General features: G+C 42.0%; 254 protein-coding genes, 3 pseudogenes, 4 riboswitches and 4 other annotated features (2 of these 265 only partly in view). Of the genes and pseudogenes, 168 read left to right on the top strand and 89 right to left on the bottom strand.

What is annotated here, in order from left to right; genetic code table 11:
- Positions 1–940 carry the 3' portion of an MDR family MFS transporter gene (locus ACOJQI_RS10845; RefSeq protein ID WP_421385229.1) on the top strand. 326 nt of this gene lie to the left of the window's left edge, so the window shows 940 of its 1,266 coding nt (coding positions 327–1,266); its start codon lies off the left edge, out of view; its stop codon occupies positions 938–940.
- Between the two features lie 47 nt (positions 941–987).
- Here the strand turns inward: ACOJQI_RS10845 and ACOJQI_RS10840 are convergent, their stop codons facing one another.
- The 3 genes from ACOJQI_RS10840 to ACOJQI_RS10830 all read right to left on the bottom strand — a co-directional run bounded on the left by ACOJQI_RS10840 (position 988) and on the right by ACOJQI_RS10830 (position 3,617).
- Positions 988–1,749, bottom strand: coding sequence for an SDR family oxidoreductase (locus ACOJQI_RS10840; protein ID WP_421385457.1), 762 nt, complete (start codon positions 1,747–1,749; stop codon positions 988–990).
- A 201-nt stretch (positions 1,750–1,950) separates the two neighbouring features.
- Complete coding sequence (gene fbpA / locus ACOJQI_RS10835; RefSeq protein ID WP_421385228.1) at positions 1,951–2,148, bottom strand: Fur-regulated basic protein FbpA; 198 nt, start codon at positions 2,146–2,148, stop codon at positions 1,951–1,953.
- Between the two features lie 63 nt (positions 2,149–2,211).
- Positions 2,212–2,323, bottom strand: a riboswitch (SAM riboswitch).
- A gap of 175 nt (positions 2,324–2,498) precedes the next feature.
- Positions 2,499–3,617: an AI-2E family transporter gene (locus ACOJQI_RS10830; protein ID WP_421385227.1), complete on the bottom strand. Its 1,119-nt coding sequence runs from the start codon at positions 3,615–3,617 to the stop codon at positions 2,499–2,501.
- Between the two features lie 873 nt (positions 3,618–4,490).
- On the opposite strand from ACOJQI_RS10830, the gene ACOJQI_RS10825 reads away from it, so the two are divergent.
- From ACOJQI_RS10825 to ACOJQI_RS10810, 4 genes are all read left to right on the top strand, one after another.
- Positions 4,491–4,682, top strand: a complete 192-nt coding sequence (locus ACOJQI_RS10825) for a hypothetical protein (RefSeq protein WP_421385226.1) — start codon at positions 4,491–4,493, stop codon at positions 4,680–4,682.
- A 151-nt stretch (positions 4,683–4,833) separates the two neighbouring features.
- Positions 4,834–4,965 carry a hypothetical protein gene (locus ACOJQI_RS10820; protein ID WP_421385225.1) on the top strand — a complete coding sequence of 44 codons (132 nt, stop codon included), beginning with the start codon at positions 4,834–4,836 and terminating at the stop codon, positions 4,963–4,965.
- A gap of 49 nt (positions 4,966–5,014) precedes the next feature.
- On the top strand, positions 5,015–5,248 hold the full coding sequence (locus tag ACOJQI_RS10815) for a hypothetical protein (RefSeq protein ID WP_421385224.1): 234 nt from the start codon (positions 5,015–5,017) through the stop codon (positions 5,246–5,248).
- 409 nt (positions 5,249–5,657) lie between these two features.
- Positions 5,658–5,840: an SE1832 family protein gene (locus ACOJQI_RS10810; RefSeq protein WP_421385223.1), complete on the top strand. Its 183-nt coding sequence runs from the start codon at positions 5,658–5,660 to the stop codon at positions 5,838–5,840.
- A gap of 380 nt (positions 5,841–6,220) precedes the next feature.
- Here the strand turns inward: ACOJQI_RS10810 and ACOJQI_RS10805 are convergent, their stop codons facing one another.
- Positions 6,221–6,520 (bottom strand): hypothetical protein, encoded by a 300-nt coding sequence (locus ACOJQI_RS10805; protein WP_421385222.1) that lies wholly within the window; start codon positions 6,518–6,520, stop codon positions 6,221–6,223.
- Positions 6,521–6,697: 177 nt separating this feature from the next.
- On the opposite strand from ACOJQI_RS10805, the gene ACOJQI_RS10800 reads away from it, so the two are divergent.
- The 7 genes from ACOJQI_RS10800 (at position 6,698) to ACOJQI_RS10770 (ending at position 11,131) form a co-directional block, all read left to right on the top strand.
- Positions 6,698–7,072 carry a nucleotide excision repair endonuclease gene (locus ACOJQI_RS10800; protein WP_421385221.1) on the top strand — a complete coding sequence of 125 codons (375 nt, stop codon included), beginning with the start codon at positions 6,698–6,700 and terminating at the stop codon, positions 7,070–7,072.
- Positions 7,073–7,188: 116 nt separating this feature from the next.
- Positions 7,189–7,605: a DUF4181 domain-containing protein gene (locus ACOJQI_RS10795; RefSeq protein WP_421385220.1), complete on the top strand. Its 417-nt coding sequence runs from the start codon at positions 7,189–7,191 to the stop codon at positions 7,603–7,605.
- 60 nt (positions 7,606–7,665) lie between these two features.
- Positions 7,666–7,917, top strand: a complete 252-nt coding sequence (locus ACOJQI_RS10790) for a hypothetical protein (protein ID WP_421385219.1) — start codon at positions 7,666–7,668, stop codon at positions 7,915–7,917.
- A gap of 93 nt (positions 7,918–8,010) precedes the next feature.
- Positions 8,011–8,526 (top strand): DUF421 domain-containing protein, encoded by a 516-nt coding sequence (locus ACOJQI_RS10785; protein ID WP_421385218.1) that lies wholly within the window; start codon positions 8,011–8,013, stop codon positions 8,524–8,526.
- A gap of 83 nt (positions 8,527–8,609) precedes the next feature.
- On the top strand, positions 8,610–9,176 hold the full coding sequence (locus ACOJQI_RS10780) for a sugar O-acetyltransferase (protein WP_421385217.1): 567 nt from the start codon (positions 8,610–8,612) through the stop codon (positions 9,174–9,176).
- A gap of 164 nt (positions 9,177–9,340) precedes the next feature.
- Positions 9,341–9,922 carry a GNAT family N-acetyltransferase gene (locus ACOJQI_RS10775; protein WP_421385216.1) on the top strand — a complete coding sequence of 194 codons (582 nt, stop codon included), beginning with the start codon at positions 9,341–9,343 and terminating at the stop codon, positions 9,920–9,922.
- Between the two features lie 204 nt (positions 9,923–10,126).
- A complete protein-coding gene (locus ACOJQI_RS10770; RefSeq protein ID WP_421385215.1) occupies positions 10,127–11,131 on the top strand; it encodes an LLM class flavin-dependent oxidoreductase in 1,005 nt (334 codons plus the stop codon).
- Between the two features lie 68 nt (positions 11,132–11,199).
- Here ACOJQI_RS10770 and ACOJQI_RS10765 read toward each other — a convergent pair whose 3' ends face one another.
- Entirely contained in the window at positions 11,200–11,910 is a 711-nt protein-coding gene (locus ACOJQI_RS10765) for a CPBP family intramembrane glutamic endopeptidase (protein WP_421385214.1), read from the bottom strand.
- A 361-nt stretch (positions 11,911–12,271) separates the two neighbouring features.
- On the opposite strand from ACOJQI_RS10765, the gene ACOJQI_RS10760 reads away from it, so the two are divergent.
- The 3 genes from ACOJQI_RS10760 to ACOJQI_RS10750 all read left to right on the top strand — a co-directional run bounded on the left by ACOJQI_RS10760 (position 12,272) and on the right by ACOJQI_RS10750 (position 14,306).
- Positions 12,272–12,595, top strand: coding sequence for a hypothetical protein (locus ACOJQI_RS10760; RefSeq protein WP_421385213.1), 324 nt, complete (start codon positions 12,272–12,274; stop codon positions 12,593–12,595).
- Positions 12,596–12,788: 193 nt separating this feature from the next.
- Positions 12,789–13,715: a GNAT family N-acetyltransferase gene (locus ACOJQI_RS10755; RefSeq protein ID WP_421385212.1), complete on the top strand. Its 927-nt coding sequence runs from the start codon at positions 12,789–12,791 to the stop codon at positions 13,713–13,715.
- 72 nt (positions 13,716–13,787) lie between these two features.
- Positions 13,788–14,306, top strand: coding sequence for a DinB family protein (locus ACOJQI_RS10750; RefSeq protein ID WP_421385211.1), 519 nt, complete (start codon positions 13,788–13,790; stop codon positions 14,304–14,306).
- A 57-nt stretch (positions 14,307–14,363) separates the two neighbouring features.
- Here the strand turns inward: ACOJQI_RS10750 and ACOJQI_RS10745 are convergent, their stop codons facing one another.
- On the bottom strand, positions 14,364–14,639 hold the full coding sequence (locus tag ACOJQI_RS10745; RefSeq protein WP_421385210.1) for a hypothetical protein: 276 nt from the start codon (positions 14,637–14,639) through the stop codon (positions 14,364–14,366).
- 601 nt (positions 14,640–15,240) lie between these two features.
- Between ACOJQI_RS10745 and ACOJQI_RS10740 the strand changes: the two genes are divergently transcribed.
- Both ACOJQI_RS10740 and ACOJQI_RS10735 read left to right on the top strand, forming a co-directional pair.
- Complete coding sequence (locus ACOJQI_RS10740) at positions 15,241–16,287, top strand: DUF1835 domain-containing protein (RefSeq protein WP_421385209.1); 1,047 nt, start codon at positions 15,241–15,243, stop codon at positions 16,285–16,287.
- Positions 16,284–16,664, top strand: a complete 381-nt coding sequence (locus ACOJQI_RS10735; protein ID WP_421385208.1) for a nuclear transport factor 2 family protein — start codon at positions 16,284–16,286, stop codon at positions 16,662–16,664. Before ACOJQI_RS10740 ends, ACOJQI_RS10735 begins: the two co-directional genes overlap by 4 nt.
- A 37-nt stretch (positions 16,665–16,701) precedes the next feature.
- Here ACOJQI_RS10735 and ACOJQI_RS10730 read toward each other — a convergent pair whose 3' ends face one another.
- Positions 16,702–16,839, bottom strand: a complete 138-nt coding sequence (locus tag ACOJQI_RS10730) for a hypothetical protein (RefSeq protein ID WP_421385207.1) — start codon at positions 16,837–16,839, stop codon at positions 16,702–16,704.
- A gap of 90 nt (positions 16,840–16,929) precedes the next feature.
- Between ACOJQI_RS10730 and ACOJQI_RS10725 the strand changes: the two genes are divergently transcribed.
- Complete coding sequence (locus ACOJQI_RS10725) at positions 16,930–17,328, top strand: hypothetical protein (RefSeq protein WP_421385206.1); 399 nt, start codon at positions 16,930–16,932, stop codon at positions 17,326–17,328.
- A 42-nt stretch (positions 17,329–17,370) separates the two neighbouring features.
- Here the strand turns inward: ACOJQI_RS10725 and ACOJQI_RS10720 are convergent, their stop codons facing one another.
- Together ACOJQI_RS10720 and ACOJQI_RS10715 are read right to left on the bottom strand one after the other, a co-directional pair.
- On the bottom strand, positions 17,371–18,036 hold the full coding sequence (locus ACOJQI_RS10720; RefSeq protein ID WP_421385205.1) for a hypothetical protein: 666 nt from the start codon (positions 18,034–18,036) through the stop codon (positions 17,371–17,373).
- 278 nt (positions 18,037–18,314) lie between these two features.
- Positions 18,315–18,443: a hypothetical protein gene (locus ACOJQI_RS10715; protein ID WP_421385204.1), complete on the bottom strand. Its 129-nt coding sequence runs from the start codon at positions 18,441–18,443 to the stop codon at positions 18,315–18,317.
- A gap of 256 nt (positions 18,444–18,699) precedes the next feature.
- On the opposite strand from ACOJQI_RS10715, the gene ACOJQI_RS10710 reads away from it, so the two are divergent.
- Positions 18,700–19,338 carry a 2OG-Fe(II) oxygenase gene (locus ACOJQI_RS10710; protein ID WP_421385456.1) on the top strand — a complete coding sequence of 213 codons (639 nt, stop codon included), beginning with the start codon at positions 18,700–18,702 and terminating at the stop codon, positions 19,336–19,338.
- 278 nt (positions 19,339–19,616) lie between these two features.
- On the opposite strand, the gene ACOJQI_RS10705 is transcribed toward ACOJQI_RS10710, so the two are convergent.
- Entirely contained in the window at positions 19,617–20,891 is a 1,275-nt protein-coding gene (locus ACOJQI_RS10705) for a M14 family zinc carboxypeptidase (protein ID WP_421385203.1), read from the bottom strand.
- A gap of 358 nt (positions 20,892–21,249) precedes the next feature.
- Here ACOJQI_RS10705 and ACOJQI_RS10700 point away from each other — a divergent pair, with 358 nt between their 5' ends.
- The 4 genes from ACOJQI_RS10700 to ACOJQI_RS10685 are packed head-to-tail and all read left to right on the top strand — an operon-like array spanning position 21,250 to position 23,539.
- Entirely contained in the window at positions 21,250–22,191 is a 942-nt protein-coding gene (locus tag ACOJQI_RS10700) for an aminoglycoside phosphotransferase family protein (RefSeq protein ID WP_421385202.1), read from the top strand.
- Positions 22,192–22,208: 17 nt separating this feature from the next.
- A complete protein-coding gene (locus ACOJQI_RS10695) occupies positions 22,209–22,436 on the top strand; it encodes a hypothetical protein (RefSeq protein ID WP_421385201.1) in 228 nt (75 codons plus the stop codon).
- Positions 22,437–22,465: 29 nt separating this feature from the next.
- Entirely contained in the window at positions 22,466–23,227 is a 762-nt protein-coding gene (locus ACOJQI_RS10690) for a class I SAM-dependent methyltransferase (RefSeq protein WP_421385200.1), read from the top strand.
- Positions 23,228–23,242: 15 nt separating this feature from the next.
- Positions 23,243–23,539 (top strand): hypothetical protein, encoded by a 297-nt coding sequence (locus ACOJQI_RS10685; RefSeq protein ID WP_421385199.1) that lies wholly within the window; start codon positions 23,243–23,245, stop codon positions 23,537–23,539.
- 30 nt (positions 23,540–23,569) lie between these two features.
- Here ACOJQI_RS10685 and ACOJQI_RS10680 read toward each other — a convergent pair whose 3' ends face one another.
- A complete protein-coding gene (locus ACOJQI_RS10680; protein ID WP_421385198.1) occupies positions 23,570–24,361 on the bottom strand; it encodes a DUF3891 family protein in 792 nt (263 codons plus the stop codon).
- Between the two features lie 151 nt (positions 24,362–24,512).
- Between ACOJQI_RS10680 and ACOJQI_RS10675 the strand changes: the two genes are divergently transcribed.
- The 6 genes from ACOJQI_RS10675 to ACOJQI_RS10650 all read left to right on the top strand — a co-directional run bounded on the left by ACOJQI_RS10675 (position 24,513) and on the right by ACOJQI_RS10650 (position 30,260).
- The gene (locus ACOJQI_RS10675) at positions 24,513–25,718 is read left to right on the top strand and encodes an MFS transporter (protein WP_421385197.1); all 1,206 of its coding nucleotides are present in this window, start codon (positions 24,513–24,515) and stop codon (positions 25,716–25,718) included.
- A gap of 26 nt (positions 25,719–25,744) precedes the next feature.
- Positions 25,745–25,951, top strand: a complete 207-nt coding sequence (locus tag ACOJQI_RS10670) for a hypothetical protein (RefSeq protein ID WP_421385196.1) — start codon at positions 25,745–25,747, stop codon at positions 25,949–25,951.
- A 116-nt stretch (positions 25,952–26,067) separates the two neighbouring features.
- Positions 26,068–27,189 carry an alpha-hydroxy-acid oxidizing protein gene (locus tag ACOJQI_RS10665; RefSeq protein WP_421385455.1) on the top strand — a complete coding sequence of 374 codons (1,122 nt, stop codon included), beginning with the start codon at positions 26,068–26,070 and terminating at the stop codon, positions 27,187–27,189.
- A 259-nt stretch (positions 27,190–27,448) separates the two neighbouring features.
- Complete coding sequence (locus ACOJQI_RS10660) at positions 27,449–27,946, top strand: fasciclin domain-containing protein (protein WP_421385195.1); 498 nt, start codon at positions 27,449–27,451, stop codon at positions 27,944–27,946.
- Between the two features lie 712 nt (positions 27,947–28,658).
- Positions 28,659–29,219: an AAA family ATPase gene (locus ACOJQI_RS10655; RefSeq protein WP_421385454.1), complete on the top strand. Its 561-nt coding sequence runs from the start codon at positions 28,659–28,661 to the stop codon at positions 29,217–29,219.
- 171 nt (positions 29,220–29,390) lie between these two features.
- Positions 29,391–30,260, top strand: coding sequence for a cation diffusion facilitator family transporter (locus ACOJQI_RS10650; RefSeq protein ID WP_421385194.1), 870 nt, complete (start codon positions 29,391–29,393; stop codon positions 30,258–30,260).
- 51 nt (positions 30,261–30,311) lie between these two features.
- On the opposite strand, the gene ACOJQI_RS10645 is transcribed toward ACOJQI_RS10650, so the two are convergent.
- Together ACOJQI_RS10645 and ACOJQI_RS10640 are read right to left on the bottom strand one after the other, a co-directional pair.
- Positions 30,312–30,449: a hypothetical protein gene (locus tag ACOJQI_RS10645; RefSeq protein ID WP_421385193.1), complete on the bottom strand. Its 138-nt coding sequence runs from the start codon at positions 30,447–30,449 to the stop codon at positions 30,312–30,314.
- A gap of 125 nt (positions 30,450–30,574) precedes the next feature.
- Entirely contained in the window at positions 30,575–30,943 is a 369-nt protein-coding gene (locus ACOJQI_RS10640; protein ID WP_421385192.1) for a hypothetical protein, read from the bottom strand.
- A gap of 149 nt (positions 30,944–31,092) precedes the next feature.
- Between ACOJQI_RS10640 and ACOJQI_RS10635 the strand changes: the two genes are divergently transcribed.
- Together ACOJQI_RS10635 and ACOJQI_RS10630 are read left to right on the top strand one after the other, a co-directional pair.
- Positions 31,093–31,296 carry a zinc ribbon domain-containing protein gene (locus ACOJQI_RS10635; protein WP_421385191.1) on the top strand — a complete coding sequence of 68 codons (204 nt, stop codon included), beginning with the start codon at positions 31,093–31,095 and terminating at the stop codon, positions 31,294–31,296.
- Between the two features lie 384 nt (positions 31,297–31,680).
- Positions 31,681–32,049 (top strand): hypothetical protein, encoded by a 369-nt coding sequence (locus tag ACOJQI_RS10630; protein WP_421385190.1) that lies wholly within the window; start codon positions 31,681–31,683, stop codon positions 32,047–32,049.
- A 151-nt stretch (positions 32,050–32,200) separates the two neighbouring features.
- On the opposite strand, the pseudogene ACOJQI_RS10625 reads toward ACOJQI_RS10630, so the two are convergent.
- A pseudogene (locus ACOJQI_RS10625) lies at positions 32,201–32,281 on the bottom strand (YjcZ family sporulation protein); the annotation flags it as partial.
- Between the two features lie 201 nt (positions 32,282–32,482).
- Positions 32,483–33,340: a manganese catalase family protein gene (locus ACOJQI_RS10620; protein ID WP_421385189.1), complete on the bottom strand. Its 858-nt coding sequence runs from the start codon at positions 33,338–33,340 to the stop codon at positions 32,483–32,485.
- Positions 33,341–33,639: 299 nt separating this feature from the next.
- Between ACOJQI_RS10620 and ACOJQI_RS10615 the strand changes: the two genes are divergently transcribed.
- The 3 genes from ACOJQI_RS10615 (at position 33,640) to ACOJQI_RS10605 (ending at position 35,798) form a co-directional block, all read left to right on the top strand.
- A complete protein-coding gene (locus ACOJQI_RS10615; RefSeq protein ID WP_421385453.1) occupies positions 33,640–34,467 on the top strand; it encodes a CorA family divalent cation transporter in 828 nt (275 codons plus the stop codon).
- A 128-nt stretch (positions 34,468–34,595) separates the two neighbouring features.
- Positions 34,596–34,811: a hypothetical protein gene (locus tag ACOJQI_RS10610; protein WP_421385188.1), complete on the top strand. Its 216-nt coding sequence runs from the start codon at positions 34,596–34,598 to the stop codon at positions 34,809–34,811.
- A 132-nt stretch (positions 34,812–34,943) separates the two neighbouring features.
- Positions 34,944–35,798: a cupin domain-containing protein gene (locus tag ACOJQI_RS10605; protein WP_421385187.1), complete on the top strand. Its 855-nt coding sequence runs from the start codon at positions 34,944–34,946 to the stop codon at positions 35,796–35,798.
- A 42-nt stretch (positions 35,799–35,840) separates the two neighbouring features.
- On the opposite strand, the gene ACOJQI_RS10600 is transcribed toward ACOJQI_RS10605, so the two are convergent.
- The gene (locus ACOJQI_RS10600; protein ID WP_421385186.1) at positions 35,841–36,074 is read right to left on the bottom strand and encodes a hypothetical protein; all 234 of its coding nucleotides are present in this window, start codon (positions 36,072–36,074) and stop codon (positions 35,841–35,843) included.
- Positions 36,075–36,089: 15 nt separating this feature from the next.
- Positions 36,090–36,332, bottom strand: coding sequence for a hypothetical protein (locus ACOJQI_RS10595; RefSeq protein ID WP_421385185.1), 243 nt, complete (start codon positions 36,330–36,332; stop codon positions 36,090–36,092).
- A gap of 67 nt (positions 36,333–36,399) precedes the next feature.
- Between ACOJQI_RS10595 and ACOJQI_RS10590 the strand changes: the two genes are divergently transcribed.
- Positions 36,400–36,867: an Hsp20/alpha crystallin family protein gene (locus ACOJQI_RS10590; protein ID WP_421385184.1), complete on the top strand. Its 468-nt coding sequence runs from the start codon at positions 36,400–36,402 to the stop codon at positions 36,865–36,867.
- Here the strand turns inward: ACOJQI_RS10590 and ACOJQI_RS10585 are convergent.
- Positions 36,857–37,084, bottom strand: a complete 228-nt coding sequence (locus ACOJQI_RS10585; RefSeq protein WP_421385183.1) for a hypothetical protein — start codon at positions 37,082–37,084, stop codon at positions 36,857–36,859. The two genes, ACOJQI_RS10590 and ACOJQI_RS10585, sit on opposite strands and share 11 nt — an antisense overlap.
- A 39-nt stretch (positions 37,085–37,123) precedes the next feature.
- Between ACOJQI_RS10585 and ACOJQI_RS10580 the strand changes: the two genes are divergently transcribed.
- Entirely contained in the window at positions 37,124–37,858 is a 735-nt protein-coding gene (locus ACOJQI_RS10580; protein WP_421385182.1) for a hypothetical protein, read from the top strand.
- Between the two features lie 38 nt (positions 37,859–37,896).
- Here ACOJQI_RS10580 and ACOJQI_RS10575 read toward each other — a convergent pair whose 3' ends face one another.
- Entirely contained in the window at positions 37,897–38,613 is a 717-nt protein-coding gene (locus tag ACOJQI_RS10575) for a 3-ketoacyl-ACP reductase (protein ID WP_421385181.1), read from the bottom strand.
- A gap of 257 nt (positions 38,614–38,870) precedes the next feature.
- On the opposite strand from ACOJQI_RS10575, the gene ACOJQI_RS10570 reads away from it, so the two are divergent.
- The 8 genes from ACOJQI_RS10570 (at position 38,871) to ACOJQI_RS10535 (ending at position 43,929) form a co-directional block, all read left to right on the top strand.
- Positions 38,871–39,290: an RrF2 family transcriptional regulator gene (locus ACOJQI_RS10570; RefSeq protein ID WP_421385180.1), complete on the top strand. Its 420-nt coding sequence runs from the start codon at positions 38,871–38,873 to the stop codon at positions 39,288–39,290.
- Positions 39,291–39,443: 153 nt separating this feature from the next.
- Positions 39,444–39,812, top strand: a complete 369-nt coding sequence (locus tag ACOJQI_RS10565; protein WP_421385179.1) for an IDEAL domain-containing protein — start codon at positions 39,444–39,446, stop codon at positions 39,810–39,812.
- Positions 39,813–39,863: 51 nt separating this feature from the next.
- A complete protein-coding gene (locus ACOJQI_RS10560) occupies positions 39,864–40,985 on the top strand; it encodes an NADH-dependent flavin oxidoreductase (protein WP_421385178.1) in 1,122 nt (373 codons plus the stop codon).
- 538 nt (positions 40,986–41,523) lie between these two features.
- Positions 41,524–42,120 carry a nitroreductase family protein gene (locus ACOJQI_RS10555; RefSeq protein WP_421385177.1) on the top strand — a complete coding sequence of 199 codons (597 nt, stop codon included), beginning with the start codon at positions 41,524–41,526 and terminating at the stop codon, positions 42,118–42,120.
- A gap of 181 nt (positions 42,121–42,301) precedes the next feature.
- Entirely contained in the window at positions 42,302–42,547 is a 246-nt protein-coding gene (locus ACOJQI_RS10550; RefSeq protein ID WP_421385452.1) for a DUF1450 domain-containing protein, read from the top strand.
- 21 nt (positions 42,548–42,568) lie between these two features.
- Positions 42,569–43,039, top strand: a complete 471-nt coding sequence (locus ACOJQI_RS10545) for a hypothetical protein (RefSeq protein WP_421385176.1) — start codon at positions 42,569–42,571, stop codon at positions 43,037–43,039.
- 95 nt (positions 43,040–43,134) lie between these two features.
- Positions 43,135–43,665: an NADPH-dependent FMN reductase gene (locus tag ACOJQI_RS10540; RefSeq protein WP_421385175.1), complete on the top strand. Its 531-nt coding sequence runs from the start codon at positions 43,135–43,137 to the stop codon at positions 43,663–43,665.
- 120 nt (positions 43,666–43,785) lie between these two features.
- Positions 43,786–43,929 (top strand): hypothetical protein, encoded by a 144-nt coding sequence (locus ACOJQI_RS10535; protein WP_421385174.1) that lies wholly within the window; start codon positions 43,786–43,788, stop codon positions 43,927–43,929.
- 47 nt (positions 43,930–43,976) lie between these two features.
- Here the strand turns inward: ACOJQI_RS10535 and ACOJQI_RS10530 are convergent, their stop codons facing one another.
- Both ACOJQI_RS10530 and ACOJQI_RS10525 read right to left on the bottom strand, forming a co-directional pair.
- Positions 43,977–44,603: an FMN-dependent NADH-azoreductase gene (locus ACOJQI_RS10530; protein ID WP_421385173.1), complete on the bottom strand. Its 627-nt coding sequence runs from the start codon at positions 44,601–44,603 to the stop codon at positions 43,977–43,979.
- Between the two features lie 62 nt (positions 44,604–44,665).
- Entirely contained in the window at positions 44,666–45,100 is a 435-nt protein-coding gene (locus ACOJQI_RS10525) for a MarR family winged helix-turn-helix transcriptional regulator (RefSeq protein WP_421385172.1), read from the bottom strand.
- A gap of 260 nt (positions 45,101–45,360) precedes the next feature.
- Here ACOJQI_RS10525 and ACOJQI_RS10520 point away from each other — a divergent pair, with 260 nt between their 5' ends.
- The 6 genes from ACOJQI_RS10520 (at position 45,361) to lysS (ending at position 52,394) form a co-directional block, all read left to right on the top strand.
- Positions 45,361–46,020: a DUF421 domain-containing protein gene (locus tag ACOJQI_RS10520; protein WP_421385171.1), complete on the top strand. Its 660-nt coding sequence runs from the start codon at positions 45,361–45,363 to the stop codon at positions 46,018–46,020.
- A gap of 200 nt (positions 46,021–46,220) precedes the next feature.
- Positions 46,221–46,697 carry a GNAT family N-acetyltransferase gene (locus ACOJQI_RS10515; RefSeq protein WP_421385170.1) on the top strand — a complete coding sequence of 159 codons (477 nt, stop codon included), beginning with the start codon at positions 46,221–46,223 and terminating at the stop codon, positions 46,695–46,697.
- 177 nt (positions 46,698–46,874) lie between these two features.
- Entirely contained in the window at positions 46,875–49,058 is a 2,184-nt protein-coding gene (locus ACOJQI_RS10510) for an FUSC family protein (RefSeq protein WP_421385169.1), read from the top strand.
- Positions 49,059–49,143: 85 nt separating this feature from the next.
- The gene (locus tag ACOJQI_RS10505) at positions 49,144–49,707 is read left to right on the top strand and encodes a nucleotidyltransferase family protein (RefSeq protein WP_421385168.1); all 564 of its coding nucleotides are present in this window, start codon (positions 49,144–49,146) and stop codon (positions 49,705–49,707) included.
- Positions 49,708–49,826: 119 nt separating this feature from the next.
- Positions 49,827–50,507 carry a RibD family protein gene (locus ACOJQI_RS10500; protein ID WP_421385167.1) on the top strand — a complete coding sequence of 227 codons (681 nt, stop codon included), beginning with the start codon at positions 49,827–49,829 and terminating at the stop codon, positions 50,505–50,507.
- 86 nt (positions 50,508–50,593) lie between these two features.
- Positions 50,594–50,856 (top strand) — a binding site (T-box leader).
- Between the two features lie 77 nt (positions 50,857–50,933).
- Positions 50,934–52,394, top strand: a complete 1,461-nt coding sequence (gene lysS / locus ACOJQI_RS10495; protein WP_421385166.1) for a lysine--tRNA ligase — start codon at positions 50,934–50,936, stop codon at positions 52,392–52,394.
- A gap of 407 nt (positions 52,395–52,801) precedes the next feature.
- On the opposite strand, the gene chrA is transcribed toward lysS, so the two are convergent.
- Positions 52,802–53,986 (bottom strand): chromate efflux transporter, encoded by a 1,185-nt coding sequence (chrA, locus tag ACOJQI_RS10490; protein ID WP_421385165.1) that lies wholly within the window; start codon positions 53,984–53,986, stop codon positions 52,802–52,804.
- Positions 53,987–54,002: 16 nt separating this feature from the next.
- A complete protein-coding gene (locus ACOJQI_RS10485) occupies positions 54,003–54,311 on the bottom strand; it encodes a PadR family transcriptional regulator (RefSeq protein WP_421385164.1) in 309 nt (102 codons plus the stop codon).
- Between the two features lie 213 nt (positions 54,312–54,524).
- Here ACOJQI_RS10485 and ACOJQI_RS10480 point away from each other — a divergent pair, with 213 nt between their 5' ends.
- Positions 54,525–57,680 carry an SNF2 helicase associated domain-containing protein gene (locus ACOJQI_RS10480; protein ID WP_421385163.1) on the top strand — a complete coding sequence of 1,052 codons (3,156 nt, stop codon included), beginning with the start codon at positions 54,525–54,527 and terminating at the stop codon, positions 57,678–57,680.
- Positions 57,681–57,750: 70 nt separating this feature from the next.
- On the opposite strand, the gene ACOJQI_RS10475 is transcribed toward ACOJQI_RS10480, so the two are convergent.
- Both ACOJQI_RS10475 and ACOJQI_RS10470 read right to left on the bottom strand, forming a co-directional pair.
- Entirely contained in the window at positions 57,751–57,930 is a 180-nt protein-coding gene (locus ACOJQI_RS10475) for a hypothetical protein (protein WP_119546643.1), read from the bottom strand.
- Positions 57,931–58,181: 251 nt separating this feature from the next.
- A complete protein-coding gene (locus tag ACOJQI_RS10470; RefSeq protein ID WP_421385162.1) occupies positions 58,182–58,613 on the bottom strand; it encodes a YndM family protein in 432 nt (143 codons plus the stop codon).
- Positions 58,614–58,802: 189 nt separating this feature from the next.
- On the opposite strand from ACOJQI_RS10470, the gene ACOJQI_RS10465 reads away from it, so the two are divergent.
- The 3 genes from ACOJQI_RS10465 (at position 58,803) to ACOJQI_RS10455 (ending at position 62,647) form a co-directional block, all read left to right on the top strand.
- Positions 58,803–59,873 carry a GGDEF domain-containing protein gene (locus tag ACOJQI_RS10465; RefSeq protein ID WP_421385161.1) on the top strand — a complete coding sequence of 357 codons (1,071 nt, stop codon included), beginning with the start codon at positions 58,803–58,805 and terminating at the stop codon, positions 59,871–59,873.
- A gap of 130 nt (positions 59,874–60,003) precedes the next feature.
- Positions 60,004–60,230, top strand: a binding site (T-box leader).
- A gap of 47 nt (positions 60,231–60,277) precedes the next feature.
- Positions 60,278–60,504 (top strand) — a binding site (T-box leader).
- A gap of 54 nt (positions 60,505–60,558) precedes the next feature.
- The gene (locus tag ACOJQI_RS10460; protein ID WP_421385160.1) at positions 60,559–61,641 is read left to right on the top strand and encodes a bifunctional 3-deoxy-7-phosphoheptulonate synthase/chorismate mutase; all 1,083 of its coding nucleotides are present in this window, start codon (positions 60,559–60,561) and stop codon (positions 61,639–61,641) included.
- Positions 61,642–61,795: 154 nt separating this feature from the next.
- Positions 61,796–62,647, top strand: a complete 852-nt coding sequence (locus tag ACOJQI_RS10455; RefSeq protein WP_421385159.1) for a DUF5700 domain-containing putative Zn-dependent protease — start codon at positions 61,796–61,798, stop codon at positions 62,645–62,647.
- 39 nt (positions 62,648–62,686) lie between these two features.
- On the opposite strand, the gene ACOJQI_RS10450 is transcribed toward ACOJQI_RS10455, so the two are convergent.
- Complete coding sequence (locus ACOJQI_RS10450; protein ID WP_421385158.1) at positions 62,687–63,694, bottom strand: DUF3231 family protein; 1,008 nt, start codon at positions 63,692–63,694, stop codon at positions 62,687–62,689.
- A gap of 203 nt (positions 63,695–63,897) precedes the next feature.
- On the opposite strand from ACOJQI_RS10450, the gene ACOJQI_RS10445 reads away from it, so the two are divergent.
- The 6 genes from ACOJQI_RS10445 (at position 63,898) to ACOJQI_RS10420 (ending at position 67,726) form a co-directional block, all read left to right on the top strand.
- The gene (locus tag ACOJQI_RS10445; protein WP_421385157.1) at positions 63,898–65,085 is read left to right on the top strand and encodes a TraB/GumN family protein; all 1,188 of its coding nucleotides are present in this window, start codon (positions 63,898–63,900) and stop codon (positions 65,083–65,085) included.
- Between the two features lie 13 nt (positions 65,086–65,098).
- On the top strand, positions 65,099–65,467 hold the full coding sequence (locus tag ACOJQI_RS10440) for a YkvA family protein (RefSeq protein ID WP_421385156.1): 369 nt from the start codon (positions 65,099–65,101) through the stop codon (positions 65,465–65,467).
- A gap of 206 nt (positions 65,468–65,673) precedes the next feature.
- Entirely contained in the window at positions 65,674–65,910 is a 237-nt protein-coding gene (locus ACOJQI_RS10435; RefSeq protein ID WP_421385155.1) for a hypothetical protein, read from the top strand.
- A gap of 128 nt (positions 65,911–66,038) precedes the next feature.
- A complete protein-coding gene (locus ACOJQI_RS10430) occupies positions 66,039–66,257 on the top strand; it encodes a hypothetical protein (RefSeq protein ID WP_421385154.1) in 219 nt (72 codons plus the stop codon).
- Positions 66,258–66,273: 16 nt separating this feature from the next.
- The gene (locus ACOJQI_RS10425; RefSeq protein WP_421385153.1) at positions 66,274–66,831 is read left to right on the top strand and encodes a shikimate kinase; all 558 of its coding nucleotides are present in this window, start codon (positions 66,274–66,276) and stop codon (positions 66,829–66,831) included.
- Between the two features lie 100 nt (positions 66,832–66,931).
- Positions 66,932–67,726, top strand: coding sequence for an aminoglycoside 6-adenylyltransferase (locus tag ACOJQI_RS10420; protein WP_421385152.1), 795 nt, complete (start codon positions 66,932–66,934; stop codon positions 67,724–67,726).
- A 159-nt stretch (positions 67,727–67,885) separates the two neighbouring features.
- On the opposite strand, the gene ACOJQI_RS10415 is transcribed toward ACOJQI_RS10420, so the two are convergent.
- From ACOJQI_RS10415 to ACOJQI_RS10405, 3 genes are all read right to left on the bottom strand, one after another.
- Positions 67,886–68,131, bottom strand: a complete 246-nt coding sequence (locus ACOJQI_RS10415) for an OsmC family protein (protein WP_421385451.1) — start codon at positions 68,129–68,131, stop codon at positions 67,886–67,888.
- 24 nt (positions 68,132–68,155) lie between these two features.
- Positions 68,156–68,356 carry a hypothetical protein gene (locus tag ACOJQI_RS10410; protein ID WP_421385151.1) on the bottom strand — a complete coding sequence of 67 codons (201 nt, stop codon included), beginning with the start codon at positions 68,354–68,356 and terminating at the stop codon, positions 68,156–68,158.
- A gap of 80 nt (positions 68,357–68,436) precedes the next feature.
- A complete protein-coding gene (locus tag ACOJQI_RS10405; RefSeq protein ID WP_421385150.1) occupies positions 68,437–68,982 on the bottom strand; it encodes a GNAT family N-acetyltransferase in 546 nt (181 codons plus the stop codon).
- A gap of 147 nt (positions 68,983–69,129) precedes the next feature.
- Between ACOJQI_RS10405 and ACOJQI_RS10400 the strand changes: the two genes are divergently transcribed.
- The 27 genes from ACOJQI_RS10400 (at position 69,130) to ACOJQI_RS10270 (ending at position 87,921) form a co-directional block, all read left to right on the top strand.
- Positions 69,130–69,723, top strand: coding sequence for a kinase (locus tag ACOJQI_RS10400; protein WP_421385149.1), 594 nt, complete (start codon positions 69,130–69,132; stop codon positions 69,721–69,723).
- Positions 69,724–69,786: 63 nt separating this feature from the next.
- Positions 69,787–70,077, top strand: coding sequence for a hypothetical protein (locus tag ACOJQI_RS10395; RefSeq protein ID WP_421385148.1), 291 nt, complete (start codon positions 69,787–69,789; stop codon positions 70,075–70,077).
- Between the two features lie 95 nt (positions 70,078–70,172).
- Positions 70,173–70,445, top strand: a complete 273-nt coding sequence (locus ACOJQI_RS10390) for a hypothetical protein (protein WP_421385147.1) — start codon at positions 70,173–70,175, stop codon at positions 70,443–70,445.
- A gap of 107 nt (positions 70,446–70,552) precedes the next feature.
- On the top strand, positions 70,553–71,086 hold the full coding sequence (locus tag ACOJQI_RS10385; protein WP_421385146.1) for a GNAT family N-acetyltransferase: 534 nt from the start codon (positions 70,553–70,555) through the stop codon (positions 71,084–71,086).
- Positions 71,087–71,194: 108 nt separating this feature from the next.
- The gene (locus tag ACOJQI_RS10380; protein ID WP_421385145.1) at positions 71,195–71,548 is read left to right on the top strand and encodes a VOC family protein; all 354 of its coding nucleotides are present in this window, start codon (positions 71,195–71,197) and stop codon (positions 71,546–71,548) included.
- A 77-nt stretch (positions 71,549–71,625) separates the two neighbouring features.
- The gene (locus ACOJQI_RS10375; RefSeq protein ID WP_421385144.1) at positions 71,626–72,846 is read left to right on the top strand and encodes an MFS transporter; all 1,221 of its coding nucleotides are present in this window, start codon (positions 71,626–71,628) and stop codon (positions 72,844–72,846) included.
- A gap of 54 nt (positions 72,847–72,900) precedes the next feature.
- Positions 72,901–73,605 carry an SGNH/GDSL hydrolase family protein gene (locus ACOJQI_RS10370; protein ID WP_421385143.1) on the top strand — a complete coding sequence of 235 codons (705 nt, stop codon included), beginning with the start codon at positions 72,901–72,903 and terminating at the stop codon, positions 73,603–73,605.
- 83 nt (positions 73,606–73,688) lie between these two features.
- On the top strand, positions 73,689–73,847 hold the full coding sequence (locus tag ACOJQI_RS10365; RefSeq protein ID WP_421385142.1) for a hypothetical protein: 159 nt from the start codon (positions 73,689–73,691) through the stop codon (positions 73,845–73,847).
- Positions 73,848–73,988: 141 nt separating this feature from the next.
- Positions 73,989–75,164: a CHAD domain-containing protein gene (locus ACOJQI_RS10360; protein ID WP_421385141.1), complete on the top strand. Its 1,176-nt coding sequence runs from the start codon at positions 73,989–73,991 to the stop codon at positions 75,162–75,164.
- A 127-nt stretch (positions 75,165–75,291) separates the two neighbouring features.
- Entirely contained in the window at positions 75,292–76,230 is a 939-nt protein-coding gene (locus tag ACOJQI_RS10355; RefSeq protein WP_421385140.1) for an NADP-dependent oxidoreductase, read from the top strand.
- 280 nt (positions 76,231–76,510) lie between these two features.
- The gene (locus ACOJQI_RS10350; RefSeq protein WP_421385139.1) at positions 76,511–77,638 is read left to right on the top strand and encodes an MBL fold metallo-hydrolase; all 1,128 of its coding nucleotides are present in this window, start codon (positions 76,511–76,513) and stop codon (positions 77,636–77,638) included.
- Positions 77,639–77,666: 28 nt separating this feature from the next.
- On the top strand, positions 77,667–78,050 hold the full coding sequence (locus ACOJQI_RS10345; protein ID WP_421385450.1) for a DUF302 domain-containing protein: 384 nt from the start codon (positions 77,667–77,669) through the stop codon (positions 78,048–78,050).
- 239 nt (positions 78,051–78,289) lie between these two features.
- Complete coding sequence (locus ACOJQI_RS10340; RefSeq protein WP_421385138.1) at positions 78,290–78,667, top strand: hypothetical protein; 378 nt, start codon at positions 78,290–78,292, stop codon at positions 78,665–78,667.
- Positions 78,657–78,917: a metal-sensitive transcriptional regulator gene (locus tag ACOJQI_RS10335; protein WP_421385137.1), complete on the top strand. Its 261-nt coding sequence runs from the start codon at positions 78,657–78,659 to the stop codon at positions 78,915–78,917. Before ACOJQI_RS10340 ends, ACOJQI_RS10335 begins: the two co-directional genes overlap by 11 nt.
- Before the next feature lie 83 nt (positions 78,918–79,000).
- Entirely contained in the window at positions 79,001–79,228 is a 228-nt protein-coding gene (locus ACOJQI_RS10330; RefSeq protein ID WP_421385136.1) for a sulfurtransferase TusA family protein, read from the top strand.
- A gap of 62 nt (positions 79,229–79,290) precedes the next feature.
- Entirely contained in the window at positions 79,291–79,770 is a 480-nt protein-coding gene (locus ACOJQI_RS10325) for a DsrE/DsrF/DrsH-like family protein (protein ID WP_421385135.1), read from the top strand.
- A gap of 17 nt (positions 79,771–79,787) precedes the next feature.
- A complete protein-coding gene (locus tag ACOJQI_RS10320) occupies positions 79,788–80,150 on the top strand; it encodes a rhodanese-like domain-containing protein (RefSeq protein WP_421385134.1) in 363 nt (120 codons plus the stop codon).
- A gap of 272 nt (positions 80,151–80,422) precedes the next feature.
- Positions 80,423–80,719: a rhodanese-like domain-containing protein gene (locus ACOJQI_RS10315; RefSeq protein WP_421385133.1), complete on the top strand. Its 297-nt coding sequence runs from the start codon at positions 80,423–80,425 to the stop codon at positions 80,717–80,719.
- Between the two features lie 52 nt (positions 80,720–80,771).
- Positions 80,772–81,341 (top strand): sulfurtransferase TusA family protein, encoded by a 570-nt coding sequence (locus ACOJQI_RS10310; RefSeq protein ID WP_421385132.1) that lies wholly within the window; start codon positions 80,772–80,774, stop codon positions 81,339–81,341.
- Positions 81,342–81,414: 73 nt separating this feature from the next.
- Positions 81,415–82,542, top strand: a complete 1,128-nt coding sequence (locus ACOJQI_RS10305; protein ID WP_421385131.1) for an MBL fold metallo-hydrolase — start codon at positions 81,415–81,417, stop codon at positions 82,540–82,542.
- A 42-nt stretch (positions 82,543–82,584) separates the two neighbouring features.
- Positions 82,585–82,812: a sulfurtransferase TusA family protein gene (locus tag ACOJQI_RS10300; protein ID WP_421385130.1), complete on the top strand. Its 228-nt coding sequence runs from the start codon at positions 82,585–82,587 to the stop codon at positions 82,810–82,812.
- 54 nt (positions 82,813–82,866) lie between these two features.
- Complete coding sequence (locus ACOJQI_RS10295; protein ID WP_421385129.1) at positions 82,867–83,643, top strand: sulfite exporter TauE/SafE family protein; 777 nt, start codon at positions 82,867–82,869, stop codon at positions 83,641–83,643.
- A gap of 229 nt (positions 83,644–83,872) precedes the next feature.
- The gene (locus ACOJQI_RS10290) at positions 83,873–84,040 is read left to right on the top strand and encodes a hypothetical protein (RefSeq protein WP_421385128.1); all 168 of its coding nucleotides are present in this window, start codon (positions 83,873–83,875) and stop codon (positions 84,038–84,040) included.
- Between the two features lie 261 nt (positions 84,041–84,301).
- Complete coding sequence (locus ACOJQI_RS10285; protein WP_421385127.1) at positions 84,302–84,688, top strand: YidH family protein; 387 nt, start codon at positions 84,302–84,304, stop codon at positions 84,686–84,688.
- A 115-nt stretch (positions 84,689–84,803) separates the two neighbouring features.
- Positions 84,804–85,718 carry a LysM peptidoglycan-binding domain-containing protein gene (locus ACOJQI_RS10280; RefSeq protein ID WP_421385126.1) on the top strand — a complete coding sequence of 305 codons (915 nt, stop codon included), beginning with the start codon at positions 84,804–84,806 and terminating at the stop codon, positions 85,716–85,718.
- A 382-nt stretch (positions 85,719–86,100) separates the two neighbouring features.
- Entirely contained in the window at positions 86,101–86,799 is a 699-nt protein-coding gene (locus ACOJQI_RS10275) for a YetF domain-containing protein (RefSeq protein WP_421385125.1), read from the top strand.
- Positions 86,800–87,018: 219 nt separating this feature from the next.
- A complete protein-coding gene (locus ACOJQI_RS10270; protein WP_421385124.1) occupies positions 87,019–87,921 on the top strand; it encodes an AEC family transporter in 903 nt (300 codons plus the stop codon).
- A 67-nt stretch (positions 87,922–87,988) separates the two neighbouring features.
- Here the strand turns inward: ACOJQI_RS10270 and ACOJQI_RS10265 are convergent, their stop codons facing one another.
- Together ACOJQI_RS10265 and ACOJQI_RS10260 are read right to left on the bottom strand one after the other, a co-directional pair.
- Positions 87,989–88,519: a hypothetical protein gene (locus ACOJQI_RS10265; RefSeq protein WP_421385123.1), complete on the bottom strand. Its 531-nt coding sequence runs from the start codon at positions 88,517–88,519 to the stop codon at positions 87,989–87,991.
- A gap of 32 nt (positions 88,520–88,551) precedes the next feature.
- The gene (locus ACOJQI_RS10260) at positions 88,552–90,597 is read right to left on the bottom strand and encodes a PKD domain-containing protein (RefSeq protein ID WP_421385122.1); all 2,046 of its coding nucleotides are present in this window, start codon (positions 90,595–90,597) and stop codon (positions 88,552–88,554) included.
- A 428-nt stretch (positions 90,598–91,025) separates the two neighbouring features.
- Here ACOJQI_RS10260 and ACOJQI_RS10255 point away from each other — a divergent pair, with 428 nt between their 5' ends.
- From ACOJQI_RS10255 to ACOJQI_RS10220, 8 genes are read left to right on the top strand one after another with little or no spacing between them, the layout of a single operon-like run.
- The gene (locus ACOJQI_RS10255; RefSeq protein WP_421385121.1) at positions 91,026–91,337 is read left to right on the top strand and encodes a hypothetical protein; all 312 of its coding nucleotides are present in this window, start codon (positions 91,026–91,028) and stop codon (positions 91,335–91,337) included.
- Positions 91,338–91,349: 12 nt separating this feature from the next.
- Positions 91,350–91,814, top strand: a complete 465-nt coding sequence (locus ACOJQI_RS10250; protein ID WP_421385120.1) for a hypothetical protein — start codon at positions 91,350–91,352, stop codon at positions 91,812–91,814.
- A 13-nt stretch (positions 91,815–91,827) separates the two neighbouring features.
- A complete protein-coding gene (locus ACOJQI_RS10245; protein ID WP_421385119.1) occupies positions 91,828–92,415 on the top strand; it encodes an SCO family protein in 588 nt (195 codons plus the stop codon).
- 17 nt (positions 92,416–92,432) lie between these two features.
- Entirely contained in the window at positions 92,433–93,224 is a 792-nt protein-coding gene (locus tag ACOJQI_RS10240; protein WP_421385118.1) for a hypothetical protein, read from the top strand.
- Positions 93,211–93,513: a hypothetical protein gene (locus ACOJQI_RS10235; protein WP_421385117.1), complete on the top strand. Its 303-nt coding sequence runs from the start codon at positions 93,211–93,213 to the stop codon at positions 93,511–93,513. The genes ACOJQI_RS10240 and ACOJQI_RS10235 overlap by 14 nt, the downstream gene beginning before the upstream one ends.
- 13 nt (positions 93,514–93,526) lie before the next feature.
- The gene (locus tag ACOJQI_RS10230; RefSeq protein WP_421385116.1) at positions 93,527–93,826 is read left to right on the top strand and encodes a hypothetical protein; all 300 of its coding nucleotides are present in this window, start codon (positions 93,527–93,529) and stop codon (positions 93,824–93,826) included.
- Positions 93,827–93,852: 26 nt separating this feature from the next.
- Complete coding sequence (locus ACOJQI_RS10225) at positions 93,853–97,503, top strand: multicopper oxidase domain-containing protein (RefSeq protein ID WP_421385115.1); 3,651 nt, start codon at positions 93,853–93,855, stop codon at positions 97,501–97,503.
- Positions 97,504–97,518: 15 nt separating this feature from the next.
- A complete protein-coding gene (locus tag ACOJQI_RS10220; RefSeq protein WP_421385114.1) occupies positions 97,519–98,247 on the top strand; it encodes a hypothetical protein in 729 nt (242 codons plus the stop codon).
- Positions 98,248–98,652: 405 nt separating this feature from the next.
- Here the strand turns inward: ACOJQI_RS10220 and ACOJQI_RS10215 are convergent, their stop codons facing one another.
- Positions 98,653–98,940 carry a hypothetical protein gene (locus ACOJQI_RS10215; RefSeq protein ID WP_421385113.1) on the bottom strand — a complete coding sequence of 96 codons (288 nt, stop codon included), beginning with the start codon at positions 98,938–98,940 and terminating at the stop codon, positions 98,653–98,655.
- Positions 98,937–99,242 carry a hypothetical protein gene (locus ACOJQI_RS10210; RefSeq protein WP_421385112.1) on the bottom strand — a complete coding sequence of 102 codons (306 nt, stop codon included), beginning with the start codon at positions 99,240–99,242 and terminating at the stop codon, positions 98,937–98,939. The genes ACOJQI_RS10215 and ACOJQI_RS10210 overlap by 4 nt, the downstream gene beginning before the upstream one ends.
- A 440-nt stretch (positions 99,243–99,682) precedes the next feature.
- On the opposite strand from ACOJQI_RS10210, the gene ACOJQI_RS10205 reads away from it, so the two are divergent.
- From ACOJQI_RS10205 to ACOJQI_RS10190, 4 genes are all read left to right on the top strand, one after another.
- Entirely contained in the window at positions 99,683–100,900 is a 1,218-nt protein-coding gene (locus tag ACOJQI_RS10205; RefSeq protein WP_421385111.1) for an MDR family MFS transporter, read from the top strand.
- A gap of 193 nt (positions 100,901–101,093) precedes the next feature.
- Positions 101,094–102,053, top strand: coding sequence for a bile acid:sodium symporter family protein (locus ACOJQI_RS10200; protein ID WP_421385449.1), 960 nt, complete (start codon positions 101,094–101,096; stop codon positions 102,051–102,053).
- A 262-nt stretch (positions 102,054–102,315) separates the two neighbouring features.
- Entirely contained in the window at positions 102,316–103,011 is a 696-nt protein-coding gene (locus ACOJQI_RS10195; RefSeq protein ID WP_421385110.1) for a Na-translocating system protein MpsC family protein, read from the top strand.
- A gap of 127 nt (positions 103,012–103,138) precedes the next feature.
- A complete protein-coding gene (locus tag ACOJQI_RS10190) occupies positions 103,139–103,336 on the top strand; it encodes a hypothetical protein (protein ID WP_421385109.1) in 198 nt (65 codons plus the stop codon).
- 51 nt (positions 103,337–103,387) lie between these two features.
- Here ACOJQI_RS10190 and ACOJQI_RS10185 read toward each other — a convergent pair whose 3' ends face one another.
- Positions 103,388–103,522 (bottom strand): hypothetical protein, encoded by a 135-nt coding sequence (locus ACOJQI_RS10185; protein WP_421385108.1) that lies wholly within the window; start codon positions 103,520–103,522, stop codon positions 103,388–103,390.
- A gap of 195 nt (positions 103,523–103,717) precedes the next feature.
- On the opposite strand from ACOJQI_RS10185, the gene ACOJQI_RS10180 reads away from it, so the two are divergent.
- The 3 genes from ACOJQI_RS10180 to ACOJQI_RS10170 are packed head-to-tail and all read left to right on the top strand — an operon-like array spanning position 103,718 to position 105,043.
- A complete protein-coding gene (locus tag ACOJQI_RS10180) occupies positions 103,718–104,242 on the top strand; it encodes a mismatch-specific DNA-glycosylase (RefSeq protein WP_421385107.1) in 525 nt (174 codons plus the stop codon).
- 51 nt (positions 104,243–104,293) lie between these two features.
- Positions 104,294–104,656, top strand: coding sequence for an aminoacyl-tRNA hydrolase (locus ACOJQI_RS10175; protein WP_421385106.1), 363 nt, complete (start codon positions 104,294–104,296; stop codon positions 104,654–104,656).
- A 51-nt stretch (positions 104,657–104,707) separates the two neighbouring features.
- A complete protein-coding gene (locus ACOJQI_RS10170) occupies positions 104,708–105,043 on the top strand; it encodes a VOC family protein (RefSeq protein ID WP_421385105.1) in 336 nt (111 codons plus the stop codon).
- Between the two features lie 65 nt (positions 105,044–105,108).
- Here ACOJQI_RS10170 and ACOJQI_RS10165 read toward each other — a convergent pair whose 3' ends face one another.
- A complete protein-coding gene (locus ACOJQI_RS10165; RefSeq protein WP_421385104.1) occupies positions 105,109–105,804 on the bottom strand; it encodes a hypothetical protein in 696 nt (231 codons plus the stop codon).
- A gap of 123 nt (positions 105,805–105,927) precedes the next feature.
- Here ACOJQI_RS10165 and ACOJQI_RS10160 point away from each other — a divergent pair, with 123 nt between their 5' ends.
- Positions 105,928–106,242: a hypothetical protein gene (locus ACOJQI_RS10160; protein ID WP_421385103.1), complete on the top strand. Its 315-nt coding sequence runs from the start codon at positions 105,928–105,930 to the stop codon at positions 106,240–106,242.
- Between the two features lie 44 nt (positions 106,243–106,286).
- Here the strand turns inward: ACOJQI_RS10160 and ACOJQI_RS10155 are convergent, their stop codons facing one another.
- Positions 106,287–107,093, bottom strand: coding sequence for an MBL fold metallo-hydrolase (locus tag ACOJQI_RS10155; protein WP_421385102.1), 807 nt, complete (start codon positions 107,091–107,093; stop codon positions 106,287–106,289).
- Positions 107,094–107,281: 188 nt separating this feature from the next.
- Between ACOJQI_RS10155 and ACOJQI_RS10150 the strand changes: the two genes are divergently transcribed.
- The 3 genes from ACOJQI_RS10150 (at position 107,282) to ACOJQI_RS10140 (ending at position 109,649) form a co-directional block, all read left to right on the top strand.
- Positions 107,282–108,544, top strand: a complete 1,263-nt coding sequence (locus tag ACOJQI_RS10150; RefSeq protein ID WP_421385101.1) for an MFS transporter — start codon at positions 107,282–107,284, stop codon at positions 108,542–108,544.
- Between the two features lie 92 nt (positions 108,545–108,636).
- Positions 108,637–108,786, top strand: coding sequence for a hypothetical protein (locus tag ACOJQI_RS10145; RefSeq protein WP_421385100.1), 150 nt, complete (start codon positions 108,637–108,639; stop codon positions 108,784–108,786).
- Between the two features lie 227 nt (positions 108,787–109,013).
- Entirely contained in the window at positions 109,014–109,649 is a 636-nt protein-coding gene (locus ACOJQI_RS10140; RefSeq protein ID WP_421385099.1) for an FMN-dependent NADH-azoreductase, read from the top strand.
- A gap of 371 nt (positions 109,650–110,020) precedes the next feature.
- Here ACOJQI_RS10140 and ACOJQI_RS10135 read toward each other — a convergent pair whose 3' ends face one another.
- The 5 genes from ACOJQI_RS10135 to ACOJQI_RS10115 all read right to left on the bottom strand — a co-directional run bounded on the left by ACOJQI_RS10135 (position 110,021) and on the right by ACOJQI_RS10115 (position 114,518).
- On the bottom strand, positions 110,021–110,563 hold the full coding sequence (locus ACOJQI_RS10135; protein ID WP_421385098.1) for a cupin domain-containing protein: 543 nt from the start codon (positions 110,561–110,563) through the stop codon (positions 110,021–110,023).
- A 14-nt stretch (positions 110,564–110,577) separates the two neighbouring features.
- Complete coding sequence (locus ACOJQI_RS10130) at positions 110,578–111,204, bottom strand: methylthioribulose 1-phosphate dehydratase (protein ID WP_421385097.1); 627 nt, start codon at positions 111,202–111,204, stop codon at positions 110,578–110,580.
- Entirely contained in the window at positions 111,188–111,871 is a 684-nt protein-coding gene (locus ACOJQI_RS10125; protein ID WP_421385096.1) for a 2-hydroxy-3-keto-5-methylthiopentenyl-1-phosphate phosphatase, read from the bottom strand. The genes ACOJQI_RS10130 and ACOJQI_RS10125 overlap by 17 nt, the downstream gene beginning before the upstream one ends.
- Entirely contained in the window at positions 111,868–113,076 is a 1,209-nt protein-coding gene (locus ACOJQI_RS10120) for a 2,3-diketo-5-methylthiopentyl-1-phosphate enolase (protein WP_421385095.1), read from the bottom strand. Before ACOJQI_RS10120 ends, ACOJQI_RS10125 begins: the two co-directional genes overlap by 4 nt.
- Before the next feature lie 93 nt (positions 113,077–113,169).
- Positions 113,170–113,270, bottom strand: a riboswitch (SAM riboswitch).
- Between the two features lie 66 nt (positions 113,271–113,336).
- Positions 113,337–114,518, bottom strand: coding sequence for a pyridoxal phosphate-dependent aminotransferase (locus ACOJQI_RS10115; protein WP_421385094.1), 1,182 nt, complete (start codon positions 114,516–114,518; stop codon positions 113,337–113,339).
- Positions 114,519–114,621: 103 nt separating this feature from the next.
- Here ACOJQI_RS10115 and ACOJQI_RS10110 point away from each other — a divergent pair, with 103 nt between their 5' ends.
- The 6 genes from ACOJQI_RS10110 to ACOJQI_RS10085 all read left to right on the top strand — a co-directional run bounded on the left by ACOJQI_RS10110 (position 114,622) and on the right by ACOJQI_RS10085 (position 120,692).
- Positions 114,622–115,410, top strand: a complete 789-nt coding sequence (locus ACOJQI_RS10110; protein WP_421385093.1) for a carbon-nitrogen family hydrolase — start codon at positions 114,622–114,624, stop codon at positions 115,408–115,410.
- 457 nt (positions 115,411–115,867) lie between these two features.
- Positions 115,868–116,020, top strand: a riboswitch (SAM riboswitch).
- A gap of 94 nt (positions 116,021–116,114) precedes the next feature.
- Positions 116,115–117,287: an S-methyl-5-thioribose kinase gene (gene mtnK / locus ACOJQI_RS10105; protein WP_421385092.1), complete on the top strand. Its 1,173-nt coding sequence runs from the start codon at positions 116,115–116,117 to the stop codon at positions 117,285–117,287.
- 11 nt (positions 117,288–117,298) lie between these two features.
- Positions 117,299–118,345, top strand: a complete 1,047-nt coding sequence (gene mtnA / locus ACOJQI_RS10100; RefSeq protein WP_421385091.1) for an S-methyl-5-thioribose-1-phosphate isomerase — start codon at positions 117,299–117,301, stop codon at positions 118,343–118,345.
- Between the two features lie 111 nt (positions 118,346–118,456).
- Positions 118,457–119,380 carry an MBL fold metallo-hydrolase gene (locus ACOJQI_RS10095; protein ID WP_421385090.1) on the top strand — a complete coding sequence of 308 codons (924 nt, stop codon included), beginning with the start codon at positions 118,457–118,459 and terminating at the stop codon, positions 119,378–119,380.
- A gap of 194 nt (positions 119,381–119,574) precedes the next feature.
- Complete coding sequence (locus tag ACOJQI_RS10090; RefSeq protein WP_421385448.1) at positions 119,575–119,949, top strand: cell wall hydrolase; 375 nt, start codon at positions 119,575–119,577, stop codon at positions 119,947–119,949.
- A gap of 149 nt (positions 119,950–120,098) precedes the next feature.
- Complete coding sequence (locus ACOJQI_RS10085; protein WP_421385089.1) at positions 120,099–120,692, top strand: hypothetical protein; 594 nt, start codon at positions 120,099–120,101, stop codon at positions 120,690–120,692.
- 50 nt (positions 120,693–120,742) lie between these two features.
- On the opposite strand, the gene ACOJQI_RS10080 is transcribed toward ACOJQI_RS10085, so the two are convergent.
- Positions 120,743–121,423 (bottom strand): serine/threonine protein kinase, encoded by a 681-nt coding sequence (locus ACOJQI_RS10080; protein ID WP_421385088.1) that lies wholly within the window; start codon positions 121,421–121,423, stop codon positions 120,743–120,745.
- A gap of 71 nt (positions 121,424–121,494) precedes the next feature.
- Here ACOJQI_RS10080 and ACOJQI_RS10075 point away from each other — a divergent pair, with 71 nt between their 5' ends.
- From ACOJQI_RS10075 to ACOJQI_RS10060, 4 genes are all read left to right on the top strand, one after another.
- The gene (locus ACOJQI_RS10075) at positions 121,495–122,100 is read left to right on the top strand and encodes an FMN-binding negative transcriptional regulator (RefSeq protein WP_421385087.1); all 606 of its coding nucleotides are present in this window, start codon (positions 121,495–121,497) and stop codon (positions 122,098–122,100) included.
- Positions 122,101–122,681: 581 nt separating this feature from the next.
- Positions 122,682–123,431, top strand: a complete 750-nt coding sequence (locus tag ACOJQI_RS10070; RefSeq protein ID WP_421385447.1) for a DeoR/GlpR family DNA-binding transcription regulator — start codon at positions 122,682–122,684, stop codon at positions 123,429–123,431.
- Complete coding sequence (gene pfkB, locus ACOJQI_RS10065; RefSeq protein ID WP_421385086.1) at positions 123,428–124,366, top strand: 1-phosphofructokinase; 939 nt, start codon at positions 123,428–123,430, stop codon at positions 124,364–124,366. The genes ACOJQI_RS10070 and pfkB overlap by 4 nt, the downstream gene beginning before the upstream one ends.
- Positions 124,363–126,267: a PTS fructose transporter subunit IIABC gene (locus tag ACOJQI_RS10060; protein ID WP_421385085.1), complete on the top strand. Its 1,905-nt coding sequence runs from the start codon at positions 124,363–124,365 to the stop codon at positions 126,265–126,267. The genes pfkB and ACOJQI_RS10060 overlap by 4 nt, the downstream gene beginning before the upstream one ends.
- Positions 126,268–126,461: 194 nt before the next feature.
- Here ACOJQI_RS10060 and ACOJQI_RS10055 read toward each other — a convergent pair whose 3' ends face one another.
- Positions 126,462–127,316 (bottom strand): hypothetical protein, encoded by an 855-nt coding sequence (locus ACOJQI_RS10055; protein ID WP_421385084.1) that lies wholly within the window; start codon positions 127,314–127,316, stop codon positions 126,462–126,464.
- 138 nt (positions 127,317–127,454) lie between these two features.
- The gene (locus tag ACOJQI_RS10050) at positions 127,455–127,712 is read right to left on the bottom strand and encodes a hypothetical protein (RefSeq protein WP_421385083.1); all 258 of its coding nucleotides are present in this window, start codon (positions 127,710–127,712) and stop codon (positions 127,455–127,457) included.
- Between the two features lie 231 nt (positions 127,713–127,943).
- On the opposite strand from ACOJQI_RS10050, the gene ACOJQI_RS10045 reads away from it, so the two are divergent.
- Both ACOJQI_RS10045 and ACOJQI_RS10040 read left to right on the top strand, forming a co-directional pair.
- Positions 127,944–128,756 (top strand): Fpg/Nei family DNA glycosylase, encoded by an 813-nt coding sequence (locus tag ACOJQI_RS10045; RefSeq protein WP_421385082.1) that lies wholly within the window; start codon positions 127,944–127,946, stop codon positions 128,754–128,756.
- 35 nt (positions 128,757–128,791) lie between these two features.
- Positions 128,792–131,380 carry a DEAD/DEAH box helicase gene (locus ACOJQI_RS10040; protein ID WP_421385081.1) on the top strand — a complete coding sequence of 863 codons (2,589 nt, stop codon included), beginning with the start codon at positions 128,792–128,794 and terminating at the stop codon, positions 131,378–131,380.
- Positions 131,381–131,482: 102 nt separating this feature from the next.
- Here ACOJQI_RS10040 and ACOJQI_RS10035 read toward each other — a convergent pair whose 3' ends face one another.
- Complete coding sequence (locus ACOJQI_RS10035) at positions 131,483–132,631, bottom strand: CAP domain-containing protein (RefSeq protein ID WP_421385080.1); 1,149 nt, start codon at positions 132,629–132,631, stop codon at positions 131,483–131,485.
- A 221-nt stretch (positions 132,632–132,852) separates the two neighbouring features.
- Between ACOJQI_RS10035 and speD the strand changes: the two genes are divergently transcribed.
- On the top strand, positions 132,853–133,674 hold the full coding sequence (gene speD, locus ACOJQI_RS10030) for an adenosylmethionine decarboxylase (RefSeq protein WP_421385079.1): 822 nt from the start codon (positions 132,853–132,855) through the stop codon (positions 133,672–133,674).
- Positions 133,675–133,712: 38 nt separating this feature from the next.
- Here speD and ACOJQI_RS10025 read toward each other — a convergent pair whose 3' ends face one another.
- Positions 133,713–133,907, bottom strand: a complete 195-nt coding sequence (locus ACOJQI_RS10025) for a small, acid-soluble spore protein, alpha/beta type (protein ID WP_421385446.1) — start codon at positions 133,905–133,907, stop codon at positions 133,713–133,715.
- A 197-nt stretch (positions 133,908–134,104) separates the two neighbouring features.
- Here ACOJQI_RS10025 and ACOJQI_RS10020 point away from each other — a divergent pair, with 197 nt between their 5' ends.
- From ACOJQI_RS10020 to ACOJQI_RS09995, 6 genes are all read left to right on the top strand, one after another.
- Positions 134,105–134,902 (top strand): TIGR00266 family protein, encoded by a 798-nt coding sequence (locus ACOJQI_RS10020; RefSeq protein WP_421385078.1) that lies wholly within the window; start codon positions 134,105–134,107, stop codon positions 134,900–134,902.
- A 115-nt stretch (positions 134,903–135,017) separates the two neighbouring features.
- Entirely contained in the window at positions 135,018–135,248 is a 231-nt protein-coding gene (locus ACOJQI_RS10015; protein WP_421385077.1) for a hypothetical protein, read from the top strand.
- On the top strand, positions 135,249–135,917 hold the full coding sequence (locus ACOJQI_RS10010) for a GNAT family N-acetyltransferase (protein WP_421385076.1): 669 nt from the start codon (positions 135,249–135,251) through the stop codon (positions 135,915–135,917).
- A 236-nt stretch (positions 135,918–136,153) separates the two neighbouring features.
- Positions 136,154–136,351, top strand: a complete 198-nt coding sequence (locus ACOJQI_RS10005; protein WP_421385075.1) for a hypothetical protein — start codon at positions 136,154–136,156, stop codon at positions 136,349–136,351.
- Positions 136,352–136,404: 53 nt separating this feature from the next.
- Entirely contained in the window at positions 136,405–137,877 is a 1,473-nt protein-coding gene (locus tag ACOJQI_RS10000) for a DEAD/DEAH box helicase (RefSeq protein ID WP_421385074.1), read from the top strand.
- A 139-nt stretch (positions 137,878–138,016) separates the two neighbouring features.
- Positions 138,017–138,778 (top strand): exodeoxyribonuclease III, encoded by a 762-nt coding sequence (locus tag ACOJQI_RS09995; RefSeq protein ID WP_421385073.1) that lies wholly within the window; start codon positions 138,017–138,019, stop codon positions 138,776–138,778.
- Between the two features lie 16 nt (positions 138,779–138,794).
- Here ACOJQI_RS09995 and ACOJQI_RS09990 read toward each other — a convergent pair whose 3' ends face one another.
- A complete protein-coding gene (locus ACOJQI_RS09990; protein ID WP_421385072.1) occupies positions 138,795–139,214 on the bottom strand; it encodes a VOC family protein in 420 nt (139 codons plus the stop codon).
- Positions 139,215–139,300: 86 nt separating this feature from the next.
- On the bottom strand, positions 139,301–139,507 hold the full coding sequence (locus tag ACOJQI_RS09985) for a hypothetical protein (RefSeq protein WP_421385071.1): 207 nt from the start codon (positions 139,505–139,507) through the stop codon (positions 139,301–139,303).
- A gap of 182 nt (positions 139,508–139,689) precedes the next feature.
- Here ACOJQI_RS09985 and ACOJQI_RS09980 point away from each other — a divergent pair, with 182 nt between their 5' ends.
- Both ACOJQI_RS09980 and ACOJQI_RS09975 read left to right on the top strand, forming a co-directional pair.
- A complete protein-coding gene (locus ACOJQI_RS09980) occupies positions 139,690–140,616 on the top strand; it encodes a DMT family transporter (RefSeq protein ID WP_421385445.1) in 927 nt (308 codons plus the stop codon).
- A gap of 59 nt (positions 140,617–140,675) precedes the next feature.
- Positions 140,676–141,074: a hypothetical protein gene (locus tag ACOJQI_RS09975; protein ID WP_421385070.1), complete on the top strand. Its 399-nt coding sequence runs from the start codon at positions 140,676–140,678 to the stop codon at positions 141,072–141,074.
- A 43-nt stretch (positions 141,075–141,117) separates the two neighbouring features.
- On the opposite strand, the gene ACOJQI_RS09970 is transcribed toward ACOJQI_RS09975, so the two are convergent.
- Positions 141,118–142,437, bottom strand: coding sequence for a short-chain fatty acid transporter (locus ACOJQI_RS09970; RefSeq protein ID WP_421385069.1), 1,320 nt, complete (start codon positions 142,435–142,437; stop codon positions 141,118–141,120).
- A gap of 156 nt (positions 142,438–142,593) precedes the next feature.
- Between ACOJQI_RS09970 and ACOJQI_RS09965 the strand changes: the two genes are divergently transcribed.
- Positions 142,594–143,382, top strand: a complete 789-nt coding sequence (locus ACOJQI_RS09965) for a S1 family peptidase (RefSeq protein ID WP_421385068.1) — start codon at positions 142,594–142,596, stop codon at positions 143,380–143,382.
- 5 nt (positions 143,383–143,387) lie between these two features.
- Here the strand turns inward: ACOJQI_RS09965 and ACOJQI_RS09960 are convergent, their stop codons facing one another.
- Positions 143,388–143,678 (bottom strand): hypothetical protein, encoded by a 291-nt coding sequence (locus tag ACOJQI_RS09960; protein WP_421385067.1) that lies wholly within the window; start codon positions 143,676–143,678, stop codon positions 143,388–143,390.
- A gap of 197 nt (positions 143,679–143,875) precedes the next feature.
- On the opposite strand from ACOJQI_RS09960, the gene ACOJQI_RS09955 reads away from it, so the two are divergent.
- The 4 genes from ACOJQI_RS09955 (at position 143,876) to ACOJQI_RS09940 (ending at position 145,823) form a co-directional block, all read left to right on the top strand.
- The gene (locus tag ACOJQI_RS09955) at positions 143,876–144,178 is read left to right on the top strand and encodes a DUF6509 family protein (RefSeq protein ID WP_421385066.1); all 303 of its coding nucleotides are present in this window, start codon (positions 143,876–143,878) and stop codon (positions 144,176–144,178) included.
- Between the two features lie 19 nt (positions 144,179–144,197).
- Positions 144,198–144,464, top strand: a complete 267-nt coding sequence (locus tag ACOJQI_RS09950; protein ID WP_421385065.1) for a DUF1292 domain-containing protein — start codon at positions 144,198–144,200, stop codon at positions 144,462–144,464.
- Between the two features lie 121 nt (positions 144,465–144,585).
- On the top strand, positions 144,586–145,506 hold the full coding sequence (locus ACOJQI_RS09945) for a DMT family transporter (RefSeq protein WP_421385064.1): 921 nt from the start codon (positions 144,586–144,588) through the stop codon (positions 145,504–145,506).
- 32 nt (positions 145,507–145,538) lie between these two features.
- Positions 145,539–145,823 (top strand): hypothetical protein, encoded by a 285-nt coding sequence (locus tag ACOJQI_RS09940; protein ID WP_421385063.1) that lies wholly within the window; start codon positions 145,539–145,541, stop codon positions 145,821–145,823.
- 422 nt (positions 145,824–146,245) lie between these two features.
- Here ACOJQI_RS09940 and ACOJQI_RS09935 read toward each other — a convergent pair whose 3' ends face one another.
- Positions 146,246–147,406 carry a glycosyl hydrolase family 18 protein gene (locus ACOJQI_RS09935; RefSeq protein ID WP_421385062.1) on the bottom strand — a complete coding sequence of 387 codons (1,161 nt, stop codon included), beginning with the start codon at positions 147,404–147,406 and terminating at the stop codon, positions 146,246–146,248.
- Positions 147,407–147,588: 182 nt separating this feature from the next.
- On the opposite strand from ACOJQI_RS09935, the gene ACOJQI_RS09930 reads away from it, so the two are divergent.
- From ACOJQI_RS09930 to ACOJQI_RS09850, 17 genes and pseudogenes are all read left to right on the top strand, one after another.
- Positions 147,589–148,518 (top strand): hypothetical protein, encoded by a 930-nt coding sequence (locus ACOJQI_RS09930; RefSeq protein WP_421385061.1) that lies wholly within the window; start codon positions 147,589–147,591, stop codon positions 148,516–148,518.
- 23 nt (positions 148,519–148,541) lie between these two features.
- The gene (locus ACOJQI_RS09925) at positions 148,542–148,985 is read left to right on the top strand and encodes an SRPBCC family protein (protein WP_421385060.1); all 444 of its coding nucleotides are present in this window, start codon (positions 148,542–148,544) and stop codon (positions 148,983–148,985) included.
- 90 nt (positions 148,986–149,075) lie between these two features.
- Positions 149,076–149,181: riboswitch (TPP riboswitch) on the top strand.
- Positions 149,182–149,277: 96 nt separating this feature from the next.
- On the top strand, positions 149,278–149,904 hold the full coding sequence (gene tenI, locus ACOJQI_RS09920) for a thiazole tautomerase TenI (protein WP_421385059.1): 627 nt from the start codon (positions 149,278–149,280) through the stop codon (positions 149,902–149,904).
- A complete protein-coding gene (gene thiO, locus ACOJQI_RS09915) occupies positions 149,888–151,039 on the top strand; it encodes a glycine oxidase ThiO (protein ID WP_421385058.1) in 1,152 nt (383 codons plus the stop codon). Before tenI ends, thiO begins: the two co-directional genes overlap by 17 nt.
- Positions 151,036–151,239: a sulfur carrier protein ThiS gene (thiS, locus tag ACOJQI_RS09910; protein WP_421385057.1), complete on the top strand. Its 204-nt coding sequence runs from the start codon at positions 151,036–151,038 to the stop codon at positions 151,237–151,239. Before thiO ends, thiS begins: the two co-directional genes overlap by 4 nt.
- 1 nt (position 151,240) lies before the next feature.
- Positions 151,241–152,008 (top strand): thiazole synthase, encoded by a 768-nt coding sequence (locus ACOJQI_RS09905; RefSeq protein WP_421385056.1) that lies wholly within the window; start codon positions 151,241–151,243, stop codon positions 152,006–152,008.
- On the top strand, positions 152,005–153,024 hold the full coding sequence (locus ACOJQI_RS09900; RefSeq protein ID WP_421385055.1) for a thiazole biosynthesis adenylyltransferase ThiF: 1,020 nt from the start codon (positions 152,005–152,007) through the stop codon (positions 153,022–153,024). Before ACOJQI_RS09905 ends, ACOJQI_RS09900 begins: the two co-directional genes overlap by 4 nt.
- A 12-nt stretch (positions 153,025–153,036) precedes the next feature.
- Positions 153,037–153,852 carry a bifunctional hydroxymethylpyrimidine kinase/phosphomethylpyrimidine kinase gene (gene thiD, locus ACOJQI_RS09895; RefSeq protein ID WP_421385054.1) on the top strand — a complete coding sequence of 272 codons (816 nt, stop codon included), beginning with the start codon at positions 153,037–153,039 and terminating at the stop codon, positions 153,850–153,852.
- 25 nt (positions 153,853–153,877) lie between these two features.
- Entirely contained in the window at positions 153,878–154,486 is a 609-nt protein-coding gene (thiE, locus tag ACOJQI_RS09890; RefSeq protein WP_421385444.1) for a thiamine phosphate synthase, read from the top strand.
- A 137-nt stretch (positions 154,487–154,623) separates the two neighbouring features.
- Positions 154,624–154,845, top strand: coding sequence for a hypothetical protein (locus tag ACOJQI_RS09885; protein WP_421385053.1), 222 nt, complete (start codon positions 154,624–154,626; stop codon positions 154,843–154,845).
- Positions 154,846–155,184, top strand: coding sequence for an HIT domain-containing protein (locus tag ACOJQI_RS09880; protein WP_421385052.1), 339 nt, complete (start codon positions 154,846–154,848; stop codon positions 155,182–155,184). It abuts the gene before it with no gap.
- Between the two features lie 157 nt (positions 155,185–155,341).
- Positions 155,342–155,890, top strand: a pseudogene (locus ACOJQI_RS09875) (protoglobin domain-containing protein); the annotation flags it as partial.
- Between the two features lie 48 nt (positions 155,891–155,938).
- Positions 155,939–156,649, top strand: coding sequence for a methyl-accepting chemotaxis protein (locus tag ACOJQI_RS09870; protein ID WP_421385443.1), 711 nt, complete (start codon positions 155,939–155,941; stop codon positions 156,647–156,649).
- Positions 156,650–156,994: 345 nt separating this feature from the next.
- Positions 156,995–157,221, top strand: a binding site (T-box leader).
- Between the two features lie 52 nt (positions 157,222–157,273).
- Positions 157,274–159,190, top strand: coding sequence for a threonine--tRNA ligase (thrS, locus tag ACOJQI_RS09865; protein ID WP_421385051.1), 1,917 nt, complete (start codon positions 157,274–157,276; stop codon positions 159,188–159,190).
- 135 nt (positions 159,191–159,325) lie between these two features.
- Positions 159,326–159,784 carry a GNAT family N-acetyltransferase gene (locus tag ACOJQI_RS09860; protein ID WP_421385050.1) on the top strand — a complete coding sequence of 153 codons (459 nt, stop codon included), beginning with the start codon at positions 159,326–159,328 and terminating at the stop codon, positions 159,782–159,784.
- 418 nt (positions 159,785–160,202) lie between these two features.
- Complete coding sequence (locus ACOJQI_RS09855) at positions 160,203–161,453, top strand: nitroreductase family protein (protein WP_421385049.1); 1,251 nt, start codon at positions 160,203–160,205, stop codon at positions 161,451–161,453.
- The gene (locus ACOJQI_RS09850) at positions 161,450–162,808 is read left to right on the top strand and encodes an APC family permease (protein ID WP_421385048.1); all 1,359 of its coding nucleotides are present in this window, start codon (positions 161,450–161,452) and stop codon (positions 162,806–162,808) included. Before ACOJQI_RS09855 ends, ACOJQI_RS09850 begins: the two co-directional genes overlap by 4 nt.
- 222 nt (positions 162,809–163,030) lie before the next feature.
- Here the strand turns inward: ACOJQI_RS09850 and ACOJQI_RS09845 are convergent.
- A pseudogene (locus ACOJQI_RS09845) lies at positions 163,031–163,135 on the bottom strand (phospholipase); the annotation flags it as partial.
- A gap of 175 nt (positions 163,136–163,310) precedes the next feature.
- Here ACOJQI_RS09845 and ACOJQI_RS09840 point away from each other — a divergent pair.
- From ACOJQI_RS09840 to ACOJQI_RS09830, 3 genes are all read left to right on the top strand, one after another.
- Complete coding sequence (locus ACOJQI_RS09840) at positions 163,311–163,556, top strand: stage VI sporulation protein F (protein WP_421385047.1); 246 nt, start codon at positions 163,311–163,313, stop codon at positions 163,554–163,556.
- A gap of 101 nt (positions 163,557–163,657) precedes the next feature.
- The gene (locus ACOJQI_RS09835; RefSeq protein ID WP_421385046.1) at positions 163,658–164,743 is read left to right on the top strand and encodes an NAD(P)/FAD-dependent oxidoreductase; all 1,086 of its coding nucleotides are present in this window, start codon (positions 163,658–163,660) and stop codon (positions 164,741–164,743) included.
- Positions 164,744–164,801: 58 nt separating this feature from the next.
- A complete protein-coding gene (locus tag ACOJQI_RS09830) occupies positions 164,802–165,308 on the top strand; it encodes a hypothetical protein (RefSeq protein ID WP_421385045.1) in 507 nt (168 codons plus the stop codon).
- A gap of 623 nt (positions 165,309–165,931) precedes the next feature.
- On the opposite strand, the gene ACOJQI_RS09825 is transcribed toward ACOJQI_RS09830, so the two are convergent.
- From ACOJQI_RS09825 to ACOJQI_RS09745, 17 genes are all read right to left on the bottom strand, one after another.
- A complete protein-coding gene (locus ACOJQI_RS09825; protein ID WP_421385044.1) occupies positions 165,932–167,038 on the bottom strand; it encodes a glycosyltransferase family 2 protein in 1,107 nt (368 codons plus the stop codon).
- A gap of 87 nt (positions 167,039–167,125) precedes the next feature.
- Positions 167,126–168,652: a phytoene desaturase family protein gene (locus ACOJQI_RS09820; protein WP_421385043.1), complete on the bottom strand. Its 1,527-nt coding sequence runs from the start codon at positions 168,650–168,652 to the stop codon at positions 167,126–167,128.
- Between the two features lie 47 nt (positions 168,653–168,699).
- Complete coding sequence (locus tag ACOJQI_RS09815) at positions 168,700–170,073, bottom strand: aldehyde dehydrogenase family protein (protein ID WP_421385042.1); 1,374 nt, start codon at positions 170,071–170,073, stop codon at positions 168,700–168,702.
- Positions 170,074–170,083: 10 nt separating this feature from the next.
- Complete coding sequence (locus ACOJQI_RS09810) at positions 170,084–171,580, bottom strand: phytoene desaturase family protein (RefSeq protein WP_421385041.1); 1,497 nt, start codon at positions 171,578–171,580, stop codon at positions 170,084–170,086.
- Positions 171,570–172,466, bottom strand: a complete 897-nt coding sequence (locus ACOJQI_RS09805; RefSeq protein ID WP_421385040.1) for a phytoene/squalene synthase family protein — start codon at positions 172,464–172,466, stop codon at positions 171,570–171,572. The genes ACOJQI_RS09810 and ACOJQI_RS09805 overlap by 11 nt, the downstream gene beginning before the upstream one ends.
- Before the next feature lie 186 nt (positions 172,467–172,652).
- Positions 172,653–173,453: an alpha/beta hydrolase gene (locus ACOJQI_RS09800; RefSeq protein WP_421385039.1), complete on the bottom strand. Its 801-nt coding sequence runs from the start codon at positions 173,451–173,453 to the stop codon at positions 172,653–172,655.
- A 302-nt stretch (positions 173,454–173,755) separates the two neighbouring features.
- Positions 173,756–175,282 carry a BCCT family transporter gene (locus ACOJQI_RS09795; RefSeq protein ID WP_421385038.1) on the bottom strand — a complete coding sequence of 509 codons (1,527 nt, stop codon included), beginning with the start codon at positions 175,280–175,282 and terminating at the stop codon, positions 173,756–173,758.
- Between the two features lie 393 nt (positions 175,283–175,675).
- Positions 175,676–176,023 carry a hypothetical protein gene (locus ACOJQI_RS09790; protein WP_421385037.1) on the bottom strand — a complete coding sequence of 116 codons (348 nt, stop codon included), beginning with the start codon at positions 176,021–176,023 and terminating at the stop codon, positions 175,676–175,678.
- A 232-nt stretch (positions 176,024–176,255) separates the two neighbouring features.
- On the bottom strand, positions 176,256–177,428 hold the full coding sequence (locus ACOJQI_RS09785) for a sugar ABC transporter permease (RefSeq protein ID WP_421385036.1): 1,173 nt from the start codon (positions 177,426–177,428) through the stop codon (positions 176,256–176,258).
- Between the two features lie 11 nt (positions 177,429–177,439).
- On the bottom strand, positions 177,440–178,960 hold the full coding sequence (locus ACOJQI_RS09780) for an ATP-binding cassette domain-containing protein (protein WP_421385035.1): 1,521 nt from the start codon (positions 178,958–178,960) through the stop codon (positions 177,440–177,442).
- Between the two features lie 83 nt (positions 178,961–179,043).
- Entirely contained in the window at positions 179,044–180,111 is a 1,068-nt protein-coding gene (locus ACOJQI_RS09775; RefSeq protein WP_421385442.1) for a sugar ABC transporter substrate-binding protein, read from the bottom strand.
- A gap of 709 nt (positions 180,112–180,820) precedes the next feature.
- Positions 180,821–181,912: a sugar ABC transporter substrate-binding protein gene (locus tag ACOJQI_RS09770; protein ID WP_421385034.1), complete on the bottom strand. Its 1,092-nt coding sequence runs from the start codon at positions 181,910–181,912 to the stop codon at positions 180,821–180,823.
- Between the two features lie 5 nt (positions 181,913–181,917).
- Entirely contained in the window at positions 181,918–183,465 is a 1,548-nt protein-coding gene (locus ACOJQI_RS09765; protein ID WP_421385033.1) for a response regulator, read from the bottom strand.
- A complete protein-coding gene (locus ACOJQI_RS09760) occupies positions 183,443–184,912 on the bottom strand; it encodes a histidine kinase (RefSeq protein ID WP_421385032.1) in 1,470 nt (489 codons plus the stop codon). Before ACOJQI_RS09760 ends, ACOJQI_RS09765 begins: the two co-directional genes overlap by 23 nt.
- Positions 184,909–185,886, bottom strand: a complete 978-nt coding sequence (locus tag ACOJQI_RS09755; protein ID WP_421385031.1) for a sugar ABC transporter substrate-binding protein — start codon at positions 185,884–185,886, stop codon at positions 184,909–184,911. The genes ACOJQI_RS09760 and ACOJQI_RS09755 overlap by 4 nt, the downstream gene beginning before the upstream one ends.
- 154 nt (positions 185,887–186,040) lie before the next feature.
- Entirely contained in the window at positions 186,041–187,015 is a 975-nt protein-coding gene (locus ACOJQI_RS09750; RefSeq protein ID WP_421385441.1) for a tRNA dihydrouridine synthase, read from the bottom strand.
- 244 nt (positions 187,016–187,259) lie between these two features.
- Positions 187,260–189,179 carry an LTA synthase family protein gene (locus tag ACOJQI_RS09745; protein WP_421385030.1) on the bottom strand — a complete coding sequence of 640 codons (1,920 nt, stop codon included), beginning with the start codon at positions 189,177–189,179 and terminating at the stop codon, positions 187,260–187,262.
- Positions 189,180–189,422: 243 nt separating this feature from the next.
- Between ACOJQI_RS09745 and ACOJQI_RS09740 the strand changes: the two genes are divergently transcribed.
- Positions 189,423–190,727 carry an MFS transporter gene (locus ACOJQI_RS09740; RefSeq protein WP_421385029.1) on the top strand — a complete coding sequence of 435 codons (1,305 nt, stop codon included), beginning with the start codon at positions 189,423–189,425 and terminating at the stop codon, positions 190,725–190,727.
- Positions 190,728–191,034: 307 nt separating this feature from the next.
- Here ACOJQI_RS09740 and ACOJQI_RS09735 read toward each other — a convergent pair whose 3' ends face one another.
- The gene (locus tag ACOJQI_RS09735) at positions 191,035–191,886 is read right to left on the bottom strand and encodes a cation diffusion facilitator family transporter (protein ID WP_421385028.1); all 852 of its coding nucleotides are present in this window, start codon (positions 191,884–191,886) and stop codon (positions 191,035–191,037) included.
- A gap of 157 nt (positions 191,887–192,043) precedes the next feature.
- Here ACOJQI_RS09735 and ACOJQI_RS09730 point away from each other — a divergent pair, with 157 nt between their 5' ends.
- From ACOJQI_RS09730 to ACOJQI_RS09720, 3 genes are all read left to right on the top strand, one after another.
- Positions 192,044–192,964, top strand: coding sequence for a YIEGIA family protein (locus ACOJQI_RS09730; RefSeq protein ID WP_421385027.1), 921 nt, complete (start codon positions 192,044–192,046; stop codon positions 192,962–192,964).
- A gap of 6 nt (positions 192,965–192,970) precedes the next feature.
- Positions 192,971–193,177 (top strand): capping complex subunit for YIEGIA, encoded by a 207-nt coding sequence (locus ACOJQI_RS09725; protein ID WP_421385026.1) that lies wholly within the window; start codon positions 192,971–192,973, stop codon positions 193,175–193,177.
- A gap of 90 nt (positions 193,178–193,267) precedes the next feature.
- Positions 193,268–193,507 (top strand): YkuS family protein, encoded by a 240-nt coding sequence (locus tag ACOJQI_RS09720; RefSeq protein ID WP_421385025.1) that lies wholly within the window; start codon positions 193,268–193,270, stop codon positions 193,505–193,507.
- A gap of 132 nt (positions 193,508–193,639) precedes the next feature.
- On the opposite strand, the gene ACOJQI_RS09715 is transcribed toward ACOJQI_RS09720, so the two are convergent.
- The gene (locus ACOJQI_RS09715) at positions 193,640–194,548 is read right to left on the bottom strand and encodes a multicopper oxidase family protein (protein WP_421385024.1); all 909 of its coding nucleotides are present in this window, start codon (positions 194,546–194,548) and stop codon (positions 193,640–193,642) included.
- Positions 194,549–194,743: 195 nt separating this feature from the next.
- Between ACOJQI_RS09715 and ACOJQI_RS09710 the strand changes: the two genes are divergently transcribed.
- From ACOJQI_RS09710 to ACOJQI_RS09700, 3 genes are all read left to right on the top strand, one after another.
- Positions 194,744–196,270 (top strand): FAD-dependent oxidoreductase, encoded by a 1,527-nt coding sequence (locus ACOJQI_RS09710; RefSeq protein ID WP_421385023.1) that lies wholly within the window; start codon positions 194,744–194,746, stop codon positions 196,268–196,270.
- A gap of 917 nt (positions 196,271–197,187) precedes the next feature.
- Positions 197,188–197,766 (top strand): TVP38/TMEM64 family protein, encoded by a 579-nt coding sequence (locus ACOJQI_RS09705; RefSeq protein WP_421385022.1) that lies wholly within the window; start codon positions 197,188–197,190, stop codon positions 197,764–197,766.
- A gap of 49 nt (positions 197,767–197,815) precedes the next feature.
- Positions 197,816–198,193, top strand: coding sequence for a hypothetical protein (locus ACOJQI_RS09700; protein WP_421385021.1), 378 nt, complete (start codon positions 197,816–197,818; stop codon positions 198,191–198,193).
- A gap of 48 nt (positions 198,194–198,241) precedes the next feature.
- On the opposite strand, the gene ACOJQI_RS09695 is transcribed toward ACOJQI_RS09700, so the two are convergent.
- Positions 198,242–198,850: a DUF1541 domain-containing protein gene (locus tag ACOJQI_RS09695; RefSeq protein ID WP_421385020.1), complete on the bottom strand. Its 609-nt coding sequence runs from the start codon at positions 198,848–198,850 to the stop codon at positions 198,242–198,244.
- Between the two features lie 237 nt (positions 198,851–199,087).
- On the opposite strand from ACOJQI_RS09695, the gene ACOJQI_RS09690 reads away from it, so the two are divergent.
- The 4 genes from ACOJQI_RS09690 to ACOJQI_RS09675 are packed head-to-tail and all read left to right on the top strand — an operon-like array spanning position 199,088 to position 202,835.
- A complete protein-coding gene (locus ACOJQI_RS09690) occupies positions 199,088–200,452 on the top strand; it encodes a sensor histidine kinase (protein ID WP_421385019.1) in 1,365 nt (454 codons plus the stop codon).
- A gap of 13 nt (positions 200,453–200,465) precedes the next feature.
- Positions 200,466–201,149, top strand: a complete 684-nt coding sequence (locus ACOJQI_RS09685) for a response regulator transcription factor (protein WP_421385018.1) — start codon at positions 200,466–200,468, stop codon at positions 201,147–201,149.
- 18 nt (positions 201,150–201,167) lie between these two features.
- A complete protein-coding gene (locus ACOJQI_RS09680; protein ID WP_421385017.1) occupies positions 201,168–202,085 on the top strand; it encodes a F510_1955 family glycosylhydrolase in 918 nt (305 codons plus the stop codon).
- An 18-nt stretch (positions 202,086–202,103) separates the two neighbouring features.
- Positions 202,104–202,835 carry a sulfite exporter TauE/SafE family protein gene (locus tag ACOJQI_RS09675; RefSeq protein WP_421385016.1) on the top strand — a complete coding sequence of 244 codons (732 nt, stop codon included), beginning with the start codon at positions 202,104–202,106 and terminating at the stop codon, positions 202,833–202,835.
- 42 nt (positions 202,836–202,877) lie between these two features.
- On the opposite strand, the gene ACOJQI_RS09670 is transcribed toward ACOJQI_RS09675, so the two are convergent.
- Both ACOJQI_RS09670 and ACOJQI_RS09665 read right to left on the bottom strand, forming a co-directional pair.
- On the bottom strand, positions 202,878–203,708 hold the full coding sequence (locus ACOJQI_RS09670) for a hypothetical protein (protein ID WP_421385015.1): 831 nt from the start codon (positions 203,706–203,708) through the stop codon (positions 202,878–202,880).
- A 35-nt stretch (positions 203,709–203,743) separates the two neighbouring features.
- Complete coding sequence (locus ACOJQI_RS09665) at positions 203,744–205,198, bottom strand: multicopper oxidase family protein (protein WP_421385014.1); 1,455 nt, start codon at positions 205,196–205,198, stop codon at positions 203,744–203,746.
- A 221-nt stretch (positions 205,199–205,419) separates the two neighbouring features.
- Here ACOJQI_RS09665 and ACOJQI_RS09660 point away from each other — a divergent pair, with 221 nt between their 5' ends.
- Entirely contained in the window at positions 205,420–205,923 is a 504-nt protein-coding gene (locus tag ACOJQI_RS09660; protein ID WP_421385013.1) for a hypothetical protein, read from the top strand.
- Between the two features lie 44 nt (positions 205,924–205,967).
- Here the strand turns inward: ACOJQI_RS09660 and ACOJQI_RS09655 are convergent, their stop codons facing one another.
- Together ACOJQI_RS09655 and ACOJQI_RS09650 are read right to left on the bottom strand one after the other, a co-directional pair.
- A complete protein-coding gene (locus ACOJQI_RS09655; RefSeq protein WP_421385012.1) occupies positions 205,968–208,007 on the bottom strand; it encodes a heavy metal translocating P-type ATPase in 2,040 nt (679 codons plus the stop codon).
- Positions 208,008–208,165: 158 nt separating this feature from the next.
- Positions 208,166–208,510: a four-helix bundle copper-binding protein gene (locus tag ACOJQI_RS09650; RefSeq protein WP_421385011.1), complete on the bottom strand. Its 345-nt coding sequence runs from the start codon at positions 208,508–208,510 to the stop codon at positions 208,166–208,168.
- Positions 208,511–208,686: 176 nt separating this feature from the next.
- Here ACOJQI_RS09650 and ACOJQI_RS09645 point away from each other — a divergent pair, with 176 nt between their 5' ends.
- Positions 208,687–209,139 (top strand): DUF305 domain-containing protein, encoded by a 453-nt coding sequence (locus ACOJQI_RS09645; protein ID WP_421385010.1) that lies wholly within the window; start codon positions 208,687–208,689, stop codon positions 209,137–209,139.
- 67 nt (positions 209,140–209,206) lie between these two features.
- On the opposite strand, the gene ACOJQI_RS09640 is transcribed toward ACOJQI_RS09645, so the two are convergent.
- The 11 genes from ACOJQI_RS09640 to ACOJQI_RS09590 all read right to left on the bottom strand — a co-directional run bounded on the left by ACOJQI_RS09640 (position 209,207) and on the right by ACOJQI_RS09590 (position 222,063).
- Positions 209,207–210,382 carry a hypothetical protein gene (locus tag ACOJQI_RS09640; RefSeq protein ID WP_421385009.1) on the bottom strand — a complete coding sequence of 392 codons (1,176 nt, stop codon included), beginning with the start codon at positions 210,380–210,382 and terminating at the stop codon, positions 209,207–209,209.
- Positions 210,383–210,572: 190 nt separating this feature from the next.
- A complete protein-coding gene (locus tag ACOJQI_RS09635; RefSeq protein WP_421385008.1) occupies positions 210,573–211,046 on the bottom strand; it encodes a PH domain-containing protein in 474 nt (157 codons plus the stop codon).
- Between the two features lie 110 nt (positions 211,047–211,156).
- On the bottom strand, positions 211,157–211,615 hold the full coding sequence (locus ACOJQI_RS09630) for a staygreen family protein (protein WP_421385007.1): 459 nt from the start codon (positions 211,613–211,615) through the stop codon (positions 211,157–211,159).
- 75 nt (positions 211,616–211,690) lie between these two features.
- Complete coding sequence (locus tag ACOJQI_RS09625) at positions 211,691–212,452, bottom strand: hypothetical protein (protein WP_421385006.1); 762 nt, start codon at positions 212,450–212,452, stop codon at positions 211,691–211,693.
- A gap of 209 nt (positions 212,453–212,661) precedes the next feature.
- On the bottom strand, positions 212,662–215,091 hold the full coding sequence (gene parC, locus ACOJQI_RS09620) for a DNA topoisomerase IV subunit A (protein ID WP_421385005.1): 2,430 nt from the start codon (positions 215,089–215,091) through the stop codon (positions 212,662–212,664).
- Positions 215,088–217,043, bottom strand: coding sequence for a DNA topoisomerase IV subunit B (parE, locus tag ACOJQI_RS09615; protein WP_421385440.1), 1,956 nt, complete (start codon positions 217,041–217,043; stop codon positions 215,088–215,090). Before parE ends, parC begins: the two co-directional genes overlap by 4 nt.
- Positions 217,044–217,357: 314 nt before the next feature.
- The gene (locus tag ACOJQI_RS09610) at positions 217,358–217,765 is read right to left on the bottom strand and encodes a CoA-binding protein (RefSeq protein WP_421385004.1); all 408 of its coding nucleotides are present in this window, start codon (positions 217,763–217,765) and stop codon (positions 217,358–217,360) included.
- A 110-nt stretch (positions 217,766–217,875) separates the two neighbouring features.
- Positions 217,876–218,769, bottom strand: a complete 894-nt coding sequence (locus ACOJQI_RS09605; RefSeq protein ID WP_421385003.1) for a glycine betaine ABC transporter substrate-binding protein — start codon at positions 218,767–218,769, stop codon at positions 217,876–217,878.
- Positions 218,770–218,786: 17 nt separating this feature from the next.
- A complete protein-coding gene (locus tag ACOJQI_RS09600; RefSeq protein WP_421385002.1) occupies positions 218,787–219,446 on the bottom strand; it encodes an ABC transporter permease in 660 nt (219 codons plus the stop codon).
- Complete coding sequence (locus ACOJQI_RS09595) at positions 219,436–220,404, bottom strand: ABC transporter ATP-binding protein (RefSeq protein ID WP_421385001.1); 969 nt, start codon at positions 220,402–220,404, stop codon at positions 219,436–219,438. The genes ACOJQI_RS09600 and ACOJQI_RS09595 overlap by 11 nt, the downstream gene beginning before the upstream one ends.
- Before the next feature lie 366 nt (positions 220,405–220,770).
- Positions 220,771–222,063 (bottom strand): purine/pyrimidine permease, encoded by a 1,293-nt coding sequence (locus tag ACOJQI_RS09590; RefSeq protein WP_421385000.1) that lies wholly within the window; start codon positions 222,061–222,063, stop codon positions 220,771–220,773.
- A gap of 311 nt (positions 222,064–222,374) precedes the next feature.
- On the opposite strand from ACOJQI_RS09590, the gene plsY reads away from it, so the two are divergent.
- Together plsY and ACOJQI_RS09580 are read left to right on the top strand one after the other, a co-directional pair.
- Positions 222,375–222,968: a glycerol-3-phosphate 1-O-acyltransferase PlsY gene (plsY, locus tag ACOJQI_RS09585; protein ID WP_421385439.1), complete on the top strand. Its 594-nt coding sequence runs from the start codon at positions 222,375–222,377 to the stop codon at positions 222,966–222,968.
- A gap of 197 nt (positions 222,969–223,165) precedes the next feature.
- Positions 223,166–224,314 carry a CapA family protein gene (locus tag ACOJQI_RS09580; protein ID WP_421384999.1) on the top strand — a complete coding sequence of 383 codons (1,149 nt, stop codon included), beginning with the start codon at positions 223,166–223,168 and terminating at the stop codon, positions 224,312–224,314.
- A gap of 32 nt (positions 224,315–224,346) precedes the next feature.
- Here the strand turns inward: ACOJQI_RS09580 and ACOJQI_RS09575 are convergent, their stop codons facing one another.
- Complete coding sequence (locus tag ACOJQI_RS09575; protein WP_421384998.1) at positions 224,347–224,610, bottom strand: hypothetical protein; 264 nt, start codon at positions 224,608–224,610, stop codon at positions 224,347–224,349.
- A 158-nt stretch (positions 224,611–224,768) separates the two neighbouring features.
- Between ACOJQI_RS09575 and ACOJQI_RS09570 the strand changes: the two genes are divergently transcribed.
- Positions 224,769–225,059 carry a HesB/YadR/YfhF family protein gene (locus tag ACOJQI_RS09570; RefSeq protein ID WP_421384997.1) on the top strand — a complete coding sequence of 97 codons (291 nt, stop codon included), beginning with the start codon at positions 224,769–224,771 and terminating at the stop codon, positions 225,057–225,059.
- A gap of 378 nt (positions 225,060–225,437) precedes the next feature.
- Here the strand turns inward: ACOJQI_RS09570 and ACOJQI_RS09565 are convergent, their stop codons facing one another.
- Positions 225,438–225,887: the 3' portion of an ATP-binding protein gene (locus ACOJQI_RS09565; protein ID WP_421384996.1), read on the bottom strand. 2,379 nt of this gene lie beyond the right edge of the window; 450 of the gene's 2,829 nt are visible here — the last part of the coding sequence; its start codon lies off the right edge, out of view; it ends in the stop codon at positions 225,438–225,440.

The following is a 225,887-nucleotide window of genomic DNA, read 5'->3' as shown; positions in this document are numbered from 1 at the left end:
TTTTATTATCACGAGCAGTCTCGGTCGTCCCGCGATGCATGCCATCATCATTGATTCAACTACACCTGAGAACAGGAAAGCCGTTTATGCCCTGGATTACTGGCTCATCAATCTTTCCATGGCCATTGGTGCAGCCCTCGGGGGACTTCTATACTTGAACCACCAACAAGAACTGTTCATGATGCTGACATTTACATCGATCACCATTCCAGTTGCTTATGGAATCTGGCTTGAAGACAAATTCAAGGATCAGCTTCAGAAAAAACATCAAAATGTATTCATCGATTTGGTCAACAATTATCGTGTAGCACTGAAGGATTCTGCCTTCGTTAAAGTGGTCGCCGGCTCTACATTCATTTTTGCAGCTGAGTTCTCACTGAACAGCTATATCGGAATTCGACTGGCTGAAACTTTTGAAGCCGTTAGAATTGGGAACTTTGAAATCGTCGGGGTCAGGATGTTAAGTATTCTGAATATCGAAAACATGCTTCTAGTAGTCTGCTTTACCTTTATCGTCAATCGTTTTACTGACAGATTGAATAAAAAGAACGCATTGCTATTTGGACTGATCTTATACGGAATCGGTTATATGACCGTAACATCCGCCAATACCTGGTACATCCTCATTGCTTTTAACTTGATAGCAACACTGGGTGAATTGATTTACTCACCAATCCGGAATGCAGAGCAAGCCAATATGATCCCAAGTGACAAAAGGGGCTCCTATTCCGCTTTCTCCAATTTATCATTCAGCGGTGCCGATCTTATTGCCCGGTCCAGCATCATCATTGGTGCGTTCCTGATGCCGACCATGATGTCTGTCTACATCGGAGCGATAGTCATGCTCGGTACAATGCTGATTTATACAGGATTATTTGCAAGGAAATGGAACGCTTCTGAAGTGGGAAAGGATCCCGTCGGTGCAACTGGAGCAAAATAAGAGTAAAAAGAACTCGCCTCTCATTGGGCGAGTTCTTTTCGAGTTGTCTATTCAATGCTGTTTTTCATAGCCTTGTACAATTTCTCAGTGTGTTCATCAAGGCCATCCCGCGACATGCGCAAACGTTCCTCTGATGAGCCGTATCCTATTTCCTGTCTGCCTTCTTTCAAACCTTGAAAAATTCCATCCGCAAATTCAGCCAGCGGTTCGCCGGCCGTATGAAGCCCGGCTCCTCCAAGGTCTGTGTTGACAGCAGGGGGAGCGACTTCAATGACTTCAACTGCCGTGTCGGACAGCTGGTGTCTGAGACTCATGGTAAAGGAATGAAACGCAGCTTTTGTGGCGGAATAAATGGGGGCGACCGCCATCGGAGTGAAAGCTAACCCGGACGTCACATTAATGACCGCCGCATAATCTTTTTCAGCAAAAAAAGGAGCGAACAGCATAGAGAGATGAAAGGGTGCCTCAATGTTGGTTGTAATTTCCTTATTGAAGTAACTCCAATCGTTTCTTGCATCTGCTTTTAACACATTAAAACGTTGTTGAATACCGGCATTATTGACCAGGACATTCACCTCCGGATAATTCTCGATCACCCAGTCAAAAAGTGCCACGCGTTCCGATTCATTTCCGACATCGCACACCCTTGTAATCAGCTCAGGGTGTTTTTCTTTTGCTCCTTGAAGGGCAGTCTCGCGCCTTCCGCAAACAATCACTTTATTTCCATTGGCAATAAAACGTTCTGCAAAAGCTAATCCGATCCCGGCACTTCCGCCAGTGATCAGAATGGTATTACCTGAAAGCTTCATCATTATCATCCTTTTTATGTAGTTAAATCCACTGTAAACGATTGTAAAGGGTCGTTCAATTAAATAGGATTGCGTTTTACCACAGATTATATCCCTTTGATAAAAGAAGGGAGGTCGATAGGTGGAGACCGGACAAAAGGAATCAAAAAAAGACAGATGAATTTAATCATTTGTCTTTTAAAGAAGTTTCATATTTCTATATCATTTTCTCCAGCGAATGGAATCCATTCCTGCATGAGGATGCCCGCCACGTTGAAATTTATAAAATTCAAATTCCAAATCAGATAAGGACAGTTCAAACAATTGTTTTCCGTCCGTTGTCTTATATTTTTCCATCCCGATTAATTTGCTGATTAATTCATTACGTCTGCCTTCAACTGCGTCCATTACTTTGCTCACTGTAAATTCCTCCTAAAAAGTCCTTTTTACAATAAGTAGAGGAGAATTCTTTTTATAAACCCCGACTTATCTTCCAAGCGTTTTTGCTTGCAGGAATTAGCACAAAATCCAGGCGTTGCAGGATTATGCTGCTGAGGCTTCTCAGGGCCTGTCCCTCGACCTCTCTTGATAAGTGATGATTGTTTTACAAAATCAGCTATTGTCATTATTTTAAACATACTATTCCGACCTGTCAACTCAATATTAAATATGGTCAGCTACAAAAAAGGTAAACAGGGCATAGAAGAGTAGAGTTCATCAAGGCAGTAAAAGAAATCCCGGATGAACGGTTCTGTTCATCCGGGATTTTTTCAGGATTCGGGTTCAACTTCTAATTCAGTTCTTAATTTCGCTTCTTTCCTTGCCCTTAAAAATTTAATTAAATTAATGATTATCGTCTTGATGACCGCATAAGTCGGAACTGCCAAAATCATACCAAGTACACCTGCTAAATTACCAGCGGCAAGCAAGAGGATGATGATGGTTGCCGGGTGAGTGTCCAGTGTTTTACCCAAAATAAGAGGGGAGAGGATGTTGCCTTCCACCTGCTGGGCAATGACAAGGATAAGAAGTACAAGCAAAGCCTTCGTCGGGGATTCGAATAGTCCGACGATAACCGCCGGCGCTCCTCCGATAAGCGGCCCCACATAAGGAATGATATTGGTTACGGAGACCGTGATGGCCAATACAAGAGCGAACCGCAAATCAATGATCAAGTACCCTATGAGTGACAGGATCCCCACAAACAGCCCGACTGTAACCTGTCCTTGAATATAAGCGGCAAGCGTGCTCCCCGTTTCTTTCATGATCGTCATAGCTTCTTTCCTATATTCTGCAGGAAGCCATTTCGAAACAGCTACGGGAAATTTGTGGCCGTCCTTGAACATGTAAAACAGAAGAAGCGGGACCGTTACCAGGATGATCGCAATATTGGCGACCAATCCCAACAGATTTTGAAAGCTTCCCGTGATCAACGTAGGAAGATCATTGGCAAACGCCACTAGTCGTTCCTGTGCCGTGTCCAACAGATCCTGCTGCTCGGTCATGAAGTCCCTGAATTCATCTGATCGAGACAGGCTTTCAAAGTATGAAATGGTCTTAGATGCATACTGAGGAAGTTCATTCGCCAGTGCTGTGAACTGTTTCGTGATGGTCGGCACGATATTACCGATTGCCAGCACCAGCAATCCGATGATCAACACGTAAATGATCAGGATGGCCACAACCCTTGGGACCTTAAACCGCTGAAGGTAATTTACGATCGGATTCAGAAGGAAATACAAAAACAAAGTGATTAAAATCGGGAAAAACAGTGTTGTGATAAAGATTGTAATCGGGTGGAACAAAAATGAGATTTTCGTAGAAACAAATACAATTGATACAATCAAAAGAATTTGAATCAACCAGAACTGCAAACTTTTCTTCGACACGGCAATACCTCTTTTTACTGTTATGTAGAGCTTGATTATACCAAGAAGCGGGGATTTTAACAATGATTGGCAGGAGCCTGGACGTAATTAAAAGCGAAATTTCTCAGGAGTAGACGAAGAGACAGTTCATTCCGGGAAGATGGTCAGTTTATTAGGACTAGCTTAGAAACGTACCGTTATACCAAGAGAAGTCGTTTGTAATGGTGCGATTATCTGTAAAATGCACCACTATACGAAGGGGACTCTTTTATAATGGTGTGATTAGCCATTAAATACACCACTATAGGAAGGGGACTCTTTTTTAATGGTGCGATTAGCTGTTAAATACACCACTATACGAAGGGGACTCTTTTTTAATGGTGCGAATAGCCGCTAAATGCACCACTATACCAAGGGGACTCTTTTATAATGGTGTGATTAACCGTTAAATGCACCACTATACGAAGGGAACTCTTTTATAATGGTGCGATTAGCCGTTAAATGCACCACTATAGGAAGGGGACTCTTTTATAATGGTGCGATTAGCCATTAAATACACCACTATTCGAAGGAGACTCATTTATAATGGTGCGATTAGCCATTAAATGCACCACTATAGGAAGGGGACTCTTTTATAATGGTACGATTAGCTGTTAAATGCACCACTATACCATGGGAACTCATATATAATAGTGCGATTAGCCATTAAATGCACCACTATACCAAGGGAGCTCACTTGTAATGGTACGTTTATTAGTTTTATTGATAGAGAGGATTAGGATTGCAGCAGAATAAAATCAGTTACTCCAGCAGAAAGGCTCTGATTCACCAAAAATAAACAGATCCGAAACCCTAAAGCCAGGGAAATCGTCAAATACGTAAAGGAGGATACATATGAATGAAGTTCGTGATAATTTGAAATATGCCGGGTTAATTTTCGGTGTGTCCCTCATCATATTTCTTGCTTATGGTTTCGGCAAAGGAGAGTTCGACTCAGCGGTATTCACATTGTTTTTTTCTGGGGCGGTATTTGGACATGGGGTTGCCTTTATGCGTGAAAGAGGGAAGACCAAAAAAGGTTTATAGTAACTAATCTAGTCCCCAAAAGTCCTATAGTATTCATCACACTGAAAACTCAAACACTTTAGGGTATTACAGAGTGAAGCATTTAGAAGTTTGTAAAAATTTGAGGAGTTAATGATTCTCTCTCACAAAAAGAATAAGGAGGTTGGACTACATGCTCGATCACTTTATGGACTTTGTCATTTATGGACTTCCACTCATCGCTTCAGCGGCTTTTCTTTTTTATTGGGGTAAGTCGGGAAAAGATTGGGGAACGACCAAGGATGATTTGGAAGATGATAAGTAGCAAGTTCCAAAACAACTTATAAGATTCTGGTAGAAAGGGGATGAACTCATTGCTTAAGATTTTAGGTATCATACTAGCGGTCATAACCATTAGTATATCTGGCTATGGATTGATCACGGACGATCACTCCTTCACTCCGCTAATGATAACTTCCCTTGGAGCATTGATGCTGATCAGGTCGATAGAGGATTATAAAGAAGGAAATAAATTGTACGCTTATTTTAACATAGGTGTAACTGGCTTTATGATTTTCGTCTTAATCCAAATTTTTTTCTACGGTTAGAGGGAACCTCATTTTAATTATAGGGGTGATGGACAGCGATTATGGAAATTGGTATTGGAATGTATTTTGTGCTTTTTAGTGCTCATTTGATTCAAGTATCTTTGACCTTGGCTATTTTTTCTTCTATTTTTCTCAAAAGCAAATTAAAAGGGTATTTGTGCCTTTCCATATTGGCAATACTCTTCTTTTATCAAATTTATAAAGGCTTTGATGCCTCTTCCATTATGGGCACCGGTATGTTCATAATAATCCTGAGCATGGGGATAGTCACGTATTTTGTAATCCGGCAAAAAAGGAAGGCCATAGCCAGCTAGGCTTCATTACTTAAATTTGGAATCATATCATTCGTCATCGACTTTTTGATTTGTTTATACTATAGATAGAGATTGACGAAAGGTGTTGTACATACATGACCAGAAAAGAATTAGAGTACAAAATTAATGAGGTAAAGTCGGATTATATCCGCATCCAAGGCGATCTGGAAAAGCTGGAGTCGGTCGGCCGCAGCACGGAGAAATCCGAGAAGAGGCTGGAAGAGCTGGAAAACGAGTTAGCGGATTTGAACCGGCAGCTCGCACAGCTAAATCAATAGAGTAGTCCTTGTCCGAATCCCAGGTTGATTCGGGCTTTTTTTATATAATGTCCTAGTAAAGCCGTCGATTCTGGGTGGTATTGCGACACCACAGGGGAAATAGACAGCATGCTTGTCGCAATTCGAATGGTATTGCGACACCACAGGGGAAATACACAGCATACCTGTCGCAATAAAGTAAATATGCGACAACAAGGTGGAAAAAGAAGTCTTGCGTGTCGCGATTCACCTGGATTTGCGACAGCAAAAGTAAAATAAACAGCACAGTTGTCGCGATTCTCCTAAAATTGCGACTCCCAAGCACAATTAGAAGGCAAGCGAGTCGCAATCCAGCCAATTATAAAAAAAACTGCCAATTAGGCAGCTTTTTTTAAAGCGAATTAATGATCCTGCTCCGACTCCCGCTCCAGTCTCTCCATCTCGGCATGAGTCATTGGAAAACCATTTGCCTGCCATTCGGAGCGATAGGTTGAGTCGAGCTTCGTCAATCCAATTTCTTCCTCTTCATAGGCTGCATTCGGGCTTTCCTCAAAGTCGGATTTCAAGTCGTGTTTTGTATCGATGTCTTCATCTACCGGAAAGTTTGCCTTTTTTCTCTTTTGATAAAGGGCATTCGCCAATACGGCTCCGCCTGCTGATACCAGTGATCCCATGAGTACATTCCTTGTTGTCTTGTTCATCTAAATCCCTCCATTTTCACCGAGTCCTATTAGATACCCATTTTTTCACAATCCCACGGTTTTTATGTATGAAATATTTTCCTGATAGAAAAATGGCTGAATGCCCATCCTAATTATCGTAGATTTCCGTGGGTATCTATGGTACCATTTACCTTTAAAGGAAAAGGACGTGACGAATTGATTAAAATTGAAATACCAAAAGTGGATGTTTCCATTTCAGAACGCAAGCAAGCGCCGAATGATAACCAACCTGTAATCAAATCTGTGGAAGGGTTCATCGATTTGCATGAAATTCCAAGAGATAAAGGCGGCATGATCTTGTTTTACAACATAAATGATGAGCTGCTTTTTGTCGGGAAGGCAAGAAAGTTAAGGCAGCGGGTGAAAAAACATTTAGAGGATAATGTATCTCCGCTAAAACCTCATAGGGATGAAGTCTACCGGATCGATTGCATCTTCGTAGAGGATGCAATGGAGCGTGAAATTTACGAAACATATCTAATCAATACACTTCAAGCAAAGTACAATATCGACAAAGTATTCTTTAAATAAGCATCAATAAAACGAGCAGGAACCATGTCGGTTTCTGCTCTTTTTTTGAGATGGAAAAGTTGAGATTGTAAAAAAACAGTATATTTGAAATAATGGAAATGTATGGAGGTGATTATATGGGCAGCTTTTTCCTGAAAATGATTCTCGTTATGTCTGCTGTCGGTCTTTTTATATTTCTTATCAATACGGTTCTCAGAAAGTGGCTGAACGTTGAAAGGAAGCCGCTATTTTCTTATAACCATATAAACGAGAAGCATAAAAAAACAGATTGGATCATCAGAATCTCCAGTGTGGTGCTGATATTTGCCGGCTTTATCATCAATGTTTCACTGGCTCCCTCAGAGCAAATCTGGTTCCTGCAAACACATTACATATTATTCGGGTTTATAATAGCATCTGAAACAGCGAGAGCAGTCTATGAGAAAAAATATTTACCGGATCAAAATGATTATCTTTTCACAACTATCCAGATGGTGTTTGTAACGGCATTGTTACTAACGGCTTTCATGACGGATTTTTATGGATTTATTTAGAAAGGCTCAAGCCTCTCTTCATTAAAACTTTCTAATAATGCACCTCCGGGGGATAAGAACATGAAAAAAGAGATACAAAAAAAATATTTACACCTGGTGCTGGGCTATACAGGTCTCTTGTTTGTTTTCGTCAGCCTTTTTAAGAACATATCGGTCACTCAGAACCAGTCCAGCTATGCATTGACTATGTTTGGTCTAATCTTTATTATTTCCTATTTTCAGTATGCAGATAGGAAGATGGGGGCGAGCAAGAAAGACATGGCTTTCTTCCGGATCGGGTTAATAGTCATTTTAGCCATCATTATTCTTTAATTACTTCTTCTCCGAGAAGTTTATTTCCAAAGTAGTACGGGTATTCGCGAATAAGGAATCAGCTCTGGTTTCAAAGTGGAGAGGAGTTTATATATGTTTGACACCTTGTTGTTCAACGGTTGGAAAAGTCTTGTTCGGGCATTTCTGATGTGTCTGCTGGCCTATCCATTTCTTATTTTGCTGCTGAGATTATTCGGAAGGCGCACACTCGCGAGTGTTAATATATTTGATTTCATTATAACTGTCACATATGGTGCCACATTATCAAGTATCCTGACCAATGATAAGGTTTCACTGGCAGAAGGAGCTGTCATACTGTGCATGCTTACACTGCTTCAGTTTGTTGTTGCGAAACTATCAACCAAGTCAAATAGGATTTCCGACCTGATAAAAGCGTCCCCTTCGTTTCTTTACTATAATGGCCGGTTTATTGAAGAGGAAATGGACAGGGAAAGAATCAAAGTTGAGGACTTGCGCCTGAAGATCCGCCAAGAGGGGATGAGTTCCTTTGAAAAAGTTGAAGCCATCGTACTGGAAGGGGACGGTTCACTGTCCATCATCAAAAAGGAAGAAGGCAGCTCATTGGAGGCATTGCGGGGAGTCCGCTGAACATTTGGTTCAATTTCCTTTAGCTGATTTGCCGGCTGTCTGATATGATACAAACTGTATATACATATTGAGGAGTTGATCCAATGAAATCAGAAAAAGAGAGAATGCTGGCCGGCGAAATGTATGATCCCGCTGATCCTGAACTGATAAAAGAACGCCAGGAAGCAAGGAGACTGGTCAGGCTTTACAATCAAACGACGGAAACAGAAGGGGACAAACGGGTTGCATTGTTGAAGGAATTGCTCGGCACAACTGGTGAGCAGGTTTATATGGAGCCGAATATCCGCTTCGATTATGGTTACAACACACATGTCGGAGAAAACTTTTTTGCCAATTTTGATTGTACGATCCTCGATGTGTGTGAAGTCCGATTTGGTGATAACTGCATGCTGGCACCCGGTGTCCATATCTATACCGCAACACATCCCTTGGACCCAGCTGAACGTAATTCAGGCAGAGAGTATGCGAAGCCCATCACATTTGGTGACAATGTATGGATCGGCGGCAGTTCAATCATCAATCCTGGAGTTACGGTGGGTGATAACGTCGTGATTGCATCTGGAGCAGTCGTGACGAAGGATATACCGGATAATGTGGTCGTTGGAGGGAACCCAGCGAGGATCATTAAACAGCTTGATATAAAGTCGTAGAGTAAGCAGCCAATCCGCAGGGGAATTGGCTGTTTTTTGTATCGTTCGTCGAAAGCCCCGCCCGCATAACGCAAATATATCTTTTTTGTTAAAACATAAATACGAAACGGCCCTTTCGCTTGTTGCCATGGTATAATTTTCAAAATGGGTAAGGGGGATTCCTAATGTTTTCTTTTAAAGTGGATGAGGAGATTTCAATTGAACTGCTGCAGCAGCATCAAAAAGAGGAATTATTTGAACTGGTTGATGAAAATCGGGACCATTTGCGGAAGTGGCTTCTGTGGGTGGATAAGCGGAAATCATCTGAAGATTTCGTACCAATCATCCCGATGTGGATCCATAACTACGCGGATCATAACGGTTTTGATGCCGGTATCCGTTTTAACGGAGAGCTGGTTGGAATGATCGGCCTGCACTACATCGATTGGAAAAACAGCACAACCAGCATGGGATATTTCCTATCTGAAAAAGCACAGGGCAAAGGGATCATCACAAGAGCAGTTGCTGCCTTGCTTGATTACATATTCGAAACATGGAAAATCAACCGTGTTGAGATTCAATGTGCAGCAGGGAATGATAAAAGCATGGCCATCCCTGAGAGACTTGGATTTGTGAATGAAGGCGTGAAGAGAGAAGGGCAATGGTTATATGACCATTACGAGGATCTGGTGACTTACAGCCTGCTGGCAGGTGAATGGCTGAACCGAAACAGGGTGAATTTGAAATCAAGCCATCAGTTCAATTAATTGACATATAAAACTGTAAATAATACTATTACAGTATCGTTTTGCAGAATAGAAGAGCTTAGACACTGTTTAAGCTTTTTTTACATTGTAACTGTAACTTATTACTTTACATTTTACTTGTGAATGCGGAAAAAGCACTTGGGTATATTGAAAGCATAGTTCTTCAAAAGTACCGCAATTTTTTGAAAGAAAGGACTTAATAAAATGGCTAATATAAATATTCCTGTTTCTGTATTGAATTTGGCGCCGATCAGGGAAGGGCAGAACTCCAAAGATGCGATCGATTCGATGGTGGATCTCGCTCAGGCAGCAGAGAAAATGGGTTATACACGTTATTGGATAGCGGAACATCATAATACGGCGACGCTGGTTAGTTCAGCGACTTCCCTATTAATCAAACATACATTGGAGCATACGGAGAAAATCAGGGTGGGTTCCGGCGGTGTCATGCTGCCAAACCATTCGCCATTAGTGGTGGCTGAACAGTTCGGTACAATGGCAACCATCTATCCTGACCGGGTGGACCTGGGGCTCGGCCGCGCACCGGGAACCGATATGATGACAGCAAGCGCGCTCCGCAGATCATCCACTCAAGAAAATGTTTATACTTTTCCGGACGATGTACAGCAGCTGCAAACATACTTCGGCCCATTGGAAGGCCAAGGATATGTAAAAGCGTACCCTGGTGTAGGGACGAATGTTCCGATATACATTCTTGGTTCATCAACCGATTCAGCATACCTGGCGGCTAAACTAGGGTTGCCATACGCTTTCGCGTCCCATTTCGCGCCGAGGCATATGGAAGAAGCACTTTCCATCTACCGGAGCAGGTTCCAGCCTTCTGAATATCTGGATAAACCACATGCCATCATCTGCTTGAATGTCATTGCTGCAGAGACGGATGAAGACGCACAACGTCAGTCAACAACCATGCAGCAGTTCTTCTTGAATGTTGTACGCGGCACTCAAAAACCGATGAGCCCTCCGGTTGAAGACATGGATGAAATCTGGTCTCCTTCTGAAAAGCAGATGGCGGAATCGATGACAAGTGTATCGTTGATGGGAAGCAAGGATACCGTCAAAAAGCAGCTGACCCGCTTCCAAGAGAAGTATGACGTCGATGAAATCATGGCGGTTTCTTATATTTATGACACTGAAAAACAAAAACGTTCCTATGAAATCTTTAAAGAGATCGTTGACGGGAAATAAGGAGAAAAAGAAGCAGCTCAAGACCGGCTGCTTCTTTTTTGTGTCAGAATGGAATTGTTAAAATCAAACTAAATGGCACGTTTTAAATCTGTCTTGTCAACTGGATCTTTCCCGGCCATTAACATGAACCGCAGATCAATAATGATATGAAAAAGAATAGGGAACAGCAGGGAGCCGGTCATGAAATACATCCTCGTAAAGGCATACCCGACCACCCCCGTTAAAAGGACTCCCTTCCAGCCTTGATAATAATGGGCTATTCCAAAAATTGCAGCCCCCATAATCATCAAAACTTGTCCTTCCAAACCAAATGGCGAGGAAGAAAGAAAATGCAGCAGGAATCCACGGTAGATGACCTCTTCACAGATGCCCGCTGTAATAGCCGCAAGGATAGCAAAACGTTTATCTATTCTCCCTGATGGGATTAAATAGGAAACATTTTCAGTCTGCTTGTCCAAATATTTTCGATAAAAGGGCAATCTCATCAAGACAAACATCATGATCAGGATTCCGGCAAGAAAACCAGTCAGCATCCCTAAAACCTCAGAAGAATTTTCTGCGGGTGCTTTAAAGCCTAAATCCCCAAATGTGCTGGCTGATATCATCACAACCAGCAAAATCATGAGGGTAATGGTCCATTCAGAAAAAATCACATACTTAAAATAAGCAATCCTGTCTTTTTCAAGCAGAGTCTTTTCTAATTTAGAGGTGTATTTTTTATCCCAAAATGGATATACACCGATCAAAAAAATGAGCAGTATCAGACCAAATATAATCATATACGCATCTCCTGTAATCTATGTAGTAAGTAAAATACAAAAATCTCCATTCTTACCTCTGCAATGATTCGACAAAAATATTTTTTCTCCTTCCAAATATTTTCATTTTTAATTTTTATATAAATTTTGATGAATTCTGAAACTTTATCATTGCTGCACCGTATATAAACCAAGGAAACATATTCAGACGAAAGGAGATAACAGAATGAGCTTCATTTATATTGCTTTAGGAATGATATCTTCCGGGATGTTCCTGTATTACTGGGGCAAATCAGGTTTTGAGTGGGGAAAGACAGAAGAAGAAATGAAATAAACATACATAGGCAGTAAAGTAAAAAGAGATAAAATCGGAGGGAATCATATGAAGAAAGCATTAATTGTCATTCTTACAATTTTAATAGAAGCGGGGTTACTTTGGCTGGTATCTATTTTCTTCGGATGGAACTTCATGGATGTCATCTTCATAGGAGGGCTGTTGATTTTTGGAGGCATATGGCTCTACTTGCTGTTTACAAACCAAAACAACAATGGCTTTAATGCCAGTGTAAAAGGATGGACCGGGCAGGATGCCGGTGAAGTGAAAATATTCCGCTTTAAGGTATCACCAGTCATATTGGGAATCATCTTATTTATGGGCATAAGTTTTGGAATGACGATATTCTACTACTCGGCTTACTTTTTTTAAAATGAATTACGGTTTAGAAAAGTCCTGAGAAATCAGGGCTTTTTGTTTTATTTTTATTCAGATAGAAAGGGAATTTCCAAAATTTATAGAATTAAAATAACATAAAAATAAGGAGTTGAAGAGTATGAAAACGTCCCTGACATTAAAAAAACATTCAAAGATGAGGAAAAACAATTAGAGAGGAAGTCCTTTTATGACAAAGTCTTCAATCAATACTTACTCCATCAGGAATTACAAAGATGCTGATGCTGACAAAATTGCAGAATTTGACTTCATGGCCATGCTTGCCTACCGATACAACGGTGACTATGAACCACAAAACATTTTTTGTGCCGTTGATGGTGAAGATAATATAGTTGCTGCAGGCCATATTGTTCCAGATCCCACATGGCTGGTCATTGATAAAAATATTAAACCATCTGATTTCGTATGTAAGTTGAATTTGGACATTTCGCTAAATGAAGATCTGTCTCCACCAGAGATTATTCTTGAGGACTTATTTAAGTGCCTTTTAAAAAGAGCAAAGGAACTAAGAAAACAATACCCAGAAAAAAATGTCAGGGTTCGCCACGTCATTCCAACTGAAGATATAGAAGAGATTGATTTCTATCTGTCGAAAGGTTTTGATACGCATAGAACTCATTTAATTATGAAGAGGGATCTGACGGAGGAAATCCCTTCTTATCCACTGCCAGGAAATTTAACAATCAGGAAATGGGATATGGCGACATCCCATGAAGAACAACAGTACCTTGCAGCAGAAGCCAAAGGAGATCTGTACGGCGTGGCTTGGAGCCTTAATCAATTAAGATGGACCAAAAACGGCCAGGAGTGGGATACTTTTACCGTCTTCGAAGGAAATGAAGTCGTTGGCAGTGTTATGACATGGGGGCTGGGTGAGGACCGCGGCGCTACTGAAAACATCTTTATCTTACCTGAATGGAGAAGGCAAGGAATTGCCAAGGCTGTCATTACTGAAGCATTGAAGTTCCTGAGAGACAAAGGAAAAAGTGAAGCCACTCTAGGAGTATTTGGTGATAACGGCAAGGCCATTATGTTATATAGATCGTTAGGATACAAAATGCTATCAGTAAAGATAGAGTTTGGACTCGATATTTAAGTCAATACATATAGGCAGCGACTGTTTATTTGACAGGCGCTGCTTCTGATGGTTGGAAGGAGATGAGAAAGTTTGAGGACTGAACGGCCGCTGCCCTCTGAATATGAAGAATACTTTGAACGATATGTTAAGTTAGTCCCTGCAGGAGATGTGAACGAGCTCTTCGTTGAGCAGATGAATACAATGAATTCACTGCTATCCGATATGTCAGAAAGTGCAGCAGAAACGAGTTATGAAGAAGGAAAATGGAGTATCAAAGAAGTAGCGGGACATCTAAGTGATGCTGAGAGAATGTTATCTTATCTCACTTTTCGCATCATCCGTGGGGATTCCAGTATCATTCCCGCCATCAACCTAAGTGAGTATGCGCTTCAAGGAAAGTATCAAAGAAGGCCTATGCTGGATATCCTCGAAGAATGGAAATCTATCAGAGAATCCACACTCTTACTTTTCAAAGGGCTGGAGAATGAGGATTTTCAAAAAACAGGCACACTTAAAAACCATCCGATATCCGTTCGGGCTTCAGCTTATATCCTGCTTGGACATACACAACACCATATGAATATACTTTTTGAGCGGTATAATCTTTAATAGCAGTCAAAGAAAAAGACTCGTCCTTTTGAACGAGCCTTTTTCAGTATTTCATCTTTAATTTGACAGGGTGTCGATTGCCTGGTCAACGGCATTATGAGCTTCTTTGAAGGCGTTGATGGAGGAGATATCCATCCCATCTTCTTGTAGACGCGGCTGGGCATGCATCGCATGGGTGACGGCATTCAACACATCATCCATCATTTTCTGATTTTCGCCAATGCCTTGTTTTGCTTCCATCAACTCATTCACGCAATGGTCCAGAGCGTGGTTTCGTGGATTTTCCAATGCCTGTTCCAATTCATTTTTTACATGTTTTAAAGTGTCAATCATGAGATCACGTCCTTTCCTTATATTAAGGGGACCGAACCCTCACATTTTTTGTTTACCCGCAGCACCGTGGGCAAAACTTAAATATACTTCCTGCTAAAAATGCTGCTTCTTTGGGCTAGTAATTACTTTGCGGCCCATGATCTCCAAAAAACAAAACCTCAATGGCCCGGTAATCCCTTTTGCGGGCCAACATCCTGGAATATACCAATCTCATTGGGCCGATAACTCTATTTACAGACCAGCATCCCGGCAGAATCTTAATCTCCTTGGCCCGGTAATTCCTTTTACGGGCCAACATCCCGGCAGAATCTCATTCTTCTTGGCCCGGTAACGCAGTTTGCGGGCCAACATCCTAGAATATACCAATCTCATTGGGCCGATAACGCAGTTTGCGGCCCAACATCCCGGCAGAATCCCAATCTCCTTGGCCCGGAAATTCCTTTTACGGGCCAGCATCCCAGCAAAATCCCAATCTCCTTGGCCCGATAACCCGGTTTGTAAAAGAAGCGCTGGATGTTTCATCATCTTGGCTATCACGAACTCTGATAAGATAATGTCCTTCTCATTTATTGTGTTAAGATACTCTAAAAGGGGGATGAAAATGATTGAAGATTTAAAAAGACTCATCCAGCAGGCGACTGAAGAAGAAGCAAAATCTTTGCTGCTGCATCTATTGTTCAGCATTAGACTGCAAAAAGAAACAGAGGATTTTACAGAACAACAATTAGTGAAAGATCTACAAAATGCCTATATTGAATTCCATGAGTATAAAAAAAATCAAACCCTTAATGAAAATGAAACTACAAAGAAGGTCCACCTCCTTTTTGGGCTATCGGCGGCTGGCAGCTTCAAGTTTGCATTAAAACAAATGGGACTGGATAAGGAAGAAAAAGTAATCGCGTTTACCGATATGTATTCATATGGACCGGTTCATCAGCTGCATGAAGAGAAGGGGAGGCAGAGGCGTATTGAGTGGCTGCAGGATCACATAAACCTTGATGATGAATACCTGGATAACTATGATTCAGAATACAAAGCTTTAGCTTCCAAGATTGAATCGCTTCCAGATGATATTCCGATTGTTATATGGACTGGAGAGAATGCCCACGAACAAACAGCTTTAAGGTTTGCTTTATTTTTATTAAAAGAAAAAAAGAATGATATTTACCTTATCAATACGTCTCCCCTTTATAAACACCTATTTGATACACCGGCACTTCAACACGAACTGCTGCACACCGGTGAAATCTCTCCTGAGAGATGGGCCACTCTTTATAGAAACACTACTGAACGCCAACCTATATCAGTGATTGAACAAGACAGCCTTTTAGACGAATGGCAGGAGCTGAACAGTTCTACAGAAGTTCTTCGAATATGGAAAGGGAAATCAGTTGTGAGTGTAGAAGAAGATTACTACGATAACTACATCATCAGAACAGCAGCAAGAATACATAAAAAACAAAAGACAAAACAATTTATGAAATCAGCCAGGCTGATTGGAGAACTCATCGGTCATCTGGACGACTATTTGGGCGACTCATTTTTAGAATACAGAGTCAGAGGTTTAATTTTTAAAGGCGTCTTAGAAATAAAAGGTGTACCAAAAGCAATGAGATACTACAGCGTGAAACTTAAACAGGAAGGATGAAGAAAATGAGCAAACAAAAAGAAACCGCTGTTTCTTTTCTACAAATGGCAGCATCAGGAAAAGTGAGAGAGGCTTTTGAAATGTACACTACCCGGAGATTTTTTCATCACAATGCATACTTTAAGGGAGATGCAGAAACGATTATGATCGCTATGCAGGAGAATGCAGAGCAAAACCCCAACAAAGCGTTTGAAGTGAAGCGGACAATAGAAGAGGGGGACACCGTTGCGGTCCACTCCCATGTAAAGCAAAATCAAGGCGATACCGGGGCTGTCGTTGTACATATATTCCGGTTTGAGGAAGGCAAAATCGTGGAAATGTGGGACATCGGCCAGCCCATTCCTTCAGATTCACCCAATGAACATGGGGTGTTTTAAGAGATCTTCTAAGCAACAACGGTCAGGCAATGAATCATCACCCATTATTTGATTCCCTAACCACCTTCTGCATTTTTTTATGATGGTAGATAGTCAATCCGATTCCTATAAAGCTGAGAATGGTTGATAGAATTGTGCTGTACATTAACGCTTTAATTACATCTTTATTGAACATCCCGCATGCTCCTTTTTAATAAAATCTATTTGTATTATGTCCTGGAAGCAATTGATTATCCTCCAGAAGTCAGGTTGCGAGGTGTTTTTTATGAAGAAAAGATGGATTATTATTACAACGATCCCCTTAGTCCTTCTACTGTATTTTGTGCTGACATTCATTCCACATAAGGTTGTAAAAATTGAGGCCAAAGATGTTTCAAAGATTGTTGTCTTTGATGGAAATACGGGCTACGAAACTGAAATTACTGATAGGGATACGGTCAGTCATATCATCTCTAATCTCAATGAAATTACCTTTCAAAAAGGAAAACCTTCCTTTGGCTATATGGGGTACAGTTTTGATACTTCCATATTCAATAAGGAAGGTGGGTTAGTGAAGGAATTCATCATCAACTCTAATGATACAATACGGTATAAAGGATTCTTTTACACTGATAATACGAAGTCGATTGATTATGACTATATTGAGAAGTTGGTAAAAAGATAAAAACGATCAGCCTTTGTGAAGCTGATCGTTTTTTTGGATGTATTAATAGGGTGACATAAACGCATTATAATCTTCGTAAAGATTGTTAAAGGTACTCATAAAGCCCGATGCAGTATAGACTTGATAACCCGTGTGTTCAACACCATCCACTTCATACTTGATTTTGCCATTGCCTTTTTCTTCGTTCAGGATATTTTCACCATGCGGACCATACACTTGCTGAAGGTCGACGGGCTGCTTTTCAGGGTGGAAGGTGACGGTTAATTTTCCAAATAACATTTTGTCTCTGTGAACAAAAGATGTACTAAATTCACCTCCGGATTTGACGATGACATCCTCTTGAAAGACTTTGGCCCCGGTTGGTTCTGCCCCTTCCAATATATCCGTTTCCGTCAATGCCGGATCGTCGATGAACTCCTGAAATATAACTGTCAGGACTGCACCTTCAGGAAGATTGGACTCCCCAATGAGCTTCAAACTTCGACTTCCACGGAATTCTCCTACGATATCAATCTTCGTATTAATCTCACCATCTTCATTCAACGGCTTTTCAGATACCTCTTCAATACCTCTCATGATTTCCTGCGCATCAGCTACTCCGTCGAAGGCAACGGCCTCCTGCTCATCTGGAGGCATACTCATTTCTACACGGCAGCCTGTCAATAGTAATAGAATAAAGATTAGACTGATAAACAATGGTTTTTTCATTTCTTTCCCCCTTGAAACCGTATACTTATAGTCCCATTTTACGATAAATGTTGGAAAATTAATACATAAAGAAGAAGTTGGAGGAATTCGAAGATGAAAGAATCTTCGGCGAGGATCATTTCATTATTCCGCAGCTTGGAGAAGGAGAAGTGGTTTAATAGCCAGCTGAAAAGTGATCTATAAGAACCGCCAGACTTTATTGAGTTTTTTACAAGAATTAGAGAATAGTATGGCAACCAAGTGAAAGGCAGAAAATGACTCCCTGCCTTTATCCATGATTACTTCCTTTTCTGCGCCTTCAACTTATTGTTTGCCAGTTCCTCTGCATATTCCTCCTGGGACTTTCCTTGCTTGGCAGCCTCAGACTGGATCTTCCGGAACTTGTTATCGTTTAAATTCGGCATCATGACACCTCCTTATGAACATGGATATTATGCACAATCCACCATGTTTTATTCGACAATAAATAGACTTAATTGGGCTGAAAAAAGGATAGTCAAAAGGTGAAGGACAGTGTAAAATTAATTTAAATTTTGAGGAATGCCCTGTGCAGGAACAATAGATAATGCCCTTTTCAAAACATCCAATAGATCATGCTTCGATTATCGAGAGATTTCTAATTATTTTGAATATTAACGGATAAGAGGTAGATGAAAGTTGACAATGGAAAATCAAGAATTAGCTGTTAAGGAACAAAGTATTTTTCATCACGTTGGGAATAAGATCAAAACGGAAGATAGAGAGATTAATATTATTGCCAAAATGGAAGAACCACTCATCGTCGTCTTGGGTAACGTACTGAGCGATGAAGAATGTGATGCGCTAATTAAATTGTCTCAAGATAAAATGAAGCGGTCGAAAATCGGGAACACCCGGGATGAGAATGACATGCGTACAAGCAGCAGTACATTCATGGAAGAGGGAGAAAGCGAAGTTGTAACAAGAGTCGAAAAAAGGATTGCACAGATCATGAATGTCCCTTACGAGCATGGAGAAGGGCTGCAAATCCTGAATTACAAAATCGGGCAGGAATACAAAGCCCATTTTGACTTTTTCAAAAATGCGGCGAATCCGCGAATCAATACAATGGTTATGTACCTGAATGATGTGGAGCTTGGGGGTGAAACCTATTTCCCTAAACTGAATTTCTCTGTGTCACCACAAAAAGGGATGGCCGTTTACTTTGAATACTTTTATGACAACCAGGACCTGAATGATTTAACATTACATGGCGGTGCCCCCGTAATCATTGGAGATAAATGGGCAGCGACACAATGGATGAGAAGGAAACAAGTTAAGTGACAATTAGATTGGAGCCGCACCTGCTGATAGTGGGTGCGGTTTTAGTTTTGAGAATAGACCTATTTAGCAAAGATATAAAGATTAGGGGCACATAAACAGCTGATAACATCTATAAGTGGTATAAGAACATTTATCGGGCCAATGAGATTGCGTTTTTGATAGGATACCGGCCCGGAAACTGAGTTACCGGGCCAGTGAGACCACGTTTCCAATAGGATACCGGCCTTCAACCAAGCAGCGCCAATATAGTCAGCCTGCAAAAGTCAAAACCGACAACCTTAAAACCCCCGAGTCGAAGGGTCATTCATTCCGCCGTAGGCAGGTGGAATCTCATCATATAAATCAGGGTTAACGTCTTTGATGGAACCATCGGACAACGAATTCAAAATATCGTAGATTGGAGCCTTCACCGTTTGAACCAGCATACCATTCTGCTTTTGTCCTAGCGTCTGCGTTTGTCCTTTCACTTCAATCAGCATCGTAGCTGTTCCGTTCAGCTGTATCGCACCAAGACCGGAGCCCGGATAGTTGACTTGCGGGTATTGCTGTATTGCGCCAAACGACGAAAATCCTCGCTGTAAAGATTGGTATCCAAGAACAGTGATTTGCTTGCTGAGCTTTTCAACATCCGGGCTAACCTCATAGGTTTGTCCATTAAATGGATCTGTGTAAGGTTGGGTTGTGAACAGGCCAAGCACCGAAATGGACACTGAGCGGTTATCTTCTTCTGATAGTCTATTAAAACCGCGGTGATGTACATCTATGGCGACGTCAGGATTGAAATCTTTCACTACGTTTGTAATGGCTTTGGATTCCGGCGATACAACAAATCCCGTGGATGAACCCTTATTGGTATCTTTACTATTCAAAACCTCAGCGAGTTTCTGCTTATCCACTTTATTGATGTCAAAGTCATAGTTCGGGCTGAAATCCCGGTTCAAGTCATAACCAGGAATACCATAGTAAATTTTACCATTGTTTGCTTGAGCTCTTTCATAACCCAAAGCATAATACCAAGGGGCTTTCGTATCTGCGGACATTCCAAGTTCTTCAGGATTCCAGGTTTGATGATTGTACCTCACTGGATTCCACTGTCCATCTAACTCCGTCATCGTGCCGTCCGGATTTACTCTCGGCATGATCCACACTGATACTTCATCAAGCATCTCATTGATTTCTTTCCCGCCTGAATTGAATTTCTGCATGATATCCATGGCCGCCTCGGTTCCTAACACTTCATTTCCATGAATCTGCGTATAAATCAATACCCGCTTTTTACTTGGATCATTGTCTCCATATTTTGCGACATACAATGGGTGACCGTTATTGGAATAACCAGCAATATCAAGCTTCATTTTCCCCTGGGAGGAGCTCTCCAATTGCTGAAGTTTCTTTTCCAATTCTTCGTTTGTCATAAGGCTTGAAAGTGAGAGGTTCTGTTCAATTTCCACATAGGGACCGTTCGGCGTTGACTGCGGATTTGCATATGTAGCTTGTGAGACCATCAGGGCTAGTCCAATAGATGCAGCTGAAATCAACAATTTCTTTTTCATGACAATCCTCCTAATACTATTTATTTAGTGTCCCGAAATACTTGAACACTTTCGTAGAGCATACATGTTTATAACGTAGATGTTTGTAGAAAGGAAGGTGAAATTATAATCTAGTTTTAAGATTTCTTGTTGGAATGAGTCGATAAAAGAAAGAAATTCTTGGTGAAATTTTAAATTTTTTTCTCCTTTGAATTGTGTACTTTCTTCGAAAAAAGCTAGGTAGGATAATTGTCATATTTCCATTCCTGGCAACTGTTTTTCAATCTATGGTAAAATCCCGTCCCGATTAAAAGGGTTTTAAAGGAATTTCCTTTTACATTCTCGAATACTTTTCTCATGAGAATGGAGTGGTTGTGTGATGGCTGGGGAGAATAAAAAAATAAAAATGGCCGAAGAATGGATCTCTGAAATTATGAGTTATGATCATCATAAGATTGAAATCATCAAATCAGCTGACCCTGAATTTGTTTTAAAAGTAAGAACTGAAAAAGAGTCCTTTTACTTCAAATCCATAGGACCCGCCTGGGCATTTGAAAGCAGGCTGAGCGAGCATTTGTCCAAAACATATAGTGGAAAAACTGCTGATATCATTGCCGTTCATCCAACAAAACCTTGGATGCTCATGAGAGAAATCAAAGGGGAATTGCTGAGGAAAAAGCGGGATAAAAGAGTATGGCAGCGTGCATTGCAAGAATATGCAGAGCTCCAGGTCCAGGAAGTAACAAATATTCAAAAGCTGCTCGCACTTGGGGTACCTGATCGGGGAATATCCGTTTTAAAGAATCAGATTGATAACCATTTGGAGGAAATGTGCAAGACGGGATTGGAAGATGAAGAAACGAAAATCGTCCTTGCCTTAAAGCCGGAACTATTGCAGCTGTGTGAAGAGATGGAAGGCACCATACCACTGTCCCTGGATCATGGAGACTTACATACGGCAAACATCTATGACACTGAAGGAAAATTGGCCTTCATTGATTGGGGAGATGCCTCCATTACACATCCATTTTTCAGTACCCGGATATTTTGGAATTCAATGTATGAATTGATCGATCATGATGAAGAATGGCTGGATATGACGAATGAGTTCCGTCCGTTTTATCTTGAACCGTGGACTGCATTTGCGTCAATGGATGAGTTAAAAAAGCTGCTTCGGCTTTCCGACCAGCTGGGCTGTCTTCACCGTGCTGTCGGTTGGCATCTCTATACACTTCCTTTTCAAGATATCGAGGAATTCAAAAAGCGTCCAGCTCAATGGCTGCAGGTTTTATTAGAATATCGAAGTTTAGTAAAGAAATAGCCGGGGAGAGAGGTTACTTGAATAGAAAACTGGGAGTTTTCCTGCTATGTACGTTCGGCTTTCTGGGCTGGCTTTTCTTTGCAGTTTATTTTTCTGCTGCTGAAGACTGGTGGACTGTAATCGAAATGAAGCAGACCAGCTATGACACCTTTTCAGGAACCATATCATTTAAGAGAGTAGCAGTGGGGTTCATTATGTTCATAATCGTCGGTATATTAATAAATAACATGATTAAAAAAGATTAAATCACCAGGCCGAAGGGGAATCCATGTAAATGAATAATCAAAGCGCCAAAAACAAGATTGCGTGGGAATACAGAGCTTATGAATTCTGGACCAGGAACTATGGTACACCAACTGAGCTGGCCCAGAAAATCAGAAGAGATCCAGAATCTCAATTAAAAAAACACCATAAATTTTTTAAGAATATTGAAGGAAAGAAGATTGCCAACCTATGCGGTTCAAATGGAAGAAAAGCCGTCCCATTAGCTTTGTTAGGAGCCAAAGTTACTGTTTTTGATATATCAGAGGAAAATAAAAGATATGCCCTTGAATTAGCAGAAAATGCTGGAACTTCAATCAACTTCGTTGTCACAGATATCTTGGAACTAGATTTGAGTCAATTCACCAATCATTTTGACCTCCTTTATCTGGAAGGCGGCATCCTTCACTACTTTACCGATTTGAACAGATTGATGACTCTTCTTTTGGCAATTCTCAAACCAAATGGCAATATGGTACTCAGTGATTTCCATCCATTGAAACGCTGTTTGGTGCAGTTGCCTGGTCAATCTGATTATCGAGTAGCTCCTGTTTATTTTGACCAGCCATTACTAAATGGTGATGTGGCATATAAACAGTTTTTCGGGGTGAAGGAGCAAGAGGAATTCCCTGATGTTTCTGTCAAATCACACACGATGAGCGAGATCATAAACGCTGTCATTCAGTCGGGTTTTCGATTAGAAAAATTCGATGAGCATCCTGGTTGGAAAGGGGAAAATATCCCCTGGGAATTCACTATCATCGCAGGGAAATAACGAGTCAGGGGGGAGATGATGAAGTGGAGAAGGACTATTCTGGTGATTGCTATTGTTCTAATGGGGTTGGCCATAGTGACAAATCCGTCCAAAGAAGACTATATGCGGTTTAGTGAGAAATCGATTGGAGAGCCTTTTCCGGAGGAGGCACAGAATATTTCCATTGAAAGAAATGAATTTTTCCTGTTCTCGACTTACACACCTGTCTTGTATAAAGAACATGGCATTACCCACTTGGGAATCTATGGGCAGTTCATTCAGATTTCGAAAGGACAATTTGATTATCCCTTTTGGCTGGAATTTTTCAACTAGGGGGAGGTTACCCCAACCGCCCCCAAAGATTCATGCTTTTAAAAAAGAAAACTTCTGCTGTCTCATCGCACTCTTTTCATATGCTTCAGCAACTCCTAACCCCACAATCGCCTTTTTAGATACACTTTTGAATGGCAGTACGACATGAAATTCCTTGGTAAAAAGAAAAGGAGCTACGATTACTTCGCTGGCATTTTTCCAACGAGCATTCAGTTGCTTGTTCTGCGGATGAAAGATTTCTGTATTCTTAAATCCTCTTTGAAACCAGGGATGCTCGTTTTTTTTATCTGCCCCCGGTTCATTCAAACAGAGATAGAGGGAAAGATCATCAGAAAACTGCAGTAACCGAAAGTGCTGTTGAAGCAATGGTTCCTCTATATCAGACAGTTTCTTTTTGATTTTCATTTGTCTTTTAGTTTCATAATGTAAAAACTCTATGCAATTCTCATCCTTGGACTGAGAAAAGAAGGAGCAGAAGTGCATGCTGCAAAGAAGGCCGGCATATTGATTCATTTCCTCGATTTCATCCAGGCCGATCCTGTAAAAGGCCAGTTTGGGAAGCAGGGGATAATCTGAAAAAGAGTATGGTACCTTGGATCGATCATTTAAGACGGGGGTCTCATCCAGGCCGATCCACCCCCGGTCATGCTGGCAGGCCGCAGTGATTACATCTTCAAAAAAATGGCTGGAGGCAAGTATTTCCTTGGAGAAGTTCTTTGCAATGTAACCGGATAAGCGGGCATGGTCGTCCTGCCTGATCATAATGAAAGAATCTTTCGTTTCACGTATTATCATGTCTTCGGTTTCCTTTCTGGTCATCATTTTTATCATCCTATCATAATTTGGCAGGAATTTGTTCTTGTAAAATCCAAGTCTAATAATTGAAACCTCTTAAGATGGGATAAATGTTATATAATGGTATAATGTAATTCAACTGTAATATATTCAAATACATAAGAAAAAGCAGGAACGAATGAATATGAAAACAACAAGTATTTCAAAACACAATATCAACATAATGTTCTTGATCAGCTTCTTTGGCACTATCAATTTTATCGCCCCTGTCTTGACGCTCTTTTATTTAGGAAGAGGTCTGGAACCTCTGCATATTCTCTGGCTGCAGTTATTCTGGAGCGGTGCTGTTCTGTTGGGGGAGGTTCCGGGAGGAGTCGTTGCCGACCGCTTTGGACCAAAAGTTTCTTTCTTTATTGGAGTCATCATTAAAATCGGAAGTCTTATTTTGCTTATTTTTGCCTATGATCCGTGGATGTTTTTCCTGTTCAGCGCATTAAATGGGTTTTCAGTGACCTTCTTCTCTGGTGCAGATGAAGCATTGGTCTATGAATCTCTGAAAGAGGACAACGAACATCACCAGATGGACAGGGCAATGGGGAAGATCCAATCAGCAGGATTTGTTTCAATGATCTTAGCTGTCCTGTTTGGGGCCTATTTTGCGAGTGACCTGAAAGATGAACAATTCGTCTTCCTGATAATATTGGGCTTGGCTTTTCACGTCGTGGAACTTCTCTTGATATTCTTTTTGAGAAGTCCAAGTCATTACGGGGACTACCGCGATAATCCTTTTACTCAAGTGGCATCAGGCATCAAGGCCATTCGGAAAGCTCCAACTCTGCTGCTCTTGTTTGTTAACTTCACACTTGTTTTCATCCCGGCAGATTCCGTCTATGAAGCTTTCAATCAGCCAATTTTTAAAGAAGCAGGTATTCCGGTTGTAATGATTGGTATACTTTATGCGCTTGCCGCGGTAGGCGGGTTCTTCATTTCCCAGTCCGTCGGCTGGTTCACCAGTCGATACAGCAGGGTGCTGCTGATGAACCTGACGGGAGGATTAGCCGCACTTGCTCTGTTTTTGTCCGCAGTCCTGCGAGAATCTTTATGGATCGTTCTTGGAGCATTTTTTGTTTTAAGACTCGGTCAGGCGATGAGGGGACCGATTTATTCTCAATTGAAAAACGACCTGATACCGTCTGACATACGCGCTACCACTTTATCATTGATCTCGGTGTTGGATTCCGCGTTCGACCTGATTGTTTTCGGCCTGCTTTCCGCAGTCGCTTTCAAAGGAATCACGGGTATACTTCTCGCAAGCAGTTTGGTCGCACTGATCGGTACGCTGACACCTATTAAATCAAAAAGATGGGTAAAGAACGGCACTTAGAATAATAAAGAAGGAGGCCCAAAGCCTTGAAAGATTTCATAGTTGCATTTGCCTCGATTTTCCTGGCAAGCGTTCTGTATGATCGAATAACCAGCTTTATCGGCTTAGACTACAAATTGTTTGAAGATGCCTTCGATTTGTGGCTCCTTCTGGCTTCCCTCGGGATTTTCGTCGGGATTTTTGTTCCCATTTATTCGGTTTTGAAGAGGATGGCTGCAAAAACAGTCCGCTAGGCAGCTTTTCTTAATCGGAAAAGTTCCGCCTGATAAATTTTCAGATTAGTTTGAATTCAATTCGAACCTGTGCCATAATGATGGTACTTATAAGCACTGGAGGGATTGGGTTGAAAATGGTTGAAAAGGAGAGTAAGAACCGCCGCCTTTCCATTAATGAATGGGAAAGTGAAGCTGGAGGGGTCATCGAAAAGAAAGCATTTGATTACATAGCAAGAGGTTCTGGGGAAGAATCGACGTTAAGGGCAAACCGAGAAGCGTTTTCTCAATACCAAATCTCCCATCGGGTGCTGAGGGATGTTTCAAAAGTGGACACATCGTTGAAGCTATTAGGACACACTCTTCCTTCACCTGTCCTATTCGCACCTATAGGTGTCCAGGCCATAGCCCATCCTGAAGGGGAGCTGGCTTCTTCCAGGGCAGCCGCTTCCATGGATCTACCTTTTATCACTAGCACCGTTTCCTCCTATTCAATGGAGGAGGTTGCAGCACAAATGGGGGAGACCCCCCGCTGGTTTCAACTGTATTATGCAGGAAATGAGCTGGTTGCCGAAAGCATGATCAAACGCGCGGAATCAGCAGGATATTCTGCTATTGTCCTGACAGTCGATACGCCGATCATGGGCTTCCGGGAAAGTGACCAAATCAATAACTATTCACCGATTGGAGAGGGAATAGGGAGCGGCAACTACTTTTCAGATCCGGTGTTTCAAAATTTGTTGGGAAAACCTATTTCAGAAGATAAGGAATCCGCGCTCAAAAAGCAGCTCGAACTATTCGAAAATCCCTCTCTAACGTGGGAGGCGATTGATCGAATCAGGCAATATACAGACCTCCCGATCCTATTAAAGGGTGTCGTTCATCCCGAAGATGCCAAACTTGCATTGCAGTACAAGGTGGATGGGTTGGTTGTCTCCAATCATGGAGGAAGGCAGCTGGACCACGGAGTCGCAACTCTGGATGTCTTGGAAGAAATCTGCAATGTTGTAGATGGAGAAATCCCGGTTTTGATAGACAGCGGGATCCGTCGGGGAGGCGACATCTTCAAAGCACTGGCATTAGGGGCTTCAGCCGTTTTGATCGGCCGTCCGTTCATGTACGGGCTTGCATTGGATGGAGAAGAGGGTGCCAGAAAAGCCGTTCAGCAGATATTAAAGGAATTCGAAGTATCCATGGCGCTGGCCGGGACCGCAACCATAGGCGACATTAAAAAAACTTTCTTAGTTCGTAAAAAATAAAAGATTTTGCGTCCTGTTTGGAGTTCAACTGGAGAAACACAGGATTAAATATGAGGACAAGGTTTATAACCTGGTGATTAAGTATACACACCCTGCAATAAATGGTTGCTCGTCATTTATTAGCTTTTTTTAAAGTGGCCCAACCGGCTGGGCTATCATTCAGAAAATTAGATGGTATAACGGCCAAAATTATACAAATACTACCTTTTGGGTAATCGCCTGATAGATTGGCGTTTACACTAAAAGGAGGTTGAAAGTTATGAAGAATAAGAAATTGGCTTTAGTATTACTGGCATTCATGCTGTTATTCATCTCTTTTAACAGCGGAGCGTTAGCCGCAGAGAATCCAGGCACTAAAAAGGATATTGTGGATACGGCTATTGAAGCTGGTGAGTTTAAAACACTAGCAGCAGCTTTGCAGAAAGCTGGTTTGGTGGAGACACTCAAAGGCGAAGGCCCCTATACGGTTTTTGCACCTACAGATGCAGCTTTTGAAAAGCTGCTGAAGAAATTGGGCATTACAGCAGAAGAGTTACTTGCAAGGGAAGATTTAAAGGAAATTCTTCTTTATCATGTTTTGCCGGGCAAAGTGTTGTCCAGTGATCTGAAAGAAGGAATGAAAGCAGAGACGTTGGCTAAGAAGTCTGTTGACATTTCCCTTGATCCTGTCCAGGTGAATGATGCCAATGTGGTTAAACCCGACATTCAGGCGTCCAATGGAGTTATCCATGTTATTGACACAGTATTGATACCATAAGCATACAAAAGACTGTTTTCTAAATGAATTCAGTCTTTTTTAGATTTACAAATTTGAATACAGGCATATCTCAAGCGTCAGGAAGCAAAATAAAGGTAATGAAGCTGATTCTGCTGCTTCTATTATATTAAAAGGAAGGTGAAACAGGTGTCCAAGAAAAAGAATAAAGACCTCCAACATAACAAAGCCATGCCTAGAAACGATGTAGAATTTGCCCAAAACGGTCTTGAAAAAGTAGCCTTGAAAGCCCAGGAAAGACAAAAATAAAATTGGTAAATTCAGAAGACGCCCTCCAAATTGAAGGGCGTCTTTTCTGTAAAAACATGAAACGGCAATTGATGATTGTCCAGAAATTTGAAATAATTGATTCACACACCATGGTTCTAATATATATTGATGCCATATAGAGAGAATATGTCTCAAACGGAAAGGGATTTAAATGGTATTTCTAATTGCTGTCATTTTATTTTTTATAACCGGATATTATTTTATCCTTGCTTTGATTGATGCTGTTCAGGATACAGGATCGCCTCGAAAGGCTGCTTTCCTTTTTATAATTTGGGCATCATCTGCCATCATTGTTACCACAAATCTTTTCAACTTATAAACGAGAGGGAGACTCATGCCGCCAAGAAAGCACTTTAACGCACTAAAAGGGACTGTCCCTCTTAGCGCGTTAAAGTGATAAAGGCTTATGGAAGGGAGTGCTTTGATGCAACGAATGGTCATTATGACAATAGGGAAAACACACAGCGGAAAATCCACTTTCGCTAAGTTGTTAGAAGAAAGGCTCAATGATTCTTTGTTAATTGATCAAGATAACCACGCGGAATTTCTTAATGAATTTTATCCGAAACTGCTTCCGGATAAAGGTCCGAATACACTTAAATATACTGTGTCTAAGACGATTCTCGATTATGCTGCTGCTCAAACCGATTTACATATCATTTTATGCAATTCCAATCGTCACCGGGAAGGCCGCAGTAAAATACTGGAGTATCTTAAAGATCAAGGATTCAAATCGGTTTTAGTAAACTTTGAAATTTCAGACGACATCCTTCAACAGAGAGTATCTGATAGCAATCGAAGCACAAAGATTTTCAGGAGCGCCTCATCTTTTTCCGAAGTTCTAATGAAACAGAATAGTGAGGAAGCAGAGAGTCCCGGTGAGGAGGAGGCAGACCATTTATTTTCTATACAAAAACCAGGAGATATTCACCAAGTCATTGAGGAAATCATTCAAATCTCTTTACCATTGAAAGAAGACGTGTGATACAAAGGAATTACAGCACATGCCGGAGCCTCTATCATCTTCCGTTTTGCGTTAAACCAACAATTTTTCCTTTTCCTGATTAAGTAAGGGACAGGAAAGAACGTTGCTATAGACCCACTCAGTGATGGCTTGTTAGTATTAAAGAAGTTATCAGAGTGGAGGAAATGGTAAATGGAAGAACAGAAATATGCAGATCTTAAAATAGGGGAAAGAGCGGCCATTGTCAGCATAATTGCCTACCTCACACTATCAGCTATTAAACTGATTATTGGATATACAGCCAACTCAGAAGCGTTAAGGGCGGACGGGTTGAATAATACGACGGACATTATAGCATCCATAGCAGTTTTGGTCGGTTTGAAATGGTCGCAAAAACCAGCAGACAAAGATCATCCATACGGACATTGGAAGGCAGAAACGGTAGCTTCCCTGATTGCTTCCTTTATCATGATGGCGGTCGGGATCCAGGTTCTATTTGGTGCCGTTACTTCTGTGATAGAAGGCAAACAACAAGCACCAGATGTCATCTCCGCTTGGACAGCCATTCTCGGTTCTGTGGTTATGTACTTTGTATACAGATATAACAAAAAGATTGCCGAAAAAATCGACAGCCACGCAGTGATGGCAGCTGCCAAAGACAATCTATCAGATGCCTGGGTCAGCATCGGTACAGCAGTTGGCATCATTGGTGCCCAGTTCAATCTGGCGTGGCTGGATCCACTGGCAGCTGCAGTAGTGGGGTTCCTGATATGCAAAACGGCCTGGGATATTTTTCTCGAATCCACTCACTATCTGACGGACGGCTATGATGAACAGAAATTAAAGAGTTATAAGGAATCCGTGATGGACGTTTACGGGGTAAAAGGAGTAAAGGATATACGGGCCAGAGCGTATGGAAATAACACAGTGGTCGATGTTGTAATTCTGGTCAGCTCGACTCTGGACATCCGTGATGCCCATGACATCTCAACGAAAGTAGAGAATCATTTAATAGAAACGCATGATATTTATAATGTTCATGTACATGTGGAGCCTAATTGAAGACTATTAAACCATTTGTGAAAACCAAAAAGAACCCGTTAATCCATAAGATTAAGGGGTTCTTAAAAGGGATTCCATTTCCTCTTCGGAAATGAACTTCCAATTTATATCTTTAAAAATATTTTTATCTGTTGGTTCAAGTAATTGATCAATTTCATCGTAGGTTAACTTAGTTAAATGATTATTCATGAAGTTTCACCTGTCCTTTCACTATAGACTTCGACAGGTTTTTTCTTTTTATGTGGGTTTTTTATAATTTTTTTCAATTACCCAATTAAAAAGAGAGTCTATTTGCAGGCAAGAAACCCCATTGATTATCTTAATCCCATTTGGGTTTTGGTTGAGAGTTTGTTCTTCTTAAAAGCAACAGTTAAAAAGGCTTGTTCACTTTCCCCAGGCCATGTAAAGCGACTGCTACTACTTTCGTCCGCTTCCTCTACCGGCTCCAGAGGATCAAAACCTATAATCTCTCTTACCTCTTCATACCTCATTCCTTTCTCAAGCTGGTTGTACATTTCAAGGGTGACAGCTCCCGTTGTGGTTTCTTCACTCTGTTCATTAGTTACTTCCTGAACCTCATTTTCAGTCTCCGTTTCTAAACGGCATCCGCCCAGAATAATAGATGATGAGATTACTCCTGCCGCAAAGAGCCGTACTATGGTTATGTAATTATTTTTCTTCAAATTCTCTTCCTCCTTTATGCATCTCTTTGAAGCTTAATTAGTTATTTGCCTATGTAACTGAGGTTTTCTAAAAATTGTTTCAGTTTTTGAGAAACTTTTTCTTCAGTTATCCGTAACTATTTACTGACAGGATAAAAGGAGGAACATTCATGCCAAACTCAGGATGTATAAAATGCGGAAGTACCGATGCGGCGAAGAAAGAAGTTGCAATGACCGGGACAGGGTTGTCCAAAATGTTTGATGTCCAGCATAATCAGTTCATTGTTGTGTATTGTAAAAACTGCGGTTATTCCGAGTTCTATAACAAAAACGCTTCAGGTGCTTCAAATATCTTAGACTTATTTTTCGGGTAAACATATAAATGCAATACTGGCGGAAGTCAAAGTTGAATATAGTCATGACTCTTCACCAGGGACCCGCTGGCAAAGCGACATGAATAGGCAAAAAGACGGTGAGGCTGTCGTGATTCAAGTAGAATTGCGACAGCAGTACGCCTAAAAGTGACGAGCGAGTCACGATTGGAAGTGAATTGCGACTATAGTAATCCAAAAGAAAACCAAAGTGTCGTGATTCGAATGGAATTGCGACAGTACTAGGTGAGAAGACGACCAGTGTGTCGGAATCCAGGTCATATACAGCACAAAAAAAGAATCCCAGGGACTCCGATTTCAAGCTGGCTTTCTAAAAAAGGAAACAATTATTCCGTGCAGCTCGTCCAATAATAAAGGGGGGAGAACATGACACCTATTTTGAAATACAACTTGCATCTGCTGGTCTTTTTCTTTTCACTTATGTACTTCACCTTTGGACAGCAGCTCGGATTACCGGTTTTCCTCATGCCCATTTTGTTCATTTTGATGATCTTCGGTTTTATCTTCTCAGCGGTAGTTGGAGAAAGGTTCAAGAAAGGGATCGACGTTCAATCCATACTGGTTTCTAAATTGGCGTGGACGTTTCTCTATGTTACAGTCATCCTCACCGGCAGTTATGTGTTTAACACCATAAAAGACTACACAGTCGAGGCTTTCATGCCATTCGCAGTTTTGTACATAGCCTATGCCCTGGTGAAACTTTACAAAACAAAAAAGGATATCCTTGCAAAATGAACTCCAAAAAGGGGTTCTTTTTAGTTTGCGCACCTTTAAAGGGGCAGGCTTTAAGTTAGCCTGCCCCTGCTTCAGTCATTGTTTTACATTATTACCAGCCAAAACCGCCGCCGTAGCCGTAGCCACCGCCGCCATAGCCGCCACCTCCGTAACCGCCGCCAACATATGCTGAACCGACGATGACTAAAAGGATGAACAATACGACAATTAGAGCAAAGCCTGCTCCGTATCCTCCTGCACTCATGTAATCCACCTCCTTCATAAGGAGCTAGAATAGTATATGTTGAGTGCATGAAATCGGAAGGGCAGATGCGTACAAAATAAGGGGAATTACAAAATGACTCGAGAAGTTATACAAGGGAATTTCTCAAATGGGCACCAAAATAAAAAGACCCGGCAAACTCCCCGGATCCTGCTCGTTTGGCAATAGTATTTAACACATGCTTGGCGGCGGTGCTGCATCGCTCTTAAGAACTGAAGGCAGTGTATCATGAATATAAGGAGGGGCAGGTTTAAGAGCCGGCTTCGGCCCAAACGGAACAGGGTTTTCAACATAATTGAAGGTACCCAGTCCATCCATGCTCGGCCCGTTTGCCCATCTTCCTGCTGCGCTCTTGTTTCCTCTGGAAAGATTGAAGAGTGTATAGGATACTTCTTGTTTTTCCAATTCTTTCGGGAAGGTGCTTGGTACGACTACGTTTTCTTTTGCCTCCAGCTCCTTTATGGCTGCAATCCACTGGTTCTGGTGCATGGTATCGCGGGCAATCAACCAGGAAAGCATATCCTTTACACCGCGGTCAGTAGTTGATTCATACAAACGCACTACTTGCAGGCGGCCCTGCGATTCTGCATTCAAATTGGCCCTGAAATCAGCAAGAAGGTTTCCGCTTGCAATAATGTAATCTGCTGTCCATCTGTTTCCTACACTATCCGCAGGCATCGCGCCGAGGCCTGATACAATCGCATGCTGCGGATTCATCCCCCCGAGAATGGCACCAATGACAGGATCCTTTGCAGCCACTTCCAAGTCGCCGACCGGTGCTCCTTCTAGCAATCTCGCGACCATGGTGGCCAGCATCTCAATATGGGCAAGTTCTTCGGCACCCGTATCCATCAATAAGTCCTTATATTTTCCGTTTCCCCGTACATTCCATCCCTGGAAGAGGTATTGCATGGCAACTGATATTTCACCAAACTGGCCGCCAAGCACTTCCTGCAGCTGTTTTGCGAACAAAGGATCCGGTCTATCCGGCTTCGCTTGATATTGCAATTCTTTTATATGATAAAACACTGGGCATATCTCCTTTATGAACAAGATTCCTTTTATCATATCGGTTTTCAAAAAATGTGTGATTGTCTATAAGATAAAGGACATTCCTTAAGAAAATGAGAATGAGATAGTTAAGAAACTCTCTATTAAGCAGGAACATTTACACTATAACTAAAAATGTTTGAGCAATTACATAAAAAGGGAAAAAGATGCAGAAGAACGAAAGGAGGATGCCCGCTTTGGAAATAAAATTCAAAGGCTAGAGCTGGGTCTCTGCAGGTAACAGAAATACTGACTTCTACTCTCATCTCCCTGGAGATATAGATCCCCAATATTGGTTTTCAGAACTTGGTTCACACAGTAATTATTTCTCAATTGTAGAAAAAGATATAGAAGGACAATCAAACATGGTTGGGACTCTGCCCATCTCGAGCAGTGGAGAGAAACTGAAGAATATTCACTACATTCTCTCGAAGAATAAAATTATCACACTGGAAACAATGGATGAAATAACACCCATTTTCAATATAGATTTGAATGCACGGGCTGAACAATGCGAAGACGCAATCGAGGGTTTCCTTCTTTTAATCGGCTTTTCACTCAGCAAATATCTGCGCGAGATCTATCCTACAGTGAAGCATCTCAAAATGCTCCATGACAGGGTGATCAAAGCCAGTACGAAAGAACACTTTAATCAATTGGTAAACTTCAAACAGAAACTTGTCTCTATGAAAAACTTAATGGAACCTTTCAGCGAAATTTTCCTGGCATTAAAGGAACTGGAAGGGGATTCTATAACGACTAACCTTTATTATCAAAAAACAAAGGCAAAGATGGAAAGAATTTCAATGATATTGAGACGCATGGAAAAAGAAAATTCTCAGCTGCTTGATATTGATGACAAACTAGTGCAATACCGCGGTAATGAAATTATGAAAACTTTGACTGTCTTTACAGTATTGACGACTCCCATAACGGCTCTGGGCGCGCTATGGGGAATGAATTTTAAATATATGCCTGAATTGGATGAGAAATATGGATACTTATTTGCACTGCTGCTCATCATTAGTTCATCCGTAGGTATCTATATGTGGCTTAAGAAGAAAGGATGGACAGGAAGCATACTTAATAAAGATGATAAAGATTAATGGTTGTCTCCCGAACAAGGGGAGGCTTTTTTTGTTCAGACAGCTTTATTTCGTTATCTATTCCATATAAGCTTCATATAGTGATGGAGAGGAATGATATCCTATCCTACATGAAGCAGGTGAACAGAATGTATATTGTTTATTTCTATGAAAATCGAAATCTGCTGCTGCATCAGCTGAGGCAAAGGATGCCGGCTGAAGGGGAAGAATTTAAGATCAAAGGCAGGAAAGCCAAGGTTGTAAGTGTACTTACTTCTGAGGACAACAAAGTACAAGTACAAGTAAGCTTGGAACCAATCGTAAAGAAAGCAGCCGTGGACCTTTCAAAAAAGAAGAAAAGATAATTCTAGATACCAGCAGTTCATCTGTGCAAACGGATGGCTGCTTTTTCTTGCATTAAAAGTGGAATCGATAAGTACATTCCCAAAATAAAGGCATAGGATATTCTGTAAAACAATGGAAGGGAATGAACTGACTTGTACGAATTTTCTCCATATGAACTAGAAGAAGCCAATCAAACTTTAGATCAAGAAACTGGCGATGAACTTTTATATGCCATTAAAAAAAATGCAGAAGTCACCGAGCTCTATCGGAACTTGATTCTTCAGGCTCCAAACCAGACACATCAATCCATCCTTTTTGATGCGCTAAGAAACAAAGAATTTCAGCTGAACCAATTTGCAGCACTGTATGTTAATCTGACTGGAATCGAGCCGGAGTATGAATTTGAAGAGATTCCATTCGGCAGCTATCAAGAGGGACTGGAAAGAGCTTTTCACGCTGAGTTTGAAAACTCTGAAGGGTACCGGAACAGTTTCTCTGTCATTCATCATCCAGTTATTCAGAATGCTATTTTCCAGGCCTTTGCCTCTCAAAGGGATAATGCTTTGAGAATAAACTCCCTTAGATCAGTGTTACCGGAAAGAATCCAGGACTATGGCGGAAATCCCTATGTCGTGGACATCGAGAAAGTTACAAAGGAGAATGAAACATTCAGAACCGCCCTGTGGACGGGTGAGCACTTACAAGTGACCCTAATGAGCATTGATGTTGGAGACGACATCGGATTGGAAATCCACCCGACGACAGATCAATTCATCCGGCTCGAAAGCGGGCAGGGGCTTGTTGAAATGGGAGATGCGAAAGACAACCTGACTTTCAAGCAGAAGGCGTTTGCTGACTATGCCATCATGATTCCAGCAGGGACTTGGCACAACATCACCAATACAGGAAACACACCGATGAAAGTTTACGCGATATACGCCCCGCCTGAACATCCATACGGAACCGTTCATGAAACAAAAGCCGATGCATTAGCAGCTGAAAAATAAATAAAAAAGCATCCATCTTCATATTGAAAATGGATGCTTTTTTTATAGCAAACTGTTCTTTACAGCATTGCTGTCGCTGACATCCTGGTCGTTGACAATACTCAATGGCATATTATAAAAAACGGCATCGCCTGTTTCCTCTCCATGGCCATAATTGAGTTTCATCGAAAAGAAGGTATCCAGCTGCTGAGTGGGACCCAAACTGATAAACGCTCCGCGGTCAATGGCATTGGCCTTTATTCCAACCATATTCACAATAACAGGACCTGAAAACATCTTTTAAACACCCCTTCATAATTTTGTCGGCAGTGACTGAAAAGAGGAGGGAGAATCAATTTGGTCTTTATCATCGACAAAGCTCCTTGTTCCCATAAAGGTGCTTTCATCCCCAAAGTTTTGCCCATACCCCTGATTTTTCTTATCGGAATTATGCCATTCAGCCAGTAAATTTTGTCCGATATTTACAGCCGATGCATTTTCAAAGGAATTAATCTTCAATAGAAAAATATTAATATTAATAGAGCTGCCCGCCAAGATGGTTACCCCCTTTTTACAAATATATTAAGGGTTCCGCCATTTATGAGGAGAAGGAGGGAAAGTCTTGGATTTTGAAAAATTGAAGCAGTGGATGGACATTGCTCAAAAGTACCAGGTCGGGGATTTCTGGAACAACGTCTTTGACCAGGATACCGCAAAGAATTTTATGCATGAATTTTCAAGCGACCCGCAGCAGCAACAGGAGCCCAATATGAACCGGGATTATCCCCCTGTAGATATTTTCACCGTTGATGCTCAAGTGGTCATCATGATCGAGGTACCCGGTGTCGATAAACAGGACATCCAATTAACGGTAAGCGGGCACCGCCTGACGATAAAAGGAATGCTGCGTCTGCCTTTTAAACCTGATACAACACTGAAAAACGAGAGAAATTACGGGGAATTCCAGAGGACTATCGAACTTCCGGAACCAACGGACGGAAGCCAAGTGAAAGCCCGCTATAATCACGGGCTCCTGGTCCTGACTTATACGATGAAGTATGCAGCAGAAGAACGGGTCATCATCGATTAGTTTTCATAGAGGAATCAGAATCAACCCCGTCACGATCATCTACCCATTGAACGCCATTGATGTTGTTCACAAAATCTCCGCCAGCTTCGCCAAAGCCTTCGTTACGCTTATTGACTACATTTTTATTGAGACTGTAAACCTTGCTCAAAGACATTGAAGAGCCTTTGCCCATCGTTTTGATGTTTGTATACGAAAGATTAATGTTGGTCTTGTTCATTCCATTCCTCCCTGAAAAATATTATTGTGTGGTGATGAAATGCCTATTAAAGGAATATTCGCTGGAAATGACAAACATGACGACGTCCAGGAAAGAATCCTGAAGCTTGAGAAAGAGGTAAAAAGAATCAATTCACTGGATGTGGCTATGAAGCGTTTCCTCAGCATGGAAGGGAAACTCCGTACAGTGATGCAAGGGGGCAGCCTTCCTAAACCAAAACCTGTCAAGCCGGACCCGGGTTGGGACCGTGAAGTTCTACAAACGGATATCTTAATGCAAGTAAGAATCCTGATCAACGATGAGCTGAACCAGCAATTCAAAAAATGGGACAACCATCAAAAACAACTGAAATCCCTTCAAGATGAAATGATCGATCTAAGAAATGCTGTAACAACACAAAAAAACCAAATAGAAGCGGTCATGGAGCAGGTCCAGTCATTAAAGAACCAAGCAGCCAATACGAAAGAAGGAAAAGACCAGCAGGTTGTGTATCAGGACATCACTATAGAAAGGATGATGATCGATAAATATGAAATGAATAACAACATTCCCCAGCTGGGCGTGAAGGAACTGAGCGGATTTTTAAATATCGGGGCCACTTATGGACGGGGAGTCATACCGGACGATCTTGCTGAGGATTTTAAAAAGGGGATGGAAGGATTCAAGAAAGAAAAACAGAGTGAGGATGAGGTGGACTGTGCTAGCGAGGAAAGCAGTTCAGAACAATATCCAGGGGAAGAAGAAGAATTTACTGAAATTAAAATAGACGATTAAAAAACCCCCTTAGAATCCTTTCTTAGGGGGCCATATTTTTATGGATTTGTAGACCACATACCAGCAGATTTAATGAACACCCGGCGGTTCAGTTTCAGTGTCGAAACAATCAATTCAGCAAGATCTTCAGGTTGCATGACATTCTCCGTGCTGCCAGAGAGGAGATTGTTTTCCTGGGCAAGGTCGGTTGCGACTGTACTTGGTGTCAATGCCGTAACACGGATATTGTGTTTTCTGACCTCTTGCATGAGTGACTCTGTCAGTCCGAGCACACCGAATTTTGAAGCACTGTAGGCACTTGTGACAGGAGCCCCTTTTTGTCCGGCTGTTGAGGAGACGTTAATGATGTCACCCGTTTTTCTTTCAATCATTTCAGGAAGGACTGCTCTTGTTGCATTATAAACGCCCATAAGATTGACGCGGATAATCTTTTCCCATTCTTCCGGGTCTAAATCAAGGAACCCGCCGAATTTTGCCGTTCCTGCATTATTGATAAGGATGTCAATAGTACCAAGATCAGATTTGATATGATCTACCGCATGATTCACCGACTCAAGGTCCGAAACATCAGCTGTTGCAGCAGAAATCTGCACATCATATTGAGACAATTCCTCAGAAACCTTTTCCAGGTTCTCCATTGTCAATCCGACTAGGCCGATATTGACGCCTTCTTTTGCCAATGCAATCGCGGTGGCTCGTCCTATTCCGCGTCCTGCACCGGTAATCAGCGCTGATTTGCCTTTCAATGTATCCATAATTAACTCATTCCTTTCAATGGGGATATTTTTCTCTTCATGATTTTGGCGTGTATTCACTTCGAAATCAAGAATTTTGCTTAGCAGAATGGATCAAACCGAAAAAACACTTCTGTAGTTTGTCGTACTTCCTGGTGAAATATCCTTTCACAGAGAAAAACAGCAGGGGGTGCCAGGTACAATGAAACCTGTGAACATTGACAGACTTAACTGTAAAACTTATCATTACAGTAAGATGTCTGGAGGAAGTGATGGAAGTGAATAGTGAATTTACGATTGCCGTTCACAGTCTTGTCTATTTAGCATATTTACCAGATCATATGGCCAGCAGCCAGGCGATTGCCCAGAATGTAGCGACCAATCCGGTCAGGGTCCGAAAGATCATGAGCTGCCTTCGTGAAGCCGGTTTTGTCAATACGAAAGAAGGAACCGGAGGGGGTTATACACTTGCTGCTGAACCGGGTGAAATCACCCTTGGACAGGTATACCGCTCTGTTTCTTACGGCGCGATCAAACCTGCCTGGTGTAAAGGAGAACGAGAGAAATCCTGTATGATCTCGACGAACATCCAGGAGGTCGTGAATGGCATTTTTTCTGAAGCAGACCAGTATTTTGCCGAGTACCTGGATAAAACAACGATCAAATCGGTTTTGAATCAAATAAAACAAACACAGTAAACTTAAAGTTTGACTTTCAACAACTGTAAGTTATATGATTACAGTAAGAATTTTGAGGTATATATGATTAAATAAGCTTAGATGTCTGACATTTAAGTTTTTCTTTTAGCATAACTGTAACTTATTATATTACATTTAAAAGAGGGTGAAGATATGAACTATGAAATCGGTGAGTGGGTCAAAGCCAAAACGGTTGAAGGGGAACTCGTCATCGGATATATCGAAGCGGTGAATCAAGATAGTAAGTCTGTGAAAATCAGGGCTGTCCAATCTGAACAAGAATCGATGACCGGAAGAACAATCGAGACTTTGCTTCGCAGAATATCGGCCCTTCCTTCTTCATCCATGACCACGAAGAATGAGATTATGCAATTGATTGACCTTGCTTTGTTTACCCGAGATGAGGATTGGTTCAAGCAGTTGACTGCCGATTTGAACAGAGTTGCTAAGAAGTCCGGCAAGGAGAGAGCAGCTGGTTCTGCATCTTCTCAAAATCGTTTAAATTTTCCTCATGTAATATAGAAAGAAGCACAAAATAGAACAGCCCACAAAGAAGAGACAGGAGTGTATGGAATGAATAAAAGTTATCAACCTTTAGTTGAGCCGTTTCAATTTAAAAATGGGGTGCAAATAAAGAACCGGATCGTACTGGCTCCTATGACTAATTTTGCCTCCCATCCTGATGGGACGGTAAGCGATGAAGAAATCAATTACTATATCCGCCGCTCAAAAGGCGTTGGAATGGCTATTACAGCTTGCACATATGTTACACCGAACGGAAAGGGATTTCATGGTGAATTCGGGGCTGATAATGACGATATGATTCCGAGCCTGAAGAGACTTGCAGATTCACTTAAAGAACAAGGATCAAAGGCGATTCTGCAAATTTTCCATGGAGGCAGAGCGTGCCCTCCCGAATTGGTACCGAATGGGGATATCGTCAGTGCAAGTGCCGTGGCTGCTGAAGGAAGCGAGCATACCCCTAGAGCACTGGAGGAAAAGGAAGTAGAAGACATCATCACCGCATTTGGTGAGGCGACGCGCCGTGCTATCCAGGCTGGGTTTGATGGTGTGGAAATCCACGGTGCGAACGGTTATCTCATCCAACAATTCTTTTCACCTCATTCCAACCGCCGTGAAGACAAGTGGGGAGGAAGCCTAGAAAAACGCTTGAATTTCCCTCTTGCTGTTGTCGATGAAGTCAAAAAGGCTGCTGCTGAGCATGGGGATGATTCCTTCATCATCGGCTACCGTTTCTCACCGGAAGAACCGGAAACACCTGGTATCACGATGGATGAAACATTGGTTCTAGTTGACAAATTAGCAGATAAAGACCTGGATTACATCCACGTTTCCCTCATGGACTTCTGGTCTGAGCCAAGGCGCGGTGTAGAACCGGATAAGACACGGATTCAATACCTGCTGGATACAATAGGCGATCGCGCTCCTCTCATTGGAGTCGGCGGCATCCATACACCTGAAGAAGCGGTGAAAGCCATCCAGGCAGGCGTCCCTTTATTGGCCCTTGGCCGAGAACTGATCATGGAACCGGACTGGGTCCAAAAAGTTGAAGAAGGAAAAGAAGACGAAATTGCCACAACTCTTTCTAAAAATGACCAAGAGAAGTTAGTCATCCCTGATTATCTGTGGAATGCAGTTATCAATACACCTGGATGGTTCCCGGTGGAAGAGTAAATTATTTACGCAAGCCTGCCTGATCAATGTGATTGGGCGGGCTTGTTTTTGGGATTGTTTATTTTGTATGTGGATTTTCCTTAACAAGCCAACCATACGAATCAGGACGTTTTTTGTATGTAAGTATTCATACTATTCGTAAGTGTATTCATACCTAACGTTTTACCCCACATACAAATCAAAAAGAATGTCCGCTCCGCTTGGCACAAAGAAGGGTCTTCCATTGCCTCCGACCCTGGATTTATGATGTAATGGATATGAAATCATAGTGTAGAGTTGTTACAACACCTAGTAGGGATTTGAATGTTTTATACGGTTAACCGTCGGTTGATTGGAGCGGAAGGTGTGTGATCTCCTGCGGGACTAGCGGGACAGGTGAGACCCCGCAAGCGAAGCTGAGGAGGCTCACCGCCCGCCCCGCGGAGTCACACACCTGGAGCGGAAATCAACTTGCTTTTTCAAGTGACATTAGTCTAAAAACAAAGAGCCTTACTATATTTTCTACCAGCTTCATATATAAATAACAGGAGGTGACGGAATGGATATTTTGGATGCAATCAAAACGAGAAGAAGCTTGGGTTTGGTAAAAGATGAACCAGTACCTGAAGAAATCATCAATCAAATTCTGGAAGCCGGAAATTGGGCACCGAGCCACTTCCGTACAGAACCATGGCGCTTTTTTGTCCTCAGAGGAGAAGGAAGGCGACCCCTTGGAAAAGTATTGGCCGACATTGCAAAGGAAAACATGGATGATCCATCAACAGAAACCAATCAAAAGAAATTGGAAAAAACATTAGAGAAGCCATTCAGGGCACCGCTTGTCATTACGGTCGCGGTTGAACCTACACCTGATCATCCAAAAGTGATTGATGTTGAAGAATATGGTGCCGCATTCGCCGCAATCCAAAACATGCTGCTGGCCGCCCACGGGCTTGGACTTGGAGGCTTCTGGAGAACCGGAAAACCAACTTATCACTCGAAAATGAAAAAACTCTTTGGTCTGTCGGAAAAAGGGGAAGTACTTGGATTTCTATACTTCGGCTACCCGAAAAGGGATGCTCCGCCCGGAAAGCGTAACGACTTGAACAACTGTGTCAAATGGTTGTCTGACGAAAAGGATTACGAGAATCTATGAAACTCATAATAAAACCCTGCCTTCGGATCCATTCAGGCAGGGTTTTAAAAATTGTCAGTTTTCCTGCGATTTTCAGGAGCCTTTTTTGTTATAATAAATATTTGGGCAAGAATGAAAAGAGGATAATATCCCAGAAACATATATAGCTTTACATCAGGATGCAAAAGGAGGGAGTCACATGATGGGAATTGTCGTAGTGGAGATTTGTGACGGCAGTTTGATCAATTCAATCAATCTTGAAGAGATCCTCGAATCCAAATATCCGGAAGTATCAGTACTGGAAAGCACTTGTCTTTCTTTTTGCGGAATGTGTGCCAAACGTCCATATGCCATTGTCAATGGTAAGAGGATTTTTGCCAAGACGGTAGAGGAATGCCTAGTAAAGATTGAAGAACATATTGAAAACGAACTTGCAATTTATGCATAGGATGGAATGGTGAGGGTAAGCATGAAATTGATTCATATCTATATAAACGCACTGCGCCTGCCGAAGAAACAGGCGCGTATCTTTTTGAATAAGACGACTCTGACAGACACATTGATGTATTTGTTTTCCTTGGTCATCATTATTAATCTTCCCGGATTCCTGAATGTATTTTCAGGTAATACAGAAGCGGACGGATTATTTATCGTTCAATATTTAATTCTTGGTCCATTTTTTGCTGCATTTTCAATACTTGCCGGGATTTCGATTATTTCCAGCGTTTTAGTTGGTATCGCAATGATGGCCAGGCGCAAACTAAAGTATCAATATCTTTGGAAGATGGCGGCATTCTCGCTGCCCTTGCCCATTCTGTTCGCCTTCTTTGCCGATATCCTTTTGAATAAAGACTGGTTTACAAGCGTTATCTTCCTTGTTGTCTTTTTCATCATCCATATAAAAATGATAATGGATTTTCCCAAGCGAAAGCATAAATAACGAAAATTTGACAGTTCTATGTTAATGTAGAATAGTAAAAATTATTAAAATGTTTGCTTAAACAGCATAGTGTAATCATTAGGAGGTATGTATTTATGAAGCTGGTAGGAATTTCAGGAGCTTTGGCCGGTTCGAAAACTGCCATTGCCGTAGAGAAAACGCTGAAAGTTGCAAAGAATCAGGATGCCAATCTGGAGACTGAACTAATCGACCTTAGGGATTATGACGTTGAAATGGTCAAAGGCTACCCTTTGGAAAAATATAATGAAGATACACAGAAAGTCGTTAAAAAAATTCTATCTGCTGATATGCTGGTAATTGGAACACCGATTTATCAGGCTTCCATTTCCGGTGTCCTGAAAAACCTTTTTGACCATATCCCGCAAGAAGCATTTGACGGCAAAGTGGTTGGTATGGTGGCAACAGCAGGTTCAGAAAAGCATTATCTGGTACCCGAGTATCACTTGAAGCCGATTATTTCTTTCCTGAAAGGGATATTGCCGTCCAGAAGTGTGTATGTTCACAACTCCTGCTTTGATGAAACAAACAAGATCACCCATGAAGATGTATTGAACCGAATCACAAAAATGACTGAAGAAATGATTAGATTGCAAAAGACATTATAAAGAATCTGGTTTCAGCAAAAATTCAAAACCCCACTTACTATTATAGGAAATTGGACCCAAAAGTATCCTTTTTAGGATATAATGAGAAAGTAATACATATGCAGTTGGGGGTTTTGAAAGATGAATGCTGAAAAACCGGTTTATTATGATGGGAGCGGGAAGACTCTTCCTTCACTGAATAAGTCTTTTATAAAAGAAACAGTGATTAAGCCTGATTCTAATGACAGTTTGGTTAAGTTTCCTTACTTTCCGTATCAGAAATAAGAAAAGAAGTGGACCGCCTTATAAGAGCGAGTCCACTTCTTTTTTACTTACTTTTGAGCAGCAAGCTCAGCTGCCTTTTTCAATCCTTCTTCAATTATTTCTTCAGCTTTATCCGGGTATTGGTTATGACCTTCAATAATGATGCTTTGTATATCTTTCACTCCCCAGAAATTAAGCATAGTCTGCACGTAATTCACAGACATTTCGGAACTTTGTGCTGGTCCTTCTGAGTAGACTCCGCCTCTGGCGTTGAGCAGTATAACTTTTTTATCTCCGAGAAGTCCTACAGGCCCTTCTGGGGTGTAACGGAATGTTTTGCCTGCTTGCGCCAGGTAGTCAAGATAGGTATGCAGCACAGCAGGGACGGAAAAGTTCCATAATGGGAAAGCGAAGACCACTTTATCTGCCTCCAGAAACTGATTGAGATATCTATTTACGGTTTCTGCTGCCTGCTGCTCTTCAGATGTCAGCTCCATACCTTTGGATAACTTGAACATCCCGCTGATCATATCATTGTTGTAATAAGGAAGATTTTCTTCAAACAAATCCAACTCGATGATGTCGTCTTCTGGATGAGTCTCCTTATAGTTATCTAAAAAGGTATGATAAAGTTTGACACTTACAGATTGTTCAATCGGCCTGCAATTCGCCTTGATAAATAGTACTTTTTCCATGATGAAAACCTCCGTTGTATTCTTTTAAGTTGTTATAGCAACTAAAGGCCCAGAGAGGTGGACTACAACTCTCTTTGAACATTTGAATTGATTTTCAATAGCAATCTCTCCAATTCTGCAAGTTCTTCAGGAGAGATGTCTTTGCACACAATTTTGTTAAATTCTTCAGCTATCGGGAGAACTTTACACCCAAGCTCCTTGCCAGTATCAGTCAGATACAGCTCGAGGGAGCGGCGGTCATTCTGGCAGCTCATTCGCTTGATGAAGCCTTTTTTCTCCAAACTGGACGCCATCCGCGCAATATTTGTCTTGTCTTTGCCTAGTTTTTCAGCAAGTTGATTTTGCGTCATGCCATCCTTCTCCCAAAGAAGCATCATGACAAGGTTCTGCTCAGGTGCGAGTTTGAATTCATCCAGTTTTGACTTGATATAACTGGTGAGATTAAGATCCGTCTTATGAATTTTAATACTGATATAATCCTGAAATTTAATGGTCACTGTTGGCCTCCATTTGGTTAGTTGCTATAACGACTTTTCACTCGAGAAAGTATACTTGTAACCTAAAACAATGTCAAATCAAGACTTCTTCAGGAAAAATCCTTAAATGTAGGAGCAAGATCTGCAAATACACTTTTATACTGATGAAAAGGGGGATGCTCTCACTGATCCCACTGTACTGTACAATATGTGCGTATACATTCTTAATTAAGGGAATCTTAATGTCAAATCATCTCTGGTTGAAGAATTGAGGTAGAAAAGTGATTTTGTTTACTAAGATATTGACCTTATATTTGATTACAATAGCCATAATGAGGATGATGGGGAAATCCACCATCATTCAAATGACACCTTATGATTTAGTAGCCATCATTATTGTAGGGACTATTGCATCAGAACCTCTGATAAGTACTGAATTTAGGCCGACAGTTATGGCTTTAGGAATTCTAGTGGCCCTGCACATCTTATTCTCCAAAATGACATTATGGCAATGGGGGAACCGCTTCTTCCTGGGAGAACCGACTTTGCTTATTAAAAATGGAGAAATTATAGAGGACAACATTGAGAAGTCCATGCTTTCTATCGCACAGCTCTTATCGATCCTTAGGAGCAAGGGCTATCCGAAGGTAACGGATGTAGAATATGCTCTGCTGGAACCGATTGGTGAAGTCAGTGTGATTCCAAAAGCTGAAAATACTCCGGTCACTGTTCAGCATCTGCAGATATCTATTGAAGACGAGGGGCTGCCAATATCAGTGATTGTAGACGGACGAATACAATATCGAAATCTCAAACTGCTTGGCAAAACAAAAGAATGGTTATTGACACAATTGCGTTCACAGTCCTTAGAACAGAAAGACGTCCTATACGCTTATGTAAACGAAAAAAACAAGAAGCTACACATACATAAACGGATGTAACTTTAACGCTCTAAACTGCTAAAAGGGACAGTCCCTCTTAGTATGGTAAAGCGATCTCTTTTTTTGGAATGGGAAGGGATTCTGCTTTTTTAGAGAATAAGTATTTCAGCAGACAAAGGTCTTTTAGAAGAAGTGGTTAAAAACTGGCGCCAGTATAGTGTACCGTTAAATAAGGAGCATTAAAAAGAGAGGGGAAAAGCATGCAGATCCTTGAAATAGAAAAAATTTTAAAGTCTCTAGTCGAAGAGTTTTTTACTACCCACTGGGGAAGTCCTGAAATGGTCATTTCCAGTGGTGTCTATGATTGCAGCAAGCTGGACGGGTTTGTTGTCCTTAATGAAAAAGAAGAGATTATAGGTTTGATAACTTATATCTTTAGGGAAGACGAATGTGAAATCATCTCGTTGGACAGCATTGAAGAAGGAAAGGGAATCGGCAAAGCATTGGTCCAGGCTGTGGAAAGAGCAGCGGAGAAGAGGGGATGCAGTTCAGTGAAACTGGTCACCACCAATGATAACCTCAAAGCTTTGAAGTTCTATCAAAAAAGGGGATATCATTTGTCTAATCTATATATAAACGCGGTGGATAAAGCAAGAAAGCTCAAGCCCGCAATCCCTTTAGTCAGCGAAGACGGGATTCCGATCAGGGATGAGATCGAGCTGGAGAAGGAGTTATAAGGGGTTTATTCCGGATAGTTACAGAGATCAATACACCTTGCCTCAATCAACTTACTGTATTTCCCCGCACGAACTATGGTAGAATCTAAAAACTCTGTACTCGAAGGTTACCCTGGTGTCAGAAGGGGTACGATAATTGAGTAAGATAAACGGTATTTAGTAAAGGTTTGATACATAATGAAACAAATACATCAACATCCTGTCTGGTTCGGCCGTTTTTTGGCCTCGGATCCAGGAAGAAAAAGATTTCAAACTGCAGGGAAAACAACGATCAGTATTATAACGTCCGTCTCCACTATGATATGGCTGTTGAATTGGTTTAACTATGGGACCATTACACCGGCTATTGTATCAGGGATGGTCGGCTTGTTTGGAATCATGCTGGTCATGGATGATACTGCCGCCAAAAAGAAGGTAACAACTTTCATGATCGGGTTGAGTGCAGCACTCGGTGTAACACTTGGATCCCTATTGGCCCCATTTCCTCTCTTCTTGAATGCCTTGATGGTGCTTGTCATTTTCTGTGCCTTCTATTTTTCTCGGTTCCAGATCCGGTATTTCTCAATGGGGATGGCAGGCTTCATGTCGACCTACTTTTCCTCCATTTTAAAACTGGATGCCGCCCATTTATCCTGGTTCTACATTGGAATTCTCTGTGGTGTCGTTTTCGCCTATCTATATAATTTTGTCATTTTCAAAGGGTCTGTTCACGGGCTTAGAAGGGGAATGCGCTCTTTTCATATACAATCCAACTTGACGTTGAACCTTTTAATCCAATGGATTCAGGATCCTGAAAACAGTGCGAAGAAAAAGAAGCTCCTCCAAAAAAATGTACAGAGATTAAATGAGTACTCCCGCCTTGTTGCCGGTGATATTAAGGATGAGGACTTACAAAACCTTTGGCCGGGAATATCTTCATCTCAATTAAGGCTTTATATTTTTGATGCGGAAATGCTGATTCAGACATTGACTGGTTCTGTTGAGAAATTGAGGAAGCTGGGTGCCTTTGAACATAAACAAGTGGAGTCACTGGTTATCTGGGTCATCCGCTCATTGAGAGATGCAGAAGTGCTTTCCCAGAATTATTCTTCCCATGCTCTCGAGGATGCCGAGAAGGCGGTTCAAGGACTGAGGTTATTGCTTACGGAAATTCTGAATGCAGAAGAAGAGCCGGAGAGATGGGTCTATCCCCTTCGCAGAATTGAATCGATTGCAAACCATGTAGTGGAAGCTGCAGTCACTATCCAGGAATCATTGCAATCTACTAATACAGCTGAATTATCTGCTGATGAAGATAAGATAGTAAAAGATGATCCAGAAGATAACAAGAAATCAGACGAAACGAACACCTTAAAACCCTCTACAAGAAAAGCGATTCAAGGACTCGTTGCCGGAATCCTGGCCATCATTACAGGATATATCATCTCTCCTGTACAACCATACTGGGTGCTCCTGACCACATTCATTATCCAAATAGGAACGGAAACTGTGGGCAGGACTTATGTAAAAGGATTTCAACGGTCACTCGGTACCGTCATAGGTGCCATTTTCGGATTTGCAGCAGCCAAGGTTGTAAGCGGACACCCTGTTCTTGAAGTCATTTTACTGTTTGTGGTCATTTTCTTGATGTTTTACGTCTTTGCCGTTTCCTACACATGGATGAGTTTCTTCATTACCATGCTCATTGCCTTCATGTATGATTTGCTGCTTGGCGGGATCAGTGCGGCATTGATTGGGGCGAGGGTCATTGACACAATCGCAGGTGCTCTCATTGCCCTTACCGTCTCTGCCTTCGTCCTGCCGAAAAAGACTAAAGGCAAGGTAACTGAAACGCTGGATGATTTTCTCGAAGAGTTGAAAAACTATACCTCCGTCTATTTAGAGTCGTTCATTAAAGAAGAGTCCAAGGAGTTGACCGATCAGGCTTTTGAATTGGATCAGAAGCTTCAAATCATAAGAGATGAGGCCCAATCCCTGCTGCAGCGGCCTGGTTCAACGAGAAAATCAGGTATCGGCCGATGGATAATGGTTGTGACAGCAATCAATTATTATGCCAAGCACCTGCTTGCGTCCTCACATCGAAACGTGAAGGCCAAACTGCCTGTTGAAATAGAGGAAGTCTTCCTTTCAACAGAAGAAAAATTATCCGAGAATATAGAGGTACTGCAGGATCTTTTAAAAGGAAGAGAAGTCACAGCAAAATTTTGGCCATTGGATGAAGAGAGGGGTAAGATTGAAACCCTTTCACCAAGCAGACAAAAAGGAAAAATCGATTTAATTCATCATTTGTATTATGTGTGGCGCATCAATCAATCGATCATCGCCTTGGGAAAAGAATTGGGTGCAAAAGAGCGGAAGTGAATTCCGTTCTTTTTTTATGGAAAATTCATCCTTTCATTCTGAAGTATGGTACAATAAGAATATATGTTCGGTTGGAGGTGAGTTAATGAACAGTGAAGAAGATATTCTAATGCATATTAAAGAAGATAAGTGGATGATGGACATCCTGAAGGCAGCCCAGTCACTGGAATTGCCAGACTGGTGGATCTGTGCCGGTTTTGTACGTTCAAAAATCTGGGACATCCTGCATGGCTTCCATCAGAGGACAACCATTTCTGATGTGGATGTCGTTTACTTTGATAAAAATAACATTGACGAAGCTTATGAAAAGAAACTGGAAAGCCAGCTAAAAGAGGTCATTCCCGAGGTACCCTGGTCTGTGAAAAATCAAGCAAGAATGCATATTATCAATAATTTACCGCCATACACATCTTCAGTGGATGCCATATCCAAGTTTCCCGAAACCGCAACCGCACTGGGGGTGAAGCTTGATAAAGAAAACAACCTCATCCTTACCGCCCCGCATGGTTTAAAAGATGTCATTCATTTGGAAATAAGACCTGCACCACATATTCAAACATCCAGTGAGCTGACAACCCTATATGAAGATAGAATACATACCAAGAATTGGCCAAAAACCTGGCATAAAGTTAAAGTCTTTTTTGAGTGACAATGTGGAATCAAGTAACAGAAGAATCCAGTTGGATATAGAGATTGCTAATTTAAATGAAATATATATTAAGAAGTGAAGGGCTTCTTAATGAAATGAATAGAAATTGGGGTGTATTCATGAAAAGACCTAAAGTCATTTTAAATGTTTTCTCATCTATAGACGGGAGGATTACGACTTCGCCCGACACCAACGTCATGGAGTGGACTGCACAAGGATTGGACGGCGATGCCAATGACATTACCCACCGTCTGTATGATGAACTTGATTGTGATTCCCTTTTGTCCGGCAGTGAGAGCTTAATGGTTTGGGGGAATGACTGGGTAGAGCTTCAGACACCTATCCATGAACCACAACTGTCAAAAGCATATATCGTGTTTGATGGAAGAGGCAGGATTAACTGGCAGCAGACGAATGGACTAATCGTCGTTACCCGGGAAGATGTAGAAGATTCCTATATTAATCAATTACGCGAAAAGAAGATTACTTACATTCAAGCAGGAAGCGGGGCTCACATAGACATCGGACTGGCGCTAAATCAATTATATGAAATGGGCTTCCGTACAATTGGCCTTAGCGGCGGGGGTTCGATTAATGGAGCTTTCATAAGGGCAGGCTTCCTCGACGAAATCAGTTTGGTCCTGGCTCCCCTGATCATCGGCGGACGCACAACACCAACGATATTCGATTGTGAAAATCTATTATCCCTTGATGACGCTTCTTCACTGGAACTGATGAAGACTAAACCGGTTGGGGACAAGGGAGCAGTCTGGCTGCATTACCGGGTACTTAAAAAATGATTTCCAATTAGATAAAAAATAGAAAAGAACCTATTGACATACCCATTTTATTCCTCTAAAATATCCATTAATTATCAATAACGGCATAAACGGCATTGACGAGAAGAGTAGTTTTGAACCATTATTCACAGAGAGTCCCGGCTGGTGGAAAGGGACAATGATGTTCTTAATGAAAAAAGACTCTGAGCCTCGTATGGATCTAAGATGAATCTTAGTGATGGTACGACGGGATCTCCCGTTACAGAGATAGAGTATAACCAATATTAATTGGCGTACTCGAAGAGATTGGTATGGCGACATGCCAATAAACTGAGGTGTTACCGCGAAGTTCATAACTCTCGTCCTCAAGATTTTTTAATCTTGGGGGTGGGAGTTTTTTTATTGCATTTTTTTAGTACAAATAAAAGGAAGGGATGAATACAAAATATGAGCAGCGAACAAATTGAACGCCGATTGCAAAAATTGAACACTATGAGATCTAATGGTATGAATGTGTACCCTGAAAGATTTTTGAAAAATTATGAACTTTATGAAGCGTCCTTGCTGGAGGACGGAACAGAAGATGTCCGGACAGCTGGAAGAATCACAAGTATCAGGAGTTTCAGCAAGTTAAGTTTTATAACGATTTCTGACATTCAGGGATCCCTGCAGCTTTTGTTAAATAAGCAGGAAGCGGGGGAAGAGCTCTTTTCACAATTCCATCAACTTATTGATATTGGAGATTTTATCGGAGTGGAAGGAAAGATGTATACTACAAAATCAGGCGAAAAGACACTTAGAATTGAAACTTATGAGTTTCTTGGAAAAGCATTAAAGCCTTTACCGGAAAAGTGGCATGGTCTTACAAATATTGAACTCCGATACAGGCAGCGATATCTGGATATGATCATGACAAAGGAAACAAAAAACAGGGTCCTTATCAGATCCAAACTAATACAATCTGTACGCAGATTCTTTGAAGACTATAACTTCATCGAGGTAGAAACACCTATATTGCAGCATACCTCATCTGGTGCACTTGCAAAGCCATTCACGACTTATCATAATGCTTTGGATACTGAATTGAACCTTCGGATTGCACCTGAAACTTATTTAAAGCGACTGATCGTCGGAGGATTCACAAAAATTTTTGAAGTAGCCAAGTGCTTCAGGAATGAGGGGACCAGCCCTCAGCATCTCCAGGAATTTACTATGGTTGAAGGATATGCTGCTTATTGGAACTATCAAGATACAATGAAATTCATGAGGGAAATGCTTATGGATGTTTTAGTAAAAACATTTAATACGACAACGATAACCCTGGGAGAGCAAACCATTGATTTCTCAGAGCAGTGGGAGGTGGTATCCTTTAGAGACATTATTTTTAGAAATACTGGGATAGACATCAACCTTTTTCCTGACGTGAAGGATCTGCTTCAGGAAACGGAAAGAAGAAATATTAAGTTGGATAATGCTGAAATCGAAAATATGGGAAGGGGGAATTTCATTGATCATCTGTACAAGAAAACTTGCAGGCCTCTCATCGTAAAGCCAACTTTCCTTGTGCAGCATCCAATCGATCTGTCTCCTTTAGCCCGAGCCAATGATGAAAATCCGCTCCTTACCGACCGATTCCAGTTAGTGGTCAACGGTGCAGAAATCATCAATGCCTACTCAGAACTCGTTGATCCAGTTGAACAGAGAAGAAGATTAGAAAACCAGGCACTGTTAAAAAGCAGTGGTGATGCAGAAGCAATGGAAATGGATGAAGAATACCTGGCCGCAATGGAGCATGGGATGCCGCCGATATCCGGATGGGGATTTGGCATCGACCGGCTGCTGATGGTCCTGACCGACTGTGCAACCATTAAAGATTGTGTTTACTTTCCGTTGACTAAGAAGATATAGGAAACACTAATTTGTTTTTCTTAGCTGAGAGAGGCTCGTATTCCATCTGAAATTATCCTATTTTGTTTTTCTCAGATGGAATCCGGCCGTTTTTCCATCTCTAAGCTAAGAACTTATGCTTGCAGAGATGGAATAAACTAATATTCCATCTCTAACAATCCTATTTTATTTTTCTGAGATGGAATCCGGTCGTTTTTCCATCTCTATTCGATAAAATCAGGCTTGCACAGATGGAAGAAGCTTGTATTCCATCTGAAATTATCCTATTTTGTTTTTCTCAGATGGAATCCGGCTCCTTTTCCATCTCAAATACAAAAAAACAAGCTGCTCTGGATCGAAATAGCCACCCCGCCGGCGCATATAACAGCAACAATCAAAAAAGACCGCCAAATAGGCAGTCCCATTAATCAAATCAACCCTATCAACCAGCCGCCAACGGCTCCAGTCAGCACAACAATCCAAGGCGGCAGCTTCCAATATACCAGCATGCTGAACAGAACAGCCGCAAACGCAAAATCAACAGGTGCAAGGATTGAACTAGTCCAAATCGGATGATAGAACGCTGAAATCAAGATCCCGATCACTGCAGCATTGACACCCATCAACGCTCCCTTGATCTTCGGATTTCTGCGCAGAGTATCCCAGAATGGAAGCGTACCATAAATCAGGAGGAAGGCAGGCAGGAAGATAGCAGCCGTTGCCAATAGGCCGCCCTGCCAGCCGTTCATCACTGCACCAAGATATGCTGCAAAGGTGAACAGAGGCCCTGGGACAGCCTGTGCTGCACCGTACCCGGCTAGGAAGGCTTCTTCACTCAGCCAGCCTGTTGGAACAAATTCACGTTCCAATAAGGGAAGGACTACGTGGCCGCCGCCGAATACGAGGGAACCTGACCGGTAAAAGCTGTCAAACATGGCAATCCAATTTAAAGCAGTGGCTTCTCTTAAAATCGGGAGAAGAACCAGCAAGCCAAAAAACAGGACCAGACAAACAGCGGCAAACGTTTTAGAAATGGGAACTTTGATTTCCGCATCCCCTAAATCGGCTTGATTTTTAAATAGTAGGAAGCCGGCCAGTGCTGCTGCCAGGATTATGCCTACCTGCGTAAAAGTTGTCTGCCAAAGGAGAGTGACAACAAGTGCGATAAGGGCAAATGTTTTTCTTGATAAGTCTGGTGTCAGCTTCTTTGACATTCCCAGGATGGCGTGCGCAACGACGGCAACCGCTACGATTTTCAATCCGTGGATCCATCCTGCATCGGTTACATCGAACTCTTTCAGAAGCAGGGCGAACAGAATCAAAGCAATGACCGAAGGAAGGGTGAATCCCAGGAAAGATACTATGCCGCCAATAGCACCAGCCCGCATGACCCCGATCCCGATTCCGACCTGACTGCTCGCAGGCCCGGGAAGGAATTGACAAAGGGCTACTAAATCAGCGTAACTTTTTTCATCCATCCATTTTTTCCGCCTGATATATTCATTATGAAAATACCCGAGATGAGCTACCGGACCGCCAAATGAGGTCAATCCCAGCCGCGTCGATATGATTAGAATTTCTAAAAGAGTTCGTAGACCCGTCTTCTTTTTCACTATATACACCTGCTTTTCAATCTTTTATTTCCTTGAACAATTCATAAGCCTTCTTACGGGCTTCATCAAGAATCTCATTGCCTTTTTCCGTTGTTGTATAGTATTTCCTGATTTTCCCTTCAACCTTTTTGTCTTCCTTTACGAGGAGGCCGTCCGATTCCATCGAATGCAGGATGGGATAGAGCGTACCCGAACTGATATTGTATCCGTGTTCTTTGAGCTCTTCTACCATCCAAGTCCCATATACCGGGTGTTCTTTTGCATGATGCAGAATATGGATATGGATAAAACCGAGAAACAATTTCCGCAAGACCTTATCTTCCAAGTGAAAACCCTCCATATAAAATAATTTCTAAATACAATATCGAAAACCGATATCGAAATAATACATGATTACAGATATGAAATCAATCGGATTCAAAACAATTTACATTCTCTTAACATTTCACTGTACTGAGAAAAAAGAAGAAGGGCCTCTTCCCCTGTAAATATGATAAAATGCTGATAGCACCATAGCCTTGAAGGAAGGAGAAAAACATTGAACTCTAAATTAAATTCAAAATTCATCACTGATATGTGCGGCAGCGTCTCCTTCAAAAGAGGTGAAGTTTACTATAAAAACAATGCTGTTGAGATAGAGGACTATCAACATAATTACTGTAAAGCCATTGTAAAAGGCGGGGAACGATTCGAGGTCATTGTCACTAAGGATGCCCATGGTGATATCCATACAAATTGCTCCTGCCCGAAACTGGCCTCCTTTACACTCGAGTGCCAGCATGTGGCAGCGGTTCTGCTCGCAATTAAGGACAGGCAGCAGGGGGGACAGGACCTGGCCGATGGGTTCCTGAACCTTTTTAATAATAAAAATAAGAAAACAAGCGGATACCAGCGACATTTTGAAACAAGAACGATATTGGATGTTGAATTCACGATAAAACCCGTCTTGACCAATGAAGATGCCTATCTTTTTGGTATGGAACTGATGGTCAACCGGCGGAAGGTCACTGATATTCGAACATTTTTACAGAATGTCCGAGAAGGGCAAATCTTCACCATTGCTGATGACCTGACTTACGATCCGCAATATCACTGCTTTGAAAACGATAAAGATAAGGTGATAACAGAGCTCATCCATATAGTGCATGATGAAAAGGTCTATTTAACCGATATGCACAATAAAGACCAGATCCTGCTTATCCCCCCAACATCATGGGAGCAGCTTTGCCCCTTATTATTGAACGAGGAAGATATCACTTTAGATGATGCCGGCCACTTATTTAACGGGCTGAGCTCATCTGAAAAACCTCTTCCGCTCAAGTTTACTTTCGATAATACGAAGGAGGAAGAGTACGTACTAAAGGTAAGGGGACTTCATTGGATGATTGTGTTTCTTCCCTATAATGCCGTGTTGCGTGAAGGGATCCTGTATCCATTGAGCCCAGAAGATTGCCAAAGACTCGCCGATATCAAAACAATGCTCGAAACCACGGGGACGAATGAGATTCCTATTCCGGGAGATAAGATCGGATACTTCCTGGAAAAAGTGGCCGTAGATTTGAAACGCCTCGGGCACGTGGAGATTGCAGGCTCTTTAAGAGAAAAATATATGAGAACCCCGCTTACGGCCAAGCTCTACCTTGACAGGGTCAGAAACAGGCTGCTGGCAGGTCTCGAATTTCAGTATGATAATATCGTCATCAACCCATTAGAAGAAAAAGAGGTTCCTACTGGGGATATGCTCGTGAGGGATACTCAAAAGGAAAAAGAAATACTCCGGATAATGGATGAAAGTTCATTTGCCAAAACGGAAGGCGGCTATATTCTTCAAAACGAAGAGCTCGAGTACGAGTTTCTCTATTACATGGTGCCAAAGCTCAAGAAACTGGCGGGCATTTATGCAACTACTGCGGTCAGGAACCGGATATTCACTGGCAAGTCAACTCCAAAGATCCGCATCAAGGTTAAGAGGGACCGGATGAACTGGCTGGAATTCAAGTTTGATATGGATGGTATCCCTGAAAGGGAGATCCATGAGCTCTTATCAGCCTTGGAAGAAAAGAGAAAGTATTACCGGCTGCAAAACGGATCGCTTCTCTCATTGGAGACAAAGGAGATTCAGGAGATTCAACGTTTTCTGAGGAGCTCGCAGGCTGACCATATCGACTTTGCCAAAGGATTGGCCCTGCCGATGAACCAATGCTTGGACTTGCTTGATCATGTGGAATCCAATGACAGCTTCAGAATGGAGAAGACTTTTCGTGATTTTTTAGAAAGCCTAAGGAACCCTGGCAGTTTGACCTTTCCAGTTCCAGAAAATCTTTCTCCCATATTAAGAGATTATCAGAAAAAAGGCTTTCATTGGATGAAATCCCTGGCGCACTATGGATTTGGAGGAGTCCTTGCGGATGACATGGGACTTGGCAAAACGCTCCAGAGCATAACGTTCATTCAATCAATCCTGCCAGATATACGCCAACATTCACAGCCTGCCCTGATTGTCTGCCCTTCATCACTGACCTATAACTGGCTCGGGGAATTCAGGAAATTCTCTCCAGGTATTAAAGCAGTAATCATCGATGGAGAAAAAAGCCGGAGACAGGAACGGCAAAGGAATCTTAAAGATACGGATGTAGTCATCACTTCATACCCTTTACTCAGGAAGGATATCCACTGGTTTGAAAAACAACATTTTTCTGTTGTGTTTTATGATGAAGCCCAATACTTTAAGAATCCTGTTACACAGACAGCAAGAGCGGTGAAGAAGATCCAGGCGGAACACCGGTTTGCCCTGACTGGGACACCCATTGAGAATTCAATCGAAGAGCTATGGTCGATTTATCATGTTGTCTTTCCTCAATTGTTCCTTGGATTAAAAGATTACAGCCAGTTAACCAGGAAAACCATCGCCCGCAGATTACAGCCCTTTATGCTCAGGAGGGTAAAGGAAGAGGTACTGTCAGAACTGCCTGCAAAGCTGGAAACACGTGAATCAGTCGAACTTCTGCCAGAACAGAAAAAATTGTATGCTGCCTACCTGGCCAAACTGAAACATGATACCTTGAAGCACCTCGATAAGGATACACTGAGGAAAAACAAAATCAGAATTCTTGCGGGAATCACCCGCCTAAGGCAGATCTGCTGCCACCCTGGTCTTTTTGTCGATGGCTACACAGGAAACTCCGCTAAGCTGGTGCAGCTGATGACTATCATTGAGGAGGCGATGGCCTCGGGCAGAAGGGTCCTTATATTCTCCCAATTCACAAGGATGCTGGATTTTATAGGGAGAGATTTGGCAGGGAAGGGGATTCCTTTCTTTTATCTTGATGGATCCACTCCTTCTGAAGAAAGAATCGATTTATGCAATCGTTATAATGAAGGGGAACGGGATATCTTCCTGATCTCACTGAAAGCTGGCGGAACCGGCCTTAACCTCCACAGTGCAGACACAGTCATTTTATATGATACCTGGTGGAACCCTGCTGTAGAGGAGCAGGCGGCCGACCGTGCACACCGGATGGGGCAGCAGAATACTGTCCAAGTCATCAAGCTGGTGGCAAGCGGGACTATTGAAGAGAAGATGAATGAGCTCCAGGAAAAGAAGAGGAACCTTGTTGAAGAGCTGATCACTTCTCAAGAAAAAAAGGATTCAACCCTTACCGAAGAAGACATCAGAGAAATTCTAAACATATAAAGAACAAGCCTGGACATCCGTCCAGGCTTGTTCTTCTATAAGATTCAATTAATAAAAGTGAGTGCTATTTTCAGCTGATTTTATTCAGTATACTCTTCGTATGCTCTGTGTCAATCTCTTTCATCAACTGTTGCAGTTCTTCTTTCGTATTGCTGTCCAGTCCATTATAGATCAGCAAAGCTTTTGTCTCATCAGAAGTAACGATCCTTCGATAAAGCTTCGAAATTTTTTTACTCCTGTGACTTTCCATTTAACCACCTCGTGAAAAAGATTGATTTAATTATAATACTGAATGAAATGTCTTATCAATACATAAGTATTAAAAATTTGTGAAAATGAGTACTTTATCCAATAAATTGTAAAAAAATTAAAATAATTAAGGGCGAAAATACTTACATTTGGTTCTTTGATGCAGAGTTGAGTAAGGATTTAAAAAAAGTTGCAGTTGACAGAAAATCCAAAGACCCTGAACAGGGCTGCGTTCAAGGTCTTTGGGAAAATTCATTCTTTTTCCGGCTTTGGGTCCTGATCTTCAGCGAACTCATATGCGAACGATTGATTGAATGCTGGTCTTGTTTCCCGTACTACCGGAGTGATATTTTTGAGGATATAGGAATGTACAAGCACTTCTGAACCTGCAATTAAAAGCGCGGATATAATACTTCCCCAAGCTACCTGCAAATAACTCTCAAACAAAATACCTCCAAAGATCCAGACAATCAAATAGGTAAGGAAGAAGTCAGTTACGACTGCATTCATCTTTCCAATACGCGGCAGAAGTATTTGATCCCCGACAAAATAAGAAGCAACCGTAATCAGCAAGCTGAAGGATAAAATGTCAACGAATGCGGCCTCAAAGAATAGATCCAAACTGATCCAAAAAACAATCAGGCTGGCAACGAATTTCATCAATAGAACGTTTAAATGCTTCACGAAGAAAAACTCCTTTTTTACCTTAGTTTTGCGCAAATGGGGAAAGTACATACCTAACAATCAGTTGTTAAGAAATTCAAAGCATCGCAGCACCGATAAACTGCTGAGACTTTATAAGGAACGAAAATCATGCAATTTCTAAATATTAGTAATATAATTAGCATAGATAGAATAAAGGTGGTAGCCATCTTGATAAAAAAATACCTGTATCAAAATGAAAGCTTTACAGCGCTAAAACGTAAAATTTACATAACCCTTCTTCCAGTATTTATAGCGGCTTTCGTTCTTGTATTGGCGGTCTTATATGTCAGCCAGGGCTTCATCGATCCGCTCAACGGGGTTTCCTTCAGCCTGCTTATCGGCGGCCTCACATGGTGCTGGCTTGCCATCGTGAAGAAACCCTCTTCATTCTTGATAATAGAACTCTTTATTTTTACCATTGCGGCTTCACTTTTCTTATTACGAATGTTGGTGGTCATAGTAGATGACCTGGGTGTTCAAGGAGACGACCATTTGGGAACTGTTGCTTACTGGACAGCGATTTATTATTTTTTAGTGTTCTTCACTTTCAGGGGCAAAGGGGCACTGGTAACATCCTTATTAAGTTTTTCAATAGTGGCGGTAACAGGGGCCTATCATATCTTTTTCAGCAGCAATGTCAATGGGGACACTGTTGATACAGTCATTCAATATTCCGTTGCCACACTTGGCACTATCATTACTTTATTTTACATACAAAGGATGATTGAGGGATATCTGGAGTCGGAAATCACCAAAATTCATGCAAACACTGATTATTTAACCAAACTGCCAAACCGGAGAAGAATCGAACAAATTTTAGGAACAGAAGTAAAGAAACATGCTTCTAATGGCACACCATTTACAGTATCCATGTTTGATATAGACTTCTTCAAAAAGGTGAATGACTACTTCGGACATGATGTCGGAGACAGTGTTCTTCAGGAATTGACAGCCCTGATCCTGGCTGAAAAGCGTGAAAACGAGTATTTCGGCAGATGGGGCGGTGAGGAGTTTCTACTGATATTCGCTGGTGTGACACTTGATGAAAGCAGGGAAAGAGCAGAAACCATCTGCACCTTAATCCATCATCATGCTTTTGAAAAGGTATCCAACCTCACCTGCAGCTTTGGCCTGGCTGAATATGATGCCAACGAGGAATTAAAAGACCTGTTGAAGAGGACAGACGAGGCGTTATATCACGCAAAAGATAACGGCAGAAACAGGGTGGAATGTGCTTAAACCACACCTCTCTCATAGCATTTTGATAGGTACTTGGACCTTTTTTGGTTTTTTTCAGAGAAAAGATTGACATTAAGGTTCGATACACCATATAATACCGGAAAGTAAGAATTTTCGAACTAATCATTTTTAAAATGCATTGATGGGAACCGAGTAGTGCTTTATCTTCCTGTTCAGAGAGCTGATGGTGGTGCGAATCAGTCAAAGGTAAAGGATGAATTACAGTCCCGGAGCTTCTTTTTCGTAGTAAAGCAATGGCTTTATGAAGGGAAAGACGGTCAATCGATCGTTAACAACGTTGAGTGGTGAAGACTTAACTTCACAACCTGGGTGGTACCGCGATGATTCGTCCCTGCTGATATACAATCAGTGGGGACTTTTTTATTTCTCACCCTTAAACTGAATACCCGGCAATGAAAGGATCCCAGTAGTGTTATGCCTCCCTGTCCAGAGAGCTGATGGTGGTGCGAATCAGTCAAAGGTGAACATGAATTACAATCCCGGAGCTTCTTTTTCGTAGTAAAGCGGCTGCTTTATGAAGGGAAGGACGGTCAATCGATCGTTATCAAAAAAGAGTGGTGAACAGTTTTGTTCACAATAAGGGTGGTACCGCGAGATTTTCGTCCCTGTCGTTTCTACGGCAGGGTTTTTTTGTTTATCAAAAATGAAAATGGAGGAATGCAGAATGAGTGTTACAAACAAATTAGGGATAGTGGAATTACGTCATAAAATCGATGATATCAACCTGCAGCTGCTGGAACTGTTGAATGAACGGGCAGAGATTGTTAAAGAGATCGGTCGTAACAAAAAAGAAGGGGTGAACCGCTTTGATCCGGTGAGAGAGCGGGAATCTCTTGATATGATTCTAAAAAAACACGACGGACCTTTTGAATCTTCAACCATCGTCCATATTTTCAAGGAAATCTTTAAGGCCAGCCTTGAATTGCAGGAGGATGACCACCGGAAAGCTCTTCTGGTTTCCCGTAAAGATCATCCGGAAGATACAGTTGTCAATATAAATGGAACGTTAATCGGGAACGGTGTACAGAATTTCATCATGGGGCCATGTGCCGTTGAAAGTTATGAGCAGGTCAAAGAAGTGGCAAAAGCAATGAAGGCTCAAGGACTTACTTTATTAAGGGGAGGTGCTTTTAAACCAAGAACATCCCCTTACGATTTCCAGGGACTTGGGCTTGAAGGCCTGAAAATCCTGCGACAAGTAGCTGATGAGGAAGGACTCTCCGTTGTCAGTGAAATCCTTTCACCACAGGACGTCGAAGAAGCACTGGATTACGTGGATGTAATTCAAATAGGAGCAAGAAACATGCAGAACTTCGAATTGCTCAAAACGGTCGGCAAAGTGAATAAGCCCGTTTTGCTTAAACGGGGGTTGTCAGCCACGATTGAAGAGTTTATCCATGCGGCGGAATACATCTACTCAGAAGGAAATAAAGCTATTATTCTTTGTGAACGCGGAATCAGAACATATGAAAAGGCCACTCGAAATACATTGGACATATCCGCTGTCCCTATTTTGAAAAAAGAAACACACCTGCCTGTTGTGGTGGATGTCACTCATTCCACCGGCAGAAAAGATCTGCTTTTCCCTGCAGCCAAAGCAGCATTGGCCATTGGAGCAGATGCCGTCATGGCGGAAGTCCACCCAGACCCGGCCGTTGCACTGTCTGATTCTTCCCAGCAGATGAATATCGATGAATTTAACGATTTCATGGAAAAACTAATTGAGTTCAAAACCAGGCTTGCTTAAAAAGAGAATGAAACATTGAGATATGAAAAATGGTAACCAAAAGAAACAAAGCATGACTTCGCAAAGGGGGCATGCTCTTCTTCATTTATGGCAGGATATTGAATCACAGAGGTCGAACCTAAAGGATATACCCAACAGAATAGAGGAGAAAAGGATGATCCAAAACACACTGCCAGACTTCCTGGACTTAAATCACTCAAAAGAAAACATCACCATTTCTGATTTAGAACATTATTACAGCATGTATCCAGAAGTGTTCACTGAGTACTTCAACTATCACTGTCCCAAAACAGAAGAAAGGCTTACAGCCGCTATTGAGAAATATCCTGGAAAGATAGAAAACATCCGAGCCATTTCCAAAACACTTCCTGAAATCATTACTAATGTTTTAGCGATCTATAACCAGCGTTTTGAGACCAATACAAAGTTAAACTTTCATTTACTGGTTGGAGGATTCGGATCTAATGCTTTTGTGGAGAGGAAGATAATCGGCGATGTATTCTTTGCTGCCGAAAAACTATCTCAAGAAGAATCTCATCTCCAAATTATCGCTGCTCATGAAATTGGGCATGTTTATCACAACATACTCTCGGAACAGATTGAAATGGACTGGAGTAAAGTAGACTGGACAAATGGGCTGGTTACCTTGTACAGAGAAGGAGTTGCCACTTATCTCTCAATGGTTACAGTTCCTGGTGCGCATGAATCAGTTTACTTTTCATATGATGCGGAGGGTTCAGACTGGCTGACATTTTCTCAGGAAAATCTAGCGCAAATTAAACAGAGATTCCTGCTGGATGCAGAAGCTGGATGGACATTTGAGAAAGAGAGAGAATGGTTCAGGCTTTCAGGAGGGAGTCATTTCGGATATAACCGCTTGGGATATTTTCTTGGGACTGCTTATGTGAAAGATTTGGTGAGTAAGATTGGACTTGATGAAACATTGATATATTGGAACAAAAAGGACGTTAAACAAGATGTCATTGACTGGCTGAAGATAAAGTGAACGTCCTGCAGCCAGAAGCATGGACGTTCGAATAGACTCTTATTTAATTAACTTATTTCGGTCTTCCATGCTCGGCGGCTGTTCAAGCCAGCCATTCTTGGCCATGATTTTCCCGCCGTCCTGACCAAACGTCAGGATATCTTTTGCTTTCTCTATCAGCTTCAGCGGCAGGTCGCTTCGCAAACTGAAAGCCGTCCCGATCGCATTGCTGCCGAGACCAAAGCTGCAGAATAGGCTTGTACAGTACATCATCAATTTATCGGAAAACGGAGGAACTTTAGAGTCCGTCGCCTTTGCCCCCCATGTTGACGGCGGCTGGATGTCGCTCTGAATCAATAAGTTCGAGAAGTCACTAACAATCTTCTTTGACAACTCCTTTCCCTTGACAAAGTATCTTTTCACTTCAGGCTCATTGGCAACCTGTGCAAAGCCGGTCATGAGCTGCATACCGAAAACATTGGTTTCAATGGCAAAATATAAATAAGAGATTTCTACCGTGTTCAACGCTCTTTTCTCAGAAAACAGATTGAAGCCTGACATGTAGTTCGGACCTTCAGCAAACTCAACAACTTTAGGCATCGTTACAGAGGGCGCACTCGGCAAGACATCCTTTTCTTGAAGATAGTCCACACATCTGTCGGACACACTCTGAGTAAAAGCGGTCAGTTCCTTATAAAGAAGAATGATGTCTTTGCGGTAAGACATGCTTAAATGGAGGGTGTGGAGCCCCATACTGATTTCCTTGATAACACGAAGAAACATGATATCAAAATGATTATCAAAAAGTTTCGGAACACCTTTATGGACATCCTCCTCGGTAAATCCGATGGGGATCACCGCACCCTCTTCTTGTAAAATTCCAATGACACGGTCTATATACCCAATTAGTTTGGTATGGGTATCTTGAAGGATTTCCTTTGCCTGCTCATCTTCAGCACATTCAATGAAGTATTCGAGAATCCGCCTGCTCATCGTCTTTTCCTGGTACGTCATCCATAAAGTTGCCAATTCCGTAGCGCTTATAGCTTTATCTTGTGTCACAATCATCCATCCTTTTTTAGATTCGTGCGTTGACTTGCTTCATTATAAAGTTTGTTATTTTTATTTGGACTATACATATTCTAGAAAAAATGTCTATGGTTTGTGTAAATTCAGAAGTTTGAAAACTGTACACCCAATTTCTTCGTGAAAAATGGTAAACTATACATATGTTAATTATTGAAGCCAATGTGGATAAAGGAAGGTAAACTATGTCTATTGGAATTGAAACTGAAACGGAACAAAACATAACCAGAATACATCTGGATGGAAAAGAATTCATTCTGATCGGTACTGCCCATGTTTCCAAGAAGAGTGCCGAGCAGGTTAAAGAAGTGATTGAAAGAGAACAGCCTGACGCTGTTTGTGTTGAATTGGATGAACCCCGCTATCAATCTGTGATGGAAGGGAACAAGTGGAAAGAGATGGACATATTCAAGGTCATCAAGGAAGGTAAGGCTTCTTTGCTGTTGATGAACCTGGCGATCTCCTCTTTCCAGAAGAGAATGGCCAAACAGTTTGGCATCAATGCCGGACAGGAAATGATCCAAGGAATCGAGTCGGCAAAAGAAGTTGGTGCGGAACTCGTTCTGGCTGACCGGAATATTCAGATAACCTTTGCCCGGATTTGGAATCAGGTAGGATTCGTCGGGAAGGCAAAACTTATGATGCAGATCTTCTACAGCATCTTCAGCAATGAGAGCATAACTGAAGAAGAATTGGAAAAGATCAAGTCTCAGGATATGCTGGATGCCATGCTGAATGATTTCACCGAGCAATTCCCGCGATTGAAAAAACCATTGATTGATGAACGCGATCAATACTTATCCCAAAAAATCAAAAATGCTCCTGGAAAGAAAATTGTCGCCGTCCTTGGCGCGGCTCACGTACCAGGGATAAAAGAGGAAATTCACAGAGAACATAATCTCGATCAGTTAAACCAGCGGCCGCCGAAGTCAAAGGTGCCTAAAATCATTGGATGGGCAATACCTGTTCTCATCCTTGCTGTCATTGCCTACACATTCATCAGCAATCCGACGGCAGGCATGCAGCAGACAATCAGCTGGATTTTATGGAATGGATCTTTCTCAGCCTTGGGGGCAGCTATCGGCCTTGGTCACCCGCTCGCTATTTTAACTGCATTTGTGGCAGCACCGATCACATCCTTGAATCCTCTTCTTGCGGCAGGCTGGTTTGCCGGTTTTGTACAAGCCTACTTCCGCCGCCCGAATGTAAGAGATTTTGAAACGCTTCCGGAAGATGTTCTCAGTGTGAAAGGGTTCTGGAATAACAAGGTCACTCGTGTACTTTTGATCGTCGTCCTGGCTAACTTGGGAAGCACCCTCGGAACGGTTATCGGCGGGGCAGATGTCGTCAGGCTGTTTTTAGAAAACTTGTAAGGTAATTAATTGTATGGGGAAAATTAAGGCATGGGCAAAGAATTTAAAGCGTCAACTTTTCACTTTGTTCTTTGCTTACAAAGATGAAAGGGTTCCGGTGTTTGCAAAGATTTTCACTACTATTGTCGTGGCTTATGCTTTAAGCCCGGTCGACCTGATTCCTGATTTCATTCCGGTTTTGGGATATCTCGATGATCTGATTCTGGTTCCACTGGGTATTTGGCTTGCTCTGAAGATGATTCCGGAACAAGTACTAGCTGACTGCAGCACTCGTGCAGATGAAAAGATGAAACTTGGCAAGCCCAAAAACTGGACTGCTGGAATCATCATTATCTTTATTTGGCTATTTGTCGCTGTATGGATTGGCACATATTTTATATGAAAAGTTCCGGCCTGTATTCTGTTAAAGAAAACAGGCCTTTCTAATGCTTGAAAGGGGTCGTGATTTCTCGAATCCACTATGCCATTACATACTTTTCCTCCTGCCTTGTAACCTAAATCCTTGACCTGGAAGATTTCAAGGTAGAATGGCAGCCTGCTGGTATGATAAGTTTAAATAGGAAAAAATTACAGGTTGGGGAGTATTTAATGAATTATTTAATTATGTCTATCATATTAAGTGCACTCTTAGCCTTCGTGCTGCTGATAATGGGACCATTGGTTGGCGGCATCCTGGCTTTCGCCATTATCGCTGGTAGTATTTTCAGGGGATTATATTTACTGACTGATATTCATAAAAAAGTATCAACATTAGTCCCCGACAAAGATAAGGCTAGAGAAGTGTATGAGGAATATCTACGAAACAAAGAAAAAGAGAATAATTGAAATAACAAAAAGCAGTTCCCCGGAGCTGCTTTTTTTATATTAAAAAAGTATTGTCGTTACGCAAATACTCTGGAATAATATACTAAATAAGTTTAATATTCTAAAAAATTTTCTAAATAGGGGGTATTATGAGAAACCTTTTGAAATGGTCGGTGTTTTGTTCGGGACCAGCCATTATGATTGCAGTCATGCTTTGGGGCTCTTCCATAGAGAATACATATTTCAGGGGGGCAGATCTTGGTCTTGGCATCTACTATTTTGGGGCAGTGATGTTTGGGGGATTATTGATATTCATCAGTTCAAGAATCGATACAAAACAAGAGGCTAAAATTAGACAGCAGGATTAATGGGAGGAGTTCAGTTTTGAAATTGGTACTGATTTTCGGACCGCAAGCCGTAGGTAAGATGACGGTCGGTCAATCATTGGCAAAACAGACGGGAATGAAGTTACTGCATAACCATATGACCATCGATCTTTTGGAACCACTATTCGGCTTTACCCCTGAAATGTGGAGGCTCACACACCAGTTTCGGGAAGAGATTTTCAAATCATTTGCCGGTACTGAAGAGATAGGGCTGATTACCACCTACGTATGGGCTTTTAATAAGAAGGAAGATTGGGAGTATGTAGAAAAGATATCTGCGATTTTCAAATCCCGCGGAGCTCAAATCTACTTTGTGGAACTTGAAGCAGATCTGGATGAAAGGTTAAAAAGGAACATAACTCCCAATAGGTTGTCGCATAAACCAACCAAACGAAATATTAAACAGTCAGAAGAACACTTGCTAAGCACCCTTGATACACTAAGGTTGAACTCGTTAGAAGGGGAAATTGCTGCAGAACACTATATACGGATCAATAATACGAAAATGGGTGCTGAAGAAGCGGCTGGAAAAATAAAAGAGGTTTTTGGATTTTAAACGATGGTGCTCTGATCAAACAATGGTGTGTCAAATAAATTTCAGGAGATGATGACCATGAGCGGGATTTAATACCAAACATGAAGAAAGAGATAGGGAATTGCCAAAGGTCCGCCAAAGGATAAAAGAAACAATAGAAAGGGACCTAATACATGATGAAAATGTAATCAGCGTATTTTATGGAGGATCGATCGGAAGCAGAAGTACCGACTTATATTCAGATATTGACCTTCGCATAGTGGTCAGGGATGAAGCTTTTGAAGATTACCGCCTTAATAAAAGGGAAAGAGCACAACACTGGGGAAAGGTGATGTTTTATGAGGACTTCCCCTGGGCATCGCACAGCGTCGCCCACTATGAAAATTTCATAAAAGTCGACTCTTTCTATTATACCAAAAAGGACATTCTTCCTTCAGTGTGGCTGAAAGAAATTGAGGTTGTATATGATAGGGATCTTTTTATGCAAGGAATTCAAAAAAAGTCCCAGGAACTAATCTATGAGCCAACGTTTGCAGAATTTGAAATATGGCGAAACAAATTTTTTGCTTATTCCCATGAAGTTTATCGGGGAGTAAAGAGGGGAGAGTTTTTCTATGCAATGAGTTCCCTCGATACCATCAGGCTTTTTCTGACGACAGGTTGGTTCATGGAAGCGGGAGTCCAGCCTAACAATCCTGGATATTGGGCGAAGCTCGGGGGAGACAGAAGCAGGCTGAAAGGATGGCAGGAATCATTTCTTGAAAGAACCCTGTGCAGGAATGATGAGAAATCTATCATGGAATCAATGAGCATAATGGTCCCGGAATTTAGAAGGATCCATAAAGTACTTTGTGAAAAGTTCGGTATAGAGGAAGATCGATGTCAAGTTAATAAAATTTTCAGTATGATACTATAATGGATTTGAAGGAGCTACTTAAAGTCCAAACAAAACGGCGTTCTGCAGAACTGCTCTCGAAGCATTATAGATTTGATTTTAACTGAAAGAGGCTTTTAAAAAGAAACAGGCGCACCTATATTTAAAAAGGCATGGGATTTCCCCATGCCTCCTGTCATATTAATATTCTTCTATCTCCCAGGAATGGTCGAATTCAATGGCTCCTTTAAGGGTTTGCGCCACTGGACAGCCTCTTTCAAAAACAGAGAGGGCACGTTCTGCTGCATCCCGTTTTCCTTCAGGAACTTTCAAGTTGTAACGGCAATTGATTTTGGTGATTTTCAAAACACCCTCGGGAGCTTCAATCACACCTTGGATATTCGCAGAGACTAAATCGGGTGACGTCGGTATTTTACGCGCCTCCAGCGCGCCTGATAATGTACCGACCAGTCAGCCGCCAGCCGCAGCCACAATGTGGTCAAGTGTTGATGGATACTCCACTTCAGGTTCGACGCCATAAAATTTCTTTACTCCACCATGGACACCAAACAGGACAGGCTCTTCAAAATTGCCTATGTATGCCTCTCTGATCTTGTTTGGTGTATCCTTTTGAATAATTGTAATTTCAGTCAACTCTTCTGGTTTACCCATTTTTCCACCACCTTTTGTAATAGGATAACTAGTTTTGGCATCTCAATGCAAATAAAGAGAATTGAGGTTGAAAAAATCTGCTACTTTTTCACTGCCACTAAAAATTCATCTCGAAGTACACCCATTATGATATTGTCATGGTATTCCCCTTCATAGAACAGCTCTCCGCGAATGACGCCTTCCTGCTTGAATCCAAGTTTTTCATAAGATTTGATTCCTCTGTCATTGTAAGAGTATACACACAATCCGATCCTATATAAGTTTAAAGTCAGGAACCCATGTTCAAGTATTAATTTCAAGGCTTCGGTACCATAGCCTTTCCCAAAGAAGTCAGGATCATGGAGGGCAATCCGGATATTCCCATTTCTATTGAGATGGTCTATTTCATTCAGGGCCAGATCACCCACTACTTCATCTGTTTCCATTGAAGCAATGACCAGATCGAGGCGATTGTCTGCAAGGGCAAAAGCATCGTAGGCCTTTTCAATTTTTTGAGGGGTCAGGAATTGTTGCAAACCCGTCATCTTCCGGATTTCAGGGTACGAAAGAGCTTTTGAGATGTGCTTGTAGTCTTCTTTTTGAAAGTGCCTTAAATATACTTTTTGACCAGTGAGAAATTTGTCCATTTGTTTATCCCCTAAACTATAGTTTGTTTCGAAAACATTATAACAAATCTATTTAAGAAAAAGGACGCAATTTTCAATAATCCGGAATATTCTGTTAGTTTTGTGATATAATCTTTAAAATATCTCATCGCAGGAGGTGGCAGGAGGTTGAAGGATCATTCCAATACCTTGTTAAAATTGGTCAAGAACAAGAAAAAAGGGAGCAGGTTCATATTAGGTATCGACGGGCTGAGCCGATCCGGCAAAACGACCTTAACACAAACCCTATGTGAAAAATTCCATACACATAATATCACTCATACCGTCTTCCATATTGATGATCACATCGTGGAGAGAAAAAGAAGGTATCATACTGGACGGGATGAATGGTTTGAATATTACTTTTTGCAATGGGATCTGCATGAGATCAGACAGAGTTTCTTTGAGAATCTTTTGTTGGCCAAACAACTCAACCTTAATTTTTATGACACTTCCACAGATTCACATAAGGCGGAGACGATTGAACTTCCTGAAGAATGTGTCATCATCGTCGAGGGGGTATTCCTTCAGCGTCAAGAATGGCGGGATTTCTTTGATTATGTAGTTTACCTTGATTGTCCTCAAAACAAACGATTTCTTCGCGAAGATGTAGAGACACAAAAGAACCTTGAAAAATTTCAAAACCGATATTGGAAAGCCGAAAATTTTTATTTAAAAGCTGTTTCCCCAAAACAGAAGGCAGATATGGTTTTGAAAGCCTAAAAGAAAAATGATTAACTTTACTCATTCCGTCCATTCTAAGAAGTAAAAGTGGAGGCGGAACATATGGGAACAGGTGATGGAAGATTTTATGGATTTATCACAAATAATTTCATCAATGAAGATGAGATGAAATTGCAGCATGATCAGTATCAGGTGTATGTAGGCGATGACCTGATCGGCCGCAAAACCTTGCTGAATCAGGCTGACAAGCTGTCTGATATTGACGATTTCCTGAGAAGTAACGGAATTGATTCTTTTCAAACTTCTTTGGAAGGGGATCACTATACCATACAACCTAATGAGAAGGCAGATAAAATTGTAAAGGCCATGGAAATTTATTTTAAAAACAGGTAGGACTTTTCCAGCTATATTAAAAATCCTATAGACAGATAATAATTGTTGAAAGGTCCTTTGGGAGCTTTCTGATTCTAAACGAAGAGGTGTTTCGTTTGAACAATTTGTTGTCGATGCTTTTCAATAACCGAAAAAGATCTTCTATTTTAAATATGTTTGGCCGAAAAAAACGGATGAACCGAAGAATGATCTGGAGCTCAATCCTGAGTCTTGGTATGAGTGCTGCAGCCTATGGTCTTAATAGAAGACGCATGGGTAACACAGCAAACTCCTTCCAAGGCCTTATGAAAAACAGGAACATGAGTACATTGCAGACTGCAATGGCCGAGTTTGCGAATGAAATTGCACCGAACAGCAAATTAAAATGAACACTGTATAATAATACCCGGAGATTCTTCCGGGTATTATTATGCGTAAGAAATTTCCATCTGAAGGTTATCAAAAAGAAAAAGAAATCAATTAGGGAGAATACATAATGAATATTGAAGAGCTTAGGTCCGAAAAGATTCAACAGTCCATGCTTGATCACTTCATTCGTTTTCAAGAAACAAAAACTGTTTTACGGGAGCAGAATGGAGAACTGCAAGAAGAGAGTGACTATTTTATCGATGATTGGTCTCAGGAAAGAAAACATGAGATCATAAATCATTTTAAGGAAGTGATTGCGCAAGGGGGAGCGGTGATTATTGCTTCTGGTGAAGAAAAAATCTTTGGTTTTGCCGTTCTGGAGGCAGGATGTTTCGGAAAAACAGCTGTTTACAGGGAATTGTCATATATCCATGTTTCTTCCGAGGCAAGGGGAAAAGGAATCGGGAGACATCTTTTTAAGGCTGCTAAAGAAAAAGCAAGGGAACTGGGAACAGAAAAGATCTATATAGGAGCACATCCTGCTTCGGCAACTCAAGCCTTTTACTATAAGATGGGTTGCACGCTTGCCAAAGAAATCAATCAGGCAATATATGACCGGGAGCCGCTTGACATCCAGTTGGAGATCAGTGTGATGAGCTGAAACCAATTCGACAAATTCCGGGGTGTGACTGTCACGCAGAAGAAGGAATTCGGCCTTCTGTACCGAATAGATTTTATGAAGGATCATTTTCGGGGAGGTTTTAATGGTATGAAGAGTCCGCTTTCTAATAAAGTTGGGGTGATTTTCATTCCTGTCAGTGACATTGAAAAGGCACGGGATTGGTATTGTGACATTTTTGGATTTCCAGCAGATGGTGAGATTATGTTCGGGCATTTATATTCCTTGCCCATGCAGGACACCAATATCATCCTCGACAGCAAGATCTACTCAGAAGAAAACACTTTTAAAGTATCTCCATTCCATATTAATACCGACGATATCCAAGCGGCTTATCGATACATGAAAGAAAAGGGAGTCAAAATGATTTCGGAGATTCAGCACGATCATTTTTTTAACTTTCAGGATCCTGATGGAAACCATATCATGGTATGTCAATGTTAGCTGCATAATGAAAAAGGGTGCCCGCGCACTCTTTTTTAAACTTGAACAGCTTTTTCTAAAGGAAGAGAAGTGATGAAATGATGAAATCATCGTGGAAAGCATTAATATGGATAGCAACGGCAGAATTGTTTGCCCTTAGTCTTTGGTTCGGTGCCTCCGTAACAGCCCCCGAGCTGAACGATCTGTGGGATGCCGGCGCAAATCTAGAAGCATGGCTGTCAGCGTCCGTCCCAATAGGATTTGTCCTCGGTGCGTTTGCCAGTTCCTATTTTGGATTGGCTGATCGTTTTAATCCGCGGTTCATTTTTGCTGTATCGGCTCTCCTAGGCGCGGCTTTTAATGGATTGATATTGATCAGTGATGGCGCACTGAACGGAATCACACTTCGTATTTTAACAGGGGTTACACTTGCGGGAGTCTATCCTACAGCTGTGAAACTATTGTCCCAGTGGTTTCCAAAGAGACGCGGCTTGGCTATCGGTGTCCTGATTGCGGCATTGACACTTGGTTCGTCACTGCCGCATTTTATCGTTTTATTTTTTTCTGCACTTCAATGGCAATGGATCATTCTGACAAGCTCCTTTTTATCAGTGGTTTCCTCAGGTATTATATATTTCATTCTTAAGGATGCTCCCGTCGAGAAAGAGAACAAACCTTTCTCTTTTTCTTTGATAAAAAAAGTAAGGGAGAATAGGGCTGTCATGCTTGCAAACTATGGCTACTTTGGCCATATGTGGGAACTTTATGCAATGTGGACCTGGCTGCCAGTTTTCTTGTCGGCAAGTTTTCAACATAATACCGGTTCCGCTTCTCCAGCTTTGATTGCCTTTTGTTCGTTCCTTACGATTGGTATAGCCGGTGCAGCTGGATCTGTGGCAGGGGGTTGGCTGGCGGACAGAATCGGCAGGGCGTCGTTAACCATTTTGTCCATGGGAATCAGCGCGTTGTGTGCCTTAAGTATCGGGTTTACCTTTGGCCAATCATTTTGGGTAACAATTTCTCTTGCCTTCATTTGGGGTATCTTCATCATTTCTGATTCCGCTCAGTTTTCTGCGGCAGTTACAGAGTTTGCAGAAAGTGAATATGTAGGCACAGCTTTGACTTTCCAGATGTGCATCGGTTTTCTCATTACGATAGTTTCCATTAACTTAATACCGTACCTGCAGCAGATTCTTGGCTGGAAATGGGTGTTTTCTGTTTTGGCAATTGGACCTCTCCTTGGTTTGGTTTCCATGGCAAAATTTAAAACCTGGGAAAAGAGGTTGGGCAGTCCCGAGCAAATATCCAAGCAAGCCTGAGATTTTATGGTAAAATAATAAAAACTTATTTTACTAGAATAAGAGGTGTCGATATTGAAAATCGTTTGCTTTGGTGACAGCCTGACTCGAGGTGTTTCTTTTGTTAAAGGACGCTTAAGGATTGTGAAAGAAAACTACCCCAAAGTACTTCAACAATTATTCTCAGAAAACAATAAAGAAGTTTCAGTCGTGAATAAAGGTGTGTTTAATGACAATTCTGAACTCCTGTTGAGCCGACTGGAAAAAGACGTAATCAATGAAAAGCCGAATTATGTGATCATCGAAATCGGGGGCAATGATTGTAACTTCAAATGGGATGAGGTGGCCGCAAAACCATGGGAAGAGCACGAGGCAATCGTGCCGATGAATCAGTATTTAGACAATATCAAAGCATTGATCACGAATATTAAGCAAAATGAAATTACACCGGTGATCGCCACCCTTCCTCCATTGGACCCTGTCCGTTACTATAAAAACATTTCTGAAAAGTACAGCCCTGCAATCAGCCACTGGATCAGCGAAGTCGGCGGCATCGACTACTGGCACGGTCTATACAACCGAAATTTAAACAAACTGGCAGAGGAATACAATATCCTGAAGGTGGATGTAAGGTCAGCCTTGAAAAAAGCAGGAGATCTTATTGATTTAATTAGTGACGATGGAATACATTTAACTGCCGAAGGATATAAAGTTCTCAGTGAAGAGATATATCAAAACATCGAAAAATGGACAAAAGAAGAAAATTCACAATTGGTTTGAAGGGTGTACCGAAATGGTTACATCCTTTTTTGTATACTTCAAGAAACAGAAGGAAATCGTATGGAAGAAAGGAGTTGGTATAAGTGGATATTGAAAAGAAGAAACAAACCGACGAAGCGACAATTGCTCCTGGAATGGATGATGGGCAGGGCCTGAACCAGGATGCAACCGACAAAGATATCAAGGAAGGAGACTACACCGAAGTCACGACACTTTCGTATGACGAGGTAGACCCGAGCTGAATAATGAATGGGAAAGCACTAAGTCAAAAACGGCTGAAGTGCTTTTTTTATTTAATAGAAAAGGAAGTATTCACGGTATTGTTTCTTAAAAAAGCATTCAGGGAAAATACCAATATCACAATCTGGAAAGGAAGTGCAGGCATGAAGATCGTTTCTGTAACGAGGATTCTGGATGACAGGGGGCGTTTCGTCTTCCCTGAAGAGGCTCGAAAAACGCTGGATCTTAAAGATGATTTATTTTTGTCAATCGATAATGCAAAACAGATCATTCATGTCAGTAAAAATGGACATGGCGTAAAAAGAACACTAGATGAAAGCGGAAGGCTTTCACTTCCTTCTGATTACCTTCAGCAGCTGAATTGGAAATCTGGTTCTGAAATAGGACTCTATATAGAAGGAGTAAAGGGCATTTTACAAGAGAAGGCTCCTTCGTGCGTGATTTGCGGCAGCAATCAGACCCTCTTGAAAGTAAAAAAAACACTCGTCTGTAATGATTGCATCCAGACAGGTAACGAGGCAATGGTAAATAAATGGGCTGATATGCTTGAAAATCTATTAAAGGAATATAAAGGTTATTGTGATGACGCTGTTTCCTTTAAAGATACAGAGGATGTCCATAAATCAAGGACAAAAGGGCGCAGGCTGCGGACCCTCATCCATTTTATCGGAGTCGGCAAAGACCATCCTTTATATGAACGATTGAAAAAAGCTCATGATGCCTTAGGGAAGGTAAGAGAAGAGGATGTTTTCATTGAATCTTTTGAAAAAGAAGCAGAAACCAATTCATATGGTGATGTTTATCGTGAATTTACTAAAGAGGCCGGAAAAAAAAGAGATCAACACCGTAAGAAGTTAAAGAAAAAGCTTCCTGACATAATAGATGAGAAATTCATGTCCCAATTTCACAGCTTTTTAAAGAACGAGTTGAAAAATTATATTTTACCTTTAGATATATCCTCGGAGCTTCAAAAACAGGAAAAAGACTTTGATAAACGGGTCAATAATTATCACCAAGTGATTGCAGAGGAGGGCAAATTCACTGAAGAAGGGATTGATGCCCTTCATGAAGTCCGCAAAAAAGCGAAAAAGCTCCGGTACATTTATAGTTACCTTGATAAATTGTACTCTGAAGATTATAAGTCCAACTCAAAACCGTACAAAAAGATTCAAAAGAAATTCGGGGACATCATTGATCTGCGTGATTGGCTGGATGAAATGGACAGCTTGGAGGTTGGCAGTAAAGAGGAAGATGTTCAGAGTGTCAGAAACGAGCTTCAGCAAAGGCAGAAGAAGTTTCTTGAACAAATCACCCTTTAGGTTTTGCTGAGCCATTTAAAGATTTAATAGTACCATCGATTTAATAATGTTTCTTAAATGTTTATGTTCTTGATAATCAAGGAAACCTATACAGATAGAATCATTTTCAATCAGGGAGGCACTAAGAATGAAAGCAATTGTAATCAATCAATACGGCGGAAAAGATGTTTTGCAAGAAAGCGAATTAGAAAAACCGGCTATCGGCGATGACCAGGTATTGGTGGAAGTTCATGCAACATCTATAAACCCGATTGACTGGAAACTGAGGGAAGGGTATTTGAAAGAAATGCTTCCATTTGAATTTCCAATCATACTGGGGTGGGATGTTGCAGGAATCATCGCTGATACAGGAAAGAATGTAGACAGTTTTAAGAAAGGTGACCGCGTTTTTGCTCGCCCTGCCACGACGAATAGAGGTACGTACGCTGAATATACTGCTGTAGATGCTCATCTTCTAGCCAAAATGCCGGATGAAATGAGTTATGCAGATGCAGCTGCGATTCCTTTGGCCGGACTGACTGCATGGCAATGCCTTGTCGATTTTGGAAAAGTGAAACAAGGCGAGAAAGTTTTAATCCATGCAGGAGCCGGCGGAGTCGGTATATACGCCATCCAAATCGCCAAAAGTTTTGGAGCTGAAGTGGTAACAACTGCAAGTGAGAAAAACATCGAGTTCCTCAAGTCACTTGGAGCCGACAGGGTCATCAACTATAAAGAAGAGGACTTCAGTGAAATTCTTCAAGATGTTGATTTTGTTTTGGATTCCATTGGCGGAGATGTCCAAACCAGCAGCTATAAGGTTTTGAAAAAGAACGGAAAGCTGGTCTCGATTGTTTCGCCTCCTGATGAAGAAGAAGCTAAAAAACACAATGTGAATGCAGGGTTCCTCTGGCTTGAACCCAATGGTGAGCAATTGAAGAAACTGGCAGATGCTTATTCTGCCGGTAATTTAAAACCAGTGATTGGCTCCACCTTTAAACTCGGTGAAGAAGCAATCCAGGAAGCACATGCTTTAAGTGAGACACACCATGCAAGAGGAAAAATTGTGATCCTGGTAAAAGAGTAAGGAAAGAAGCGATAGGCATGATATGTCTTTCGCTTTTTTTTGTTCACTTTGAAATCCCTAAATCATTGTTTCTGCAGCTGATGGCGATAGCACCTTTACTAAGTATCCTCTGAATAGAATTCAAATACCAAACACAAAATTATCATGTAGGTCATTTTTTTTACTGTATAAAGTGTATTTAATACGTATAGGGGTAAGGGAATAATACCTTTGATGAAGCAAGAGTTGTTGAACTCTTAACTTTTGCTGAAGAGAAATAAATTAAGGAGGGAGATTACACATGACTGTCAGTTTCATTTCGCCCAGAGAACTCGTAAGGAAAGTGCTAAGCAAACAAAAAGTGTTCATCGTGGATGTCAGGAATACCGATGCTTTCGATGATTGGAAAATAGAAGGGAGGAATGTTGATATCATCAATGCTCCTTTTTCAGAAATCAGGGAAAAAGGCATTGAACCCTTCCTAGAAAAGCTGCCAAAAAATCAGGAGATTCATGTGATTTGTGCCAAGGGCAATTCTTCGAAGAAAGCAGCTGAAGCGATAGACAAAGCAGGATATACAGATGTCTATTCGGTAGAAGGGGGAATGAGTGCCTGGAGTGAGCATCTTGAACCGATTAAGATTGGTGACCTCAAAGAAGGAGGGACATTATATCAATTCGTCCGTATCGGAAAAGGATGTCTCTCATATATGATTCAATCAAATGGAGAAGCAGCCATTATCGATGCTGCAAGGATGACAACGCCCTACCGGGATGTACTCGCTGAAAATAATGTCAAGTTGACACGTGTCCTTGATACCCACTTGCATGCCGATCATATTTCGGGCGGCCGGGACTTGGCAGAAAGTTCTGATGCTGAATACTATCTTCCATCAAAGGATGCCGGTGAAGTCCAGTTCCCCTATAACCCTGTAACCGACCGTGACCGATATGAGATCGGCTATTCCGAAATCAAAGCACTATACTCACCAGGGCATACCATAGGAAGTACCTCATATATAATTGATGACCAGTATTTACTGACGGGAGACATACTGTTTATCGATTCAATTGGGCGGCCCGATCTTGCAGGAAAAGCAGAAGACTGGGTCGGGGACCTGCGGACTACCTTATACAAAAGATACAAGGAGTTGACGGATGACATGATTGTTCTGCCAGCTCATTACATGGGAATCGAGGAAATGAATGAAGATGGAAGTGTCTCTGCCAAACTGGGAACTCTCTATCAAGAAAATCACGGATTGAACATAAAAGATGAAGAGGAATTCAGAAAAACGGTTACGGAAAACCTGCCGCCTCAGCCGAATTCCTATGAAGATATCCGTCAAACCAATATGGGTAAAGAGACACCCGATGAAGAAAAGCAAAATGAAATGGAAACAGGCCCAAACCGCTGCGCTGTAAGATAAGAAACGAAAAGGAAAGGGGAAGATGAAATTGTTCGATTATACCCTATCAACTGAAAAAAGTATCGAGGAAGCGATTAACAGTCTGGAAAACAGTTTAAAAGAAGAAAAATTCGGCGTTTTATGGACGTTTGATATTAAAGAGAAGTTACAGGAAAAAGGGCTCGAATTTGAAAAAGAATTCAAAGTCCTTGAAGTCTGTAACCCAAAAGAAGCCCAGAGAGTGCTGAATGAGAACATAATGGCAGGTTACTTTCTCCCATGCAAAATGGTAGTTTATGAAGAAGGCGGACAAACAAAAATCGGGATGCCAAAACCAACTTCTCTTATTTCCATGCTGAACGAAGAAACAATGAAAGAATTTGCAAAGGACATTGAAGACCGTCTGATTGCCTGCATGAAGAAAAGTGTATAAAGAACTTGAGGATGGATCCCGCAAGGATTCATCCTTTCTATATAGAGTTGTAAAACAAAATAATTGCACTCATAATACCTTAGGTGGTAAAGTGACATCATTCCAGACAGAGGAATAAAACCCTCTCTTTTTTAGTTTTTGAAGATATTTTTAAGATGTTGACAACATACCCCGTTGGGTATATAATAAGTTTTGTAAGCACGCCAAATTGCTTAGAAATTGAATAGGGTGATACAGTAATGTTATTATTAATAATCATAGTAGCCAGTGTGTTAATAGCACTATATAAGAGATATTTTCCCGTGACAGGAGTCCATCGATTGGTTGAAACTCCACCCGCGGCAGATTCAATTCAACTATTAGATGTAAGAGATTATAACCAGTCTTTCAACAATCCGGTACCCCAATCCATTAATCTTCCAGTTGCTTATTTAAATAGAAACATTCATGAACTTTCAGGCAGCAGGGTCCATGTGGTTGCTTCGTCGAAACTTGAGAAGAACATGAGCATCAGGATACTTAGAAGAAAAGGCATTGAAGTAGCAGGATTTACATTGACTGAACGACAATCTCCGCCAAAACAAGATAAAGGAAAGGGGTATTGTTATGGAATATAACGACCAGGTCAAAAACCGGGTAAAGCGAATGGAAGGCCAGCTAAGAGGCGTCCTTAAGATGATGGAAGAAAACAAAGATTGTAAAGATGTGATTACTCAATTATCAGCCGTCCGGTCTGCAGTTGACCGCACAGTCGGTGTCATTGTCAGTTCAAATCTCGTAGAATGTGTACTTGAAGCAGAGAAACGGGGCGAAAAGACAGACGATGTAATCAAAGAAGCTGTCAATCTACTGGTAAAAAGCCGATAATTTAAAAGGGTTGACAGCCTTTTTTTTACTTGTTATTATACCCCTATGGGTAATTGAATAAATAACATTAGGAGGAATTACAAATGAACGCAGATAAAGTTTTGGATGCAAAAGGTTTAGCTTGTCCGATGCCTATCGTTAAAACTAAGAAAGCAATGAATGAATTGGAATCCGGCCAGGTGCTTGAAGTACTTGCTACAGATAAAGGAGCAAAAAATGATTTGACTGCATGGGCAAAGTCAGGCGGGCATGAATTGGTTGACCATAAAGAAGAAAATGATGTCTTTACTTTCTGGATCAAAAAGGGATAAAAATTTTTAGTAATGTTTATACCCCTACGGGTAGGGGAACTAAAAAATAGGAGGAACACATTATGTCAGAGAAGAAAAAAACAACGATTGTATTATTCAGCGGTGACTATGATAAAGCAATGGCTGCTTATATCATTGCAAACGGAGCAGCTGCATATGACCACGAGGTAACGATTTTCCACACATTTTGGGGATTGAACGCACTTCGTAAAGATGAAAATATCGAAGTGAAGAAAGGTTTCATGGAGAAAATGTTCGGCAGGATGATGCCAAGAGGCGCTGACAAAATGGGCCTTTCCAACATGCACTTTGCAGGAATGGGACCAAAGATGATTAAAGGTGTAATGAAGAAACACAATGCAATGTCATTGCCTGCACTGATTGAAATGGCACAGGAACAAGATGTCAAGCTCGTTTCTTGTACAATGACGATGGACCTTTTGGGATTGCAAAAAGAAGAGTTATTGGATAATATCGAATATGCTGGGGTTGCGGCATATTTAGCAGATGCAGAAGACGGAAACGTTAACCTGTTCATCTAGTAAGGGGGCCAATCAACTTGGAAGATTACTTGAGGTATATCCTTGTCGGAATTTTAATTCTCATTATTATTTATCGTCTTACTCCTGCAAGGGGCGTGAGGCATATTACAACCGCTGATCTGAAGAACGAACTGAATGACCAAGATAAAATGTTCATCGATGTTCGTACCAAAGGTGAGTACAATAAAAGAAATATTCAGGGATTTAAAAATATCCCTTTATATGAATTACCACAAAGAACAAAAGAACTTACTTCTAACAAAGAAATCGTCTTGATCTGCCAAAGCGGCACACGGAGCAATAAAGCTGCTAAATTATTGAGAAAAAAAGGTTTCAACAAAGTGGCAAATGTAAAAGGCGGAATGAGTAACTGGTCTTAAGAAAAGCGCAAGCGCCCTGATCAGCCCCGACAGGCATAAGACGAGCCGGCGGGAAGGTCGCCCTTTGACCTTCTTGACGGATTGGCTTATGACCCCGAGGGGCTGGGCGCTGGAGCTAGACATTAAGAAAAGCGCAAGCGCCCTGATCAGCCCCGATACCGACTTGAACATATGCGCTTGAGATAAAGAAACACAAAGAACTATATACATGCTCTTTTCCCCAGCACACTTTTCTTAACAGGAAAAGGGCCTACTATAAGGAGGATAATAGAATGAGAGAAATCACACCAAAAGAAGTTGAATTAATCGTAGATGAAGAAACACCAGCTAATATCATTGATGTTCGCGAAACGGATGAAGTGGCACAAGGTAAAATTCCAGGTGCAGTCAACATCCCGTTAGGATTAGTTGAATTTCGTATGAATGAATTGGATAAATCCAAAGAATACATCATGGTTTGCCGGTCAGGCGGAAGAAGCGGCCGTGCATGTCAATTCCTTGAAAGCCAAGGTTACAATGTCATCAACATGACTGGCGGTATGCTGGCTTGGGAAGGTAAAACCGAATAAATTTTTTTAAACTAAAATATACCCTATAGAGTATAAAACAGGAGGTTATACAATGGAAAACATCACAGCAAATCATTCATTGGATGCAAAAGGATTGGCTTGCCCAATGCCGATCGTCAAAACAAAGAAAGCCATCACCAACCTTGAAGCCGGTCAGGTACTGGAAGTTGAAGCAACAGATAAAGGCTCCAAGGCAGATATCAAAGCATGGGCAGAGAAAGCGGGACATCAATATTTAGGTACCATCGAAGAAGGTGAGGTACTTAAGCATTACTTGAGAAAAGCTTCCGGCGAAGAAGCGATTGAGAAAAAACATCCTCATATAGCTGAAAATGATCAGCTGGCAGCAAAGTTGGAAGAAAATATCATTGTCCTGGATGTACGTGAATCAGCAGAATATGTTTTCAACCACATCCCTAATGCTGTTTCCATTCCATTGGGTGAACTGGATTCCCGAATGAATGAACTCAATAAAGAAGACGAAATCTATGTTGTCTGCCGCACAGGAAGCCGAAGCGACCTTGCAGCACAAAAACTTACTGAAAATGGATTCAAAAATGTCATCAATGTTGTTCCGGGCATGAGCCAGTGGAACGGAGTAACCGAGTCAAACACGAAATAACGGGTGCCTGGGTCTAACCAGGTCCCAAGCCAAATTTTTTTACAAATATTAATACCTTAGGGGGTAATATGAAATGACGATTAAAGCGATGAATGCAAAAGATGTAACGCAGAAAGTATTCAATAACGAAGAACTATTCATCCTGGATGTACGTAATGAGGATGCTTTTCAAGACTGGAAGATTGAAGGACACAAATTCGATTATCTTAATATCCCTTACTTCGAATTGTTGGATGGAGTAGAGGAAATCATGGGTAAACTGCCAAAAGACAAAGACATTCTTGTCGTATGTGCGAAAGAGGGATCTTCTGTAATGGTAGCCGAAATGCTATCTGACGAAGGGTTGGATGTATCTTACCTTGAGGGCGGTATGAAAGCATGGAGTGAACACTTGGAACCTGTGAAAGTTGGAGACTTAAAGGACGGCGGCGAGCTATACCAATTCGTGCGTATCGGAAAAGGATGCCTGTCTTACATGGTGGTGTCAGACGGTGAAGCAGCGATCATCGATTCTACTCGAATGGCTGATATTTATATGGACTTTGCTAAAAGCGTAAACGCGAAAATTACACATGTATTTGATACCCATCTTCACGCAGACCACATTTCCGGCGGACGCTTTATCGCCGAAAATACCGGAGCGACTTATTGGCTGCCTCCGAAAGATGCTGAGGAGGTAACATTTGAATATGCAGCCTTGGAAGACGGCAATGAAGTAACTATCGGAAACACGAAAATCAACATTCATGCACTGTATTCACCAGGCCACACAATCGGATCAACATCATTTGTAGTAGACGAACAATACTTGATGACGGGTGACATCCTGTTCATCGATTCGATTGGAAGACCTGACCTTGCAGGTTTGGCGGAAGACTGGGTGGGAGATCTGCGTGAAACGCTTTACTCCCGTTACAAAGAACTATCAAATGACTTGATCGTTCTGCCTGCTCACTTCATGATCATCGATGAATTGAATGAAGACGGAAGCGTTTCAGAAAAACTAGGTGTGCTTTATGCACAAAATCACGGCTTGAACATAGAGGACGAAGCAGAGTTCAGATCACTTGTAACGGAAAATCTTCCGCCGCAGCCAAATGCTTACCAAGAAATCCGCAAAACGAACATGGGTAAAATCACGCCTGATAATGATGAGCAGCGCGAAATGGAAATCGGACCTAACCGCTGTGCAGTGAGATAAGGTTTTACTAGAAACTAAAAACTAACTCAGGAGGTTATCAATATGGAATCAACTAAAGTACTAGACGCAAAAGGCTTAGCATGCCCAATGCCGATCGTAAAGACGAAAAAGGCAATCAACGAATTACAATCAGGTGACATTCTTGAAGTACACGCTACTGATAAAGGGGCTAAAAACGACCTTACAGCGTGGGCAAAATCAGGCGGACATGAACTGGTGAAGCATGAAGAAGAAAATGATGTCTTTAAGTTCTGGATCAAAAAAGGCTGATACAAAATAGAGGGAACCTAAACATGGTTCCCTTTTTTAAGGAGGTAGGAAGAAATGGATTTAGGATTTATTGTAGTCATCTTTTTAATCGGTTTTATAGGATCTTATATTTCAGGAATGCTCGGAATCGGCGGTTCCATCATCAAGTATCCAATGCTTTTATACATCCCGCCATTGTTCGGCCTTGCAGCCTTCAGTGCTCATGAGGTCTCAGGAATCAGTGCCGTCCAGGTATTTTTCGCAACGATTGGCGGCGTATGGGCATACCGCAAAGGCGGTTACTTGAATAAGAGCCTGATTGCCTACATGGGGGGAGCCATCCTGATTGGAAGCTTCATTGGAGGATATGGTTCGAAGTTGATGTCTGAAGGCGGCATCAACCTGGTTTATGGTGTGCTGGCCTTGATTGCAGCCATCATGATGTTCATTCCTAAAAAGGGAATAGATGACATTCCCCTTGATCAAGTTACATTCAATAAATGGCTTGCCGCATCATTAGCACTGATTGTTGGTATAGGAGCCGGTATCGTCGGCGCTGCAGGAGCATTCCTGCTTGTGCCAATCATGCTGGTTGTATTGAAGATACCGACTCGTATGACAATTGCATCATCACTTGCCATCACTTTTATTTCTTCAATTGGTGCTACAGTCGGGAAGATCACAACAGGCCAGGTTGAATTTCTTCCGGCATTGATCATGGTGGTCGCCAGCTTGATTGCATCACCTTTGGGTGCGATGGCGGGGAAGAAGGTCAATACGAAAGTTTTGCAATATGTCCTCGCTTTCCTGATCCTCGCTACAGCGATCAAAATCTGGATGGATATTCTTTAAGCAGACCCCCTATAGAATAATGAGTGTTTTTGCTATCTTTCAAGGGTAAAATAAAACAAACCGGGAAAGCACATTCCTGATAGAGAAATGTATGAAGGAGGAATTTCTGATGGTCAAAGTGACACATCCGGCTATCGATGTCATTAAGTCAGAAGTGAAAGACGAAATCACTGAAGGGAAAAAACCCTTTATCCGTTTGGCAATGGGCATTGGCTGAGGAGGCCCAAAATTGCGTCTGACTCTGGAGGAGTCAGCTTTAGAAGATGATGAAGTTACTGAAATTGAGGGAATTCAATTTCTGGTTCACAAAAGAGATAAAGTCTACTTCGATGAAGCAAAAATTGACTATGTCAAAACTCTGCTTGGAGGCGGAGAATTCAAAGTGCTCCGTGTTTAGGAGAAGGTGATGGAATGAAGGGGAAAGAAAATCATTGCAGAAACGCTACTTGAGTCAGCCATTCGAAGGATCCCAGGTCTCTGCGAAAGTTCATTCCGCCAATATGACCGGGAATGCTTGTCTGGCTCCTGGCAGGAGTCATTTTACTGCTGAATAAGCTTTTTTGAGCAAAGTCCTGTTCTCTTTAGAGGATGGGACTTTTTTAAAATATATAGTCTGGTATAGCATTTCCTAAACAGTATTATCCCGAGGTGATTCATTATGAAAGAAACAGAGGAAAAAAAACATTCAACTGAACAAACGATTGAATCCAAATACATTCAGCAGCACCTGGCAAGCGAAAGGACCTTCCTGGCATGGATACGGACAGCCATCGCCATAATCGGGGTAGGCTTTCTCGTTACCAACCTCCATTTTACAATGAAGTCCAGCTTGTCTCCTATTGGGGATGCACTCGCAAATATTATCGGTATATGTTCTGTTGGCCTTGGCATCCTCACCATCATCATGGCCATCTTCAGCTATATAAGAAAAATCGAAGCAATCAATAATCAAACGTTCCGTACATCCAGGTTTACCCTTGTGGCACTTGGAATATTTGTGATTATAATAGCACTCATATTCGGTGCGTATTTCTTAATGATCTAAAACCTCCAAAATGGGCTTATCTTAATGTAACTTGCTGCCATTCCTGCCGTCTAATAAGGTGAAAAGGAAAATCTTAGCAAGTACATCAAGAGAAATCATAATGGGGGTTATTTTTATGAAAAAGAAGTTCTTTAAGTCTGCTGCCATAGCTTTGGCGATATCTGCACTCGGGGTCTCAAGCGCAGGTGCATCAGGTTTTCATCTCATCGAGAAGGGGGACACCCTATGGGGTCTTTCCCAAAGATATGGAATGACCGTTGATCAATTGAAGGAGAGCAACGGCTTATCATCCAATACGATCTATGCTGGAGAAAAGCTTGAAGTGAAGAAAGTTGTCGCAGTCAAAAAAGGCGACACCCTATGGAGCCTTGCCAAAAAATATAACAGTACAGTCGGACAATTAAAACATGTGAACAAGCTAAAATCAGATACGATTTATATCGGCCAAAAACTGGAGATTCCAAATGTCGTTCTCGTCCGTGCGGGAGATACCCTGTGGAGCATAAGCAAAAAATACGGGATGACAGTAGAGGAATTAAAAAAGAGAAACGGTTTAAAGAGCAGCTTGATATTCGTTGGCCAGGTCCTGAAAGTAAATAAGATACAAGATATAAAGACATCATATGATGCAGAGAAAGTTCAGCTCGGGCTCACTCCATATATAGGGTACAGCTTCTCAGCAGAAGAACCAAGGACTTTCATCCTTCAAAACAGAAGGGATGAAACTTATTTTGCAAGAGTAGAAGTGCTTGATTCCAAAGCTGACATCAAATCAGTGAAGAAGAATGCAAGTGAACAATTGGAAGCTTTGGGGAAAGTAACAGAAATCCCGACTAAAAATTCCCTTCCGTTCTATAAGGATGCACACTTCTTCCTGCATGCCAACGATGCAGACATTCAAACAAATATCGCCGTAAAAGAAGTCGATGGCAAATTGTTGAAATTCACGATCCATTATGCAAACGCTGAAGAAGCCGAAGGGATCGTACCGGAAATGCTGAAAATGCTCAATCAGATTAAAGTGAAGTGAGAGAAAGATCCCCCTCGCGGCTGCGAGGGGGATCTTTTTTTGTACATATCCGCTAATCACCCTGTTATAGATTGGTTTGCCTTCTATAATCCGGTGTTTATTGACTATTCACCCTATTAGAGGTCGAGGTGCCTTGCATAATCCGGTGTTTCTCGGCTATTCACCTTATTATAGGTCAAGTGTGTTTTGCATAATCCGGTGTTTCTCGGCTATTCACCCTATTAGAGGTCGGGGTGCCTTGCATAATCCGGTTTTTATTCGCCGATTGCATTGTCACCAATAAAGTGGGAAAACCAACTTCACGAACAAAGCTATCCTTAACAAGTGAAAAATCTATAATTTAACTAAAAACGGAAAAACTAAGCAAAAAGGAGGTTTCCCAATGGATTCGATTGAGCTTTTATTAAGGGTTATTATTGCCTTTGCAGCGCTATTTATCGTTGCCAGAGTTTCAGGCAGAAAAGAAATAAGCCAGATGACATTCTTTAACTTCATTTCCGCGATCACTCTTGGGACAATCGGAGGTTCTCTGGTTACTTCTGATACCTTTAGTGTTAGGAATGGATTGCTTGCACTTGGAGGATGGCTGGTGCTGACCTTATTGTTCGGTTACATAGATATCAAATCGAAGAGTGCCCGGAAATTATTAGAAGGGGAACCGATCATTGTCATCAAACAGGGAAAAATCATGGAAAAGGCACTTGGCAGGACCCGGTTGGATGTGGATGCATTACTGGTCCGCCTGCGTGAGAAAAATGTCTTTTCGGTCAAAGATGTAGAATACGCAATCTTTGAAACCGATGGAAAACTGTCGGTGATGAAGAAGCAGGACCAGCAATCAATCACGAGGAAGGATATGAACATTCCTGCTGTTAACCAGGTTTACCCTTATTCCACAGAAGTAATTGCCGATGGAAAAATAATTGAAAACAACCTTAAAAGGCTTAACCTGAAAGATGAATGGCTGCAGGAGCAGCTAAGGCAAAATGGAATAAATTCTGTTTCGGATGTTTTCTATGCAGAAGTACAAAAGGATGGATCCTTATATATTGATTACCGTAATGATAATATGACGCATTAACTTGTATTCTCACCTCTATAGACCTATTCAGAGGTGAGTTTTTATATGTATTAAAGTCATTTCCTCAACCAAATGAGGTGAATTTCTGCCTTAAAAAAATGAGTAATATAAAAGCTTCTAATTGCAGGCAAAAGGCAAGCAAGAATTCCGCTTTTGCAGTATACTGGGTGAATGACATAAATATTATTATAGTAAAATATTGATTTGGAGTTTTAGACAATGAATTTTATCTTAATCGTACTGCCCGTTTTTATTATTCTAGCTGTAGGATTTATCGGACAAAGGGTGCTTGATTTGGATATCAAATCAATATCCACTGCAGCTTTATATCTGATGCTTCCTTTCTTGGCTTTCCAGACTTTCTATGAAAATGAACTGAATATGAATTACTTATATATTGTTCTTTTTTGCATACTTCTTCTATTTGCCCTGATTATGGTATCTTTCTTAGCAGGGAAGATGACAAGCCAGCAGCAGTCGAAAACTTCCGCTTTCGTGCTGGCCGGTGCCTTTATGAACAGTGGAAACTACGGGGTGCCCGTCATTTTATTTGCCTTCGGTGAAACGGGCTTCCAGTATGCCGTCATCATGATGGTCATTCAATCACTGTTAATGAATACAGTGGGATTGTATTTTGCTGCCAAAGGAAGCAAGAGTGGAGGGACATTGAAGGATTCAGTAGTAAAAATCCTGAAGATGCCTGTAGTGTATGGCTCAATTGCAGGTCTTTCATTGCAAATTGCTTCTGTTCCTGTGCCAACCTTCATATATAATGCAATTGATCTTATTGGATCTGCCACGATTCCTACCATAATGCTTGTATTGGGGATGCAGTTGGCGAATATATCAAAAAAGAATGTAGAGATGAAAGAACTTTCGGCAGTCCTGGTAATAAGGTTGGTCCTTTCACCGGTTATTGCCTATGCTATAACAGCCCTTTTGTCTTTGGACAGTCTTTTATCTAGTGTACTGATCGTCCTGGCAGCGATGCCGACAGCCGCCAATACTACCATGTTCGCTGTACAATTTGATACAGAACCTGACCTTGTTTCTTTCAGCACATTGGTGACAACCTCCATCAGCATCATTACCGTTCCGTTGATGATTATGTTTTTCTCTTAAAGAAGCGCTGCATAGAAATATCAAAATACGAAAAGCCTGTGTCCTTAAAAGGATACAGGCTTTATTATTACCCTATTTTCATGACTTGCAGTGTGGGCATGCTGTAACTGACATTCTCAGGAATGTCTGCCATAAGTTTGACTACATCGTCTTCAAGCAGCGAAAAGAGGACTGTTGCGCTCATGGTTTGCTTCTGTACACCTGCAGATGCTGTTGTGAGGGAAGATCGGATATCTATAGTATTGTTGATTAACAAATAAAAGTTAGTAGGTTGAGTACCTGCTGCACTGCCAGCTTCAAGGTTGACTTTGTAGCTTATCTGATAGGTTCCCGCTTCAAGTACTTTGATTCCTTGGCTCACCAGTTCTGTATTGTTGAGAGGTCCGGGCACGTTCAAAGGTACAATGCCGGGGCCTTTCCTGGTTCCCTGATAATAACCGTACCCATGAGTTACTGCGAGAATACCTGGATCACCTTTCTCTCCTTTAGGTCCAGGTGGTCCTTGCTTCCCCCTTGGGCCCCTTGGACCGCGTTCACCGCAGCAGCAGTGGGAACAGCAGCCGCTCAGTGCTTTTAACTGAGAATAGTAGAATTCCATATTTCCATACTCCTTTCATAGTATCTATCTTTCTACTGACGGATATTCACAGGTATATCAACCAGGCTTCCTCCTGCAGATGACCTGACGGAGATTGAGCGGCTGGCATCTGGAATGACAGGAGAACCTTCAACTCTGTATTGCCAATTCCCAAGTGTATCGGCAAATGTTTCAGCTAAAACGGTCCCATTTAAATCTTCACCCAGGTAGATGGTTATAGTTACACCGCCAAGCGAAGTGGTGGTACCGCTGATCCTCCATTCCGCATCCGTGGTGCGGAACTCTGCCCGTGTGATTGTCAGTTCATCAGCTGCGGAGGAGATTTCTACAGAGTCGCTGGAGCTTCCACCAGGACCAGTTACCGTCAATTCAAAAACCAAAGTGGTCTGCTGATTTGGAAAAGTAAATGTCGTTACCGGGCTGGCTGGATTATCCAGAGTAACTTCCGGACCCGTGGTTTGCTCCCAGAGAAAAGAAGTTACTTCACCTGAAGCGGATCCTGACAGGGTGACAGTACTGCCTTGTGCCGCTGTCTGGTCTGGACCTGCGTTGGCTGCAGGTGCCGGGGCAGTTTCTACGACATTGATAGTAACCGTATCTGAGGATGTACTTCCTTCTGCACCCGTTACAGTTAATTGAAATTCTAGAGTAGTGTTGAGGGAAGGAGCGGTAAATGATGGCTGTATTGTATCTGCACCAATAAGTGTCACTTGCTCACCGCTTATCTGGCTCCAATTATACGAAGCAATCGCACCGGTCGAATTCGAACCATCCAGTGTAACTTCATTTCCCCATAAGACAGTCCGGTCTGCACCTGCATCAGCTGTAACCGGCAGGGGATCGGTATTACCACCGGTAATCACAACGGAAACTTCGGCCGAGCCGCCTGATGCAGAAAGAACTGTGATTGTGTCCGGCACTATTTGCAGATCCGGTATTGTAATCGTTCCTGCAGCTGGGATGACATTTGGTCCGCTTCCAAAGTCGGAGATTGTCAATTCCGGATTTGCCACTTCATCGCTGGAGCTTGCAATTACTGTCAAAGTTGCTGCATCCGTATCGTAAATTGCTTCCGCCCAAACAAAGTCAACAGGCTGTATGGTTTTTATAGTAGGGGGAAGGTCGGAAGCATTTGTAACTATGATCATTTCAGGAGGAACAGCTCCTGTATATTCTGTTCTGGCAAAATACACCCCGTTGCCGCCAATCAGTCCAGCAGGGGTCACTCCTTCTCCAGAAACTTGAATGTCCTGGGGAGTGGTCTCGGAAGTAACAAAAACATCGATGAATCCACCGCCTTCTTCTGTCCGCGTGAAATTAGCTCTTTCGATATCCAGGCCTGAAACGGTTGAGATTTTGCCTGCTAATGTGAACAGTTTGGTTTCAATCGTATTATCAGGATCGAATCCAGGTGTATTAGAAGCATCCGGGGAACCGAGACCAATACCTGGTCCTTGTATCCTGAAAACGTTTTGAGCTGCACCCGTTTCATCAGTGAAAGGACTTCCGATGACTGTATGAGGAATATCAGGATTTCCAATGTAGCCTTCCGGAGCAGCAGGTGCTTGTGCTGGATCCCACTGCAAAAATGGGTGGATACGGCTCTCCAAGGCTGAAGCGAAGTCCCCAACCAATCCAATATCCTCTGTAAAATTGATTTCCCCAATCTCAGGTTCATCCTCATCAGCAACTTCTGCGATGAATGTATCTGTGCCATATGGATGCGTGACTACATACTCTTCATTTGCACGCAGTCCGTCTACTCTGATACGCACTCTTCCGAAAACCATCTGATCACCTTGTCTTGGGATCTCCTGGGCAAAAGCAGCTTCCAATGCAAGCACAAGGCGGGCTCTTTCACCGGTTCCTGTCGTCATTTCCGCTTCAGCGAGCATATAGAATGCCTCAGCAGGATAGTTGTCCGGAAACGAGACCGGGCTGGAAGGGTCCGGAAGATCTGCTGGTGTCAAGCCGGATAAGGGATCGAACGGATTGTCATTCAATGCGAGCTTCAAGCCATTCCCATCCTTATACCACATGGGAAAACCATTTAATGGATCAATAGGTCCGACAATCATGAAAAAACCTCCTTTAATGAATCGTCATAATCGAACATAAAATATAATGTCATTTAATCCACTCCTAAATGCCTGCTTGTTCTCAGGCATATACTCACTAATAATTTCCAACCTCTTACTATTCATTTAATGTACAGGCGGTTAAAAAGGTGTATAAAACGGGCTGGAACCTGTACAGCAAAAAGATTATTCAAAGAACATAATTCCTCTAGGCATGAACTGGTAAAAAGAGTAATACTATTTCACTGAATGGAGCTTTATGGGATTTTTGCAGGATGAAGGAAGCAGTGCTGATTTATTCACATGTGAGGTGATGGACTATCGGGGATACATGGCTGTTACTGCTGTTCGTGATGAACATCCTGCTGACGGGGTTGTTATATGTATACATTTTTCAGAACAGGCGCCTTATAGGCTTCCAATTAGGCATGAACATTTCAATTGCCGCGGGGGGATTCGGCGCTGCTTCGACCGGGATCCTGCTGATTATGATGTATCCGTTCTTTTACACCAGTGTGACGATTCTGTCCGTCTTGACAGGCCTGATGGTCGGTGGTTTTTTTGGTATTCTTTTTGACTACCAGACCGGCCTGACCGGTTATGTAAATGGCCTGATGATGGGACTGATGGCACCGATGGCAGGGGCATTGATAGATAATCGATTTCTCTTCCTTCTTTCAATGGAAATCATTTTGATTCTTACCTATGGAGTCATCATCCTATCCGTGAGAAGGCCATGAAGGAGAGTAGCTATGAATCTGATTATCTTTTCTGGCATTCTATCAAGTGTGCTTGTAAGCATCATTTGTTATTATCGCTTATACAAAAAACGGCTGTTGTTTGATAACCGTTACGCAATGACCATATCCATGACTTCAGCAATGATCATCTCATTAACCCTCTCAATGCAATACTCTTTTATCAGTTCTTTACCTTTTGAAGCCACAGCAAGCGCCATGATTTTCTTAGGTATGATGGTTGGGATTGCGTTCGGCGTCCTGGTCAGGCTGCATTCTGTACTCTCCGGCATTTCCGCTGGTGTCACAGGCGGCCTGATGGGCACTATGGTCGGCTCCGTCATCAAGAATCCGAGCCTTTGCGGATTGCCGATGGATAGTCAAAGAATATTATTAGTGGATATGGCAGCTTTTACGATTTTCGGTACGATGATCCTATTTATCACAATGGGACTGATTCTTTTTTCATTGAAAGTGTAGAAGGGTGGATGAAATGATACGAAAGGTCTTGATTTTTAAATTATTTGCCGCCGCTCTTCTTGGTTTTTTTCTGCTGTGGCCGGATAAAGAGACCCTCCCGGAGTTAGGGAATATTAGTGAAGAAACCCTGGAGAGCATCGATGGTCAAAGGTATTCACTGCATGATCCTTCTATTAAGCTCGTTGTCTTTTTTTACAGCCAATGTCCGGATATTTGCCCCATGACGCTGTTTGATTTGGAACAAGTAAAAGAAGAATTAGAGAAAAGGCAGCTATTTGAAGAAAAAGTTAAATTCCTTAATATCACATTGGACCCTGAAGTGGATACTGTTCAACGATTAAAAGAGTATGCACAAAGCTTCGGTATCGATAACGAAAGATGGCTCATGCTTCGTACCGATCTTTCCACTACTGAGAAAGTAGCAGATGAGTTTAACATGGTTTATAAGAAAGAGAGCAGTGGTTTTGTCACCCACAGCACTACTATGTATCTTCTGGATGCGGAAAATAACATCCGTGCTTATCATGACATGGCGGTTGGCGACAAAAGGGTCAACATTGATAAAATTGTTGAGCATATCGAAATACTGGCTTCAGAATAAGCATAAGGAGGTCTTCCATGAAGCCAAAAATGACACGCGATGAGTATATTGAAAAATTGCTGAAGGAACGTGAAAAGGAGGTTATAGAAGTAGATATCTTCAATCAGAGGAATCTGGCACGAGGGGAGGGTCTGACATCCCCGACAAGCGCGGTATCCACTGAAGAAACGCGGATCCTCATGGACTATATGGACCAGCGTAATCTTTTCTTCCTGACTTCGACCGATGAGAAAAGAAGGAAAGTGCTCACCCTGAAAAAGTTCTTCAAGCAGAAACGAAACCAGCAGGTCGTGGTATACTCTTCCTCCGGTTCTGAAGTCATTTATTCAGAAGGCAAGGTTTCTGCCATCGGAAGGGATTTTGTCATGTTGTCGAATCTGAAAGACCGTTACTGGATCCCTTATGCCGCAATCAAATCCGCCAACATACCCTACGGAATCCCCGCCTATTCCAATACTCATCAACACTACCTTTATGATAATGATTTGCGTTCAAGACTTCTCCAAAATTTTGGAGAGACCGTCACAAAGAAAGAAGAGTTGTATCAGCAGTTCAGTGAAGACACCCTCGGAACCAATCTGCAAACCTGGAAAAATTCCTGGGTCGAGTTGAAGACCGGTGAAAACGAAAGTTACTTCGGGAAAATCCAGACAGTAACCAGAGAAGAACTCTTCCTAAAACAATTCAACAAGAAAGAGGGTATAAAATTGGTAGAAATTAACTACATTAGAACGTTAAGACTTTTGCATGCTGCTAAAAAATTATTAAAGTCATCACGCTTTAAGGGGGATGAACATGAAGACAAATAACCGCCAGCCTGAAGACCGTTTGTTCAGGGACTTGACCGCACTCATGGGAAAAGAAGTCCTGATTGTCACCCATGCTACCCAGTTGAATTTACTCGGGCAAACCTTCAGGCCGATATTCTGCGGAACAATAGCTGATGTCGGGAGGGGGCATGTGACTCTGGAACCTGTGGTTTTTAAAATGGTCAACGCCCCTTTTTATGAATTTCCGATGCCTATAAGCATACCTTTGGAGAAAATTGCATCATTGTCCTCCGACATCAGATGCGACACCGTATTTCCACTAACATAAAGGGGGTTTTAGAATGCAATTCAATGCAATGGAAAAAGAGCAATTCCATTCAGTAAACGATATTCACGACGAAGCCCTGGTCGACCACTTCCGAAATGGTAAAGGCAGAAGGGTATTTATGCTGCTGCAGAGTTATCCGTTCATTTTCATCGGAACTATAGAAGACATTTCCGATGATATGGTCGTCCTGCAAGTGGAAACATCTCAGTTTCCCGCCTTGGAAAATAGGCAATGGCATGTCCACATCCACAATATTGAAGTATTTTATATAGAAAGAAGTGTCGGTCCCCGAATTCCAAAACTGAAGGATTAGGCCGCATCCAGAAAGGAGACCACTTCATGAAGCGTTGTTTTCACATCGTTGCGATTCCCATTCGGATTGTCGTGAATAACTTCGGTGACCACAATCCCAATGGCATGATGTATGTCTTAAAAGAAAACGAACATAAGGTAAAAAGCCTTGTTAAAAAGAATCCTTTTTCTGTCGTCGACTTGGTTCAGCCGCTTGTCATCCGTGCGAATGAACAAGATGAAGTAGAAATCCTCTTTGAAAACCAGCTCCCTTTCCATACGAGCATGCACTTTCAGGAAGCAGAGTATGACGTATTGACATCCGACGGTGCAAATGTCGGATTTAATCCTGATACCACTGTTGCACCGGGTGATAAGATCCTTTATAAGCTGCAGTTATCCCAAGAAGGAATATACCTTTTCTCTGACCTCGGCAATCCGTCCAGCAGTGAGCAGGGCAGCAATCCAAATGGACTGTTCGGAGCATTGTTCGTGGAAAAGCGTTTTTCCTGGTGGACGGATCCCGTGACAGGCGGACCGCTCAACAGCGGAATGTATGCAGATGTCCATCATCCGATATTGCCGTCTTTCCGTGAATATGCATGGATCTTCCAGGATGAAATGGAAATTGACGACCTAACTGGAAACAGTCCGATTGATCCTGTGACAGGAGAACCAACAGAGTCCTTCCATGGTGTCAATTATAGATATGAACCCCTCCATAGAAGGAAGCAGCTCATTGACGAGGGAGTCGTCTGTCCGGATTGCGATGGTGAGGAGGTCCATCATGATTCCTGGGTATTCGGTGATCCTACCACGCCAATTCTTAGGGGCTATGTCGGTGATCCGGCAAAAATCCGTCTCATCCATGCTGGGGTTAAGGAAACCCATGTCTTCCATTACCATGTTCATCAATGGTTCAATGACCCGGATAACCTGGAATCCGAGATTTTCGACTCACAATCCACCAGTCCCCAATCACACTATGATATAGAGCCTCTTTATGGTCTCGGCAGTCTGCATGGAGCCATTGGAGATTGCATTATCCATTGTCACCTGTATCCTCACTTCGGAGTGGGGATGTGGGGAATAAACAGGGTGTTCGACACCTTGCAGGACGGAAGCCAATGTTATCCCAATGGGGTAAAGATAGACGCACTTCAGCCGCTGCCAGACAGGCCTGCACCACCCCGTCCTACAAAACAAAAGCCTGGATTCCCGAATTTCATACCTGGAAAGGCGGGGTATAAGGCACCAAGACCACCGCTTGGAATCATCGGGGGAAGGGGACTTACAGAGCTTGAAAAGAACGCAGCAATCCCCAATCCGCGCCCAGGTGCTGTTTTTGTTGATCCATGTATCGAAAATGCGCCTGTATTGGAATACAATGTTTCTTTAATAGAACTTCCGATCACATACAACCGCCATGGGTGGCACGATCCAAAAGGGAGAATGTATATCCTCGATGAAGATATAGATGATGTATGTTCAGGAAAAAAAGAACCGGAACCGCTGATTATACATCAGCCGGCCAACACTTGTATCAGGGTGAATTACACCAACCGGCTGCCGCATATCCTGGACGGGGATGCCTTCCAACTGGTTACCAGATCCTATGAAGCAGGGATGCATATCCACTTCGTTAAGTTTGACGTGCTAGTGAACGATGGGGCCAATGTCGGATGGAATTACGACTCAAGTATCTTACCGGGCGAAACCATGCGCTATGAATATTATGCTGACGTTGAACTGAAAGCCTGGTTCTTCCATGATCATCTTTTTGCGGTCCAGCATCAGCAGCATGGTGTTTTTGGTTCCGGTGTCGTTCATCCGCGTTTCACTCGGTTCATTGATTCGACTGGGGGTGGCGAGATTGGCAGGGGAGCACAGGTAACTGCCGTCCATCCATTGATTCCCGATTACAGGGATTTTACCCTGATGGTCCAGGATTTTGCCCTGTTATTTGATAAAAAAGGAAACCCTCTTGCACCTCCCAACTTTCCCGGTTCGCAGGATGATCCCGGCGTATTCGGGGTGAATTATAAAAATGAACCTTTGCAGTTCAGGCTTGGGCCCGACTGTGATCCTGCATACAGTTTCAGTTCTTTTGTACATGGAGATCCAGTCACGCCCATCTTAAAAGCCTATGAAGGTGATCCGGTCAGGATACGGCTCCTCCAGGGAGCACATGAAGAATCCCACAGCTTAAACATACATGGTCTCAGATGGCCAAAAGAACGATCAGACCTTGATTCAATGATGCGCGATCAGCAGCATATCGGAATCTCTGAATCTTTTACTTTTGAATCGTATATTCCAAGGGCAGGCGACTACTTGTGGGCATTTGAAACGGAAGAAGACTTATGGAACGGCCTTTGGGGACTCATCAGGGCTTATGACGAAATCATTCCGGATTTGGTCCCTCTTGAAGACAGGCCGAGACCTCTTAAACGGTCCAAAATCCTGCCATACCAGACAGGGAAACCTCCTCATAAAGGTGATTGTTTCAAGGATGATTTGATCATTCCTAAAGGCAGGCCAGTGAAACATTTTGATATCGTTGCCTTCCAAGTCCCGATCATCTATAACAAATTCGGCGATCATGATCCAAACGGCATTGTATTTGCACTCAGAGAAGACATGGATGACATACTCTCCGGTAAAAGAAATCCCGAGCCGCTGGTGATACGGGCAAATGTAGGAGATGAAGTACATGTGAAACTCACCAGCTATCTAGAATTTGATAAGTTCCCATTTAAAGATGGGATTTATCCTTACCCAGCGGTAAAAGAGCAGGCATTTTACCCTCCTTCGTTAAGGATATCCTTACATCCTCAGCTGATAGAGTATGATGTGAAGACATCGAGCGGGGAGACCGTCGGATACAATTACGATCAGACAGTAGGACCGGGTGAATCGATTTCCTACAGATGGTACGTCGACTTCCCGGTGGGAGCTTGCGGAATGTGGGACATGGCGGATATAAGGAATCACAAATCACAAGGGGCATTCGGTGTGTTCATTGCCGAACCAAGAGGCACTGAGTTTCTCGACCCTAAGACTCTTAAGCCTGTATCAACAGGGGCAAATGTAGTATTGAAAAATCCACTCCTGCCAAATATGAGGGAATTCGTCATGATCATGCATGACGGTGTAAGGCTCCTGGATAAGGAAGGGAATCTCATAGTTGATCCTATCAATGGCATTCTGCTTGGGCCGGATGATGTTGACGAAGATCTGGTAGACACTTATGATCAGGGGTCCCGCGGATTCAATTATCGTTCTGAACGCTTAATTAACAGGTATTACAAACATCCTGTCCTCCACGACTTATTCAGTTCAAAGGTCTTTGGCGACCCGGCTACACCGTTATTTGAATCCTATCCGGGTGAACCTGTTACAATCAGGCTGGTCACCCCTGCGGAAAGAAGAAGGTCGCACACATTCCACCTTCACGGGCATTTTTGGAGAAAAGATGTTTCAGACATCAACTCTGTCAATGCTTCGTTTGAAGGCTTCAATATCGCAGGGAGCAAACAAGATATTGAATTGTACGGCGGGGCAGGAGGGTTCTTCAACTTCCCGGGTGATTATATGTACAGATCAGGCAACATTCGTTGGGACATCGAACAGGGAATGTGGGGGATAATGCGGGTGCACAAAGAACGGCAGCCTAATTTGCCTCCTTTGCCAAGATAGGAAGGCGGTGAAGATATGGAAAATGAAGAGAAAAAAGAAAAGAAATTTGAATTCTGTGTTGAAGGAGATTGCTGTGAAGAACGAATGAAACAGCCTGAAATCCCATCAGACACCAACTGCCTCCCTGAAGATCAACTGGAGGAGGTGGAAGAAGATATCCGGAATGCGAACCAGCTTTTGCTCGACTTAGGTCTTGAAAACCCTGAACGGAACAAAGTGATCAAACAGGCATTCTCCGGGCTTGAAGGTTTGGAGGTCGAAGTGGAACTTGAAGAGGCAGATGCCGCTTCAGGAGTGGTATTTATTGCAGGAACTGACTTCGTTGCTTTATTAAAAGGGGATAAGGAGATTCTTATTCCGAATGGAAGAGTTTCATTGATTAAATCAAGGGGGAGGTATGCACAGCCGCCATCGGAAGCTTTGTTAAGTGACATCGATCCCTGCTTCAGAAGGGAACTGACTTTTCATTTCGGAAAGACTGTATCCGCCTCACCTGAGTTGATTAAAATCTTCTTCGGCATGAAACTGGCAATATACTTGCTGCTTTTACAAGACAAAGAGATTAGTGTGCAGCTCGTCAATGAACGTTTGGAAGGCGTGCTTTGGAAGGCGTCTCAGGACAGTCTCACCCTAAAATCAGGAGATATCGAACGTGAGATTGCACTCGCCCATGTCATTGCTGTTGAGTATCTCCGGAAAGATGATGGGGAGGATGGGAAGGAAGCAAAGGGTGAATTAGATTGAAATTCGGCCTGATGTTGGGTTGTACCAATGGTTATTAGGCCGTTGAGGTTTGAATTTCAAAAGGATGTTGGGCCGTAAAAGTGATTATCGGCCCAATGAGTTTTGAAATTCAGAGGGATGTTGGGCCGCAAAATGGATTATCGGGCCATTGGAATTTGAATTTCAAAGGGATAGTGGCCCGTAAAATGAATTATCGGGCCATTGGAATTTGAATTTCAAAGGGATAGTGGCCCGTAAAATGAATTATCGGGCCATTGGAATTTGAATTTCAAAGGGATGTTGGCCTGATTCTTCAACAGACACTCCTAGTTAAGTTTTTAGCATAAGGATAACAACCGAATCAAAAAACCACTTCAGAGTGACTGGAAGTGGTTTTTTTCTTGAAAAAATTATTAAACTGCTAGTCTAACATTCGTGATAAATTTCAACATACTTTATTTTGTCGACTGGAATGATCCATGAATAACAATGTTTTTCCCCAGTCTCCTCCTGATCCTGTTCCTTTGCATCTGCCTCAGAAGCCGCCTCTTCTGGTCCATGATCCGGTTCTTCCGGAGGGAGAGACTCTTCTTCGTATTTTTTAACTTCTACAAAGTTGGACCCGACAAAACAAATTTCAGCTTCAATTCTGCGCCCGTCTTCGAGCTCCAAATCGACCATACAACCGATAAGCTGGCGCAACTTAAAGTTCAAATTGTTTTGCAACCCGCCCAGACGCAGTCGGAAATCATCATCACATAAATACCGGCGGCAATGGTTATGATGTTTATGGCAGCCGCAATCATGACCGTGGTGATGGTGGTGATCGCAGCCACAATTGTGATGATGGTGATTGCAGCCACAGTCGTGATGATGGTGATGATGACCACAGCCGCAGTCGTTATGATGATGGCCTCCTGAATGATAATCTCCTGTGTCATTATACGGTTGTTCATATCCATGATGACACCTTTTGTGATCATAATCATGATCATGACAACCACAAGGTTTTTCATTAGGATGTTTTTTCCGAGGATAACCTTCATGGTGGTGATGCTTATCCTTGGAGTGTTCTCTTTCCTTCAGGTACTTATTGAGATCAGGAAGAAGAGAACTATCAAACTCATTAAATTTACTATACATTTATACTCCTCCTTCATGTGATTTTAACGTGGAAAAGTCCACCCAATTCTGTCAGCCGGCTTTTGTTTTATAAGACTCTGCTAAGTGCTTGTAATATCATATGAATTTTTTCCTATACCGGGTGGGACAAAGGCCTGAACTAATAACAATTTTTACTAAAAAGACATCTATCATGGCAGTTATTTCTGATGCAGCAAACGAAATATAATTTTTTGTTATGTCTAAACATAAAATAAATAACATTTACTTATTAACAATCTGGTATTATAGTAAGTTATGGAAATAGAAAGCACGTGAAAGAGGGCGATACCTTATGTCAGCAGTAAAAAAATATATTGGACAGTTCCACCCGATTGTTTGGGTACTTTTAACCGGTACGGTTCTTTCAAGAGGGGCTATGTTCATGACGATGCCTTTCCTGGCCATCTATCTTTCCAGGACCATGGATATGCACCCGCTTTTCATCGGCCTGACTGTCGGCATCAGTCCGCTGGTGGCCACAATCGGCGGATTTATCGGAGGGCATTTATCAGACCGGTATGGCCGTAAACCTGTCCTGATGATGTCTTTATTCTCAATATCTTTAGTGTTTTTTGGATTCAGCGTTGCCAGCCATCCGCTTTGGTTCATCTTCCTGAATGCATTAAACGGGTTGTCCAATTCATTTTTTGAACCTACCTCCCAGGCCTTAATGGCTGACCTGACAGAAAAGAAGCAGAGGATGAAGGCCTATTCTTTGAGATATACGGCCATCAATATCGGGGCAGCGGTCGGACCTCTCGCCGGAGCCTATTTAGCCAATGTGTCGGCAGAGTCCACATTCATTATCACCGGATCGATTTATTTCTTTTATGCAGTGGCGCTAACAGTATTAATGAAGAAGTTCAAACTCGAAGGCGGGGCTGCCGGGAAAGCTAAAGTAACGTTCTTGGATGCCTTGTCAATCGTGAAGCGCGATTCTGCACTGCGTTACCTGGTTCTTGGGATTATCCTGATCAATATCGGCTACTCCCAGTTACAATCGACTCTTCCCATGCACCTTGAAGAATCTCTGGAAAATGGCGTCTATATCTTCTCGATTTTACTCTCTATAAATGCAGTCATGGTTGTTTTCCTGCAAATGCCTGTCAGCGCTCTTGCAGAAAAGTTCCGACCTATGCAGACAATGGTATTTGGAGCACTAATTATGATGCTCGGTTTGATGGGCTTTGGTTTTTCAAACGGATGGGTCTTATCGATCGTATCTGTCGCTCTCCTGACCCTGGGTGAAATATTGATTTTCCCTGCGAATTCCGTATTGATTGACAGGCTTGCACCTGAAAATCTCCGTGGTATTTATTTTGGGGCAGGACAGTTCCGGAAAGTCGGAAACTTTGCAGGCCCGGTCCTCGGAGGCTTCCTGTTCAGCGAAGTAGGAGGATCCGTCATGCTTTGGGTGGTTTCTCTCATCGCACTTTCCAGTATCCTATTCTTCTCCTTGGGCAACAGATCATTTGCCAAAACCGAGCTTCCGGAAGCTAAGAGTGTTTAAGTCAATATAACTTCATCACTTTAACGCATCACCTCACTAAGAGGGACTGTCCCTCTTAGTGCTTTAAAGCGCTAAAACATTATGCCTGGAGCCTGGTTTTTCAGGCTCTTTTTATTTGGTTTTCATAATTCTGGGAAATGAACTGCATAAGGATCTATAGTACAATGTAATTTATTGCATTAATTTAGGAGACATAACGATGAATATCAATAAGTTATTGGAAAAGATGCTTCCTTTCATTACACCTGCGGCTGTTGCAGCAGGAGTATTTTTTGCCGATTATCTTGTAAGCTATACTTTTTTAGTGCCTTGGATCTTTGCTCTCATGACATTTGCCGGAAGCCTGAGCAGCAATTTCTCGTCTCTCAAAAAGGCCATAATAAATCCTTTGCCTCTATTAGCTGCACTGCTAATCCTCCATCTGCTGATGCCGTTGTGGGCTTTCGGTATAGGATCTTTGCTATTTCCAGATGATGGTCTGACTGTGACAGGACTGATTCTTGGCATGGTCATCCCAACGGGGATCACAAGTTTTGTCTGGGTTTCGATTTATAAAGGAAATATTGAGCTCGCGCTGTCCATCATCCTTATCGATACCATTCTCTCCCCATTTGTTGTGCCTGCCAGTTTATCCGTATTTGCTGGAAAGAAGGTGGAGATCGATACGGGGGATATTATGATTGGCCTGCTGCTTATGGTGGTAATCCCTTCACTGGTTGGTATGTTCTTGAACCACATCACCGGGGGACGCGTCAAGGAATCATTGGGCTCAAAACTGCAGCCATTTACCAAGATAGGAATCGGGATAGTTGTTGCCATCAACAGTGCAGCCGTTGCGCCTTTTCTGCGAAAAGTGGACTTGAAACTTATTGGGATCGGTATGACGGTGTGCTTCATCGCCATAGGAGGATATGCTTTTGCTTGGCTTCTCGCAAAGACCCTGAAAATGGATAGAAATACAAAAGTAAGTCTGATTTTTACTGGCGGCATGAGAAATATCAGTACAGGTGCTGTCATTGCCGTCCACTATTTCCCAGCTGCAGTTGCCGTGCCAGTCGTCATCGGCATGCTGTTTCAGCAAATTCTTGCTTCTTTATTCGGTATGATATTGGCTAAATGGGAAGTGAGAAAAGAAACTCAGCGAGCTGCATGACAAGGAGACAATCCGCCCAGCAGGAGAATGCCTGCCGGGTGTTTTTTTATTTACATAAGTTTATTTTTGGCTTTCTGCTGCAGATCAGATAATGCCACTAACATAAAATATTTAATGATATTCCATGAGGTTTTTTACCTTTTTTAATGGGGAAACTATTAACAAAAAGAGCTGAGGAGTTTTCAGAAGGAAAAGTAAATGATACTATGAAAAAAGGGAAGAAGATACGATGCTTCTTTCTTTAAAAAGGATGTTTTACTTTATGGATATTAAAACTCAACAAACTAAACTGGCAAATAATTTTGGAAAGCTTCTCAGGGATAAATTCGGGAAGGGCCCTGAAGCGATTTTTGTTACTATTTCCGACCCTTATGTACTTGTTTATATTAAAGGCTTTATTTCTGCAATGGAGCAGGTACTGCTTGAACAGGGACAGGATCTGACTGTTAAAACGACACGTGAATACTTAATGAAATCGATTGACCCCGAGATCAGGGGTCAGATCAAAGGCCTTACCGACTTGGATATTCAGCATATTTATTATGACTGGAATCTTGACAACCGATCCGGTGTTTTTGTCGGTGTTGGTTCTGATTTGACCATTTTAGATGAGGATAACAGGACACATTACAATGGTCAGAGTGAGGTAAATCAGGAAATTGTCTCAATAAGCCGGCAGGCTGAAAAGGCACCGGATGAAACGTTTTCTTATAAGTTGAGTGACAGAACATTGATTGTTATCAGAAAAGGGATTCTCGTGCCAATTGAAAAGCAATTAATCTCCCTTGGCTTTGATGAGAAACTAAGAGTTGCGAAGAGACAGCTTGAAGGTGAATTGCTGTTGAACAGTACGCATTTTGCTTCTGTACTGAATGCAGGGATTCAAGATGTCTTTGTTGACTGGAACTTCGAACTGGATAATAGTGTCATATCATTTATATTGAAACCAAACGAATAAATGGCAGTAATGAACCGGAATGACTTTGCCGGACATAAGCCGAAGAGAGCAGGAAACCCCTGTTCTTTTCGGCTTTTTATTTTTTATTCATCTTTTTAAAATCAATTTCTTGAAAGGGTTTTATAACATGACATTTGAGATGGAACAGGCGTTATTCTCAAGGGAACTCGGACGCCTTAAAGAGGAATATCAAAGATGTGATAACCATGAACTAAAAAAGGAAATTCTTGAAGATATAGACCTTCTTTCTTCTGTAGTGATAGGTTACAACACGGGAGACTCAGAAACTGTAAGAGTTAAAGAAGCGGAGAAGCTGGGCGGATAAAAATAGCAAGCAAAAAGCAATTCCTGTTTCTGAGAACAGGAATTGCCTCTTTTATTTGAGCTTATTTTTTATGTCCTGCTGCGTTATCTCGCTTCTTATTGTGGCATCCTTAGCAAATTCTTCATTGAATACTTTATTTCTAGGATATTTATTCTTTCGTTCACGGTTATCATTTTTATTCGTCAATGTAATCCGCCTCCTTTCATAATTATCCTTTTCATTATTTAATTGGTTTATGTACCATGCGTTAAGGATATTACCGGAAAACCTCCTTACAGATTTGTTTAGGATTCCATTAGTACGTTAAAATAAATGTACAAAAAGGGACTGTCCCCCTTCGCGCTTTAAAGCGATAAAGGGAGGACTCAAAGGAGGAGAAATATGCAGCCATTGCCCGATCACCTTAGGAAGGACCTGGATATTGTTTTTATCGGCTTCAATCCCAGCTTGAAATCCGGCGAATCAGGACATAACTACGCAAACCGCAGCAATCGTTTCTGGAAGATTCTTCATCTTTCAGGCCTTACACCGAGGCAGTATGCACCTGAAGAAGATTCACAATTGCTGGAACTTGGCTACGGGCTCACCAATATTGTTGAAAGGCCGACTAAAGAGGCAGCGGACATTACAAAAGAGGAGTACAAAGAGGGAAGACTCATCTTAAAGAATAAACTCAAAACCTTCTCACCTAAAATAGCCTGTTATGTCGGAAAAGGCGTTTATCAGCAGTTTTCTCAAAAGCGTCAAATTGAATGGGGAGTACAAGAAGATTCTGTAGTGGAGGGTGTCACTGATTTCGTCGCCCCTTCTTCAAGCGGGCTCGTCAGAATGAAGATCGATGAAATCACGGATATTTATAAAGAACTGACAAGGCTTAAGGAAAAGCACACTTCTTTATATGAATAGGAAAACATGTCCAATTATTTTAGATAAAACCACAATGAAAGGAGGATTTTCTTGCCTAACAGCGAAATTGTTCAATACTTTATCGTGAATAAAGATTTAAATATGTCTGCAGGTAAGATAGGGGCACAGACAGCGCATGCAGCAACCATCAGCACAATAGACATCCTTTCCGATTCATCTGCATTTCCCGAATACCGCGAGAACTTCATTTACTGGTATCAAACCGGTATGACCAAAATCGTACTGAGGGGAAGGCAGAAAGACCTGGAAAAGCTTGCAGAGCAAGGTTATTACACAGTCAGGGACAGCGGCAGGACTGAAATCGAATCAGGTTCACTGACTGTGGCCGCACTTCCTCCAATGCCAAAGTCAGAGGCGAAAGAAAAGGTCGGACACTTATCTTTGTTTAAATAAAAGAAGAGAAGGAAAAACAGGATAGTGGACATTTTAAGAGGGGGAATAAATATGTTTGCCAAACTGGATACAGTCATTTTAAATGTTAAAGACATAGAAGCTGCAAGACAATGGTATAGTGAAGTGCTTGAATTGGAAGATATTTATGATGGAGGGAACCATGTGGTTTTCAAAGTCGGACAGGGGGAAACTCCGATCACGATTATCGAGGGAGAAACAGGACTCTCCACGGTTAAACCCATCCTATTTTCAGACGCCATTGAGGAAACTCAGTTAAAATTGAAAGGGAAGGGAGTCGAAGTAGGGGAACTCGACCATGACGGAACAGTAACCTTCTTCACATTTGATGATCCAGATGGAAACCGTTTTGAGGTTTGCCATTTTTAGGCACCTTTGCTGTCAAGGCACCTAAAAAAACAGAGCAGGAACTCCCGCTCTGCCGGCCATCTATTTTACCAGAAAAATCTTCTCCCTGCACCAGGATTCATGCCGAATGGTCCTGGCATGCCGTACCCTTGGGATGGAGAGCCTCCCGCATATGGGGGACCAGGGGCATAATACCCTTCAGTCGGTCCCACCTGATATGGTCCATAAGGAAGTCCCGAACCATAACCTGAGCTTCCTTGCCCCTGCATGAATTGAGGCTTAAAGCCCTCCTGCGGGGAATATCCGTACTGAGGACCATATGGTGTAGCAGGCGTATAGGTGTAGTTGTTTCCAAAAGAACTTCCGCCCATCTGACCTGGGTTCATTCCCATAGGATATGGATTCTGTGAGGACATTTGGGAAGGGGCACCACCCTGCTGCATTCCATACATTCCTGACGTGTCCATTCCTTGCTGCGACCCGTAAATATCATAAGGGCTCTGGCCCTGCTGCATACCGGTGCCTTGCTGCATTCCGTCCATAGTAAAAGGATTCTGGCTTTGCTGCATTCCATACATATCTGACATGTTATATGGTGTCAATTCTTCTTCATCTATTCCAGACATCTGCAAAGGACTCAATCCTGCACCCGAACCGTACATATTGCCTGTCATCCGGTAAGGATTCCAATTATCCTGATCCATATAACCCGATGATCCGGGAGTTGATTGCATGGTGTCAGGGCTCATTCCATTCATGTAATATGGATACAAATTATTCACTAAGAAATACCTTCCTTTCAGCAATCATCATTTTCAAACTTCCTTTACATCCTATTGAGTAATACGAAACCTGTGCCTATCCAAGTGAATATAACTATCTTATATAAGAAAGGTGGGAAATCCATGAAAAGGAAGATAATTGTACTCTCACTCATGCTTTTTCTATCTTTATGTATGGCTGGACTTTCTTTTCCAGCGGACAGCGAGGCATGTCAATGTAACAATGAATCGACAGAAGGGCAACCCTTCTTCCATTCAAAATATATCGAAACCGCATCAGTTGATCATCAAATTGGAAAGGATGAGGATAGTCCACTTTTTGAGAACGTCATCATTTATCTGATCATCTTCATTCCTGTAGTGGTTGTCACTCTGATCGTGTGGATTTTCTCAAGGATTCTTAAACTGACTAAAGAAAAAGAGAGCAAGGGAAAATAAAGTAAAGAGGCTGGAAATACTTCAGCCTCTTTTGTATTGTTTACTTATTTTTTATTTTCAGGAATTTCCGTTGCTCCAAAATCCCTTGCAAGCCGGTCCAGGTTTGTTGTCAATTCATCATCAGCAAGAGGAAGGCCATGCCCTACTACAGCAAGAAGCGGTTTTAATTCAGACAGGGTTTTGACCGAATTCCACGCGGCCTGCCAATCCACTGTAAAATATTGAGGGGGGCCATGGATTTCCTGCTTTTGGGTAAGGACCTCATAAAGCTTCTCCTGCTCGACATTAATGAAGGCGTCTCCTGCTACAAGCGCCTTATCCTCATCCCTGAATAAGGAGATATGTCCCGGTGTATGGCCCGGGGTGTGGATGTATCTCCATCCAGGCAGAACAGGAATGGACCCATCTTCAGGAAGGATACGCAAATTGGAAGAGACATCTATGCTGTGGCGGGGAAACATAGATGACATTTTAGCCACCAATCCTTCTGCATCCGTGTTCGGAGGGGGATAGCTGCTTTCCCCATTAAGGAATGGTTTCTCAGCTGTATGAGCATAGACCGGGACATCCCACACCTCAAGAAGGCCTTTCAGGGCCCCCACATGGTCAAAGTGGCCATGTGTCAGGATAATTGCTTTACATAAAGCATTCTCACCGAATCTTTCTTTGGCTGCTTCGATGATTTTTTCATGTGAATCCGGCATGCCGGCATCGACTAATATGAATTCGCTGCTTTCTTGTGGGTTCCCAATGAAAGCGATATTTACAATTTGAACGTTATAACAGTAAAGGTCTGGAAGCACTTCTATTCCCAGGCCGCTGGTCACCGATGTCATAGGCATTTTCTTCATGATGGACCTCCTTCAATTTCTCAGTGGTAGTATCTGTAAACCATGAACTGAATATGTGACATTTTCGGTAAATATATACCCTGTTGCTGTAAAAAAACGTCACGATCCTCTAAAAAAATGTTTCCATTCCCGAAATATTGTTTTACTATTTAATAGGAAAAATAGGAAATGAGGCGGAAACATTCATAATGAGAGCATATTTGCAAGAGTGTGTGAGCAACTACAAAAGCTATAATTACAATGTCAAAATGGCGATTGCTGCCAACTTATTGACCCAAATCGGCTTAGGCGTATTTATGACACTTTATAATTTATATTTAAGAGAATTAGGCTACAGTGAGCTGACCAATGGGAATGTAATCGCAATGACAGCTTTGGCACAAACGATTTTTCTTGTTCCTGCAGGATTTTTAAGTGATCGATGGGGAAGAAAGAAAGCTATTATGGCAGGAGCTGCGCTTGCTGCGATAACGCTTTTTACAAGATCTTTCTTTGAAGGGGAAATGGTTCTTGTCCTGCTGGCATTCGGCAGCGGGGCGTCCATGGCATTCATTCAGGTAAGCATGATTCCATGGCTTGCGGAAAATTCCAATGAAAAAGAGAGAGTTCATTTATTCAGTTTTCACTTTGCCGTCATGATGGCAGCTAATGTTATTGGTAACCTTACGGGAGGAGTCCTTTCTGATTTTCTTTCCCTTATAGGTATTGATTCATTGAACAGTTTACGGATCACCTTGATCTTGGGTGGTGCTTTCTATACCGCAGGTTTAATTCCTATCTTTTTAATGAAAGAAGAAGTCATTCAACAAAAGAAGAAACTGCTTGATAAAGAACTTTGGAAGGGGAAAGGAAAGCAGTGGAAGCTGGTATTCCTTTTTGTAGGAGCACAGCTCATCATCGGTATTGGTTCCGGGCTTGTCGTCCCATATCTAAACCTATATTTTGCCGATCGGTTTCAAACTTCACATTCAGCCATAGGCTTCATTTTATCTCTGGGCCAGGGAGCAACGGCCATAGCCATGATTATCGGCCCGGCCGTAGTCAATAAATTCGGTGAAGTGAAGGCTGTCGTCTTATTACAGTTATTATCCTTGCCGTTCTTGATTTTGACAGGCATTACAACGAATTTATATATTGCGGTATTTGGATTTCTGTTCAGACAGGCCCTCATGAATGCCGGAAATCCTATACAAATGGCATTGATGATGAAGAAAGTACCAGATGATAAAAAAGGGATTGCCAACTCACTGAGCCAGATGGCCTTCTCTTTCGGCTGGGCGACGATGGGACCGGTTTCCACATATATTGTTGCTGCATATGGATCCTATTGGGGCTATTCCATTGTATTTGCCATCACAGGCTGCATTTATTTTATTGGAGCCATCTACTTCCTGACTGTTTTCAGGGAAAAAGACAATCTCCTTAAAAAACAACCAGCGGCAGTTTCTTAAAAAATTTTCTGGAAAAGACTGATATTTCCGTAAATAAAATGGTAGAATGAAGGAGATACTACATAATACTTTTTTATCAGGAGGAAATACACATGGAAAACAAACCGCTGCACTATGATGGTACAATCAGCCCAAATGCAGGAGCTGAAAATGGTGTACAGAATGACGAACGTTTCGTCCTGACACCGGAAGCAAGAAAAAACCTCGGCGCCAATCCTTATGAGGTAAATGGGGAAGAATAAAATTCATTAATGAGAATTTGTTTTAAAAGAAGCTGGTTTTTGTGCCAGCTTCTTTTTATTTCAGTTTTGATGGCATGACTTAAGTCTCGATTTCCGGCTTAAGCGATTAATCATTTTATTCCCGGGTAAATATATTTTGTTATAGATTAGACGTCCTCAATTGAATAAAAGGATGTCTAAGAACAAAAACTAAACTGTCAATTTACTTAGAAGGGAACGATCAGCATATGGCTAAAGTTTTATACATCACTGCCCACCCACACGATGATAAAGAGTCATTCAGTATGGCCGCAGGAAAAGCATTCATTGAATCTTATAAAGAGAGCAATCCATCCGATGAAGTCATTCATGTGGACTTATATAAAGAGCATATCCCCCAAATAGATGTCGATGTCTTTGCAGGGTGGGGAAAACTTCAAAAAGGATCAGGTTTTGAAGAACTTTCTGAAGAAGAAAAGGCAAAAGTGGGCAGACTTTCTGAATTAAGCGAGCAATTTGTATCAGCAGACAAATATATTTTTGTCACTCCATTATGGAACTTTTCATTCCCTCCTGTCATGAAAGCTTATATCGACTCAGTGGCTGTGGCAGGAAAAGCGTTTAAGTATACAGCTGAAGGTCCAATAGGGTTGCTTACAGATAAAAAAGCACTCCACATCCAGGCCCGAGGCGGAATCTATTCAGAAGGACCGGCAGCCCAGATGGAAATGGGGCACCGCTACCTTGACATCATAATGCAATTCTTCGGTGTTCCATCTTTTGAAGGATTGTTCATTGAAGGTCACAATGCAATGCCTGACAAAGCACAGGAAATTAAAGAAAACGGGATTGCCCGTGCGAAAGATTTAGCGAAAACCTTTTAAAGATTACCCGGCAGAAAGAAGCTGCCGGGTGATTTGTTGATTATAGACATAATTGCTCTGTCTTATGATGCAACAGCCGAATACCTTAAACCCATCTTGTGAATGGGCCAATATCATGGACATTTACGTATCTCATTGGGCCGATTAATCGTTTTACGGGCCAGTATCTCTAAAATTATTGTATCTCAATGGCCCATTTATCCACTTTACGGGCCAATACCACTCACATATTCTAATCTCAATGGCCCGTTTACTCGTTTTACGGGCCAACATCTCTCACATACTCATCTCTCATTGGCCCGGTTAATCATTATTAGGCCAACATGCCAACAAAATAAGGCAGCGAACCAAGTCCGCCGGCTAAAAAGTCATCAGGATTGCTGAAATTGAGGATCTTTAAAGGGATGTGCCACCCAGCCTGTAGAATCGATGAACAGGCGTACAGCCACGACTTGTTTGTCATCCATCAGTGTAAAGAAGTGAGGGTTTCCTTCAGGAACAGAGATGACATCTCCAGGCTCGAGTTCTACATCAAAATAGCCAGTTTCGTCAGAACCTTTAATGATGAATATCCCATGGCCGGCCGTGATGGCACGCACTTCATCCTCTGTGTGGGTATGAACCTGCTCGAATTTCTTCAAAAGCTCCTCGATATTTGGTGTTGCTTCCGATAGGGCAACAACATCCCAGCTGCCGTAACCGCGGCGTTCTGCCAAAGATTTAATTTCGCTTTCAAACGTATCAATGACTGTTTGCTTTTCTTCATCCGTGATCTGGCAGCGGTCACGCAGCTCAGCAGGAAGTTTTGTAATATCCCAATACTCATAAAGCACTTCCTGATTTGCCAAAAAATCTCTCACGTTTTCTTCACCTGAAATGGTTTCTCCTGTGTTTCTCACTTTAATGACAGCCATAATAATTCCTCCTATTAGGTAAGCGCAGCTTGGCGCAAAGTAAGTAGTTTCACATGATAATTGAATAAAAACTCATAAGCTTCCAGATGCTTCTTTGCTTCAAAAGCATCTTTTCCCCATACCGTGATTCCGTGATTGCGAATCAGCACAGCACCGTTGTCATTGTGGATATGCGGTACCAGTTCACTGGCCAGAAGGGGGATATCTGCGTGATTCGGTATGATAGGGAGTCGAAGCTCCGCGTTTTCTTCCCAAAGACCAAATGCTTTGATGATTTCCTGTCCCTTAAACACGACCTCGCCTCTGTCACCATAGAACTCTGATATGACATTGTTATCGACCGTATGGACATGGAGGGAGCAGCCGGCGTTTGTACGACGGTAGATTTCCAAATGAAGCAGCGTTTCTGCCGATGGTTTCAAATGTGTATCCTCAGCCGGTTTTCCTTCAGCATCGACAAGGAGAAAATCTTCTGAAGTGGTCTTTCTTTTGTCCTTACCGCTTGCCGTCACAAGGAAGGTAAGAGGGGAGCCGCCGACGAGGATGGATAGGTTGCCGCTCGTGCCGTAGAACCAGTCCCGCTCCGCAAGCTCAACCTTTACTTCACTTAATTCATTCCATTGCTTAAGATAATTGACCATGCGCCTCAGCCTTTCTATTCATCTCTTCCAACTCAGTTATGATTTCATCAAACGATTCAAAGCGCCCGTAATTCAATCCTAATTCCCTGCATTTGTCCGCAAGGAAATCATCACAGGCAAAGACGAGATCCGCCATTTTGGCTCCTTCCAAATCTGTGATTGAATCCCCGATCATGACGACAAAGTCGCCTGGTTCCGCCTCTTGACGGATAATGCTCGTTTTGCAGCAGCCGCATTCATTATTGCAGTCCTCATCACAAGAATGAGGCCAGGTAATCCTGATAGTTTCTTCTGAAAAATCAGCGCTGTTGCAGTACACATGTTCAGGCGGTACTATTCCATCCAAAATCGGTTCCACAAAGAAACCAATGCCCCCGCTGACAATCTTTAAATCTATGTTTTGCTGCTGTGCCCAATCAATAAAATCCTTGAAACCATGGCGGAACTGATGAGTATCAAGCAAATATTGGACCAGTTCATCCCGTGAAGAGGAGGGAAGAAGCCTGAACATCCTTCCGACACCCTCCTTGATTGATATGTCCTGAGCAAGGATTAAATCTTTTATCTCATTCCATTCAGGGGGAGCAAAATTTTTCATTAAAGAAATGATGTTATCGGTCGTCGTGATTGTTCCATCAAAGTCACAAAATATTTTCAAACGACTCATACTGATACCTCACTTAATCCCCAGAGATTCAAGGCCTGCTGCAGCTCTTGATGTTCCTTTGCAGCTTCTGACAGAGGAATACCATTCACCACTGCATTGATGGCTTGATTGAATGCTTTTCCGCCTCCTGCCGCACCCAGTGGATGGCCATGGACACCGCCTCCGGCATTGATGACACTATCTGCTCCAAAATCTTTATACAAAAGCGTCGTCAATCCAGGATGGATCCCTGCAGACGGAATAGGGAAAGCTCTTTTGAAATACGGATCTTCTAAAGTCAATTCACTTGCTATCCCGAGGGCGGCTTCCTTTTCCAACGCGACACTTCCGTAAGGGGAAGGGAAGAGAGATAAATCGGCTCCTGCATAGCGAAGCAGTTTTCCTAAAAGAAGCGGATGGGAAAATCCATAATAGGGAGACGATGTCAAAGCACCGCTCACCGCAGGATGCGCCATGATCGGCAGCCCGATTTCCTGTTCTTCCCGAAGTGCCTGCAGTACATCAAGACCATAGGCAAAGACGTTGAAGAGAAGAAGATCCGCTCCCAATTCTTTTGCGCGTATTGCTTTTTCTTTTAAATCAAACGTTTTACCGGATAAATTAACAGCGTACAAAGTGCGGTGTCCGGTCTCATCGTATACTGCGTCAAGAACCTTCTTAGCTTTTATTATTCTTTTTGCAAAAGGTGTAAGCGGATTGTCAAAGAGAATTTCGTCATCCTTCACAATGTCAATCCCGCCAAGCGCCTGATCTCTTAGTTGTTCCGAGAAAAAGTCCAGGTCTTTTCCGATAACACTTTTAAAAATGCTCATTAAAAGCGGGGTATCATATTTATTCAATCTCTGCCTTATGCCTTCAATACCATAACCTGGTCCTGGAAAGGCTGATTTTAGTTCTTCCGAAAATATCAGGTCAGTCAATTTAATTTTCCCATCAAGTGAGAGCTTTCCGAATACTGTTGTCAATAGAGCAGGAAGGTCGCTGCTGAAATTGGCTGCCGGATAATAAATTTTAATGAGGCCCTTGTTTTCTTCCAAGGCCTCGACAGAAACAACACGGCCTTTGTGGCGTTGAAGCTGTTTCTGTTCCAGCAGAGGAAGATCGGTCCATGACCCAACCGTCAACCCCAAGGCGATTCCTTCTGCTTTTTTCTCAAGATGGTCTGTCGGCCCATGAACAGTGTAGACCGCTGTAACGTTTGACATAGTTGATGCTCCTTTCGCAAAAATCTCCACATTCCAAATAAAAAAACCTCTTCCCGCTGAGGAAGAGGTTTTATTTTTACAGTAAAAATAGAACTCTTATCTCTCAGCATTACTGCTGCAAGAATTAGCACCGTGCTCTAAAGTCGGTTGCCGGGCATCATTGGGCTAGTCCCTCCGCCTGCTCTTGATAAGAATAGAAATTGTATTTATTTTTTGTTAATTTCAAAAAGGATTATGACACTTGTTGGAAATGTTGTCAATCATTTTTTTGAAAATAGGCCCAGCTTACCGATTCTCCGTACAGCCTCCGCCAAAACCTCTTCGTCACGAAGCAGGCCGACTCTTACATAGCCCTCGCCATGGTCACCGAATCCGATACCCGGGGCGACAGCGACATGAGCTTCTTCAAGCAGCTTTTTGAAAAAGGATTCAGAGGTGAACCCTTCAGGTACAGGCAGCCAGGCAAAGAATGATCCTTTCGGCGGATCAACAACCCACCCGATCTCTTCCAAGCGGTCGACAAGGAAGTTGCGTCTCGATTCATACAAGGAGACCAGTTCTTCCACACACTCCTGCGATGATGTCAAAGCAGTAGCAGCAGCTTCTTGGACGCCGCCGAACAAGCTGACATGCAGGTGATCCTGGAGGAGGTTCAAAGCTTCAATCACACTTGGATTGCCAACAGCAAAACCTGCCCTCCAGCCGGCCATGTTATAGGTTTTGGAAAGAGTATAAATCTCGATGCCGACATCCTTGGCACCCTCCGTTTGCAGGTAGCTCAAAGGCTTTTCACCATCAAATCCAATTGCCCCGTAGGCCAAGTCGTGAACGACACAGATGTCATTTTCCTTCGCGAGCTTCACGGTTTCTTCAAAAAAATTCGAAGTGGCAATAGCTCCCGTCGGGTTGTTAGGATAATTCAAAAACATTAGTTTAGCAGCCTGCAGAACATCTTCAACTATTTCTGAGTAGTCGGGAAGGAAATCATTTTCCACCCGGAGCGGCATCGGAGCCATTTCTGCACGGGCAAGCGAAACACCTGACCAGTAATCAGGGTACCCGGGGTCGGGAACCAAAGCGATATCTCCTTCATCAAGCAGGCACTGGCTGACCTCGATCAGTCCGGCTTTTCCTCCGAACAGCACGGCAACTTCTGTTTCAGGGTCAATATCAACATTATATTCACGTTTGTAAAATTCAGCTGCCGCCTCTTTCATAAAAGAGTAGCCGCGAAATGGGGAGTATTTATGGAACAGGGGATTCGAGACTGCTGCCTGTGCGGAACGAACGATATGTTCGGGCGTAGGCTGATCAGGATTTCCCTGGGCTAAATTAATCACATCATGACCTTTAGAAGTCACTTCATTCACGTCTTTGACCAGCTTTGCAAAGAACTGCTGAGGGAGATCTTTTAGGGTTTGGGAATGTTTGAAATTTTTCATAAGAAGCTCCTTTTGAAAGATTCTTGAAATTCTAGTAGCTTATGTTATATGGTTAAGGAAAAAAAGTCTAGCTAATTTTTTGAATATTGCGAGGAGGAGTACTATGGGTTTAAGGATAGCATGCTTGCAGTTGGATATACAGTATGGACGTCCCGAAGAGAACCGAAAAAATGTCTCTCAGGAATTTCAAAGGTTGTTTGAGAAAGATAAAAACATCGAGGTGGTCGTCCTTCCAGAATTATGGACCACGGGATATGACCTGACAAGGCTGGATGAAATAGCCGATAATGAAGGAATCCAGTCAAAGGAGTTCCTAGCTGGTCTGGCAAAAAAATATAATACCAATATTGTCGGAGGTTCTGTTGCCAAAAAGAGCGGAGAAAGTGTAACCAACACATTATATTCGTTCGACAGAACCGGCGGCGTCCTGGGTGAATACAGCAAGGTGCACTTATTCAAACTGATGGATGAGCATCACTACTTATCTGCAGGAAACAATAGCGGTGCCGTGACGATTGAAGGAGTCCCGTCCGCTGCCTTTATCTGTTACGATATCCGATTTCCCGAGTGGCTGCGGACCCACACAACGGGCGGGGCGGAAGTGCTATATGTTGTGGCGGAATGGCCATTGGCCCGCGTCAATCACTGGCGGACGCTTCTTTTGGCAAGAGCAATTGAAAATCAATGCTATATAGTTGCCTGCAACCGCAGCGGCAGCGACCCGAACAATGAATTTGCCGGACATTCGATGATCATCGATCCGTGGGGAGAGGTCCTTGCGGAAGCAGAAGAAGGGACTGACATCATCACGGCCGAGTTAGATTTGGAGAAAGTCAAGCAAGTGAGAAAGCAGATCCCGATATTCCAGGACCGCAGGCCGGAGCTTTATTGATTGAACCTTGTCAGTAATCTTGACCCAGTTTTTTTGCATAAACAGAAATCGCGACACAGCCAAGGATTTCATACTGGATTCTGTCCTGAAAACCGGGATTTGCGACACATTTTGTTATTCTGCGAGGACTTCTGTCGCAATAACGCTCGGATTGCGACTCGATCTTGTATATTTCTCAGGGTCCTGTCGCAATTACACCTGAATCGTGACTATAAGAGGGAATTCACCCGGCAGATAGTCGCAATTACTTCTTAATTGCGACTATCTCAGACTATTCACCCGTAGTTCTGTTTTAAACAGCCTGTCGCATTATCACTGCGTTTAAATAAAACGACCCTTTTCAGTAAAAAAGCATCTTCAACTTAAAATTTCAAAAAACTATTGACATTCAAACCGAAACTTAGTTTAATGTTCATCAGGATTAATAAAAATGTTCAGAAAAATCAAATATGACATTCTCTTATCAAGAGTAGGCGGAGGGATTTGGCCCGATGAAGCCCAGCAACCGACTGTCACCAGCAAGACTGGAGCGTTTTGTTAAATCGCTGGTTACACCTGACAGCACGGTGCTACTTCCAACAGAAAGAGCAATCTTTCTGGCAGATAAGAGGTGCGAAGTCCATACAACGTCTTCAAGCCTCTTTCTGAATGAAAGAGGCTTTTTACCTTGCTGAAAAGCCTTGTTAACCAAGGAGGAATTTACATTGGCAATCGTAAAACAAAGCGGATATTATCCTTTAACTGAAAATAGTGCAGTGGAGTTAGCCAGGTCATTGGGCTTCTTTGATGAAAACGAAGAGTTACTCTGCAGTGAGATCGGCGACGGCAATCTTAACTATGTGTTCAGGATCGGCAGCCGGCTTTACGAAAAATCAGTCATCATCAAGCAGGCACTCCCATATGCCAAGGTAGTGGGGGAAAGCATGCCCCTTACGCTGAAACGTGCGCAAATTGAAAGCTGTGCCCTAAAAAAGTTCAGTGAGTTCACACCAGAATCGGTTCCACAGGTATTGTATACAGACGAAGAACTCGCTGTGACGGTAATGGAAGATTTATCAGATTACAAGATTTTAAGAAAAGGCTTGATTGAAGGAGAAGCCTATCCACTCCTGCCCAAGCATGTTGGTACCTACCTTGCAAAGACGCTCTTTTTCACGTCTGATTTTGGATTGAATGGGAAGGAGAAGAAAGAACTTGTCGGGCGTTTCATCAACCCTGAATTATGCAAGATCACAGAGGACCTTGTGTTTACAGATCCATTCTATGACCATGACAGCAATAATTTTGAAGAAGAGCTAAGGGAAAAGGTTGAGGCTTTGTGGAATGATCACGTGGTAAGACTAGAAGCAGGGAAACTGAAAAGGAAGTTTTTGACGCAGGCTGATGCCCTTCTTCATGGAGATCTCCATACCGGGAGTATTTTTGTAAAAAAAGATGACACAAAGATCATTGATCCTGAATTTGCATTCTATGGACCTATCGGTTTTGATATAGGGCAATTCTTTGCGAATATCCTATTGAATTCACTGTCAAGGCCAAAGGAAGACCATGCAGGAAGACTGAAGATCATCACAGAAACATGGAATGTTTTCTCCTCTGAATTCACGGAACTCTGGCTTGCACACAATCAGGAAACCTATTCCACCACAGCCGGGTATCTCGATCATATCCTTGGAGAAATCTTTGAAGATTCCATTGGCTTTGCAGGCTGTGAAATCATCAGGCGCACAGTCGGACTCTCTCATGTGGCCGACCTTGATGGAATCGAAGATCAAACGAAAAGACTAAAGGCTAAAACAGAGGCAATCGATTTAGGAAGAAGATTGATCCTTCAACGGAAGGTCATCAAAGGACCGGAACAGCTTGCATTATATTGAGGAGGAAAAGCATGGCAACCGATACAACAACCATACGTTCTGTAGAGTGGAAGGATGATCACATCCTGCTGCTTGACCAGCAGAAACTTCCGCATGTGACAGAATTCATTAAGTTGAGGACGATAGAAGACGTGTGGGAAAGCATCCACAGCCTGAAGGTGAGGGGCGCTCCTGCAATCGGGATTACGGCTGCATTCGGACTTGCTCTTTGGGCGCAATCGTTTAAGGAGAAAGAAAACTTCCTCGGCTTTTATTATGAGCTGGAAGAGAAGAAAAGCTACCTGGAGGGTTCACGCCCTACTGCAGTTAACTTGGCATGGGCTCTGGCAAGGCTTTTCAACCGATTTTCCCAAGCGGCCACAGTCGTAGAGGGCCAGGCCCTGCTTTTGGAGGAAGCCTTGACGATTGCAAAGGAAGACGAAGAGGTCTGCCGTTCCATCGGGGAACATGGCGCTGAATTATTCCAGTCGGGAGATTCGGTCCTGACACATTGTAATGCAGGGGGAATTGCCACTGCCCGTTACGGGACAGCGTTAGCTCCGTTTTATATTTTAAAGGAAAAAGGAGTTGACCTGAAGGTTTTTGCCACAGAGACGAGACCAGTGCTTCAGGGTGCGCGTTTGACGGTTTGGGAGTTGATGCAGGCGGGAATTGATGTCACCCTCATCACTGACAACATGGCAGCCCACACCATTGCGGAGAAGAAGATCGCTGCGATTATTGTCGGTGCCGACAGGATTGCAGCTAACGGGGACACTGCCAACAAGATCGGCACTCGCGGGCTGGCCATCCTGGCAAAGGCATTCAATATCCCATTTTACGTTGCTTCCCCATTATCGACAATCGACTTGGCTATTGAAACAGGCAAGGAAATTCCGATCGAAGAACGCAATACCGAAGAAGTGTCCCACTTAAATGGTATTGAAGTCGCTGCCAAAGGTGTAAAAGTCTTTAACCCGGCATTCGATGTCACACCAAATGAATACATTACAGCCATCATTACAGAAAAAGGAATTATAAGAGGCAATTATAAAAAACAGCTTACATTATTAAAATGAATTCATTATGAAGGTGCCAGGGGCAAAGCAGCTTAATTATGCCTGGCACCTTTTTTTGTACGAGACCCTATCTCTTAAAGTATAATGAAAGAAAAAAATCGAGGGAATATTATGGCAAAAACGCGCTATAAAAATTTAGATGATGTCAGCAACCAAAAATCATTCAAGGAACTCATGAAGTGGATGAAGGAAAGACGATCCAAAGTAAAGGACTTGGCGACCCAGATACCTCAAGCATCCAAAAAAGAAGCAGACCGCTTGCAGAAGAATAAGGACAAACCTTCCCTTACATGGATAGGCCATTCTACTTTCCTTATTCAATTGGATGGACTGAACATATTGACCGATCCTGTTTGGGCAAGGAGGATGGGGACAGGAAAAAGACTGACAGAGCCCGGTCTCACATTGAGTGAAATCCCGGCCATTGATATTATCCTTATTTCCCATGGACACTATGATCATCTGGATTTTGCTACAATCAAACGAATCAAAGGAGATCCAGTATTCTATGTACCCCATGGACTGAAGTCTGCCTTCACAAGAAGGGGATATGAAAGAATAGTGGAAGCTGACTGGTGGGATTCATTTAGCGAGAAAGGTGTCCTCATCGACTTCGTACCTGCGCAGCACTGGACCAAACGCACCCTTACTGATACGAACACCTCACATTGGGGAGGCTGGGTGTTAAGAGGTGAACATCATAAACAATCCATCCACTTTGTCGGTGATACAGGTTATTTTAGAGGCTTTAAAGAAATAGCCGAAAAACTTTCCCCGGATATTATTCTTATGCCTATTGGAGCTTATGAGCCTGAATGGTTCATGAGGGACAGCCACATCAACCCGGAGGATTCAGTCACAGCCTTCAAGGAAATGAGCGGCGGCCTGTTTATCCCCATGCATTATGGCGCCTATCGGCTTGCAGATGACACTGGCCCTGAAGCACTCAGCCGCCTGCTGGCTGAATGGGAAAACCAACAGCTTGAAAGAGAGAAGCTGAAGATTTTGGATATCGGTGAGACGTTGTGGGTATGACCGCTTCAAAGAGGACAAATGTATAAAAAATACCGTAAAACGGACTAATGCTGACTAGAAAGTGCACCAATATTTTATCGCCACTATTTTACCTCTTTTGAATATACATGGTTATAGGATTGATAAAAGGAGGTAGGGTTCAGTTGGCAATTATTAAAGCTCCAGAAGAACATGTAAGATTACTGGCGAGACTGATGAGGGCCGAAGCGGAAGGTGACGGGCGTTTAGGAATGCTCACCGTAGGAAATACCGGGGTGAACAGGGTCATCTCCAATTGTCTTGACTTTAAAGATATACGTACTCTTAGAGATATGGTGTACCAGCGGCCTGGAGGATTTGAAGCAACGGTGAAGGGTTATTTTTATCAGAGGGCAAGGGAAAAAGATATTGCCTTGGCAAGGCAGGTCATCAAGGGATGGAAATACCATCCGGCATCCTATGCATTATGGTTCTTCCGTCCGGAGGGAGACTGTCCTCCGACCTGGTACGACCAGCGGAATGTAGGAAGATTTAAATCTCACTGCTTCTTCGCTCCATCACGGGAAGACTGTCCTCAAGTATACTTCTGATTTGACTTCACGAAAAGCTTGCTGAGATGCCCGCAAGCTTTTTTTAGTGACAGGCACATCCCGATATTTGTCGATTTTCAGCAAAGTTTACGGATTTTCCAATAGGTTATGATATAACTATTAATGAAAAGAAAATAGGAGGATCAAAGATGCTTACCAAATCGATTAAAACATACATAGAAGAAGAAATGAAGGATGGGAAAATTGCTTTGTTTTCTGATGAGAGTGAGTTTGCCCAGAAACATGCGCTTCTACCCGAAGGGACTGCGATTGAACTATTGGACGATTCCGTTCGCTTTCATGATGCACTGATTGAAAGAGTGGACAAAGAAACCGAAGAGCTGGTCAAAACCGAAGAGACGCCAGCCTTTTTGGAGACCCCTGTCAATTTTGTTAAACAGCATGTTAATGAGTTTCTGTATATTGACAGCAAGTGGTTTGATATTATCCGGATTGATGGATTGACAATAGAAGTGGACGATGTGTTCGGACATTATAGTGTATTGACCGGATTGAAACAGCAAAAGAAAAACGCAGTAGAATTGAAATCCATCTTAGCTGATAAACTTCATGGTGAGGACAAAGTACAGCTGATGTGGAATGACAAAGATGGTTTGTTCGATGTAAACCTTTCAATTGATAAGCTGGATGGCTTTAATGAAAATGAATCCTTGGGAAGAAATCTGCAGTTGATTTATCATTTCTTTTTCGCAGTTCTGCAGGAACTTGAAGCAAAAAATTAACAGGAAAGCGATCCGCATTAAAGGCGGATCGCTTTTTATGATTTCCTCTTTCATATCTTCCACCGGAATGTCAGTGCCATCACTTTCTTCATAAACTCTTCAAAGGTAAAGTGGGAATCTTTTGACTGGTTGAACCAAGTACGGACTGTCTCTGCCAGCCAGGAAGGAACCGGTTTCCCGTCAATATAACGATAATACTGTTCGTACCCTCTCCTTAAGTATTCCCATCGGTGATCATTTCCTGGCTGAATATATTCAGAAACGTCGATAATTTTCACCTTTCCTTCATAAAGCAGGATATTTTTCAAATGCATGTCCCTGGGGTTCAATCCCTGATTCCGGATATGCTCCCTTGCTTCTTCAACTTCGTTTATGACATTAAGAGGAATGGAGATTCCTTGGAGTAAACAATCATATAGTGTGGTTCCTTCTTCATAACTCAATACAAGAAAATTTTCGCCGCTGCCGATTTTTTTAGAGAAATAAGGAGATGTACCAAGACGGTCATAAACATATTCCTCAACAGCTTTTTTCCCGCATTTTTCGTCTGCATAAACCTTGAATGCCAAGTGGGGGAGAAGCAAGGAACGGAAAACAGCCGCATCTGTCCCTGTTCCGGCCAGAACAAGCCCGTCAGCGCTCCCGTCAATTGAAACAGGTTCATTATTTGGATTCGCTTTTATAACCAATTTATTAATTTGGGGAATAATCTCCTGCCATTCAGCGACCATCTTCAATTCACTCCTCAAATCTTCTTATTCTTATAGTATAGTAAAAGAAAACAAATGAAATGAGGAAAATAATGTTCATCCCAAAAGATTTTAAAATGGAAGACCCTGAGATGCTGATGCAGTTTATCCATGAAAACAGTTTTGGTATATTATTCTCTCATAATGCACAAGGTCCTCATGCGACACATCTGCCTTTTATCCTTGCTCAAAAAGATCAGCCGGAACTCATCGGACATATGGCAAAGGTAAACCAGCAGTGGAAGGGGCTGGACGGCAAAAAGGTCCTGGTTGTATTTTCGGGACCCCATTCCTATATCTCTGCATCCTGGTACAAAGAGAAGAAAAATGTTCCGACTTGGAACTACGTAGCCGTGCACGTCGAGGGAACGATAGAAATTATTAATGATTCACATGAATTGTACTCCATACTTCAAGAGTCGGTGGATTTTTATGAAAAAGATCTTGAGAAGCCTTGGAAAACGGAAGAGGAGGAAGAGACGGTTACCCGTCTTCTAAATGGGATCGTCGGTTTCAAAATCAATGTAGAGAAGATTGAAGGAAAGTGGAAGCTGAATCAAAATAAAAGCAAAGAAAATAAAGAGGAAGTTATAAAAAATCTTCGAAAAGAAGAAATCTATGACTCCCATTCCATTGCAGATTTAATGGAAGAGGAATAAAGAGAGAGCCCGGATAGCCAAAATAATAGGTAAACAGTAGAGAACGATAATCAGAAGTAGTACAGTTTTTGAATGCAAAACTAGAAAAAGCAGTCCAAAACGGACTGCTTTTTACTATGAATTCGTAATATAAATCAAAATTTCATCAATGAGTTAGTCACTAAAGGAGGGGGGAAAATAAGGGGAAATTTTTCCGTTAAACTGCAGAATTTAGCTGGGGAGAGGTAAATAAGGGAAGAATCTTCCGTTAAGCATGCTCAGCAACCCAATTTTCATGTTTTTTAAGTAAATAGCGGAAATTATTTCCTCTATTTGAGCTATTTTTCTCGATATTTCATACATAAGGGAAATTTCTTCCCTTATAGTATTAGCTCATCGTGCTGTAGCTTTCTTTGTCCTCGCTTTTAAAATCCGTTTAATTGAACATGGTTGTAAAGCTGCTCCCTAATGTCTTTGAGCAAATCAATAGTCAGAAAAATCACTTCATTGAACGTTTCTGAAAGAAAATGAATTTTTATGATTGAAAAATGTAAAGGCTTACTCTATAATGAAATTACTTCAAGTTGAATTGGAGGATGAAAATGCTTACTCCTGAAAGACAACAGATCATTCTTTCTCTTTTAAAAGAGAAAGGAGTCGTAAAGCTGCAGGAACTAATTGAAGAAACAAACGCGTCAGAGTCAACAATACGACGTGACCTCATTCAATTAGAAGAAGATAAAAAACTTAAAAGGGTTCACGGCGGTGCTTCTTTGCTGCAAGGCAAACGGAATGAACCAAGCATGACAGAGAAATCATTCAAAAACCTTCAAGATAAAATCAACATCGCAAAAAAAGCTGCTTCCTTAATCCAGGATGGCGATTCCATCTATTTGGATGCCGGGACGACCACACAGCAAATGATTTCATACTTGAGTCAAAAGAAGTTGACCGTTGTAACAAACGGTATCACCTTAATCGCGCCACTGCTTGAAAAAGGCATCACCACTTATTTACTTGGCGGTTTGGTTAAAGGTTCGACACAGGCGATCATCGGCAGGTCAGCCCTTGACTCTCTGGAAACATACCGATTTGATAAATGCTTTATTGGAACCAACGGAGTCGATCTCGAATACGGCTTTACAACACCGGATCCCGAAGAAGCATTAATAAAGCAAACGGCAATAAAGCTTTCACAAGAAGCATTTGTGCTGGCCGATCATTCAAAAATCGGAGAAGTATCTTTCAGCAAGATAACCGATATGGAAGCAGCCGTGCTGATAACCAACAAATCGAATGAAAACATCCAGCATTATCAACAGCATACTTCAATAAAGGTTGTGACAACATGATTTACACACTTACACTCAACCCTTCTATTGATTACTTTGTAACAGTAGATGCACTGAATCTTGGGGAAACGAACCGAATGGAGCATGAATCGAAAGCTCCGGGCGGAAAAGGAATCAATGTTTCACGTGTTTTAACATCCCTTGGAATCCAGAACAAAGCGCTTGGTTTTCTTGGCGGCTTAACCGGCCAATATATCCAGGATGAACTAAAAAAGGAAAACGTCGATACCGATTTTGTTCATGTTGATGGTGATACCCGCATCAATATCAAACTCCGCGGAGAACAGGAAACCGAAATTAACGGGAATGGCCCAGTAATCTCTGATGAAGCAATCTCAGCGCTGACTGGCCAGCTCGATGTTCTGAAAGAAGGCGATATCCTGGTACTTGCAGGAAGTATTCCGCCTTCCATGCCAAGTGATTTTTATGAACAGATTATAAAGCAGTTAGTAAATAATGGCGTTAAAATCGTCGTTGATACAACGAAAGAAAAGCTGCTGAACATCTTGAAATACAAACCATTCCTCATTAAACCGAACCACCATGAGTTGGGAGAGCTATTCGATGTTTCCATTGAAACGAAAGAAGATGCGATTCCATATGGAAAGAAGTTAGTGGAAATGGGAGCTCAGAATGTCATCGTATCAATGGGCGGCAAAGGAACTTTATACTTCACAGAGCAAGATGCACAATTTGCACAATTTGCACCAGTACCACCCGGCAGCCTTGTTAACTCAGTCGGCGCAGGGGATTCAGTTGTTGCTGGCTTCATCGCTTCCTTTGAACAGTCAGGGGATGAGTTGAAAAGTTTCAAATTCGGTGCCGCTGCCGGCAGTGCCACCGCTTATTCTTCAGGCTTCTGTACAAAAGAGACAATCGATAAACTGTTAAATGAAATAGAGACAACACCTATTTCAGGGGGGGAATACCAATGAGGATAACAGAACTACTACAGAAAAACACCATGATCCTTCATTTACACTCAGGTTCCAAAGCTGAAGTCATCGATGAGCTAGTCAGCAAATTGGATGAAGCAGGAAAGCTAAACGACCGTGAAGGCTACAAGAAAGCGATTCTGGCAAGAGAGGAACAAAGCACAACCGGAATCGGTGAAGGCATTGCCATTCCGCATGCTAAAACGGCTTCCGTCAAGACTCCTGCCATCGCATTTGGCCGCTCAGCAGACGGAATTGATTATGAGGCACTCGATGGCCAAAACAGTCATCTATTCTTTATGATCGCGGCTTCCGAAGGGGCAAACAACGCCCATTTAGAAACACTTTCACGTCTTTCATCCCTTTTAATGGATGATGCATTCAGAAAGAAATTGATGAATGCTTCTGATGAAGAAGAAGTCCTTCTTCTCATCGATGAAAAAGAAAAAGAAGTTCTGGCAGAAGAGGAGCCTGAAGAACAGCCTGTAGAGACAGCTGCTCCAGGTACTGCAGCCGGAGCAGGAAAAATCCTGGCAGTTACGGCATGTCCGACTGGGATTGCCCATACGTATATGGCGGCAGACTCACTGAAAGCAAAAGCGAAAGAAAAAAATATCGACATTAAAGTGGAAACGAATGGCTCAAGCGGCGCGAAGAACCAATTAACAAAAGCGGAAATTGAAAATGCGACAGCCATCATCGTTGCAGCAGATACCAAAGTTGAAATGGAACGTTTCAAAGGGAAAAAGGTCATCCAGGTCCCTGTAGCAGAAGGAATCCGTAATCCGGACAAACTGCTTGACCGCGCCGTAAATGGCGATGCTCCAGTATATGAGGGCAGCGGCAAAGCAACAGAAGAAGAGGGAGAAACAAAAGAGAAGCGCAGCGGTTTCTATAAGCATTTGATGAACGGTGTTTCCAATATGCTTCCATTCGTTGTCGGAGGCGGTATCTTAATTGCGATTTCCTTCATGTTTGGAATTCAAGCAGCCGATCCTAATCACGAAACCTATAATCCAATCGCTGAAGCTCTAAGCACGATCGGCGGCGGTTCTGGTGCATTCGGCCTGATGATTCCTGTCCTGGCAGCATTCATTGCCATGAGTATTGCTGACAGACCTGGTTTTGCAGCCGGTATGGTCGGCGGTTTCCTTGCAGCAACTGGAGGCGGCGGTTTCCTTGGCGGATTGATTGCCGGTTTCCTTGGCGGTTATGTTGTACTGCTTCTTAAAAAATTATTTGCAAATCTTCCAAACTGGCTGGAAGGCTTAAAGCCGGTATTGCTTTACCCTGTATTCGGAATTTTAATTACTGGTCTGATTATGTTATTCGTTGTTAATGAACCAGTTGCTTTCCTCAATGAGCAATTGCAAGAATGGCTTGGCGGCATGGGTACAACCAACCTTGTGCTTCTTGGAATTCTTCTTGGCGGTATGATGGCAGTTGACCTTGGCGGGCCGATCAACAAAGCAGCATTCACATTCGGAATTGCCATGATTGATGCTGGAAACTTCGGTCCTCATGCGGCTATCATGGCAGGGGGTATGGCTCCACCGCTTGGATTGGCATTAGCTACTACATTCTTTAAAAAGAAATTTACTGCACAAGAACGAAAAGCAGGTTTCACTTGCTACTTCATGGGAGCATCATTCATTACTGAAGGAGCCATCCCATTTGCAGCAGCAGATCCTGGACGTGTCATCCCATCTGCAATTGTCGGATCAGCAGTAGCCGGCGGACTTGCAATGGCGTTCGGTATCGGACTTCCTGCGCCTCACGGTGGAATCTTTGTATTCCCTGTCGTTATGGGAAATCCTTTATTGTACCTTCTTGCCGTGCTCATCGGTTCAGCTGTCACAGCTGTGATGGTCGGCTTGCTGAAAAAACCAGTTCAACAATAATGATGGAAAGAAGACTGGAATCTCCAGTCTTCTTTTTTATGGTTTTAGTTAACTGGCACAGCCAAAAATGGAATTAGTGGCTTTACCGTCTGAAATCGTAGGGAACCTTGGAATAGTGATGGAATCGGACCCGTATTCCATCTAAAATTGCTCATATTATTGAGCTGGAGATGGAATAAAGAGGACAGTATTTTCTAAATAAAAAACCGCTCCTTTTCAAAAACCTTTATATAGATCCAGCGGAATAACAATAGTGTGGCTACAAATAATAAACTAAAATATCCAGTATTCCAATGTGGAGCTAACTTCAGGATTCCGCTTACTTCCAGCCATTTCGTAACTGCCCATTCTAAAACGATCAGTATCACGGCAATATACCATTTAAAACAAAAAACTATGATCAGTGACATTATCACTGTAATGATCAATAAATAGATTGAATTGCCAAATATCGAATCCCGCAGGGGGTCGCTAAAGAGGCCAACTTGATATTGATGAGAAGAGAATGATACTACAAGAAAGAATTTCAATGATTGAGCATATGTATTGAGGCCTAAATAGATTGTTGATAGTTCTACAATTTTTTTAGGATCCGAAAGGGCATGATACCACTTTTGCGAAAGCCTGAACCCTATCGGCAAAAGGACCGCGGTATATACTGTACTCCACCAGTACTGTTTATAAATATCGATATTTAAAAAGAAGAGTTCAATTCCCGTTAGTATTGCAGTGAACAGGAAGATCCACTGCCAACCCAGCTGAAATGCTGTGAGGAACACGGCAGCAGCAGGTACGGCAATCGCCTGTGAAGTAAAAGATCCCATTATACTGTCAAACCATTCTGATTCAAGGATCTCCGGATTGTAAGTATAGGCTTTAAAGCAGACGAGGATTATAAAATCCACTATAAAACTAAGCCCGGAGATGAACATATAGACAGATAATACCTTTTTGAATTCTTTTCTTTTTATAATGAAAGTATAGATTAGCAGGAACAGGCTAAGGAGAGAGAGAAGAATATACCAGACGAAATTAGGCAGAGTCATCATTTCAAACACCCGCTTTACAGAGCAAAGAATAATTCATTAATGATATTTTGCTTAGGTAATTTCCATATTATACATTTCAGGCGGAGTTATAGATGCAAAAAGACCTATCCAGTCAATTGGATAGGTCTTTTCCTTACATCATCTCCAGAATCCAGGACGGCCATAACCCCAGCCGGGACGACCATAGCCCCAACCCGGTCTTCCGTATCCCCAGCCAGGACGGCCATAGCCCCAACCCGGCCTTCCAAAGCCATAGCCCCAACCGGGACGGCCATAACCCCAGCCATAACCTCCATAACCTCCGAAACCGCCAAAAGCACCAGTTGCCGCTCCTACAGCAAGCAATGGTAAAAATCTCTCATCGTGTTCATACATCGGGAAATCTTCTCTATACATAAGCATCCTCCTTAAATTCCATTCGATTTATAGTATGGAAAATTATTGATTTCTGTTTGCGATTGGAATAAAAAGGGGCTTGCTCGAAACTAATTTAACGCTTTAAAGCAGCGGGGGACTGTCCCCCGCTGCTTTAAAGTGGTGAAGCATTCAGTGGCGTTTTCCGATTTGTGGGACTTGTTTTTTACTTGAGAACGGAAAAGATAAGAGAAAAAGAGTGGGAGTGGTACCATGCCGGAACTTCCAGAGATGGAAAACTACAAGAATCTGCTTATGCAGAGAATCCAGAATAAACAAATTACTGAAGTCGAGATCGGAAGAGAAAAGTCCATAAACGTCCCTGTTACAGAATTCAACAGCCTGGTAAAAAATCAAACTGTAAAAAACGTGACAAGACGAGCAAAGCACTTGCTGTTTCATCTCGATAATGATGTAGTATTATTATTGCACTTGATGCTCGGAGGCTGGATGTTTTACAGCACTGAACAAGAGAAACCGGACAGAACGATACAAGTCAGGCTGTCCTTTGGAAATGAGCATTTATATTTTATCGGGCTCCGACTTGGGTATTTACATTTATATAAAGGAATTGAAGCAGCAAAAAAAAAATTAGATGATCTGGGACCCGAGCCTTTAGACCCTGAGTTTAAAATCGAAAATTTTATGGAGCTGGCCGGAAAACGAAGGGGAAGCCTGAAGACTACGCTTGTCAATCAAAGTTTCTTAGCCGGGATCGGCAATTGTTATTCCGATGAGATGTGTTTCCACGCCGGGCTTCTTCCGGAACGTAAATTCAACGAACTCTCGGACCATGAGAACCGCCAGCTTTTTCAATCAATGCAATTTATATTAAGAGATGCGGTGAACAGTGGTGGATATATGGAAGAACCATTTTTTCCAGGAGACAGTCTTACAGGTGGCTACAATTCAAAATGCCGGGTTTACGATCGGGAGGGGGAACCCTGCCAGAGATGCGGAAATCCTATAATCAAAGATGAAATCTCTTCAAAAAAAACATTTTACTGCGGCCATTGCCAAAAGTAATGTTTTCAAAGCAGTTTAAAGAAAAGGTGATTTAAGTGGATAAATTGAATGAGTTGCATGAAGAAGCAATACAAGATACAAAACGAAAAATTAAAGAAGATATCTTTCGCTATATGGAAACAAAGGAGGCGGCGCCATCCTTTGATGATTATCTCAATGAAAGAATCCATTATATAGAGCAGCTATGGCTGAATGTCTGGCTGAACAAAGTCACTAATTTTGTCAGCAGAAGTGACAAGAAATCTTTCCTCCGTGATAAGGATTACGAAGTTGAAGGGGTAGATAAAAAGGTCATCAATCAAGTTTTTCGCAATGAGATGCGCGGATATAAGCCGTTTGATGTCATTCCATGGCTCCAGGAACTTGCCCAGTCCAAGGCAGATCAATGGGATGAACGGTATGAGCTTGCAAGGGAAGGCTATCTCCTACGCATGGAACAAGATAAGATTGAAGCAGAGCAGAAAAAGGTCACTGCCGAGATCACCAAAACCCTTGAAAAGATCTTCCATACAATTAAGCAGGAGTGGTATCTGCCCGTCCGATATGCAGTTGCCCAGAAGCTTGTCAGTGACTTCAAAGAAAAAGTGAGATACCGTCATGTTGACACATTTATGCTCGAAGAACAGCTGGAAGAGCTGGGCCAATTTGATCCGAAAGATTATAGAACCCTTTCTGAATTTTTCCAGGAACTGAACGGGATGATCCATCGGACCCTCCATAGGGGAAGAAGTTATTGGGAATACGAAACCTATTATTTTGTCTATGAGGAATTTGTCTCGAATTATTTACTGAAGACATTCCCTAAATCGCTTCTTCAACATATGACGGAAGAACACTTTCAGTTATATCAAAGAGCTTTTGATGAATCCTTATCTTCAGGTGACATTCGAAAATGGATGCAGCATGAACTCCTTGACCAGGCATTAATTTATATGGATTATCTTCAGGAAGAGTATGTCGAGGATCTGTTGAAATTATCGGAAATTCCATATGAAGAAGAAGCTCATGCGTCCATTTATAAAAGCGATGTGGCGAGAAGAGAAGAGAGAAAGGCTGCAGAACTGGCAGAACTAGAACGGCAAAGGCAAATAGAAGAACGGATGATGAATGATATATTCGGCAGGGAGTACAGTGTCTCCCTTGGCGGAAATACCAAGTATGTCCTTCATATAGGAGAAACCAATACAGGTAAAACACATCATGCATTGGCCAGCATGAAAAAAGCAAAAAGCGGGTTATATCTGGCACCGCTGCGTTTGCTTGCATTGGAAGTATATGACCGCCTGAATAACGATGGAGTTCCCTGCAGCCTGAAGACCGGCGAAGAAGAAAAAATGGTGCCTGGAGCCAGGCATGTCTCCTGTACAGTGGAGATGTTTTATAAAAGAGAAGAGTATGATGTAGTAGTCATCGACGAAGCACAAATGATGGCCGATAAAGACCGTGGCTTCTCCTGGTATAAAGCCATTACCAAAGCCAGGGCGAAAGAAGTGCATATCATCGGAAGCCGAAATGTCAAACCAATGCTCCTTGGGCTCCTTGAAGATTGCGAGGTGGAGGTCAACGAGTACAGCCGGGATATTCCTCTGGAAGTGGAACAACGCGAATTCTCTTTTAGACAGGCAAAAAGAGGAGACGCACTCGTCTGCTTCTCAAGAAGGCGTGTCCTCGAAACGGCTTCCAAACTGCAGAATAACGGCCATTCTGTCAGCATGATTTATGGAAGCATGCCCCCGGAAACGCGTAAGAAACAGATGCAAAGATTCATTAAAGGGGAAACAAGAGTCATTGTGGCAACGGATGCAATAGGAATGGGATTAAATCTGCCGATCCGCCGGATTGTGTTTTTGGAAAATGATAAGTTTGACGGAACCCGAAGACGGACCCTTACATCACAGGAAGTAAAACAAATTGCCGGAAGAGCAGGAAGGAAAGGGATTTATGATGTAGGTAAGGTGGCTTTCACTAAAGACATTAAAATGATGTCAAAGCTGTTGGACCAAGAAGACGAACCCGTCCAGTCCTTTGCCATTGCCCCGACAAACTCGGTCTTTGAACGATTTCAAAAATACTATCACGATCTCGGAAGATTTTTTGAACTCTGGGAAAAGTTCGAAAGTCCATTCGGGACCCAAAAAGCTTCCTTATTTGAAGAAAGGGAGCTGTATGAACTTGTAAGAGGAACGGAGATAGAAGCCCGCTTATCGATGATGGATTTATACGGATTCCTGCATCTCCCGTTTTCAAAAAAAGAGCCGGAATTAACGGCACAGTGGCTAGAAACGATGGATGCTATCATCAGCGGCGCAGAACTTCCTGAACCACGATTGAAGCGAAAAAATCTCGAGCAGCAGGAAGTTGCTTATAAAGCTGTCGGCCTGCATCTGTTATTCCTGTACCGGCTGGGAAGAGGAACAGAAGCAATCTACTGGGAACGCCTTCGCGAAGATATTGCGGACGGTGTACATGAAAGCCTGGATACAGAAGTGTCATCCATGACCCTGAAATGCAAGCGCTGTGGAAAAAGGCTGCCTTCTGGTTTTAAATTCCCTATTTGTGACAGCTGCCACTATTCCCGAGCCAGGAAGCGGGGCAGCAGGGGGAGAAACAGCAATAAGGGTTAATAAGCAACACTCAAACCGCTTCCAATCAGGAGGCGGTTTTGATTTATCATGACATAATGCAAACACGACAAAAAAACCGCACCCTCACAGGTACGGCTCATGTTAATCACGATAAAAGTTCTCCGTATAATAAGGTTGTGATTCCTGGTTAAACGCAACACCAACCCCCAGGAACTCATACTCTTCTTTCAGGATGTTCTTCCTGTGTCCTTCAGAGTTCATCAGGCCTTCATGGGCAAATATCGAACTGAATTGACCATAGGCAAGATTCTCTCCTGCCACCGTAAAGGTGATATCGTCTTCCTGCATTCTGTCGAAAGGGGACTGGCCATCAAGGTTCGTATGGTTGAAGTAGTTATTATCAGCCATATCGAGACTGTGACCCCGCGCTGTGCTTCTGACATGCTCATCCCATGACAATACGGATAAACCATGGTTGACCCTGGTGGAATTAGTGAGGTCAAACAGCTGATATTCAAAGCCTTCTTTCAGGTCTTCGCTTGCCCCGGCGTATATTTCCTTTTTGTCATTTTCCAGGTCTTCATCAATTATTTGCAGGGCTGTGACAGTATTACTTTCATGTTTATCGTAAAAAACAGTGATATAACTGTCATCACGCTGGTAAATTTCATACTCGCCATCATTTTGTAGTTGGTAGTAGACAAGACCTTTTCTAATTTTTGAAATAGGTTCACCAAGGACCTGATGCATTTCATCCTTAGAACTATTCAATCCGATACCTGAGTCCGAAGAAATGAGATCCTGGTTTGTATAAAGCGCACTCACTTGATCATTATCATCAAAAGCCACCATGAGGAAGTTTTGATAATTCTGGTGATATGTATACCATTTCACCCCGTATTCATTAAAAGAAGTACGGGCAGGCGTCCCAACTGTTTGTTCAACCAGTTCCTTTGTATCCCCAATTTCGAGGTTGTGAATGGAAAACACTTGATCTTCCGGCTTAGTAAGTTGGGGTTTGTTCACTTCTACAACTTCTGCATCTGCATCCCCGCCAGGTTCTTGTACATCTTCTTTCACTTCTTCAAGGGAATCTTCCAATCCAAAAATCAAGGAACTGATCCGGTCATTCAGATTGGTAAGCGCATCCTGTACTTCAGGTTTTTCCTTGAAGGCATCCAGTTTCGCAATTGTATCATTAAGCAGGGAAGTATTCACTTGGTCTTCCCAATAAGGTTTAGTATTATAGGCGACCAGTATTATCAATACCAGTAATAATAACCGTTTCATAGTCCACGCTCCAATCTTACTTACCATTCTACCCGATTTCGGCATGCTCAAAAACTCTGAAACACACCAGCTCCCATCTTTTAGTACTGGAACTTTCTGCTAACGATTTCCCTTTCTAATAAGAATACCGTTTTATTCTGTGAATGACAGGGTATCATAAAAAATATCAACGAGTTGAAACGAAGAGTTTCTGCACAATTTTACATAGGGGGAAAGGTATCATGAAAATGTCACACGAAGAAAGAATACAGCTTCACGAGTTCAACAATCTGACTAAGTCATTAAGCTTCAACATGTACGATATATGCTATACAAAGACAAGGGAAGAGCGTGAAGCTTATATTGAATATATAGATGAGCAGTATAATGCAGACAGGCTCACCAAGATCCTTTCAAATGTATCGGATATCATCGGTGCGCATGTTCTCAATATAGCAAAACAGGACTATGTCCCACAAGGAGCGTCTGTTACGATCCTTGTTTCCGAAGGCCCGATTGTTGAAGTTCCGAACGAGCACTTCGATGAATCACCCGGACCGCTGCCTTCAGCCGTTACAATGCAGCTGGATAAGAGCCATATAACGGTTCATACGTATCCGGAATATCACCCCCATGAAGGGATCAGTACATTCCGTGCTGATATAGATGTTTCGACATGCGGTGAAATATCTCCTTTGAAAGCGTTGAATTATCTGATCCATTCATTTGAGACCGATGTCATGACAATGGATTACAGAGTCAGAGGCTTCACAAGGGATATAAGCGGTCGCAAGCTATTCATTGATCATGATATCAACTCCATTCAGAACTATATCCCTGAAGAAATAAAAGAGGATTACGACATGATTGATGTAAACGTCTATCCGCAAAATATTTTTCATACGAAATGCAAGCTAAAGGAATTTGACCTGAATAATTATCTATTCGGCTATTCCAAGGAAAAACTGAAGCAAGATGAAGCAAAAGAGATCTCGGATAAGCTTAAACTCGAAATGGATGAAATTTTCTACGGAAAAAACATGCCCGGCAGTCCAAACAAGTAGACTGAAAAAGCCCCTCTTCTGATGAAGAGGGGCCTATGTTATTGGTTCTGTCCTTCAGCCAATGTCTTCTCGGCAAGGGCTACTAGACGTTTGGTCATTTCCCCGCCGACTGAACCATTGGCACGTGCGGTTGTATCTGCTCCAAGTGTTACTCCAAACTCATTGGCGATTTCCTCTTTCATCTGGTTCAGTACGCTTTCTGATCCAGGAACAATAAGTTTGTTTCTTGCCATGGTCAAATCACTCCCGATGAAGGATTGAGCAAATAGTCCGCTCAATCTTTAATTTCCCCCACTTTAAAATGTTCATTACGCCAAAAATTTCTATTGCTATTGCTAAGCAGGAATTTAATTTAAAAATCAAAAGGAATTTACTTACTCCCAGCAGAATAAATAAAATGAGGAAGAGTAAGTAATAAGGAGGATACATAATGAACTCTCATGAAATTGAATACCAGTTATACGGGGATGATATGCAGTTCGTTGAAATCGAATTGGACCCGAGCGAAAGCGTGATTGCCGAAGCCGGTGCCATGATGATGATGGAAGACGGCATTGGGATGGAAACGATCTTTGGAGATGGTTCTTCAAGCGGAAAATCAGGCTTTTTCGGAAAACTCGTCGGTGCCGGGAAGCGTGTGTTAACAGGGGAAAGCTTATTCATGACCGTGTTTACCAACCAGGGGACAGGGAAAAAACATGTTTCTTTTGCAGCCCCTTATCCAGGAAAGATCATTTCTGTCGATTTAAGTGAAATGGGCGGAAAGGTGATTTGTCAAAAAGATTCTTTCCTATGTGCAGCTAAAGGCGTTTCAGTGGGAATTGATTTTCAAAGAAAACTTGGTACCGGCTTTTTTGGCGGGGAAGGATTTATTATGCAGAAGCTGGAAGGCGACGGACTCGCATTCCTTCATGCAGGCGGGACGATACACCGTAAAGAACTGAAGCCAGGGGAAAAACTTCGGGTCGATACGGGTTGTCTTGTCGCCATGACAAAAGAAGTTGATTACAACATCGAATATGTCGGAAAAATTAAATCAGCATTCTTTGGCGGGGAAGGAATGTTTTTTGCAACTGTGCAGGGACCGGGAACTGTATGGATTCAATCACTGCCATTCAGCCGACTTGCGGACAGGGTCTTTGCCAGCGCTCCTCAAGGAGGAGGACAGTCTAGAGGTGAAGGAAGCTTGTTAGGCGGACTTGGGGACTTCCTCAACGGAGACGACTGATCACTTTTTTAAAAAAACGGCGCTCTGCCGTTTTTTTATTTGTATAAATGAAGCTTATCTATTAACGGAAAACGATAGATTTGTTAAAATATTAGAAAAATCAGAATAAAAGGATGTGCTGATTATTCTAATACATGTAGACTGGAACAGGTTAAAAGAGTTGGGTCTCAAAAAAATCCTCTTCTATTGCGCTGCCATGATTGTTGCCTTTGTCGGTTTATGTGTGATGGTTTCCCTCATCACACTGATACTTCTGGAAAGATTCGACGACCGGTATAAGGAGTCTCATCCTGAAGAATTTGGACACGCAGTTGAGGGACAATTATTCAAAACAGGAGGAATATAATTGTATCGAAAAAAGGTATTTCTTTTCAAAAAGGACAAACCAGTTGAAGCTGTCATAAGAAACTATACCAAATCAGATTTCCCAGGTTTGATAAGAGTCCAGCAGGAGAGCTTCCCACCGCCTTTTCCTTCTGATTTATGGTGGAATGAAGAACAGCTTACCAACCATATCACCCTTTTTCCCGAGGGCGCACTCTGCGTAGAAATAGAGGGAGAGATTGCTGGATCGATAACGGGGATGAGGATGAATTTCAATCGCAAGAATATCGAGCACTCCTGGGCAGAAGTGACCGATGAAGGGTATATCAAAACTCATGCTCCAAAAGGAAATGCCCTATACATAGTGGATATAGGTGTATCACCGGAATACAGAGGACTCGGGCTTGGAAAAGCGCTAATGCAATCCATGTACGAAGTCGTTATTCAATTGAAAATAGAAATGCTTTTAGGCGGCGGCAGGATGCCTGGGTATGGAAAAGTTGCTGATAAAATGACGGCCTCCCAATATCTTGACGCAGTAGTGAACGGAGAAATTTTCGACAACGTCATTTCTTTCCTGCTCCGATGTGGACGTTTGCCGGTCGGTGTAATACCTGACTATTTAGAAGATGAAGAATCCAGGAATTATGCTGCACTCATGGAATGGAGAAATCCTTTTTGTCATGATTGATTTAAAACCTCTTCAAGTGAGGTTTTTTATTTTGGAACAAAAGGAATTTTTTCTGTTTCACTTCAAAAACTATGAAAGATTTAATTGAAAATCCGGCAAGCCGCGAGAAACTCCGACAAATTATGTTTGTAATCGACAACCCCTCATGCTATCATTCACTATGTAGTTGTTATCAAGGTGCTAGCAGTTTGATAACAACCGCTAGAACCCAGTCATGAAAGGAAGTCTAATAAACTGTGAGTGATCAAAGCAGAATTCAGCTGAACGTCCGTATAAGTAAAGAAACAGCTAAGATGCTTGATGAAATAGTGGACTATTATCAAGAAAACACTAAACTCGGTAGAATATATAAAGGCGACGTACTAACAGATATCATCGAAAAATCGCATGGCTTGATGGAAAAACAAAAAGCCATTCAAAAGAGAAAATATTAAGTGACCGACCACTATCTATGATTTTCTTTTAAAACGAAAGTAGGGACATAAATTTGAATAATTTTAGCACACTTGGAATTTCCGAGTCTGTTGTCGACAGACTGCAAAAAAATAATGTAACAACACCAACCCCGATCCAAGAAAAAGCGATACCAGTTGTAATGGAGCATTTGGATGTCATTGCCCAGGCGCAGACCGGGACAGGAAAAACACTGGCGTTTATTCTGCCGATCATTGAGAAATTTGATTTTGACAAGAAGAATATCCAGGCGCTGATTGTTACACCGACAAGAGAACTTGCACTTCAGATTACCGAAGAGGTGCGTAAACTCATCCGTCATATCGAGGGCATCAGCGTTTTGCCGGTGTATGGAGGACAAGATGTTGAAAAGCAGCTGAACAAACTTAGAAAAAATGTAGGCATAGTGGTGGGAACACCGGGAAGAATCCTTGACCATATCGGCAGGGGAACCATCGATTTATCAGAACTGAATACCCTTGTTTTGGATGAAGCTGACCAGATGCTGCATATTGGTTTCTTAAAAGAAGTTGAAATGATCATCAGGGAAACACCAAAATCAAGGCAAACGCTTCTATTTTCTGCAACGATGCCGGACGAGATTAAGATCCTGGCCAAGAAGCATATGAAAACCCCTCAATATATCAGTGTTGAGCGCAAGCAGGGACCAGCCAAGAGTGTCGAACAACTTGCTGTCTTTGTTAACGACAGGGCAAAACAAGCAACACTTGTCGAATTGATAAAAGAATACCAGCCTTATCTGGCAGTCATCTTCTGCAGGACCAAACGAAGGGTGACCAAGCTCTATGAGGCTCTTGTCTCTTATGGTTTTACCTGTGATGAGCTGCATGGTGATTTATCGCAGGCGAAGCGCGAGAAAGTCATGAAACGCTTCAGGGATTCCGAATTCCAGCTGCTGATTGCTACCGACGTAGCAGCGAGGGGGCTTGATGTAGAAGGGGTCACTCACGTATTCAATTACGATGTACCTGAAGACGCCGACAGTTATGTCCACCGGATCGGCAGAACTGGAAGAGCAGGTGAAAAAGGACTCGCTGTTACCTTTTATTCACCTGCCCAAAAGGATCAATTGGCGCAAATAGAGAAAGAATTAAATATTCGTCTGCCAAAACAGAATATCGGCAATACGATAGACCCTACCCCTAAGGCAAAACCATCTGGCGCTAAAAAAACAGCCTCGAAGAAGAAAACGAATGAGAATAGAAACACCAAAGCAAAAACAGAAGATCGTTCCAGAAATACCAAGGGAAAGAAAACAGCCGATGGACCAGCTTCCCGAAGTAGTCGGAATGATAAACCAGCCTCTGCTAAACGAGGAAAGCGCTCGAATTCAAATATGTTGGAATCCAAAGAAGTCAAACGGGGATCTCTCCACAAATTTGCGGATAAAAAAAGCGAAAAGGGCCGGGGAGGGAAAGACTCTTCAGGCAGAGCAGGCGGCAGGAGAGGCCGAAACTCATCTGCAGCCAGAGGAAAAAGGAAATAACGGTCGGATACAAAAACATAACCTTTAACAGCGGGTTATGTTTTTTCTTCTCTTCTGCATTCCCACTGGGAAAATAAATGAATAAACTCTCTTTTTCTGCTAGAATGGTACTTTAACAAATCTACAGGAGAGATAGAAAATGAAATTAGTATCTTGGAATGTGAATGGGATAAGGGCATGCGTCAAAAAAGGGTTTCTGGATTTCTTCAACGATGCCGATGCCGATATCTTTTGTATACAGGAATCTAAGCTTCAAGAGGGCCAGATCTCACTGGAGCTGGAAAACTATCATCAATTTTGGAACTATGCTGAAAGAAAAGGATACTCAGGTACTGCAGTATTCACGAAGCAAAAACCGCTATCCGTTTCTTATGGAATCGGTGAGGAAGAAAGCGAGCCGGAAGGACGTTCCATCACATTGGAATTTGAAGAATTCTTCCTATTGAATGTCTATACTCCGAATTCCAAAAGAGACCTTTCCCGCCTTGAGGACAGGCTGCAATGGGAGGAAAAGGTAAGAGCGTATATTAAAGAACTGGATGCTGTTAAACCGGTCATTTATTGCGGGGATTTGAATGTTGCACATAATGAAATTGACCTTCGGAACCCTAAATCTAATCATGGAAACTCTGGTTTTACCACAGAAGAAAGAGAGAAAATGAGCCTTCTTCTCGGTGAAGGCTTTGTTGACAGTTTCAGGCATCTGTATCCTGAAAAAGACCAATCCTACACTTGGTGGTCCTATATGAGTAAAGTCAGGGAGAGAAATATCGGGTGGAGAATCGATTATTTTATCGTTTCCGATAGATTAAAAGACTCGTTGAATGACGCTGGCATGCACACCGATACCCTTGGCAGTGACCACTGTCCGGTCTATATAGAGATTGATTTTAAAAAATGATCTGTGTCGTCACAGATCATTTTTCATTGGGATAATCACAATATTCTATTATTGTTCCTTCTGTATCAGCAGGGTTCAGATAGATGAGGCGGCGTCCATGTTTATTGATCCGCAAAGTGTCTTCCAATGTCCTGATACCCTGCTTCTCCAGTTCAAGAAGGGCTTCATCCAGATCATCTACCTGATAGGCTACATGATGAACGCCTTTTCCTTTCTGCCTGATGAAACGGGCGATGGGGGAAGTAGTATTGTTTGTGGGGGAAAGCAATTCAAGCCGGTCGCCATTCAAATCAATGACAGCTATTTCGCTTTCAACCCCAACCGCTTCACTGCGGTATCGGTCCAGCAATACTCCTCCAAGCACATTCGTGTAAATATGTATGCTGTTATCCAAGTCCCTCACAGCTATGCCTATATGGTCGAGTTTCTTTTCCATACGATCACTCCTTCCCCATTCATTCTACTATATGAAAGGATTTGCTCAAAAAGAAAGAGGCTGCTTTTCAGGCAGCCTCAAAAGGGTTAGCAGTGTTTTTTGTTAAACAGGGCTTTGATCGCCAGGAATATGATGATTAACGCAAAGACAATCACGACGATAACTGCAAGCCCTCTTAAGAAAACGACTAGTCCGCCAAGAAGTGCAGCAGCTGCAGGAAAAGTCGATAGTACAAACAAAATAGCAAGTCCTGCACCAATTGCCGCTAGAAACAAAAGCAAGTAGTAATACATAATGCTCACCCCCTTCTATATACAGAATATGTGTAAGAAAGGGATATGCTTGGTCATTCATCACAGACCCTCAATTTTGATCCATCCGGCCTGTCATTCTGATAAAATCTGTCATTTTGGAATGGTTAACAGAGACAAGCATATATTGGAATATAGTCTGGTTATGGAAGGAATAGAGAGTGATGAGCTTAATTAATGCCAAGATGGCAGCTTCTTTATATGCGGCAATGGCGATCTTCTTTTGGGGAGTATCGTTTGTTTCGGCCAAAATAGTGCTGGACAAGCTTGACCCATTCACCCTGATTGTCTTCCGGTTTGGGATCGGGGCGGTATTTTTGCTCATTATCGTGTTACTGACCGGGGAAAAAATGCGTTTTCCAATTAGGTATTTTCCTCATATATTCATCCTTGCAATTCTCGGAACATTTGTTCACCAGCTGCTTCAAACCACTTCACTGGTCTTTATTGATGCCTCTTCAGCAGGATGGTTAATCTCGGTTACACCGGTTTTCACTGTCTTTCTATCTATGATTTTTCTTCACGAGAAAATGAATATAAAAAAAGCACTGGGAATCATTGCCGCCATTACCGGGGTTATCATGGTGACGACGGCAGGATCGCAAAACCGTTTGGAAATAGGGATGAACATTGGTTTCTTTCTGATGCTTTTGAGCACACTGAACTGGGCTGGCTATACTGTCCTTTTAAAAAGCTTAAAGGTGCCTTTACCTCCGACTGTCTTAACCTTTTATATAACTTTTATTGGTTTCCTCGTCAGCACTCCTTTTATCCTTAGAAACCAGGGATGGGAGAGCTTGCCCGGTTTAACTGCAGTTGAATGGGGGCATCTTATTTTCCTTGGGGTCTTTGTGTCAGGGACAGGCTATTGGTTTTGGGCTAAATCTTTAGAGGTGCTGCAAGCCTCTCAAGCCGGAGTCCTCATTTACCTTGAACCGATCGTTACTTTTCTAGCTGCAATCATCATTCTTCATGAAAAAGCGATGCTGATGAGTATAACCGGTGGATTGATCATCATTGCCGGTGTCGCCGTGGTGAATGGACATTTCTTCACAAGATACCAGATTCCTAATCCCAGAAGTAGAAAATAATTAGAGGAATATTTTTACAAACATCGAATAATTTATACAAACTTGAGAGGAGGCACCTAATGAAGAATAAGTTATTCCCTCTAATACTGGTCATGCTGATTACTGCCTGCAGTTCGGCGTCTGCATTGACTCCGGAAACTCTTACAAACGAAATGAAAGAGAAGGGACACCGGATTAAATCGATTTCCAATCCGGCCCCCATAGAACTGAACGGTGAATTACCCTCTACCTATCAAGTCATAAAAGATATCTATTGTTTCTACCAGTTTGAAAATAATGATGAGGTGGAAAAAGCAAAGGGGGAGTTTGAAGATTTAATGTCTACAGGGGATATGGCATTGAAGATGAACTTTTATACTGTGGATAACATCGTCATTCTTCATCAGTATGTCAATGACAACGGAGCTGAAAAAGGAGCCGAAATCATTGAAATGTTACAGAAAAACCATACAGAATAAAACACCAAGCGGTCACGGAACGTTGATCGCTTGGTGTTTTTGATCATATGAAGAGCAATCCCAATGAAATGAAAATTCCGCTGACCAATAGTGTAATAGTACAGAATCCCATAATATCCTTCGCTTTCAGACCAGCGATTGCAAGCGCTGGCAATGCCCAGAATGGCTGAATAAGATTGGTCCAAGCATCTCCCCATGCCACTGCCATTGCCGTTTTCGCTGTTGAAACACCAAGTGCATTGGCTGCATCCAGCATAACCGGAGCCTGTACTGCCCATTGTCCTCCTCCAGAAGGGACAAAGAAATTGACTATCCCAGCACTTATGAAGGTAAAAAACGGAAAGGTGAATTCATTGGAAATGTTTACAAATCCTTCCGACATGACAGCCGCCAGTCCGGATGCTGTCATCATTCCCATAATTCCTGCATAGAAAGGGAACTGAATGATGATTCCGCTTGCTCCTTTAACAGCGTTAAGGACCGCTTCAAGAAAGCGCCTAGGTGTACCATGAAAAAGAATACCCAGAAATAGAAACAGGAAGTTAACGATATTAAGGTTGAGTGCAAAACCGTTATTTACAAAATAATATACCAGGAAAGCAATTCCCATGACTGCTGTCAATACAGAGACTATATAGCTGTTTTCCAGCCTGTCAGCAGGTGTATCCGTTTTTGATTGAGAGAGTTCAGGCTTTGCCTCTTCCTCAAGGACGGCAGAGTCGACAGTGACCGTTTCACTTTTAGAAGGCATCATCAGTCTGTTCAATATCGGAAGGATGATAAATAGTGCCAAGACAATCGTCACATTAAACACCGCAAATATCGTTTCACTCGTAGGGATGATTCCTATCAAATCTTGAGAAAAATGTCCTTCAGTTGCAATCGTCAAAGGAATCGAACCTGAAAAACCCCCATGCCATACAATGAATCCGCTGTATGCGCTTGCAATTAATAGCCTGTAATCAACGTTTTTAACCTTTTTAGCCAATTCCTTAGCAAATAATGCCCCAATGACAAGTCCGAAGCCCCAGTTTATCCAACTGGCAATGATCGAAACAACAGTAACAATGATGATTGCATGAGCAGGTGACTTGGCAGTCGATGCCAGTGCCCCAAGCCCTTTCTTAAACACCGGGCTGCTTGCCAACACATATCCCGTCACAAGGACAAGGACCATCTGCATCGAAAACGCCAGTAAACTCCAGAATCCATCTCCCCAATATTGGACCATGTTCATGACTGAACTGTCCGTAAAAATGAGTCCTAAAACCAGAACGATGAATGTCAAAATCACTACAAATAAGAAGGGGTCAGGCAGATAACGCTGCATGATTTTATTGAAGAATGAAATCAATCTTCCCATTGGAATACCTCCTTAAATTATTAGTTCCTTCTAGTACCTACTAATATTTTTAAAGTGGAACAAATATTCCATTAAAAGCAAAGCGAGAGGTATTTAATAGTAATGAAATTGAGATTAAGTTACACTGAGAAGAGGATAAAATGACTGGAGGAAAGTATGGAGAACCAAAACAACTCTCAAATTACAGATGAAGAGGATGAAAAGGAACTCTTTAAGGATGAACCTGATCTGGAGGACTTTTTGTTTGATGAAGAAGGGGAGGACAAGCCTGCCAAAAGCAAAGCTCGATCTCTGCTTGCCAAAATGATTACCCTTGTTATAGCACTGAGCTTGGTCATCAGTGTTCTGGCAGTCTGGGTGCGGGTTTTCAATATGCCCTCATTCTCCTTTCTGCCAAAATCAAACGAACTTTCCAAGGTTGAAAATATAAGGGACTATAAAAAAGCTGTCGTAACAATTGAGGGCAGCGGGACCAAAGGAACAGGCTTTAACATTTCCGAGGACGGTACCATCGTCACAAACCATCATGTCATTGAAAACATGGTACCCATAACCGTGGTGTTTCCCAATGGTGAAATTTTGCAGGCGGAACTTGTTGAAGACTATCCGGAATTGGATATAGCCCTTCTTGAGGTTGAAGGAGATGAGCTTCCTTATCTGGAGATTCAGGAAGAACAAAATTGGGTTGGCGGTGATTCCATTTATGTAATCGGTAATCCGCTTGCGTACAATCAAATTGTGATGGAAGGAAACATCACTAAAACAGGAGAGAGGCTGTACCTTTCTGCACCGATCGAAAAGGGAAATAGCGGCAGCCCGGTCATAGACGGAGACGGCAAGGTAGTGGGAGTGGTATATGCGATGACAATCCCGGGAATTGGAAGCGGCAAAGAACCGGAAGGACTGGCAGTTCCAGTTGATAGAATACCAGACCTTCAAGACTAATAATACTATTTTCTTATCATTTCCGAGAGAGCGAAAGCCAGTTCTTCATTGCCGTACATTTCCAATACTGCAAACAAAGAAGGAAGGGGGATGTCCTCCGACTCTTCTTTAGGTACTGTTGATTCCAATGCTTCTTTTAATAGAGGGTTCTCTCCCTGTTGTGGATAGGCATTTGAATAAACGTCAACTGGGTCAATTTCATGATTGATGCACCATTGGGCAAAGGCCAATATCATCATTTTTTCATCTTGCTGATATTTTTGGATTATTTCTTTTTCGGACGATTGGTGATTCAAAGGAAACTCTCCTCCTTTTTTAATCTGCGTTTATTTCCGATGTTTCCCGGGAAACCGCAGAATATGACAGATTTTTGTAAGTTTATACACACTCCTTATCCATCATAAAATTTTAAGCAATGTTTGTCGAATAAGTGTATAATTGCGGAAGATTTACCAAAATTAATGATAGAAGTATTGAAAGGAATGCATCATTTATGAATATTACCGGACATACGGTCGAAAAACTTGAGGATCCAACCGGCATCCTGACTGGTGAGCGTTATGAATACCTTTTGGATGTTGAAGTCCCGGAGGATGATGAGTTATATACAGAAAATGGGCTTTTGATTAAAGTGATCTATGCCGTTGATGAGAATGGCGCCCGTGTCGCACAATACTACCTCATGGAAAGGTCTACTGAAAAATACTTTGACTTTGAATTAGAAGATGAGGAAGAAGAACTGATCCGTACATATGTTGCCGAACACCACGGTGCTGAGGAACCTGAAAAAGGCTGATAAGAAAGGAGAATGCTAAATGGAAAGTGTTAAAGTAGGAGAAATATTTACGCTGATTGATGAGGATGACCAGGAACAGGATATAGAGGTCCTTGCTACCCTGACATTGGAAGGAACTGATTATGCGGCTGTAGCATTCACTGATGATGTAAAAGAACAGTCACAGGACGACATGGATATCTTCTTTTTGAAAGTAGATTCCGAAGGGGACCTGACCGGGATTGAAGATGATGAAGAGTTTGCGAAGGTGTCAACGGAATTTGCAAAGAATATGGACCAGCTGTAGGTAAAAAAGTGCTTCATTCTATGGAGCACTTTTTTGTTTACTACAGAGTCATTTCCTTTACAGACTCAGGGCACCCTGCTAAATTAGATACATTATCAATCGAGAAAGAAGTGTGAAGTGTGTGTCGAAGTCTGGGTTATATCTATTATTGATTTTATTGATGGTGGTGTGGGGCTTTAATGTTTCAGCCATTAAAATTCTTGTTACCTATTTTCCACCGGTGATGATACAAGGAATAAGGGTAATGATGGCCGGGCTAGCGGTCATACTTTTTTTGTTTTTAAAAAAGAGCTTTCAAAAGGTTTCCCGGAAGAGCTTGATCGGTATTTTCTCCGCAGCTGTGTTTGGGGTTTTAGGCCATCATTTGTTCCTCGCAATCGGGCTGACTGCAACCACGGCAACCAATGCAGGCCTGATTTTGGGGCTCGTTCCCTTATCAACATCCATTATGGCAATGATCTTTCTAAATGAACGGCTGACCCTTTTAAAGTCACTTGGCATTATCGCCGCTTTATTTGGGGTATACCTTATTGTAATGAATGAAAAGGGGACGCTCTCCGGATTGTCGTTGGGGGACTTATATATTCTTGGCGCGGTCCTGACGCAGGCAGCGAGTTTTATTTTAATTAAGAAGCTGAGTGTCAATATAGATTCCAGACAGATGACCGGGTTGATGCTTTTCATGGGTTCGATCCTGTTGATCCTGGCCAGTTTCTTCTTCCCTGAAAGAGGGACTTCCCTTACCTTTGATCAGCCTGCATTTGTCTGGTGGACTCTCATAGGATCAGCTATCCTGGCAACTGGACTTGGACATATGCTTTATAATTACAGCATTCATAGACTGGGAGCAGGATCAACATCCATCTTCATCAACCTGACTCCATTTTTTTCGATAGTTGGATCATCTATGTTTCTGGGAGAACAGATTCAGGCAAAACATTTAATAGGGTTTTGTTTTATAGTTCTCGGCGTCCTTCTCGGAACAGGAACATTCAGAGCACTGCTTAAGAGACGGAAAAAGCAGCATACTTTTTCCGCTTGATATAGCCACCATCGTGAATAAGGAGCCGATTTATGATTTTTCTATTTCTTCTTTTGTTAACCGGAGCACTGATAGCTGGATTCTTTCAAAAATACATCCTGCGGATAAAAGAGCCTGAAATTGAGGACTTGTGGCGGGAACTCGAGGAACAGGACTGGTACCGGGAATTGAAGGCTGATCCGGAAATTGAAGATTTCATCGAGACATCCAAACAGGAAGGCCTGCTAAACGACCCCTATTTTGTCCGGAAGATCATCGATAATGAAGGGCATAGGATTGGCTATATCAACTATGTAAAGAAGAAGACAGCGAAATGAAAATTTAAGCCCTTCGTTTATTCTTTATTCATAATCCTCTCCATGATAAAAGCGAGTACCAGCTCTGACCAAGAAAGAACCATTTCCGTAAGCTTATCTTATAAGGGAAGAAAATTCCCTTAAGGAAGAAATATCGGGAAAAACATGTCAATTAAGGGAAGATTTTTCCCCTATTTACTTAAAAACCATGAAAATCGGGTTACTGAGCACGCTTAACGGAAAATTCTTCCCTTATTTAGCTCTCCCCAGCTAAATTCTGCAGCTTAACGGAATTTTTTTCCCTTATTTTAAGTACTCTCCCCTTTGGTGACTTACTCAATTAATGAAATTTTTTAGGTAGTAAAAAAGCAGTCCGTTTTGGACTGCTTTTTCAGTTTTGCACTCCAAAACTGAACTACTTATTGAAAATTCCGCTGTCTTCTTTATTGTTTAACCCAGAACAAATCTTTCTCCTGTTCTTCACTTTTTTCCAGGACTTTCGAAATGACTCTGGTCAAGCTCTGTTCTCCCTGGGCATCATGGCCTGCTTCCCATAACATCATTCCGCCGAATTCATTCTGCAAGGCCAGCTCCGTTTTTTTCCGGATGGTATCCTTGCCGTTATAATGATACGTCACTCCGTCAATTGTGACAGAATCCTTCGCGGCATTTTCCGCTCCTTTTCTTATGACCGCCCCATAGGTCAATACTGATTCGGCGGGATCTTCAGGCTGGGCATAAAAGGGAACACCAAGAACCAGCTTATCTTTAGAAAGTCCATGTTCTTCAAATAACCCGCTCCAGTAATGGACAACATTTTCGGTATATGGATAAGGAGACAGGTTTGCGGCATTATATCCGCCATCCCACTGGCCATCGTAAGCCATGATGTTGACATAATCGACGTCATGGAACATAGACGGAATGAAAACGACCGATTTGTTTTCCTGTCCCGTCACACTGTCCACCTTGGAATAGACAGCGATGGAAAGCTCCTTATCAACTGCTTTAAGTTCTGTCTTCAATTCTTTCATAAAAGCCGCCAAATGCCTGGCATCATCTTGAGAGCGTGGATGTTCAAAATCAATATCAATTCCATCCAGGTTCTCCTGCTGTACCATTTTCATCAATTCATTGACAAGCTTCGTTCTTGTATCTACATTTGAAATCGCTTTTTTAAAGTAAGGGTAGGATTCTCCGCCTTTAATATGGAACCAGCCGCCGACTGCAAGCAATACTTTCGTGTCTTGGTTATGAGCAAGCCTTACCGTTTTGCGTAAGTTCTCCGCTGCATACTCACCACTCATAAGCACTTCTCCATTTTCAGATGGATGGGCAAAGGAAAAAATAACATGAGAGAGATTGCGGTAATCCGTTTTATCCGGATCTTGATAGTCTTGGACATATCCCATCAACACCTTGGATGGGGCTGTATTTTTCTCCGGTAGTTCTTTTGTTTCCAACTTCACTTCTTCTGATCGTGTCAGGTGAAGGTCAGGGTTTATTTCTATTGTTTTGGCTTCAATGTAAGCTATCCCTGCATAAAAGCCTCCGGCAAAGGTAAAAGCAATCACAATTGTCAGCAGTACAATAAGTTTTTTCATAGATGACTTGCCTCCTGTACGACTATAACTTTTAAAAGTTTAACAGAAAACCAGAGTATCAGGGGATGGTAATATCAACCTTCATTCCTTTTTTAAAGGAATCAGGAATGTCCTTAGAGAATTACTATTCAATACCCTTTTGGAATGAGTTGTATTCTATGAAACACCTGAGGAGAAACAAGATGAGTCAAATCAAAGTAAATGGTTATGTGCTACCAAATGAAACATTAATAGAGTGGAAACAAAGGCTTGTACCGGCCTATGATATTTTCTTTTTCAAGAATCAACCGGACTTCATGGCGTGTAAAGAAATCAAAGCCGATACTCGTTTATCATTTTCCCTAAATGATAAAACATCATTTACAACCTGGGCCATCAGTAACGAAGCCAAGTACTATATCTCTATCAGCAATGAAGAGTTTATGGAGTTGACTGAAGAGCAGAAAAAGCAAATCATCAAAGAGCAATGGAAAATGGGGAGAGGATTGATCCTTACTGAGGAAAATTTAATAACACTATTACCGACAGAAACGAGGGAAGTTCTGGAAATCCTTGAGTATTCCTCGTATGAAGATAAAGAACAGAATGGAAAAGTGTATATGATTCAAAAGTTCCTCTGGGATATGCTATCCAATGAGACGCGGACTCAATTTTTATCAAACTATGCCAAAATGTGGACAGATGAAACGGCTCTTTTTGATCAATTAAGCGAGAATGACCAGAGTCTGATCAGGAAAGAATTTCGAACCCTCTCAACATTCATCGATACCTTTTCTTCTAAAAACGGACCCAATTGTCTCGCAGCAGCTGCTGCTGCCCTTACGGGGGACATAAGTGTTATAGGAGAGTGGATGAAACCGGAGCGTTTTTACAGCTTGATGGAAGACAATCAGTACAGAAAGATAAATAGAACTAATTTGAAGAAGCTTGACGTGCTGGTATGGAAAAATAAACAGGGTCAGGCTGTACATGCCTCTACTCTGTTAAACAGCAAGTATTGTTTCAATAAGCACGGACAAACCATGTTTAATCCGTGGCAGGTCTTAAAAGTCGAAGACGTTATGGAATCTTGGGGCAGGGAATTTCAAATTGAAATTTACAGAAAACATTAATATATCGTTCCTAAAGGAGGGACATGATGGAAATAAATATTACAACGTCAATGAAAATACTAATGCCTTCTTCTGAAGTGTTTGAAGCTTTGGTAAATCCTGAACAAATGTCAAATTATTGGTTCTCTTCCGGTACCGGAAAAATAGAAGAGGGGAAATCTATTACTTGGAGATACGAAGAATATAACGCGGAAGGCAACGTTAACATATTGGAAGTTCAACGTCCATATAAAATCATGTTTACCTGGGGAGACCCCCGGCAGCCGACTACTGTTACTATTACGCTGAAAGAGCAAGAGAAGGATACTACGATTATACGAGTGACAGAATCAGGTTTCACTGAAGCCCCAGGCGAAATCGAGAAGATGCTTGGTCAAAAGGAAGGCTGGGTCTATATGTTGACCTGTTTAAAGGCTTATTTGGAAAACGGGGTCACTACTCTAAGGGCTGCCCTTGTTCATGGATGATTTCCATTACCTATTTGGTAAAAAATACTTAAAAAATAGTTTGATATTAATAAATCATATGTTAGAATGCATATAAATAAATAGCCGAACCAAAATCACTGGGGGAGCCTTTTAAAGGCTGAGATTAAAGTATACTTTAAGACCCTTTGAACCTGATCTAGTTCATACTAGCGTAGGGAAGTGTGTGCTGAGATTGATTGCGATTTTACTATTGCCATTCAAGCCGCCTTCCCGTGTATGCAGGGAAGGCGGCTTTTTATTTGTTCTATCAAATATCCAAAAGGAGAGGCCTATGAAACAACCTGTTCTCCATGCAGTTACAACCGGAAGAATGACCACAGATGAAACCGTCTCCATATGTTTGGACATCCTTCCATACATTGACGCCATACATATCAGGGAGCATTTAAAGACGGCAAGGGAAGTCTATGAATTAGGTAAAACAATGCTGGAACAGGGAATCCCAAATGAAAAGCTTGTTATCAATAATAGGGTGGATGTGGCAGCAGCGTTGGGAATTGACCGTGTTCAATTGGGTTATCACAGCCTGACAGTACAAGTTGTAAAACAATCCTTTCCGCAACTCTTTATCGGAAAGTCTGTGCATTCCTTACCAGAGGCTCTTTTGGCAGAGGAAGAAGGAGCAGATGGCATTATATATGGCCATGTTTTTCAAACTGATTCCAAAAACGCCCTTGCACCCAGGGGGTTGGCGGAACTCTCTTCCATTTCGGAAAAGCTCTCCATCCCTGTCACCGCCATTGGCGGGATCCTTCCTTCAAACATGGAGGAAGTTTTTCAAACCGGCTGTTCAGGAATTGCTGTAATGTCCGGCATATTTAATGCAAAGGATCCAATCCAATCGGCAATTCAATATCAAAAGCAATTGGAGATGATAGCAGATGAAACACACTTATGACCTCATCATTGTCGGTGGGGGAATCATTGGCAGTTCTGTCGCTTATCAACAATCAAAGCTGGGAAAGAAAGTGCTGATCATCGACAAAAACGCCTCCGGTTCTGAAGCTTCCCGTGCAGCTGCTGGAATGCTCGGAGCACAAGCGGAGATCGATGAAAATGATGCTATGTTGAAACTGGCTCTAAAAAGCAGAAAGATGTTTCCTGCTTTGATCAGTGAGCTGGAGGAACTTACCGGCATAGATACCGGGTTTATAAATAAAGGGATGCTGAAGGTAGCACAGTCCGATGAAGAAGTTCCTTTTTTGAAAAAACAGGTTCAATATCATGCCGAGTGGGATCACGAAGTAAAATGGCTGAATGCCGATGAACTTTTCCAACTTGAACCAGCACTTTCAGATGATCTTTCAGGTGGTATGTTCATTCCTAACGATGGACAGGTGATGGCTCCCCAGCTATCACAGGCGTTTTTACAAGGTGCAAAAGCCAAGGGAGCAGAAATTCTTGAGTACTGTGAAGTAGAAGGTCTTCTCTTGAGTGAGTCCAGGGTTACAGGGGTCAGGACCTCCCAAGGGACGATACAATCTGAAAATGTGGTCATTGCGACAGGCGCTTGGGCGGGGAAGCTGATGGAAAGAGCAGGGATTGCAATTGACACGATACCCGTGAAAGGAGAATGCTTCTCCGTCGTGCCAATAAGGCAAATCATCCAATCTACCATTTTCTCTGAGAATGGCTGTTATATTGTTCCAAAGAAAGATGGAAGGCTCATTGTGGGAGCAACGACTTATTTAAATAGTTTTGACAAGTCGGTTTCCTTACATGGTCTTTCCGGTTTATTTGAGAAAGCCATCTCTTTGATTCCGGACATAAAACACGCAAGATGGGAGAAAGCCTGGGCAGGAATCCGGCCGCAGACAGGAGACGGCCTGCCCTATATAGGCCCTCTTCCGGGGTATCATGGCCTTTTCATAGCAGCAGGGCATTACCGCAATGGCATATTATTGAGTCCTGTAACCGGAAAAATGGTTTCCGACATGATTGATAACAAGGTAACAAAGGAAGAACGCCCGCTCTATGAAACTTTTAAAATCGACAGAAAAACCATTACGGCAGTCAAGGAGGGGTATCGTTGAAATTAATCATCAACAGTGATGAAGTCCAAGTAGATGAAACGGTGGCGACAGTGGAAGATCTTCTTTCTCATTTCCAACTGGACCAAAAAGTCGCCATAGTGGAGTTGAATAAAGAGATTCTTGAAAAAAGCAAACATGCGGAAGCAAGACTAGCTAATGGCGATGTAGTAGAAATTGTTCATTTTGTAGGAGGCGGATGAAATGTTGAAAATAGGTTCTTATGAATTTAAATCCAGATTGTTATTAGGTACGGGCAAATATCCTGATTTTGATATCCAAAAGAAAGCGGTCGACGTTTCTGAAACAGAGGTTTTGACCTTTTCTGTTCGAAGAATGAATATTTTTGAACCCAGCCAGCCTAATTTCCTTGAAAAAATCGATACTGAAAAATATACCCTTCTGCCAAATACGGCGGGCGCTAAAACGGCAGAAGAAGCTGTAAGGACAGCAAAACTTGCCAGGGCTTCAGGGCTGTGTGACATGATCAAGGTAGAAGTCATAGGGGATTTCAAGACACTGCTCCCTGATCCGATTGAAACGTTGAAAGCAACGGAACAATTATTGGAAGAAGGGTTCACTGTTCTTCCTTACACATCAGATGATGTCCTTCTTGCGAAAAGACTTCAGGAGATGGGCGTTCACGCCATCATGCCAGGTGCTTCCCCTATTGGTTCCGGACAGGGGATCATTAATCCGCTTAACTTAAGTTTCATCATTGAACAAGCAACAGTCCCGGTTATTGTGGATGCAGGGATCGGATCACCGGCTGATGCCGCTTATGCCATGGAACTCGGAGCAGACGGTGTGTTGTTGAATACGGCCGTATCGGCAGCAAAGGACCCAGTTAAGATGGCTGAAGCAATGAAACTCGCCATTGAAGCCGGCAGGCTCGGATTTGAAGCAGGACGGATTCCCAAAAAACGCTATGCAACGGCAAGCAGTCCGATGGAAGGAATGAGCACTGTTTGAATGATCGATATTCCAGACAAGAACTTTTCAGCGGGATAGGCAAAGAAGGGCAGCAAAAGCTATCTCAAAAACATGTATTGATTGTGGGAGCCGGTGCTTTGGGAAGCGGCAATGCAGAGGCACTTGTGCGTGCAGGTGTTGGCAAGGTAACAATCATTGACAGGGATTATGTAGAATGGAGCAACCTCCAGCGGCAGCAGCTCTATAAAGAGAAAGATGCAGAAAATCGAATCCCTAAAGCTGTCGCAGCCCGGCAAAGGTTAAAGCAGATCAATTCCATGGTAACAGTCGAAGCGATTACAGCCGATGCAGGTGTACCTGAATTAGAAAAACTTCAAAAAGGGGTAGATGTCATCGTCGATGCGACAGATAACTTCGATACCCGCATGATTATTAATGATATTTCACAAAAATATCGGATTCCATGGGTGTATGGTGCTTGTGTCGGCAGCTATGGAATCAGCTATACCATACAGCCAGGTCTCACACCTTGTCTCCACTGCCTGCTTGGAAGTGTGCCGCTGGGAGGAGCCACATGTGATTCAGCAGGAATCATCAGCCCAGCTGTCGGAATGGTCGTCAGCTACCAATCTGCAGAGGTTCTGAAGCTGCTCACAGGTGACCTCGACCATTTAAGAAACAAGCTGGTTACTTTTGACTTATGGCAGAATCAGCACTCTTCCATTTATCCGGGTTCCTTGAAAAAAGAGGAGTGTCTTTCATGTGGAAACAATCCGACTTATCCTTTCCTGAGCTACGAAAACCAAACCAAAACGGCCGTTCTTTGCGGAAGGAATTCGGTACAAATCAGGCCGGCTGCAAAAGGAGAGAGAAACCTGGAAGAGACAGCTGCAATGCTTGTTAAGACTGGAGGAAAAGTGGAAAGAAACCCTTTTCTATTATCCTATGAAATTTCCGGCCGCCGTATGGTCTTATTTAAAGATGGGCGTGTACTTATCCATGGGATCAACGATATTGCGGAAGCCAAAAAAATCTATCATCGCTATTTAGGATAGGAGGAAGACTTAATGGAAACGGCAAAAGCATTGACCATCGCCGGCTCTGACAGCGGCGGCGGTGCCGGTATACAGGCAGACCTCAAGACTTTTCAAGAACTTAAGGTATATGGTATGTCGGTACTGACAGCAGTAACAGCACAAAATACTCTTGGTGTCCAAGGCGTTTACCCGGTGAAATTGGAAGCTATAGAACAACAGTTGAAATCACTATCAGAAGACCTCACCCCTCAGGCAGTCAAAACAGGAATGTTGTTCAACAGTGAGGTTATCGGAGTCGTTGCCTCCTCATTGGAAAAGTATCAATGGAGCAATGTGATAGTTGATCCTGTCATGATCGCTAAAGGAGGCTCTCCTCTTTTACAGAAAGAGGCAGTAAACGCATTAAGAGAAAAACTGATTCCACTCAGCACTGTCATTACGCCGAATATCCCTGAAGCAGAGGTCATAACCGGAATAAGCATCGATAGTATGGACAGGAGAAAAGACGCAGCAAGTGCCATAGTGGAACTTGGTGCGCATTCCGTGGTCATAAAGGGCGGCCATGATGATACAGCTACAGCATCAGACCTCTTTTATGATGGAAGCCGTTTTGAGACATTCAGCACTCCGAGAATTCAAACGATGAATACACACGGAACCGGCTGTACATTTTCGGCAGCCATTACAGCCCAGCTTGCTAAGGGATCATCCCTGCAAGAGGCTATTTACACAGCGAAAGCATTCATTCAAGCCGCCATTCAGAACGATCTCCACATCGGTTCAGGCCATGGCCCTACCAATCACTGGGCTTACAACAGTAAGGAGCTGATGCCAATTGACGCTTAGAGACTCATTATCTTTTTATTTTGTGATGGGGAGTGTAAATTGTGCAACTGATCCCCTTAAAGTGGTTCAGGATGCTCTTTCAGAAGGAGTCACGATGCTTCAATTTCGGGAAAAAGGGAGCGGATGCCTTCAAGGTGCCCATGCAGAAAAACTGGCAAGGGATCTGCAGTCCGTTTGCGCTGAATATAATGTTCCATTCATAATCAATGACGACATTGAATTAGCTTTGAAGATAGATGCCGATGGTGTACATATCGGGCAGGAAGACGGCGAACCTGCAATGGTGAGAAAACGAATAGGAAATAAAATCCTTGGGGTATCAGCTCATTCTGTTTCCGAAGCAGCGGCTGCCATTGATGCGGGAGCAGATTATTTAGGCGTGGGTCCCATGTTCCCAACCTCGACCAAGTCTGACACCAGGCCTGTCAGCGGTCCCGCTCTTATTCAGAAGATGAGACAACTTGGCATTGATCACCCTCTAGTTGGGATCGGGGGCATAACCCCTGACAATGCTATTGAAGTATTAAGAGCAGGTGCAGACGGAGTGGCAGTAATATCCTGTATTAGCAGTTCGCCGGATCCGGGAGCTGCTGCTGAGAGAATGAAAAACGTGCTTTTAGAAGCAAGGTGTTAAGAGAAAGGGCGTGTTTCTATTTTGGAACACGCTCTTTTCTATGAGTATATATATTTCACAAAAAATTTCGGCAATTATTGAAACATTGCCTTCTTGGCACTCGTCTAAATGATGAAAACCTAGGAGGAGGAATGACTTTGACTGTCGACCAAAAGAAAACTGTACTGCTATTGATGCTTGTTTCCACCTTGATTGGAGTTGCTGTAAGATTATTTGATGTAAGCCGGTCATCTCATGAACTTGTTTCCTTTCACAGCCTCGATATCCTCGTGCTGCTGATAATCATGGCCCTTAGCGGAGCAGGTCTCCTTCTGATGAATACAAGTTCGAATATTAATAATAAAGAAAAGGTGAAGTAAGTGACCAATGATTTTTACTGCGAAGAAGTATTAAGTGGAAATACCGAGGTAGATAAAGTAAGGGAAACGGACAATGTATTGGCGTATCATCATACAAAACCTTTTTATCCTGTACATATCGTCGCCATTCCCAAGAAGCATATATCTTCCCTGATCACCCTGGATGAAAGTGACCATCCGCTCCTGCTTGAATTGATGCTTGTCATCAAAGAGATTGCAGGCTCGATTACAGAGAAACACGGGTCATGCAAGATCATCACCAATCTCGGGAAGTACCAGGACTCCAAACATCTCCATTGGCATATCGTTTCAGGAGAGCCCTTAAAGCAAAAACAATGAATACCATCTGGCCGTTAAAGTGCCGGATGGTTTTTTATTTTCCCTTTTTACGCAAGACCTCCTTCATGATTCTTGAATGAAGCCGATAATAAGGATATATCGGCTCAATGGAGTCGTACTACCTGCATAAAGTGTCAAGGGAATAGGGGTTGCTTTTATGAAAATGGGATTATTTAAAGGTTCAAAAAAGAAACAAGAAACGAACAAGCTGAGTGCTGATTCGTTCAAAAGCCAGGTGAGAATCGACCTGGAATCTTCCAACTACATGAAACAAATGGAAATGATCAATCTGACAGAGGATGATTTATGCTACATAAAGAAACTTCAGCCTTGGGTCCAGGAACACCTCAATCAGATAGTTGAACAGTTTTACAAAAATCTCAGCAATGAGCCGTCATTACTTGAAATCATCAATGATAACAGTTCCATTGACCGGTTAAAGAAAACACTGCACAGACATATCGACCAGATGTTCAACGGTATTATTGATGCAGACTTTATTAAACAAAGGTTTGTGATTGCCCACGTCCATGTAAGAATCGGCTTGGAGCCGAAGTGGTACATGTGTGCATTCCAGGACCTGTATCAATCACTCCTTAAAATCATTGATCAACACGCTGAAAGCTTTGGAGAATATAAATTATACAATCTTGCCGTCTCCAAAATATTGAATCTCGAACAGCAAATCGTGCTGGAAGCCTATGAAAAAGAAAATGACCGGATTCGTTTGGAATCTGAGGACTTAAAGAAAAATATGATCCATAACGTCAACCAAAATGCTGAAGAACTTGCTGCCATCAGCGAGGAAACGAGTTCAGCTATCCAGGAAATCGTTAATAAATCAAGGGAGATTGAAGGTGTAACCCAGCTTGGGTCACAGATTGCAATTGAAACTGAGGTACAATCGAATGAGGGGAAGAATAAACTAAAGAGACTTGAATCGGTAATGATGGATGCAGAAAACCATATGAGTAAAATATCAACGGATATGGAACAACTGATTTCCTCTTCAAAGAAAATTGAGCAAATTGCCGTGATGGTCACTTCCATTGCAGATCAAACCAATCTCCTTGCCTTGAATGCAGCCATTGAAGCAGCACGTGCAGGCGAAAACGGGAAAGGATTTGCTGTAGTTGCCGATGAGGTGAGAAAGCTTGCAGAAAATACAAAAGATGCGGTCTCTCAGGTGGGCAGTCTGATCAGTGAAATCAATGTATCTTCTTCTGCCATGTCAGATACAATCAATGAAATAAACAGTGGAATTCAATCCGGGTCGATTGAGACAAAAGAAACGAATGCATTCTTTGATCAGATTCTATCCTCCATGTTGAAGGTCAAACAGCAGAACATGCAGATTGCTCAGGAAATGTCAGACCTCACAGAAATTTTCGAGGACATCAGCGGAGCCGTTCAGCAGGTGGCTGTAACGTCTGATCAATTATCCAGTGTTACCAATTCAATCTGATGAATATTTTGGATTTTCAGGAAAATATTTTTAAAGTTTAGATTGACTTTGGTAAGCAGATGCTATATATTAATTAAAAATTTATATTAAACGTTGAAAAGGACATGAGTTTTCTTATTCGGTTTACAGAGAGGGAAGTCCCAGCTGAAAGCTTCCTAACGCAGAAAGACAAACTTACCGCCTTGGAGTTGTATTGAAGAAATCCAGTATTCAATACCGTACTGCTGCGATAAAGCACCTGAAGCCGCTGTTTATTTTACAGCGGGAAGCTGGGTGGAACCACGGGTCCGAAACACACTCGTCCCTTCATAGGGATGCGTGTGTTTTTTATTTTCTAAATGAATAAACATAGCGATGATAAGGACATGAGTTCTTCTAACCGGTACACAGAGAGGGAAGCCGCGGCTGAAAGCTTCCTAATGCAGAAGAAGAGACTTACCGCCTTTGAGCCGCATTGGTGAAATCATAGTAATCAATGCCGCAGAAGCTGCGATAAAGCACAAATGAAGCCGCCATGAATTTATGGCGGGAAGCTGGGTGGAACCACGGGCCAACACACACTCGTCCCTTTTTACAGGGATGGGTGTGTTTTTTATTTCAAAACTCAAAGGGAGTGGAATGAACATGAGTCAAAATGAAATACTCGTAAAGTTTCCAGATGGAAAGGAAAAGCTCTATCCGGCAGGTATATCATTGGAGGAGATTGCCCAATCCATCAGTCCTGGCTTAAAGAAAAAGTCAGCAGGAGGAAAAGTAAATGGAGCGCTGTATGATCTCAAACGGCCGCTGGAAGAAGATGCAGCTATAGAGCTTTTTGATATCTCTTCAAATGAAGGGATCGAGATGATGAGACACAGCTCCGCTCATATACTGGCACAAGCGGTAAGGCGTTTGTACGGAAAGGTCCATTTAGGTGTAGGTCCTGTCATCGAAAATGGATTCTATTACGATCTGGACCTCGATAAGAACTTATCAGAGTCTGAATTGGAGCGAATCGAGAAGGAGATGAAGAAAATCATCTCAGAAAATCACCAAATCAAGCGAGAAGAACTTTCCAGGAAAGAGGCAAAGGAGCTTTTCGCTTCTGATCCGTTAAAACTGGAGCTGATAGAGGAAATACCAGAAGGAGAAAAACTGACAATATATCGGCAGGGTGAATTTGTTGATTTATGCAGGGGCCCTCACTTACCTTCCACTGGAATGGTCAAAGCGTTTAAATTGACACATGTCTCAGGAGCCTATTGGCGCGGAGACAGCGATAACAAAATGCTTCAGCGGGTGTACGGGGCAGCTTTCCCATCGAAAGAAGCTCTTGATGATTATTTCATTTTTATTGAAGAGGCACAGAAACGAAACCATCGAAAGCTTGGAAATGAATTGGAATTATTCATGTTCTCCGAAGAAGCACCTGGAATGCCGTTTTATCTAAATAACGGACAGAAAATCCGAAACGAACTTGAGTTCTTCTTGAAACAACTTCAGCATTCTTATGAGTATGAAGAAGTCAGGACACCAATCATGATGAACCGAAGATTGTGGGAACAATCGGGTCATTGGGATCACTATAAGGATAATATGTATTTCTCTGAAGTCGATGATCAGAGTTTTGCCTTAAAGCCGATGAACTGCCCGGGTCATATGCTGATATTTAAGAATAAGCTGCATTCTTATCGGGACCTTCCTATCAGAATGGCTGAATTTGGTCAGGTGCACCGCCATGAATTCAGTGGTGCCTTGAACGGGATGCTGCGGGTAAGGACTTTCTGCCAGGACGATGCCCATATCTTTGTCACTCCTGATCAGATTGAAGAAGAAATCACTTCTGCATTGAAATTAATTGATTATGTATACAGCACTTTTGGCTTCCAATATGATATAGAACTCTCTACAAGGCCAGATGATTATATGGGAGAAGAGTCTCTTTGGGACAAGGCAGAGGAATCCCTGAAAAATGTACTAAAGAAACTTGGATATCATTTTACAATTAATGAGGGCGACGGAGCTTTTTATGGGCCAAAAATTGATATCCACATCAAGGATGCACTAAAGCGGAGCCATCAATGTGCAACTGTACAACTCGACTTCCAAATGCCTGAAAAATTTGATTTGCACTATGTTGATGAAAATAACCAAAAGGTCCGTCCTGTTGTTATCCACCGGGCTGTATTCGGTTCGATTGACCGCTTCCTGGGAATCCTGATCGAACACTTTGCCGGTGCCTTTCCGGTGTGGCTGGCACCACAGCAAGTATGTATCATCCCAGTATCACACCAGCATCATCATGAATACGGTGAGAAGATATATAAAAGGTTGAAGCAAGAGGGAATACGTGTCGAATTCGATATAAGGGAGGAAAAAATGGGCTATAAGATGAGGGAAGCCCAGATGAAGAAAATTCCTTATATCCTTGTCGTTGGTGATAATGAAAAGGAAAATGGATCGGTGAATGTAAGAAAGTACAGCGGTCAGGCATCCAATGAACTGCCTCTTGTAGAGTTCATCTCTTCACTCAAAAGTCAAATCAACAGCAAAAGCCTTTAAATTTTACCCGTCTTTCAATAAGAAAGACGGGTTTTCTGATACTTAATTGAACAAATAAAAAGGGATAGAAAAAGTAGTGGAGAACTTACATAAAGAGGAACAGTAGAGATCATTAACAATGCAGGGGGAAAGTAAATGGTTACACTTAAACAAATGACTTCTAAAGAATTCGACACTTTTCTGGAAAGAGCAGTTCAGAATTATGCAGAAGAAAAGACTGAAGCGGGGAACTGGGCACCTGAAGAAGCCCTTGAAAACTCTAAACAAGATTTTCAGCGGCTGCTTCCAGAAAGAGAAAATTCAGCCGATAACTACCTGTATACGATTTGGGATGAGGAAATTGAAGCCGGGTCTATTTGGCTGGCAAAAATCGGGAAAGAAGCAGGATATATCTATGATATCTACATTGATCCTGCCCATCAGGGAAAAGGATATGGCAAGCAGGCCATGTTGGAAATTGAGGAAGTGGCAAAAGACCTGGGCTTCAACCGGATTGAACTTCATGTATTCGGCCATAACCAGGCTGCTAGAAACCTGTACGAGAAACTGGATTATGAAATCACCAATTTAATCATGGCAAAAAAACTTTCCTAATGAGAAACCATCAGCTCCCCAGCTGGTGGTTTTTTTTATTCACCTATTCTTAAAAAATATAACATTACCTCTTGACGTTTGATTACTATCCTTGTATATTCTATATAAACACTTTATCGCATAAAAGCATAAAAGCATAAAAGCGTTAAAGCAAAAAAGCAAAAAAGCAATTCACTAACAATTACATAAATGACAGTGTACGGAAGCAGTAGCGGGTAAGCAGGCAGCAACAGAGACTGAATGGATGGTGTGAATTCAGGCAGCTTACAAGTGAATTACACCGTACTTAAAAGCTGTCACACAATGAAGTGGATGGAAGAACATTCTTCCATCAACAAGGGTGGTAACGCGGAGCTCCTTCGTCCCTTATGGGTGAAGGGCTTTTTTGTATTCTTTTATAGATTAGGGGTGCAAACAAATGGCGATGACAAAAGAAATGATCAAATTAGAGTTTGAGAGAGTTAGTGAATCAGAACAACATGCCCGGCTTGATCAATTCCTGGGCAGGATGAAACCAAGAAGGCAAGTAAAATCTTATTCTTCACATGCTGTATCTGAAAAAATGATCAAAAAGGCAATCCTGGCAGCCGGGACTTCTCCTTCAGGGGCCAATCAGCAGCCTTGGTCGTTCGTGTTGGTTTCAGAGCATGAATTAAAGAAACAGATACATAAGGCACTAGGAGAAAATGAGAGCCTTATCGAAACGGCACCATATATTGTGGCCCTATTCAAACAGAAACACGGTCTGGACAAAATTGAAGCGGGAGAGACGCTGAAGATAAAACATTATTATCCTAATGAATCAGCTGGGATTTGCGGAGGTTTTTTCATTGCAGCATTAAATCAGGCAGGACTTGATTATAACCTTCATAAACCTGTTAAATCATTATCAAGAATCCTTAAAAGGCCTGAGAATGAAGAGGCGTTCATGCTCTTTTCCATTGGAATGGCTGAAGAATACGAAGACTCGAAGAATTATAGACCAGTTGACCATATTTCTTCCGATATAGGCTTCATGGTTCCTTCCCTGGATTCCAACGGGATGCACCAGATATCAGCAGATTACTATAACAGCATCCGAAAGCGGCGGAATGTCAGGGACTTTTCTACAGAACAGGTTGACAAAACTCTTTTAGAAAAAGCCTTCAGCGCCTTGGAATCAAGTCCATTTCAGGATTCCTACCGCTTTGCCATCATAGCTGATGGAGATACCAAACAAAAGATCAGAGAAAAGGCTGAACAGGAAGAGAAGGTATTCTATGAAGAAAAAATCACCGACGTATGGAGAGACGCACTGAAGCCTCTCGGTACGAACTGGGAAAAGGCACACCTTACTGATGCCCCATTCTTGATCATCGTATTCAAAGTAAACAATGTGGCAGACCCTGGAACCATCTATTCACAAAAAACAAAGCCGATTATGGCTTCAGCCGTCAACACTGGCATCCTGATGAGTGCCATCCATCATGCCAACCTTTGTATGCTGACCCATACACCGAGTCCGATGACCTTTTTACGGGAACTGTTGGACCGGCCAAAAAATGAGCTGCCGATTGTCGTAGTTCCAGTGGGATATCCTGCCGAGAACTGCGAAGTACCGAATATCAACAAAAAACCTTTAGAAGACATCTTAACAACCATCACAGAAAGAGAAGGTGAAACATCATGAAAAATGGATTAAAACGTGAATTGGGAAAATGGCATGGATATGCCTTAATGATCGGAGGCATGATTGGCTCGGGTATTTTCGTAGTAACAGGTGAAGCGGGAGCCCAGGCAGGACCGTCAGTGCCTTTCGGATATGTAGTACTGCTGCCGGTATTGTTATGTTCCGCTCTTGCATACTTGATCTTTATGAGTACACCGCTTGGAAACAGCCCAGGTGGGGCATACGTGCATATCAGCCGCACCTTTAACAACTTCTTTGCAGGATTCCTGTTCATGTGGTTCCAATACATTGCATTGCTCGGTGTCATGGCCATCATGGCGATATCATTCGGTGACTACATTTCCAGTGTCATCGGAGCCGGGAATACAGCTGTCCTTGCCACTCTTTTGTTATTAGTGTTTTACTTATTGAACATCATTGGGGTTAAATGGTTCGGTGTGGTACAGCTGGTCATGTCAGCCATTCTCTTCGTAGCCATCCTTGTACTGGTTATCCCGGGCGTATTCTTTATCGAAACAGAAAATTTTTCACCGATGCTGCCCAATGGATGGAGCGGGTTTGTAGCAATCCTGCCGTCCTTGTTCTTTGCTTACTTCGGATTTGAGCAATTGGCACAGGCGGGAGGGGAAATGAAAGATCCTCAGAAAGCCATGCCAAAAACAATGTTGATCGGTTCATTTGCAACAGTCATCATCTACTTCCTTATTTCGATTGTAGCCTTCGGGGTTGTTCCTTATGATCAACTGGCTCAGTCACAAAGCGCCATGTTCGATGTCGCTTCCGTTTACCTTCCTGCAGGCGGGAAATGGATTGTTATGATTGGAATTATCATGGCATTTGCCACAACATTGAACTCACTGGTCATGGTTGTTTCAAGGATGCTGTTCGCATTTGCAGAGGATCGTGTCATCCCGACAGGCATTGCGAAAGTGAACAAACGCTTCAACACACCGCATGTCGCTATTACCATCAATACCATCATTGTCCTGGTCTTGATCTGGACAAGAACGCTTGATTACCTGTTAAATGTTTCTCTTCAGGGAATGTTCCTAATGTACATCGGGCATGCAATTGCCATGATCGCACTGCCATTTGTGAGGCCATCATTGTTCCAGACAGCACTGATCAAACCGAAATTACCGCTGATCATAATTTGTGGAATCTTTTCACTAAGCGTATTGCTTTTCTTCAGTTACACATTAATTCTTTCTGTCATCAAGCTTCTTTTAATTTGGACAGCAGTCGGAGTAGCCATTTTCCTCATCGGCAGAAGCCAGGGAAAGAATAAGCAGTTTGATTACGATTTCCAATTAGAAAGAGCTTGGAAAGAAGAAAATCCATCACAGACAATATAAAAAGAAACCGGACCCTCGTCGAGAGGCTGTCCGGTTCTTTTTTTAGCATGAAAACATTGTTTTTAATCTCATGAAAGCATACATAATCCGTGCATGTCTTCCCTCAGTGGTATCTGCGTTCATTCTTGCCCTTAACCTCTCCATGAACAGGCGGTCACAATGACAGGAAGGTCCATAACGGCTGTAGCATTCATCATGAGCCTTACATGCAGCATCAACAGCATTTACAGGAGCTCCAGGACCGCTGCAACCGGGACCGCAATATCGGTATCCCGGAAAGACGCAAAAGCCTTTAGATCTCCTGGTATTTCTCTTTCTCGGCTGCACAACCAATCCCTCCTTATTTCAAACTCTTAAATACATGATATGCAAAAGGTTTGTCATGGCTTGTTTAACCGCCTAAATAATCCAGAAATATTGCTAAGGTCGGGACGTCCGTTGATACAAGGTTTCTCCGTAGCACATAGGATGGATAGAGAAACCTTTTGAGAGGAGGACCATTATGTTTGGTAATTTCGAGAAAAAAACAGGGGTCAAAATGGACGATATCATGAAACTTGCTCAATCCTTCCAAAACACGAACTTCAAAGATGAAAAGCAGGTAAGAACACTGATAAAAAAAGTAGGCCAGTTGGCTAACAAGCCTGTTTCCCGAGAAAAAGAAGAAATGCTTGTCAAAGCAATTACTTCAGGAAATGTTCCGAAGGACATGAATGAGATAACAAAAATGATGAATAAGAAGAAATAAAGGTGAATGCGGCAGCTCTTTAAGGGCTGCTGCTTGTTTTTATCCCGGGAAAACCAGTACACTGAAAACTGCAGATACTCCTAATTAGAAAGGTCGTTTTCATGGAAAAAATACTATTGGCCGGCGGAGGCCATTCACATATACAGGTCTTAAAGAGATTAAAAGAAGAACCATTCAAAGAAGCTGAGATAACTTTAATTTCGCCTTCAAGATATCAATATGCGCCTGACCTGTTCCCAGGCTATGCTGAAGGAATATACAACGAACAAGAAATCAGGCAAGATTTACAGGAACTTGCAGAAGAGTCGGGTGTCAATTGGATGGAGGGGGCTGTGCTGTCTGTAGACCCGATGCAAAAACTGGCATTAACCGCAAATGGTGATATCCTTGATTTCGATATCATTTCTTTTAATATTGGTTCAATGACTAAAGGGACGGATGAACTCCCTTTTTCAGAAGATATCTATACTATTAAGCCTAATTACCAATTTACGAATGCAATTGATTCTGTCCGGGATGCAGAAAAGCTCGTCATTGCAGGAGGGAATGCATCTGCAGTGGAGATTGCTTCAACGCTGCACTCATGGAGACTGAAACAGGAAATACATACTCCCATCACTTTGATTACAGGTAACAGGACTCTGTCTGATATGGATGACAATATAACTAAAAAGATCTCACATTTCCTCAGGAAAAAAGGAATGAGACTGCATATTGATGAGGACATCCAGAAGGTAACAGAAAAAAGCGTCATTACTCGTTCACAAGGAATAATTTTTGATAAATTATTATGGTTAGAAGCTCCCAAAGCACCGGACCTCTTTAAGCTTTCCAAACTTCCGGTGACTGACAAGGGATACTTATCTATAGAGGAAACCCTGCAGGTAAAGAAGTATCCTTTTATCTTTGGTGCCGGTGGGTGTGCAGATATCGCAGGCAGCAGACCATCCCGAAACTCCATACTTCCATGCGTGAAACAAGGAAACGTATTATATACCAATATTAAGGGGTTCCTTGAAACGGGCGAGGGGGAGCTGTATACGGACCAAATAACAAACCCATTAGTATTTCATTTAGGAAACAAACAAGGTTTTGCTCTTTATAAGAATAGATCGTTTCATGGGAGGCTGCCTTGGGTTTTGAGACAGTTTCAGAATAAACAGCTGATAAAAATGATTAGTAAATGAAGAAAAGCTCAAAAGCAGGAAACGTTGCATACCCTGATTAAATGAGGAGGGGTTACACATGCAATTGCCTGCCATTGATCTTGGCCTGATGGCTCAACATCTTGCCGCCCATGAAGGAGTCATCTTCAAACTAAAAATCTACCATCAAAACGTTCAGAATGAAGCGCTAAAAAAAATACTGAGAATCCATATAGAAACACTAAAAAGCCATGTAGCAGCAATGCTCTTACTGATTGATCCGAACCGGGTTCAAAAAGTACATCTGCCGGATTTAAAAGCCAATATAGATGAAGCCATAGGAAATTTACTTCCATGGGAAAAAAATATAGCTTTAGAAAGCCGATCCACAGCTAAATTAATGGGAACCGATAACTTTAATTCCGCAGCAATGATGAAGAATGACAATGTAAAATCCATTCATACCAAAATGTCCAACCAGGATATTCAGTTACAAAGAATGTACAATAAAGTAATTGCTGCGGCAAATGCAGATTATGTACCGATGGCGTCTTTAGAAGAACAATGGATGACACTGCAGAAATACCAGCATGTTATAAATGAATAAGATGGATCCAAATATTGACCAGGAAAGGGTAAAAGAGAAGTTGTTTTTTTTTACCCTCTATTTTTATTATTTTCTAGTTTACATAACATATATTATAGGAAGTCATCCAAAATTGAGTTATTACGTCTCAAAACCTAAGAATACTACTAATATTGAGACGTAATAGAAATTTTTATATAGCAAATTAGTAATTCATAAATTACTATCATTTTATTTATTTGATTTCCTATTGATATCTTACCGACCATCCGTTCATATATTTTCAATCACCAGACAATTACTTTCTTTTTAATAATGCTTCGTTCGTTCACAATCCAATACTTTTTTGGATTACCAGCAATTTAAAGAATGCAAATACTCCACTTGTACTCTCTTTTTTTAACGCAAGTTTACATAATACTATTATGTACATTTTTCAACGTTATTCCTCGCTTATTCAATTATCACTTCAGCAAACTTGGATAAATAGCTTCTCTCCCCTCTTTTCAGTAAAATAAACAGCACCCCTGAGACCAGTAACTATAAGAAAAGAAGCACGGAATCCATCCCGTGCTTCTTTAATCACAAATAATGACTGTATCATGGCTACTCGCCCCCATAATTTGCACAAGGACTAAAAACCATCAAACCTTAATTTTCCGCCCTTTCCACTTCACAGAATGGAAAACATTCACCCGAATGAAAGAGTACAGATAAATCCCTGCGAAAAATAAAAACAGTACCGGGTAAAAAGGGAATACCGCCCATCTGAAATCACCGACCCTGCGGGCAAACAATGCCGTCTGAATCGTATAAAGGATATACAAAACTCCACTCCAAACCATGGCAGCAGCATCCCATTCAATTATGGAAGAAATCAGTGCTCCTGCAATGGTCAAACTGCCTGAAATCCAGAGGATGACCATCAACATAACGACTGGGTGAGTAGACTTGGAACCGACGGCAAAACTTTTGCACCAGCCTTCAATCAGGCTCTCCATACCTTCCGGGTACATACGCAGGGAGATGATCCCTTTGCCGCCCAGGCAGCGAACTGGGAGATTTTTATCAAGAAATGCTTCGCCCAGTGCGAGATCATCCATGATGGCTCCCTCGATTCCTTTATGCCCACCGGTCAAATAATAATCGTCCCGGTCGCATAGGATGCATGGACCGAACGAGCCAGCAGTCTTAAACCTCGACTCCCAGATCGTAAACAGATTCATCCCCACCACGACAATGATATTGAATACAACCGAAAGGTGTTCATACCACTGCTTAACTGTATGAAACGGCTGCAAGGCCACGATGCCCCGGGCTCCTTTTTCCTGATAGAAATGCAGTAGATTGCTTATCCCATCTACACTGGTGAATCGCGTGTCCGCATCTAAAAACAACAGCCAGCTCCCTTTTGCATGCTCGGCACCGAGCCAGCAGGCTGAAGACTTTCCTGCCCCATTATTCTGCAGGACGGTCGCACCGTAACTTTCCGCGACAGCCGCCGTATTGTCCGTTGAATCGTCATCCACAACCAGTATTTCAAATTGTTTGAAACGCTGCTCCTGCAGTGATTGCAATAAAGGTGAGATCCTGCCTTCTTCATTTCTGGCAGGGATAATAATGGACAGAAACGGGAGACTGGCCGCATTTCTCGAGGTGAACTTTGGAACCGGCAAGGACCAGAACATGAGGATGCCGATAACCAATGCCAGAAACCCAATAGCGAGATTAACTATTTCTGATGCTGTCACAAAACCTGCCTCCTTTCTCTGCGTGTGAGTACACAGCTATTGCGAATCAGCATATATTTACGTGTCCACACACAACTCACTCAGCGCCTATTTTACTGAGTAATCATGCAAGATGCCTGTATCATCCTGTATCAGTTCCTGTGCTGTGATTCGGGCAGATAACAGCACAATCGGAACACCGGCCCCGGGATGTGTACTGCTGCCCGTAAAATATAAATTCTCACAATGAGTGGCCTTGCTTTGCGGCCGATAATGATTGCTTTGATCAAGGGTTGGCTGCAGACCAAACGTCGCGCCATTATAGGCATTGAATTTCGACTCAAAGTCGAGAGGAGTTGTATGCGTTTCGGTAACAATCTCCTCTTCAATGTTTTCGAAACCACGGATTTTCTTTAATTCATTTAAAATGTAACCTCGATAATAAGAAACGGTTTCCTCATCCCATGTATAATCTGCGGCTGCGATATTAGAGACCGGCATCAGTATATACAATCCATCCTTCCCCTCGGGTGCAAGGGATGGATCCATTTTAGAGGCAATGTAAACATAAAAGGATGCATTAGTCAGTTTTTTTCCGTCAAAAATATCTTCCAGATTCTGATTCAAATTTTCATTGAAAATAAAATTATGTACATGGTCGATTTCTTCGTATTTACGGTCCATACCGAGATATAAGAGAAAACAGGAGCAGGAGTATTTCATGCTGTCGATTTTTTTATCGTTAAATTTCCCTTTGGCCTTCTTGTCTTTGACCAGGTGTTTCATGGCATACGGGAAATCTGCATTACAGACGACATAATCCGAAGGAATTGTTTGGCCGTCCACGATGATCCCGTCCGCCTTCTTATTATTAATGCTGATTTCCTGCACATCTTTGCCGTAGTGAATTTTTCCTCCAAGTTCCTTGAAGAGCCTCTCCATGGCAAGGGCCATCGTAAACATGCCGCCTTTAATGAACCATACTCCATATAAAAATTGAATCATCGGAATCATGGTATAAAAAGATGGACTTTTAAGAGGGGAAATTCCAATGTACAGTGTTTGGAAACTGATCAGCTGTTTCAACCGTTCATTCTTAATGAACTTGCCTATAAATGTGTCTGCTGTATCGTAAGGTTTCAGTTTCAACGCTTTTTTCAACATGGGGAGATTATAAAAATCAGACCTCTTGCGGAATGGTCGCTGAAGGATGTGCTGCTTTGCGATGACAAAACGCTTGTAAATTTCATGCAGATAGTTAAAAAATCCTTCTGTGTCTTCTTCACTGATCGATTCAATCGTCTTTGTCAATTCGGTTAAGTCTGAGGAAATATCAAAAGGCTTGTCAGGAATATCACTGAAATAAGCCCTGTAAATCGGGTCTAATTTTTGCATGGGAATATACTCATCAGGGTCTCGGCCGCATAGTTCAAAGATCTCCCGATACAGGTCGGGCATCATGACGATACTCGGCCCTAAATCAAATGTATAGCCATCCAGCTCTATTCGATTCATTTTGCCACCGGGTGTTGGACCCTTTTCATAGATTTCCACTTCGTACCCCGCATGCTGCAGTCTGATGGCACTGGCCATCCCTGCAACACCTGCACCGACAACAATGACTTTCTTACTCATGTGAATCCCTCATTTCCTTACTATATGCTGCTTCAATTCTCTTCCTATTACAACAGCCACTTCCTCAACTTTTTTAATGCCTTCATATTTCGATTGGAATACGGTGGGAATTTCCCCCGCATACGGATGAAGTGATGAGCTCTGTAATCTGTCTTCTCATAACTGAACGTCTGAAAACCGGCTTTGCCGTGATAAGCACCGTAACCGCTTCTCCCCTTCCCGCCAAACGCGATTTGGGGGCTAGCAGCGTGATGGATCACTTGATTGATGCTGATGGTCGGTGACTGCATGAGGTCCTTGAACATCCGGATTCCATTCATATCTTTGCTGAACATGTATCCCGTAAGTGCATCCCGTTGAATCATTCTACTGGATAACAATGTGTTTAAATCCGAATAGGGAATCACGGGAAGGACCGGACCGAAAATCTCTTTGTGCAAAATAGGACTTCCTGGTTCCATATCAGTCACCACGGTCGGGGCAATGTACCGATCATTTCGATCATATGCACCGCCGTGCGAGACATCCCCCTGCCCGATAAACTCAACCACCTTTTGAAAATGGGCTTCGGTACAGATCCGGCCATAGTCACCGTTCTCATGTGGTCGTTCCCCGTAGAAAGCGGTGATCGAAGCAGAAAGTTCAAAAAGCGTTTTTTCGAAAATGGACTCATGGACAAACAGGGTGTCCGGTGCAATGCAGGTTTGTCCAGCATTGAGGAATTTTCCCCAGACGATGTCCCGGATGGCAGCTTCGGAAAAGCCCGTTTCATCGAGGATACAGGGGTTTTTCCCGCCAAGCTCCAGAATCACCGGCGTTAGCTGTCCTGCTGCCTGCTCAGCAACAAGTTTTCCGGTCTCGCTGCTTCCTGTGAAAAAAATCAGGTCAAATTGGGATGAAGTCAGCAAGCTGGCAGTCTCTGCACCCCCCGTCACAACAATTATTTGTTCTGGAGGAAATGCATGATTCAAGACCTCTTTCAGCAGATGGGCCGTTGCCGATGCATGCTCGGAAGGTTTGATCACGCACCGGTTTCCGGCGGCGATTGCCCCGATAGCCGGCATCAAGGAGAGCTGGAGCGGGTAGTTCCATGAACCAATGATGAGCACACTCCCGAATGGATGCCTCTTTCTGTTTATTGTTTCCACATATCCCATTTTCAAATGCCGGGAACGGTCCGGCCTCATCCATCTTGCCAGATGATCATAGATATAATCGATTTCATTTAATAAGATGGCGATTTCAGATGAAAAAGCCTCGAATGCCGGTTTTCCCAAATCGAATCGGAGGGCATCGATAAATGCCCCTTCATGCTCCAAAAGAATGTTCTTTAGCTTCAACAGCTGTTCTTTACGTATTTCAATTGAGGGGCTTCCCTTGGAAAGTAAATCCTCCCTCTGTCTTTCCGGTAGTGCCTTCAAAAAAGCCTCCTCAGGCATGGGTGGAATCCTTTTCCATGATCTTTCTTCCTACAAGCTGGCCGCTTAAAGTAACCATCGGCATTCCGCCGCCCGGGTTCACCGTCCCGCCCACAAAATAGAGATTGTTATAGCGTTCACTCTGTTTCGGATGCTTGAATCCTTTGTTCTTCTTTTTGTCTGAAACAGTTCCATAAATCGCGCCGCGGTCGGAGCCATACGTCCTTCTGATATCTTCAGGTGTCCACATATCCTTCGTAACGATATGTTCCCTTAAGTCATCGAGGCCCATTTTTTCCAATTTGATCAGCACCCGTTCGGCGAATTGTTCATAATCCTCCTGTGTAAACGGGTTTTCATCCCGTATAAAAGGAATATGCGGCAGCACTTTAATATTTTCATGTCCTGGAGGAGCCTGCGTCGGATCGGTCTTATTGACGTTTACAAGATAAATGACAGGGTCATCCGGCAGTTCACGGCGATGGAAGATCGATTGCATTTGCTCCTTCATATTTTCTGCAAAAAAGAAATTATGATGGCGCAGCTGCGGATAGCTCTTTTTCACACCCAGATGCATCACAAGCCCGGAAGAGGCCGGCTCGAATTTCCTTTTCAGCTTTTTAATATAATGGCTATCTTCCTGTAACAATCGTTCGTAAACCGGGATGACTTCCATATTGGAAACAAAATAGTCTGCCTGCAATGTTGTCCCGTCTTCCAAAACAGCTCCTGTGATTTCGCCATCCTTCTTTTCAAGCTTGACGATCTGCCTTCCAAGGTGGAAGTTAACACCTATCTCTTCAGCCAGCTTCACCATGCCGTCCGCCAGTTTATTCAAACCACCGGGTACATACCAAACACCCTGGTCATGCTGCATGTAGATCATCATATTCAGCACGGCAGGTGCATCGTAAGGGGACGAACCGACATACTTGATAAAATAAGAAAGCATATCGCGGAACTGGTCATTGCTGATCCGTTTATCAATCCCGCCGTGAACCGTCGAAAACAGATCAAAGTTCTTAATCGCACTGAACAGTCCCGTATGCTTCATGATTTCTCTCGTCCTGTCGACACCATGCTGAAAATAAGTTTTATCCGTCATATCATAAAGCGTCTTCGAGTAGTTCAGCAGATTTTGATATTCATGGATATCCTTTTCACTCAAGGACGGATTTTTCTCTAGCATGTCCTTCAAATCTTCATATAAGTCTATGACATTTCCATCAGGGAAAAAGGAGCGCCACTGATGATCCAGCTTCTCGATTTGGACGTAGTCCTTCATTGATTTCCCGCTGGCCGCAAACAATCTTTCAAAGATCTGCGGCATTGTCAGTATAGATGGGCCAAGATCAAAGCCAAAACCATCCTGATCCAGGCGGTTCAGTTTTCCGCCGATGTGATTGTTTTTTTCATATAATGAGACATCGTAACCTGCCTGTGCCAGTGAAATCGCAGCCGAGAGCCCCCCGAGTCCGCCTCCGATGACAATTACGGTTTTATTTTTCAACTGTTAATGCATCTCCTTCCCGCAAATCAAGGATGCTGTAAGCTGCAGCATTGATTTGGGTCATTTTTTCCTTTGTCACATAATTCCTTTTGCTTAGGCACTGATAGCCATTGTTTCGAACAGCGTCAAGTATGCCCTTATAAATATGGGCAGACTGGTAGACGGGGATTCGGCTATCAGCGTCGAACAGCTCTATATTGAGTAAAAACTCGCTGTACAATGATTCGGCACGCGCAGCAAGTTTCTCCCATAAGTTTATGAATTCATCATTAATCAAGCCCTTATGTAAATCACTCTGAGAATATTGAAAATGGCTTAGTTCGTCTTTGGGTAGATAAATGCGCCTCTTCTCATGATAATCCTCACCGATATCCCGCAGGATATTCGTTAGTTGCATAGCAACGCCAAGACTGACAGCGGACGAATGTAAATCCGTTGAAGATTTCGTAGCAATAACAGGGAGGAGCATTAAACCGACAGACCCAGCTACATAGTAACTGTATTGTTCCAGCTCTTTCATCGTATTCGGGGCTGTGAACGTTAAATCCATGGATTGCCCGGTCAGTTGGTCATAGAACGGGCCGATATCCATCTCATACCTATTAAATACGTGTCTAAGTGCGCGCCACAGTGGTTCATCCAATTCCTCTTGATCGTTGAACAAATCAAGTTCCACCTTTAGTTGTTTCAGGAGCTGAACCTTTTTGATGGATGAATGGTTTCCATCTGCACACTCATCTGCGGTCCTGCAAAAAGCATAGATGGCATAAACAGCATGTGCTTTTTCACTTGGCAGTTGTGAAAATGCATAGTAAAAGCTTTTGGAATGTTTTTTAATAATCCTTTTACAATACTCAAAATCCGCTTGCCTTTGCTCTTTATCCATACCCATCTCCTTTTATGTCCATATCATTGATATATCGTTATACCCTTCAAATGACTTGATCATCTTTTTTCTATTGCTACCAAGTCTGTAATCTTTTCACTTATTTTATACCCTGTTTTACTACCAAAAAACTTTTGATGTGCTGCAAAACACATTATAGGAAGATAGGAATACCAAAGTTGGAAATCAATTTTGCTCTAAGGCGGCCGCTGCTTTGATTTTCATCGCTATCAATTGCCATGCCTCTTCTGCTCTTTCTCTTGGCCCCAAATGGGTAAAAGCATGGGAACAGCCTTCGAACAATACATCCTGAACGCTCACGCCTGCTGTTTTTAATTTTTCAGCATAACATTCCGCTTCAGGTCTGAATGCGTCAAACTCCGCTATAAGGATAAGGGCTGGGGCTAAGCTGGCGCTCACTTCTGCTCGAACCGGGGAAGCAAGAGGATGCTCAGCTTGATCTTTTAAAGGTACATAACACAAGTTTAGAAAATGAGCCACTTGAGGATAGCGGGCACGCCACTTATCCGGTTCAGGTTTATCTCCATGCGGCGTGACAAAATCCAGCATCGGGCAGGACAGCACTTGGAGCAGCGGCTGATCTTCCTCTTTCTCTTCAAGGGAGAGACAGAGCGCTGCTGCGATATTCCCACCTGAACTCTGTCCGCCCACCATGATTTTACCCGCATCAATATTCAACTCATCGGCTCTACCCTTCACCCATTGAAGAATGTCATAGACCTGTTCAATGGGTTTCGGAAAAGGAAACTCCGGTGCTTTCGCATAATCGACATTCAGCACAACACATCCTGCCTCATTGGCCAGGAAGCGGCAATAGGGATCATCCATCTCCTTTTCATTCATGATGAAAGCACCACCATGGAGATTGATATAGACAGGGAGCTTTTTCTGTTTCACCCCCAGAGGATAATAGAGGGAAACGGGAGTAGGGTTCACAGATGTTTCCACTAATACGTCTGTTTTCATTTCTACCTCCTTCAGGGGAAGCATCGGTCTTTTTTTTGCTTGGTTTGGTAAGTGCCGCAGTACTTTTGCGATGATACGTTTGAACATGGGTGTCACCTCGCTTTTAAATAGTTCTGTATTTTATCTGCTATGGAATTCTTAAGTTCATTATGGCATTTACTATCTATTCCACAAAAAGAAGCGCATCCCTGCTTTGATTCTTCCCTCTCTCTAAGCTCCGAAACAGATTCACCACTAACCTATTGCCGAATAGAAAAAGCCTTGTACCCAAGAATGGATACAAGGCTTTTGTGTTATGGTGTTTAAATAGGCTTTTTCTTCTTTTCAGGAATTCTTAACTGTCCGATCCCCAGTTCTTTTGCTTCCTTTTGCAAAGCTTTAAGCAAACTGATGACGATTAATCCCAAAATGATGGAAAACGGAAGAGCTGCTATAATCATCGTATTTTGCAGAGCCTGCAGACCTCCGGAATACATCAATACAAGAGCAGTACCAGAAAGATAGATTCCCCATGTAATCTTAATTGGGTTACTAGGATTCTGTGACCCGTTCGATGTCATCATCCCTAGCACAAACGTACCGGAGTCTGCTGATGTAACAAAGAACGTTATGATAATTACTATGGCTAAAAGTGAAGATACCATAGAGATTGGATAAGTTTCCAGCAAACCGAATAGAGATTCAGGAGGTGACAAGGAAGAGATCGAAAGTAATCCTGTCAATTCGGTTGTAATAGCCGCCCCTCCAAATGTCGTAAACCAGATGAAACAAATAAGTGTTGGCGCAAGCAGGACATAGACAATAAACTCCCTGATTGTTCTTCCTCGGGACACCCTGGCAATAAAGACTCCTACAAATGGAGACCAGGCAATCCACCATGCCCAGTAGAAGATGGTCCATCCGTTGATCCATCCACGGGCTTCTTCGTTCATAGGTGCAATACGAAAACTCATATCAAGAAAATGTTGAAAGTAAGTACCCACTGTGTCGACTAAAAGATTTAGAATAAAAAGAGTAGGTCCGAATATGAACACGAAAAGAAACAGGATTGCTGTAAGTCCCATATTCAGATTACTTAAGATCTTAATCCCTTTACCTAATCCAGTTGAGGCAGAGACGATAAATAAGACAGTGACAATCGCAACAATGATGGTCTGAACAACAATATTGCTTGGCACCCCAAACAGGTATGACAGTCCCCCGTTAATTTGCGAGGCTCCAAACCCAAGTGTAGTTGCAACACCTAGAATGGTTGCAATGACAGCTATGACATCAACCACTGTTCCCAATGGTCCATCTACATATTTTCCTAGCAGCGGCCTTAAGGTCTTACTGATTAAGCTCCGCTCCCCTTTTCTAAAAGTAAAATAAGCAAGAGCTAGAGCAATGGAACCGTAAATCGCCCAGGCATGGATTCCATAGTGAAAAAATGTGAATCTCATCGCATCCTTGACCCCTTGATTGGTACCGACTTCACCTGTAGGTGAACTGATGGCAAAGTGGCTGATCGGCTCGAAAGTGCCATAAAATAAAAGTCCGACTCCCAGACCTGCACTAAAAAGCATGGCCACCCAAGTCGGGCGTGAAAACTCAGGAACGTCATCCTGTTTTCCCAGTTTGATCCGGCCTATCGGACTGACCAATAGATAAATACACACTCCGACAAATACGGTAACAATCGCCAGGTAATACCAGCCAAAACTATCAAGGATAAAACTTTGAGCGCTGCTTGTAGCGCTTTCCAGTGATTCTGGCATCAATACCCCCATGAGCACAAGACCTGTCATGATGGCTAATGATATGTAAAAAACATTTGTAGCACTTTTCATATGTAATTAATAACTCCTAACTTTGATGCATTTTTTGAATGATTGGTAATAAGGGCTTTACTTCGAATGGGTTAAATGAGGAATCAAAAACAATATTTTTAAGGGGGTAATATTATTCTCGTACATCATCTCGGGTACCTCTCAACATGGGACCTTATTATTATATCCTTTATACCCTTACTGATTCAAAGTTCATTTGTAAGGATTATTTTTCATATGAAGCTTTCACAATATAATAAAGCAGAAAAATGCAACTATTGTATAGAAATACTCCCTTTTAGTTCTGTTTACGGTGATAGAGTAACAATTTCTATACTATATGTTAACCGCAACCCATAAATAATCCTTAAAGAAAAAACGGCATCCTTTTTGCTGGATGCCGTTTTAATATGCCTATTTGTATGTTGAAGCTAAATCTGTCTTCGTTGTTCCTTCCTTCCGCTTCACTTCCTCAATCTTATCAACGAACATTTGGAACACTTTGCGTTTTTCATCCAATTCTCTTATGTATTCTTTCAATTCATTGTATTTTTCTTCAAAAGGCTTATGATACATCTGGCGGATATTCCTGATGATTTCATCGTTAACAGTGGACTGGATCACTTGCTTAGTAATTCCATATTTATAGGAATAGACCCGGAGCTCTTTCTTTAATTCTCCATATTCATCATTGATTTGATCCAGCACCTCGGAAATATCTGCTTTCCACTCATCCAGTGATTTCGCTAAATAGTCTTCCATTTTGGCCTCCCCCATTTTTATGTAAAAGAACTTATGTAATATCTCTTGCAACCCAGTATAACGAAACTTGGTTACATGCTTTTTTCCAGAAGGTTACATTGTAGTATCAATTGATTAAATTGATTTAATTAGTAAACGATTGGCTAATAAACTATGAAGATATAAAACAAGCCGGTCTTAACCATTATCATTCAATGGATAAAACCGGCTTAACTTTTATTAAACATGTTCATTATGCTCTCTGTCTGCGTGTCATGACATCAAATATAACGGCTAGAGCGAGAACTCCCCCGCGAATCATATATTGTGGTGCGATCCCGACACCCATCAAGTTCATTCCATTTGTCAGGGTGGCCATAACGATGGCACCGATGACAGCTCCTGTCACTTTACCTACACCACCCGCTGCGGATACACCACCTACGAATGCAGCTGCGATCGCATCAAGTTCAAAAAGAGTTCCTGCTGTCGTTGTAGCCGCTTGCAGGCGAGCTGTAAAAAGAATCCCTGATAGTCCTGCGAGCATTCCCATGGAACCGAAAACGAGAAATGTTATCTTACTAACACTGATACCACTAAGATGTGCTGCTTCAGGGTTGCTTCCCACTGCATAGATATGACGGCCGATTACCGTTTTGGTAGTAACGAAGTGATAAACAGTGACGACTAATAAAATAATGACAACTGTCCAGGAGATACCATTATAACCGGCTAAAAGCCAAGTAAAATAAGCGATGATCGCGGAAACGAAAACTACCTGGATAATAAACATAGATTTTGATACTACATCAAAGTTATATCTTATTTTATTTCTTCTATTATGGACGGCACTGAAGATATAGAGTACAATACCGATTGCCCCTATAATGAGTGATAATAAATGTAATCCTCCTACTTCCATGATGGATGGAATATAGCCATTCCCTAGGGCATTGAAAGCCTCGTTGTCCACATTAATCGTTCCGGATTGTTCTGTTACTAACAGAATTGCCCCTCGGTAGATAAGCCATCCCGCTAAAGTTGCAACAAAGGCTGGGATTCCGACTTTTGCTACCAAAAAGCCTGTAATGGAACCAGCAAGAATACCCAGTATCAGGACAATCGGTATAACCAGATAGACCGGTACCCCGTTCAGAAGCAGGATTGCTGCTATAGCCCCTAGGAAACCAGCAAGAAATCCAATCGATAAATCAATGTGCCGTATTACGATGACAAGCATGACACCGACAGCGAGCACTGCAATGTATCCTGCTGAATCCAGTAGATTACTAATGTTCCGTGAAGACATAAATAATCCATCGGTCAAGATGGAGAAAGTGACCATTATAACCAATAAAGCAATGTACATGCCATAATCACGTATATTATGTTTAATGACTTGCTTTGCTTCTTTTAACAAATTCATCTGTTTACCTCCTATTGCGTCGCAAGCTCCATTATATTTTCTTGACTTGCTTCCTCAGATGACATTTCACCTTTTATCTCGCCCTCTGCCATAACATATACTCGATCGCTCATTCCCAGAATCTCACCCAGCTCTGATGAAATCATGATGATACTCATACCTTTGCTGATCATTTCATTCATAACAGTATAAATTTCGAATTTTGCCCCAACATCAATACCGCGGGTCGGCTCATCCAGAATCAATAACTTTGGACTGACAAAAAGCCATTTCCCTAACGAAACCTTCTGTTGGTTACCGCCGCTCAGATTTCCAACCAGCTGCTGGATTGATGGTGTTTTTATGCCTAATGAGGATCGATATTCTTCCGCTACCTTAATTTCCTCGTTTTCATTAATGATTCCGTTAGCGGAGATTCCTTTTAAATTACCTGCAGAAATGTTATTTTTAATATCCTGCAGTAAAAATAGTCCATTACCCTTCCGATCTTCTGTTACATAAGCAATTCCAGCTTTGATGGCATCATTCGTGTGCTTATAGTTGGCAAGCATTCCATCTACAAACAAATCTCCTTGCAGCTTGTAATTTTTTGCATTCCCAAAAATGCTTTGAGCAAGTTCCGTTCTCCCTGCACCCATCAAGCCTGCAATACCAACGATTTCACCTTGCTTAACATGGATGTTGACATCCTTTGCAACCTGGCGGCCTAACTTAGGATCGTAAGCAGACCAATTCACCAGCTCAAGTATCTTTTCACCAAATCTTTTCTCAGGTCTTTTTGGATAGATGTCGCCAATTTCCCGGCCAACCATATTTTTAATAATGGCAGCTTCCGTTATTTCACCTTTAGAAGCTTCCAGTGTACACATTGTTTCACCATCACGGAGGACCGTGGCTTTATCCGCTATAGCTATGACTTCTTTCAGTTTGTGAGAAATCATGATGCTGGTTATGCCCTGTTCTTTTAAAGCTAGTAACAATTCCAGTAGATTTTCACTATCGTCCTCGTTCAGTGCTGCTGTCGGCTCGTCTAATATGAGGAGCTTGACTTCTTTACTCAGTGCTTTTGCAATTTCAATCAATTGCTGTTTTCCTACACCAAGATCCTTTATCAATGTCTCAGGATTGACATTAAGCTTTACTTTTTCGAGCAGCTTTTTGGATTGAACAATTGCTTCGTTCCAGTCCAGAACGCCGCGACTCTGTATTTCGTTATTAATAAAAATATTTTCATATACAGCAAGATCCGGAAATAATGCCAGCTCTTGATAGATGATTGCTATACCTGCTTCTACACTGTCACTTATTTTATTGAATCGTTGCTCAGTGCCATTAAAAATGATATCCCCTTCATACGTACCATAAGGATAGACACCGCTCAGCACTTTCATCAATGTCGACTTGCCGGCACCATTTTCTCCAACAAGACAGTGAATTTCTCCTCTTTCCACTTTGAAGTTCACATTAGATAATGCCTTAACTCCTGGAAACTCTTTTGATATCTGGTTCATCTCTAAAATATAATCGCTCATGTTATGCCTCCTTAACCAGACCACTTAACAATCAAGGAAAAGTGATAGAAAGCCTATCACTTTTCCTTCTCTAACATTCTTCTTTATTCCAGACCCGTAAATTCACTAGCTTCATAGTATCCGGAATCAACGATCTCAGCCTTTACATTGTCTTTATCAACACTGATGACATCAGATTGTTTTGCTGGTACTTCAATGGATCCGTTGTCATAAGAACCAGTTGTTTCAGGTTTCTCACCATCAAGGATGGTTAATGCCATATCCATTGCATCTTTTACCAACGTACGAACATCTTTAAATACGGTCATTGACTGTTTACCATCGATAATGTACTGTATGGAAGCCTTTGTTGCATCCTGTCCTGAAATCACATAGCTTGTAATGGCGCTGTCTGCTGAAAATACGTCAGCAATCGCACGTGCAGTGTCATCGTTTGGACCAAGGATGGCTACATCACCTTTCATGTCAGCACCTGCTGCCGTCAAGTGTGTTTCCGCTTTGTTTTTCGCTTCGTTTGGATCCCAGCCAGTCGTCAGCTGACTGACGATTTTACTCATTTCTTCACGTGATAATTCCGCTTTGTCTTTTAGTGCTTCAGCTTCACTTGAGTTAGCGATTACAAATGTCCCATCTGCAATTTTTGGTTGAAGGACATTCCATGCACCTTCGAAGAACAAGAAGGCATTGTTGTCTGTTGCTGCACCAGCATATAGGTATAACGGAATTCCAGAACCTTCTGTGTGGTCAACCAAATATTGTGCTTGTGCTTCACCAACTGCTACACTGTCAAATGTTACATAGTAATCGACAGCATCAGTATTAGTAATTAAGCGGTCGTAAGAAATAACTGTGATTCCTTCATCTTTAGCAGCTTCTACCGCACCGCCAGCTGAATCACCGTCAACAGGAGTAATAATCAATACATCAATGCCTTTACTGATTAATGTGTTCACATTTTCCTTTTCTTTAGCCGAAGAGCCTTGGCTGAATAATATTTCAGCAGAGTAATCGGAATCAGCGATTGCCTCTTTAAATCTCTCTTCATCCTGAACCCATCTTTGCTCATCCTTAGTCGGAAGGACGATACCTACTTTAAGGTCACTGCTTCCTCCAGTACTGCTGCTGCATCCGGATGCAATAAGGACCACCATAATGGCAACTGATAATACAATGAATAATTTCTTCACCTTCTGTAACCCCTTTCAAAAATGTTTAGTTGTTCTAACAATCTAAATATATCAACCCTTAACCTCTATGAAAACGCTTACTAATAGCACTTTTTTGGTATCCGTCTGTACTTTTTAAATTTTCTTATAATTAAGGTGGGTTTTTTTAAAGGGCATATTTTATGAGTACTACTATGCACCCTAAATCGTAAGGTAAAGTGCAACCGAAACTGTCAGCCTGATTGGGAGATTAAGTGGAAATAATGGTCGAGTAAGGGAGCAGGTCAGTAGTCAAAGGAAGTCTTATCCTTAAGTGAGTGATCACAGATCCATAAAATAGGGGGAGAAATTCCCCTTAAACTGCATTACTCGACTGAGTTAACGATAAATAAGGGCAAATTCTCCCCTTATGAAGAAGCAAATTTAACCGTAATGGACAAAATCCGTTTTGGTTTTTTTCATGCCATTTCATTATTTGATTCGCTACATAAATCGCAAGGCTGCAATTTATATTTCAGTGTGGAAACGTGTGTGAATCCAGATGCAAAAAAACATTTAATAGCAGTAGTAATGCTGTAATACCAATAAAAAATAGCATACGAAGATTGGTGCAAATTCGTATGCTAAAGACTATAGATTTTTTTGTTTTGTACCTCTAAAGTGAAGTACTTAGTTTTCAAGTTCCATGTCCTTTCTAATGGTCATTCAGCTGGTATACTTCTTTTTTCTCATGAAATCCATCTGCAATGATCGTTTCATCCAAATTTTCTTTATTTACCGCAATCGGCGAAAGGAGTACGGAAGGCACTTCCACCTTACCATTATTGATTCTCAGGTCATTGTCAATGTCTTCTCCCTTGGCAAGGTTAACAGCAAGTTGAGCCGCCATCTCTGTTAATTCTTGGATCGGTTTATAAACCGTCATCACTTGTTCTCCTGATACAATTCTGCGGACAGCTGCGAGGTCCCCATCCTGACCCGTTACCGGAATCTTTCCAGCGAGTCCCCGCTCCTCAAGCACTTCCAGAATGGCACCAGCGGTTGTATCATTGGGAGCGATAATAGCATCAATTTGATTTCCATTTGCATCAAGGGCCAGCTCTATATTTGTTTTTGCATTCGACGGGAGCCAGTCTTTCGTCCACTGGTCAAAGACAATGGTTATATCCTCGTTATCAATCAATGGCTGAAGTATTGAAAATGCTCCTTTTTTGATTAAGTGTGCATTATTATCGATTTCTGCTCCGCCAATATACACATAATTACCTTTAGGTACTAATCTTGTAATAGCTGTGGCTTGCAATTCCCCGACTTTCTCATTGTCATAGGAAACATACATGTCCACTTCTGCATTCGTTACTAACCTGTCGTAAGACAATACCTTTACACCAGCAGCATGAGCTTTTTCTACTATGGCTGCTGCTGATTCGGCATTCTGGGGAATTATGACCAACACGTCAATACCCTGGCTGATCAGTGTTTCTGCTTGCCATATTTGCAAAGCATCATCACCATCTGCTGACATGATTTCCACTTGAGCCCCCAGCTCTTCCACCGCTTGTTTGAATAACTTTCGATCCTTTTGCCAGCGTTCTTCGAGTAATGTTCCCATAAGGAAACCAATTTTCACTTCGTCCCCGGCTGTTTCTGTTTCGTGGGACGTATAAGAGTTACTGCTTATTGAATCTTCCATTCTCAGATTTTCTTGCTGCTCACAAGAAGAAATTATCTGCAGGAACATGAGCATGAACAGCAAAATAAACACTCTTTGAAAAGTACTAATCATTTGTCCTACACCAGCTTTTTATTTTCTAATAAGTTCTTTCGATATTCAGTCGGCGAAGATTGACACATTTTTTTGAATACCTTACTGAAATAGTTAGGATCATGGTACCCAACTTCAAAAGTGATTTCCTTCAAGCTTTTCTCTGGATCCCTCATCAATTTCTTTGCCTTTTCTATACGGCATTCGGTTAAGAAATGGATGTAATTCACACCCAGCTGCTCCTTAAAGATCTTACTGATGTATATCGGACTCAAACCGATTACCTTACCTATTTCCTCGAGTGATATATCTTGGTAGGCATGCTCAATTATATATTGCTTAATTTGTTGGATTGTATTTGCCTCCAATTTCTCATCATGTTTCTGTGAATATTGATGCAGCCTCTCCAGAACATGACTCGCCTCTGCACGTAACTGCCTATAATCAGTAGCTTTAAATGGATAGAGTGGTGAGTCTATTTCTACTCCCATTTCACTCAGTACCTGGGAGATGATCCAAAGCATTTCCATAAGACGCTGTTGCGTTTGCAATAATTCGGAACCATCTTTCTCATAACCGTCAATCAAGTCATTCATGATCGTTTGTACTTCTTCCCAATCCCCGCTGCGGATATAGTCAAAAAATTGCTTTTCATATTGTTTGGAGGTATGCTCATCAAAGCCAGGAGCAAGAGTCGGTAAATCAGAATAAAAACGGTATTTGACCGGTAGGGATAAATCCCTTGCAGCTAATAATGACTCTTGATAAGACTGCCTGATTTCCTCCAACGAACGATAGACACTTCCTATTCCAATGAACCACCCAGCGTCTTCATCTGATTGTACGAGTTTCAAAATTTCTTTTGCTAACAAGGTAGCTTGTGAGCGGTGAGATTGGCCTTGTTTTTTGAAAACGATGATGGGTAATTGGCGGCCATATAATGCACCAAGCCAGCCGCTCCCAGCTTTCCTGATTTTTTCCCTGATTGCGGAATAGTAACTTTCGGACCCCGGGGGGAGCATTACACTCATGACAAATTTCTCTTCTATCATTTCCATATTTAACATATCCACCAACTCGTGAAGATGGACTTCATGGACATGATCGAACAACAGCTGTGTGACCACATCCGTTTCAAAAACGGACATGGCTTTTTGTAATGTCTCCTGTTTCTCCTTATCTGCTTCCTTTAACCTTTGTTGTTCTTTTATTTGATTGAGGGCTTTTCCAACCGTTTCCACAATGTCTCTAACTTTGGTTGGTTTCACCATATAATCAATCACACCAAGCTTCAATGCCGAATGGGCATAGTTAAATGTAGCGTAAGCAGTTATCATAATGAACTTAATATGAGGAAAGTCATGATTGATTTTTTCAATGGCATCAAGGCCATTCATGCCGGGCATTTGAATATCCATCATTACTAGGTCAGGTTGAAATTCTGCCGCCGCCTCGACAGCAGTCCTGCCATTCTTCGCCTGCTTGATGATGAGGCCGGGGAAATTCCTCTCCAGAATTACCTGCAAGGCATCACGTTCTATTTGCTCGTCATCAACCACTAGCAGCTTGATCATCTCTTGCAACTCCTCTCTCCTTTAAGATATCAATCGTCACTTTTGTTCCACTGCCTGCTTTCCCACAAATATTAATCACATTTTCATATCCATTAAAAAGCCGAAGACGTCTTACTACATTACTCAACCCTATTCCTGATGCATGCCCGTTCTTTGGCTCATGTAGTTCTTCTTCATCCATGATTTTTTTAATGATAGTTTCCGGCATACCTGGACCATTATCTTCAATCTCAACCGTAACCCTGTCTCCTGAATCTTTGACCCTGAACCAGATGGTCCCGCCGTCTTCGTTTGGTTCTACCGCATATATGACTGCATTTTCAACTATTGGTTGGAGGGTCAGACCAGGCAGTTCAATATGCAGGCAGGATTCGTCTATCTCAGTATGAAATGTAAGCCGGTCTGTAAATCTGGCTTTTTGTATACTCATATACTGTGTTAGTACATTCACCTCATCATACAGTGTCATTGTCTTATCAAGGTGTTTGAGGTTATAGCGCAGGAGACCCGCGATACTGACAAGTAAATCGCTGGTTTCTTCCGATCCTTCCAAATAGGCCTTTTTCGAAACAGTATTCAATGTATTAAATAAAAAATGAGGATTAATCTGGCTTTGCAAGCTTCGAAGCTGGCTTTCTTTAAGGAGGAGCTTACTTTCCTGGAGTTCTTTTTCCAGCTGGGCCTTCTGCTGAATCTCGATAATCAGCTTATTTATATTGGTTCTCATGTGCTCAAACATCCTTGCCAAAAAAGCCATCTCATCCTTGGAATCCACTTCAATCTTCAAATCAAACCGTCCCTTTGATAATTCACTGGCTGCCCGTGTCAGCTTTTCTAAAGGTTTCGTTATCCTTAAAGAAAACCAGTAGGTATAAAGCAATAATAAGAATGTAATTAATAGCAGCAGCCAAAGTCCAAGCTGGTTCAGTTTTTCGGATTGATCAATGATTCCGCGATACAATCGATCATATGTACTTAATTCCGTATCAATGAGCGATAGTGTCGTGTCTGAAATATAATTGGAAATATACGTAGCTTCGTTGAGTGAATCTCTTGCGTTCTCGATTCCCTCTTCTGAATGAAACACAAGGGCCCGGTCTGTAACTTCTAATAAACTATCAAGCAGGTTGACATAGTTGGCCATGGCAAATTCATTCTCCGCATTCTCAAAGCCGGCAACCTTCTCTTGCTTATTTAGAATGTCTTGCATACTTTGATTCACGCTATTCAAATTTTCAGCAGTAGGAAGAAGCAGGTAATTATTTAACCCTGTAACCAATTGCTGACTTGTCGTCCTTATTTCATTCAACACTAAGTACCGTTCAAGAATATTATTATATTGATCTTGCATTTTTTGATTATAAAGGGTGAGTGACATCCATATAGTCGCCATGATCAGTAATACGATTACCGCGAGCATCCAAATCTTCTTCTGGATATTTGTCATTGTATGTCTGTCGCCTTTACCATCTTAATATCAGTCAAATAGCCCTCAAGATTGAGTGGAACCTTCTCATTATTCAGCCATTGGGCCATCAGGTGCACACTTCGTTCTCCCATTTCTTCAGGGGATTGCTCAATCATCCCATCAAGCTTTCCTTCTCTGAGAGATGCTATTGAGGCACTGCTATCATCAAAGGAATAAATATAATATGGTTCTACTTTTGAACGCTTTTCAATTTCCCCGATGATGTCATCCGTAAAATTAGAGTTAACTGCGATGAATGCATCCACATTGGGGTAACGGTTCAATAAATCCTTAGTCAGAGCGGAGCCCTGCTCTCTGCTATCTTCAGCTTCTGCTGAAATCATTGTGATTTTCGGATACCTTTTAAGAGAGGCCTGAATTCCCCTCAATCGTTCTTTTTGATAATACTCCTGCTTGCTGTCGACCATGAGAATTACTTCTCCTGATGTACCCATATCACTGATAAGCTGCCTTGCGATTAATTCTCCCGCAAAGCGCTGGTCAGAACCCACATAGGTTTTTCTAAGACTTTCTGACGCCGGCACATCATTCGCCAAAGTGATGATAGGTATGCCATAGGAGGCAGCCTTAACCTTAGCTAATTCTTTAAACCCGTCCGTATCCAATCCTTGAACAATAATACCGTCTACTTTTGAATAAATCGCTAATTCAATTTGCTTTAAAAAGTTTTCCTGGTTGTTCCCATAGCTTCCCCATACTTCCAGTGTGACATCTTCTCTTTCCGCTTGAAATCTGGCTCCATAACTAACCTGATCCCAAAAAGGGGTGTCCAGCTCCTGTGTTATCAAAACCAAACGTACATCCAGAGATTTCTCACTGGATTCCTCTGGCAACTGCCAACTGGCACTATAAACATCAATTGCTGAACGAATTGTAAAGTAAAAAAGGAAAACACAAATGACAGCGCTTACTAAAGTGGCGATCTTCCTCATATGCTGGCGCTCCTTTAATAGATAAAAGTATAATTTTAATTATAGCAGGAATAGGCCAATTGTTGTGTGAATTTTCAGAACCTCGCACAAAGAAGAACTTTTTCCACATAAATAAAAAGAGCCGCAGTCATAGACTGCAGCTCTTTTTAAGGTTCTATCTATCAATATTTTCACTATCAAACTGATTAAGCAATGCTCGCACTTCATCAGTTGTCTGTGTTTCCATCAATTGATGTCTTAATTCACTGGCGCCCCGGAATCCTTTGACATAGATTTTGAAAAACCGGCGAAGAGGCTTGAATGGACGTGGTTCAAATTCGTTTGTGTATTTATCGAAGAGGTCAATATGCAGTCTTAAGAGATCCAGCAATTCCTCGCTGCTGTGCTCTTTCTTTTCCTTTTCGAATGCGAACGGATTATGAAAAATACCACGGCCGATCATGACCCCGTCGACACCGTATTTTTCAACAAGTTCCAAACCGGTTTGGCGGTCAGGGATATCCCCGTTAATCGTCAAAAGTGTATTTGGAGCCACTTCATCACGAAGTTTCTTAATCTCCGGGATCAACTCCCAGTGAGCATCCACTTTACTCATTTCCTTTCTTGTCCGCAAATGGATGGAGAGGTTGACGATGTCTTGTTCCAGAAGGTGTTTAAGCCATTCACGCCATTCTTCTACTTCCGTATAACCAAGTCTTGTCTTCACGCTTACAGGTAATCCACCTGCTTTTGCAGCTTGAATGAGTTCCGCTGCAAGTTCCGGACGGCGGATAAGGCCAGAACCTTTCCCATTCCCTGCGACGTTAGCTACAGGACAGCCCATATTGATATCCAGTCCGCGGAAGCCTTCTTCCGCCATTCCGATACTCATTTCACGGAAAAACTCGGGTTTATCACCCCATATGTGAGCCACGATCGGCTGCTCATCTTCCGTATAAGTCAAACGCCCGCGCACACTTTGGCGGCCATTTGGATGACAATAACTTTCCGAATTCGTAAACTCTGTAAAAAACACATCAGGTCGAGCTGCTTCACTCACTACATGACGGAAAACAACATCTGTCACATCTTCCATCGGTGCCAATATAAAAAATGGTCGTGGTAAATCACGCCAGAAATTATCTTTCATTCCATAATTCAACCCTTTCAACATCAGGTCATCAGGAAAAATCCCGATGTAACCACAAAAATAAAAAGCAAAGATATCTCGCTTCTTTACTTCCTCTACACTTATACCATGATTAAACACTATTTATCAATCTAAATTCATTTTCTCAATATAATTTCCACATAATCAAAAATCCGATCTCTTACTCAAAACAAAAAGCTGCTGAGCATATATGCTCAACAACTTTTCATATTAATTGGTTACACTACTCATTTGGATCCTCAAGGATATATTTATAGTTTGAACGATCAACTGGGGTAAACCCTTCTGGTGTGTAGAAGCGCAAAAGGTCTCCTTCGACAACCCTGTCGGAATAACCCAGCTCTTTCTGAGTCATTTCCTTCAATTCTTCTGCTCTTTCCGTCCCTTCTATCTCTTCGCCAGTCGCAGAGTCATAATACTTACCGCCAGTGTAAGTGATTTCAGGACTTACAAAATCACCATTTCTAAATGGCACCAATTCATCATGGTCCTCAGATAATAAATCTGTACCAAATTGAAGGTATGGCTTTGTTTCAATTCCTAATAAATGCATAAGAGTTGGAAGTAAATCAACTTGACCGCCATACTGATGCATTTCGCCGCCTTCCATTCCAGGTACATGAATCATTAATGGCACCCGCTGCAGACCGGCACTTTCAAATGGTGTGATATCTTTATTTAATACTTTTGCCATTGCCTTGTTATGATTTTCTGAAATTCCATAGTGGTCACCGTACATAACGACAACCGTATTCTCATATAATCCGGATTCTTTCAGGTAATCAAAGAATTCCTTAATGGCTTCATCTGCATATCTTGCAGTCTGGAAGTAATTATCAACCGATGCATCTCCTGTTGTATGAGGAGCAATCGTTGTTTTTTCCTGATCCATTTTATAAGGGAAGTGATGAGATACTGTCAGGAATTTAGTGTAAAACGGCTGCGGCAATGATTCAAGTAATGGCTGGGACTGTTCAAAGAACGGCTTGTCCATTAACCCGTATTCCGCTAGTTCGTCTGATTCTAAATTATAGTAGCTTGCATCATAGAATCTATCAAAACCGAATGATTTATATATCTCATTCCGATTCCAGAATGTTCCATTATTGCCGTGGAACACAGCTGAAGTATAACCATTTTGTCCTAAGATTGCAGGGGCAGCCTGGTACGTATTCATTCCTTTTAGGGCGAATGCTGAACCTTGCGGCAATCCGTACAAGGAATTTTCTAAAAGAAACTCTGCATCTGAAGTTTTTCCTTGTGCTGTCTGATGAAAGAAGTTGTCAAAGTACAACGTATTTTTATCTCTCGTTAAAGAATTCAAATACGGAGTGACTTCTTCACCATGAAGCTGATAATCAATCAAGAAGTTCTGCATGGATTCGAGATGGAGATAGACCACGTTCATCCCTTTGGCAATACCGAAATATTCGGGATTGGGTTTAGCATAATTTGAATTGTTATAGGCAAGAACTTCCGCCACATCATCCGAATCTGCAAGCGCCCGTTTGGAAGAAACCCTGATGCTCTGCACAGCATCATATATCGTATAGTTATACATCCCCAAATACTTGACAATATAGTTGCGGTCGAACGTTCTTGTTAATAATTGCGGACGGTCTTTTTCGGCAAGATGCAGGTTCACTGCAAGTATCAAAACAGCCGATATCAGAATTGCCCCGACATATCTGCCTTTAATATTAACATTGATAGATTGTTTCTTTTTAAGGAACAGTCCAACGGCAAATAAAATAATTGTGTCCAGGAAAAGCAATATGTCATAAGGCTTTAAAAGTGAAGTAACACTCGTACTTACATCCCCAAAGTTATCCGTCTGCATTAGAGTTGGAATTGTAATAAAGTCACTAAAGAAACGATAATACACCACATTTGCAAATAATAAAAAGCTCAGTATAAAGTCAAACACAACGAGCCATAGGAATTTTCTCTTATTTGACAGTAAGGATAACCCTAAAAATAATAGGATGGAACCTAATGGATTTAAAAAGAGGAGGAATTCCTGCAAACTGTTATCCAGACCCAATTTAAATTCGATATTTTGTACTAAATATGTTTTAAACCATAATAAAACAACCGCTAAAAAGAAAAGGCTCAAGTGGCTTTTTTGGATTTTATCAAACATATTTACTTTCACCTCACGTCATCTTTTTACTAGTAAACTATTAAATCGTTGAAACCATTCAATCATTTTATAATAAAATTAACAAAATGTAAAGACACTTGGGGTTTTGCCACTTCATTGGGTTAAAAGGCTTAATATTGTTTTAGGGCACTAAGCTTGATTCATTGCTGCAGTACTTCAGAATAATTTTTAAACTGGTAAGGGAACTTAATTTTAAACGGATTAATGAAGGGTGGGAGAAAAGTGCCTTTTCTCAAAGCAAGTGCAGCAAATAAAACGCAATTAAGAATTTTACTATTTGGTGTTCTTCTTTCTCACTTAGGTACTTATATGGTACTTCCTATTCTGCCAATTTACTTAAAAACACAAAAGGGGATAGATATTAGCAGTATCGGACTAATATTAGCTGTTACACCTTTTGCATTCCAGGCAGGAAGTCTATCAGGAGGGGTATTGGCCGATCGAATCGGAAGACGTACAGTAATTGCACTAGGTGCCTGGATAAACGCCTTGGCACTAAGCGGCTATGCTCTTTTTAATGAAGTCCCTCTCCTGATTTTGACAGCCTTAATCAGCGGCATAGGAATAGGGTTGAATGCTCCTTCCACCAAGGCCGCAATTTCCGTTGTGGCTTCTACAGCTGAAAATAAAACGACGGCTTTCTCTTTAAGGGGGATTGCTGCGAACCTAGGAACAGGAACTGCCGGCTTGTTAACCTATTTCATTCTTGGCGGTTCTTCTTCGATCGTATTTTTTGCAGCATCCCTACTGTATGTAATATTGGGAGTCATCACTTGGCTATTCTTACAAAAGGGCTGCGGGGATGAAAAGTGTAAGCCTATTGCATTGAAGGAATATAAAGAAATAGGCAGAAAACGTGCTTTCATGGTGTTTTCCTTGGTCATGGTATTTGTTTGGGCATTATATACCCAGCTTTCCATCAGCCTTCCTCTACGTGCTGAAAGCATATTGTCCGACCCGGGGATGGTCAGTTTGGTCTGGACCATTAACAGTATCCTTGTTATTTTGTTACAGACCCTTATCACCAGGAATATTATCGATAAGATACACCCTATGTTTTCATTAGCCGTCGGTATCCTCTTTATCGGTTTTGGCCTCGGAACTATATATTTTTCATCAAATTTTTATTGGCTTATTTTAAGCGGGGCTATTTTTGTTTTTGGAGAAATGCTCATTGTTCCTACTATGGACATAACCATTACAAGGCTTGGTACAGCTAAAATGATAGGAGCGTTTTTCGGTCTATCTAATTTTGTATCAGGACTTGGAGAAGGAACAGGTAAATTCTTTGGCGGGCAATTGTTAAGCTTAGGTACTTCTTCAGCTGCTCCCTGGTTATTATACAGCTTGTCCGGTATTGTCATTTCTGCTGTACTCATCAGTCTGCGGTACTGGAAACCTTTACGCAAAGAACTTGATGTCAAAAAAGATATGAATAAGGATGAACGAAGCAAGTTCCATAACCTTGAGAATCAATTCACAAACTTTACAGATTGGTTCATGGGAGGAAAGAAACGGATTCAGTGACTGCGGTAAGTCCTCTGATCAGAGAAGACCAACTTTTCAACGGCGAGCCAATTGATTGGCTTATTTCTCAATGGATTTGGCCAACTTTTTCGAGCTGGTTCGAATTTTTGGTTCATTCCTTCAATAAATAGACCATATTTTTATAAATCATTCGATGATGTGGTGCACTTCCTCAAAGAATTGACCAATTTTTTTATACACACTAGAGATTTTGGTCCATTCCTTCATTAAATAGACCGTTTTTCCCGAGCTTACTCGAAATATTGGTTCATTCCTCAAACAAAAATGAGCAGGATTCTCTCCCTGCTCATTTTTTCGGTGGATGTATATCAATGATTGAATGGATAATATTCAAGTCGGATACGATATTATGCACGTCCTCCTTAACTTCCTCTGCTTCTTCGGATGACAAATCTTTATTCAAAAAGATATGAACAGACATGGCATTGTCTTCACCGTCAATAGACCATATATGCAGATGGTGAACCTTCTTAACATCCTTCAGACATTCTATCTTCGCCTGAATGGCCTCAAGATTGACATCTTCAGGAACTGCATCCAAGAAAATTTTAATAGTCTTGATCAATTTACGGGTTATGTTAAAGAGTACGAAAGAGGTGATTGCAATAGAAAGAATCGGATCGAGGATATGAATATCCTTAAACATTAACACAATGCTTACCACAAGCACGCCGACCCAACCTAACACATCCTCGAGCATATGCCAGGATAGGACACTTTCATTCATAGAACTGCCCTTATGAAGCCTCCATGCCGCAAATCCGTTCATCCCTACACCAAGAATTGCGAGCCAAAGCATTCCCTGTGCATCAGGATGCGGAGGATTAAACAGACGCGGTACGGCTTTAGTCAATATATATATCGATCCGAAGAATAATATTGTGCCGCTTATCAAGGCTCCCAAAGTTGAAAACCGTTTATAGCCGAAACTATATTTATTGTTGCTGCCTTTACTCGACAGCTTCTGAAAATACCAGGAACTGCCCAATGAAATACTATCACCCAGATCGTGAATGGCGTCAGACAGGATGGCAATACTGTTTGTCAAAAACCCACCTATGAATTCAATGATAGTAAAAATTAAATTCAGAAAAAATGCTAACTTGGTATTGCTTGCAGCAGAATGCTTCTTTGACATGTTGTCACTCCTTTATCTTAAGAAACCCAATAATGTAGTTAGGTACCATATGAATACATTTCACGTATCTCTATTAGTTAAACCCTTTAGTCTCGTATATTATGTTTAGACTTTCGAATACTAAATGAAACGTTTTCGATAAAAGGAGGAAACTTTTTTGAATCAGGAAGCAGCTCTCTCTTCAGATGCCTTGCTGGTGATCATCTGCTCGATCATTGCAGGTTCTTTGGCAAGAATATTAACCATCAAAGAAGACTTCCGACAATATCCCAGTTACCCAAATGGTCTATTGATTCACCTCGTTACAGGTGTTGTAGCAGCTTCACTGGGAGCAGTGGCCATCCCTGCTTTACTGACTAAAAATTTTGTCGCAGTCACATTCTTAACCCTTGCACTGCAGCAGTTCAGAGATGTACGTAAGATGGAAAAAGAAAGCTTGAGTGATCTAGAAGAAACAGAATTCACCTTCAGGGGGAGCGCTTATATTGATGGTATTGCCAAAACTTTTGAATCCCGAAATTATGTAGCTTTTATCGTGGCACTCTGCACTTCTATTACAATCTCTATCCTGAATAAAGGACTGCATATTCAAAATGTACTTCTATGCATCATAGGCGGCATAGTCGTAGGAATGGGCGTGTTTTATTACTTAAAGCGGTTTACAAAAGGAAAAACGGTCGGAGACATCGCGGACGTAAAAGAAGGTAAAGTAGAAGTTAAAGATTCGAGTCTTTTTGTAGATGGTATATACGTAAGCAATTTGTTGGGCACCGATAATGCGGAAAAATTATTTGGTGAGGAAGGCATGGCCGTGGTCATCCATCCGAGGGAAAATCACTTCAGAATCAACCTGGATAACTTTGGCCAGAGACAGGCTGCCCTTTTTGAAGCCTGTCGTGCATTAGGAGTAAAGAGGTATCAATTTACCCGGAAAGACTATGAAGAAGGCCGGGTGATAATCGCACTTGTACCCATTAAACGGGATTTAGATGCTTTCATAGAGGCAGTTAAGAAATGCCCGCTGCTGGAGAGCACAAAGAAATCCCATGCAGTGATGGATACTAATATGAAAGGATGAGAATCGATGGGCAGAGAAGGATCAATGAAACCAAACTATCAAATTTTAGCCTACCTTACTTCTGATAGAAATCGGGTAATCAGTGGCGGTCCGCTGCTCCTCTACAGTGATGATGCCGAAGAGCTCAAGCAAATGACGGTTGATGTTGCCAAAGGGTTAAAGGCAGACGTGGTACATATGACGAATGGAGATTATTTAGTGATAAGAGTGTAAACCATAAATTACATTTCCAGAGGTACAACGTTTAAATTTTCAAATTTCCGGATAAATATAATATGCATTAAAAATAAGGAGGTAATCTAAATGGCTAAAATTGCTGTCGAAGAACCACTTACGGATATTAAACAGGCTTTAGAAGAAAAAGGACACACAGTAGAAATATTTAGAGATGAAGAAAACTTACCTTCCTGTGACTGCTGCGTAACAAGAGGATCAGAGGATTTAGCGGATAACGACATAAATGTTCCTGTTGTGGATGTAACAGGCCGTTCAGTGAATGATGTCGTATCAAAAGTAGAAAGTAAACTGCAAGCAAGCGAATAGTTTTTTTAGCCTCCCCTGTAATGAGGCTGGATCAACATCTTGGGAAAAATAAGTATATAAATAAGCTCGTGACTGAATATGTCGCGAGCTTTTTTTATGTTCACAATTTATTAAACTATTAATAGCTGAGTATCATTTATAGCTGATTCCCTTATAAACTAATTTCGTTATCATCCCACCGGGTGAAGAACCATTATTCGTTTGATGAAAGGTCTTGGTACCGTTCAATGGGAATGTTCCTGGATTATTGGCCCAAAATTCTATTTCTATCCTTTGTCCCGAAGCGACATTTATTGTGTCATCAAATATATTATATCTTGGAAATCCATTGACCCTTGTTACTTGGAAGTCATGTCCGTGTACGTGCATGGAATGCGACGCACTCGATTTATTTATAAACCTGATACGTATCTTCCTGCCATATTTTGTAGACAACTCCTCCGTATCGGGAAAAGACTTTCCATTAATAGTGAAAAAGTTAGGATTCGTATCAAACTTTTTCGGCTGATATGTCCCTGGTGACACCTCTCCCAAGTTTTCCTGCGGGATATCCCATTGCTGCAGGACTAATACATAATCACGATAAGGTACTTCTGCCACGGTTGGCTGTTTCGGCAAAACCACTAACGGACCCAACAATCCTTGCACTATATGAGCAGGATCTGATGCATGATAGAAAAACGTACCAGTCTGCCAAGCCTGAAAGGTATATACATGACTCTCTCCCGGTTGTATATACGGAGTGGTAGGTTCAATTTCAGGAACACCATCCTGGGCTTCCGGCTTTGAAAGCCCGTGTACATGAAGTGCTGTCGGCTTATCCAATTGATTTTCCACTTCTATCATTATAGTTTCTCCCTGCTCGAACACTAAAAGAGGTCCTGTTATCTCTTGGTTATAACCCAACCCCTCTATCGCCACGTTACTCAATATGTTGTGTTTTACCGGACTGGCTGTAAGCTTATAATAGCGTCCATTGTGAACTTTTTGATAATCCGCTTTTTTGCCATTCGGCATGACCAACCGTTTCTCCCAATCCATGTTTTCCTCCCCTTTCCTCCCACAGCTAAATAGATAGTTTATTTTTATATATGTATTTCTGAAACTGAGATAAATGAAAGGAAATTATATCTTCCCCTTACCTACTTTCTATTTATCTGTTTTTTATCAAAGATGTTTGGGAAAAGGAACTGTAAACCCATGTACGGGAATAGTTTGTAATTTGGAGGGATCTTTTTGAAAAACACCAATTTACCAAGTCAGTCCAGTTCCTACTGGCTGGAAACTGCAGATCTTCCTTCTTTTGAAGCACTGCAGGAAAATATTCAAACTGAAGCAGTTGTTGTCGGAGCGGGTATTTCGGGACTTACAACTGCGTATTTTTTATCTAAGCAAGGTGTGAAAGTAACTGTACTTGAGGCAGAGCAAGTGGTCAGCAGGACAACAGGGAATACAACAGCCAAGCTTTCTGCACAGCACGATGTGATTTATGATCATTTGTTGAATGAACTTGGAATCGAAAAGGCAAAGCAGTACTATCAGGCAAATCAGAAAGCTGTTGACTTTATCCGCCAGCTTGTAAATGAAGAAAAAATTGATTGTGATTTCAGTACACAGGATGCTTATATTTATGCTTCCACCACCGAAAAGAAAGAAGAGCTGAAGAAAGAATATGATGCCTATCAGAAACTGGGGATTGACGGGCGTTTTGAGACCAGCCTTCCTTTCGATGCAGATGCGGAGGCGGCAGTTGTCATGCATAATCAGGCGCAATTCCACCCTGTTAAATACTTAAAACACTTAATAAATGAAATCTTAAAAGCCGGAGGGCAAATTTTTGAAAATACCCGTGTGACGGATATTGATCACGGCAAAGAGCCTTCGGTGGAAACAATCCAGGGTTTCAAGGTGGAAGGTCGTTATGTGGCAGTCTGCTCCCACTTCCCTTTTTATGATAAAGAAGGTTTTTATTTTAACCGAATGGAGGTAAAACGCTCTTACTTACTGGCAGCCAAGACAAAGAAAGAACTACCGTACGGCATGTTTATCAGTGCAGAAAAGCCAGGCTATTCATTGCGTTCCACTTCCGAAGACGGGGAACAAATTGTATTCATTGGCGGACAGGGTCATTCTGCAGGCCATAAAGAAAATACACTTGAAAGCTACGAGAAGCTTTATGAGTTTGGGGAAAAGACATTTGGGATCGATGAAGTTCTTTATCGATGGTCATCACAAGATCCAGTGCCATTGGATAGAGTCCCCTATATAGGAAAGTACTCCATGCTGGATGATCAAATTTTTGTGGCAACGGGTTTTCAAAAATGGGGAATGAGCACTGGCACCTTGGCCGGTATGATCATAAGTGATCTTATTCTGGACAGAGAGAATCCTTATTCGGACATCTTCTCCCCAGGCCGCCATGATGTAGCACATAATTTGAAGAAAGCGGCTAAAATGGGGAAACACAGTGCCAAAATGCTTGTGAAAGCTAAATTAGAAAAACCAGAAAAAACTGTAAATGACCTTCATAATGATGAGGGATCCGTTGTCAACGTCGATGGCAAACGGGCAGGAGCTTACAAAGATAACATGGGGAAAGTGCATCTAGTAGATACCACTTGCACCCACATGGGTTGTGAAGTGGAGTGGAATAATGGCGAGCGATCATGGGATTGTCCATGTCATGGTTCAAGGTTTCAATATGATGGCCAAGTGATTGAGGGCCCAACAACACAGCCGCTAAAAAAGTTGGAGAAGAGTTAATGGTATGCATACTCACCAAATAGTACAAACAGCTATAAAACTTTAGGCGTGTTGATATTCAAGGAACTCCGTTATTAAACTAAGTTCAGATTAGAGGTACAAACCATATTAAATTCATAGTTTTTAGCATACGAATTCAACCATTATTCGTATGCTATTTTTTAGTGGTATTACAGCAAATCTCTACTTTCAAGTGTCTTTTCGCATCGTTTCCATAACACTGAAATATATATTGGAGTCCTGCGATTTTTCTAGCGAAGTAACTTGCAAAACGGTATAAAAAAGAGTGGGATTTCATGGGGCAAAAAGAAAATCAGCAGCATGAGCTTATGAAAATAAGGGAAGAAACTTCCCTTATTTTGGAAAAGCAACTAAAATTAGTTGAAATAAGGGAAATATCTTCCGCTATTCTTATGAAAATCATGAAAAATGGGGGCTGTACCAGGAATAAGGGGAAAATCTTCTCTTATTTATCGCTCAATCAGTCATTTTTGCAGTTTAAGGGAAAAATCTTCCGTTATTTTATGGATCTGCGACACTCACTTTAGGATAGGCCTTCCTATAATCCAAAAATCATTTCGACTATCCTGCTCCTTCAATGACCTATTCCCTCCACTTCATCTTACCATCTTCTTTCCGTAAGGCAGCCAGTTTTGGTTGCTTTTTACTTTACAATTCAGGGTGCAGATTAGTATGACGTTTCATAAAAAAAGCAGTTCTATCAAGGGTACAAAGATGGTTTTTGCACTCCCAAACTGAACTACTTATTATTAAGCGGGGTTCTTTTTTTATTTTGATCAGCAAGCTTATTAAAAATCTCCCCAAACATGCTATACTCTTCTATGACAAAATCTAGTTGCTATTTTAACTAGTGCGATTAATAATACATGAATTTCAAAGGATGATAAGGAGATTCCATGGAATTAATATTAAGTAACTGGCTTGGGTACTCTAATCAATATTTTGCAATAGTTATCAGCATCCTTTTGAACATAACTATCAGTATACTTGGGATTGTCCCAAGCGCTTTTCTAACTGCGGCCAATATTACGGTTTTTGGTTTTGAGTTTGGCATGCTCATTTCCTTCATTGGGGAAGCATCGGGTGCGGTCATAAGTTTTCTCCTTTATCAAACGGGGATAAAAAAAGTGATTGGAACCAGAACTAAACCCATCCATCAAAAACATTTAACAAGACTTCAGAAATCAAAGGGAGCCGAAGCTTTTTTTCTAGTCCTGGCCCTTAGGCTGCTTCCTTTTGTTCCTTCAGGCATAGTCACTTTATCGGGAGCCTTCAGTAAAATGGGTTTGATGAACTTTGCTTTTGCAAGTACTCTTGGAAAAGTTCCTTCAATTCTAATTGAAGCTTATGCCATACAAGAAGTTCTTTTCTTGAGCTGGAAAGGAAAAGTCATCCTTTCATTGACTTCATTGGTTATTATCATTGCCCTTCTCAAAAGATATAGCAAAAATAAACAAGACTCTTTCAAAAGATGAAAAATCACACTTCTGAAGCTCCTTCATATTTATATTTTATAGAAAGAAGGTGGTCATCATTTGTATTCCAGAGGATTTTTATGAGGAACAAACTTATCTTATTTTGCAAAAGATGGCCGATTCGACTATCTATAAACCTGTAAAACTCCAAATAAATAAAGGCAGGACGATGCCTTTTGAACGTTTCAATATCAACCCCCCGTATTCTTCAAAGCTTTTAATCAAGAAAGTAACAGTGGAGGACGAAAGCGGCCAGCAGTTTACGATTGACCTTGATTTAGCAGGCCTCAGGTTTGTTTTAGGTGAAATTAGATATGAGGAGTATTTAACAATAAAAAGAAAAGACAATAAGGCCGTTATCACGATCCTATCCGTTTCTATTGGCTGCTTTGTTTCCCTAGGACTCGCCTTGAGCCATTTCATTTAAAAGGACACAAAAAACTCCGAGCAGAATCATTCGGAGTTTTTTATGTCCTTATTCTTCCAGAGACAGTTCGTCCTCTGTTACCCAGAGGTGATTCTTCACTATCTCACTTCCATTTTGAGGCGTATAATCAACAACATAAACAGTGGTTTGTTCAGCAGTATCGATTATCGCAGCTGCACCTTTCATTCCTTCCATATGCTCGGCTATGATCGTTACCTCTTCACCAGGCTTGAACGGTTCATCGCCTGCATCCTTTAATTCTTCATGAACCACCCACTCATGCTTTTCAACTCTATCTCCCCCTGTGACAGGATCATACGACACTCTATAAACTGTCGTATCATAAGCACCAACAATTGTTGCTTCCGCCCCCTTCATCCCAGGCATATGTTCATTATCTATTATGACATTGCTGCCCACTTCGTATTTAGGGGATGCAGCTTCTATCATTCCTTCCGGTTCTTCCCCACTGCCTGCGTGCTCCATTCCTTCATGACTATCGTTTTCCCCTGCAGCCTCATGACCCGTATGACCTTGTTGACTTTCTTCTGCTTCACTACCGCTTTTTGATTTTCCTGCCTTATCCTGATTGTTTGTCCCGCAGGCCGCTAAAGTTATTATAAGCAATGTGACCAGCACTAATATGATGTTTTTCATTCTTTCTTCCTCCTTTGGATTTATTATTGCTGAAAAGTATGCAAAATGTATGTAGGAGCGTCTATCTTTTGCACTATTTTTAAAAGTTCTTCTTGATTGCTAAAATATTATTAAAGGGATATTCATTTTTGCGATTAAAGTCCTTGCTCCTTAACTTTTGAATTTTAATGACCTTCCTGCAAACATTCTTCATATTTAGCGTGTACAATGAATACGGCGTAAAAGAAATGGGGATTTATGATGAAGAAAATATCAACAAAGCTGGCTATGTACTTTCTTGCAGCTGTTTTGATTATGGAATCCTTGTTAATGGCCTATCTCTACAACAGCATGATTGATTCAAGAATCCAGGAAGAATTTCAATCTATCCTTTCCAGGGGCAACAGCCATCGGGATGTACTGGAAGACAGCTATACGGAAGGGACTTTGAATCACATAGCACTCATGGAATCGAAAACAGAGACCGAGGTCGTCATCACGGATGAAAACAAAGAGATTATCGCCAGCTCCAAGGATGTCTCAGTTGGAATGAGAAACTTGATCAATGACCATCCAATTGAAATCTCCAGAAACGGATTGCTGATTGAGTCCAATTGGAAAGAAATGAATTATCTTGCTACCGTAACTGAGTATAACACCGGGTCTGAACAAGGTTATGTGTATATGTTTAAAAATACAGAGCCTTTGAGGGCATTGATCCAAAAACTGAACTATCATTTTATATTGTCAGGAATCCTGAGTCTGATAATTATTGCTGTCATTTATTTTCTGTTGTCTAAGATTTTGACAAGCCCGCTCATCAAGATGAAAAAGGCTACAGAAGACCTTACCAATGGCTACTTTCAAGTGAAGCTTCCCGAACTCGGGCAGGATGAACTTGGTGAACTCTCAAGCTCTATCCAAAAACTTGCGAATGATCTGGAAAGCATTCAAAATGACCGGCTTGAATTCTTGGCCAGTGTTTCACATGAATTACGCACGCCATTGACCTACATTCAAGGGTATACCACTGTTGCCCTCCGTGAAGGGTTGTCCGAAGAAAAACGAAATGAATATCTGAAGATCATTCAGGATGAGTCAGGGAGAATCGTGCATTTGATTGAGAACCTTTTCGAGTTGGCAAAAATTGATCAGAATAACTTCACAATCACAAAACAAGAGATTGAATTATGCCCGCTCATCCAAGATGTGGCTGGGAAGGTCGGACCTGCCTTCGATCGAAAAAACATTACTCTTCAAATCAATTGTCCCAAGGGCATCCCTGCTTTTGTGGACCCCCTCCGCCTTGAGCAAATCATCCTCAACCTGCTTGATAATGCTCTTAAATATTCAGAGGGAAATACGGTTACGAAGCTAACAGTCAGTTCTACACAGGAAGAAAAAGTCCGAATTACAGTTTCTGACCAAGGAATTGGTATACCCGAAGATGAACTTCAAAATATCTTCAAACGTCTTTATCGGGTTGAAAAATCACGTTCCCGGGGAAATGGCGGTTCCGGGCTGGGCCTATCCATAGTAAAGGAATTAGTTGAAGCTCATGGTGGTTCGGTGTCAATAGTGAGCAAGGAAGAGAAAGGTACAACTGTAGAAATACTTATTTAGTGAGGTGATTTTCTTGAAGAAGATTTTACTTGTCGATGATGAAGTCAGGATGCTTAACCTCCTGGAATTATATCTGGAGCCCAAAGGCTATTCATGTCTGAAGGTTTCCGGAGGATATGATGCCATCCTTGCCTTAAAAAAAGAAAAGATCGACCTTGTTCTGCTGGATGTCATGATGCCGGAAATCGACGGGTGGACCACATGCCGAAAGATCCGGGACTTCTCCAGTGTCCCCATTATCATGCTTACCGCCAGAAGTGATAAGGAAGATGTAATCAATGGGCTTGATGTCGGTGCTGATGATTATATCACTAAACCTTTCGATGAAGATATTTTGGCAGCTCGGGTTCACGCCTTGCTAAGAAGACAAGAATCTCATGTTCAAGATCAAAATAATGAGATTTCCAGAGGAGAATTCCGTTTGAATACGGATGCCTACACATTAAAGTATCATGACCTCTCCCTTTCGTTAACATTGAAAGAATTCTTGCTGCTTGAAACGTTAATGAAACATCCTGAAAGGGTCTATACTAGAGAGCAGCTGCTATCCACTGCATGGGATATCAATGCGGACACTGATATACGGACAGTTGATTCCCATATTAGGAACCTCCGTGACAAATTGAAAAAAGTAAGCATACCGATTGAAAAGCACTTGACCACTGTTTGGGGAATTGGCTATCAATGGAAAATTTAAAAGATTAGAGGGCTAACAATGAAAAAGACTAAAGGAATAATTACTTTTGCAGCAATAGCACTTATACTAACCGCGTGTTCATCTGATGAGGAAGATTATGCATTTGTTAAAGCTGAAAGAGAAAAAATTGACCACATCCATGGAGCTGGCTATCCGAATAATGAAGATGATTTATTTGTCGCCACTCATGAAGGCTTGATGAAATTTGAAGACGGCAAGTGGTTGGAATCAAATAGTAACAAGCATGATTACATGGGATTCCAATCTTTTCAAAATGGATTTTACTCCAGCGGGCATCCAGAAGAAGGGTCTGATTTAAAGAATCCGCTTGGTTTAGTAAAAAGTACCGATGAAGGGGCAAGCCTTGAAAAGCTGGCTTTCTACGGCGAAATCGATTTTCACTATATGGCAGCAGGTTATGAATCCGGCGTAATTTATGCCATCAATGAGCAGCCGAACTCCCAGTTGGAAAGGGGCTTCTATGTAACAGAAGATGAAGGGGAAACCTGGAAAAAAATGAGCATGTCTGGATTTAGATCGGAATCAATCGGAAACATTGCTGTACACCCATCCGATAAAAAGATCGTAGCCATTGCCGGCAAGGATGGTGTCTTTTTATCGAGAGATCAGGGGGAGAACTTCACTCCAGTACCAGAAACCTCCATGGTGACAGGCCTTTCAATAAATGAAAATACTGGATTATTTGCAAGCATTCAACAAGGCAAAATCCAACTGTACGAGTGGAATATCGAGGAGGGGGGCGTGACTCCGTTCCCTACTCCCTCTCTGGAAGGAGATAACCCTATCATGTACATTGCTCCGAATCCGAAAAATGAACAGGGATGGTCCATTGTAACATATAAAAATGATATCTATACAACAAATGATAATGGAGAGAATTGGAAAGATATTTCTAATATAGGAGAAAACTCTTAAACGATTGGCTGTGAAAGCATGTATGCAATCCTATCGAAAATCAGTAACACATTAAGTTCGCCCTTTTTGAATATGGTGGACAGCGTCATGGATTACCCTTTTGTTTTTGCAGCGGTTTTGGGATTGATCGGTGCATTGGCTCCATGCCAGTTGACTGCTAATATCAGCGCAATCACCATCTATGGGAACAGGACTGTGCAATCCAGGACCGACTGGCTTGAGGTTCTTTTCTTCTTATTAGGAAAAGTATTGGTGTTTTCCTTTCTGGGTGGCATGGTTTGGTGGTTTGGTTCAGAATTTCAAAAATCGACCACCCTCTTCTTCCCTTATATGAGAAAGGCAATTGGGCCGATGATCATTTTGGTAGGATTATTTTTAGCAGGGGCCTTTAAAATGAAATTCCTTGCAAGGATGCTTGAACGTATACCGGTCAAAATGGGTAGAGGCAAAGCAGGCTCCTTTATCATGGGAGCGAGCTTTTCCATTGCCTTCTGCCCTACCATGTTCGTTCTGTTCTTTGTTTCTTTGATGCCCGTAGCACTAGCCAGTCCAGCTGGAATCATTTTGCCGTCGATCTTCGGGATTGCCACATCCATTCCCCTGCTGATTATACTGTTTATCATGGCGTTCCTGGAGATTAATGGATCTGTTTTGAAAAACAGTAGAAAAGCAGGAGCGTTTATACAGAAATCAGCCGGTATCCTGCTTGTTATTATAGGAATCTTCGATACTATCACTTATTGGGGATAAAAAGACACAAGTTCATTTATTTCAAACTTGTGTCTTTTTTTATCATTCTTCTATTTTCAATACGTAAGGAAAGGTAAACACTTCTCCTTCAAACTTGAATTCTGCCCAAACCTTATACAGACCAGGCTTTTGAAATTCAGTCAGGAACACAGGCTTGTCTCCTTCGCCAGGATGCACATGGATATATTCTTCTGCCTTTTCATCCAGTATAACGACGTGTCCAAGAGCACCGAGATAGGGCTCAGGAGTTTCACCATCAAGATCAAATTCAAGTACAACTTCTTCATTCACCTTTTGTGAACTTGGCTGCAGCGTGACCGCATGGCCGGATTGTTCCACTGTTAAATTTTTTGATTCTTGTAAGTTGGCAGGTTTCCCGCTTCCTTCCGCTATTTTGAAAGAGATTGGCTGCACTTCATAGTTCATTTCTTTTGGCTTGATGTCTATGAAGGCTTTATATGCCCCTTCCGGAAGATCATGTTTCACTCTGAATTGACCTGGTCCTGTCTGTTCAGGATGAAGATGCTTATACGTCTCCAAGTCTGTGGTCACCACAATCAGGTGAAGCAGTTTCTCATGATTAATTTCCAATTCTTCTACATACTCTCCTGCAGAATCTTTAATCGTTATATTCAGATTCTCATTATCCACTTTTACTTCTGTCTCCACTATATTTGCCCACCATTCTCCAGTTCCATCGTGTTCATGAGAACCATCATTATGGTTATGGTTCTCTCCTTCTGTGTTCTCTGCATGGGATTCACCATGCGCTTGCCGTTCAATATTTTCCCCCTCAGCAAATTGGTCATATATCGAATACGCTGTTATGACAATTATGAGATAAAGTACAGCTGAAAAAATCCACTTTTTCATTTTCTTCTTTCCTCCTACTGAGTGTGAAAAGTCCTTTATTCCGGTTGGTTATCAAATTTCCCTTCCAATTCAAAGGGTGAATAGACATCATTGTATTTTACCACAGTCACCATGCCATTATTTGCATGGACCAAATCATGACAGTGCAGGAGCCAATGGCCGGGATTGTCCGCTTTGAAAATGATTTCGTAGCTCTCACCAGGTTTCACATTAATCAAGTCTTTGACCAGTGGATTTTCAAGTACTTGTCCATTCTTTGAAATGACTTGAAAGTGGTGGCCATGAAGATGCATGGGATGATCAAGCATACTGTCATTCGTCAAATTAACTTTCACCATATCCCCTTCACTGACCTTGATATTTTCTGTTTCAGGGAAAGTTTCATCATTGATCGTAAACTTCATTCCGCCCTGCATCATGCCCATGCTGACTCCCAAGTCCATATCATATTCTAAATCAGGAGTCACTTCCCTTTCAAATAAGGCATTCATCTCGCCATATTCAGTGTAAGATAACAGGGTTGATTGAGCTTGTCGGGCATGTTGATCCCTTGTACTGCTGCCAGAAGCAAACACAGGGATGGAAAGACTGTTTTCTTCTACTGCTTCTTCGATAATCCATGATGGATTCCCTGCCTCAAATTCTACATCAATTCTCTCACCCGGTGCAATCTCGAGCAGCTGATCTGTTTTCTCACCATTCTTAACTTCATTGCCGTCATTGGCGACGACTCTATATTCCTGTCCATTGAATGCCAGTGTTCGTTTCGCATACCCGGCATTGATCAAGCGGAGCCTTACCAATTCGTTTTGTTCCACTTCAATCGGTGTTATTGCATTCCCCGCTTTGCCATTGATGGATAAGGTGTTGTATGACATATGGGTATCCATGTCGCCATCGTTCATACTACCATCCATCATCCCTCCCATCATTCCATTACTGGAGGAACCATTTAATGCCCATTCATCAAAAATAAGAACCCTATCGGAATCATATGTTTTTTCGGGATCTTCCACAATAAGTGCACCATATAATCCTTTGTCCACTTGCTTGGAACTTTGCTGATGAGAGTGATACCAATACGTTCCCGCTTCTTTCGCTTGGAATTGATAAACGAAGCTTTCTCCAGGCTGAACGGAATTCTGGGTGACACCTGCCACTCCGTCCATCGGGTTTGGCAGGACCATTCCATGCCAGTGTATCGTAACAGGTTCAGAAAGATGGTTCTCCAATTTCACTTTAAGGTGGTCTCCCTCTTGTACTCGAATTTCTTCACCTGGCACAGTTCCATTATAGGTCCATGCCTCGATGACTTGGCCTGAAGAAATTTCCCACTCTTTTTCTGCTGCCGAAATGGTAAATTCCTTTGCATTCTTCCGTTCATTTGAACCCGTTAACTCTGTAATACTCGTATCTCCCTCTTCTTTCGGCTCATTACTGCACGCCGAAACAACCATAACTGTAAGTAAAAGGACTATCCACTTTTTCATTACACTCAACCTTCCTTTCTAATACCCCCACCCCTAATAAAACACCCAAAAAAATATACACTGTTTCATCTACTCTTTTTTGATTATAGCCGCTAAATATGAAGAAACTTTGCAATTCTATTGAAGGAATAGTGAACCAGGCGCAAATCACTTCTTTTTGCACATATTCTGCATAAAAGCAGGGTAAAAATGACTTATACCATTTAGAAGGAGGAATTAACATGTTGAAAATGACCGAAACCGGACTAATGGCTGAACATTTAATCATGCATGACGGGGTGATGCACCGACTAATGGATAGCAAACTTCATGTTCAAGATGAAAAACTCAGAGAGATCATCACAAAACAAATTGATACTTTAAAAGAACATGCCGAAACCATGATGGACTTCCTTGGCTATGAGGGTTCTCTTGAGTTCAGTGAGGTAGATAAAGAGAAGGATAGCCATGCTAGTACGGTCTTTAGAGACCGACATGCAGCTCTGGATGGCATGTTCACCGCTAACTCCTTATCGAAAGCGAATTATGTTCACAGTACCGTCATGAAAGATGAAAAAGTTAAACAAACACATGTAAGAATGGCAAAGGATCAAATGGAAATCGCAAACCAATATGAAGAAATCATCAAGAAAAACGGATGGTCTGCACAGCCATCCGCAAGTTCAGACGAAACATCAAAAATTGTAGAGCAAATTGAAAAATTAATAGAGAAGCCTAAAGAATAAGTAAAAAAGGTGTTTTCCTCATGGAAAACACCTTTTTTACGTGATTATACTTTAAGTAGTTTTGCATTTATGGCCACAATAACTGTACTCAGGGACATGAGGACTGCACCCACTGCAGGACTCAATACTATGCCAGCATTATAAAGAACTCCTGCTGCAAGCGGGATGGCCACTATGTTATAGCCGGCAGCCCACCAAAGGTTTTGTATCATCTTTCTATAAGTTGCCTTTGAAAGGGAAATAATGGATACTACATCATTCGGATTACTTTTAACCAAAATAACATCCGCTGTCTCCATTGCTACATCTGTTCCTGCACCTACAGCAATACCGAGATCGGCATTTGCAAGCGCCGGGGCATCATTCACGCCGTCCCCTGTCATCGCTACCTTCAATCCTTCTTTTTTTACTTCTTTAATCTTGTCCGCTTTTTGGTGTGGCAGAACCTCTGCATAAACTTCATCCAGATCTAAATTCTTTGCTACCCAATTGGCAACCTGCTTGTTATCACCTGTCAACATCATTGCCCGGATATTGAGTTCTTTCAGGCGTTTCATGGCTTCCTTCGAACTCTCTCTTACTCTATCTGCAAGAGCGATCATCGCAGCCATTTCTCCATCAACCAGGACAAACACAACTGTCTTACCTTCTCCTGAGAGTTTTTGATATACATCTTCCTCATAGGCTATTTTTTCCTCAGCCATATAACCAGGACTGACGACCATGACTTTCTTCCCGCTCACAGAACCCTTAAGGCCCTTACCGGTGATGGATTGGAAATCCTCCGGTTCCCTTAATTTAATCGAACGGTTTTCTGCTTCCTCGAAAATCCCTCGTGCGATAGGATGTTCAGATTGGGCTTCGAGTGAAGCGGCAAGCGTAATGACTTCTTCCTCGTCAAAACCATTCACCGTCTCAATATCTGTGATGCCAAACTTTCCTTCCGTTAGTGTACCTGTCTTATCAAATACAATAGCATCAAGATTTCTGGCTCCTTCAAAGCTTGCCCGGTTACGGATCAACAGGCCGCGTTTAGCTGCAATCGCAGTCGATCTTGCAACAACAAGCGGTGCCGCTAATCCAAGTGCATGAGGACAAGCTATCACCATGACCGTCACCATTCTTTCAAGGGCATAAACGAAACTTTCTCCAATCAATAACCAAACTGCCAGAGTGATGACTCCCGCCAGAAGCGCCATATAAAACAGCCATTTAGCCGCCCGGTTCGATAAGTCCTGTGTCCGTGATTTCGATTCTTGTGCTTCCTTCACCATCGTTACCACTTGAGACAGATAACTGTCTTCCCCTGTCTTTTCGACAGATACTGTCAAGGAGCCTTCTCCATTGATGGATCCCCCAATGACCTCGTCCTCTTTAAATTTTTCAACAGGAACTGATTCTCCTGTTAACATCGATTCATCCAGTGAAGATTCTCCTTTGATGATCAATCCATCCACCGGTACTTTTTCTCCCGGCTTGATCAGGACATGATCCCCTTGTTTCAACTCAGATGTTGGAACTTCTTTGACATTTCCTTCTTCATCAATAAGATGTGCTTCAGATGGCATAAGTTTAACCAACTCTTCTAAAGCACGTGACGCCCCCATCACTGATTTCATTTCAATCCAGTGACCGAGCAGCATAATATCAATCAACGTGGCCAGTTCCCAAAAGAAATTTTTACCTGAAAGCCCGAATACAGTAAGGGAACTATACACATAGGCAACAGTGATAGCCAACGCAATCAACGTCATCATTCCAGGTTCTTTCCCTTTTAACTCATCCCATGAACCGCGGAGAAACGGCCAGCCTCCATAAAAGAAAATAAAGGTAGATAGGCCGAACAGGATATACATCTCACCGGTAAATCTTAGGTCTATTCCTATGAAGTCTTGAATCATTGGTGATAGGATCAATACCGGAATAGTAATGATTAATGATATATAAAACCTTCTTTTAAAATCATCTACCATATGGGCATGGTGAGATGCGTGATCTTCCTGGCTTCCATGCAGGTGATCGTTCTTTTCGGTATGTTTACCATGAGAATGTTCATGGTGTTGGTGATTATGTTCATGTTCCATCTATTAAACCTCCTTCAAAATATCATTGTTTCTTCTCATTGTATGCCCAAAAAATATGCAGAAATTGTGAAGGATACCCGTTTTATAATAAAAAAAGCATAACAGCCAATAACGTGGCCGTTATACTTTTTTAAAGAATGATTAAGTTTCTTACGAGGTTATTGAGCCATTTTACGGCATGCATCTGCACATTGACGGCAAACCTCTGCACATTCCTGGCAATGTGCATCTTTAAACTTATCACACTCAGCTGCACACGCATCACAGAATTCGGCACAAAGCTGGCAATGCTGTTTAGCCATTGAACTATTCCTGGCCATTAATGCAACAGACTGAAGACACATCTCTGCGCAGTCATTCAGCATCTGCAGGCAGTGCACCCTTGCCTGAACATCTGCTTCCTGAAGACATGCTGTTGAACATTCATAACAAGCACGTGCACATCTTTCACATGATTCAATGCAAAAATCCATTTCTTTTGATGATGAAGATAGAATACCCATGGTTAATGCCCTCCTAAATTCTTTTTTACAAAACTATTGTTTACATTAATTGTAAATATATGTATTTAAAAAGAAAGCCGCCGTTCTCTAAATAGAAAAAGATTGGCTTTTTGCATACTTTCTGCAAAAACTATGGGAATGCATTTAAAAGAACACATTATAAAGGAGTGGAAAAAATGAAACCATATTGGAAATTCGCCGGAATGGTGATTACCTCAACCATCATTATGTTCATATTTAAGTATTGGAGTACTTTTAAAGTTGATCACATATTCTTCAGTGAAACAAGAGCCTATATGGCTTTGTTAATGGGTGCGACGATGGCTGTAATCATGTTGATTTTCATGACTCATATGTTGAAGAATCGAAAAGTGAATATAGGGATTTTGACAGGTAGTGTGATTATATTTGGCTTATCACTCTATTTGCTTCGAAGCCAGACACTTGTTGATGATGTTGACTATATGGAAGCTATGATCCCCCATCACTCTATTGCCATCTTAACAAGTGAACGCGCAGAGATTACCGACCCCCGTGTCAGGGACCTCGCAGATGGAATCATTAAAGCACAGCGAAAAGAAATAGCGGAAATGAAGAAATATATTGATGACTTAGAGGATGAAGAGTAATAAAAAAAGTAGTTGGTGGCAGATTTGATATCTGCCACCAACTACTTTTAACTTTAAATAGAGTTTGTTAAAACATAACCCCGGCAAAATTACTAACTCCAATTACCTGTGGATCAGTATTGTTAGAAATTGTGCTGTTTGTGATAACGATTGTGCCCTGAAGAATATTCGCGATTGCTCCACCGCTATCAGCCTCATTGCCCGTGAATGTACTCCTAATCACGGTAGCAATACCAGTATTAGCAATTGCTCCGCCAACATTACCGGCAATATTGTTGGTAAAGGTACTTCTCACAACGCTTAGGATACCATCATTCGTTACTGCTCCGCCGTTTTGATTAGCAAGATTCCCGGTGAACGTACTATTAGTGATATTTACCGTACCAGAAAAACTACCAATTGCACCACCGAAGTTAGCGGAGTTTCCGGAGAATAAGTTATTATTGTTTATATTAACTGTACCTCTATTGGCTATAGCTCCACCAACATCTGCAGCTCTAAAATTGGAAAATGTGCTATTTGTAATACTAACTGTACCAGAAGCAAGATTAGAAATGGCTCCGCCATTCCCCGCATTATTAATCGATTCACCCCTGCTGCCGAAGAATCTGCTATTTACAATCGTGACTTCTCCGCCATTTGAAATAACTCCTCCATCACGGGAGGCAGAGTTACCAGAGAAGGTGCTGTTAGTAATTCTTAAAATATCATCATTTGCAATAGCACCACCATCCCCTTCATCAGCCCTGTTGTCAGTGAATGTGCTGTTTGAGATTACTACTGTACCAGAAAAATTCCCTATAGCTCCTCCAAAATTAGCAGTATTATCAGTGAATGTACAATTTGAAATATTAATTGTACCCGAATCCCTATTGGCTAAAGCACCTCCTGAAGTAGTAGATTCATTATTTAAGAACCTGCACCTTTCCAGATTCAGTGTCGCTCCTTCATTAAGAATAGCCCCGCCGCCTTCGCCTGTATTATCAAATCCATTAGCAAAGGTTACATTGCTGATCGTTACAACAGTCGCTGCACCGCTAATAATGAATATCCGTGTGGTATTGTCCCCATTGATTGTCGGATTGGGCCCAGTTATCGTTAACGTTTTATTAATAACAATCGGGCTGTCTAAAGTAATGGTACCAGAAATAGAAATGGTATCACCAGGAAGAGCATTTTCAATTGCCTGTCGAAGTGAATCTTCAGTACAAATATCGGTATTATTGACCCTGTTTTTTGACATATTATCCTTCTCCTTATTTTTTCTTGGACATGTCCTAATATATTTTATTCAAGAAGAAGAATATTGTGATAGGCAATCCCTTTATATTCCATTTTGGGATAGCGGAAATAGATTTATCTTTCTAATAAAAGAGGGCCAACTCTATTTGATCGGAGATCTCCCAGAGTTGGCCCATTTTTTACTTTCTTTCTTAAACTTCTATATTCGGGTTTATATTTAACAGTCCCTGAATAAACTCTTCCTTATCCTTGGGCGATATCAAAACCGTTCTCCAGCTATTCCTCGTTTCTACTTTGCCTGTCGGATTACTGTATTGGATTTCCAGTCTATCCAATGATAATGCCGGGCTTGATAGAGGATTCCTGCTTGGACGGACTGACTTTATACTGCTGATTTCTATATTGTAACGGATTGGTCCTGCAACCACCTTAAGCGTTTTACCTTTAATTTCATAGTACGTTGAGGTTACGAGCCAGATGATCAGCCCTGCAGCTGCCAATGGAATGACGACACCTGCAACTGAATCCGTCGTATCGGGTTCACCAAGTATTTTTGTCACGAAATCAATCTCGACAAATTGGATAATGACCGATAATAATATAAAAATCAGTACAAATAACAAAACAGGAAACATAATAATACCTTTTTTGGAGTAAAATCTCATATTTCTCTTTCCTCCTTATCTTTCTCAATATATTTACGGATTACAAGGTGAGAAGTTTCAAACTGGAATAAAAAAAGCTGAAGAGATACAGCTTCCCTTCAGCTAAGCTCTTATTTAGTTAGATATTGCCTAGGTGTCCCATAATAATGCACTTGATTAAACTCAGGAAAAACAGATTCAAATGTAATATAAATCGGTGCGTCCAGCAGCCAGGGAAAATAGGAGAAAAATCCTCGATCTCCATTCACAATGGCAGATAATGCAAGCGGGAGTTCCTTACGAAAAATCATATAGCGGACCTTTGAAAGGTTTTCATCAAATTCACCGCCGCTCACATATACAATTCCGGATAATGTATACTGCCCCATGACTCTTCCCCATTCAGCAAGGACCTCATCCCTCATTGCAGGATTCACCTTATTAAAGTCATATTGACAGCCTATACTCAAAAACAGCTCACCAGTGGTGTCTGAATGTGTCAAAGTATACTTCCTGCCATCCATGGGATTAAAGACAGAAGCAGGAGGGTGATACGTAACTGAAAGCTTCTCTGGATTGAAATCGCTCATTGTAAGCCACCTCACCATTCATGGAAGTGTGTTTGCCTACAATAAAGTATGATAAAAGCCTAGAAAAGGTTCACTTCACCCCTGAGTCTCTTTCCACTTAATATTTATCAGGTTCCATTTCCCATCTTCATAATACCAGTAAGAATAGACATCTCCGATACCATCAGCATGATAAGCCCCGCTTATCTCCTGAACACCTCTGAGTCCAAGTCCCTTCTCTCCTTTTATTTTTACGGGTTCAAACATGGCATACGGAATTACCATCATTTCAGTCGGTTCATTCAATCTTCCATCCTGGTAAATTCCCAACCGGTCATAATCTTCTTTGCGTTCACTTAAATCAACCGTAAAAGATTCATTCGTATCGTTGAAAGTAATGACTCCTTGATAGTTGTCCTCAAAATGGGCATCTATTGACAATGCTGGAGGCATGCCAATCTCTTTTTTTATACTGTCCGCTAATGTGTAAAGACTGTAATTATACAGACCGCCGCTTCCTCCTGTCGCCGATGACTGGAAAAGGTCTTTAACACCATCATGGTTCAGGTCTGGAAATTGAATTTCCGGTTCATAGCCGCCTTCGTAGTCAATCCGAAAATCTTTGCCATCGGAAGTCGTTATCTCTGCCCAGACCTCTTGATAAAATAAGGAACCCGGCTCGAAAGGTTTACCCCATAACGATATTTCATCTTTTTTCTTATCACCTGTGACATCCTTTTCATAAGTGGTAATAACAAGAACATTTCGCTGATTATGTTCTTCGGCAAAATTACCGGCAATGGCATGCAGTGACATGAAAAAGAAAGCCGCAAATGCAAATAACAATTCCTTTCTCATAGCAACCTCTCCTTATGAACTAAGTTTTTCTTATGTTCTCCAACAGAGGTAATTTTATGTAAACCCTCCAAATGTCTTAGTTATTAATCCCTTGCATCAATAAAAATAAGCAGCCCAATTGTATAGCCAATTGGGCTGCTTAATGGTGTAGAATTGAAATTCCAAAAACTGGATCCCTTAATCCTAGGTGCCAGCTTCTCTATTCATTTTTATAGTTCAGGACGGGGCTGCCGCCACACTTTTACGACTGAACCGCTTTCCCCTTGATCCAATACGAATGAACCGTTTGAATATCGGTCATTATTACGGAAATTTACTGCCTGCACTGTTTCCACATGGCCCTTATCCGTCTCGAGCGTTACAGAATCAATCTCTTCCACGATTTCCATGCCTGCCAGGCGGTGAGGGTTCGATTTCAATTCACGAAGCATTACCACACCGCGTTTAGCTCTGGATGATTTTTCAAACTCTGACAGTTTCATTTTCTTTACTGCTCCACGTTGTGTAGCAATAAAGACTGTTTCAGAAGCAGGGTTGGTAACAGGCTGCCCCGAAACAACATAGTCCCCGTCCTTCAGGTTAACTCCTTTTACTCCGGCAGCTCGTGGCCCGACGATACTGACTTCCTCTTCGCTGAACCATAACCCGTAACCGTAATGTGTAGCAAGGAACACATCCTGTTTTCCGTCCGTTAAATGAACATCAATTAACACATCATCCTTCTTTAAATTGAGAGCGACAAGCGGGCGGGAATATCTTTGAGCTTTATACTGGCTCAATTGTGACTTTTTCGCCATTCCGTTTTTAGTGATAAACAAGAGGTACTTGTTCTCATCAAATTCTTTAATCGGCATCGCCCCGATCAGGCTTTCGTCCTTATCGATCGAAATGATGTTCGCCACATGCTGGCCAAGATCCTTCCAGCGGATATCCGGGAGTTCATGAACAGGGCAGTATAGATAACTGCCTTTGTCTGTGAATAGCAGCAGAACATCTGTTGTGTTCATTTCCTGCTGAATCAAGAGCCTGTCCGTTTCTTTCATAGCCAGGTCCTGTCCGTTGGAGGCTGCAAATGAACGGAGACTTGTACGCTTGATATAGCCGTCTTTCGTCACGGTTACCATTACATCTTCATTCGCAATCATGACTTCGAGATTGATTTTGATTTCTTCAATCTCCGCTTCGATTTCAGAACGTCTTTCATCAGCAAACTGTTTTTTAATGGCTCTCAGTTCTTTTTTAATGACACTCAACAATTTACTTTCACTATCGAGGATGGCAGTCAACTCACTGATCCTGTTAGCTAAATCCTCAGCTTCCTTCTTCAATGCGGTAATATCCGTATTTGTCAGGCGGTAAAGCTGTAAAGAGACAATTGCCTCCGCCTGAGCTTCGGAAAAATCGAACTGAGCAATCAAGTTATTTTTCGCATCTCTTTTGTCCTTGGAAGCACGGATGGAAGCAATTACTTCATCGAGTATGGATAAGGCTTTCATCAAGCCCTCTACGATATGCTGTCTTTCTTGTGCTTTCTTCAGGTCATACTTTGAACGGTTGGTCACCACTTCTTTTTGATGGCCAATATATGCATCCAGAAGCTGGCGGAGACCCATCAGCTGAGGACGGCGGTTATGGATGGCCACCATGTTGAAGTTGTAAGCTATTTGCAAGTCTGTGTTTTTATAAAGGAACATCAGGACGCCATCAGCATCTGCATCTTTTTTTAATTCAACAACAATGCGCAATCCTGTCCGGTCAGTCTCGTCCCTTACCTCTGAAATTCCTTCGACTTTCCTGTCCATACGGAACTCGTCCATTTTCTTAACAAGGTTCGCCTTATTGACTTCATAAGGAATTTCAGTGATGACAATCTGCTGCTTGCCGCCCCGGATATCTTCCACTTCTGCTTTTCCCCGAACAACAATCTTCCCTTTACCTGTTTCATAAGCTTTCTTGATGCCATCGACACCCTGAATGATTCCTCCAGTAGGAAAATCAGGTCCTTTAATGGCTGTCATCAAGTCATCAACTGTTGACTCGGGTTTGTCCATTCGCATGATGACAGCATCAATGACTTCTCCCAGGTGATGCGGCGGGATGTCTGTCGCATAACCAGCTGAAATTCCTGTAGATCCGTTTACAAGCAGGCTTGGAAAACGGGCAGGCAGGACTGTCGGCTCTTTCGATGTATCATCAAAGTTTGGCACAAAATCCACTGTATCTTTCTCAATGTCCCTTAAGAGTTCAGTCGAAATCGCAGATAACCTGGCTTCCGTATAACGCATGGCTGCTGGAGGATCCCCGTCTACGCTTCCGTTATTCCCATGCATCTCAACAAGAAGGTTTCTGACCTTCCATTCCTGGCTCATCCTTACCATCGCGTCATATACGGAAGTATCTCCATGTGGATGATAATTACCGATTACGTTACCTACGGTTTTGGCTGATTTCCTGAAACCCTTTTCGTGTGTATTTCCCTCTACATGCATCGCATAAAGAATCCGGCGCTGTACAGGCTTTAACCCGTCTCGTGCGTCCGGCAATGCACGATCTTGAATGATGTATTTACTGTATCGTCCGAAACGATCGCCTAGTACCTCTTCAAGAGGCAGGTCCTGGTAGCGTTCTTGAGTTGTCATACATTGCCCTCCTCTGCGACCGATACATTTTCATTTTCTAGAATGCTGCCATCTTCTTCAAGCCCAAAAGCAACATTGCTTTCAATCCATTTTCTGCGGGGTTCGACTTTATCCCCCATCAGCGTCGTCACACGGCGTTCCGCTCTAGCGGCATCATCGATTTTGACACGGATCAGCGTACGGGTATCCGGATCCATCGTTGTTTCCCACAATTGATCTGCATTCATCTCGCCGAGACCTTTGTATCGCTGGATCATGTAACCCTTTCCGACTTTCTTGATTGCATCATCAAGTTCATCATCTGTCCAGGCATATTCAATGACTTCTTTTTTGCCGGTACCCTTGCTCACTTTATAAAGCGGAGGCAGGGCGATATATACTCTTCCCGCTTCTAATAACGGTTTCATATAGCGGTAGAAGAAGGTCAGGAGAAGAACCTGGATATGGGCTCCGTCTGTATCGGCATCTGTCATGATCACGACTTTATCATAGTTGATATCATCCAAGTTGAATTCCGGACCTACTCCCGCTCCGATAGCGTGAATGATTGTATTGATTTCCTCATTTTTAAAGATATCCTGCAATTTGGCTTTTTCGGTATTGATGACTTTTCCGCGGAGCGGCAGGATGGCCTGAAACTTACGGTCGCGTCCCTGTTTGGCAGAACCGCCGGCAGAGTCACCCTCGACAAGATATAATTCATTCTTCTGCGGGTTTCTTGACTGGGCAGGTGTCAGCTTACCAGAAAGAACTGTTTCAGAACGTTTTTTCTTCTTGCCGTTCCTTGCATCTTCTCGGGCTTTTCTTGCAGCTTCTCTTGCCTGTGCCGCTTTAATTGATTTCTTAATCAATAGCGAACTTGTATCAGGGTTTTCTTCAAGGAAGTATAGCAGATGCTCTGAAACGACGGCATCGACTGCCGACCTTGCTTCACTTGTCCCCAGCTTCCCTTTTGTCTGCCCCTCGAATTGCAGCAGTTCCTCCGGGATCCGGACGGAAACAATTCCTGCAAGGCCTTCACGGATATCCGTACCCTCAAGATTCTTATCTTTATCTTTCAAGATTCCTGCTTTACGGGCATATTCATTGAAAACCCGTGTCATGGCTGTCTTTGCGCCTGCTTCATGTGTACCTCCGTCTTTCGTACGGACATTATTGACGAAGGAAAGGATATTTTCTGAAAATCCATCATTGAACTGGAATGCGAACTCGACTTCTATGCTGTTGTGCTCACCTTCAAAGAACACAACTGGATGGATGCTGTCCTTCTCTTCATTCAGATATTGCACGAAAGCCTGAATGCCGCTTTCATAATGGAAAACGTCTTGCTGATCATGGCGTTCATCAATAATGGTGATCTTAAGGCCCTTGAGAAGAAAGGCAGATTCACGGAGACGTTCGCATAACGTGTCATAGTTAAAAGAAGTCACGCTGAAGATGGATGGGTCCGGTTTGAAACTGATCTTTGTTCCGCTCTTTTTCGTTTTGCCGACTTTTTCAAGCGTCGTTTGCGGTTTCCCGCCGCCTCCGAACAATTGTTCGTAAACGTACCCATCTCTCATAATCGTCACTTTCAGCCACTCTGAAAGGGCATTCACAACCGATGCCCCTACACCGTGAAGCCCGCCGCTTGTTTTGTATCCGCCCTGACCGAACTTTCCTCCGGCATGCAGGACAGTCAGAATGATTTCAGGCGTCGGCTTTCCGAGCTTATGCATGCCCGTAGGCATCCCGCGGCCGCTGTCTTCTACGCTCAAGCTGTTATCTTTATGTATCGTAACAGTGATTTCATCTCCATAGCCGGCTAATGCTTCGTCTACAGAGTTATCAACAATTTCATAAACTAAGTGATGCAAGCCTCTGGCATCTGTCGATCCGATATACATACCCGGTCTTTTTCTGACCGCTTCAAGACCTTCCAGCACCTGAATGGCATCATCATTATAATCCATGGTCTGATTTCTGTTGGCCACGAACATTCCCCTTTCAAAACTTATCTCTTTCTACTAATGGTGATCTATATTATATAAAAGAACACTTGTTCGCCCTTCTATTCTACCACAGTATCGTCAAACTTCTATGCTTTATTGTATCGTTTTATTTGAATTTCGCAAATTTATTTTTGATAACAAGCGTGAAAAGAAGGCAATATTGCCGCGATTTTGTACTGGTTTTAAACTTTTTTCCTTTAAAATTCATCCCATCTTTGCGACTAATCACAGAAAAAAACAAGCCACGGAATCCTCTCCGTCGCTTGTTCGAATCTTTATCGTGTTAAAGCATGTTCTACCTTGATACAGCGGTCCATAATAACGGTATATCCTTTGCTTCTTAAAAACTCATAAGCTTCTTCGTTGTATACACCAAGCTGTGCCCAGAAGATATCTGCATCGATTTCATCGAATTCTCTTGCGACTTCAGGAAGAAATTCTGATCTGCGGAAGACATTGACGATATCAACATGCCTGCCGATATCTTTGAGTGTCGGTACTGCTTTCACTCCCAATGCTTCATCAATTGTCGGGTTGACCGGGATGATTTCGTACCCATTGTCCTGCATGGCTTTGGAAACCATGTATGAAGTTCTTTCAGGATTGTCACTTAATCCGACGACAGCAATCACTTTTGACTTATCAAGCAGTGGTTTCATTTCATTTCGCGTAAGAAATTCCATCGGTTTTCAACTCCTCCTTTACATTATTTCGATGTTTCTTGAAAATATCCTGCAAAAAAAGCTGATCTACAGGTTTTTTACCCGTTTAGACCAGCTTAAAATCCATTTTTTTATTCTTCGATGATACCTTTGGAGATCAAGAACTCCCTGGCAACCTCTTCAGGTTCTTCCTTATCCATATCAACCTTGGCATTCAACTCGCTCATTTCTTCTTCAGTAATTTGGCCGGCGAGTGAATTTATAGCGTCTTCCAGTTCAGGATGTTCCTCCAGGACTTCCTGTCTGACGATAGGAGCTGCATAGAAAGGAGGGAAGAAGCCTTTATCATCTTTGGTAGTAGCCAGATCATAACGCTGTATCCTGCCGTCTGTGGTAAAAGCGGGGATCAAGTCGACATCTCCATTTTTCACTGCTTCATACATGATGTTAGGGTCATAGCTTTCTGTATTTTTAAAATTGAAGTCATACGCTTTAACAAGGTCGTCATACCCATCACCAGGACGTTCATAGAACTGGTGGGGAGCGCCGAATACCATGTTCTCGGAGTAAGGCACAAGCTCAGAATATGTTTCTGCATCAATGTCTTCTCCTTTACGGTATGCAAGGGTGTAAGTGTTTTCAAATCCAAGCGGTTCAAGCCATGTTACACCGTATTTTTCTTCGTAACCGGTTTTTACCTGCTCATAAATTTCATCTGCACTGGCACCTTGTTCGGCTTCTTCTTTCAATACCGCTTTCAACCCGGTGCCAGTGTATTCAACATACATGTCAATTTCGCCTTTTTCAATTGCAGGAGTCAAGATCGAGACTTCCCCAAGGGCTTCCTCCCTCTCGACATTCAGGTCTGTTTTTTCCTCGATCACCTGTGCCAGCATTTCAGTTAATATGTACTGCTCAGTCCACATTTTACCCGATACAACCACTGTATCGTCTTCTCCGCCATTCCCGCATGCTGACAATATCAGCAGAAGAGAAAGCGTAATAACGGTCAATCTTTTCTTCATAGTAACATTCTCCTTTATTATTTTCTGGCCTTCAACCCTTTAGGGGTTGTGGCTTTTTCCAATAGTTTCAGTAAGTAATCAAAAAATAGTGCTAGCAGTGCCGCTGGCAGTGCTCCCGCTAGTACCAAACTGTTATTCCATGAAGAGAGTCCTCTATAGATGATGTCACCAAGCCCTCCTGCACCGACAAATGTAGCCAGCGTCGCTACCCCGACTGTCAGGACAGTCGCTGTACGGATACCAGCCATGATGAATGGAAGTGAAAGCGGAAGCTCAACTTTGTAAAGGAGCTGCCTTTTGGTCATCCCCATACCTCTTCCAGCTTCTATGACGGCCTGGTCCACCCCTGTAATCCCTGTATAAGTGTTTCTTAGGATCGGAAGAAGCGCATATACCGTCAGGGCTACGATCGCAGTGGCACTCCCTGTTCCGAGAACCGGTACCAGAAACCCGAACAGCGCAAGGCTTGGAATGGTTTGGAATACAGCCGTCACGCCGATAAAAAACTCAGCTGAGCTTTTCTTCCTGGATATGTATATTCCCAGAGGCAGTGAAATCAAAATAGCGATAAAGATAGCAACAAATGAAAGGATGAGATGTTCAATCAATCCCTGCATAATATCATCGGATCTGCTTGTTACTGTATTCAGGAATGTAGAAACGATATTACCCAGCATGAGTCGATCCCTCCTTATCTGCTACAGCCCGAAGGATATCCTCTTTGGTTACATAGCCGATTGTTTCCCCATTTTCATCGACTGCCAGGAATTCTGCATTCGTTTCTAACAGCTTTTTAGCCGCAAGGGAAATCGCAGCTCCCGATGAAATGATAGGACCTGCACTACCTTTCAATAGAGTAAGGTCTTTGGACATCACATCTTTGACAACAAATGCAGCCGTACCTTTACTCATACGATGCTCCCCTATGAATGTCTTTACAAACTCGTTGGCAGGGTTCGTTAAAAGCTCATCAGGTGAACCATACTGTTCAATCATGCCATCTTTCATCACCGCAATGTTATCAGCGATTTTCAACGCCTCATCCATATCATGCGTGACAAAAACAATTGTCTTATGTATTTTCTGCTGAAGTGTCTTCAGTTCATCCTGGAGCTGCTCACGGCTGATTGGATCCAGGGCACTGAAAGGTTCATCCATTAAGATAATGGGAGGTTCCGCTGCAAGGGCACGGATAACCCCTACACGCTGCTGCTGTCCCCCGCTGAGTTCAAGAGGATATCGCTTCTTATACACTTCCGGTTCCAGACCAACAAGTTCCAATAGTTCATCCACCCTCGGTTCGTACTGCTCTTTCTTCCAGCCTTTCAGCTTAGGGATGAGTGCTATGTTCTCTGCAATCGTCATATGCGGCAGCAAACCGATCCTCTGGATGACATAGCCGATGTTCCTGCGTAACTCGACTTCATTTTTTGAAGCAATTTCTTCACCGTTTATGTATATATTGCCGTCTGTTGGAACAATCAGTTTATTGATCATTTTCATGGTGGTCGTTTTGCCGCAGCCGCTCGGTCCGATTAAAGCGGTTAATTCCCCTTCAGGAATCACTAGGTCGATTCCTTTGATTGCCTCAGTCCCATCCTCAAAGGTCTTTCTCACATTCTTGAATTCAATCATCACAACACCTGCTTAAAATATAAAATCGTATTATTAATTCCCTGCCCACCACAAGTTAAACATATATTAATTCAATTATAAACAGATAATGCTTATGGAATACGCTTTGTCAGGGATTGAATTGTCGAGGAGAGGTTTCTGCTTCCGGAGCATTCTTCATATAACCGCATCCGGCTTATCATAAGACAATAATCATTCTAAGTAGTCGATAGAAACGCCAAAGTGATTGATAGAAACGGGAAACTTGTTGATAGGACAACAAAAGTCGTTGATAGAGGTTCACGGTCATCCCCTCAACCACCTCTTCCCCGCCCCAAAACCAAAAACACCAGCCAGGCCAACGCCTGACTGGTGCAGCAATCTGTATCATTTACTTTCCAACTTCTTTTCCTTCCTAATCAGTACCTGTTCCACAATAATGGCAGCAATGGTTCCGATGATCAGTCCATTGTTCAATATGGAAGCTGCAACGGCAGGCACTCCTTCGAACGCTGATGGAGGGACAAACATCAGGCCGACTCCAGCAATAAGGGCCACCCCTGCCGCAAAGTTGGAGCGTTCAGAGTTTTCCTCTTTCTTATATTCCCCAAGTGCGAGTCCGACCATATTGATAAAGATGACATATGTAACCGCATATCCTACAGGTGCCGGCAGTGTCGCCAGTATGTTCATTAGATCAGGAAAAAGACTGATCACCACTACAAGAGATGCACCCAGTATAAATGGGATGATGGAAAGAATGCCCGTTGCCGACACAAAGCCCGCTGCTCCGGAAATCGGCACAGAACCAACAGCAGAGAAAAGGCCGCCTAGTACCTGGTTAATCCCTGAGACGGTACCTGCCATATTATATCTTCTGTGAAGCTTCATGTTATTTTGTGTCATGACCTCCTCCATTACACGGATCGAGGCGATCATATTGGTAATCAACAACAAGGTAATGAAAAAGGATGTAATGATAACACCTAAATCAAATTCCGGCAGTCCGAACACAAATATTCCCGGCAGTGAAATGACTTCCCCTGCTGCCGGGGGCACACTTCCTGTTTTTCCGATTAAAATAAAAACAAGCCAGCCAATGGCCAGTGAAAAAATGATCGAATAACGTTTAATCCAGTCAACTTTATGACGTGATAAATACAGTGTCAGGAAAAAGGTGAACAAGCTTCCTGCAAGAATTGTAAAATCAATCGTCGGTTGCTCTCCGGACATGCCGAACATCCCTTTTATGAATGAACCGCTCAACTGAAGGATCAAGAGCAGCAGATATATAAAAGTGATGGTTGGCGTGAAGAGCTTTGTCAGTTTGGACAGCCCCCCGGTTACCGCGAAGATAAAGAAGAACAGTCCACTGACCAGCATTCCTCCTTGAAGAAGCTGCAGCACTTCATTGCTGGTTCCATAAATGGTCCCGACAAAACCCGCATAAATCGCAAAAACACCCCACCAAAGACCGGCGGGGCCTTCATTGATCGGCATCCTATGGCCAATCAATGCCTGGAGCACACCGGCTGCTCCCAATACAAACATCGTTCTTTGAATAAATCCCGCTGTCTCAGCAGCAGGCAGATGGAATAGATCTGCAATCGCAATAGGAGCCGCTATAGATCCGGCAACCATAAAGGCCATCCATTGCAGGCCTGTAAGAAATATTTTCATAGTGACACCTCATTCTGGAAAATCTATTTTTCATTCTAGCACAACAGATGCCAGGAAAGTGTACAGAAGGTCGCGATAGTCATAAATTCTTGTTATGGGCTTTCAGAAGTACATGAATGAAAGCAGGTAATGATTTTCCGAATATCCTCTAAGAGTAGGTATAGAATAATATTAGCAACTTATTATAGCTGGTCATAATTTTTTCCTCAGGTTTCTCCCAAATTGATTATTTTCATGGTAAAATAATGTTTACTTATATAAAAGAGCCGTTTAGAATGAAAAACGGTATTGTGATTAAAGGGGTTGTAACAGTGATCATTGCTCTTATAATTGTTTTAGCTTATTTATTGGGATCCATTCCATCTGGCCTCATTATTGGAAAGGCCTTTTTCGGAAAAGATATCAGGGAACATGGAAGCGGCAACCTTGGCGGAACAAATAGTTTCCGTACCCTTGGTGTCAAGGCAGGCTTGATTGTTACCGTAATGGACATCCTGAAAGGAACGGCTGCAGTGATGCTTCCTGACCTTTTCGGTTCAGACTTGCACATGCTGATTGCAGGAGTGGCGGCTGTCATTGGCCATATGTTTCCTGTCTTTGCAAATTTCCGCGGCGGGAAAGCAGTCGCCACCTCAGGCGGTGTTCTGCTGGGATACGTTCCTGTATTGTTCATTTTATTGCTTCTTGTGTTCTTCGTCTGTCTGTTCATTACAAAGTATGTTTCTCTCTCATCGATACTTACGGCGATTTTCTCTTTTATTTATTCCATATTCACAGGGGATATACCGCTGATCATCGTCGTGGGAGCTCTCGCATTCTTTGTTGTATACAGGCATAGAGCGAATATCAGCAGGATCAAAAACAAAACGGAGCCTAAGATTAAATGGCTTTCATTCAATAAGTAGCATCCCCTGCCATAATCCGATTCAGTTCGGGTTATGGCAGTTTTTTTGCTGATTCACCTGAAAACGCTTTAATTCATCTCCTTTCGACACTGTTTTTTTACAAATCTCTGTTTATTTATAGGTAAAGCAACTCTATAATGAAGGTAGAAGGACTATTATCCCGTTTTAAATTTAGTAGAGAGTAGTTGGTTAAGAAAATGAACAAAAAAGTTTTAGCAGGATCTGTTATCGCCGTCATCCTTGTTGTCACAGCCTCTTGGTTGATGTTAAACCAGTTTCAGGCTGCAGACGATGCATCGGACGGAACTAATTCGTATTCCCTTCATACCGGTATCAACTCGGCACTAAAGGAAAAGTCTTATACCAGCCAGGCTGTCATAGGAGCTATCGGTGACGTGCTGCTCCATAACACGGTCTATCAGGATGCTGAAGAAGGAGACTCATATAATTTTATGCCGATGTTCCAGGACGTAGAAACCTTTCTAAAAAGTCCGGATTTCATGATTGCCAATCAGGAGTCTCTTCCAGGAGGAGCACAACTGGGGGTCTCAAGCTATCCTGCATTTAACAGCCCTTATGAAATAGTTGATGCTTTGCAGCAGCTGGGAGTGGATGCTGTTACCAACGCAAACAATCATTCTTTGGATAAAGGGGCAAAAGGTGTACTCAGTGCTATTTCCCATTATGAAGAAATCGGGATGCCCTATACAGGCTCATTCAAAAGTAAGGAAGATCGTGAAAATATCAGGACATTCAATGTAAATGGCATCTCATTTGCTTTGCTTGCTTTCACTTATGGAACCAACGGAATCCCCGTTCCCCAAGGGAAAGACTATCTGGTCAACCTTATTGATTTGGAACTCATGAAGAAAGATATTAAAAAAGCAAAAGAACTTGGGGTCGATATGGTGGTTCTGGCGGCACACTGGGGAAATGAGTATGAAAGATTTCCAAACGATACTCAAAAAATGCTTGCCCGCGAATTGACTAATGCGGGAGTAGACCTGCTCATCGGCCATCATCCACATGTCCTTCAGCCAATTGAAAAACTGACCACAGATGACGGCCGCGAAGCAGTCGTGATTTATTCTTTGGGTAACTTTCTATCTGGCCAGGAAGGTGATTTGAAAAATATAGGCGGTATTGCGAATGTTACTGTTCAGAAAGTAATTGACGAAAATGGAAAGCGAATTTCTTTCCCGGAAATCGGATTCCAGCCAACGTATGTAACACAGTCTGACTATCACAATTACCGCATCCTGCCCCTTTCAGCCGCCCATCAAAGCGGACTTGTTTCGTTTGCAGAAGATGAAATGGTCTCACATGTTATGAATATTAAACAATAAAAAAATCCTGTCCGCGTCCCGGACAGGGTTTTTTAATGGGTCGCAGGAAATAGGGCATGGTAAAACACTGCAGCAGAGATAGCCACAATGGCCAAAACCAATACGACAGCGGTAAATGCTCTCTTTAGCCCTTTATGAAAAATCCAGAGTAAAATAAAGTACACAGCTGCAGTAATGGCAATAAAGCCGAGTGCCTCCATTCTATAATCTGCTTTCTCCAGCTGGATAAACGTCATAAGAATCAGTCCGCCGAAGATTCCTGCTCCTATAGTAATAAACAATTTGAGGTTGTTCATTCCTCCAGCTCCTTTTTCTACATTAGGTATTAGTATTTAAAATAACATAGAGAGTATGCTCCAATCCAATCATTTCTCTTTTGTGAGCCGATGATTGGCTGAAGAAAAGGAAAAAGTCATATAATATACGAAGACAGTGAACCGAAAGGAGTACAGCTATGAATATTTCTTTTTCAGATGAAGCACTACAATGGTTTAAAGAAGAGATGAATATTGAAGAAGGGGATTTCGTCCGTTTCTATGTTCGATATGGCGGCTCAAGTCCTCTCCATGATTCATTCTCATTAGGCGTGAATAAGGAAGACCCAATAGAAATCGGGGCAAAAACAGAGGTGGATGGCACCACTTTCTTTGTTGAAGAAAATGATTTGTGGTTTTTTTCAGATCATGACCTGTATGTGAACTTCAATGAAAAACTGGAAGAACCTTCTTATGAATATAAGGAATAAAAAAAGTGAAGGCAGATAGTCTTCAAGCAGTTCAGTTTTGGAGTGCAAAACTAGAAAAAGCAGTCCAAAAACGGACTGCTTTTTTGCTATGAATTCATTGATTATAAAAGTCACCAAGGGAAAAGGAAGGGGGTGGCGTATATAAGGGAAAATTTTTCTGTTAAACTGTAAAATTTGGCTGAGAAGAGGTAAATAAGGGAAGAATTTACCGTTATTCATGCTCACCAACCTAATTTTCATGTTTTTTAAGTTAATAGCGGAATATTTTTCCGCTATTTGACCTATTTTTCCCGATATTCCTTCTATAAGGGAAAATTCTTCCCTTATAGTATGATCTCATGGTACCGGTTCTTCTTTTTGGTCCAAGCCTTCACTTTTTTAATCCTTAAGATTATTCAATACCATCTCGGTCAATTTACTTGGTGAATATGGTTTAACTAGGAACCCTTCGGCCCCCAGCTGCAATACCTTTTCTTTTTCATCCAGAGCCGTGGAAATAAACACAGGGATGTCTTTTAATCTGTCGTTATCCTTAACTGCTTTAAGAATATCCAGCCCATCCATTTTCGACATACTGAGCATGATATCAAGGATTATTGCATCCGGAGGATTATCCTCAATAAACGCTAACCCTTCTTCTCCGGTTGAAAAGGTATTGATAACAAAACCGCTGTCCCTTAACTCATTAGAAAGCAGCGAAGCAAGCTGCTGATCATCTTCCACTATAACGATCATTCCCTTATCTTTGCCCCTGAAGTCAGTTTCAGGATTGATTTCAGCCATTCCTTTTACCCTTGGGAGAATGACGGTGAAGGTACTTCCCCGTCC

Origin of the sequence: Bacillus salacetis, assembly GCF_049177075.1 — a bacterium.
Classification (GTDB): domain Bacteria; phylum Bacillota; class Bacilli; order Bacillales; family Bacillaceae_B; genus Rossellomorea; species Rossellomorea salacetis_A.
This window is presented reverse-complemented; position numbering and strand designations above follow the sequence as displayed.

What these genes read in the sequence shown, in the direction of transcription:
- pfkB (WP_421385086.1), top strand. Translation starts at nt 123,428, where the DNA reads ATGATTTACACACTTACACTCAACCCTTCTATTGATTACTTTGTAACA.
- ACOJQI_RS10810 (WP_421385223.1), top strand. Translation starts at nt 5,658, where the DNA reads ATGACCAGAAAAGAATTAGAGTACAAAATTAATGAGGTAAAGTCGGAT.
- ACOJQI_RS10035 (WP_421385080.1), bottom strand. Translation starts at nt 132,631, where the DNA reads ATGAAACGGTTATTATTACTGGTATTGATAATACTGGTCGCCTATAAT.
- ACOJQI_RS10140 (WP_421385099.1), top strand. Translation starts at nt 109,014, where the DNA reads ATGGCTAAAGTTTTATACATCACTGCCCACCCACACGATGATAAAGAG.
- ACOJQI_RS10265 (WP_421385123.1), bottom strand. Translation starts at nt 88,519, where the DNA reads ATGGAATTCTACTATTCTCAGTTAAAAGCACTGAGCGGCTGCTGTTCC.
- ACOJQI_RS09680 (WP_421385017.1), top strand. Translation starts at nt 201,168, where the DNA reads ATGAAAAAGACTAAAGGAATAATTACTTTTGCAGCAATAGCACTTATA.
- ACOJQI_RS10195 (WP_421385110.1), top strand. Translation starts at nt 102,316, where the DNA reads ATGGATATTAAAACTCAACAAACTAAACTGGCAAATAATTTTGGAAAG.
- ACOJQI_RS10135 (WP_421385098.1), bottom strand. Translation starts at nt 110,563, where the DNA reads ATGGCTGTCATTAAAGTGAGAAACACAGGAGAAACCATTTCAGGTGAA.
- ACOJQI_RS10120 (WP_421385095.1), bottom strand. Translation starts at nt 113,076, where the DNA reads ATGTCAAACGTTACAGCGGTCTACACTGTTCATGGGCCGACAGACCAT.
- ACOJQI_RS10665 (WP_421385455.1), top strand. Translation starts at nt 26,068, where the DNA reads ATGGTTGAAAAGGAGAGTAAGAACCGCCGCCTTTCCATTAATGAATGG.
- ACOJQI_RS10405 (WP_421385150.1), bottom strand. Translation starts at nt 68,982, where the DNA reads ATGGACAAATTTCTCACTGGTCAAAAAGTATATTTAAGGCACTTTCAA.
- ACOJQI_RS09610 (WP_421385004.1), bottom strand. Translation starts at nt 217,765, where the DNA reads ATGGAATTTCTTACGCGAAATGAAATGAAACCACTGCTTGATAAGTCA.
- ACOJQI_RS09995 (WP_421385073.1), top strand. Translation starts at nt 138,017, where the DNA reads ATGAAATTAGTATCTTGGAATGTGAATGGGATAAGGGCATGCGTCAAA.
- ACOJQI_RS10360 (WP_421385141.1), top strand. Translation starts at nt 73,989, where the DNA reads ATGAAGATCGTTTCTGTAACGAGGATTCTGGATGACAGGGGGCGTTTC.
- ACOJQI_RS10630 (WP_421385190.1), top strand. Translation starts at nt 31,681, where the DNA reads ATGACACCTATTTTGAAATACAACTTGCATCTGCTGGTCTTTTTCTTT.
- ACOJQI_RS10580 (WP_421385182.1), top strand. Translation starts at nt 37,124, where the DNA reads ATGCCTATTAAAGGAATATTCGCTGGAAATGACAAACATGACGACGTC.
- ACOJQI_RS10340 (WP_421385138.1), top strand. Translation starts at nt 78,290, where the DNA reads ATGTTATTATTAATAATCATAGTAGCCAGTGTGTTAATAGCACTATAT.
- lysS (WP_421385166.1), top strand. Translation starts at nt 50,934, where the DNA reads ATGAGCAGCGAACAAATTGAACGCCGATTGCAAAAATTGAACACTATG.
- ACOJQI_RS10445 (WP_421385157.1), top strand. Translation starts at nt 63,898, where the DNA reads ATGTCTATTGGAATTGAAACTGAAACGGAACAAAACATAACCAGAATA.
- ACOJQI_RS10650 (WP_421385194.1), top strand. Translation starts at nt 29,391, where the DNA reads ATGGAAGAACAGAAATATGCAGATCTTAAAATAGGGGAAAGAGCGGCC.
- ACOJQI_RS09855 (WP_421385049.1), top strand. Translation starts at nt 160,203, where the DNA reads ATGGCGATGACAAAAGAAATGATCAAATTAGAGTTTGAGAGAGTTAGT.
- ACOJQI_RS10545 (WP_421385176.1), top strand. Translation starts at nt 42,569, where the DNA reads ATGAAATTGATTCATATCTATATAAACGCACTGCGCCTGCCGAAGAAA.
- ACOJQI_RS10385 (WP_421385146.1), top strand. Translation starts at nt 70,553, where the DNA reads ATGAATATTGAAGAGCTTAGGTCCGAAAAGATTCAACAGTCCATGCTT.
- ACOJQI_RS10755 (WP_421385212.1), top strand. Translation starts at nt 12,789, where the DNA reads ATGACAAAGTCTTCAATCAATACTTACTCCATCAGGAATTACAAAGAT.
- ACOJQI_RS10500 (WP_421385167.1), top strand. Translation starts at nt 49,827, where the DNA reads ATGAAAAGACCTAAAGTCATTTTAAATGTTTTCTCATCTATAGACGGG.
- thiO (WP_421385058.1), top strand. Translation starts at nt 149,888, where the DNA reads ATGAAACACACTTATGACCTCATCATTGTCGGTGGGGGAATCATTGGC.
- ACOJQI_RS10220 (WP_421385114.1), top strand. Translation starts at nt 97,519, where the DNA reads ATGGAAAATGAAGAGAAAAAAGAAAAGAAATTTGAATTCTGTGTTGAA.
- ACOJQI_RS09755 (WP_421385031.1), bottom strand. Translation starts at nt 185,886, where the DNA reads ATGAGGAAGATCGCCACTTTAGTAAGCGCTGTCATTTGTGTTTTCCTT.
- ACOJQI_RS10410 (WP_421385151.1), bottom strand. Translation starts at nt 68,356, where the DNA reads ATGGGTAAACCAGAAGAGTTGACTGAAATTACAATTATTCAAAAGGAT.
- ACOJQI_RS09745 (WP_421385030.1), bottom strand. Translation starts at nt 189,179, where the DNA reads ATGTTTGATAAAATCCAAAAAAGCCACTTGAGCCTTTTCTTTTTAGCG.
- ACOJQI_RS09715 (WP_421385024.1), bottom strand. Translation starts at nt 194,548, where the DNA reads ATGGATTGGGAGAAACGGTTGGTCATGCCGAATGGCAAAAAAGCGGAT.
- ACOJQI_RS10145 (WP_421385100.1), top strand. Translation starts at nt 108,637, where the DNA reads ATGGAAAACAAACCGCTGCACTATGATGGTACAATCAGCCCAAATGCA.
- ACOJQI_RS10795 (WP_421385220.1), top strand. Translation starts at nt 7,189, where the DNA reads ATGGGCAGCTTTTTCCTGAAAATGATTCTCGTTATGTCTGCTGTCGGT.
- ACOJQI_RS10585 (WP_421385183.1), bottom strand. Translation starts at nt 37,084, where the DNA reads ATGAACAAGACCAACATTAATCTTTCGTATACAAACATCAAAACGATG.
- thiE (WP_421385444.1), top strand. Translation starts at nt 153,878, where the DNA reads ATGGGGAGTGTAAATTGTGCAACTGATCCCCTTAAAGTGGTTCAGGAT.
- ACOJQI_RS10820 (WP_421385225.1), top strand. Translation starts at nt 4,834, where the DNA reads ATGCTCGATCACTTTATGGACTTTGTCATTTATGGACTTCCACTCATC.
- ACOJQI_RS10690 (WP_421385200.1), top strand. Translation starts at nt 22,466, where the DNA reads ATGAATAATCAAAGCGCCAAAAACAAGATTGCGTGGGAATACAGAGCT.
- ACOJQI_RS09930 (WP_421385061.1), top strand. Translation starts at nt 147,589, where the DNA reads ATGAGTCAAATCAAAGTAAATGGTTATGTGCTACCAAATGAAACATTA.
- ACOJQI_RS09580 (WP_421384999.1), top strand. Translation starts at nt 223,166, where the DNA reads ATGAACAAAAAAGTTTTAGCAGGATCTGTTATCGCCGTCATCCTTGTT.
- ACOJQI_RS09670 (WP_421385015.1), bottom strand. Translation starts at nt 203,708, where the DNA reads ATGAAAAAGTGGATTTTTTCAGCTGTACTTTATCTCATAATTGTCATA.
- ACOJQI_RS10740 (WP_421385209.1), top strand. Translation starts at nt 15,241, where the DNA reads ATGATTGAAGATTTAAAAAGACTCATCCAGCAGGCGACTGAAGAAGAA.
- ACOJQI_RS09790 (WP_421385037.1), bottom strand. Translation starts at nt 176,023, where the DNA reads ATGGAAGACTATTTAGCGAAATCACTGGATGAGTGGAAAGCAGATATT.
- ACOJQI_RS10715 (WP_421385204.1), bottom strand. Translation starts at nt 18,443, where the DNA reads ATGATGCCGAATTTAAACGATAACAAGTTCCGGAAGATCCAGTCTGAG.
- ACOJQI_RS09970 (WP_421385069.1), bottom strand. Translation starts at nt 142,437, where the DNA reads ATGGGAAGATTGATTTCATTCTTCAATAAAATCATGCAGCGTTATCTG.
- ACOJQI_RS10245 (WP_421385119.1), top strand. Translation starts at nt 91,828, where the DNA reads ATGATACGAAAGGTCTTGATTTTTAAATTATTTGCCGCCGCTCTTCTT.
- ACOJQI_RS09605 (WP_421385003.1), bottom strand. Translation starts at nt 218,769, where the DNA reads ATGAAGAAAAGATTGACCGTTATTACGCTTTCTCTTCTGCTGATATTG.
- tenI (WP_421385059.1), top strand. Translation starts at nt 149,278, where the DNA reads ATGAAACAACCTGTTCTCCATGCAGTTACAACCGGAAGAATGACCACA.
- ACOJQI_RS10745 (WP_421385210.1), bottom strand. Translation starts at nt 14,639, where the DNA reads ATGATTGACACTTTAAAACATGTAAAAAATGAATTGGAACAGGCATTG.
- ACOJQI_RS10090 (WP_421385448.1), top strand. Translation starts at nt 119,575, where the DNA reads ATGAGGGCCGAAGCGGAAGGTGACGGGCGTTTAGGAATGCTCACCGTA.
- ACOJQI_RS09695 (WP_421385020.1), bottom strand. Translation starts at nt 198,850, where the DNA reads ATGAAAAACATCATATTAGTGCTGGTCACATTGCTTATAATAACTTTA.
- ACOJQI_RS10455 (WP_421385159.1), top strand. Translation starts at nt 61,796, where the DNA reads ATGATCCAAAACACACTGCCAGACTTCCTGGACTTAAATCACTCAAAA.
- ACOJQI_RS09725 (WP_421385026.1), top strand. Translation starts at nt 192,971, where the DNA reads ATGGGCAGAGAAGGATCAATGAAACCAAACTATCAAATTTTAGCCTAC.
- ACOJQI_RS09590 (WP_421385000.1), bottom strand. Translation starts at nt 222,063, where the DNA reads ATGAAAATATTTCTTACAGGCCTGCAATGGATGGCCTTTATGGTTGCC.
- ACOJQI_RS10315 (WP_421385133.1), top strand. Translation starts at nt 80,423, where the DNA reads ATGAGAGAAATCACACCAAAAGAAGTTGAATTAATCGTAGATGAAGAA.
- ACOJQI_RS10655 (WP_421385454.1), top strand. Translation starts at nt 28,659, where the DNA reads ATGCAACGAATGGTCATTATGACAATAGGGAAAACACACAGCGGAAAA.
- ACOJQI_RS10785 (WP_421385218.1), top strand. Translation starts at nt 8,011, where the DNA reads ATGTTTGACACCTTGTTGTTCAACGGTTGGAAAAGTCTTGTTCGGGCA.
- ACOJQI_RS10460 (WP_421385160.1), top strand. Translation starts at nt 60,559, where the DNA reads ATGAGTGTTACAAACAAATTAGGGATAGTGGAATTACGTCATAAAATC.
- ACOJQI_RS10505 (WP_421385168.1), top strand. Translation starts at nt 49,144, where the DNA reads ATGAACAGTGAAGAAGATATTCTAATGCATATTAAAGAAGATAAGTGG.
- ACOJQI_RS09990 (WP_421385072.1), bottom strand. Translation starts at nt 139,214, where the DNA reads ATGGAAAAGAAACTCGACCATATAGGCATAGCTGTGAGGGACTTGGAT.
- ACOJQI_RS10235 (WP_421385117.1), top strand. Translation starts at nt 93,211, where the DNA reads ATGAAGACAAATAACCGCCAGCCTGAAGACCGTTTGTTCAGGGACTTG.
- ACOJQI_RS10700 (WP_421385202.1), top strand. Translation starts at nt 21,250, where the DNA reads ATGGCTGGGGAGAATAAAAAAATAAAAATGGCCGAAGAATGGATCTCT.
- ACOJQI_RS09985 (WP_421385071.1), bottom strand. Translation starts at nt 139,507, where the DNA reads ATGTATTACTACTTGCTTTTGTTTCTAGCGGCAATTGGTGCAGGACTT.
- ACOJQI_RS10305 (WP_421385131.1), top strand. Translation starts at nt 81,415, where the DNA reads ATGACGATTAAAGCGATGAATGCAAAAGATGTAACGCAGAAAGTATTC.
- ACOJQI_RS10730 (WP_421385207.1), bottom strand. Translation starts at nt 16,839, where the DNA reads ATGTTCAATAAAGATGTAATTAAAGCGTTAATGTACAGCACAATTCTA.
- ACOJQI_RS10130 (WP_421385097.1), bottom strand. Translation starts at nt 111,204, where the DNA reads ATGGTCAATTATCTTAAGCAATGGAATGAATTAAGTGAAGTAAAGGTT.
- ACOJQI_RS10530 (WP_421385173.1), bottom strand. Translation starts at nt 44,603, where the DNA reads ATGGAAAAAGTACTATTTATCAAGGCGAATTGCAGGCCGATTGAACAA.
- ACOJQI_RS09655 (WP_421385012.1), bottom strand. Translation starts at nt 208,007, where the DNA reads ATGGAACATGAACATAATCACCAACACCATGAACATTCTCATGGTAAA.
- ACOJQI_RS10125 (WP_421385096.1), bottom strand. Translation starts at nt 111,871, where the DNA reads ATGAGTCGTTTGAAAATATTTTGTGACTTTGATGGAACAATCACGACG.
- ACOJQI_RS10805 (WP_421385222.1), bottom strand. Translation starts at nt 6,520, where the DNA reads ATGAACAAGACAACAAGGAATGTACTCATGGGATCACTGGTATCAGCA.
- speD (WP_421385079.1), top strand. Translation starts at nt 132,853, where the DNA reads ATGAAAATGTCACACGAAGAAAGAATACAGCTTCACGAGTTCAACAAT.
- ACOJQI_RS10645 (WP_421385193.1), bottom strand. Translation starts at nt 30,449, where the DNA reads ATGAATAATCATTTAACTAAGTTAACCTACGATGAAATTGATCAATTA.
- ACOJQI_RS10225 (WP_421385115.1), top strand. Translation starts at nt 93,853, where the DNA reads ATGAAGCGTTGTTTTCACATCGTTGCGATTCCCATTCGGATTGTCGTG.
- ACOJQI_RS10825 (WP_421385226.1), top strand. Translation starts at nt 4,491, where the DNA reads ATGAATGAAGTTCGTGATAATTTGAAATATGCCGGGTTAATTTTCGGT.
- ACOJQI_RS10780 (WP_421385217.1), top strand. Translation starts at nt 8,610, where the DNA reads ATGAAATCAGAAAAAGAGAGAATGCTGGCCGGCGAAATGTATGATCCC.
- ACOJQI_RS10240 (WP_421385118.1), top strand. Translation starts at nt 92,433, where the DNA reads ATGAAGCCAAAAATGACACGCGATGAGTATATTGAAAAATTGCTGAAG.
- thrS (WP_421385051.1), top strand. Translation starts at nt 157,274, where the DNA reads ATGAGTCAAAATGAAATACTCGTAAAGTTTCCAGATGGAAAGGAAAAG.
- ACOJQI_RS10775 (WP_421385216.1), top strand. Translation starts at nt 9,341, where the DNA reads ATGTTTTCTTTTAAAGTGGATGAGGAGATTTCAATTGAACTGCTGCAG.
- ACOJQI_RS10325 (WP_421385135.1), top strand. Translation starts at nt 79,291, where the DNA reads ATGTCAGAGAAGAAAAAAACAACGATTGTATTATTCAGCGGTGACTAT.
- ACOJQI_RS10735 (WP_421385208.1), top strand. Translation starts at nt 16,284, where the DNA reads ATGAAGAAAATGAGCAAACAAAAAGAAACCGCTGTTTCTTTTCTACAA.
- ACOJQI_RS09975 (WP_421385070.1), top strand. Translation starts at nt 140,676, where the DNA reads ATGAAGAATAAGTTATTCCCTCTAATACTGGTCATGCTGATTACTGCC.
- ACOJQI_RS10110 (WP_421385093.1), top strand. Translation starts at nt 114,622, where the DNA reads ATGGGTTTAAGGATAGCATGCTTGCAGTTGGATATACAGTATGGACGT.
- ACOJQI_RS10375 (WP_421385144.1), top strand. Translation starts at nt 71,626, where the DNA reads ATGATGAAATCATCGTGGAAAGCATTAATATGGATAGCAACGGCAGAA.
- ACOJQI_RS10060 (WP_421385085.1), top strand. Translation starts at nt 124,363, where the DNA reads ATGAGGATAACAGAACTACTACAGAAAAACACCATGATCCTTCATTTA.
- ACOJQI_RS10160 (WP_421385103.1), top strand. Translation starts at nt 105,928, where the DNA reads ATGAAAAGGAAGATAATTGTACTCTCACTCATGCTTTTTCTATCTTTA.
- ACOJQI_RS10600 (WP_421385186.1), bottom strand. Translation starts at nt 36,074, where the DNA reads ATGTTTTCAGGTCCTGTTATTGTGAATATGGTTGGAATAAAGGCCAAT.
- ACOJQI_RS10025 (WP_421385446.1), bottom strand. Translation starts at nt 133,907, where the DNA reads ATGGCAAGAAACAAACTTATTGTTCCTGGATCAGAAAGCGTACTGAAC.
- ACOJQI_RS09735 (WP_421385028.1), bottom strand. Translation starts at nt 191,886, where the DNA reads ATGTCAAAGAAGCATTCTGCTGCAAGCAATACCAAGTTAGCATTTTTT.
- ACOJQI_RS10205 (WP_421385111.1), top strand. Translation starts at nt 99,683, where the DNA reads ATGTCAGCAGTAAAAAAATATATTGGACAGTTCCACCCGATTGTTTGG.
- ACOJQI_RS10790 (WP_421385219.1), top strand. Translation starts at nt 7,666, where the DNA reads ATGAAAAAAGAGATACAAAAAAAATATTTACACCTGGTGCTGGGCTAT.
- ACOJQI_RS10050 (WP_421385083.1), bottom strand. Translation starts at nt 127,712, where the DNA reads ATGTATAGAGAAGATTTCCCGATGTATGAACACGATGAGAGATTTTTA.
- ACOJQI_RS10170 (WP_421385105.1), top strand. Translation starts at nt 104,708, where the DNA reads ATGTTTGCCAAACTGGATACAGTCATTTTAAATGTTAAAGACATAGAA.
- ACOJQI_RS09720 (WP_421385025.1), top strand. Translation starts at nt 193,268, where the DNA reads ATGGCTAAAATTGCTGTCGAAGAACCACTTACGGATATTAAACAGGCT.
- ACOJQI_RS10380 (WP_421385145.1), top strand. Translation starts at nt 71,195, where the DNA reads ATGAAGAGTCCGCTTTCTAATAAAGTTGGGGTGATTTTCATTCCTGTC.
- ACOJQI_RS10085 (WP_421385089.1), top strand. Translation starts at nt 120,099, where the DNA reads ATGCTTACCAAATCGATTAAAACATACATAGAAGAAGAAATGAAGGAT.
- ACOJQI_RS09905 (WP_421385056.1), top strand. Translation starts at nt 151,241, where the DNA reads ATGTTGAAAATAGGTTCTTATGAATTTAAATCCAGATTGTTATTAGGT.
- ACOJQI_RS09575 (WP_421384998.1), bottom strand. Translation starts at nt 224,610, where the DNA reads ATGAACAACCTCAAATTGTTTATTACTATAGGAGCAGGAATCTTCGGC.
- ACOJQI_RS10435 (WP_421385155.1), top strand. Translation starts at nt 65,674, where the DNA reads ATGAATTATTTAATTATGTCTATCATATTAAGTGCACTCTTAGCCTTC.
- ACOJQI_RS10450 (WP_421385158.1), bottom strand. Translation starts at nt 63,694, where the DNA reads ATGATTGTGACACAAGATAAAGCTATAAGCGCTACGGAATTGGCAACT.
- ACOJQI_RS09870 (WP_421385443.1), top strand. Translation starts at nt 155,939, where the DNA reads ATGATCCATAACGTCAACCAAAATGCTGAAGAACTTGCTGCCATCAGC.
- ACOJQI_RS10675 (WP_421385197.1), top strand. Translation starts at nt 24,513, where the DNA reads ATGAATATGAAAACAACAAGTATTTCAAAACACAATATCAACATAATG.
- ACOJQI_RS10680 (WP_421385198.1), bottom strand. Translation starts at nt 24,361, where the DNA reads ATGATGACCAGAAAGGAAACCGAAGACATGATAATACGTGAAACGAAA.
- ACOJQI_RS10190 (WP_421385109.1), top strand. Translation starts at nt 103,139, where the DNA reads ATGACATTTGAGATGGAACAGGCGTTATTCTCAAGGGAACTCGGACGC.
- ACOJQI_RS10280 (WP_421385126.1), top strand. Translation starts at nt 84,804, where the DNA reads ATGAAAAAGAAGTTCTTTAAGTCTGCTGCCATAGCTTTGGCGATATCT.
- ACOJQI_RS10150 (WP_421385101.1), top strand. Translation starts at nt 107,282, where the DNA reads ATGAGAGCATATTTGCAAGAGTGTGTGAGCAACTACAAAAGCTATAAT.
- ACOJQI_RS10055 (WP_421385084.1), bottom strand. Translation starts at nt 127,316, where the DNA reads ATGATGACTCTGCCTAATTTCGTCTGGTATATTCTTCTCTCTCTCCTT.
- ACOJQI_RS10515 (WP_421385170.1), top strand. Translation starts at nt 46,221, where the DNA reads ATGCAGATCCTTGAAATAGAAAAAATTTTAAAGTCTCTAGTCGAAGAG.
- ACOJQI_RS10330 (WP_421385136.1), top strand. Translation starts at nt 79,001, where the DNA reads ATGAACGCAGATAAAGTTTTGGATGCAAAAGGTTTAGCTTGTCCGATG.
- ACOJQI_RS10310 (WP_421385132.1), top strand. Translation starts at nt 80,772, where the DNA reads ATGGAAAACATCACAGCAAATCATTCATTGGATGCAAAAGGATTGGCT.
- ACOJQI_RS10255 (WP_421385121.1), top strand. Translation starts at nt 91,026, where the DNA reads ATGAACATTTCAATTGCCGCGGGGGGATTCGGCGCTGCTTCGACCGGG.
- ACOJQI_RS10155 (WP_421385102.1), bottom strand. Translation starts at nt 107,093, where the DNA reads ATGAAGAAAATGCCTATGACATCGGTGACCAGCGGCCTGGGAATAGAA.
- ACOJQI_RS10510 (WP_421385169.1), top strand. Translation starts at nt 46,875, where the DNA reads ATGAAACAAATACATCAACATCCTGTCTGGTTCGGCCGTTTTTTGGCC.
- ACOJQI_RS09850 (WP_421385048.1), top strand. Translation starts at nt 161,450, where the DNA reads ATGAAAAATGGATTAAAACGTGAATTGGGAAAATGGCATGGATATGCC.
- parC (WP_421385005.1), bottom strand. Translation starts at nt 215,091, where the DNA reads ATGACAACTCAAGAACGCTACCAGGACCTGCCTCTTGAAGAGGTACTA.
- ACOJQI_RS09660 (WP_421385013.1), top strand. Translation starts at nt 205,420, where the DNA reads ATGTTGAAAATGACCGAAACCGGACTAATGGCTGAACATTTAATCATG.
- thiD (WP_421385054.1), top strand. Translation starts at nt 153,037, where the DNA reads ATGGAAACGGCAAAAGCATTGACCATCGCCGGCTCTGACAGCGGCGGC.
- ACOJQI_RS09860 (WP_421385050.1), top strand. Translation starts at nt 159,326, where the DNA reads ATGGTTACACTTAAACAAATGACTTCTAAAGAATTCGACACTTTTCTG.
- ACOJQI_RS10260 (WP_421385122.1), bottom strand. Translation starts at nt 90,597, where the DNA reads ATGATTGTCGGACCTATTGATCCATTAAATGGTTTTCCCATGTGGTAT.
- ACOJQI_RS09835 (WP_421385046.1), top strand. Translation starts at nt 163,658, where the DNA reads ATGGAAAAAATACTATTGGCCGGCGGAGGCCATTCACATATACAGGTC.
- ACOJQI_RS09965 (WP_421385068.1), top strand. Translation starts at nt 142,594, where the DNA reads ATGGAGAACCAAAACAACTCTCAAATTACAGATGAAGAGGATGAAAAG.
- ACOJQI_RS09760 (WP_421385032.1), bottom strand. Translation starts at nt 184,912, where the DNA reads ATGACAAATATCCAGAAGAAGATTTGGATGCTCGCGGTAATCGTATTA.
- ACOJQI_RS09645 (WP_421385010.1), top strand. Translation starts at nt 208,687, where the DNA reads ATGAAACCATATTGGAAATTCGCCGGAATGGTGATTACCTCAACCATC.
- ACOJQI_RS09765 (WP_421385033.1), bottom strand. Translation starts at nt 183,465, where the DNA reads ATGATCAAGCTGCTAGTGGTTGATGACGAGCAAATAGAACGTGATGCC.
- ACOJQI_RS09950 (WP_421385065.1), top strand. Translation starts at nt 144,198, where the DNA reads ATGGAAAGTGTTAAAGTAGGAGAAATATTTACGCTGATTGATGAGGAT.
- ACOJQI_RS10115 (WP_421385094.1), bottom strand. Translation starts at nt 114,518, where the DNA reads ATGAAAAATTTCAAACATTCCCAAACCCTAAAAGATCTCCCTCAGCAG.
- ACOJQI_RS09665 (WP_421385014.1), bottom strand. Translation starts at nt 205,198, where the DNA reads ATGAAAAAGTGGATAGTCCTTTTACTTACAGTTATGGTTGTTTCGGCG.
- ACOJQI_RS09595 (WP_421385001.1), bottom strand. Translation starts at nt 220,404, where the DNA reads ATGATTGAATTCAAGAATGTGAGAAAGACCTTTGAGGATGGGACTGAG.
- ACOJQI_RS09600 (WP_421385002.1), bottom strand. Translation starts at nt 219,446, where the DNA reads ATGCTGGGTAATATCGTTTCTACATTCCTGAATACAGTAACAAGCAGA.
- ACOJQI_RS10535 (WP_421385174.1), top strand. Translation starts at nt 43,786, where the DNA reads ATGAATGCTGAAAAACCGGTTTATTATGATGGGAGCGGGAAGACTCTT.
- ACOJQI_RS09690 (WP_421385019.1), top strand. Translation starts at nt 199,088, where the DNA reads ATGATGAAGAAAATATCAACAAAGCTGGCTATGTACTTTCTTGCAGCT.
- ACOJQI_RS09640 (WP_421385009.1), bottom strand. Translation starts at nt 210,382, where the DNA reads ATGTCAAAAAACAGGGTCAATAATACCGATATTTGTACTGAAGATTCA.
- ACOJQI_RS10685 (WP_421385199.1), top strand. Translation starts at nt 23,243, where the DNA reads ATGATGAAGTGGAGAAGGACTATTCTGGTGATTGCTATTGTTCTAATG.
- ACOJQI_RS10610 (WP_421385188.1), top strand. Translation starts at nt 34,596, where the DNA reads ATGTATATTGTTTATTTCTATGAAAATCGAAATCTGCTGCTGCATCAG.
- ACOJQI_RS10560 (WP_421385178.1), top strand. Translation starts at nt 39,864, where the DNA reads ATGAATAAAAGTTATCAACCTTTAGTTGAGCCGTTTCAATTTAAAAAT.
- ACOJQI_RS10840 (WP_421385457.1), bottom strand. Translation starts at nt 1,749, where the DNA reads ATGAAGCTTTCAGGTAATACCATTCTGATCACTGGCGGAAGTGCCGGG.
- ACOJQI_RS10180 (WP_421385107.1), top strand. Translation starts at nt 103,718, where the DNA reads ATGCAGCCATTGCCCGATCACCTTAGGAAGGACCTGGATATTGTTTTT.
- parE (WP_421385440.1), bottom strand. Translation starts at nt 217,043, where the DNA reads ATGGATTATAATGATGATGCCATTCAGGTGCTGGAAGGTCTTGAAGCG.
- ACOJQI_RS10075 (WP_421385087.1), top strand. Translation starts at nt 121,495, where the DNA reads ATGTTCATCCCAAAAGATTTTAAAATGGAAGACCCTGAGATGCTGATG.
- ACOJQI_RS10210 (WP_421385112.1), bottom strand. Translation starts at nt 99,242, where the DNA reads ATGAAAAACCTTGTGGTTGTCATGATCATGATTATGATCACAAAAGGT.
- ACOJQI_RS09770 (WP_421385034.1), bottom strand. Translation starts at nt 181,912, where the DNA reads ATGATTAGTACTTTTCAAAGAGTGTTTATTTTGCTGTTCATGCTCATG.
- ACOJQI_RS09635 (WP_421385008.1), bottom strand. Translation starts at nt 211,046, where the DNA reads ATGAGATTTTACTCCAAAAAAGGTATTATTATGTTTCCTGTTTTGTTA.
- ACOJQI_RS09675 (WP_421385016.1), top strand. Translation starts at nt 202,104, where the DNA reads ATGTATGCAATCCTATCGAAAATCAGTAACACATTAAGTTCGCCCTTT.
- ACOJQI_RS10095 (WP_421385090.1), top strand. Translation starts at nt 118,457, where the DNA reads ATGGCAAAAACGCGCTATAAAAATTTAGATGATGTCAGCAACCAAAAA.
- ACOJQI_RS10575 (WP_421385181.1), bottom strand. Translation starts at nt 38,613, where the DNA reads ATGGATACATTGAAAGGCAAATCAGCGCTGATTACCGGTGCAGGACGC.
- ACOJQI_RS09805 (WP_421385040.1), bottom strand. Translation starts at nt 172,466, where the DNA reads ATGGATAAAGAGCAAAGGCAAGCGGATTTTGAGTATTGTAAAAGGATT.
- ACOJQI_RS09630 (WP_421385007.1), bottom strand. Translation starts at nt 211,615, where the DNA reads ATGAGCGATTTCAATCCAGAGAAGCTTTCAGTTACGTATCACCCTCCT.
- ACOJQI_RS10440 (WP_421385156.1), top strand. Translation starts at nt 65,099, where the DNA reads ATGGGGAAAATTAAGGCATGGGCAAAGAATTTAAAGCGTCAACTTTTC.
- ACOJQI_RS10710 (WP_421385456.1), top strand. Translation starts at nt 18,700, where the DNA reads ATGGAAAATCAAGAATTAGCTGTTAAGGAACAAAGTATTTTTCATCAC.
- ACOJQI_RS09955 (WP_421385066.1), top strand. Translation starts at nt 143,876, where the DNA reads ATGAATATTACCGGACATACGGTCGAAAAACTTGAGGATCCAACCGGC.
- ACOJQI_RS10540 (WP_421385175.1), top strand. Translation starts at nt 43,135, where the DNA reads ATGAAGCTGGTAGGAATTTCAGGAGCTTTGGCCGGTTCGAAAACTGCC.
- ACOJQI_RS10335 (WP_421385137.1), top strand. Translation starts at nt 78,657, where the DNA reads ATGGAATATAACGACCAGGTCAAAAACCGGGTAAAGCGAATGGAAGGC.
- ACOJQI_RS10765 (WP_421385214.1), bottom strand. Translation starts at nt 11,910, where the DNA reads ATGATTATATTTGGTCTGATACTGCTCATTTTTTTGATCGGTGTATAT.
- mtnA (WP_421385091.1), top strand. Translation starts at nt 117,299, where the DNA reads ATGGCAACCGATACAACAACCATACGTTCTGTAGAGTGGAAGGATGAT.
- ACOJQI_RS09705 (WP_421385022.1), top strand. Translation starts at nt 197,188, where the DNA reads ATGGAATTAATATTAAGTAACTGGCTTGGGTACTCTAATCAATATTTT.
- ACOJQI_RS10275 (WP_421385125.1), top strand. Translation starts at nt 86,101, where the DNA reads ATGGATTCGATTGAGCTTTTATTAAGGGTTATTATTGCCTTTGCAGCG.
- ACOJQI_RS10070 (WP_421385447.1), top strand. Translation starts at nt 122,682, where the DNA reads ATGCTTACTCCTGAAAGACAACAGATCATTCTTTCTCTTTTAAAAGAG.
- ACOJQI_RS09830 (WP_421385045.1), top strand. Translation starts at nt 164,802, where the DNA reads ATGCAATTGCCTGCCATTGATCTTGGCCTGATGGCTCAACATCTTGCC.
- ACOJQI_RS10270 (WP_421385124.1), top strand. Translation starts at nt 87,019, where the DNA reads ATGAATTTTATCTTAATCGTACTGCCCGTTTTTATTATTCTAGCTGTA.
- ACOJQI_RS09650 (WP_421385011.1), bottom strand. Translation starts at nt 208,510, where the DNA reads ATGGGTATTCTATCTTCATCATCAAAAGAAATGGATTTTTGCATTGAA.
- ACOJQI_RS10565 (WP_421385179.1), top strand. Translation starts at nt 39,444, where the DNA reads ATGAACTATGAAATCGGTGAGTGGGTCAAAGCCAAAACGGTTGAAGGG.
- ACOJQI_RS10350 (WP_421385139.1), top strand. Translation starts at nt 76,511, where the DNA reads ATGACTGTCAGTTTCATTTCGCCCAGAGAACTCGTAAGGAAAGTGCTA.
- ACOJQI_RS10250 (WP_421385120.1), top strand. Translation starts at nt 91,350, where the DNA reads ATGAATCTGATTATCTTTTCTGGCATTCTATCAAGTGTGCTTGTAAGC.
- ACOJQI_RS09780 (WP_421385035.1), bottom strand. Translation starts at nt 178,960, where the DNA reads ATGAGCGATTATATTTTAGAGATGAACCAGATATCAAAAGAGTTTCCA.
- ACOJQI_RS10660 (WP_421385195.1), top strand. Translation starts at nt 27,449, where the DNA reads ATGAAGAATAAGAAATTGGCTTTAGTATTACTGGCATTCATGCTGTTA.
- ACOJQI_RS10020 (WP_421385078.1), top strand. Translation starts at nt 134,105, where the DNA reads ATGAACTCTCATGAAATTGAATACCAGTTATACGGGGATGATATGCAG.
- ACOJQI_RS09800 (WP_421385039.1), bottom strand. Translation starts at nt 173,453, where the DNA reads ATGAAAACAGACGTATTAGTGGAAACATCTGTGAACCCTACTCCCGTT.
- ACOJQI_RS10475 (WP_119546643.1), bottom strand. Translation starts at nt 57,930, where the DNA reads ATGGAAAGTCACAGGAGTAAAAAAATTTCGAAGCTTTATCGAAGGATC.
- ACOJQI_RS10045 (WP_421385082.1), top strand. Translation starts at nt 127,944, where the DNA reads ATGCCGGAACTTCCAGAGATGGAAAACTACAAGAATCTGCTTATGCAG.
- ACOJQI_RS10395 (WP_421385148.1), top strand. Translation starts at nt 69,787, where the DNA reads ATGGGAACAGGTGATGGAAGATTTTATGGATTTATCACAAATAATTTC.
- ACOJQI_RS09935 (WP_421385062.1), bottom strand. Translation starts at nt 147,406, where the DNA reads ATGAAAAAACTTATTGTACTGCTGACAATTGTGATTGCTTTTACCTTT.
- ACOJQI_RS10300 (WP_421385130.1), top strand. Translation starts at nt 82,585, where the DNA reads ATGGAATCAACTAAAGTACTAGACGCAAAAGGCTTAGCATGCCCAATG.
- ACOJQI_RS10295 (WP_421385129.1), top strand. Translation starts at nt 82,867, where the DNA reads ATGGATTTAGGATTTATTGTAGTCATCTTTTTAATCGGTTTTATAGGA.
- ACOJQI_RS10705 (WP_421385203.1), bottom strand. Translation starts at nt 20,891, where the DNA reads ATGAAAAAGAAATTGTTGATTTCAGCTGCATCTATTGGACTAGCCCTG.
- ACOJQI_RS09570 (WP_421384997.1), top strand. Translation starts at nt 224,769, where the DNA reads ATGAATATTTCTTTTTCAGATGAAGCACTACAATGGTTTAAAGAAGAG.
- ACOJQI_RS10285 (WP_421385127.1), top strand. Translation starts at nt 84,302, where the DNA reads ATGAAAGAAACAGAGGAAAAAAAACATTCAACTGAACAAACGATTGAA.
- ACOJQI_RS10430 (WP_421385154.1), top strand. Translation starts at nt 66,039, where the DNA reads ATGAGAAACCTTTTGAAATGGTCGGTGTTTTGTTCGGGACCAGCCATT.
- ACOJQI_RS09925 (WP_421385060.1), top strand. Translation starts at nt 148,542, where the DNA reads ATGATGGAAATAAATATTACAACGTCAATGAAAATACTAATGCCTTCT.
- ACOJQI_RS10355 (WP_421385140.1), top strand. Translation starts at nt 75,292, where the DNA reads ATGAAAGCAATTGTAATCAATCAATACGGCGGAAAAGATGTTTTGCAA.
- ACOJQI_RS10725 (WP_421385206.1), top strand. Translation starts at nt 16,930, where the DNA reads ATGAAGAAAAGATGGATTATTATTACAACGATCCCCTTAGTCCTTCTA.
- ACOJQI_RS09775 (WP_421385442.1), bottom strand. Translation starts at nt 180,111, where the DNA reads ATGGTGGTCCTTATTGCATCCGGATGCAGCAGCAGTACTGGAGGAAGC.
- ACOJQI_RS10555 (WP_421385177.1), top strand. Translation starts at nt 41,524, where the DNA reads ATGGATATTTTGGATGCAATCAAAACGAGAAGAAGCTTGGGTTTGGTA.
- ACOJQI_RS10230 (WP_421385116.1), top strand. Translation starts at nt 93,527, where the DNA reads ATGCAATTCAATGCAATGGAAAAAGAGCAATTCCATTCAGTAAACGAT.
- ACOJQI_RS10720 (WP_421385205.1), bottom strand. Translation starts at nt 18,036, where the DNA reads ATGAAAAAACCATTGTTTATCAGTCTAATCTTTATTCTATTACTATTG.
- ACOJQI_RS09840 (WP_421385047.1), top strand. Translation starts at nt 163,311, where the DNA reads ATGTTTGGTAATTTCGAGAAAAAAACAGGGGTCAAAATGGACGATATC.
- ACOJQI_RS09820 (WP_421385043.1), bottom strand. Translation starts at nt 168,652, where the DNA reads ATGAGTAAGAAAGTCATTGTTGTCGGTGCAGGTGTTGCAGGGATGGCC.
- ACOJQI_RS09750 (WP_421385441.1), bottom strand. Translation starts at nt 187,015, where the DNA reads ATGAAAGATAATTTCTGGCGTGATTTACCACGACCATTTTTTATATTG.
- ACOJQI_RS09795 (WP_421385038.1), bottom strand. Translation starts at nt 175,282, where the DNA reads ATGAAAAGTGCTACAAATGTTTTTTACATATCATTAGCCATCATGACA.
- ACOJQI_RS10635 (WP_421385191.1), top strand. Translation starts at nt 31,093, where the DNA reads ATGCCAAACTCAGGATGTATAAAATGCGGAAGTACCGATGCGGCGAAG.
- ACOJQI_RS10080 (WP_421385088.1), bottom strand. Translation starts at nt 121,423, where the DNA reads ATGGTCGCTGAATGGCAGGAGATTATTCCCCAAATTAATAAATTGGTT.
- ACOJQI_RS09625 (WP_421385006.1), bottom strand. Translation starts at nt 212,452, where the DNA reads ATGAGAAAGGAATTGTTATTTGCATTTGCGGCTTTCTTTTTCATGTCA.
- ACOJQI_RS09785 (WP_421385036.1), bottom strand. Translation starts at nt 177,428, where the DNA reads ATGAATTTGTTAAAAGAAGCAAAGCAAGTCATTAAACATAATATACGT.
- ACOJQI_RS10770 (WP_421385215.1), top strand. Translation starts at nt 10,127, where the DNA reads ATGGCTAATATAAATATTCCTGTTTCTGTATTGAATTTGGCGCCGATC.
- ACOJQI_RS10550 (WP_421385452.1), top strand. Translation starts at nt 42,302, where the DNA reads ATGGGAATTGTCGTAGTGGAGATTTGTGACGGCAGTTTGATCAATTCA.
- ACOJQI_RS10760 (WP_421385213.1), top strand. Translation starts at nt 12,272, where the DNA reads ATGAAGAAAGCATTAATTGTCATTCTTACAATTTTAATAGAAGCGGGG.
- ACOJQI_RS09980 (WP_421385445.1), top strand. Translation starts at nt 139,690, where the DNA reads ATGAGCTTAATTAATGCCAAGATGGCAGCTTCTTTATATGCGGCAATG.
- ACOJQI_RS09940 (WP_421385063.1), top strand. Translation starts at nt 145,539, where the DNA reads ATGATTTTTCTATTTCTTCTTTTGTTAACCGGAGCACTGATAGCTGGA.